This is a genomic window from Pseudomonas sp. EggHat1 (genome assembly GCF_014892995.1).
GTDB classification, from domain to species: domain Bacteria; phylum Pseudomonadota; class Gammaproteobacteria; order Pseudomonadales; family Pseudomonadaceae; genus Aquipseudomonas; species Aquipseudomonas chaetocerotis.
The window spans coordinates 56,370-287,055 of record NZ_JACKQK010000005.1; the positions used below are offsets into that span (position 1 = coordinate 56,370).

Genomic DNA, 230,686 nt, shown 5'->3' on the forward strand with positions numbered 1-230,686 from the left:
CAGCGCCTGACGCTACGCTGGTCGATGGCGTCAATCTGGCGGTGGAACGTTTCGAGGCCAGCCACCCTACCCTCGCAGGCACCCTGCGCAACATCATGCAGAGCCTGGCCAATATGGGCATCTGAATGCCCTGCCCCGCCTAACATCGAGCAACTCAAGAAAATGCCGCCATTTGGCGGCATTTTTCATGCGCTACTGGCGCGCCAGGCGGCCATTTTCCGGCGTGATCGCCTCGGTACTGCGATACGGATTGATATCCAGCCCGCCGCGACGCACATAACGCGCATAGACAGTCAAAAACTGCGGCTGCAGCAGGCGCTGCAGATCGAGAAAGATGCGCTCCACGCACTGTTCGTGGAAATCGGCGTGCTGGCGGAAGCTCACCAGATAAGCCAGCAGGCTGGCGTGATCCAGCGCCGCGCCGCGGTACTGCACGACAAGACTGCCCCAGTCCGGCTGGCCGGTGACCGGGCAGTTGGACTTGAGTAGGTGGCTGTGCAGGCTCTCTTCCACCACACGACCAGCATCGCAACGCAGCAGCTCGGGCTGCGGGTGATCGTACTGGCTGACGCGGATGTCCAACTCATCGATGCACTGACCCGGCAGCGTCGCCACGCCTTCTTCAGAAACCTCGGCCAGCGAGCGCAGGCGCACCGCCACCGGCTTGCCGGCCACTGCCGACAGATCACGTACCAGCGTCGCTTGCAGCTCACCCCAAGTGGCGAAAGCCGATTGGTTCAGGGAGTTGAGGTACAGCTTGAAAGACTTCGACTCGATGATGTTCGGCGAGTCTGCAGGAATGGCGAACTCACCGATGGCCACTACCGGCTTGCCGGACGGCAGCAGCCAGGAAAGTTCGTAGCAGTTCCAGTAGTCCACGCCCTGATACGGCAGGCTGGCGCCATCGAGGCCCAGCTCCGCCCACTTGGTGGTACGCGAGATGGGAAACAGCAGTTCGGGGCTGTACTCGGCGATGTACTGGCTGGACTTACCCAGCGGGGAATGTTCGGCGGGGTGCTGCATGGCGGGTAATCCAGGGTGGCGAAAAACCGCGCGAGTTTAACGGGTTGAGCGCCGCGTCGCACCCGCGAAGCACCACGCCAAACACGTGTAGGAGCGAGCTCTGCTCGCGAATCGCCTTACAGCCAGCAGCTTCGCGAGCGGAGCTCGCTCCTACAACAAAAATCAGTAGCCCAGTGAACTGTGAGAGGCCGCAAAAGCTCGCCGCTAAAGCGCCTCCTACAGGATTCAGACCGCCACCGGCTCGTCCTCGATCTTGCGCAGCGGCGCCCAGCGGCGCAGCAGCAGGTACAGCGTCGGAATAACGTAGAGGGTGAAGAAGGTGCCGACCAGCAATCCGCCGACGATCACCAGGCCGATCTGCTGACGGCTTTCCGCGCCGGCTCCGCTGGCGATGGCCAGCGGCAGCGAGCCGAGTACCATGGCGCCGGTGGTCATCAGGATCGGCCGCAGGCGCTGCACCGAGGCCTCGATCACCGCTTCACGTAGCGCCTTGCCCTCGCGCAGCAAGTGGTTGGCAAACTCGACGATGAGGATGCCGTGCTTGGTGATCAGGCCAATCAGGGTCACCAAACCAATCTGCGAGTAGATATTCCAGGTGCCGCCGAACAGCTTCAGCGCCAGCAAGGCGCCTGCCATCGACAGGGGCACGCTGAACAGGATGATCAACGGGTCACTGAAACTCTCGAACTGCGCCGCCAGCACCAGGAAGATGAACGCCAGTGCCAGGGCGAAGATCAGCAGGATGCCCGAGCTGGACTCCTTGAAGTCGCGCGAAGTGCCGGTGTAGTCGTATTGCGTCTCCGGTGGGAATACCTCACGGGCGGCGACTTCCAGATAATTGAGCGCCTCACCCAGGGTATATCCGGTGCCGACGTTGGCACTGATGGTCACCGCACGCAGCTGGTTGAAGTGATTGAGCTCGCGCGGCGCCACGGTCTCGCGCACCTCGATCAGGTTGGACAGTTGCACCATGCCGCCGTCGCGATCACGCACATAGACCCGATCCAGGTCCTGCGGGTTGCTGCGGTCGATATCCTGCAGTTGCACCATGACGTCGTACTGCTCGCCGTTCTGCTTGAAGCGGGTCACCTGGCGACTGCCGAACAGGCTTTCCAGGCTGCGCCCGATCACCGATACATCGGTGCCAACCGCCGTTGCCTGCTCACGGTTGACCGTGATCTTGAGCTGCGGCGAATTGAGTTTGAGATCGCTATCAAGCCCTTCCAGCCCCGGATAATCACGCATGCGCTCCATCAGCTGGTCGACATAGCCCTGCAGCTCGGCATATTCCATGGACGAGCGCACGACGAAGTTGATCGGCTGGTTACGCGCGCTCTGCCCCAGCGGCGGGCGGTTGACCGGCGTCACGCGCATGCCGGCGATGTCCTGCAACTGCGGCAACAACTCGTTGCGAATCTCGAACTGGGTACGCGAGCGGTCGCTCCAGTCCTCCAGCTTCATGAAGGAGATGCCCTGGGCCACGGTGGGGAAACCGGCGATCATCAGATAGCGATTGGTTTCCGGGATGCTCGCGTAAGCCGCCTCGACCTCGCGGCCGTAGCGCGCCGTGTAGTCGATGGTGGCGCCGTCCGGGCCATTGAATACCCCAACGATGGTGCCGGTGTCCTCGGTTGGCGCCAGCTCCGAGCGCAACCCGCCGAACAGCCAGGCGCACAGCACGAAGGCACCGAACAGCACACCCAGCACCAGCGGCCAGGCGCGCAGCGCACGATCCAGGCTGTGCTTGTAGTTGTAGGTAAGGCCGTTGAGGAAGCCTTCGATGAGGTTGTACACGCGTCCATGGCGCTGTTCGTGCTGATGCGCTCTGAGCATCACCGCGCACATCATCGGCGTCAGCGTCAACGCGACAAAACCCGAGACCAGCACGGCGCCGGCCAGGGTCCAGGCGAACTCGGTGAACAGCTTGCCGGTGGTGCCCTGCATGAAGCCGATAGGTGCGAATACCGCAGCCAGGGTCAGGGTCATGGCGATCACCGCGAAGGCGATCTCGCGACTGCCCTTGAAGGCAGCCTGCACTGGCTTCATCCCGGCCTCGATATGGCGATGGATGTTCTCCAGCATGACGATGGCGTCGTCCACCACCAGGCCGATGGCCAGAACCATGGCCAGCAGGGTCAGGGTGTTGATGGTGAAGCCCATCAGCGACATCAGGGCGAAGGCGCCGATCAACGAGACCGGGATGGTCACCAGCGGAATCAGCGTGGCACGCAGCGAACGCAGGAAGATGAAGATGATCAGGATGACCAGCGCCACCGCCTCCCAGATCGTTGTGAAAACGTTGTCGATGGAGGCGCGAATGAATTGCGAGTTGTCATTGGCCACGGTCATGTTCATGCCATCGGGCAGCAACGCCTGGACGTCGTCCCAGGCAGCCTCGAGGCCGTCGGAGATATCCAGCGGGTTGGCCGTGGCCTGCTTGACCAGGCCCAGGGTCACTGCAGGCAAACCGTTGAAGCGCACCACGGTGCGTTCGTCGCGCGGCCCCACTTCGGCGCGGCCAACATCGGACAGGCGCAGCAGGTAACCTTGCGAGTCGTCGAGGATCAGGTCGTTGAACTGCTCGGGAGTGCGCAGATCGGTTTCCGACAACACGCTGAACTCACGCTCGCGTGACTCGATGCGACCAGCCGGAATTTCCACGTTCTGCCGGCGCAACGCGGCCTCCACATCCTGCACGGTGAGGTTGTGTGCGGCGAGCTTTTCCGGGTCGAGCCAGATGCGCATGGAGAAGGTACGTGCGCCGCGCACCTGCACTTCCGATACGCCAGGAATGGTCTGCAGGCGGTCCTTGATCACCCTCTCGAGCAGGTCGGTGATCTCCATGGCGCTGTGCTGCTGACTGTGGAAAGCGATCCAGATCACCGGCTGAGCGTCGGCCTCGACCTTCTGCACGATGGGCTCGTCGACCTCGTCCGGCAGCAGGCTGCGTACCCGACCCAGGCGATCACGTACGTCGTTGGCGGCCTCATCAGCGCTGCGGCCGAGGCGGAACTGCGCAGTGATCTGGGTGTTTTCCGCGCGGCTGATGGAGGTAACGAAATCCAGGCCTTCGATACCCGAGAGCACGTCCTCCACCGGCTGCGCCACCTGCGACTCCATGATTTCCGGACTCGCGCCGGGATAGGTGACCTGCACGGTGACGATGGGCACGTCGATATTGGGGTATTCGCGCACGTTGAGGCGGTCGTAAGCCATCAGCCCCAGCAGCACCACGATCAGCGACAGAACGGTGGCGAATACCGGCCGGCGAATGCAGACGTCGGAGAGTGTCACGGCTGGCGCTCCCCGCTCTTGGTACGCACGGCCAGCCCCTCGCGCACACGCTGCCAACCGGCGCTGATGATGGTTTCGTCGCCCTGCAGGCCTTCACGCACTTCGACCAGCCCGTCGAAACGCTTACCCAGCGTCACCTCACGACGCTCGACCTTGCCATCGACCACCAGGTTGACCAGCAACTTGTCACCCTGCGGCATCACCGCTTCCTCGGGAATCACCCGCGCATTGGGCCGCTCTTCGAGAATCACCGAAACGCGAACGAACTGGCCCGGACGCAGGCGGCGGTCATCGTTGCCAATATGCGCGCGGATCGCCTGGCTGCGCCCGGCTTCGTCCAGACGTGGGTTGATGGCGAAGATTTCGCCGCGAAAGCGCTCGCCCGGATAGGTGTCGAGGGTGATTTCCACGGTCTGACCGAGGCGCACCTGGGCCACGGCCTTCTGCGGAATACGGAAGTCGACCTTGAGCGGGTCGAGCACTTCCAGATTGACGATGTTCTGCCCGGCACTGAGGTAATCACCAACACTGGCCTGGCGCAGGCCAAGCGTACCGTCATGCGGCGCCTTGATCTGGGTCTTGTCGAGCCGCGCCTGGGCCAGGGCCTGGCTGGCACGCGCGGCCTGCAGTTGGCTCTGTGCTTCGTCCAGCGCCTGGGCATTACTGGCACCGCGCTGGAACAGCATCTGCGCACGCTGGTGGTTTTTCTCGGCCAGATCAAGATTGGCACGCGCCTGGGCGAATTCGGCGCGGGCAATCGCATCATCGAGGCTGATCAGCAGGTCGCCAGCGGTCACCGCCTGGCCCTCGCGGAAATGCAGGGTGGCGAGGCGGCCTTCGACTTCCGGCCGAATCATCACCGACTCGTCGGAGCGCAGCGAACCGAAGGTGATCAGCTCGTCACGTACCTCCACCTGCCGCACTGAGACGACCTCGACCATTGGGCCGTCGGCTGCACTCACAGGCGCAACCAAGGTACCCAGCAACAACCATGGAAGAGCACGCAACAGCATGGTCATGATCAACCCCTTTTTTTCGGTAGAGGCGGAGTCTAACCGGCTGCTGCGTCACTGACAGATGCGCAAGTTATTTCGCTATGTTTTTTCGGTCGCCGCCACATTCTGTAGGAGCGGCTTTAGCCGTGAGCATTCAACCGTAGCCCGGATGAAATCCAGGGGGCACAGCAGCCATCCCCGGATTTCATCCGGGCTACACATTACCCTTCAGGCGCGGTTGCGCCGCGAGAACCACGGGTAAATCCGCTCCTACATGAGCGGCAAACGTCACTGACGCATGCCGCGGCCACTGACCAGCAAGCGGATGCACAGCGTGTAAAGCGCGGCCGTGGCCAGCAGCATGAAGCCGATGGCCACGCCGATACGGATATCGGACACCCCGAGAATGCCGTAGCGGAAGGCGTTGACCATGTGCAGGATGGGGTTGCCCAGCGATACCGTCTGCCAGAACGGCGGCAACAGGGTGATCGAGTAAAACACCCCGCCCAGGTAGGTCAGCGGTGTCAGCACAAAGGTCGGGATGATCGAAATGTCGTCGAAGTTGCGCGCATACACTGCGTTGACGAAGCCACCGAGGGAGAAGATGGTGGCCGTCAGCAGCACCACCAGCACGGTCACGCCCAGGTGATGCACCTGCAGGTGGGTGAAGAACAACGACAGCAGCGTGACGATGAAGCCCACCGCCAGCCCGCGCAGCACGCCACCGACAACGAAGCCGATGAGGATGGTGTGCGGTGACACCGGTGACACCAGCAACTCCTCGACGTTGCGCTGGAACTTGCTGCCGAAGAAGCTCGACACCACGTTGCCGTAGCTGTTGGTGATCACCGACATCATGATCAGCCCCGGCACGATGTACTCCATGTAGCTGAAGCCCCCCATGTCGCCGATCTGCCGGCCGATCAGGTTACCGAAGATCACGAAGTACAGGACCATGGTGATCGCCGGCGGTAGCAGGGTCTGCGGCCAGATACGCACGAACCGGCGGATTTCACGGTGAACGATGGTACGCAGGGCCACCAGGTTGGCGGCGAATTCGCTGTTGAGGTACTGAGAAGTCATTGCGCCACCTTGGCCAGGTTCTTTTCCACCAGGGAGACGAACAGCTCCTCGAGGCGATTGCTCTTGTTACGCAGGCTGAGCACCTCGACCTGCTGCTGCGCCAGTTGCTGGAACAGCGCGTTGAGGCCCTGGCTCTTCTCCACCTGCACTTCCAGGGTGTGGTGATCGACCAGGCGTGCCGGATAGCCTTGCAGCGTCGGCACTGAGCTGTAGGAATCCTTGAGGTCGAAGAGAAAGGTCTCCACGTGCAGCTTTTTCAGCAGATCCTTCATGCTGCTCAGCTCGACGATACGGCCGTGGTCGATGATGCCGATGTTGCGGCACAACTGCTCGGCCTCTTCCAGGTAGTGGGTGGTCAGGATGATGGTGGTGCCCTGCTTGTTCAGCTCGGTGAGGAAGCTCCACATCGAACGGCGTAGCTCGATATCCACCCCGGCGGTGGGCTCGTCGAGGATCAGCAGGCGTGGTTGGTGCACCAGTGCACGGGCGATCATCAGGCGACGCTTCATGCCGCCGGACAGCTCGCGTGAGGCCACGTCGCGCTTGTCCCACAGGCCGAGCTGAGTCAGGTACTGCTCGGCGCGTTCCTTGGCGATCGAACGCGGAATACCGTAGTAGCCGGCCTGGGTGACGACGATGTCGAACACCTTCTCGAACTGGTTGAAGTTGAACTCCTGCGGCACCACGCCCAGGCAGCGCTTGAGCGCGTAAGGTTCGCGGTCGAGGTCATGGCCGAACACGCTGACCGTGCCGCTGCTCTTGTTCACCAGCGTGGAGAGCACGCCGATGGTGGTGGATTTACCGGCGCCGTTGGGGCCGAGCAAGGCGAAGAAGTCCCCTTCGGCAACGTCCAGATCGATGCCGTGCAGGGCCTGGAAGCCGTTTCCGTAGGTCTTGGTCAACTGGCGAATGGTCAGGGCGGAGCTCATGAAGATGGGGTTTCCCGCGCGAGAGTGAGGTCGTTATAGATGAGGGCGAAGGCGCTCGATTGCAACTGCGTGTTTCGTCCGCTCATTGCTGGCATGCACCCTACCTACCCTGACGCGCGGAGAAAAGGCCGTCCTGCCGATCTTGATTATCGACTCAGTCGATAACACTGACCTCACGCTGCATGTCGCCACTCAGCTGCAACGCACCGGCCTCGAACAGGTGCGGATAACAGACGCGCAGATGCTCGAAGAACAGCTGCTCGGGCAGATCCTCGAACTGGCCGTGGTCATGCAGGTACTCCATGTACCGCTCGCCCTTGTCGTTGTAGGGGTGGAAGACGCTGTCATGCACGCCGTCGAATTCCAGCGGCGCTACCTTGAATACCCGGCACAGCGCCTCGTTGAACGCCGGCGTGGCCTTGACCCAGCGCCCGTTCAGATGGAGTTCGGTATAGCCGTGCATGGCGAACACCTCGCTGCGCAGCAGCTCCAGCAGACGCGGCGTGGACAGGTGATTGCGCACATCGGCCAGGCCGATACGCGCGGGAATGCCGCAATGCCGGGCGCAAGCAGCGAGCAGATTGGCCTTGGGTACGCAGTAGGACTCACCGCTCGCCAGCGCATGGCTGGCCTTCAATGTCTGCGCATCGAGACTGAAGGCATAGGGGTTGTAACGAATCTCGTCACGTACCGCGAGATATAGCGCCACAGCCTGACTGATCGGTTCTCGTGAGGCGCCACGCCAACGCTCGGCGAACTCGACTACCGCTGGGTGGTCACTGTCAATGAAGCGGCCGGGACGTAGACAGGTCTGCATAACGGGTACTCCTGAAGTTCGCTTCAGTCTAATCCCGTCGATTGCGCCACGCTGACGACGATCCGGCCAAGCTCACCGCCCCTGCCGCCAATTAGCGCTATGCTCGGGGCGTCGCCCGCTCGAATCATGGAGGAATGCACATGCTCGTCATCTGGTTGCTGGTTCTGCTGCTCGGGGTCACCTACCTGGCCCATAGCCGTACCGCCGCCCTACCTGCCCTCGGCATCACCGCAGCCTACCTGGTGGCCATGGCGTTGCTCAGCCCGGTACCGGGTTGGTTGCAATTGCTGCTGTGGATCGTCACCGGTGCCGTCGCCGCGTTCATCCTGCTCGGCGATCTACGCCGGCAACTGTTCACCCGCCCATTGTTCGCCTGGTTCCAGCGCGTGCTGCCGCCAATGTCGGAAACCGAACGCGACGCCATCGAAGCCGGCACCGTCTGGTGGGATGGCGAACTGTTCAGCGGCAAGCCGGACTGGGACAGGCTGCTGGCCTATCCCAAGGCCACGCTGAGCGAAGAAGAACAGGCATTCATCGACGGCCCCACCGAAGAGCTCTGCGCGATGATCAGCGACTGGCAGGTCGGCCAGCAGATGGATCTGCCGGAGAAAGCCTGGGAGCACATCAAGCAACACGGCTTCTTCGCCCTGATCATTCCCAAGGAATACGGCGGCAAGGGCTTTTCCGCCTATGCCCACTCGCAGGTGGCGATGAAACTGGCGACCCGCAGCGGCGACCTGGCCTCCACCGTGATGGTGCCCAACTCCCTCGGCCCGGCCGAACTGCTGCTGCATTACGGCACCGACGCCCAGCGCCAGCACTACCTGCCGCGCCTGGCGCGTGGCGAGGACATCCCCTGCTTCGCCCTCACCGGCCCGCTGGCCGGCTCCGACGCCGGCGCCATGCCGGACACCGGGATCATCTGCAAGGGCCAGTACAACGGCGAGGAAGTGATCGGTCTGCGCCTGAACTGGGAGAAGCGCTACATCACCCTCGGCCCGGTGGCCACCCTGCTCGGCCTGGCCTTCAAGGCCTACGACCCGGATCACCTGCTGGGCGACAAGGAAGACCTCGGTATCAGCCTGGCGCTGATTCCCACCGATACCCCCGGCGTGGAAATCGGCCGTCGCCACCTGCCACTGGGCGCAGCCTTCATGAACGGGCCGAACTCGGGCAAGGACGTGTTCATTCCGCTGGAGTACCTGATCGGTGGCCAGGAGTACCTCGGCAAGGGCTGGATGATGCTGATGAACTGCCTGTCGGTCGGTCGCTCCATCTCGCTGCCGGCGGTCGGCACCGGCGCGGCCAAGTTCACCAGCCTCGCCACCGGCCAGTACGCGCAACTGCGTGAGCAGTTCAACGTGCCGCTGGCTGCCTTCGAGGGCATCCAGGAAGCCCTGGCGCGCATCGGCGGTAACGCCTGGCTGATGGACAGCGCGCGCATCCTCACCGCCAACGCCGTCGACCTGGGCGAGAAACCCTCGGTGCTCTCGGCGATCCTCAAGTATCACCTGACCGAACGCGGCCGCGAGTGCATTGGCCACGCCATGGACGTGCATGGCGGCAAGGGCATCATCATGGGCCCGAACAACTACCTGGCCCGCTCCTGGCAGGGTGCGCCGATCTTCATCACCGTCGAGGGCGCCAACATCCTCTCGCGTAACCTGATGATCTTCGGCCAGGGCGCCATTCGCTGCCATCCCTACGTGCTCAAGGAAATGGCCCTGGCCGACCGCGAGGACAAGGACCAGGCACTGGCCGAGTTCGACTCACTGCTGATGAGCCATATCGGCTTCGCCGTCGGTAACGCCGCCAGCAGTTTCCTCTTGGGACTGACCCTGAACCGTCTGGGCCAGGTGCCCGGCGACGACCTCAGCCAGCCCTACTACCGCGCGCTCAACCGCCTGGCGGCGGCCTTCGCCCTGTGCGCCGACAGCAGCATGATGCTGCTCGGCGGCGACCTGAAGCGTCGCGAGCGCCTGTCCGCGCGCCTGGGCGACGTGCTCAGCCACCTCTACCTGGGTTCGGCCGCGCTCAAGCGCTACCACGACCTGGACTACCCGCAAGCGATTCGTCCGCTGTTGCGCTGGGCCATGGAGGAAAACCTCCATCATGCCGAGCAAGCGCTGGATGACCTGCTGAGCAACTTCCCCAACCGCCTGTTCGGTTGCCTGCTGAAAGTGCTGGTGTTCCCGCTGGGCCGCCGCCATCAAGGCCCCAGCGACGAACTGGACGCCGAAGTGGCCGCGATCATCGGTCGCCAGGCCGGCGACCCGGCCCTGGAGTCGGTACTGGAAGGCTGCTATCGCCCGCAGGCCGATCAGGATTCGGTTGGCGCCCTGCAGCATGCGCTGAACCTGGTGCAGGCCAGTCAGGATGCGCGCAAGCGCCTGCACCAGGCGCTCAAGGATGGCAGCCTGCAACCGGCGCCGGGTCAGGATGCCATCGAAGCGGCGATCGCTGCCGGCATCCTCGACGGCGAGCAGGGCCAACGCCTGCAAGCGGCCGAAGCGGCGCGTCGCCGGGTGATCGATGTCGACGACTTCGCCAAGGAAGAACTCAAGCTGAGCCGCGGCAAGGTGCGCTGAGTCGAACCGCTTGTGGGAGGGGCTTTAGCCGCGAGTTTCTTGCATCGCGGCTACGACTGCAGGGATGCAGGAGGTAGAGCGAAGCAGGATGCCCGAGCCGAAAGCCCCTCCCGCGAAAGCCAGCTATGCAGGACAGCGGGCGCCAGGAACTCTATACTCCTGCGCCCGTTTTACCCTTCAGGAACCTGCACCATGGCCAGCCATCTCGAACACCACCTCGCCCTGCTCAACCACCTGCGCGGCATTCTCGTCGCCCTGGGCGAAGCCGAGCAGGTGCTCGACGACAGCCATGCCCTGTTCCTCGAGCGCTACGACGAACTGCTCGCCGAACTGCCGAGCGACCCGGTATCCAGCCAGTACCTCGGTCAGGACCTGATCAGCCAGGTCTTCCACCGCTACCCGCAAATCGCCCACCTGGTGCCGCGCGACCTGCTGTGGTTCTTCGGCGGCGACTGCCTGCACTTCATGCCCGACGAGGAAATCGCCCTGTACCAGGCCCTCGACGAGCGCCGCTTCGAAGCCGAAGAGAACGACGAACCCTTCGACTGGAACCAGGAAAAGCAACTGCTGGCCATGCCCACCGATAGCTCCAAGCACTGATCTGCCGATAAACAAAAGGCCCGCACGGTAAACCGGCGGGCCTTTTGTTTTGTGCCTGTACAAACGACAGAAACGAAAACGCCGCTCGATTGAGCGGCGTTTTCGTTTATTTGGAGCGGGAAACGAGACTCGAACTCGCGACCCCGACCTTGGCAAGGTCGTGCTCTACCAACTGAGCTATTCCCGCGGTACAACTTGAAGTGGCGTCCCCTAGGGGACTCGAACCCCTGTTACCGCCGTGAAAGGGCGGTGTCCTAGGCCACTAGACGAAGGGGACCTGGAACTTCGTTTGAAATCCTGCCGAAGCAGCATTTCCAAATTTTGGAGCGGGAAACGAGACTCGAACTCGCGACCCCGACCTTGGCAAGGTCGTGCTCTACCAACTGAGCTATTCCCGCATTACAGCTTGAAAGTGGCGTCCCCTAGGGGACTCGAACCCCTGTTACCGCCGTGAAAGGGCGGTGTCCTAGGCCACTAGACGAAGGGGACACACCCCGGAACATCAAGCAACTTTCCGGCTTCCTTCGCTCTGTTTCTAGCATTGCGCTGGAAGTGGCGCGCATTCTATGGAGCCTTTCGAGGGTCGTCAACCTCTCTCTAAAAAATTTTTAAAATCAAAGACTTCAGCCCATAAATCGATATGCCACTAGGAGCCATGCAGCCAAGCCACTACACTCGGTCGAAAAGTCGATTCTCGAGAGGTCCCAAGCAGTGTCCGCACTCGTGATAACCATGCTGATCGTCGGCGGCATCGCCCTGCTGATGGTGATTGCCTACGTCAACCACGCCGTCGAGAACAGCAAGCTGGAGAAAGCGCGCCAGCGCGCTGATCTGCTCGACCGCATTCGTCGCTGCCAGGATATCTCCGAACGCATGCCTGGACAGCTGATGACACCGCAACTGAAGCTGCTGCTGAGCCAGTTGCAGCTGCAAGTCAGCGAACGCCTGCTACCGCTGGACAAGCACAACACCAAACTGCAGAACGATATCGACACCCTCAAGGCCCAGATCGCTCAGGGCGAATCCATCCCTGTGAAGAACCCACCACAACCCATCGCCAACGAAGCCAAGGCCAAGGATGTACGTTTCCTGCTGGAAAACCTGCACGCCCTGATCACCAGCTCGGCACAGGGTGGCCTGTTGCCCGCCAACGATGGCAAGCATTGGCTCAAGCAGATTCGTCAGATGCTGGTGCTTGTGCACATCGAGTTCTTCAGCACCCTGGGCCAGACGGCCATGCAGCAGAACCAACCTGGCCAGGCCCGCCTGGCCTTCGAACGCGGCGTGCAGTACCTGCGCAAGCAACCTGACCCGGCCCCTTATCAGACGCAGCTCAAGCGTTTCGAAGAGCAATTGGCGCGCGCCAATGCCATGGTGCTCAACAACAGCGCACCCACAGCGGATGAACCCAGCCAGTTGACCGAAGGTCTGAAGGACCTGGAAGACGACTGGAAGAAGAAGAACATCTACGACTGAGCAAACGACCGCCTTCGCTCAGTCAACCACGTTGACCGCCGATAGGAGCTGCAATGAGCCTGACCGTTTATGGGGCACCCCTGTCCCCCTTCGTCCGCAAACTCTGCCTGTGCCTGATCGAAAAGGGCCTGGATTACGAGCTCGAAGTGGTCATGCCCTTCGGCCAGCCGGACTGGTTTCGCGAGCTCAATCCGCTAGGCCGGATTCCCGCCTTTCGCGATGGTGACCTGAAGCTGGCGGACTCCAGCGTCATCTGCCAGTACCTGGAAGAGCGCTACCCTGAGCACATGCAGCTATATGGCGACGGTGCGGAGCAACGTGCCAAGGTACGCTGGCTGGAAAAATACGCGGACTACGAGTTGGCGCCGCTGTGTACCTTCACCGTGTTTCGCAACCGCGTGCTGAAAGCCACCATGGGCCAGCCATGCGATGAGGAAAAGGTGCAGCAGACGCTCAAGGACAAGCTGCCCAATCACTTCGACTATTTCGAGGCCACGCTGGGTGACGCGCCCTACTTCCTTGGCGAAAGACTGTCCATGGCCGACCTGGCGCTGGCCAGCCAACTGATCAACATGGAGCACGGCGGGGAAACCCTGGATGCCGGCCGCTGGCCGAACCTGCTGGCGCACTACGAGCGCATCAAGGCCCGCGCATCCACACAGCAACTGCTGCCGCGTGAACTGCGCACACTGGAGAAGATCGGCGCCAAGCGCTGAACACGCCTGCTTCGCAGGGTGCGCCGTGCGCACCTATTGCGAAATCAGCTTCGGCGACGTCTCAAGCCAGCGGTGCGCGCGGCGCACTCTACCGGATCGAGGCTCCGCGCATCGCCAAAGGCGTATTCAGCAGTCGCTGGCGGCCAGGAATATCGCTGCCAGCGCTTCGATACCGGCCTGATCCACCTCGGTGAACCGCCCCACCGACGGGCTGTCCAGATCCAGCACGCCGATCAGGCGCCCTTCCTTGACCAGAGGCACCACCAGCTCACTGTTCGATGCACTGTCGCAGGCAATGTGTCCCGGGAAGGCATGCACATCCTCGACTCGCTGCGTTTGCAGGCTGGCCGCTGCGGCGCCGCAGACACCACGACCGAAGGCGATGCGCACGCAGGCCACCTTGCCCTGGAACGGGCCGAGCACCAGTTCGCCATCCTTCACCAGATAAAGGCCGGCCCAGTTCAGGTCGGCCAACTCGTGAAACAGGAAGGCGGAAAACTGCGCAGCATTGGCGATGAAGTCGCGCTCGCCGCTAAGCAATGCCTGCAATTGTGCACTCAGCAGCGGGTAACCGTTGAGATCACCACCCGTCTGAGAAAGATCGATCATGCCTGTTGCTCCAGCAGTTGCAGCCCGACCCAGTGGCGGGCGAATTGATAGGCGCAGCGGCCATTGCGGTTACCGCGGCCCAGCGCCCAACGAATGGCGGCTTTCTCCAGCGCCTCGTCCCAGCTCCAGTCGAGCCCGACCTGACGCGCCTGCACGTCAACCCAGTGACGCACGACGAGCAGAAAGTGATCCTGGCTGAAGGGATAGAACGACAGCCACAAGCCAAAACGGTCGGACAGCGCGATCTTGTCCTCCACCGCCTCGTTGGGATGTAGCTCGCCGTCGACCCGCTTCCAGTTCTCGTTATCGCTCTGATGCTCGGGCACCAGATGCCGACGGTTGGAGGTGGCGTAAAGCAGCACGTTATCCGGCGCCTGCTCCAGCGAGCCGTCGAGCACGCTCTTGAGCACCCGGTAGTCGCCCTCGCCCGCTTCGAACGACAGATCGTCGCAGAACAGCACGAAACGCTGCGGCAACCCGGCCAGCAACTCCACCACACGCGGCAGGTCGGCCAGGTGATCGCGTTCGATTTCGATCAGACGCAGGCCGGCCTTGGCGTGTTCGGCGAGCAAGGCGCGCACCAGCGACGACTTTCCGGTACCGCGCGCCCCCCAGAGCAAGGCGTGGTTGGCCGGCATGCCGCTGACGAACTGACGGGTGTTACGCGCCAGTTGCTCGCGCTGGGCGTCCACACCCAGCAAGTCGCTCAGCGACAGGTCGAGGCTGACATCCAGCGGCATCAGGTAGCCACTGCGACCATCGCGCACCCAGCGCGCCGCCACACACTTGCTCCAGTCCACGTGCGGGCGCAGTGCGGGCAACAAGGGCTCGATGCGCTCCAGCACCTGCTCGGCGCGGGCAAGAAAATCCAGTAACCGGGAATCCACGATCTACTACTCCTTTTGCGCAGAACCGCACGTTGCAGGCTCTGCCAGTACAGGGTCGCTATCAGCTATGCTTTGCAGGCGCCCAGGGATCAGAGACCACGCACGCATTTATGGACATTTCGCTCACCAATCGCCTGTCGTTCAAACAGGCCGGCCTGACCGTCCTGGTGGCGTTTATCCTTGGTACGCTGCTGAGCGTCACCCAGGTGGCGGTCGATTATGCCAGCGAAGAGGCGTCCATCAACCGCGAGATTCGCGCGCTGCTGGAAATCAGCCACAACCCCGCCGCCCGCATCGCCTACAACATCGACGCAGAACTGGCGCAGGAGCTGGTCCTCGGCCTGTTGCGCTCACCCGCGGTGACCCGCGCCGAACTGATCGACAACAGCGGCCTGGCCCTGGCCAGCGTCAGCCGCCCACGTAGCGAAAGCCGTTATCGGGTATTCAGCGACAGCCTGTTCGGCGCTCAGCGGCAGTTCCAGGACCCGCTCCACGTCAGCCATGCGCCCAACGAAGCCCTGGGTTTTCTGCGCCTGGAAGTCGACACCTACGCCTTCGGCAGTCACTTTCTCAGACGTTCACTGCTGACTCTGCTCACCGGTTTCGCGCGCAGCCTGCTGCTGTCGCTGATTCTGCTGGTGCTGTTCTATTTCATGCTGACCAAGCCCCTGACCGGGGTGATTCGTGCACTCAGCGAACGTAACCCGCAAGACCCACAGCACCGCCCCGTGCCCTGCCCCAAGGGCCACGAGCGCGACGAGATCGGCACCCTGGTGGAGGTCACCAACCGCCAGCTGTCGAGCATCGCCCTGGAGATCGAGCAAAGGCGCAACGCCGAAGACCGCCTGACCCAGTACCTGAACGAACTGGAAAACATCGTCTCGGCGCGCACTGCCGAGCTCAAGGCCACCAACGCCCGCCTCAGCCAGTCCAACCGCGAACTGGAGGTGGCGCGCACCACCGCCCTGAACATGGCGCAGGCCCGCTCGGCCTTTCTGGCCAACATGAGCCATGAGATCCGCACGCCGCTCAACGGCCTGCTGGGCATGCTCGCATTGGCCCTGGACGGCCCGCTCAGCGCCGAACAGCGCCAGCAACTGGGCATCGCCCATGACTCTGGCAAGGTGCTGGTGGAACTGCTCAACGACATTCTCGACCTGTCCAAATTCGAAGCAGGCCAGCTCGAACTGGAGGAAATTCCCTTCGACCTCGGCGCCTTGGCCGAGGAAACCGCCAGCCTGCTGTCACAGAATGCCGCTAGCGCGGTAGAGCTGACCTGCCTGATCGATCCGGCACTGCCAACCCAGGTGCTGGGCGACCCGACACGGGTGCGCCAGATCGTCAGCAACCTGCTGTCCAATGCGCTCAAATTCACCCGTTTCGGCCGCGTCGACCTGATCGTCGCCTGCAGTCAGGAAGGCATCAGCATTCGCGTGCGCGACACCGGCATCGGCATCGCAGAAGATGCTCAAGCACGCATTTTCCAGCCCTTCGCCCAGGCCGAAGTGGGTATCACCCGTGAATACGGCGGCACCGGACTCGGCCTGGCGCTGACGCGACGCCTGTGCGAAGCGATGCAAGGCCAGCTGACGCTGCAGTCGAAAGAGGGCTTCGGCAGCGAGTTCTGCGCCCAACTGCCGCTGCCCGCCCATGCTCAAGCCAGCTCACAACCGTCACTACAAGGCCGCATCGTGGCCATGACACCGGCCAGTAGCGGCCTGCAGCAGATGCTCAGCAAGTGGCTGCCAACCTGGGGCCTGAGTTATCAGCGCCTGGATACCGATGCCAGCCTGCACGGTGTGGATGCCGACCTGTTGATCAGCGATTGCCCGGAATGCCTGCTAGGTATGCGCCCGGCGATCAGCACGCCGGTTCTGCTGGTCACCGCCTATGGCAACTTCTTGCCACACGAGCAGGCGCAGCGCCTCATGCCGCTACTGCAGATCGCCCGCCCGCTGGCGCGAAACGGCCTGCTGCAGGTGCTGCGGCATATCCTGCACAGCGAAGACGGCGACCTGCACAGCAGCGCCCAGGCGCAACCCGCGCGGGAAAGTACGGCGCGCGTGCTGCTGGTCGAAGACAACCCGGTCAACCAGATGGTCGCCAAAGGCATGCTGGCCAAGCTCGGCTATCAGGTGCTGGTCGCCGCACACGGCGCGGAAGCATTGGAGGTGCTGGAGCAGGAGCCAATCGACCTGATCCTGATGGACTGCAACATGCCGGTGATGGATGGCTACGAAGCCAGCCGACGCATCCGCAGCAATGGCCGCTGGCCGGAGTTGCCCATCGTCGCCCTGACCGCCAATGCGCTATCCGACGAGCGCGAGCGCTGCCGCGCTGCCGGCATGAACGATTACCTGGCCAAACCCTTCCGCCGTGAAGAGCTGGCAGTCATGCTCGACACCTGGCTGCCCGATGAGGTCAGTCGCTGAGCCGAGCCAGCAGTCGATCCAGGCTGCGCCGCAGCCCTTCCATTTCCAGCAGATCCTGATCGCCGAACTGGCAGAGCAACTGCGCCTTCAGTGGCAGGACCTGAGCCTGCACCGCCCTGCCAGCGTCGCTCAGGGCCAGATGCACCTCGCGTTCATCCGTCTGCGCGCGACTACGCTGCACCAGGCCCATCTGCTCCAGGCGCTTGAGCAGCGGCGTCAGGGTACCGGAGTCGAGCTGCAGGCGTTGCCCAAGCGCCTTGAGCGTCGGTTGCTCGGGCGCCCGCTCCTGCCACTCCCACAGCACCAGCATCGCCAGGTATTGCGGGTAGGTCAGGCCGAGTGCGTCGAGCATCGGCTTGTAGGCACGGATCACCGCACGCGAGGCGGCGTAGAGCTTGAAGCACAGCTGATTGTCCAGCTGCAGCCCGGCGGTATCGAAAGCGCTCATTTCAGCAGGGCTTCGATCTCACTGCTCAATTCTTCAGGCTTGGTGGTCGGGGCGAAGCGCTTGACCACCTTACCGTCCTCGCCAATCAGGAACTTGGTGAAGTTCCACTTGATCCCCTGACTGCCCAGCAGACCCGGTGCGCGCTTCTTCAACTGCACGAACAGCGGGTGAGCATCGCTGCCATTGACGTCGACCTTCTTGAACAGCGGGAAGCTGACGCCGAAGTTCAGCTCGCAGAACTCGGAGATCGCACCCTCGTCACCCGGCTCCTGCTTGCCAAACTGGTTGCAGGGGAAACCGAGCACCACCAGGCCCTTGTCCTTGTATTGCTGCCAGACGTTCTCCAGGCCCTTGTACTGCGGGGTGAAGCCACATTTGCTGGCGGTATTGACCACCAGCACAGCCTTGCCGCCGAAGTCGGCCAGAGTCTTCTGCTCGCCCTTGATGGTGGTGACCGGAATATCGAAAAGTGCGTTGCTCATGGGAAATCGTCCTGAATGGGCTTGAGGTGACGAACAAAGTAGCGAGCAATTAAATTGCATGCAATTTAATTAAGGCAAAATAACATATGCAGATATCGCACTATCCGTAGGTTAGTTAGCGGCGCCGAATGCCGGGCTTCCAAACGCAGATGAACCCAGCGCGCTCGGATGGCCGCCCCACGTAACTCACCGGGCGGTGTGTCGCGTTGCACCGATGGTGGGTTAGCGGCGCCGAGTGCCGAGCTTCCAGACGCAGATGAGCTCCGCGCGCTCGGATGGCCGCCCCACGTAACCCACCGGGCGATGGATCGCGTTGCGCCGATGGTGGGTTATGCCGCACCGGGCTTAGCAAACTGTTCTGCAAGCGTGACAGGCGGCTAACCCACCCTACGAAACGGTGGCGCCCAGGGCTCGTACCAGAGCAGCCAGCGGCGCTGAATCACCCTGAATACGCACGCGCAAGCCATCGATCTCGCGGCGCATGGGGTAATGCTTGCGCAGGCGGTCGAAGCCGGCGCGACGGGCATCGGCATCGCCGGCCAGGCTGCGGCGAAAGTCAGCATCGTCGCGGCGCGGGTCGTACACCGCGCGGCAGATGCTGGCCAGGGCCCAGGCCGGGTCTGCGCTGCCGTCGATGCTCAGCTCACTCAACCAGGGCGCCGGCAACAGATCGGCCAGACTCACCTGCTCGGCCACGCCCAGCGCCCGGCAGCAGGCCTGGTAGATCTGCGCCGTGCCACGCAGCTTGCCGTCCAGGCTATAGCCAGCGATATGCGGCGTTGCCAGTTGGCACAGGGCGGCCAACTCGACATCGGCCAGCGGCTCGCCTTCCCAGACATCCAGCACCACCTTCAGATCAGGCCGCTGCGGCAGCAGGCTGCGCAGCGCGGCGTTGTCCACCACAGCACCACGGCTGGCGTTGATCAACCAGGTTCCTGGCTTCAATGCCGCCAGGCGAGTCGCACCGAACAGATGCCGCGTCGAAGCGTCCAGCGGCGTGTGCAGGCTGATCACATCGCACTCGTCGATGATCTGCTCCAGGCTGACGAAGTCGCCGCCCTCGGCGGCCTGACGCGGCGGGTCGCACACGCGCACCTGCCAGCCCAGCCCCTGCAACAGAGTGACCAGACGCCCGCCGACCTGCCCCGCACCAACCACACCGTAAACGCACGCCGCCGGGTCTACGCCCTCGCGCTCGGCCAGGGTCAGCACGCTGCCCAGCACGTAATCCACCACGCCACGAGCATTGCAACCGGGGGCACTGCTCCAGGCGATGCCGGCTTCGGCGAAGTAATCGAGATCCAGGTGGTCGGTGCCGATGGTGCAAGTGCCGACGAAACGCACCCGGCTGCCTTCGAGCAAGGCGCGGTTCACTTGCGTCACCGAGCGCACCAGCAGCAGGTCGGCATCACGCACATCGGCCGCGGTGATGCCGCGACCAGGCAAGCGGCGAATGCTGCCGAACGCAGCGAAGAACTCATCGAGCAGGGGAATGTTCTCGTCGGCGACTATGTGCATGGCAGGCTCCATCGGGAAGGCCGCCATTCTAAGTCAGCCGACACCTCAGCGTCGCCTCGAGAGCCGCCAGACAGAGGCACAGATCGCGCTTTCCTGACCGATACGTCAAGGCGTAGACTACGCGGTTTCCTGCCATCCCGAAGAGTCGAAATGTCTACCGACACCCGCCTTGGCCGCGTGCGCACGGAACTGCGCAGCCTGCTCATCCTGGCCACACCCATCATCATCGCCCAGTTGGCACATACCGCCATGGGCTTCGTCGATACGCTGATGGCCGGGCGCGTGAGCCCGCAGGATCTGGCTGCCGTGGCATTGGGCAATTCGATCTGGGTGCCGGTGTTTCTGCTGATGACCGGCATCCTGCTGGCCACCACACCCAAGGTCGCGCAGCGCTTCGGCGCTGGCGCAGAGGCCGAAATCGGCCCGCTGGTGCGCCAGGCACTCTGGCTGGCGCTGGCCGTCGGCGGCAGCGCCGCGACCCTGCTGTGGAACGCCGAATTCATCCTGCGCGCCATGAACATCGACCCGGAGCTGATCACCCCCGCCATGGGTTACCTGCGCGCCGTCGCCTGCGGTTTCCCGGCAGTGGCGCTTTATCACGTACTGCGCTGTTTCAGTGACGGCCTCGGCCACACCCGCCCGGCCATGGTGCTGGGCATTCTTGGTCTGCTGCTGAACATCCCTGCCAACTACATCTTCATCTACGGCAAGTTCGGCCTGCCGGCCATGGGCGGTGTCGGCTGCGGCTGGGCAACCGCGCTGGTGATGGGCTTCATGCTGATCGGCATGCTGGTCTGGGTGAAATGGGCGCCCTACTACCGCGCCAGCTCGCTGTTCACCCGCTTCGAATGGCCGCAGTGGACGGTGATCAAACGCCTGCTGAGCATTGGCGTGCCAATCGGCATCGCGGTATTTGCCGAATCGAGCATCTTCGCGGTGATCGCCCTGCTGATCGGCGGCCTCGGTGCCACCGTGGTCGCCGGACATCAGATCGCCCTGAACTTCAGCTCCATGGTGTTCATGATTCCCTACTCGCTGGCCATGGCCGCCACCGTGCGCGTCGGCCAGGCGCTGGGCCGTGGTCAGCCGCGCGAGGCGCGCTTCGCTGCCGGGGTAAGCATGGCGGCGGCGCTGGGCTACGCCTGCGTATCGGCCAGCCTGATGTTCCTGCTGCGCGAACAGATCGCGCAGATCTACACCCCGGACAAGACGGTGATCGCCGTGGCGGCAACGCTGATCGTCTACTCGGCGCTGTTCCAGTTCTCCGATGCCATCCAGGTGACGGCCGCCGGCGCACTGCGCGGCTATCAGGACACGCGCATCACCATGCTGCTGACGCTGTTCGCCTACTGGGGCATCGGTTTGCCGGTGGGTTATGCGCTGGGGCTGTCCGACCTGTTCGGCGAACCGAGTGGCCCCAGCGGCCTGTGGCAGGGCCTGGTGGTCGGATTGACCTGCGCTGCCGCGATGCTCACCGTTCGCCTGGCACGCAGTGCTCGCAAGCGCATTCGCCGGGCTGCCTGAGTGATTGGATAGGCAGGAAATCAGCTCTAGACTGAGCGCATGATTCGACCTGCCCTGCTCCTCTGCTTCCTTCTGCTCGCTGGCTGTGGCCCGGCTAACGATGGCCTGGCCCTGCAGAGCGATTACCTCGAACGCCTGCAGCGCTCGCTCGATGCGCCGGACGTCAGTTCGTTGGACAGTCGCAGTATCAGTCAGTACCGCCTGCCCGCCAGGCGCGAGCGAACCTCGGACATCCCCGAACTGCGTATCGGCCTGCTCGATCTGGTGATCGACGCGCGGCGCTGTCCGCACCTGCAGCAGCTGATCAGCCAGCGCAATAGCAGCCTGGGCAAGCAGCTGATGCCCAGCCAACGGCTGGGCTATGAAGGCGATCTGCTGCGCGCCATCGAAGACTGCCTGCCCCATCTGCAGGACGACTCCAGCCTGAAGGCCACGCTGCAGCGTCTGGCCAGCGACAAGCGTCAGCAACTGCCGGCAGTGTTCTGGAATGCGCTCAACGGCAGCCCTGAGTTCGAAGACTACCTGCGCTTCGCCGACCAGGCCTTGCCGGTGGACACGCAGGAAGACAGCGCCGCACTGGACGCACTGCAGCGGCTGGCCAGCATCGGCGCCGCGCTGCCTGCGCAGCTACCGCCGAGCGCCGATCAGCTGGAGCCGCTGTTCTTCGCCCTCTACGCCAGCGAGCAAGGCGGCCAGTTGATCACCAGCCTGGCCAGCCTGCGCCACAACCTCGACGCCGGCAGCGAACTGCTGGAGCAACGCCAGCAGAACCGCCCACTTTGCCCGCTGGGCCAGGCGACGCCGCGCGGGCGCATCCTGCAGAACATCTTCATCAAGTTCTACGCTGGCGGCCTGCAGCCTTATCTGGCGCAGGTCGATCAGCGTGGCCAGCAGTGGCAGGCGGCGCTGCTGCAATTGCAGCGCATCGACGGCATTCCCTCGGCTACCCGCGAGCACCTGCAGCGCCTGGCCGGCGAGCAGCATTCGTTGTGGCAGGATTTCCGCACAGCCACGGCGCGTCACGTCAAGGCCTGGCAGGCGCTACTGAACAGCTGCGGCCTGGCGCCGGGACAGGCGGGATGGAACGACGCGGAAGACGCCGGAACCCCGTAGGGTGCGCCACGCGCACCTATCACCACGGGCAAAAACAGATCAAGGCACAGCACTGGTGCGCACGGCGCACCCTACACGCTGGCACTGCGGACCAGAGCCGTAGGGCAGACTCAGGAGCCTAAGCGAACAGTCCGCCAGAATATCTGGCACACCGCATACAACCGGCAGCTAATCGGTCTTCTTGCGAATCCAGTACAGGTAGGTGCCGTCCTCCTCGGCCTGACCGAGCAGTTCGTGGCCGAGAAACACGCAGAACTTGGGAATGTCACGGCGGGTCGACGGATCGGTAGCGATCACCTTGAGCAGGCCGCCCGGCGACAGGTCGCGCACCTTGTTGTGCAACATCATCACCGGTTCCGGGCAATTCAGGCCGCTGGCATCGAGCAGGTCATCGTGATTGAGGGTCAGGGCTTCGGACATAAGGGGCTCCACAAACAGGCGCGTATTGTCGCGCAAAGCTGACCTTCAGGTCACCTGCGCGCACAGTCCTGAGACCTGGCAGGCTGTTGAAAAACCACCTCGGCTTTGGCCTCCTGCGTCGCTCTACCTCCTGCATCCATGCAGTCGTCGCCTACGTTTTTCAACGGCCTGCTACGCGCAGATCATCATTTGCCATGCCGACGCAGGTGGCAGGTCACTTCCTCGCGGTCGTGATAAAGCTGCTTGCAACCGATGCTGACCTTCAAGCCGCGCTCCACCAACCCCGACTCGATGCGATCTAGCAGGCGCCGCACTTCGGCGTAACGCTGCTTCATCGGCAATTTGAGGTTGACCACCGCCTCGCGGCACAACCCCTCGCCCAGCCAGGTTTCGATCATCGCCGCCGTGCGCGCCGGCTTCTCGACGATATCGCAGACCATCCAGTGCACCGGATGACGCGGTCGGAAGGTGAAACCATCGGCGCGCTGGTGTACGACGAAACCCGAGTACATCAGGCTTTCGGCCATCGGCCCGTTGTCCACGGCGGTAACACGGATCTCCCGATTGACCAGCTGCCAGGTCCAGCCGCCCGGTGCAGCGCCCAGGTCCACGGCGGTCATGCCCGGCGCCAGGCGCTGATCCCACTGCTCGCGCGGAATGAAATGGTGCCAGGCCTCCTCCAGCTTGAGCGTGGAGCGGCTGGGCGCCTCACGGGGAAACTTCAAGCGCGGAATACCCATAGGCCACATCGCCTGGTTGTCCGCCTCGGCGATGCCGGCGAACACCTCGCGCCCGCTCTTGAAGGTCAGCAGCAGGCGCGGCTTCTTGGCATCGTCCACCAGTCTGCCGGCCTTGAGCAGCGCCTTGCGCAGCGGCGCCTCGAACTTCTTGCAGAAGGTCGAGAGCTCCTTGCCGTCGTTGGTATCCACCACTTCCAGCCACAGGCTGCCGCATACCGGATAATCAGCAAGCGCCTCCAGCAACACGCTGATACGGTCACTCTCTGGCAGGCTGACGTAGGCCCCGCGCGCCCATTGCCGCGGGAAGATCAGTTGGTTGAAACGCACGCTGCGCATCAGCCGCTCGCAATCGGCCGCCTCGCTGCAGACGAACTCGGCGCACGCACTGCCGGGCTTGGTCTTGGAGTAGCCTGGTACGTCCAGGCGTGCGGCGAGGTCAGTGATCTCGGCGCAAACCTCCCCTTCGAAACCGGGGCGGCAATGCAGAAACAGGGTATTCATCAAAGGGTCTCCTTGGGGTGCGCATGATACCCGAGAGCGGAACCCCGAGCCGCTAAACCTGTCCAGCTACATATGCGCTGCCTACAGATACGGAGCCACCAGCCATCGCGTTTCGATCAGGCCCGGCCACCCAGAACAGGCAGCGTATAGCGACCGATAAAGGAAATGCGCTAGCCAGACAGCCCAAGCCGAACTAGCTTGAAGGTCTGCCGCCATCAGACACAGCCCGAACCGTGCGGGCCCAAGGAGATGTGCAATGCCCTCCCTCGATAGCCTGAACTGCCGCCGCGAACTGAAAGTCGGCGACGCCACCTACCACTACTTCAGCCTGCCCGAAGCCGCCCAGCGCCTCGGTAACATCGACCGCCTGCCCAAGTCGCTCAAGGTCCTGCTGGAAAACCTGCTGCGCAACGAAGACGGCCAGACCGTGCAGCCGCAGGATCTGCAAGCCATGGTCGACTGGCTCGACCAGCGCGCCTCCGACCGCGAGATCCAGTACCGCCCGGCGCGCGTATTGATGCAGGACTTCACCGGCGTACCGGCGGTGGTCGACCTGGCCGCCATGCGCGACGCCATGGCCAAGGCCGGCGGCGACCCACAGCGGATCAACCCGCTGTCGCCGGTGGATCTGGTCATCGACCATTCGGTGATGGTCGACCGCTACGCCTCCTCCAGCGCCTTCCATGACAACGTCGAACTGGAAATGCAGCGCAACGGCGAGCGCTACGCCTTCCTGCGCTGGGGCCAGCACGCTTTCGACAACTTCAGCGTGGTGCCGCCGGGCACCGGCATCTGCCACCAGGTCAACCTCGAATACCTGGCGCGCACCGTGTGGAGCAAGGAAGAAGACGGCACCACCCTCGCCTACCCCGACACCCTGGTCGGTACCGACTCGCACACCACCATGATCAACGGCCTCGGCGTACTCGGCTGGGGCGTAGGCGGCATCGAGGCGGAAGCGGCCATGCTCGGCCAGCCGGTGTCGATGCTGATTCCCGAAGTCATCGGCTTCAAGCTCAGCGGCAAGCTGAAAGAAGGCATAACCGCCACCGACCTGGTGCTCACCGTCACCCAGATGCTGCGCAAGAAGGGCGTGGTGGGCAAATTCGTCGAGTTCTACGGCGACGGCCTGGCCGACCTGCCGCTGGCCGACCGCGCCACCATCGCCAACATGGCCCCGGAATACGGCGCCACCTGCGGCTTCTTCCCGGTGGACGACATCACCCTCGGTTACCTGCGCCTGTCCGGCCGCCCGGACGCCACCGTGCAACTGGTCGAGGCCTACAGCAAGGCCCAGGGCCTGTGGCGCGAGCCAGGCGCCGAGCCGCTGTTCACCGACAGCCTGAGCCTGGACATGGGCAGCGTCGAAGCCAGCCTGGCCGGGCCCAAGCGCCCGCAGGATCGTGTCTCGCTGGGCCAGGTCAGCCAGGCCTTCGACGACTTCGTCGGCCTGCAGCTCAAGCCCACCGCCAAGGAAGAGGGTCGCCTGCTCAGCGAAGGCGGCGGCGGTACCGCCGTCGGTGGCGACAAGCAGAGCGGCGAAATCGACTACGAGGACGACGGCCATACCCATCGCCTGAAAGACGGCGCCGTGGTGATCGCCGCCATCACCTCCTGCACCAACACCTCCAACCCCAGCGTGATGATGGCCGCCGGCCTGCTGGCCAAGAAGGCGGTGGAGAAAGGCCTGCAGCGCCAACCCTGGGTCAAAAGCTCGCTGGCGCCTGGCTCCAAGGTGGTCACCGAGTACTTCAATGCCGCTGGCCTGACGCCCTACCTGGAGAAACTCGGCTTCGACCTGGTGGGCTACGGCTGCACCACCTGCATCGGCAACTCCGGCCCGCTGCGTGAGCCCATCGAGAAGGCCATCACCCAGGCCGACCTGACCGTCGCCTCGGTGCTCTCCGGCAACCGCAACTTCGAGGGCCGCGTGCACCCGCTGGTGAAAACCAACTGGCTGGCCTCACCACCCCTGGTGGTCGCCTATGCCCTGGCCGGGAGCGTGCGCCTCGACCTGACCCGCGACGCCCTCGGCACCGGCAAGGACGGTCAGCCGGTGTACCTCAAGGACATCTGGCCGACCCAGGCCGAGATCACCCAGGCCATCACCCAGGTCGACACCGCCATGTTTCGCAAGGAATACGCCGAAGTCTTCGCCGGCGACGAGAAATGGCAGGCCATCGACGTGCCCAAGGCCGACACCTACGCCTGGCAGGGCGACTCCACCTATATCCAGCATCCGCCGTTCTTCGAGGACATCGCCGGCGATCCGCCACGTATCACCGATATCCGCCAGGCGCGCATCCTCGCCCTGCTCGGCGACTCGGTGACCACCGACCACATCTCGCCAGCCGGCAACATCAAGGCCGACAGCCCGGCCGGGCGCTATCTGCGCGATAACGGCGTGGCCCAGGCCGACTTCAACTCCTACGGCTCGCGCCGCGGCAACCACGAAGTGATGATGCGCGGCACCTTCGCCAACATCCGTATCCGCAACGAAATGCTCGGTGGTGAGGAAGGCGGCAATACCCTGCACGTGCCCAGCGGCGAGAAGCTGGCGATCTACGATGCAGCCATGCGCTACCAGGCCGAAGGTACGCCGCTGCTGATCATCGCCGGCAAGGAATACGGCACCGGCTCCAGCCGCGACTGGGCGGCCAAGGGCACCAACCTGCTGGGGGTCAAGGCAGTAATCGCCGAAAGCTTCGAGCGCATCCACCGCTCCAACCTGGTGGGCATGGGCGTGCTGCCGCTGCAGTTCAAACCCGGTATCGACCGCACCAGCCTGAAACTGACCGGCAAGGAAGTGCTGGCCATCGAAGGTCTGGAAGGCGTGGAACTGCGCCCACAGATGCCACTGACGCTGATAATCACCCGTGAAGACGGCACGCATGAGGAAGTCGAAGTCCTGTGCCGCATCGACACCCTCAACGAGGTCGAGTACTTCAAGGTCGGCGGCATCCTGCACTACGTGCTGCGCCAGATGATCGCCAACTGATGCACCTGCCCTGCCGCCACTGGCGGCAGGGCCTCCTTATCCGTCGAGCCAGAGATGGCCAACGCCGCGACAGAAACGTGACGCCGTTCAAAAAGCGATTAAACTCGCCAAAACGGATTCAGCCCTCAACTTCGCCGCTCGCCGGCCGATGACAGGGCATTACAACGACGGATACCTGCCATGCGTAACAACCAGCCGGTCACTCAGCGTGAGCGCACCTTTCCTGCACAACAACGCCTGATATCCACCACCGACCTCAAAGGACAAATCAGCTACTGCAACGACGCCTTCGTCGAAGTCAGCGGCTTCACGCGCGAAGAACTGCTGCGCGCGCCACACAACATCGTGCGTCACCCTGACGTGCCGTCCGCCGTGTTCGAGCACATGTGGACGACCCTGAAGAAGGGCCGCCCGTGGATGGGCATCGTCAAGAACCGCTGCAAGAACGGCGACCACTACTGGGTCAACGCCTACGTCACGCCCGTGACCGAAAACAACCAGGTTGTCGGCTACGAATCCGTCCGTATCAAACCGACAGCCGAGCAGGTGCGCCGCGCCGAAACGCTGTACGCCCGCCTCAACGCCGGCAAATCGGCCGTACCGGCCAGCAATCACTGGCTGCCCATCGTCCAGGCGTGGATGCCCTTCATCCTGGTCAGCCAGATCGGCTTCATGATCGGCCACTGGATGGGCAGCAACTGGGGCTTCATCCTTGCTGCCGTGCTCTCCGTGCCGCTGGGGCTGGCTGGCATCGCCTGGCAGACGCGCGGCGTCAAACGCCTGCTGCGCCTCGCCGAGCAAACCACTTCCGACCCGCTGATCGCGCAGATGTACACCGACAGCCGTGGCGCCGAAGCACGCCTGGAAATGGCCATGCTCAGCCAGGAAGCGCGCCTGAAAACCTGCCTCACCCGCCTGCAGGACACCGCCGAGCAACTGACCCTGCAAGCGCGTGAAGCCGACAAGCTCGCGCACAACAGCTCGGCCGGCCTCGAGCGCCAGCGCAGCGAGACCGAGCAGGTTGCCACCGCCGTCAACGAAATGGCCGCCACCACTCTGGAAGTGGCCAGCAACGTCGCCCGCACCGCCATCGCCACCCAGGAAGCCAACCGCCTTACCAGCGAAGGCCGCACCATCGCCGCAGAAACCCGCGAAGCCATCCAGCGCCTGTCGCAATCGGTGGGCGATACCGGTGAAACCGTGACCCGCCTGGCCCAGGACAGCAGCGAAATCGGCGGCGTGGTGGACGTGATCAAGGGCATCGCCGACCAGACCAACCTGCTCGCCCTCAACGCCGCCATCGAAGCCGCCCGCGCCGGCGAAATGGGCCGTGGCTTCGCCGTGGTGGCCGACGAGGTGCGCTCGCTGGCCCAGCGCACCGCTGAGTCCACCGAACAGATCCACGCGCTGATCGCCAAACTGCAGCGCACTGCCGAAGAAGCCGTACTAACCATGGAAATCGGCCGCAAGCAGGCCGATGAAGGCGTCGAACGAGTGCTGCAGGCCGATCAGGCTCTGTCCGGCATCAGCGACTCGGTGGCCAATATCGCCGACATGGCCAACCAGATCGCCGCAGCGGCGGAAGAGCAAAGCGCCGTCGCCGACGAGATCAACCAGAACATCACCACCATCGCCCAACTGGCAGACCAGACCGCCGGCGAAGCCAACGATACCGCCAAACTCAGCGAAGCCCTGACCAACACCGCACAGGGCCAATACGCCCTGGTCGAACGCTTCAACCGCTGAAACGAAAGGCGCAGCGGCTCACCGCTGCGCCTCTCTCCTCCCCGCCCCGTTTTTTGTAGGAGCGAGCTTGCTCGCGATCTTCCCTACGCCCTTCCCAACCATCCCCGCTTTCGCGTAATTGCCACTTGCCAGCAGTTATCCGGCATGGTGTATAACCTCCCCAAAACCTACCGCCTCGCGGACTCCCAGAAGCAAGGGCGAAGGCCATCTGCTTTATCGGGAGGCTCGGGCAGCGGGATCGGCGTATTTCACCAGAAACGGGAAGTCTTCTTCAGCGTTTCCCTAGCTGCTCGAGATACGCCCTTGACGTGAATATCAACTCAGTCTCAGCACTGGGGCTGGCGTTGTCTGCTGCAACGTTGCTCTGATTTCAGTATCTGTAGAATGTTGAGCTTAGGCTTCTCCATGGCATATACTCAAAGGGCTCTTTAGCTTAAGACGATTCCGTCTAGTCGGGTGTTTAGCCAGACTCTAAGTTATTGAACGATTTTGTGGTTGCGATAGTCTCGCAACCTGATCTCGTTCCTCAATCAGGTTGCGAGACTATCGCATCCTCTAGTAAAGAGCTAAGCCCAAGAGCTGTTGCTCTTGGGCTTTTTTATGGGGGCCAAGATGAGTGTAATTGAAAAGCTAGCATTGGCGCTCGAAAAAAGTGAGGCCAAGGTAATTGCCTTCCTCCGAAACGCGCCCAATAAATACAAGATCTACACAATCCCGAAGCGCACTTCTGGCCATAGAATTATTGCCCAACCCTCTAAAGAACTGAAGCTATATCAACGCAAGTTCTTAATGCTTCAGAAACTACCAGTTCACAAATCAGCAATGGCCTATCGAAACGGCTTGAGCATTAAGGACAACGCAGAACTTCATAAGCGAAATCGATACTTACTGAAAATGGATTTTGAAAACTTCTTCAATTCAATTTCTAGTGAGCTTTTTTGGAGCGTCTGGAAAAACACCATCGGAACGCCTACTGATTTAGACAAGTACACCCTAGAGCGCTTATTGTTTTGGCGCCCTAGCAAAAACACTGCGGGGCGTCTAATTCTAAGTGTCGGGGCGCCAAGCTCGCCTATGGTTTCCAATTTTCTCATGTATAAATTTGATTGCTTAGTGCATGAAATTTGCGCAAGCAAGGAAATTACCTATACAAGGTATGCTGACGATTTAACCTTCTCGACATGCCACAAGGATGTGCTTTTTGAAGTCCCAGCGCTGATCGAAGCTAATCTCGAGCACCTTTATGATGGTGCATTGAGGATAAATAAGAGAAAGACTAAATTTTCTTCCATGGCTCATAATCGACATGTCACCGGAGTAACAATAAACAATAAAGCCTCGCTTTCTCTAGGTCGCTCGCGAAAAAGATATATTAAGCACCTAACCCATCAGTTCGTACTAGACAAGCTTAGCAGCGATGATAGGTTGCACCTGAGAGGTTTGATAGCTTTCGCCAAACACATAGAGCCTACTTTCTTTCAGTCCTTAGTGAAAAAATACACAGCCGAATCTATCTCCAAGATTATTGAGGACTGAGACCATGAGAAACAACAGCGAACGCAACAAAGGCATTAAGTCAATCATTCAGAATGCTCGACGAGGAGTTCTGGAAGCGCAACTCCAACTACATGAGTTCTATGCTGAAGGCAAATATGTTGAACAGAACAATGAGGAAGCTGAAAAATATTTGAAGCTTCTGGAGTTATCTCTTGCAGGAGAGGCTTTGCATTTAAAGTCATTATCATTGTCAAATTTTAGAAGATTTACTAATTTAGAGATAACCTTCGACAAAAAAATTACGGTTATCATCGGCAACAATGGCGCAGGAAAAACGAGTATCTCGGAAGCTATTTCGAAAATATTTTCATGGTTCAATAATAACCTTGAAAAAGAGGGAGTGAATGGCAAGCCCGTCACTCATTCAGATATCAATGTTGCCACTGAAGACTATGCGGAAATTATTGGCAAGTTTCAGCTGGGCGATAGAAATATTTTTGAAAGTGCTTTAGTCCGCACAGTCAGTGGCTTCTCTGGAAGTCAGTCTAGCGATGTGAGTGTAATCAAGAAATTCGGGGCAATGTATCGAAAGACGTCTGCAAGCAATACTGTCATGATTCCGCTCCTGGCATTCTACTCTGTAGAGCGCTCTTTTTTTACACTAAAACAAGAACTAGCGGAAAAAGCATCTGGCGAGGTATTAATCAATCGCTTCTCTGCACTGAAAGATGCACTTGAGGGGGGCACTAAGCTAGATAATTTCTCAGAGCTATATATCGAACTGACTAACCTTGCCGAAGGTGAAGACTCATCAGAAGCCAAAGAACTTCGAAACCAAATATCGACCCTTGAAAGCTTTCTGGCTGACGAACCTGAAGACAGCCGTCTCTCAGGCGAAAATCTCTTTCTGCGCAGGCTACAGGAAAGAAAAATTAAGTTAGCCAACGTGATTGGTGACTCATCTACTGAAAAGTATAAACGCCACTTAAGCGCAGTAAATCAAGCCATTGAAAATCTAGTACCTGACGTACGCAATCTTAGAGTAGATCGCAGCACTGGGAAGACGCGTTTATTAGTTGAGGTTTTTGGCGTTGAATTAAACATCACTCAGCTATCTCAAGGGCAGAGGATGTTGCTTGTTTTAGCTGGCGATATAGCAAGAAGGCTGGTAACACTTAATCCCGAGGCGGCCACACCACTAAGCTGCCATGGCGTGGTTGTTATTGATGAAGTAGAGCTACATTTGCACCCGAGGTGGCAGCAGGAGATTTTAGCTGGACTTCAGCGCACATTCCCAAACCTCCAATTTATTGTTACCACACATAGCCCACAAGTTTTGAGCACTGTCCATAGGGACAACATTCGTGTGCTTGACTTAAATAAAGAGGGGAGAATCATTGTCAGCAAGCCTCTTGGTCGTACTTACGGAGAGCCCAGCGGGGACGTACTTCAGGGGGTAATGCTAGTTGACCCATTGCCGCCAATCCCGGAGAAAGTAGAACTACAAAGGCTGACAGAGTTAGTTGATCAGGGTTTATACGACTCGGCGGAAGCGAAATATTTAATGGAGAAAATGCTGGGCATTTTAGGCAGAGAGCATGCCCAAATCTTAAGGCTTCAACGTAATATCGTTAGACATAAGGCGCTCAAGCAGTGAGGCAAGTGATTAAGATTGGAAATGGCGGATATTACCTAAGCAAGTCTAATGAACTGCCGCCTATCACGAGTGAGAGCGCCAGAACTCGCTGGAGCACATTTGGTCACAAAGACACTGTTCTGGAATTTCTATTGTCAGAGCAATATCACTTATGCTGTTACAGTGAAGTTCGCCCCGACCAACAGGGATTCGATTATCACATTGAACACATTGAGAATAAGTCACAGTCGCCTCATCGAACTTTTGACTATAAGAATCTAGCTGCTAGTGCGTTTAGTAGTGCTAATTTGTCCAGCTTTATATCGAGTCAACAACCTTCTCAGCAGGCGCGATCTGTGTTCGGGGGCCATGCCCCTGGAAAGCAAAACTCAGTGGACATGCAGCGTTTTATTGCACCGCATGATATCGATTGCTCAAGATTTTTTTCATACTTATCCGACGGCCGAGTAGTACCGTCCAATAAACTAAATGTTTTTGACACTGATCGCGCTCAGTACACCTTGGACTTGCTAAATCTAAATAGCCCCTATCTTTTGATGCTGAGGAGAAATTGGTGGGACGAATTAGATGACCTATATTTTAAGCACTTAGAAGATGAGATGGATGTTTATTGTTTAGCGGGAATAGATTTAATACCCGTAAATCAGCACCTTAGCCCATTTTTTAGCTTGACTCGCCAATTTTACATGGCAATTGCTGAAGATGTACTGCGCCAGCACGCACCACTGTTATTATGAGTTGAGATACGTTTTTGGCTTTAATCTGGACGATTCATAAACTTTAGGTTCGACCTCCAATTCCTGCGTTTGTTATAGCACTGACTCTAAATAGCGATTAAGCTACTGATGATTTCTTATTATATTTCAGGGAGTTCCCAAGCGCTCGCTCACTGGGACGGGCTAAAGCCCGTTCCTTATCTTTACGACTGGTAACAATCCCAATGCCCTTCCCAACCGATGAACACCAAGCCCTTCTGAACGTTAAAGGCGTAGGCCCTACCGTCGTGCAACGACTCGAACAGATCGGAATAAACTCCTTGCAGGAGTTGGCTGAGTCCAGTGTCAGCGATATCGTCACGGCGGTAGCCGGTCAGCTGGGCTCTACCTGCTGGAAAAACAGCCCGCAAGCACGCGCGGCTATTCAGGCGGCCATCGATCTGGCCAAATCACGTCAGTAACCTCCCTCTCTTTCACTGCCAAGGAACCCGGCATGCCTGCTCACGAGAAGATCAATTACGTCGAATACCCCAGCCGCGATCTGCCGGCCACCAAGGCCTTCTTCCAGGCCGCTTTCGGCTGGCGATTCACGGACTACGGCCCCGATTACGCAGCCTTCGCCGACGAAGGCCTGGATGGTGGTTTCTTCAGCGCCGAGATGTCTGCACGCAGCGACAACGGCAGCGCGCTGATCGTGTTCTACAGCGCACAGCTGGAAGACACTCTGGCCAAGGTCGAGGCCGCCGGTGGGGAAATCGTCAAACCGATATTCTCTTTCCCCGGCGGCAGACGCTTTCACTTCGTCGAGCCGGGTGGCAACGAGTTTGCCGTGTGGTCGGAGCCGAGCGGTCAGTAGTCGGCCCTCGGAACCCTCACCCCCCGCTGCAACCATCGTTCCCGCACAAGCGGGAACCTAGAACGGCTCTACGGGCTCACGCCTGTACGGGAGTGACGGTGAGGGTAACCCCTCACTCAATGAGTGCTGGCCGGCATATCCCGTTTGCCCCCCGCCATTAACGTCCCAGTCTTTCCTCTCTCGGGCGAGCATCACTCTCGCCTGAGTCATGGAAGATCCCTGCAAGAGTCAAGGAGGTACAGGATGCGCATCATGGTGATCGGAGCCAGCCGAGGTCTCGGCCGAGCGCTGGTAGAGGGTTTGGCGCAAGGCCACGAGTTGATCGGGATTTCACGCAGCCGCCCTGCCGATCTCGCTACGGATATCCAGTGGATCGAGGCGGATATGAGTGATCCGCTGCGGGCCGTGGACGCCATCGAAGCACAGTCGCCTCAGCGTCTGGACGCGATCATCTACAACCTGGGAATCTGGGAAACCCGCGCGTTCGAGGATGACTACAGCTTTCTGCAGGACGACGACGCGCAGATTCTCGAGATGGTCAGCGTCAATATCGGCGCGACCTTGCTGCTGCTCAAACGCCTGCTACCGCGCCTGCTCGGCGGCACCAAGCCGCAATTGATCCTCACCGGTTCCACCTCGGCCCTGCCACAGAGTGGCCGCCCGGAAGTCACCTTCGGCGCCAGCAAGTTCGCCCTCAAAGGCATAGCCGAGACCCTGCGCGAAGGTTTTCGCGATCAGCGTCTGGCCGTCACCTGCCTGCAACTGGGCTACCTCAATACGCAGGATGGCCTGCAAACTCCGATTGAACAGGCGGCGCAAAATGGCGAAGGTCAGCTGATTCCACTGCACGATGTCGTCGCTCTGGTGCGAACGCTACTGAGCCTGTCCGATGCCAGTTACGTGCGTGAGCTGGTGCTACCGGCCATTGCCGATGAGCGTTTCTGAAAGAACAAGAACAGGTAATGGCCATGCAGAGAGTCGACCATATCCGCCTGATGGCGCGCTACAACAGCTGGATGAACGAACGGCTCTACGCGGCGGCTTCCACCCTGCCTGACGAAGCGCTGAGTGCCGAGCGTGGTGCGTTCTTCGGCTCGATCCTCGGCACGCTCAACCATCTGCTGGTGGCCGACCGTATCTGGCTGGGGCGCTACACCGCGCACCCGGCCAACTTCCGGGCATTGCAGGCGCTTGCAGGGCTGGAAAAGCCGACGCGCCTGGATCAACCGATGGGTGCGGATATACGCGAGCTGGCCGCACTGCGTAAACAGCTGGACAGTTGCATCGAAGCCCTGGCCGCCGAGATGGGCGAAGAGCAGCTGGATCAGCCGCTGAGCTACCGCAACATGAAGGGTGTGGCCGCGCAAAAGCACTTCTTCGCCCTGCTGATGCACCTGTTCAACCACCAGACGCATCACCGCGGCCAGGCTACGACGCTACTAACCCAGGCGGGTGCGGATGTGGGGGTGACCGATCTGCTGATGCTGATCCCTGACGAGCCATGAAATTGAACAAGTACCCCAGCAAATGATGCGAGCACTCAAGTATTTGCTGATCACCCTCGGCGCAGTTCTATGCTCCGCTCTTGTGATTGCAGTGGCGTTTTTGCTGGTGAGCATTGCCTCCACGGATACGGATGCCACTTATGAACTCAGAGGCCGCTACAAACCATCCACGGACGGCAAAACCTACCTGGTGATTGAACACGATAACGGTGGTGGCTGTGGAGCGCTCTCGGTAGACGACGAACGCTGGCCTCACCAGCTTCACGAGGCCGGGGAGATAATGCCCGGGACACGCACGATCAAGTGCGGTGGGGAAATCGATATCGAGATCAAGCCCGGCAACATCTACTACTTCAATTATTGGGGCCCGTAGGCGCCGGAAAAACCGGTGCTCACGCGCTTTAGAGCCTGGCGCTGCAAAGGCTTCGCCCCGGGGTGGGGCTCCTACCGCATGGCGTCCAATAACCCTTGTAGGAGCAGCACCGCGCAGGGAATAGGCTCTCGCGTGGCGGCGATGTATCGGTTAACCGCACGACGGTGCCATATTTCCAGACGATGAGCGATCTCCTGCCACAGAGTTATTGTTACCCGCTCTTTTGGGACGTCAAAGCCCAGCCAGTTTCAGCCAGTGCGCGTAGAAACCCTCAGCCACCTGATTCAGTAACCTGACCTTCTCGCTCAGGCCTTCGCGCATCTCGTCGATGCTCTGCTGGCTCGGCTGGCTGGCATCGAGCAGGTGCGCCCAGTCATCGAGCCAGAGTTCGATCAGCTCTTTTGTCATCTCCGGATGGCCCTGCAACGCCAGCACTTTGTCGCCCCAGGCGAAGGCCTGGTTGTCACACCAGCGGCTACTCAACAGAGGCTGGGCGCCGTCAGGCAGCGAGAAGGTGTCGCCATGCCACTGAAAAATACTGAACGCTGCGGGCACATGCGCCAGCCAGGGGCTATCGGCTGCCTCCGGGCGGCGCTGCATACGCTGCCAACCCGCCTCGGTGTAGGCCATACGGCGGATGCTGGCGCCCAGTGCCTTGGCCAGCAGCTGGCCGCCCAGGCAGTGACCGATGATGGGAATGTCACGTGCGATGAAGCGCTGCAGCGCAGCCACTTCGTCGGCAATCCAGGGTAGCGGGTCATTGACGCTCATCGGCCCGCCCATCACGGCGACCGCCTTGGGCCGCTCCAGGTCGTAGCCGCGCAACTCACCCAGGTCGACGCGCAACACGTCGAAACTGCAGCCACGCGCCTGCAGCACCTGCACCAGGTGGGCTGGCGGGCAATAATCGATATGAGTCAGGATCAGAACATCGGCCATAGCTACCTCCGCCGCGCAGTCTGCGCGAGAAGGATTGGCAAGTCGAGGTGGGCTGGGAATTGAAGCCATCGGCCGGACAGCCGGCCGATGGTCTGTGGTGGGGAATACCGCTGCATTCACCTTTAACGCATGGCTGACGCTTTCACCTCCTGGGTAACGCCCCAGCCATCCATCTTGCCGCCCAGCGGGACGACGATGGACTCCAGGTCATGTTCGAACTCGCCGATACCGGCATGGGTGGCATACATCACTTTGCTGATTTGCAGGTGCCAGATGCCGTCCTCACGGGCGGATATCTGAGCGTTGAGCGACTCGCCGCGAAAGTTTCTGGCCGCCGTTCTGGCCCGTTCTTCGTCGGGAAAGATGGCGTAGAACTCGATCGGGTGAAACTGGGCGAAGTCGAATCCCCCTTCTTTCATCCGACGCAGCACCGACGTGCTGGAGTCTTCGTGGAAGGCTGTGCTCATAAACGACCCCCTCTCAGGCTATGGATGGATTAACCGCTTTCCCAATGCGACCGTCCTGCGGACGGTGTCGCGGCTCTTACCGGAAACCTCTGAAAACGCCCTGCGTTTACAGATGCACCCAAGTGGCGCCGCCCCGAGAATCGAGCAGATGCTCGATGTGTCTACTGCAAGCGTATCGACGACTGCCCGGCAGAACACCGAACTGAAACCGTCTCCCGTAGAGTAGCTGCTACGAGAGAGATTCGCGCTATACAGAAAGCCTTTGTGACAAAACCGGCGACCAGCGGCAATTGGCCAGCCTGAACGCCTCGCCCGAACTCACGGGCGACTCAGCCAGGCCATCAGCAACCTGTTGATCCAGCCCGGCGTGATCTGCCCAAGGCTGAACAGCAGCCCGAACTGCAGCCCCACCGGGCGATGCACGGTGCTGGCGTGGGCCTGCTTCCAGGCTGCTTCGGCAATCTGCTCGGCCTCCAGACGCACGCCCAGGCGGCGCATCACCGGCGGACGCTGCGCCTGACTGCGCACCATCGGCGTATTGACGAACGGCGGCATCAGGTCACCCACGCGGATGCCGTGTTCACGCCACTCCAGCTCCAGCGCCTCGGTAAGCCCACGCACGGCGAACTTGCTGGCCGAGTAGCTGGCCAGTTGCGGCACGCCATAGAGCGCCGAGGCCGAGCCCATGTTGATCACCTGCGCCTCTGGCGTGACCTTGAGATAGGGATAGGCCGCATGGCAAAGATTGAGCACGCCAAGCACATTGATCTGTACCAGACGCGTGTGCTGCTCCAGCTCGATATCGGTGAAGGCACCGGTGCGCAGAATGCCTGCGCCATTGAACAGCAGGCGCAACTGACCGCCGCCCTGCGCGCAGAAATCGGCCAACGCGGCTTTCACCGCCGCGGCATCGACCACATCCAGCGGCGCATGCCAGGCGCCGCCCAGCTCGGCGGCCAAGGCCGCCAGCGCCTTTTCATCGACATCGAGCAACCCGACGCGCCAGCCCCGCGCGTGAAACAGCCGCGCGGTGGCGGCGCCAATGCCCGATGCGGCGCCGCTGATGAGAATGTTGTTCATCACACACCCCGCTCAAGGAGAAAGGCTGCCACGCGGGCGATGGCGTAATCCGCCGCACGCAACATGCCGACATGCGCCTGGAACACGTGCCACAACCCCGGATAACGCTCCAGGCGCACGTTCACCCCGGCCGCCTTGGCGCGCTCGGCCAGGCGCAGACTGTCGTTCAGCAGCAACTCGTCTTCGCCCACCTGGATCAGCGTCGGCGGCAGGCAGCCAAGATCGGCGAACAGCGGCGACATGCCCGGATCGACGCGCGGCAGGTCGGCCGGGCAATACAGCTGCGCGGCCTGCTCGATCCAGCTGGGGTGGAGCAGCGGGTCGCCTGCTGGCGGCTCGTGCATCTGCTCGCCGGTGAAATCAGTGACCGGCGAGAAGCACACCAGTGCGGCAGGCACCGGTAGGCCGAGTTCGAGGATGCGCAGGCAACCGACCAGGCTCAGGTTGCCGCCAGCCGAGTCGCCACCAATGGCGATCTGTTCGGCTCTATAGCCGGCCGCCAACAATGCCTGGTAAGCCGCCACCACATCATCGCGCGCTGCTGGATAGGGATGCTCAGGCGCCAGACGGTAATCCAGAGCGCAGACCTCCAGGGCAGCGCGTTTGGCCAGGCTGGCGCAGATGCCTCGGTGCGTGTCTGGTCCACCGATCATGAAGGCGCCACCGTGCAAGTAAAGCAACACGCTACCGCCGCTGACAGGCGGCCGGTGCCATTCGCACGGGCGCCCGGCCAGGGTATCGGCGCTGCGGCTGACCCCACGCGGCGTCAGCGTGATGGCAGTGAGCGCGCGCAGCACAAAGCGCTGGCCGGCCACCGGCATCGGCGGCCGAACCAGGCCACGGAAGAACAGACGCAGAAAACCGCGCAACACACCGCGTAGCAGCATCTGCTCGGCAGCGGGGGCTTTGAAGTCAGCGGACGCAGTCATAGTCGGCAAGCTCCGGAGTACGGGTCATGAGGCGATAGGTAAAGGTGAACCCCGGCCAGTTGTTGGTGTGCTTGCCGGTAGCGGTCTTGTACCAGCTGTCGCACCCCTGTTCCCATATCGTTCGATGAGTCGCCTGTTGCAATTCGGCGTTGTAGTGACGCTGCACCGTCGGCCGCAGGTCGAGATAGCGCAGCCGCTGTTCGCGAAGCGCCTGCAGGCAGCCCAGCACGTAGGCGTACTGGCTCTCGAGCATATAGAGGATGGAGTTGTGACCAAGGTTGGTGTTCGGCCCATAGAGCAGAAACAGATTGGGAAAGCCGCTGACGCTGATGCCCTTGTAGGCCTCGGCACCCTCCTTCCAGGCCTGATTGAGCTCCAGCCCATCGAGGCCACGAATGCGCATCGGCGCGAGGAAATCGGTGGCGGTAAAACCGGTGCCGTAGATCAGCACATCGCAGGGATGCTCACGGCCATCGGCCGTCACCAGCGAGTGCTCGCGCACTTCGCGAATCGCCGCGTCGACGATCTCGACATTGGCCTGCGCCAACGCCGGGAAGTAGTCGTTGCTGATCAGGATACGTTTACAGCCCATGGGGTAGTTCGGCTGCAACCGCTCACGCTTGCCAGCATCGGGCATCTGCCGTTGCAGATGGCGGGTGAAGCTATGACGAAACAGGCGCATCAGCCAGGGGAAGCGGATGAAGGCCAGCGCCCGGCCCTCGTGATGCAGGTATTGCAGCAGGCGATCAGCGCGTTGCAGCAGGGGCAAACGCTGTTTGAGAGCAATCTCCCAAGGACTATAGGCACGATCCGGCTTGGCCAGCACATAGGCAGCCGAGCGCTGGAACAGGCTCAGGCTGGCGACCTTCGGCTGGATCTGTGGCACGAACTGGATCGCCGAAGCGCCGGTGCCGATTACCGCCACGCGCTTGCCGGTCAGATCCAGATCATGGCGCCAGCGCGCCGAATGAAAAGCCTCGCCGCGAAAATGCTCCAGGCCGGGCAGTTTCGGGTAGGCCGGCCGATTGAGCTGGCCGCAGGCACTGACCAGCGCCTGCGTCTCGATCACTTCGCCCCCCGCCAGTTCGACGCGCCAGATACCGCGCGCGGCATCGAACTCGGCACCGAGCACTTCGCTGTTAAGGCGGATGTGCGGGCGCAACCGGTGTTTCTCCACGCACTGCAGGATATAGGCGTGAATTTCCGCCTGCGGCGCGAACTTGCGCGACCAGTCGTGCTTGGGCTCGAAGGAAAAGGAATACAGGTGCGAAGGCACATCGCAGGCAGCGCCCGGGTAGCTGTTGTCGCGCCAGGTGCCGCCGACCTCGCCGGCCTTTTCCAGCAACAGGAAGTCGTCCTCGCCGGCATTGCGCAGCTGCATGGCCAAGCCCAGACCGGCAAAACCGCTGCCGATGATCAACACGCGCCAGGGCGCGTTGGTACGGGGGTTGTTATGCATTGTAGTGACCCGTGTATGGCGATGAGCCGATGCTACTTGCCTCGCAGCGCCCAGGTTATGGCATAGTCGGCCAGGATATTGTGATTTTCGGACAATCCATGTCAGCCCCCTGGCCCACACGACGCAGCATCATCAGCCTCCAGTTGCTCACTCAACTGGGGCTCGACCTTGGTCTGAGCCTGGACAAATGCCTGCACGAGACGGGGCTCAGTCCGGTGCAACTGGCCAGCTTGAACGGGGAGATCGACGCGCAGCGCGAACTGCAGTTGATCGCCAACCTGATCGAGGCGCTGCCCGACGTTGGCGACCTTGGTTTACAGGCCGGGCGGCGCTACCACCTGACCACTTACGGTGCCTGGGGTTACGCCATTCTCAGCAGCGCCACGGTACGCCAGGCCGCCGAGCTGGGGCTGCGCTATCACGGCCTGACCTATGCCTTCACCCGCATCAGCCTGAGCGTGGATGACGCCGTCGCCAGCCTGTATTTCGATGACAGTGCCCTGCCCCCGACGCTGCATGACTTCATCGTGCAGCGCGACATGCTCGGTGCCTTGGTGGTCGTGCGCGAGCTGCTCGGCAGCACACTGCGATTGCTGAATGTGGAACTGCGCCAGGCGGCGCCGGCTGACGTTTCGCCATTCATCACTGCCTTTGGCCAGATGCCGCACTTTGGCGCCGCGCACAATCGCCTGGGCTTTGACGCCGCCCTGCTGGACAACCCACTGCCACGGGCCAATCCGCAACTGGTCAGTGCTTGCGAGCAGCAATGCCAGACGTTGCTGGCGCGCCACCAATGGCATCAGGGCCTGGCCGGGCGGGTGCGTCAGTTACTGTTGCAGTCGCCGGGGCAGATCGCCGACATGGAACAGGTCGCAGAGCGCCTGCACCTGAGCAGCCGCACCCTGCGCCGGCGCCTGATCGAAGAAGATACGAGCTTCCGTGCCCTGCAGGACGAAGTGCGCCAGGCGCTGGCCGAAGAGCTGCTGGATGCGGGCGGCCTGAGCCTGGAGGAAATCGCCGAGCGCCTGGGTTACGGCGAGCTGTCGAACTTCATCCACGCGTTCAAGCGCTGGAAAGGCGTAACGCCCGGGCGTTATCAACGGGAAGCGTTGGTGTAGGGCGTACCGGGACACCGGCCGCTCGGAAGCAGTACGCCATCACGGTAGGCACTATGTGTGGACTGTTCGCTGGCGCTACGAGTGGTCGGCATTCCGATCCACCCTACGAGCTGGCGCTACGAGCGGTCGGCGTTACGATCCATCGGAGTCGCGTCCAGGCAGCCTTCGCGGGCGTGCCTAGGTTTGAAAGTCATCTTCACGGCGACAAGGCGTAAACGCCGCGCTAGGGTGCCAGCCATGAACATCATCACACTGCTTCTGCCCTACCAACCGCCCTGGGACTGGCAACAGTTCCATAGCCATTTCGCCCTGCGCGCGATTCCCGGGCTGGAGTCACTGAGCGCGGACAGCTACAGCCGCGGCTTCAGTATCGACGGCACACCCGGCTGGTTCAGGGTTGCACCGCTGCCAGGGCAGAACGCGCTGGAACTGCGCTGCCGCCTGGCCTCGCCCGCGCATCTGGATCAACTCGAACAGCGCGTGCGGCGCATGTTCGATCTCGACAGCGAGCCCGAGGCGATTGCGCTGCATCTGAGCGCTGACGAACTGCTCGCGCCGCTGCTGCGACGCAATCCCGGCCTGCGCCTGCCGGTGGCGTTCGATCCGTTCGAGCAGGCGGTGCGCGCCATCGTCGGCCAGCAGGTCACGGTCAAGGCGGCGGTCACCATAGTCGGACGCCTGGTGCAACGTGTCGGTACGTCGATCGAGACGCCGGAAACCCAGGGCATCAGCCATCTGTTCCCCTCACCACAGGCGCTTGCCGAGGCGGACCTGACTGGCATCGGCATGCCCGGCAAGCGCGTGCAGTGCCTGCAGCAGTTCGCCGCGCGCATTGCCGATAGCAGCCTGAAACTGCACCTGGCCGACGGCAGTACAGCACTGATCGAGCAGCTATGCGCCCTGCCAGGCATCGGCCCGTGGACAGCGGAGTACATCGCCCTGCGTGCGTTCGGTGAGGCCGACGCCTTTCCCGCCAGCGACCTGGGTTTGCTCAAGGCGCCGGTATGGGGAACGGAGGGTATCGATGCGCGCCGCCTGAAAGCACGCGCGGAAGCCTGGCGCCCGTGGCGCGCTTATGCAGCCGCGTACCTCTGGCATAACTATTCGGGAGGCTGAAATCATGCATTACCGCTACCACGACAGCCCCGTCGGTCCGCTACTGATCGCAGCCGACGACAGCGGCCTGCAACTATTGCTGATGGAGCTGGACAGCCGGCCCTGGCGCATCGAAGACCATTGGCAGCCCGCTGGCCGAGAGCTGGACGCCGTGTGCAGCCAGCTCGATGAATACTTCGCCGGCAAGCGCCGTCAGTTCGAATTGCGCCTTGCGCCCAGGGGCACGGCATTCCAGCAGTCGGTCTGGCAGGCGCTGTTGGACATTCCCTACGGCCGCACCTGCAGCTATTCGGAGCTGGCCCATGTGATCGGCAGGCCGCAGGCAGTACGCGCGGTGGGGACGGCCAATGGCGCCAACCCCATCTCCATCATCGTGCCCTGCCACCGGGTGATCGGCCGGGACGGCAGCCTGACCGGTTATGCCGGTGGCCTGCCGCGCAAGCAGCAGTTACTGGAACTCGAGGGTGTCTTGCAGCCGGCTCAGGCGCAACTGGCTTTGTAACCAGACTCTTTACAAAAAGTGCCTAAGGCGCGGGTATGCGCGCCAGAGGCTCTGCACGCGGGCGCAGTGGCAACGCCAGGATCAGCCCTTCGCCCGAAGCCGGAAAGATACCGGTCAGCGCAGTGATATTGACCTGATGGGAAACCAGCACCAACGGCGCGCCAGCTGGCAACTGGTTGATCGAGCGAATCAGCTCGGCGGTCTGCTCGGCGCCATCCCCGGGCTTGCCGAAGAACGAATCCAGCGCAGCGAAGGGTTGTACCGGACCGCGCTGCATGTTGCTGGCCGTGTCCAGAGCGCGGCACCAGCGACTGCTGAGAAGCCGAGGCTGTTCGATCCCCTGGCGCCCGAGCAGTTCGCCCCAACGCCGGGCCTCGGCACGCCCCTGAGCGTTGAGGTTGCGCTGGGTTTCGCACTGCCCCAGGCGAAAGTTCGCCGGGTCGCCCGTACCCGGCGCGGTGGCGTGACGCATGAGTATCAGCGCACGGCCTTCGCGCAGTGCCTGCCAGGCGTTGGCATCATCTGCTGCCACACTGAAAAGTGGCAGCAGCGCCAAGGCCAGCAACCACAGGCGAGTCATATTCTGACGTTGCCGCGCGGCCCCATCAGCGCCCAGATGATCAGACCGATCACCGGCAACAGCACGATCAGCAGAATCCATAGAATCTTGATTCCAGTTTCCGCGTTGCTCTTGACCACGTTGATGATGGCCCAGATATCCAGGGCCAGGATGACCAGGCCGATCAGCCCATTGAAGGTGGAACCCATGACGACACTCCTGTCTGAAAGGTTGCCTGCATAGGATAGTCGTTGATTGGCTGGGGTTCCCTCAGTCCCCCAGGCGCGGAAAGCGGCTGGCGATATCGTCACCGGTGCGTTCTGGTGTGTCTTCACTCGGGCTCAGGCGCAGCGCCAGCACGTGCGGTTCTTCACCCAGATCGAACCAGTGACGAGTGCCGGCCGGCAGCGTCAGCAGGTCGCCACGCTCCCCCTGCAGCACATACACATAGCCATCCAGATGCACGCTGAGCTGGGCGAAACCACCCAGGAACAACCAGGTACTGGCGCTAGACTGCACTTGCTCGTCCAGATACCGAGCGCGCAGCTCCAGTTTCTGCGGATGATTGCGTTGCAGGTTGAACAGCTCCTGCTGCACATGCCCTTCCTTGCCCATGAATGCCTGCAGCCACAGGCCATAGGCAGCGTCGAACTCGGCCTGCTCGCAACCAGGGCGCAACGCAGCCGGCAATTCCAGCTGGCGATAGTCGATGCCCACCGCAGACAGGGTGCTGGCGATATCGTCGGCGTGGTTGAGAACCTTGTTCGGCAGTTCCGGGGAGGTGTGCAGGTGGACGGCGAGGCTGCTCATGAAGGGTTCACTCGATTCAGGGCCGCTCGGGCGGCAGACGGGTGGCAATGATGAAGGCTGCCAGCAAGGCTACCAGACTGGCGATGGCGAAGGTCCAGGCCGGGCCCAGGCCCTTCCAGCTATAGCCGGCATACAGCGCGCCCAACGCACCGCCGATGCCAGCCAGGCTGACATAGAGCGCCTGGGCCTGGCCCTGCTGGCGGTCGGCGAAACTGCGCTGCACGAAGTGGATACAGGCGGCATGGAAGGCGCCGAATGTGGCGGCGTGCATACACTGCGCCAGCAGCAGTACCGGCAGGTACTGGGGCAGACTACCCAGCAGCAGCCAGCGCACGGCAGTGATCAGGAAGCTGGCCAGTAACACGGCGCGCAGCGAGTAGCGCTGCAGCAGCCGCGCCATGACCAGAAACAGCAGGATCTCCGCCACCACCCCCAGCGCCCAGAACAGACCGATGGCGCCACGGCTGTAGCCAACACCCTCCAGGTGCAGAGTGAGGAAGGTGTAGTACGGGCCGTTGCTCAGTTGCATCAACCCGACGCAAACGTAGAACGCAAGGATACCGGGGCGGCGCAATTGACGCACAAAACCCTCCGATTCCAGCGTGCTCGGGCGCAGCACAGGCTGTGCATTGGGCACCCAGAAACTGCTGACAACGATACCGGCCATGATCACCAGCAGCGCCGCCGGATACGCGTCCAGGCTCAGCCACTCGAACAGCAGGCCGAGGCCGACCACAGCGACGATGAAGCCGATGCTGCCCCACAGGCGAATCTGGCTGTAACGCGCCGCCTGCTCGCGCAGATGGGCCAGAGTGATCACCTCGAACTGCGGCAGCACCGCATGCCAGAAGAAGGCGTGAGTGGCCATGATCAGCGCCAGCCAGGCGTAGCTTTGACTGAAGAAGATGCCGGCGAAGCAGACCAGGGTGCACAGCGCGCCGAAACGCACGATCAACAGGCGCTGACCGGTGTGGTCACCCAGCCAACCCCACAGGTTCGGTGCCAGGCAGCGCATCAGCATGGGAATGGCGATCAACTCGCCGATCCGCGCCGGGGAAAAGCCCAGGTGGTCGAAGTACAGCGCCAGGAACGGCGCCGTCCCCCCGAGCAGGGCGAAGTAGAAGAAGTAGAAACCGGACAGCCGCCAGTACGGCAGGGCCGCGCTCATGCCGCCCCCAGGATCACAGTTGTGGCAGCACCGGTGTGGTGACGCGCACGTCGGCGTTCTGCGCGCGGTGACGCAGCAGGTGATCCATCAGCACGATGGCCATCATCGCCTCGGCGATCGGCGTGGCACGGATGCCCACGCAGGGGTCGTGACGGCCCTTGGTGATCACATCCACCGGGTTGCCATCAACGTCGATGGAGCGACCCGGTGTGGTGATGCTGGAGGTCGGTTTGAGCGCCAGGTGGGCGATGATCGGCTGACCACTGGAGATACCGCCGAGGATGCCGCCGGCGTTGTTGGAGAGGAAACCTTCCGGGGTCAGCTCATCGCGGTGCTCGGTGCCACGTTGGGCAACGCAGGCGAAGCCGGCGCCGATCTCCACGCCCTTGACCGCGTTGATGCTCATCAGCGCATGGGCCAGCTCGGCATCGAGGCGGTCGAAAATCGGTTCGCCGAGGCCCGGCATGACGCCTTCGGCGACCACGGTGATCTTCGCGCCGACCGAATCCTGGTCGCGGCGCAGCTGATCCATGTAGGCCTCGAGCTCCGGCACCTTGTCCGGGTCGGGACTGAAGAAGGCGTTCTGTTCGACGCTGCCCCAGGTCTTGAACGGGATTTCGATAGGGCCGAGCTGGCTCATGTAGCCGCGGATGACGATGCCCTGGCTGGCCAGGAACTTCTTGGCGATGGCGCCGGCCGCCACACGCATGGCAGTCTCGCGCGCCGAGCTGCGGCCGCCGCCGCGGTAGTCGCGGATGCCGTACTTGTGGTGGTAGGTGTAGTCGGCGTGGGCCGGGCGGAACAGATCCTTGATCGCCGAATAGTCCTTGGACTTCTGGTCGGTGTTGCGGATCAGCAGGCCGATGGAGCAGCCGGTGGTCTTGCCCTCGAACACGCCCGACAGGATTTCCACCTCGTCGTCTTCCTGGCGCTGTGTGGTGTGGCGGCTGGTGCCCGGCTTGCGGCGATCGAGGTCGCGCTGCAGGTCTTCCAGGGAGATCTCGACACCGGGCGGGCAACCGTCGACGATGGCGACCAGCGCCGGGCCATGGCTTTCGCCAGCGGTGGTGACGGTGAACAGCTTGCCGTAGGTATTGCCGGACATGGGAAGACGCTCCGCGAAATTCAGCTCAGGCCCGGCGCTGCGCAGGCCCGATTCACAAGGTGGGCGAGTATACCTGCCGATAACTTGCAGTTCACCCCGAACGGGCATTTCTAAAAACGTAAGCGAGGCAGTCAGCACAAGGCTGAAAACAGGCGAAAAGCGGAGTTTACGGGCTGTAAATGAGCATTTGAGCCTGTTTTCTAACGCAGTGATGACAACGCAGCTAGTTTTTAGAAGTGCCCGAACCTTGCCCCGCGGCCAGCGTCCAACACCAACCTGCCACTACCCTGCCCTCATCATGCTACGAGCCCTGCTCTTGTCCCTCACCCTGATCACCAGCCTGGCCCAGGCCAACACCACCCAGCAATCACCCATCAGCCTCGACACCGACCAGGGCACCCTGTACGGCAGTCTGCTGGTGCCGCAAAGCGAAAAGCCGGTGCCGGTGGCGCTGCTGATCGCCGGCTCCGGCCCCACCGACCGCGACGGCAACAACCCTCAGGGCGGGCATAACGATGCGCTGAAGAAGCTAGCCCAGGTGCTGGCACGCTACGGCATCGCCAGCCTGCGCTACGACAAGCGCGGCGTGGCCGCCAGCCGCACCGCCACGCCGGACGAAAGGGACCTCAGCGTCGAGCGCTATGTGGCCGATGCCGAAGGTTGGGCCGGGTTGCTCAGGGATGACCCGCGCTTCGACCGACTGATTCTCATCGGTCACAGCGAAGGCGCGCTGATCGCCAGCCTGGCCGCGCCCGGTAGCCAGGCCGATGCCCTGGTGTCCATTGCCGGCCCCGCCTACCCCATCGGCCAGGTGCTGGACATGCAACTGGCCATGCGCCTGCCGCCGCCGCTCCTGGCCGAGAGCAGGCACATCCTCGCCAACCTGATCCGCGGCAAGCTGCAGCCCGAGGTGCCCGAGGAGTTGCAAGCGATCTATCGCCCCAGCGTGCAGCCCTACCTGATCAGCCTGCTGCGCCAGGACCCGGCGGAAAACTTCGCCGCACTGCAAATTCCCGCACTGATCGTGCAAGGCACTCACGACGCCCAGGTCAGCCCGGACAACGCCGAAGTGCTCAAGCAGGCCAAACCCGATGCCGAACTGGCGATGATAGCCGGCATGAATCATGTCCTGCGCATCACCCCGGCGCCCTGGAACGAACAGCTGGCGTCCTACGACGATCCACAGCTACCCTTGGCCCGTGCGCTGGGTGAGAAGATCCTGTCCTTTATTCACTCCAGTGCTGAGGAAAATGGCCGATAACGCATCGAAGGCCACCGAACAGTACACAGGACGCCCATGAGCGAAAACCCAGCCCCGCAGGCACAAGCGCCAGATGCCGAAGCGGCGACAAGCGAAACGCCTGCCGCGCCGCATCCCTGGGCGGACCTTCCAGCCGAGCAATTCAGCCTGCTGCGTCTGGCGCCGCTACCCGTCGACCGGGAAACAGGTCCGCGACCACTGCGCTTCGTTCAGCTTGGCCGGGTGGAGCGTCACGCCAAAGACACGAGCCTGCTGCGCCTGACCATCCAGGTGCCCGGCCAGCGCCTGCATCGCCACAACAACCTGCTGGAAGTCTGGGCCGACCATCAGCGCAAGGAGGTTCGCTTCGGCCCCGACAAGGGCCTGAGCGTAGAGCCGGCCAATCGTGGCCTGGGGCGCTTTCTCATGGCCCAGGGCATTGCCTGGGCACGCAAGCAGTACGCGCACTATCAGGTCGAGGGCGCCGCCCTGCCGACCAAGGACAACTTCAATGACGCCGCCCGCGCCCGCCGTGACCACGCGCTGAAGGCGCAGGGTTTCACCATCGAGTACAGCGACCCGTTGCAACTCAAGCCTTTCTACAGCGCACCGCGAGTCAGCTCGCTGCACGGTGACTGGCATGCCGAGAAGGTGCAGATCATCGAGTTGCTGGACGCCGCGGCGATGTTGCAGCAGGCCGACCAGACGCTGCAGGAGCAGGACGTCAAACTGCGCAAGCTGGAAGATCGGCTCGAGCGACTCAAGCGCGAAGACAGCGGCCTGCGCTTCACCATCACCTGCCTGGTGGCGTTCAGCCTGTTTCAGGCCGGCCTACTGATCTGGATCGCCACGCGCTGAGAGCCTATTTACGATCATCTGCGCGTCGGCGCTACTGCGTTGAAAACAAGCTCGAAATGCTCATGTACAAAAGTACAGTCGAACGCGACTCCGACCGTTTCTCGCTTGTTTTTGCGGGGCCGCCATCGGTGTTGTATCGCTCTAGCTCGAAAGATCGTAAACAGCCTCTCCTGGCGGCTCACACGACCTAACGTAGCGCACCGCGTATCAGCCTTCGATGCGCGAACGAAACAGTGCCTGATGCTCGCGGCACTGCTTGGCCGCCAGCAGGAACACGCCGTGTCCGCCGCGCTGGAAGTCCAGCCAGGTGAAGTCCACTTCCGGGTATAACGCCTCGACATGCACCTGGCTGTTGCCCACCTCGACGATCAGCACGCCACGCTCGGTGAGGTGATCGGCCGCTTCGGCCAGCATGCGTCGCACCAGATCCAGGCCATCATTGCCGCAGGCCAGGCCCATCGCCGGCTCGTGCTGGTACTCCGCGGGCATGTCGGCAAAATCCTCGGCGTCGACATAGGGCGGGTTGGAGACGATCAGGTCGAAACGCTGCCCCGGCAACCCAGCGAAACCATCGCCCTGCACACAGTAGACACGCTCTTCCAGGCCGTGGCGCTCGATGTTGAGGTTGGCTACCTCCAGCGCGTCGAACGACAGATCGCCCAGCACCACTTCCGCTTCAGGGAATTCGTAGGCGCAGGCGATGCCGATGCAGCCGGAGCCGGTGCACAGATCGAGAATGCGCGCCGGCTCGGTCGGCAGCCAGGGGGCGAAATGACGGTCGATCAGCTCGGCGATCGGCGAGCGCGGCACCAGCACGCGCTCATCGACGACGAAGGGCAAACCGCAGAACCAGGCTTCGCCGAGCAGGTACGCGGTGGGTACACGCTCTTCGATACGGCGCTTGAGCAGCGTCTGCAGGTGGGCGTGCTCGTCGTCTTCCAGGCGGCAATCGAGGTAGGTGTCGGAAATTTCCCAAGGCAGGTGCAGTGCACCGAGCACCAGTTGGCGCGCTTCATCCCAGGCGTTGTCGGTGCCATGGCCGAAGAACAGTTGCTCGGCCTGAAAACGACTGACGGCCCAGCGGATGTAATCACGCAGGGTGCGTAAACGGGTAGTGAGAGCGGTCACGGGCGGCCTCCGGGTGAAAAGTGCGGAAGTTTAGCCCAGTGCGGGTGGCGAGCGCATGAATTGCGGGTTATCGAGTGTTCATAGCCGCTCGTGCTTCTTGCGCAAGGCATCGTCATCAGGACGGCGCAGCTCGCGCAGAACCGCGATGGCCACGGCGATGGAGAATAAAAGCCAGAAATGCGGGGAAAACTGCGACAAAAGTGACATGGCAACTCCTTTTGCGTACGACCCTGAGTCCTTCAGGGCAGTTCCAATTCTGCTCCGGCAAAATGCACCGGGCAAGCCTTGGCGCAGATAGAGGTTCACAGAGCGCTCTGGCAAGCGGACAATGGCACATTATCACCATCAGCCAGGAGCCCGAGATGTCCCATCCGCAAACCATGTTCCAGCTCACCGGTCGTGGCCACGCGCCGGCCAGCCTGAACAATGCGACCCTGCTGATCATCGATGCCCAGGAAGAATACCGCAGCGGCGTACTGGCGCTGCCGGGCCTGGACCCCGCGCTGGCAGAGATCGCCAGTCTGCTGGCAGCAGCGCGCAGTGCCGGTGCTGACATCGTTCACGTCAAACACCTTGGCATTCCCGGCGGCCTGCTCGACCCCAGCGGCCCGCGCGGTCGTCACCTTCCGGAAGCGGCCCCACTGGCGGGCGAGATCGTCGTGGAGAAACGCCTGCCCAACGCTTTTGCCGGCACCGAGTTGCATGATCGTCTGCAGGCGCTGGGCCATCTCGACCTGATCGTCTGCGGTTTCATGACCCATTCCAGCGTCAGCACCACCGTGCGCGCAGCCAAGGACTACGGGTATCGCTGTACCCTGGTCGATGCTGCCTGCGCTACCCGCGACCTGCCCGCACCGGATGGCAGCGTGATAGCCGCCGCCGAGGTACATCGCATCGAGATGATCGCGCTGGGCGACAACTTCGCCACCCTGGTGCCGCACGCCAAATCGCTGGTGTGAAGCCTGTTGCAGTTATCGCCAACGCTGCGGAACCCGGACGCGACCAGCCGGTCATACCGGCGATAAGCCAAAGGAAATCGGAATGAAGCTGTCCGACGATTTCGATGCACGCCGCTTGCGCCCACGCCAGCAGAGAAACTGGCGCCTGCGTATCGGAGCCGGCCTGGGCGCCCTGCTCGCCACTTTCGGCATTCTCTTGTCGATGGCGGGCGTCGCTTCACTGGCAGGTCGCGCGCCAGTGCTGGGTACGCTGAACGACTCCACCGGCGAGGCCATCGTTCTGCTGCTGCTCGGCCTGTTCCTGTTGTGGGCCGGCGTCGCCTTCTGGCGTCGCTGCCGCAGACGCCTGCGCCGCCCCAGCGACCTGAGCCTGTCGCCATCACTGATGAAAAAGCGCGACTGAATCGCCCAAAAACACAGCGCCCACAACTGTAGGAGCTGGCGTGCCAGCGATGCTCTTCGCCAATCGAATTATTGATGATCACCCGCAAGCGGGCTCCTACAAATTCGTCTTTCTACGCTTACAGCGCCTGGCATTTGGGTAAAATGCCCGCCTGTTTCGCGGAGCCACCGATGCAAGACGACGACTTTTCCCTGTTCCAGGCCGAGCTGCGCGGCGTCAAGCCGATCAAGCACGACCGCGCCGACACCGGCAAACCCAAAGCTGACAGTAAACGGTTCAGCTCCCTGCGCCAGGCTGCAACCATCAGCCAGGGCGAGACCAAGGTGGACGGGTTGTCTGACCAGTTCGTCATCGACGTCGGCGCCGAAGACCCGCTGTACTGGGCCGGCAACGGCGTGCAGGACGGTCAGATGCGCAAGCTCAAGCTGGGCCAGATCCCCTTCGACGGCAGCCTCGACCTGCACGGCATGAGTGTCGAGAAGGCCCGCGACACACTGTGGGAGTTTCTCGCCGAAGCCACCAAGCTGGAGATTCGCTGCGTGCGCGTCACCCACGGCAAGGCAGTGCGCATGGACGGGCGCAAGCCGATGATCAAGAGCCATGTAAACACCTGGCTGCGCCAGCACCCGCAGGTGCTGGGTTTCAGCTCCTGCCTGGCCAAACACGGCGGCACCGGCGCGGTGTACATCATCCTCAAGCGCACCATGATGGATGGTCGCGACGAGTAATGAGATAACCGCATTAGCGCCTGGCACTCTTGTCAGGCCCTTGTCGGCGCCCTACCCTGCGCCCATTCGATACCCAACAGGATTTTCCATGTCCCTGGAACAACAGTACACCGCGATCCTCGGCCAGCTTGGCGAGGACGTTACCCGCGAAGGCCTGCTGGACACGCCCAAGCGCGCCGCCAAAGCCATGCAGTACCTCTGTCGTGGCTACCAGCAGACGCTGGAAGAAGTCACCAACGGCGCACTGTTCAGCTCCGACAACAGCGAAATGGTGCTGGTCAAGAACATCGAGCTTTACTCACTGTGCGAGCATCACCTGCTGCCGTTCATCGGCAAGGCTCACGTCGCCTACATTCCCAACGGCAAGGTGCTCGGCCTATCCAAGGTGGCGCGCATCGTCGACATGTACGCGCGGCGTCTGCAGATCCAGGAAAACCTCAGTCGGCAGATCGCCGAAGCGGTCGAGCAGGTCACTGGTGCACTGGGCGTGGCAGTGGTCATCGAAGCGCAGCACATGTGCATGATGATGCGCGGCGTGGAGAAGCAGAATTCCTCCATGGTCACCTCGGTGATGCTCGGCGAGTTCCGCAGCAACCCGGCGACCCGCGGCGAATTTCTCAATCTGGTTCGCTGAGCCAAGCCCCAGACGGCGGTCGCTCACTTCGGTGAACGGCCGTCGGCATTTCAGGAGTTAGAAACATGTTGCTCAAAGCCCTTCGTATCGGCCTGGGCCAGCTCGTCATATTCGTCGACTGGATCAGCCGCCCGCGCAAGCTCAAGCGCAGCCCCGAGGCACAAGCCGAAGTCGAGCGCGCCACCGCCGACCTGGCGCTGTACCAGTTCCACGCCTGCCCATTCTGCGTCAAGGTGCGGCGCAGCCTGCATCGCCTCAACCTGCCGGTGCAGTTGCGCGACGCCAAGAACGATGCCGAACACCGGCAGGCGCTGGAACAGCACGGCGGCCGCATCAAGGTGCCTTGCCTGCGCATCGAGGAAAACGGTCAGAGCACCTGGCTGTACGAATCCAAGGCGATCATCGCCTATCTGGATCAGCGTTTCGCCGGTTGAGCCACGCTTTCGTAGGAGCCGGCTTGCCGGCGATGCTTCTGCGTAAAGGATCGCCGGCAAGCCGGCTCCTACAGGTTCAGAGCTCGACACCTAAACTTCGCCCAGTCCTGTAGCCCGGATGCAATCCGGGAGCCTTGGAGCTACCCTGCACCGGTCATTTCGCGGCTGAAGCCGCTCCTACAGGATCGGCGCATCTTCGCCTCCCTTGCAGGAGCGAGCGCTGCTCGCGAACAGCGCCCTAGGGTTCGATGCCGTAGGCCTTGAGCTGCTCGAGGAACTGCGCTTCGTCCAATACCTTAACCCCGAGCTCACTGGCCTTGGCCAGCTTCGAGCCAGCGCCCGGCCCTGCGACAACGCAATGGGTCTTGGCTGATACCGAGCCGGCCACCTTGGCACCGAGGCTTTCCAGCTTCTCCTTGGCCACGTCGCGACTCATCACCTCCAGGGTACCGGTCAGCACCCAGGTCTGGCCGGCCAGCGGCAGGCCTTCGGCGACCTTTTTCTCGCTGTCCCAGTGCATGCCGAACTCACGCAACTGCTGCTCGATGGCGCGAGCCAGCTGGGCATTTTCAGCGTTGTCGAAGAACTCCCGCACAGCCTTGGCCTGCTTCTCCGGCAGGGTCTGGCGCATGTCCAGCCAATCGCCGCCGAGTACGCCTTCGAGACTGCCGAAACGCTCAGCCAATTTCTGTGCAGCACCGGGGCCGACACTCGGAATATTCAGCTTGTCGAGCATACCGCCGAGGGTGGCAACGGCCGAGAACTCGGCGCTCAGTTCGCCCTCTTCCTGCAACTCGAGGCCGCACTCGCCGAGCAAGGCGCTGATCACCTGCTGGTTGTGCGCGTCCTCGAAGAAGCTGTGGATCTCATGCGCCACTTCCAGGCCGATATCCGGCAGATAGGTCAGCACCTGCGGCAGCGCCTTTCGCACGCGCGCCAGCGAGGCCAGGGAGCGCGCCAGCACCTTGGCGGTTTCCTCGCCCACATCGGGGATACCGAGCGCATAGATAAAGCGCGCCAGCGTAGGCTTGCGGCTATCGGCGATGGCCGCCAGCAGCTTGTTGCTGGAGACCTCGGCGAAGCCTTCCAGGCCGATGATTTGCTCGTACTGCAGCTTGTACAGGTCGGCCGGTGAGGCGATCAGCTTCTCGTCCACCAACTGCTCGATGGTCTTGTCGCCGAGACCTTCGATGTCCATGGCGCGGCGCGAAACGAAGTGAATGATCGCCTGCTTGAGCTGCGCCTGGCAGCTCAGACGACCGACGCAGCGATACACCGAACCTTCGCTGAGCGACTCCTTGCCCTTGCTGCGCTTGACCAGTTGCGTGCGCTCCACCGCCGAGCCGCACACCGGGCATTGCTCGGGAATGTGCACCGGGCGCGCGTTCTCCGGGCGACGCTCGGGCACCACGGCCATCACCTGCGGGATCACGTCACCGGCGCGGCGGATGATCACCGTATCGCCGATCATCACGCCGAGGCGCGCCACTTCATCCATGTTGTGCAGGGTGGCGTTGGCCACCATGACGCCGGCTACCTTGACCGGATTCAGACGCGCCACGGGCGTGACCGCGCCGGTACGGCCGACCTGAAATTCCACGTCGAGCAGCTCGGTGAGTTCTTCCTGCGCCGGAAACTTGTGGGCGATGGCCCAGTGCGGGGTGCGCGCACGAAAACCCAGCTGCTGCTGATCCTCGATATTGTTGACCTTGAACACCACGCCATCGATGTCATAGGCCAGCTTCATGCGCCGCTCGCCGATATCACGGTAGTAGTCCAGGCAAGCTTCCACGCCCTTGGCCAGTTTCAGCTCACGACTGATGGGCACGCCCCAGGCCTTGAGCTGCTGCAGCATGGCCACCTGAGTGCCTGGCAGCTCGCCGCTGACCTGGCCAACGCCATAGCAGCAGAACTCCAGCGGGCGGCTGGCGGTGATCTTCGGGTCGAGCTGACGCAGGCTGCCGGCAGCGGCGTTACGCGGGTTGGCGAAGGTCTTGCCACCGCTCTCGGCCTGGCGCGCATTGAGCTCCTCGAAGCCGGCCTTGGGCATGAACACTTCGCCACGTACTTCCAGCACCTGCGGCCAGCCCTCGCCCTGCAGCTTGAGCGGCACATTGCGGATGGTGCGTACGTTGCTGGTGATGTCCTCGCCGGTACTGCCATCTCCGCGCGTGGCGCCGCGCACCAGTTGGCCGTTTTCGTAACGCAGGCTGACGGCAAGACCATCGAGCTTGGGTTCGCAGCTGTACTCAATCTCGGCACCGCCGCCGAACAGATCGCCGCCCTGCACACCGAGGCCGTTCTGCACGCTGCGGTCGAAGGCGCGCAAGTCGTCTTCTTCAAAGGCATTGCCGAGGCTGAGCATCGGCACTTCATGGCGCACCTCGCCAAAGGCGCTGAGCGCCTCACCGCCGACGCGCTGGGTCGGCGACTCCGGTGTCACCAGCTCTGGATGCTCCGCCTCCAGCGCTTGCAGTTCGCGGAACAGGCGGTCGTACTCGGCGTCCGGCACGCTCGGTTCGTCCAGCACGTAATAACGGTAGTTGTGCGCGTCCAGTTCATTGCGCAGTTCGGAAATACGTTGGGCGGCGTCGGTCATGCTCGGTCTCTCAAACGAAAAGAGCAGCCTCGGCTGCTCTTTTGCAATGCACTGGTGTTTCAGCGTTTCTGGGTCAGTTGCCGGCGCTCGAATTCGACGATGCGCTGGCGGTAGTGTTCGATGGTTTGCGCAGTCATCACGCTGCGCTGGTCGTCCTTCAGCTCACCGCCCAGTTCATGGGCCAGCTTGCGCGCCGCAGCGACCATCACGTCGAAGGCCTGCTTCGGATGACGCGGGCCGGGCAGACTGAGGAAGAAGCTCACCGCACGGGTGCTGAAGCCTTCGATGTCGTCCAGATCGAAAGTGCCTGGCTTGAGCGCATTGGCCATGGAAAACAGCACCTCGCCGTTGCCTGCCATGCTCTCGTGACGGTGGAAGATGTCCATCTCGCCGAAACGCAGACCGCTTTCGAGAATGTTCTGCAGCAGCGCCGGGCCCTTGAAACCAAAGTCGTCACGGGCGACCACGTTGATCACCAGCACCTCTTCCACCGGTGCGGCATCGACAGCCAGCCTGGTGGCTTTCTTGGGTTCGACGGGCTGGTCATCGACCGGGTTGAGCAAGGTCGGTACCGGCTCATCGACGGCCAGATTGAGGTCGCCCTGCTGAGGCTCGTTGCGAGGACGACGCGGCAGGTCCTTGGCAGTCATCGAGGGCAGGTCGTCTTCATCCAGTTGCGGCTCGTGGTCGCGTTGCACCACACGCGGTGTACTGAGCAGATCCGGATCACTGTCGTCGTCCGACATATTGGCGAAGCTGCGGTCAAGTCTGAACTTGAGCTTGCCCTTGCCTCCGCGCATACGGCGCCAGCCGTCGAACAGGATGCCAGCGATAACGATGATGCCAATAACGATCAGCCACTCGCGCAGACCGAATTCCATGAAATACCTGACCCTTAAAAATTCTGGTGAAAAAAAGATCCAATCAAACGGATCACAACTCGACTATAAAACGCGGCGCCAACTTCATGTTCTACCTGACGTTTTCCGCGTGTAACAAAAGTGGGCAATAAGCTAGCACGACGAAAGGCAACTTTACACAGGCAGCCACATAAGCTTTTGCCCGTACTCAGTTAATCTCGCGGCGCACTGCCATCACGCCTCCACCATCGCCAGCGCCTCCTCGACATCCACCGCCACCAGACGCGAGCACCCCGGCTCGTGCATGGTGACCCCCATCAACTGATCGGCCATTTCCATGGCGATCTTGTTGTGGGTGATGTAGATGAACTGCACCGTTGCCGACATCTCCTTGACCAGCCGCGCATAGCGCCCGACGTTGGCATCGTCCAGCGGTGCATCCACTTCGTCCAACATGCAGAACGGCGCCGGATTGAGCTGGAAGATGGAAAACACCAATGCCAGGGCGGTCAGCGCTTTCTCTCCACCGGAGAGCAAATGAATGGTGCTGTTCTTCTTGCCCGGGGGCCGCGCCATGATGGTTACACCGGTATCGAGTAAATCTTCGCCGGTGAGTTCCAAATAAGCGTTGCCGCCACCGAAAACTTTTGGAAAGAGTGCCTGCAAACCGCCATTGATCTGATCGAAGGTATCCTTGAAACGATTGCGCGTTTCCTTGTCGATCTTGCGAATGACGTTTTCCAGGGTTTCCAGCGCCTCGACCAGATCCGCATCCTGCGCATCCAGATAGCGCTTGCGCTCGGACTGCTGCTGATACTCGTCGATGGCCGCCAGGTTGATCGGCCCGAGCCGCGCGATACGTGCGGCCATGCGCTCCAGCTCCTCTTCCCAGGCGCTTTCCGTGGCCTCGGCCGGCAGCGTGGCGATCACCCCGTGCAGGTCGTAATTGTCCTCGGCGAGCTGATCGGCCAACGCCTTGCGCCGCACGTTGAGCGACTGCCAGTCCATGCGCTGTTGCTCCAGCTGGCTGCGCAGCAGTTGCGCCTGCTGCTCGGCCTGGGTGCGGCGCTTCTCGGCATCGCGCAGTTCGCGATCTGCGTCTTCCAGCGCCAGACGCGCCTGACGCAGTTCGTCGTCCACCGCCATGCGCCGCTCGAGCAGCTCTTCGAGCTTGATGCGCAGTTCTTCCAGCGGCGCCTCGCCTTCCTCCAGGTTCAGCGACAGCTGCTCGCGCCGCTCATGCAGGCGCTCGGCTTGCATTTCCAGGCGTTCCAGCGCCTGGCGGGTGGAGTCGTGCTGCGCCTTGAGCGAGCCGACGCGCACCGCCAGTTGATGCGCGTGATCCTTGTGCTGACGCGCATCCTGGCGCACACGATCGAGACGCTCGCGCAGACTGTCGCGGCTGGCCAGCAGGCTTTCGCGCTGCTCGTTATCCAGCGCCATGGCGTCCAGTGCGTCCTGCAATTGCAGGCGCGACTCGCCCAGTTGTTCCTGCTCGATCTCGCGCTGCTCGGCCGCTTCCTGCAGCTCGTCGTGCAGACGGCGACGGCGCAGGCCCAGTTGCTCGGCCTTGGCCTGGCTGGCGGACAGCCGCGCCTTCAGCTCACTCAGCTGGCGCGCCAGCTCCTGACCCTGGCGGCGCTGCTGTTCACGCTGTTCTTCCTGACGGCGCTGCTCTTCGCGCAGCCCCAGCAAGCGTTCATCCAGTTGCGCCAGGGCCGCCTCGCGCTCCTCGCGCTCCAGCTGCAGGCGTTCCAGCTCCTGACCGCGCGCCAGCACGCCGCTATCGGATTCCGCGGCGCGACGCACGCGCAGGAAATGCCGGCCGACCCAGTAGCCGTCGCGGCTGATCAGGCTTTCGCCCTCGGCCAATTGCGAGCGAGCCGCCAGCGCCTGCTCCAGGGATTCCACCGGGCGCACGCCGGCCAACCAGGGTGACAGGTCGTGGCTCGACTCGACCTTGTCCAGCAGGCTACCAGCGCGGCGCGCGCCGCCCCTGGCGGGACTGGCCAGGCGCAGCTCGCCCTGCTCCAGCGCCGAGAAATCCAGCCCGGCGAAATCATCCAACAGGACCGCCTGCAGGTCGGCGCCGAGCACGGTTTCCACCGCCAGTTCCCAGCCGGCTTCCACGCGCAGCCCTTCGGCCAGGCGCGGGCACTGCAGCAGGTTCTGTTCACGTAGCCAATCACCCGCGCCCTGCCCCGGATCGAGCGCTGCCTGTTGCAGCGCTTCCAGCGAAGCCAGACGACCGTTCAGTCGTTGCAGCTCGCCCTGCGCCTGCTGCTGGGCCTGTCCGGCCTGCTGCAGTTCCTCGCGCAGTTGTTGCAGACGCTCGGCCTGCTGCTCTTCAGCCAGGTGCAGGGCTTCCTGCTCCAGCTCACCCGCAGCGAGCTGTTCGTTCAGTTCGAGAATGGCCGCATCTTCGGGGTCAGCGGCCAGTTGCTGCAGTTCTTCGCCCAGTCGGCGCTGACGCTCGGCCAGGCGCTCCAGGCTCTGCTCCAGTTGGGCGATGCGCGACTGCTGCACCTCGGCCTGGCGACGCGGCTGGGCGCTGCGCTGGTTGAAGCCGTCCCACTGCTCCTGCCAGCCGTGCATGGCGGCCTCGGCCTCTTCCAGGCTGGCGGCGGACTCCTCGGCAGCGGCGGCGGTCATCTCCTGCTCGGGCAGGAGCATCTCCAGCTCTTCGCCGAGAGTGGCCAGCAGGGTACGGTCGTGACCAAGGTGGGATTCGGTTTCCAGGCGCGCCTTTTCCGCCTCGCGCAGGTCATCCTGCAACTGGCGCAGGCGCTGCTGGCCGTGCTGGATGCTCTGCTCGACGCGGGCGATATCGCCGCCCACGGAATAGAAGCGGCCCTGCACCAGATTGAACCGCTCGCTCAATTCATGATGGCCGTCGCGCAGGCGCTCGATGCTGGCATCGGCGCTGCGCTGCTCGGCCACCAGGGCCTCGAAGGCCACTTCCTGGTCGCCGATCACCTGCTCGCGGCTGCCGACCTGCTGGTTCAGACTCTGCCAGCGCAGAGCCAGCAATTGCGCCTTGAGCTGGCGCTCCTCGGCCTTGTATTCCTGATATTTCTCCGCCGCCTGGGCCTGGCGATGCAGACGCTCGAGCTGGCGTTCCAGTTCTTCACGCAAGTCGCTCAGGCGCTCCAGGTTTTCCTGGGTACGACGGATGCGGTTTTCGGTCTCGCGGCGGCGCTCCTTGTATTTGGAGATGCCGGCGGCTTCCTCGATGAAGTTGCGCAGTTCCTCGGGCTTGGCCTCGATCAGCTTGCTGATCATGCCCTGCTCGATGATCGAGTAGCTGCGCGGGCCAAGACCGGTGCCGAGGAAGATGTCGGTGATGTCGCGGCGCCGGCATTTGGTGCCGTTGAGGAAATAGGTGTTCTGGCCGTCGCGGGTCACCCGACGGCGAATGGAAATCTCGGCGAAGGCGGCGTATTCGCCTACCAGCGAATTGTCGCTGTTGTCGAAGATCAGCTCGATGGAAGCCTGGGTCACCGGCTTGCGCGTGTTGGAGCCGTTGAAGATGACGTCGGTCATCGACTCGCCACGCAGGTTCTTCGCCGAGCTTTCGCCCATCACCCAGCGCACGGCGTCGATGATGTTGGACTTGCCACAACCATTGGGCCCGACCACCGCCGCCATGTTGCTGGGGAAGCTAACCGTCGTCGGATCGACGAAGGATTTGAAGCCGGCCAGCTTGATGTTCTTCAGGCGCATCGTGGCTTAACGCTCGGCCAGGGTCGCCAGCACCAGCTGGCAGTTGTGCTGACCGTAAGCCTGCAGCACCTCGCGGGCGCGCGCGTTGTCACGAACGATGATCGCCTGCAGCAGACTGGCGAAGGTGCCCATGAACTGGCCCATCTCGCCTTTGCGCCGCTCCAGCGCCAGGTGATAGGTGCGACTGATGGCCGGCAGCAGATTCTCCAGGGTTTCCTGCAGATAGGGATTGTCGGCGAAGGGAAAGGCCGCACGCATCACGTCGAAGCTGCTCTCGACGAAGGCGCCGATATCGCCGCGTTCCAGACTGGCCAGCAGGCGCTGCTGGATATCGACGAAGGGCGCCAGGTCGGTTTCCACCTTCCAGCGCTCGATCACCGCACGCGCCAGCATGATGTAAAGCTCGATGGTCAGCGCGTAAAGGCTGGTGACGTGATGCGGGGTCAGTTCGCTGACCTGGGCACCACGGCGCGGCAGGATCACGATCAGGTGGCGACGCTCGAGAATCAGCAGCGCTTCGCGCACCGAACCGCGACTGACGTTGAGGGCCTGGGTGACTTTCTGCTCCTGGATGCGCTCACGCTCCTTGAGCTCACCGCGAATGATGCGTTCGGCCAGGTAATGGGCAATTTGCTCGGCGAGGCTGTCCGGGGCCTTGAATGTCATGACATTCCTTATTTGCGTCGATCCAGGGGCAGGCGGTCGAGTCTGGGAGCCCCGTCACGGCTGGGCGGGAGCAAAARAATCTGGCGGCGAGTGTAACACAGGGTGTTACCCCGCCAAGCGTCCCCGCAGGGCACTTTCCGTTCTAAAGGTTGGTCGTGGGCGTCTGTCCATGAAAATGGATTGTCCTACAATCCGAGATAAGCCTCTCGACAGTAATGACCTGGAGAATTCGATGTTCGAACGCCTGCCTTCACACTGGATGCTCGCCCTGAAAAAGGTCGGCTACTGGATCTGGCTGATCCCGGTACTGGGCATCCCGCTGAGCTATCACTGGTCACAGGGCAGCGTCCATGCAGACGCCTGGCCCTGGCTGGTGATCAGCGTGGTGTTCGGCGTGATTCCCCTGCTGGACTTCGTCGTCGGCCGCGACCCGGCCAACCCGGATGAGCGCGACGAAGTGCCGACACTGGAAGCTCAGGGCTACTACCGCCTGCTGAGCCTGGCCACGGTGCCGCTGCTGCTGGCGATGCTGGTGTGGAGCGGCTGGATATTCGCCACTTACGAAGGCTGGAGCTGGGTCGGCAAGCTCGGCTGGGTGCTGTCGGTCGGCACGGTGATGGGCGCCATCGGCATCACCGTGTCGCACGAACTGATCCACAAGGACGCACTCCTGGAGCAGAATGGCGGCGGTCTGCTACTGGCAGCGGTGTGCTATGCCGGCTTCAAGGTGGAACATGTGCGCGGCCACCACGTTCACGTCTCCACGCCCGAGGATGCCTCCTCCTCACGCTTCGGCCAGAGCCTGTATGCCTTTTTGCCCCACGCCTACAAGCACAACTTTCTCAACGCCTGGAAGCTGGAGGCCGAGCGTCTCAAGCGGCGCGGCCTGCAGGCACTGCATTGGCGCAACGAGCTGATCGGGTGGTACACCATCAGCGCGCTCATGCTGCTCGGCTTCACCCTCGCCTTCGGCTGGCTGGGTGCCCTGTTCTTCCTCGGCCAGGCGTTCATCGCCTTCACCCTGCTGGAGATCGTCAACTATGTCGAACACTACGGCCTGCACCGGCGCAAGCTGGACAATGGCCGCTATGAGCGCACCAATGCGCATCATTCCTGGAACAGCAATTTCCTGCTGACCAACCTCTTTCTCTTCCACTTGCAGCGCCACTCCGACCACCACGCCAACGCCAAGCGCCGCTACCAGGTGCTGCGCCATTTCGATGACAGCCCGCAGTTGCCCAATGGCTATGCGGGGATGATCGTGCTCGCGGTGCTCCCACCGCTGTGGCGCGCCGTGATGGACCCCAGGGTGCGTGCCTATTACGCCGGCGAAGAGCACCAACTGAGTGAGTCGCAACTGACGTAAACCTCCCGCTCCAGCAACCCCGGCAGTGCAAGCTCCCGGGGTTTTGCTTTTGTAGGGTATCGCGGGCCCACCCAGGCCCTGCGCACCAGTGCTGTGCCATGTTTGCCTGTGGTCATTGGTGCGCGCGGCGCACCCCACGCTCCCCTGGCAGAGCCTTCGCCGGCATGAAAGTTACGTAGGGTGCGCCATGCGCACCAACCAATCGCCGCCGAACATTTGTGCGCACGGCCTCGACGCCCCCGAGACATCCTACGGAAACCCCGCAGCAGAGCCCTCGCTGGCACGAAAACCGCTACGCTCAGTGCATGAATCCCGCCCGCCGCGCTCATAACTGAAACGCATGACAAGCAGCTGACCACGAGGTCAAATATTTGTTGACCCAAAAGTCAGAAAACTCTAGATTGCCCCCATGGCCAATCACGCCCGGGCCTTGCAATGCGTGCACACTACCCGGCGAGCCACCGATTCATAACAATAAAGTGCCTGGAGGTCGTCCTTGATCCAGTTTTTACTCAACCGGGAGCTGCGCACTGAGCATGCCCTGGACCCCAACGTCACCGTGCTCAACTACCTGCGTGAACACGTCGGCAAAACCGGAACCAAGGAAGGCTGCGCCTCCGGCGACTGTGGGGCCTGCACCGTGGTGGTCGGTGAGCTGGACGGCGAGCGCGTGCGCTATCGCACCCTCAACTCCTGCCTGACCTTCGTCTCCAGCCTGCACGGCAAGCAGCTGATCACCGTCGAGGACCTCAAGCACCAGGGCCAACTGCACAGCGTGCAACAGGCAATGGTCGACTGCCACGGTTCGCAGTGCGGCTTCTGCACCCCAGGCTTCATCATGTCGCTGTTCGCCCTGCAGAAGAATTCAAAGGGTTATGACAAGGGCGCAACGATGGAAGCCCTGGCCGGCAACCTGTGCCGCTGCACCGGTTACCGCCCGATCATCGATGCCGCCGAGCAGGCCTGCTGCCAGAAGCAGCCGGATCAGTTCGATGCCTTCGAAAGCAACACCGTGGCCCAGCTCAAGGCCATCGCCCCGCGTGAAACCGCCGAGCTCAACAGTGGCGACAAGCGCTGCCTGGTGCCGCTGACGGTGGCCGACCTGGCCGACCTCTATGCTGCCAACCCCGAGGCACGCCTGCTCGCCGGTGGTACCGACCTGGCCCTGGAGATCACCCAGTTCCACCGTGAACTGCCTGTGATGATCTACGTCGGCCACATCGAAGACATGAAGCGCATCGAAGTGACCGACAGCGCCATCGAAATCGGCGCTGCTGCGGCGCTGTCCGACTGCTACGAAGCGCTGTCGCGCGAATACCCGGACTTCGGCGAGCTGCTGCATCGCTTCGCCTCGCTGCAGATCCGCAATCAGGGCACTCTGGGCGGCAACATCGGCAACGCCTCGCCCATCGGCGACGCTCCGCCGCTGCTGATTGCCCTTGGCGCGCAGATCGCCCTGCGCCAGGGCAACACCCGGCGCATCCTGCCGCTGCAGGACTACTTCCTCGATTACAAGGTGACCGCGCGCCAGGAAGCCGAATTCATCGAGAAGATCATCGTGCCGCGTGCCCAGGCGAATCAGGCGTTCCGCGCCTACAAGGTCTCCAAGCGCCTGGACGACGACATCTCCGCCGTCTGTGCGGCCTTCAACCTGACCATCGAAGATGGCGTGGTCACCGCAGCACGCATCGCCTTCGGCGGCATGGCCGCCATCCCCAAACGCGCCAGCGCCTGCGAAGCGGCCCTGGTCGGCTCGGCCTGGTATCCGGGCGTGATCGAACGCGCCTGCAACGCACTGGCTGAGGACTTCACCCCGCTGTCGGATTTCCGCGCCAGCAAGGAATACCGCCTGCTCACTGCCCAGAACCTGCTGCGCAAGTTCTTCCTGGAGCAGCAGTCGCCCGAGATCGAAACCCGGGTTACCGCCTACGCGTAAGCGTGCAGTGAATTGATACGCCGCCGGCGCACCCGGCGGCATGCGAAGTTTTGGAGGCGAAGATGTCCAGTCATATCGAACACAAATCCCAGGAAGAGCTGGCCGCCCTGTTCCGCGCCGGCATGACCAGCGGCGTCGGCAAGAGCGTCAAGCACGAGAGCGCGGACAAGCACGTGTCCGGCGAAGCGGTCTATGTCGACGACCGCCTGGAGTTCCCCAACCAGTTGCACGTCTACGCGCGCCAGTCGGATCGCGCCCATGCGCGCATCGTGCGTATCGACACCCGCCCCTGCTACGAATTTCCAGGCGTGGCCATCGCCATCACCAAGGATGACGTACCCGGTCAGTTGGACATCGGCCCAGTGGTCGCCGGTGACCCGCTGCTGGCCGACGGCAAGGTCGAGTACGTGGGCCAGGTGGTGCTGGCGGTAGCCGCTGACAGTCTGGAAACCGCGCGCAAGGCGGCCATGGCCGCGATCGTCGAATACGAGGACCTGGAGCCGGTGCTCGACGTCGTCGAGGCCTACCGCAAGAAGCATTTCGTGCTCGCCAGCCACACCCACCGCATCGGCGATTCGGCCAGCAAGTTGGCGAGCGCCCCGCGTCGCCTGCAGGGCACCCTGCATATCGGCGGCCAGGAGCACTTCTACCTGGAAACCCAGATTTCCTCGGTGATGCCCAGCGAAGATGGCGGCATGCTGGTCTACACCTCGACGCAAAACCCCACCGAAGTACAGAAACTGGTCGCCGAAGTGCTCGGCGTACCGATGAACAAGATCGTCATCGACATGCGCCGCATGGGTGGCGGTTTCGGCGGCAAGGAAACCCAGGCTGCTGGCCCGGCTTGCCTATGCGCAGTGATTGCGCACCTCACCGGCCGGCCGACCAAGATGCGCCTGCCGCGCGTCGAAGACATGAGCATGACCGGCAAGCGTCACCCCTTCTACGTCGAGTACGACGTCGGCTTCGATGACGACGGCCTGCTGCACGGCATCGAGATGGACCTGGCCGGCAACTGCGGCTACTCGCCGGACCTCTCCGGCTCCATCGTCGACCGCGCCATGTTCCACTCGGACAACGCCTACTTCCTCGGCAACGCCACCATCAATGGCCATCGCTGCAAGACCAACACTGCCTCGAACACCGCCTACCGCGGTTTCGGCGGTCCGCAGGGCATGGTCGCCATCGAGGAAGTGATGGACGCCGTCGCCCGCAGCCTGGGCAAGGACCCGCTGGAAGTGCGCAAGCTCAACTACTACGGCAAGACAGAGCGCAACGTCACCCACTACCACCAGACCGTCGAGCACAACGTCATTCACGAAATGACCGCCGAGCTGGAGCAGAGCTGCGAGTACGCCAAGCGTCGTGAAGAAATTCGCGCCTTCAACGCCAAGAACCCGGTGCTGAAGAAAGGCCTGGCCATGACCCCGGTGAAATTCGGCATCAGCTTCACTGCCACCTTCCTAAACCAGGCCGGCGCGCTGATCCACATCTACACCGACGGCTCGATCCACCTCAACCACGGCGGCACCGAGATGGGCCAGGGCCTCAACACCAAGGTCGCACAGGTCGTGGCCGAGGTGTTCCAGGTCGATATCGAACGCATCCAGATCACTGCCACCAACACCGACAAGGTGCCCAACACCTCACCCACCGCGGCCTCCAGCGGCGCCGACCTCAACGGCATGGCGGCGAAGAACGCAGCCGAAACCATCAAGCAACGCCTGGTGGACTTCCTGGTGCGCGAGTACAAGGTCACGCCGGAAGACGTCGAGTTCCGCAACGGCCAGGTGCGCGTGCGCGAGCACTTCCTGTCCTTCGAGGAGATGATCCAGAAGGCCTACTTCGGCCAGGTCTCGCTGTCTTCGACCGGCTTCTACCGCACACCGAAGATTTACTACGACCGCGACAAGGCCGCCGGCCGTCCCTTCTACTACTACGCCTACGGCGTGGCCTGCGTAGAAGTGCTGGTCGACACCCTGACCGGTGAATACCGCATGCTGCGCGGCGACATTCTGCATGACGTCGGCGACTCGCTGAACCCGGCCATCGACATCGGCCAGGTCGAGGGCGCCTTCGTCCAGGGCATGGGCTGGCTCACCATGGAAGAACTGGTATGGAACGCCAAGGGCAAGCTGATGACCAACGGTCCGGCCAGCTACAAGATCCCGGCCATCGCCGACATGCCCATCGACCTGCGCGTGAAACTGGTGGAGAACCGCAAGAACCCGGAAGACACCGTGTTCCACTCCAAGGCCGTCGGCGAGCCGCCGTTCATGCTCGGCATCGCCGCCTGGTGCGCCCTGAAGGACGCCGTGGCCAGCCTGGCGGACTACAAGGTACAGCCGCAAATCGACGCCCCGGCCACCCCCGAGCGCGTGCTCTGGGGCGTGGAACAGATGCGCAAGCTGAAGGCTACGGCCAAGGCTGCCAGCGCTGCCCTGGTTGAAACGGCCTGACCTGACGCGGCCATCAGGCTGCCGTGGGAGGGGCTTTAGCCGCGACTGTCGCCGCTGAAGCGCCTCCCACAGACTGCGAACGAATGATAAATGGGTGTACAACAATGACAAAACACACCGAACCGAATAACCGCCCTGCTCGCCCGGCACCGGTGCCGATTCTCGACCCTTCGCCGAGCAACTGGCGCCTGCCGCGCCCGGGCCAGACCACGCCTTCCTGGAGGCTGAGCAAATGAGTTGGATCAGCGCCCTCGCCGAGCTGCAACAACAAGGTGAAGCCTGCGTGCTGGTGACCATCATCGAGGAACGCGGCTCGACGCCGCGTAATGCCGGCTCGAAGATGGTGGTCACCTTTGATCGCATCTTCGAAACCATCGGCGGCGGTCATCTGGAATACAAGGCCATGGAGATGGCGCGCGAGATGCTCGCCACGCGCAGCCAGGACACTCGCCTGGAGCGCTTCTCCCTTGGTGCCAGCCTCGGCCAGTGCTGCGGTGGCGCCACCGTGCTGCTGTTCGAGCCCATGGGCCAGCCACAGGCGCAGATCGCCGTATTCGGCGCCGGCCACGTCGGCCGCGCTCTGGTACCGCTGCTCGCCAGCCTGCCGTGCAAGGTGCGCTGGATCGACTCGCGGGAGAACGAATTCCCCGAGCACATCCCCGCCGGCGTGGAGAAGATCCTGAGTGACGAGGTGGTCGACGAGGTGGAGAACATGCCGCCCGGCAGTTACTACATCGTCATGACCCACAACCATCAGCTCGACCTGGAGCTGACCGCGGCGATCCTCAAGCGCGGCGACTTCGCCTATTACGGCCTGATCGGCTCGAAGACCAAACGCGTCAAGTTCGAGCATCGCCTGCGCGAACGTGGCTTCGAGGAAACGCTGATGGCACGTATGCGCTGCCCCATGGGCCTGGCCGAAGTAAAAGGCAAGCTGCCAGTGGAAATTGCCGTATCCATCGCTGGCGAGGTGATCGCCACCTATAACGCAAGCTTCGGCCAGGACGTGAAGAAGGGCGAATCCAGCGTCGCCAAGCTGCTACCGGCCTCGCGCAGGACCTGACTACTCTGCCTAATTCGCAGCGCGCCCAGTAGGGTGAGCCGCGCGCACCAATAACACCGCATTGCCCGTGGTATGCACAGCACACCCTACGCACTGCCCGCTCAATCGAGACCTAACAGATGACCACCCATATCAAAGCCTACCGCGCCGCCATCCTGCATAGCCTCGCCGACCCGGCCATCGTCGGCGTCGAGCAGTCCTACCAGTATTTCGAGGACGGCATCCTGCTGATCGAAAACGGCAAAGTCGCCCAGGTCGGCGCGGCTGCCGAATTGCTGCCGAAGCTGACCGGCATCGACGTCCAGCATTACCGTGACGCGCTGATCACCCCCGGATTCATCGACACCCACATCCACTACCCGCAGACCGGGATGATCGCCTCCTACGGCGAGCAGCTGCTGGACTGGCTCAACACCTACACCTTCCCCACCGAGAAACAGTTCGAAGACAAGGCGCACGCCAGCGACGTGGCGGCGATCTTCCTCAAGGAACTGCTGCGCAACGGCACCACTACCGCCCTGGTGTTCGGCAGCGTACACCCGCAGTCGGTGGATGCCTTTTTCGAGCAGGCCGACAAGCTCAACCTGCGCATGATCGCCGGCAAGGTACTGATGGATCGCAACGCCCCGGACTACCTGACCGACACCGCCGAATCCGGCTACGCCGAGAGCAAGGCATTGATCGAGCGCTGGCACGGCAAGGGCCGCCTGCACTACGCGGTCACCCCGCGCTTCGCCCCCACCAGCACGCCGGAGCAGCTGGAACTGGCCGGTAAGCTGCTGGGCGAGTATCCGGACCTTTACATGCACACCCACCTGTCCGAGAACCGCAAGGAGATCGAGTGGGTCAAGGCGCTGTTCCCAGAGCGCAAGGGCTACCTGGACGTCTATGACCACCACAAGCTGATCGGCCCGCGCGCGGTGTTCGCCCATGGCGTGCACCTCTGCGACGACGAGTGCAGGCGCCTGGCCGAGACCGGCTCTGCGATCGCCTTCTGTCCCACTTCCAACCTGTTCCTGGGCAGCGGCCTGTTCGACCTGAACAAGCTGGAAACCCATGGTGTGCGCGTCGGCCTGGGTACCGATGTCGGCGCCGGCACCAGCTTCAGCCAGCTGCAATCGCTGAACGAGGCGTACAAGGTGATGCAGCTGCAGGGCAAGAAGCTCGACCCGTTCAAGTCGCTGTACCTGGCTACGCTGGGCGGCGCCAACGCGCTGTACCTGGACGACAAGCTGGGCAACTTCCTGCCCGGCAAGGACGCCGACTTCGTGGTGCTGGACTACAACGCCACGCCGCTGATCAGCTACCGCATGCAACAAGCCAAGAGCATGGAAGAACGCCTGTTCGCCCTGACCATGCTCGGTGATGACCGTGCAGTGAAAGAGACCTTCGCCGCCGGTGTATCGGTGCACCAGCGCGATTGAAACGAACAGCCTGATCGCCTTGTAGGAGCCGGCTTGCCGGCGATCAATTCACTAGCGCATCGCTGGCAAGCCAGCTCCTACAAAAATACGCCTCAACGTAGACACGCCAACGAAAAAGCCCCGATGCGCGAGCATCGGGGCTTTCTTGTTACACGCAACGAATCAGCGGTTGGCAGCGCTGCGGCCGGGCTTCTTCTTGGTCTGGAGCAGGTGCGAGAACACCGCGTGCAGATCATCCGAGGCGCTTTCCTCGTCCAGATTCAGCTTGCTGTCGATGTGATCCATGTGATGCATCATCAGGTGCACGGCACGCTCGGCATCGCGCGCCTCGATGGCGTCGATCAGTTGGTTGTGCTCGTCATAGGAGCAATGCGAACGGCTGCCGCTTTCGTACTGGGCGATGATCAGCGAGGTCTGCGACACCAGGCTGCGCTGGAAACTCACCAGCGGCGCATTACGCGCGGCCTCAGCCAGCTTCAGGTGAAACTCGCCGGACAGGCGAATACCTGCACCTCGATCGCCGCGTGAGAAACTGTCCTGCTCGTCCTTGACCATCTGGCGCAGCTCGGCCAATTGCTCGGCGGTCGCGTGCTCGACGGCCAGCTCGGTGATGGCGCGCTCGACCAGGCGGCGCGCGTAGAAGATCTGCCGCGCTTCTTCGACGCTCGGGCTGGCCACTACCGCGCCACGGTTCGGGCGCAGCAGCACCACGCCCTCATGAGCCAGGCGCGAAAGGGCGCGACGGATGATGGTGCGACTGACGCCGAAGATCTCACCCAGCGCCTCTTCGCTCAGCTTGGTGCCGGGCGCCAGACGCTGCTCGAGAATGGCATCGAAGATATGGGCATATACGACATCGTCCTGAGTCCCGCTGCGGCTGCTTTTGCCCACGCGCGGCTGCTTCTTGAGAGGCTGCAATTGATCGTTCATTCTGGCTCGCGTCAATGAGAGTCGGCGACACTGCGACTCTACTGTGTTCTACCCGGTAGCTGACAAGCTCCGAGCGAAAAAACATCAGAAAAAAATTCCGGCAATTGTACACAAGTCAACCAGCCACTACACCCTTCGTTGTATGACGTCATAGCTGAGCATCGGTACCTCATCGCCTGAGACTGAGCACAGAACGACAAATTCTTTCCTTATATATAGCCGACTCCTCAGTCCATTAACGGCTAAGGACCTTCAACGGCTGACGAATCGATGCTCAGACGATAGAAAGCCTTCAGCCGGCCATAAAGATATCTCTTTGTTTTAAAAGAACTTCACTCTAAAGATCGAGAAGATTGTCGCCAAATCTCTACGCACCCACCTCGGCACGGCCAATTGGTGCGATCAATGCAACATTAAAAACATTAATTGCATTTTTTGTATACAACAGCATAATCGCGCCTGAGTGACTTCTTGACCGCTCGGTCAACAACTTAGCCAGGAAGCACCGCCGAAACACCGCCTGCCTCAGAGAGCATTGTTCTTGCGCAACGCTCTGGGCGGTACACAACAAGAGAGATGAGGAGTACCCGCTGTGGAAAGCGTCAAACAAGAACAACACGCGAATCAACTGGCAAGAGGTGGCCTGCTCGACCGCTTCTTCAAACTGACCGAGCATCGCACCACCATCAAGACCGAACTGCTGGCCGGCCTGACGACCTTCGTCACCATGGCCTACATCATCTTCGTCAACCCCAACATCATGGCAACCGCCGGCATCGATCACGGCGCAGCATTCGTCGCCACCTGCATCGGCGCGGCCCTGGGCTGTTTCCTGATGGGGCTGTATGCCAACTGGCCGGTCGGCCTGGCACCCGGCATGGGCCTGAACGCCTTCTTTACCTACACCGTCGTGGGTGAAATGGGCTACAGCTGGGAGATCGCACTGGGCGCAGTATTCATCTCCGGCGTGCTGTTCATGATCATGAGCCTGTCGAAGATTCGCGAATGGCTGCTCAACAGCATTCCGATGAGCCTGCGCTTCGCCATGGGCGCCGGGGTCGGCCTGTTCCTCGGTCTGATCGGCCTGAAGACTGCTGGCATCGTCGTCGACAGCCCGGCCACCCTGCTGACCATGGGCTCGTTCAGTAACCCTTCGGCGCTACTCGCCGCCGTGTGTTTCCTGATGATCGCCGTGCTCAGCCACCGCAACGTGTTTGGCGCCATTCTCTTCAGCATGCTCGGCGTGACCGCAATCGGCTGGGCCCTGGGCCTGGTGGAATACGGCGGCCTGGTGTCGATGCCGCCGAGCCTGGCCCCGACCTTCCTGGCCATGGACATCGCCGGCGCGTTCAACGTGGCGATGATCAGCGTGATTCTGGCCTTCCTCTTCGTGAACATGTTCGACACCGCCGGCACCCTGATGGGTGTGGCCCATCGCGCCAACCTGGTGGATGAAGATGGCAAGATCCAGAACCTGTCCAAGGCCCTGAAAGCCGACTCCACCTCGAGCGTTGTAGGCGCCATGGTCGGCTGCCCGCCGGTGACCAGCTACGTGGAAAGCGCTGCCGGCGTAGCCGCTGGTGGCCGTACCGGCCTGACCGCCATCACCGTCGGCCTCCTGTTCCTCGCGGCGATGTTCTTCGCCCCGCTGGCAGGCATGATTCCGGCCTACGCAACCGCGGGCGCGCTGATCTATGTGGCGATGCTGATGATGAGCGGCATGGCGCACATCGATTGGAAGGACCACACCGACACCATCCCAGCCATCGTGACCGTGGTGATGATGCCGCTGACCTTCTCCATCGCCAACGGCATCGCCCTGGGTTTTCTCACCTACGCCACACTGAAACTGCTGACAGGTCAGAGTGACAAGGTGTCGCTGAGCCTGTATGCGCTGTGCGTGATCTTCATCGCCAAGTTCGCCTTCCTCTGACGGCAAACACCCCGCGCTGAGCGAAGCCCCGGCTATGTGCCGGGGCTTTGCGTTTTGGTCCGAAAAAACCAGGCGGCGCACCCTGCGCGCGAACAAAAAAGGTTCTTCGCATAGTTTGGGGAACGTCCGGGTTGACACCGGACTGGCAAGTTTGTGTGCGTCTTGCTCACGGGCTTAGCATTATCCGTTACTGCGTGTGCTGAGCGTTTGGGTTGCGCCCCTTACGGGCGCCACACCTTGATTCGCTGCGCTCACCCTTCGGGCCAGCCTGCGGCTGTTACTTCGCTTCGCTGCGTTTCCTCGCTCCGGCGCCGCTCCGGAGGCCGGCTTACAAGGGCCATCCCTGGCCCTTTAAGCGGGGCCACCATCGGTATCTCGCCGCATCCATGCGGCTCGCTCCCCTACGCAACACCTCCACTCGGCCTCCTGAAGGGGACCGGACCGCGAGCTTGCGCAATCTCTGGAAGATAAAAGCCGGTAGCGTTTGGATTTTGCTCTTGAAGTGCGATTTCACAGACGACGCCCAAGTCCCCTTCAGAAGGCCGAGTGGAATCTCCGCGTAAGGGGTTGAGCGACATGGATGTCGCGAGAGCCACGATGGGCCAGGGATGGCCCTTCGTGGCGTGCCCCTGGAGTGGTGATGGAGCGAGGGAACCCCGGCGTAGCCGGGGCCGTATGTAGGGGTGTGTTTCTTTGCTTACTTTCTTTGCACAAGCAAAGAAAGTGAGTCGCCCGTAAGGGGCGAAACCCATCAGGCCAGGCGGCGTGCTAATGGAGAGTGTCAAGTCATCGACAGCTAACACGTAATTGCCAGTCCGGTGTCAAGCGTACCCGCCCCGCGAAAATGCGAAGAACAAAAAAAGCCCGCAGTGTGAGCGGGCGTAAGGACTCAAACGAGTCTGAGGGTGACAAGCATTCGTCTGGCAGGCGTCTGGCCCGCCAGTCAATCAGCTACCGCGATAGGTGGAGTAGCTGTAGGGGGAAATAAGCAGCGGCACGTGGTAGTGCTCCTGGCCGGCATCGATGCCGAAACGCAGGACCACGACATCGAGAAATGCCGTGTCCGGCAGCTTCACGCCACGGGCGCGGTAGTAGTCGCCGGCGTGGAAATGCAGCTGGTAAACGCCCGTGCGGTAGTCGTCACCCTGCAGCACCGGCGCATCGCAACGGCCGTCGTGGTTGGTGGTAACGCTGTTGATCAGTTCCAGCTGCGCGCCTTCGACGCGGTACAGCTCGACCTTGATGTCACTCCCTGGGCAGCCGTGCGCGGCGTCCAGTACATGTGTAGTCAAACGTCCCATGGGTCTCGGATGCCCGCAGCGACTCGCGCCCTACGAACACCACACCTCCTCTACTCTGTTGAAATCGGCTCGTCGCAGTGCTTCGACGCAATGGCAGGATAGCACGCAGATCGAATATAAAACACTTTACGCATAAATTGTACACAATAAATCCCATACAGATGCCATGCGTGCACCAAACCGGCTCACTACCCACGACATTGCCAGCCAGCAACCACGGCACAACCAGCGCGCATTGCTGACCGCTTAGGCAATTTTTTTGCCTTGGCGCGCAGAGAAGAAAATGATGAAAAGTCGATTTACAAACGGCAACTAACTTTGTATACAATTAGCCATCCCGGTCGCGTAGCCGTCGATTACCCGGCACGCAGTGACCGCAACGTTCCAGATAGGAAGATTGCAGTGAACGCTGATTACCCACGCGATTTGATCGGCTACGGCGCAACCCCACCCCACCCGCACTGGCCGGGCGACGCCCGCATCGCCCTGTCTTTCGTGCTCAATTATGAAGAAGGCGGCGAGCGCAATATCCTGCATGGCGACAAGGAGTCCGAGGCCTTCCTCTCCGAGATGGTCTCCGCCCAGCCGTTGCAGGGCCAGCGCAACCTGTGCATGGAGTCGCTCTACGAGTACGGCAGCCGCACCGGTGTCTGGCGCCTGCTCAACCTGTTCAAGAAGCACGACATTCCACTGACCGTCTTCGCCGTGGCCATGGCCGCCCAGCGTCACCCCGACGTGATCCGCGAAATGGTCGCCGCCGGCCACGAGATCTGCAGCCACGGCTATCGCTGGATCGACTATCAGAATATGGACGAAGCCACCGAGCGCGAGCACATGTTCGAGGCCATCCGTATCCTCACCGAACTGACCGGTGAACGCCCGCTGGGCTGGTACACCGGCCGCCTGGGCCCGAACACCCGGCGCATCGTGCGCGAGGAAGGCGGCTTCCTCTACGACTCCGATACCTACGACGACGACCTGCCCTACTGGGACCCGGCCAGCACCACAGAAAAGCCGCACCTGGTGATCCCCTATACCCTGGACACCAACGACATGCGCTTCACCCAGGTACAGGGCTTCAACAAGGGCGACGACTTCTTCGAATACCTCAAGGATGCCTTCGACGTGCTCTACGCCGAGGGCGAAGCCGGCGCACCGAAGATGCTGTCGATCGGCATGCACTGCCGTCTGCTCGGCCGCCCGGCGCGCATGGCCTCGCTGGCGCGCTTCATCGACTACGTGAAGAGCCATGACAAGGTCTGGTGCGCCCGCCGCGTCGACATCGCCAAGCACTGGCACGCCACCCATCCCTTCCGTGCGACCGAATGAGAGAGCTGCCCATGAGCCGTTTCCAGACCCTGACCCCTTCCCAACTGAGCCGCGACGCATTCGTTGCCGCCTTCGCCGACATCTACGAGCACTCGCCCTGGGTCGCCGAGAAAGCTTACGACCTGGGTCTCGACGAGAGCGTCGACGATATCGATAGCCTGCAGCAGCGCATGGCCGACATTCTCCTGTCTGCCAGCCATGAGGCGCAGCTGGCACTGATCAACGCGCACCCGGACCTGGCCGGTAAAGCCGCCGTTCGCGGCGAACTGACCGCCTCCAGCACAGCCGAACAGTCCGGTGCCGGCATCCACGAATGCACCGCCGAAGAGTTCGCGCGCTTCACCGAACTCAACGACGCCTACAAGGCCAAGTTCGGCTTCCCCTTCATCAAGGCCGTCAAGGGCAGCAACCGCCACCAGATCCTGGCCGCCTTCGAGGAGCGCATTCACAACACGCCGGAGCAGGAATTCCAGACCGCCCTGGCCGAGATCAACAAGATCGCCCTCTTCCGCCTGCAGCAGCTGTAAGCGCTGCAGCCTCTCCACACGAACAGAACAAGTAGAACAGCCATGCGTAGCCTGACCATCGAGCCCCTGAGCAAAGAAGCCTTCGCCCCCTTCGGTGACGTGATCGAAACCGACGGCAGCGACTTCTTCATGATCAACAACGGTTCCACCCGCCGCTATCACAAGCTGGCCAGCGTGGAGACCGCACAGCCGGAGGATCAGGCCATCATCAGCATCTTCAGCGCCGAGGCGCTCGAAATGCCGTTGATCATCCGCATGCTGGAACGCCATCCGCTGGGCAGCCAGGCTTTCATTCCGCTGCTCGGCAACCCCTTTCTGATCGTGGTCGCGCCAGTTGGCGATGTACCTGTATCAGGGTCCGTCCGTGCCTTCCTCAGCAATGGCAGGCAGGGCATCAATTACCATCGCGGCGTCTGGCACCACCCGGTGCTGACGATCGAAAAGCGGGATGACTTCCTGGTGGTTGATCGCAGTGGTTCCGGCAACAACTGCGATGAGCATTTTTTCAATGAGGACGAGCTCCTTCTCCTCAAACCCCACCAATAAGAGAAGCCCGGGGCTGGCGTGCCTATCCCGGGAAAGAGGTACAGATCGTGGAAGCACATTTCACCGAATGGCTAAACCTGGGCATCCGCTGGATCCATATGATCACCGGTATCGCCTGGATCGGCGCATCGTTCTATTTCGTCTGGCTGGAGAACAACCTCAACCGTAGCAATCCCCGCGAGGGCCTGTCGGGCGACCTCTGGGCGATTCACGGCGGCGGCATCTACCACCTGGAAAAGTACAAGCTGGCTCCGCCGAAAATGCCGGAGAACCTGCACTGGTTCAAATGGGAGGCCTACGCCACCTGGCTGTCGGGCATCGCCCTGATGCTGGTGGTGTACTACCTCAACCCGAGCCTGTACCTGATCAAGCCGGGCGTCGAACTGGCACCAGCCATGGGCATCGTCATCGGCTTCGGCTCGATGATCGCCGGCTACGTGGCGTATCACTTTCTCTGTGACTCGCCGCTGGGCAAACGCCCGGCCCTGCTCGGCGCCGTGCTGTTCGTGCTGATCATCGCTGCGGCCTATGGCTTCAGCCAGATCTTCAGCGGCCGCGCCGCGTACATCCATGTCGGCGCCATCATCGGCACCATCATGGTCGGCAACGTGTTCTTCACCATCATGCCGGCTCAGCGCGCGCTGGTTAAGGCCATCGAAGACAACACCACGCCGGACCCGACCCTGCCGGCAAAAGGCCTGCTGCGCTCGCGCCACAACAACTACTTCACCCTGCCGGTGCTGTTCATCATGATCAGCAACCACTTCCCGAGCACCTACGGCAGTCAGTACAACTGGCTGATCCTGGCCGGTATCGCGATTCTGGCCGTGCTGGTGCGCCACTACTTCAACACCCGCCATGACAGCAGCAAGTACGTCTGGACCCTGCCGGCCGCAGCGCTGGGCATGATCTGCCTGGCTTACGTCACCGGCCCGCAAACGCAATCGGTCAGCGCACCGGCAACGGCCCAAGCCCCGGCGATCAAGTACGCTCCCGTTCCTGCTACCGGCCGCCCCGGCAACCCCTCCACAACCAGCAAGCCTGCTGTAGAGGAAACCCAGGCCAAAGCCGATACAAGCGAGGCCTCACCTACTGCCGCTGACAGCGCGACACCTGCCGCCAGCACCGATTTCGCCCAAGTCGAAAGCGTGATCCATGAGCGTTGCACCGTGTGCCATTCATCCAGCCCCACCAGCCCGATGTTCAGCACCGCACCGGCCGGCTTCATGCTCGACACCCCCGAGCAGATCAAGGCGCAGGCAGCGAAGATCCACGCGCAGACCGTGGCCACGCAGATCATGCCGCTGGGCAACATCACCCAGATGACTCAGGACGAACGCGACCTGATTGGCAGCTGGATCGCCAAAGGCGCTCAGATCAACTGATTGCCACACATGTCGCGCCCGTGACTGGGCGCGGCATCTTTTTTACACCGATGAACCGCCGGCAGCGTGAGCTGACCGGCGGTTCATTTTTTGTGCACAATCTTAAAATAAATTGTTTTTAACCATGTCCACAAGTTGCTATAGTCGGCCCATTCTGACCGAATGGACAGCTTTCCTTCGAGCAGAGCAGAGGTGCCGTGAAGCCTCGTGTAAGCCCATGACCATATAAAAACAACTGGCAGGCTATGACATGACCACAGACCGCAACACCCAAGCCCCAGCTGCGCCCGTCGGCAACAGCGACCTGATCTATCAGCTGGACGACACGCCAGCTTTCGCCCCTGCCATCTTCGCGGCGCTGCAGCATGTGCTGGCCAGCTTCGTCGGCATCATCACCCCTACCCTGATCGTCGGCAGTGCTCTGGGCCTCGGCGCACACGTGCCTTACCTGGTGAGCATGGCGCTGTTCGTCTCCGGCCTCGGCACCTTCGTCCAGGCCAAGCGCATCGGCCCGATCGGTTCCGGCCTGCTGTGCCTGCAGGGCACCAGCTTCGGTTTTCTCAGCGTGATTCTCAGCGCCGGCTTCATCGTCAAGGGACGCGGCGCCAGCGAGGAGGAGATACTCGCCACGCTGTTCGGCATCTGCTTCTGCGCCGCCTTCGTCGAGATTGCCTTCAGCCAGTTCATCAACAAGCTGCGCAAGGTGATCACCCCGGTGGTGACCGGTACCATCATCTGCCTGATGGGGCTGTCGCTGATCAAGGTGGGCATGACCGATCTGGCCGGCGGCTATGGCGCGCCAGATCTCGGTGCCCTGCACCACCTGGCCCTCGGTGGCCTGGTGCTGGGCACCATCGTCGTGCTCAATCGCGCGTCCTCGCAGGTGCTGCGTCTTTCCGCGGTGATCATCGGCCTGACCCTGGGCTTTGCGGTCGCCTGGTTCACCGGCCGGGTGGATTTCGCCAACATGGCCGAGGTCCCGCTGATCAGCGTGCCACAACCGTTCAAGTACGGCTTCGGCTTCGACTGGATCGCCTTCGTACCGATCGCTGTGATCTTCCTGATCACCCCACTGGAAACCGCCGGCGACCTGACGGCCAACTCGATCATCTCCAAACAGCCGGTCAAAGGGCCGCTGTACATGCGCCGGATCAAATCCGGGGTGCTGGCCGACGGCTGCAACTCGGCGGTGGCCGCCATGTTCAACAGCTTGCCGATGACCACCTTCAGCCAGAACAACGGGGTGATCCAGCTCACCGGCGTGGCCAGCCGCCATGTGGGCTTCTACATCGCCAGCATCCTGGTGCTGCTGGGCCTGTTCCCGGTGGTGGGCGCGGTGTTGCAACTGATGCCCAAGCCGGTGCTCGGTGGCGCCACGCTGATCATGTTCGGCACCGTCGCGGTGGCCGGCATCAAGATTCTCAGCGAAGCCGGTCTGCACCGCCGCAACGTACTGATCGTGGCCATTTCCCTGGGCCTTGGCCTGGGTGTAGCCGGCGTACCGGACGTGCTCTCGCACATGCCGGACGTCCTGAAGAACATCTTCGGCTCGCCCATCACCATCGGCGCCTTCAGCGCCATCGTGCTGAACATCTTCCTGCCCGACGAGAGCCACGAAGTCGCGGAAGACGACTACGATCCCGAGGCGCACCTGCACACCGTGCTGCAGAACCGCCCCGACGATGCCGCCATCGACGACAACAACCTCAAGCCCCTCAGCCGCGATCTCGACCCGGCTGCCCGACCGAGCTAACCCCTGGCTTAGACCCAACTCCCGGCGGCACGCCGCCGGGAGATACACGCTTGCACGCCAAAAATAAGGAAAATCCATGAAACTCAAGCATCTGCCCCACTGTTTCGCCCTGTCAGCCGGACTGTTCTCCGGCCAGCAGGTGATCGCCAGCGACCTGCTTTACTGGCAGGACAACAGCCTGTCGTACCTGTATGGCGAAAACTTCCAGCGCATGAACTTCAATGGCGAAGAACAGCGCACCCAGACCACCTTCACCTTCGAGCACGCCAGTGGCTGGGCCTGGGGCGACATTTTCTACTTCCTCGACTACATCCGCGCCGACAACGTGCAGTCGCGCGGCAGCTTCGACAATGGCAGCTTCCGCCAGCATGACAAGGATTCCTTCTACTACATGGAGTTCTCCCCGCGCGTCAGCCTGAGCTGGCTGACCGGGCAGAAGCTGGCCGCCGGCCCGATCAAGGACGTGTTCGCCGCCTTCACCTACGAGAAAGGCGAAGGCGGACCAGGCCCGGAGAACTACCTGTACGGTATCGGCCTGGACTGGGAAGTGCCCGGCTTCACCTACTTCAAGACCAACCTGTATCAGGTGAAGATCAACAACCACACCTTCTTCGCCGACAGTGACAGCAACGGCTACGCCACCCAGCTGACCGTCAGCGCGGCTTACCCGTTCAGCCTGGGCGATCAGGACTTCGTAGTCGACGGTTTCCTCGACTGGCGCTCGCCCTCGCGCGATGCCGGCACCCAGACCTCGGTCGGCTCCTCGATCCAGGTCAAGTGGGATGCGGGCAAGGCCCTGTTCGGCAAGGAGCGCCAGCTCTACGTGGGCACCGAGATCAACATGTGGCGCGCCAAGTACGGCGTGAAACCGGTGGATGGTTCAGACGATCGTTTCGACCAGACCGCCGTGCAGGCACTGGTCAAGTATCACTTCTGATCACTGCCGCAACGCACTTGGCCGACGTCGGTAGGGACGGTGGCCGGGTAAAAAGGGGGATGGGCGTTCGCGCCCTTCCTCCTTTTTCTTTGATCTTCATTTTTCTATGAACAGGATGCGCTTGAGACYGGACTGGTAAATAAGTGTGTGCTTTCGGTGCTGCCCTATCCATTAACGCGTCGCCTGACCTGACGGGTTTCGCCCCTTACGGGCGACTTACTTTCTTTGCTTGTGCAAAGAAAGTAAGCAAAGAAACACACCCCTGCATACGGCCCCGGCTGCGCCGGGGTTCCCTCGTTCCATCACCACTCCAGGGGCACGCTGCGAAGGGCCATCCCTGGCCCATCGCAGCTCTCGCGACATCCATGTCGCTCAACCCCTTACGTGGTGATTCCACTCAGCCTCCTGAAGGGGACTTGGGCGTCGTCTGTGAGATCGCGCTTAAAGAGCAAAATCCAAACGCTGCCGACTTTGATCTTCCGGAGATTTCGCAAGCTCACGGCCCGGTCCCCTTCAGGAGGCCGAGCGGAGGTGTTGCGTAGGGGGATGAGCCGCATGGATGCGGCGAAATACCGATGACGGCCCCGCTTAATGGGCCAAGGATGGCCCATGTAAGCCTGCCCCCGCAGCGGCGCCGGAGCGAGGAAACGCAGCGAAGCGGAGTAACAGCCGCAGGCTGGCCCGAAGGGTGAGCGCAGCGAATCAAGGTGTGGCGCCCGTAAGGGGCGCAACCCAAACGCTCAGTGGGCTCGGTAATGGATAGTGCTAAGCCCGTCAGCAATACGCACACAAACTTGCCAGTCCGGTATCAGCCGACAGTTTCTCTAAACCAGGCGAGAAATCGTCCTCTTTGGGCCGAGCAAAAGAGCTGGTGCGCAAGGCGCACCCTACGGGTATTTACCATGCCCCCCGGCTGAACACCGTGCGCACCAACCCAGCGCTCCGCAATCAGGCCTGGCACCGCATCGGTGCAGAATCGGGCCGCCTATCCGGCTTTTTCATCAACGCCTTGCAATCACACAACTGACCGCAAGGTCAAGTTTTTGATCACAATATTTCTATTTTTTGTGTGCAATTTATCCAAAAGCCATATTCAACAATGTATTTTCTGTGTACAAGACAATCAGGTTCCTACCGAAACACTGTCGAAATGGCTGTATACATCGATTCAGTCATGACGCGAATACAAAATCGGAACGAAACCTGCAGACAAACCTCCTCACAGATCGCCGCAGCGCAAGAACAATACTGGGAGCTGTCCATGTCCAACACCGAAGACTTTCGCATCAAGAACATCGATCCGTCGTTATACAACGAGGACCTCGCTCCACTGGCTCCCGAGAAACGTACCTGGGGCTGGTTCGAGATATTCAACGTCTGGTCGAACGACATTCAAAGCCTGTTCGGCTATACCCTGGCAGCCACGCTGTTCATCTCCTACGGGCTCAATGGCTGGGCGGTGCTGGCCGGTATCGTCCTCGCCGGCTGCATCGTCATGGGCCTGGTGCAGCTGACCGGCAAACCCAGCGTCAAGTACGGCATCCCCTTCCCGGTATTCGCCCGCGCCAGCATGGGCGTGCGCGGCGCCAACTTCCCTGCGCTGGTGCGTGGCATCGTCGCCATCTTCTGGTACGGCGTGCAGACCTACTTCGCCTCCACCGCCGTGGCACTGCTGCTCAACTCGCTGCTGCAGCCGCAAGACCCTGCCGTATACATGGGCCTGACCGCCATCGGCTGGTTGTCCTACGTGATCGTTTGCCTGTTCCAGGTCGGCCTGTTCGTCTGCGGCATGAGCTGGATCACCCGCTTCCTGAACTGGGCCGGGCCACTGGTCTATGTGGTGATGATCGCGCTGATGGGCCTGATCTGGTATCAGGCCGGCCCAAGCCTGCTCAGTGAACTGGGCAACATCTTCAGCGGCACCGGAGAGTACAAGGCCGGCCCGGTGGCTGCGTTCTTCGCCGTGGTCGGCACCATGGTCGCCTACTTCGCGGCCGTGGTGATCAACTACGGCGACTTCGCCCGCTTCGTCAAAAGCGAAAAGCAGATGACCATCGGCAACTTCCTCGGCCTGCCGGTGAGCCTGGCGATCTTCTCGCTGATCGCTCTGGTGATCACTGCAGGCACCGTGGTGGTGTTCGGCGAAACGCTGACCAACCCGACCGATATCGTCGCCCGGGTAGACAACCTGACCCTGACCATCATCGCCGCGCTGACCTTCTTCGCCGCGACCGTGGGTATCAACCTGGTGGCCAACTTCATTCCACCGGCGTATGACCTGGCCAACCTGGCACCGGCGCACATCAGCGCTCGCACCGGTGGTTTCATCACTGCGGGCATCGCCTTCTTCATCGGCGCGCTGTGGGTGGCCTTCATCAGCAGCGTCGGCATCGCTGCCTTCGTCGATACCCTGGGCGCCGTGCTGGCGCCGCTGTACGGCATCATCGTCGTCGACTACTACCTGGTGCGCCGACGCAAGCTCGATATGCAGCAGCTGTTCAGCGCCGAGGTCGGCTCGGCCTACTACTTCGACGGCGGCTGGAACCGCAAGGCGCTGGTCGCCTTTGCCATCGCCTCGGTGTTCTCCGTCGCCTCGGTGTGGGCGCCCGTTCTGAGCCAGCTGTCGGGCTATTCCTGGCTGCTCGGCGCCCTGCTCGGCGCGGTGCTGCACTACGGCCTGATGCGCGGTCAGGCGCAGGCGCTGAAACGCGCCGACGCCAGCATCTGAGCGATCACGGACGGGACGAAGCCGGCGCCTGTGCGCCGGCTTTTTCTTTCTGCCGCTCGAGAAAGTCCACCTTCCACTGCTCCAGGCCGATGTAGTCACTATTCAGGTTGGCCTCGACGCGATAACTCGCCTTGAGCGCGGCAACCTGAGCCGAGTGCTCGGCAAGAAAGCGATCGAAACGGGCGATCAGCTGCGGGTGATGCAGGCTCGACAGGTGAAAGCTGCCACGGGTATGCGGCAACTTGGGATCAAACACCAAAGCACCCGGGCGCGCGCGAATGTTGTCCAGATAATGGGTGGCCACCACCACGTTGAAGTAGGCACCATCGGTGTCCTGCTTCAGCGCCTGGCGAATCATCTGGCGCAGATCATCGCTGTAGCTCAGCTGAATCTGCCCACTGTCGATAGGCTGTTCGTATCCGCGCGGTGTCCAGCCCTGCACCATGGCCAGACGACGGATGCTCTCCAGCGCCTGCCCCTGGCGCTGCGGCGCCACCAGCACGCCATCGACGTAGTCGACCACCGCCTGGCTGTAATGCAGTGTCATGCCTGCTTTCTGCGCGCCGGCCCAGTGCGGGCTGTCGGGATACTTGAGATCGATCTCGCCGCGCTGCAGGGCCGGCAGCAACTGATCCACCGGCAGTGCCTTGTAGCTCAGGCTGATACCGCTGTCGACGGCGAAGGCGTCCAGCACCTCGCGGGCGAAGCCACGGTAATGACCTTCGGCATCGAGGCTGTAGTGCGGAGCGAATGGCAGGTCCTCGACGCCGACCACGTAGGTCTGCGCCAGGACTGCGGGTGTCAGCACAATGGTGGAAAACAGGCACAGTCGTACGGGCTGCATTGAGAGCCTCCTTATTGTTGTTATGGGAATCCGATCAGACGGGCTCAGCCGCCGGTCATACTCATGAAGCGCACCACCTGCACCTGCTCGTCGTTGGCGAAGTGATGGCGCTCGGGTTTGAGCCGCAGCGCCTCGATCAGCGCCTGACGCAGGCGCTCGCCGTCGCCCGGATACGCGCGCAGCAGGCGCTTGAGGTCCAGCGCGTTGTCGTGGCCGAGACAGAGCACCAGCTTGCCTTCGGCGGTGACCCGGACACGGTTGCAGTCACCGCAGAAATTGTGGCTGTGCGGCGAGATGAACCCCACCTGGGTCTGCGTACCAACCACTTGCCAGTAACGCGACGGTCCGCCAGTGACCTTGCTGCTGCGCACCAGCGCATGGCGCTGTTCGATGCGCTGGCGCACCTCATCGCTGGAGCAGAAGGTCTGCTCACGACTGTGGCTGACCACGCTGCCCAGCGGCATTTCCTCGATGAAACTGATATCCAGGCCGCGCTCGATGGCGAACCCGACCAGATCCAGCACCTCGTCATCATTGCGCCCGCTCTGCACCACGCTGTTGAGCTTGATCCGCTCGAAGCCGGCCGCACGCGCCGCCTCGATGCCTGCCAGCACCTGGTCGAGCTTGTCGCGTCGGGTGAAGGCGGCGAAGCGCTCGCGCTGCAGGGAATCCAGGCTGATGTTCAGGCGCCGCACGCCCGCCGCGCGCAAAGGCGCTGCCATCTCCGCCAACTGCGAGCCATTGGTGGTGATCGCCAGGTCATCCAGCTCATCACGCTCACCCAGGCGCTGCAGCAGGCTCAGCAGGTTCTTGCGCACCAGCGGCTCGCCGCCGGTGATGCGAATACGCCGCACGCCCAGCCCGATGAAGGCATCGGCCACGGCGTAAAGCTCCTCCAGGCTGAGAATCTGCGCACGCGGCGCGAACTGCATGTCTTCGCTCATGCAGTAGGTGCAGCGAAAATCGCAGCGATCGGTCACCGACAAACGCAGGTAGGTGATGCGCCGACCGAATGGGTCGACAAGCTGATGGGTATTCACGGTGGGTCTCCTGCAGCGTCACGCGCCGAGACTTTTTGTCATGGATAACGCTGTGCGCGATAGAAACAGAAAAGCGATTTCCTGTATACAGAAATTTGACTGCAGAGTCAGTTAAGCGCTGGGCAGCCCGTGGGCGCTGGCTTGAGCCTCGTGCAAAGCCGGTGCTACCATGCCCGACCGCCGCCCGGCGGCAGAGCAAACCACAGGGCCTTATGACCAGCATCCGCGAGCGTAACAAAGAGCTCATCCTGCGCGCAGCCAGCGAGGAGTTCGCCGACAAGGGCTTCGCCGCCACCAAGACCAGTGACATTGCGGCCAAGGCAGGCCTGCCCAAACCCAACGTCTACTACTACTTCAAGTCCAAGGAAAACCTCTACCGCGAGGTCCTGGAAAGCATCATCGAGCCACTGCTGGCCGCCTCTGCCCCCTTCAACCAGCCGGGCCATCCGAGCGAAGTGCTGACCGCCTACATCCGCTCGAAGATCCGCATCTCCCGCGAACTGCCGCATGCCTCCAAAGTATTCGCCAGCGAGATCATGCACGGTGCGCCGCACCTGTCGCCTGAACAGACCGAACAGCTCAATGCCCAGGCCAAGCACAACATCGCCTGCATCCAGCGCTGGATCGATCAGGGCCTGATGGCGAAAGTCGACCCGCATCACCTGCTGTTCAGCATCTGGGCAGCGACCCAGACCTATGCCGACTTCGACTGGCAGATCTCCACCGTCACCGGCAAGGCCAGCCTGGACGATGCCGACTACGAAGCCGCCGCACAGACCATCATTCGCCTGGTGCTCAAAGGCTGCGACGTCAGCCCGATGCCGTCGATGGCCTCCGAGCTGGTGACCAGCGCCTAACTCGAATCTGCGGCATATGCCGAACCCGTAGAGTGCGCCATGCGCACCGAGTTTACGGCGCAGACGTTCGGGAAGCCTTGGTGCGCACGGCGCACCCTACGGACTGGTGGATGTAAAAAGCGACATCCCCTACGCAAAGCCGAAACCGTGGGAGGCGCTTTAGCGGCGACGTCTCGGTGCAGCAGTCGCGGCTGAAGCCCCTCCCACAGCCGTAGCCCGGATGCAATCCGGGGCATCGCGCCGCCGCGATCAAACCGGTGCGCGCAGCCTGGACGGCCCCGCGACACCCTAAGCCCCGGCATCCGCCTTCAGCCCCAGCGACTCCAGCGCACTCACCGCACACTGCTCGTCGATATCCGAGGTGTCGCCGGTGATGCCGACGGCGCCGATCACTTCGCCGCGTTCATCGCGAATCAACACCCCGCCCGGTGCCGGAATCAGGCTGCCCTGCGCCAGATTGTTCACCGCACCGATGAACGCCGGACGCTGCTGCGCGTCGGCGGCGATCAGGCGCGAGCCCTTGCCCAGGGCCAGCGCGCCCCAGGCCTTGCCGATGGCGATCTGCGGGCGCAGCAGGCTGGCGCCGTCCTCGCGCTGCAGGCAAATCAGATGCCCGCCAGCATCCAGTACGGCGACGGTCAGCGGCGCCGCCTTTATCTCGCGGCCTACAGCCAGCGCGCGGTTACCGATGGCATTGGCGGTTTGCAGGTTCAAGTTGCTCATGCTGGTGACTCCTGAAGTGACGAAGGGAACGAAACACCCGAAGCGAAGCCGGCACTGCGCACGCCGACAGCCCCAGGCAATCCAAAGCTCGCCCCACTATCCCACCAGAAACAAAAAACTCAACCACTACATACAATATTATTTTTTATTGTATACAGTTATCGCGCCACACCTCTTCGCCAGCACTGCCAACCCCGTCAAACGGGCGTTTCAAAAGAATTTGGCCTAGGCGACAGACTGCACCGGAAAAATTGTTGACCGCGAAGTCATGGCCTGCATAGAATCCGATCCAGATGTTTTGTATACAATCTGATAACAAAAGAGGCACAAGATTATGGCCAGAATGAGAGCAATCGAGGCAGCCGTACTGGTGATGCGCCGCGAAGGCGTCGATACCGCGTTCGGCGTCCCCGGCGCTGCCATCAACCCCCTGTATGCCGCACTGAAGAAACTCGGTGGCATCGATCACGTCCTGGCCCGTCACGTCGAAGGCGCTTCGCACATGGCCGAGGGTTACACCCGCACCAATGCCGGCAACATCGGCGTATGCATCGGCACCTCCGGCCCGGCCGGCACCGACATGGTCACCGGCCTGTACTCGGCCTCGGCCGACTCCATCCCGATTCTGTGCATCACCGGCCAGGCGCCGCGTGCGCGTATGCACAAGGAAGACTTCCAGGCGGTCGACATCACCAGCATCGTCGGCCCGGTGACCAAATGGGCCACCACCGTCATGGAACCCGGCCAGGTGCCGCGCGCCTTCCAGCGTGCCTTCCATGAAATGCGCAGCGGCCGCCCCGGCCCGGTGCTGATCGACCTGCCGTTCGACGTGCAGATGGCCGAGATCGAGTTCGATATCGACGCCTACGAGCCGCTGCCGGTGGCCAAGCCGAGCACCAGCCGCGTCCAGGCCGAGAAAGCCATCGCCATGCTCAACGAGGCCGAACGCCCGCTGCTGGTCGCCGGTGGCGGCATCTTCAATGCCGATGCGCAAGACAAGCTGGTGGAGTTCGCCGAGCTGACTGGCGTGCCGGTGGTGCCGACGCTGATGGGCTGGGGCGCGATCCCCGACGATCACAAGCTGATGGTCGGCATGGTCGGCCTGCAGACCTCGCATCGCTACGGCAACGCCACCCTGCTCGCTTCCGACCTGGTGTTCGGTATCGGCAACCGCTGGGCCAACCGCCACACCGGCTCGGTGGACGTCTACACCGAAGGCCGCAAGTTCATCCACGTCGACATCGAACCAACGCAGATTGGCCGCGTGTTCAACCCGGACCTGGGCATCGCCTCCGATGCCGGCAACGCGCTGGACGCCTTCCTAGAAGTGGCTCGTGAGTGGAAAGCCGCCGGCAAGCTGAAGGACCGCAGCGCGTGGGTCGAATCCTGCCGCGAGCGCAAGCGCACCCTGCAGCGCAAGACTCACTTCGACAACGTGCCGGCCAAGCCACAACGCGTGTACGAAGAGATGAACGAAGCCTTTGGCAAGGACACCTGCTACGTCAGCACCATCGGCCTGTCGCAGATCGCCGGCGCGCAGTTCCTGCACGTGTACAAGCCGCGTCACTGGATCAACTGCGGCCAGGCCGGCCCGCTCGGCTGGACCATTCCGGCAGCGCTGGGCGTGGTCAAGGCCGACCCGCAACGTCAGGTCGTGGCGCTGTCCGGTGACTATGACTTCCAGTTCATGATCGAGGAGTTGGCCGTCGGTGCGCAGTTCAACCTGCCGTACATCCACGTGCTGGTGAATAACTCCTACCTGGGCCTGATCCGTCAGGCGCAGCGCGGCTTCGACATCGATTACTGCGTGCAGCTGGCGTTCGAGAACATCAACGCGCCGGAGCTCAACGGTTACGGCGTCGATCACGTCGCCGTGGTCGAGGGCCTGGGCTGCAAGGCGATCCGCGTGTTCGACCCGAACGAGCTGCAGAACGCCTTCGCCGAAGCCAAGCGCCTGATGGCCGAGCACCGCGTACCGGTGGTGGTGGAGATCATCCTGGAGCGTGTTACCAACATCTCCATGGGCACCGAGATCAACGCCATCAACGAGTTCGAGGAACTGGCCGAGCGCGGCGTCGACGCGCCGACCGCCATCTCGCTGCTGGATTGATCTACCTACTCCCCTCTCCCTTTGGGAGAGGGGCCGGGGGTGAGGGCTGTGCAAGGCACGCGGTCCTCGCTCATTCCGACACTGTTTCCCTCACCCCAACCCTCTCCCGAGGGGAGAGGGAGCCAAATTGAAGGAGCACACCATGCCCCGTTTTGCAGCCAACCTGTCCATGCTGTTCACCGAAGTGGACTTCCTGGACCGTTTCGCCGCTGCTGCCGAAGCCGGCTTCAGCGGCGTGGAATACCTCTTCCCCTACGACTTCGCGGTAGAAGAGATCAAGGCCCGCCTGGACGCCAATCAGCTGGAACAGGTGCTGTTCAACCTGCCCGCCGGTGACTGGGGCAAAGGCGAGCGCGGCATCGCCTGCCACCCGGACCGCGTCGAGGAATTTCGCGCCGGCGTCGACAAGGCAATCGCCTACGCCAAGGTGTTGGGCAACAAGCAGATCAACTGCCTGGCCGGTATCCGCCCGCAGGGCCTGGATTGCGCCACCGTCGAGAAAACCTTCGTCGACAACCTGCGCTACGCCGCTGACAAGCTGGCCGGTGCTGGCATTCGCCTAGTCATGGAAGCCATCAACACCCGCGACATCCCCGGCTTCTACCTGAACAACACCAAGCAGGCCCTGGACATCCGCGACAAGGTCGGCAGCACCAACCTGTACCTGCAGTACGACATCTACCACATGCAGATCATGGAGGGTGACCTGGCCCGTACGGTTGAAAGCAACCTGGCCGCCATCAACCACGTGCAACTGGCCGACAACCCGGGCCGCAACGAACCGGGCACTGGCGAGATCAACTATCGCTTCCTCTTCGAGCACCTGGATCGCATCGGCTACCAGGGCTGGATCGGCTGTGAATACAAGCCGGCAACCACCACCGATGCCGGCCTCGGCTGGATGAAAGCGCACAACGCAATCTGAGCCCCACTCTTCAGGAGCAATCTCTCATGGCTAAAATCGGATTCATCGGCACCGGCATCATGGGCAAACCCATGGCGCAGAACCTGCAGAAAGCCGGCCACACCCTGTTCTTCTCCGAGCACTTCGACAAGGCCCCGGCCGACCTGGTTGGCGATAACGGCATCGCCCTGGCCAACCCGAAGGAAGTGGCTCAGGAAGCCGAATTCATCATCGTCATGGTGCCGGACACCCCGCAGGTCGAAGACGTGCTGTTCCGCGACAACGGCATCGCCCAGGGCGTCGGCGCCGGCAAGGTGGTGATCGACATGAGCTCGATCTCCCCCACCGCGACCAAGACCTTCGCCGAGAAGATCAAGGCCACCGGCGCCTCTTACCTGGACGCCCCGGTGTCCGGCGGTGAAGTCGGCGCCAAGGCCGCCACCCTGTCGATCATGGTCGGCGGCTGCCCGAACGCCTTCGAACGCGCCCTGCCGCTGTTCCAGGCCATGGGCAAGAACATCACCCGCGTCGGTGGCAACGGCGACGGCCAGACCGCCAAGGTGGCCAACCAGATCATCGTCGCGCTGAACATCCAGGCAGTGGCCGAGGCTCTGCTGTTCGCCGCCAGGAACGGCGCCGACCCGGCCAAAGTGCGTGAAGCGCTGATGGGCGGCTTCGCCGGCTCGAAAATCCTCGAAGTACACGGCGAGCGCATGATCAAGGGCACCTTCGATCCGGGCTTCCGCATCAGCCTGCACCAGAAGGACCTCAACCTGGCGCTGTCCGGCGCCCGCGAGCTGGGCCTGAACCTGCCCAACACCGCCAATGCCCAGCAAGTGTTCAGCACCTGCGCGGCCCTCGGCGGCAGCGGTTGGGATCACTCCGCCCTGATCAAGGGTCTGGAGCACATGGCCAACTTCAATATCCGCGGCGAGTAAGCGCAGCCCTCTCAGGAAATCCGTGGGAGGGGCTTTAGCCGCGACTGTCGCCGCTGAAGCGCCTCCCACAGATCCCGAAGGCCGCGTTTCGCCCACCCTTTCGACCTTCCTGGCAGGAGGTGTCACGGCCCGATTGCCAGGTTGGTCGATTCCATTCCCCAGTCGCTGCCAACGCGGCGCCTGCGGACTGGAATCGACCCACCGAGAGAACATTGATCGTTCCCACGCTCTGCGTGGCATGCATCCCGTGACGCTCCGCGTCACACAACAGCAGACGCCTTAGCGTCTCGCAGGGCGTTACCACGCGGAGCGTGGGAACGATCATCCAGTGTCACCCCAGAACAAGAGAACACCGCCATGACCTTTGACCCGCAACGCCTGCTGCGCGACCTGTTCGCCACCGCCATCGCTGCCGCGCATCCGCGCCAGGTGCTGGCCGACCACCTGCCCGCGGACCGCAGCGGCCGCGTCATCGTCATCGGCGCCGGCAAGGCTGCTGCGGCAATGGCCGAGGTGATCGAGCAGGAATGGCAAGGCGAGGTCAGCGGCCTGGTGGTGACCCGCTACGAGCACGGCGCCGACTGCCAGAAGATCGAAGTGGTGGAGGCCGCACACCCGGTACCGGACGATGCCGGCGAGCGCGTCGCGCGCCGCGTGCTGGAATTGGTGTCGAACCTCAGCGAGGACGACCGGGTGATCTTCCTGCTCTCCGGCGGCGGCTCCTCGCTGCTGGCGTTGCCGGCAGAAGGCATCAGCCTCAAGGACAAGCAGGCGATCAACAAGGCGCTGCTCAAATCCGGCGCCACCATCGGTCAGATGAACTGCGTGCGCAAGCACCTCTCGGCGATCAAGGGCGGTCGCCTGGCCAAGGCCTGCTGGCCGGCCACCGTCTACACCTACGCCATCTCCGACGTACCCGGCGACGAAGCCACGGTGATCGCCTCCGGCCCCACCGTGGGCGACCCGACCACCTCGGCCGAAGCCCTGGCGATTCTTGCCCGCTATGCCATCGACATTCCGGCCAACGTGCGCGCCTGGCTGGAAGACCCACGCTCGGAAACGGTCAAGCCGGGCGATCCGGTACTCGCCCGCAGCCACTTCCAGCTGATCGCCACGCCGCAGCAGTCGCTCGACGCCGCCGCAGCCAAAGCCGAAGCGGCCGGTTTCCCGGTGCTGATTCTCGGCGATCTGGAGGGCGAGTCGCGCGACGTGGCCAAGGTGCATGCCGGCATCGCACGCCAGGTGCAACTGCATGGCCAGCCGATCAAGCCGCCGTGCGTGATTCTCTCTGGCGGCGAAACCACCGTCACCGTGCGCGGCAATGGCCGTGGCGGGCGCAACGCCGAATTCCTCCTCAGCCTCACCGAGAGCCTCAAGGGCCTGCCCGGCGTCTATGCGCTGGCCGGCGACACCGACGGCATCGACGGCTCCGAAGACAACGCCGGCGCCATCATGACGCCCTACAGCTTCGCCCGCGCCGGCATCAAGGGCCTGTCCGCCCGCGACGAACTGGACAACAACAACGGCTATGGCTACTTCGCCGCCCTCGACGAGCTGATCGTCACCGGCCCGACCCGTACCAACGTCAACGATTTCCGCGCCATTCTGATTCTCGAGAAAACCCAATGAACGCCGACAAGAAAGTGAAGATCCTCGCCACCCTCGGGCCGGCGATCCGAGATGCCGCGCATATCCGCCAACTGGTGGAAGCCGGGGTCAACCTGTTCCGCCTCAACTTCAGCCATGGCGAGCACGCCGACCACGCCCAGCGCTACCAGTGGGTGCGCGAGGTGGAGCGCGAGCTGAACCAGCCCATCGGCATCCTCATGGACCTGCAGGGGCCGAAGCTGCGCGTCGGCCGTTTCGCCGAAGGCAAGGTGCAGCTGGTCAACGGCCAGAGCCTGCGCCTGGACCTGGACGCCACGCCCGGCGACGCCAGCCGGGTCAACCTGCCCCACCCGGAAATCATCGAGGCCCTGCAGCCGGGCATGAGCCTGCTGCTGGACGACGGCCGCCTGCGCCTGAAAGTGACCGCCAAGCAGAATGATGCCGTAGACACCTGCGTCATCGCCGGTGGCGAGCTGTCCGACCGCAAGGGCGTCAACGTGCCCGAGGCGGTGCTGCAACTGTCGCCTCTGACTGACAAGGATCGCCGCGACCTGGCCTTCGGTCTGGAGCTGGGCGTGGACTGGGTGGCGCTGTCCTTCGTGCAGCGCCCGGAAGATATCGTCGAAGCCCGCGAGCTGATCGGCGGCAAGGCCTTCCTCATGGCCAAGATCGAGAAACCCTCGGCGGTGATCCACCTGGAAGAAATCGCCAAGCTGTGCGACGCCATCATGGTCGCGCGCGGTGACCTGGGCGTGGAAGTGCCGGCCGAGAACGTACCGCGCATCCAGAAGGATATCGTGCGCACCTGCCGCCAACTGGGCCGCCCGGTGGTGGTCGCCACGCAGATGCTCGAATCCATGCGCTTCTCCCCGGCGCCGACCCGCGCCGAGGTCACCGACGTGGCCAACGCCGTAGCCGAAGGCGCCGATGCGGTGATGCTCTCGGCTGAAACCGCCTCCGGCGACTACCCGCTGGAAACCGTGCAGATGATGAGCAAGATCATCCGCCAGGTGGAAACCGGCCCGGACTACCAGAGCCAGCTCGACGTCGGTCGCCCGCAGGCCGAGGCCACCGCCAGCGACGCCATCAGCTGCGCTATCCGCCGTATCAGCTCGATTCTGCCGGTCGCGGCATTGGTCAACTACACGGAATCCGGCAGCTCCAGCCTGCGCGCCTCGCGCGAGCGGCCCAAGGCGCCGATCCTCAGCCTGACGCCGAGCCTGACCACGGCACGGCGCCTGACCGTGGCCTGGGGCATCTACTCGGTGGTCAACGAGCGCCTGCGCAAGGTCGAGGAGGTCACCAGCACCGCGCTGGAGATCGCCCAGGCCCAGGGCATGGCCCAGCGCGGCGAAACCGTGGTGATCACCGCCGGCGAACCCTTCGGCCAACCCGGCAGCACCAATAGCCTGAGGATCGAAACGCTGCATTGACTCGCCTCGTAGCCCGGATGAAATCCGGGGGAATGCTCGACTCCTGCTTCCCGGATTTCATCCGGGCTACGCGCGGTATTGATTCGCAGGGTGTCGCGGGGTCGCCCAGGCCGTGCGCACCCTACACGACTCCTCCAAGCGACACGGACGGCTCCCCTCTCCCGCTTGCGGGATAGGGGCTGGGGGAGAGGGCTCTCTTGGCACATACATCATGCCTCCACTACCAACCTCACACCCTGCCCTGCAAGGCCTGCGCGCCCTGCTCAGCGGCTTCGCCCAGATCTTCCTGCAACAGCATCCCGGCTGCGGCCTGCTGGTGCTGCTGGCCATCCTCATCGGCGCACCTGAACTGCTGGGCGGCGCCCTGCTCGGCGGCCTGACCTCGATGCTGATCGCGCAATACCGCGGCTACCCGCCTACCGACATCGCCATCGGCCTGTACGGCTACAACGGCATCCTGCTCGGCCTGCTGCTCAGCCTGAAACTGCCATGGACACCGCTGCTGCCCGTGCTGATCATCGCCAGCGCAGCTCTGTCCAGCCTGCTGCTGGCCCCCTGGATGCGGCGCATGCGCAAACATGGCTGGCTGCCTGCCTTCACCTTTCCCTTCGTGCTGCTGGGTTGGCTGTTGCTGGCTCTGCTCGCTCAGTTGGAGCTGCCAGCTGCACCAGCAGCCAGCGCGCCCGAAGTGCCGGAGCTGAACCTCCTGCAACTGATACTCGCCGTGCTGCGCGGCCTGGGCCAGGTGATCTTCCTCGACTCACCATTGGCCGGTCTGTGCCTGCTGCTCGGCTTGCGCCTGGCCGATGGCCGCATGGCGCTGTGGGCGCTGCTGGGTTCCAGCGGCGGCTTCGCCCTGGCGATTTTCCATGGTTGGCCCAGCGATGGTGCCCTCACCGGCCTCTACGGCTACAACGCCACCCTCGCCGCCATCGCCCTGGCCCAGGTGCACCGCAGCCCACTGGTACCGGCCCTCGGCATTCTGCTCGCCCTGTTGCTGCAGCCCGGCTTCAGCGCGCTGGACCTACCCGCCCTGACCATGCCCTTCATCCTCGCCTGCTGGCTGATCAGGGCCGGTGCACAAAGTTGGCAAAAGGCAGTCAAGGACAGCACGCCGACGATCTAGAATCGCGCAACGGACTACAAAGCGAGCGCGCAGAACATGGACAGACGAATTCTCGGCCTCAGCTTGCTACTGGCAACCGCTACGACCGGCGCAGAGTCAATCCCCAGCCTGATCGGCCCGGTCAGCCATATCGTGGTGATCGAAGATGGACTCGGCCCGGAGCAAGAAAACTGCCAGAGCTTCAAGGTCAACGAAGCAATGGTCGCCGATTTCCTGCGTCACGCCCTCCTCATCACCCATCGCCAGGAACACGACTGGTATCTCTACGGCCCCTGCCAGGCCCATGGCACCTTGAGCACCCGTTACGGTGAATGGCACTGGCAACTACTCAATCTGGGCACCGCGCGGATCACAGCGGTCACCGGTGAAACCTTCGTGCTCGGTGATCCGCGGGAGGAGTCGTCGCTGGAAGGGGATTGAGAACAGAGCAGCAAGCACAACCACGGCCTTGCCCTCACTCCGCCTTACTGCCTACGCTGTGCCCTTTCGCCTGATTTGGACCTTGCCATGGAAAACCGGCAGAGCTGGCGCCAGCGCCTTTACATCATCATTTTCGAAACCAGCACGCCGGCAGCGCAGCGTTTCGATAACTGGCTGCTGGTGGCGATTCTCGCCAGCCTGGTGGTGGTGATGCTCGACAGCATCGAGCGCTTCCACAACCAGTACGCCGATGTGTTCGGCGCGCTGGAGTGGTTCTTCACCGCGCTGTTCGCCATCGAGTACGGCCTGCGCCTCTATAGCTCGCCCAAACCGCTGCGCTATGCCTTCAGTTTCTTCGGCCTGGTGGATCTGCTGGCGGTGCTGCCGGCCGTTCTGGCGTTGGTGTTCGCCGATGCGCAGTACCTGATGATCGTTCGCGTCATCCGCATGATCCGCATCTTTCGCGTGCTCAAGCTGCGCCAGTACCTGACGCAGGCCAACTTCCTGCTGGTGGCACTGCGCGGCAGCAAGCAGAAGATCGTGGTGTTTCTGGTCAGCGTCTCGACCCTGGTCACGGTGTTCGGTGCCTTGATGTACGTCATCGAAGGCCCGGCCAACGGCTTCACCAGCATTCCTACCGGCATCTACTGGGCGGTGGTGACGCTGACCACCGTTGGCTTTGGCGATATCACGCCGAAGACGCCCATCGGCCAGATGCTGGCCACGATGGTGATGATCACCGGCTACTCGATCATCGCCGTACCGACAGGCATCTTCACCGCCGAGCTGGCCAACGCCATGCGCCAGGACGGGCTGATGGAGCATGACTGCCCGCATTGCCGAAAGAACCGCCACGAGCACAGCGCGGCGTTCTGCAGTCGCTGCGGTGGACCTCTGTTCAGCAGACAGGCCGAGCCGTCATCATCGGCGCAAAGCCCGCCTGAAACAGACTGAAGCAAAACCGATCGACCACCGCGTGGTCATAAAGTCGCCCTGTGGGCTATAAAGCCCGACTTTTTAGCTGAAGGAAGCGCGCCATGGCCGTTACCACCAATGAATCCACGGCACCTGCCAAGGCTGCCTGGATTGGCCTGATTCTGGGCCCCTTGCTACTGCTCGTCTGCCTGGTCACCGAACCACCAGCCGGTCTCTCCAGCACCGCCTGGGCCACCATCGGCCTGACCCTGCTGATGGCCACCTGGTGGTCGACCGAAGCCATTCCGATCCCGGCCACTTCGCTGCTGCCGATCCTGCTGATCCCGGCACTGGGCATCGACAGCCTCAACGCCGCGACCGCGCCCTACGCCAACCCGACCATCTACCTGTTCCTCGGTGGTTTCGTCCTGGGCCTGGCTATGGAGCGCTGGAACCTGCACAAGCGCATCGCGCTGATGACGCTGCTGGCCATGGGCAGCAAGCCGAGCAGACAGATCGCCGGGTTCATGATGGCCACGGCATTTCTCAGCATGTGGGTGAGCAACACCGCCACCACCATCATGATGCTGCCCATCGGCCTTTCGGTGATCGGCATGCTCACCAGCGAGCAGAGCACCGGCGAAGCCGACCGTGAGCGCTTCGCCACCGCACTGCTGCTGGCAATTGCCTATGCCGCCAGTGTCGGCGGTATCGCAACACTGATCGGCACACCGCCGAATGCCTTGCTGGCCGCCTTCCTCGCCGACAACTACGACGTGCAGATCGGCTTCGGCCAGTGGATGCTGTTGGGCGTGCCGGTGGCGGTGATCATGCTGGCGTTCATCTGGTGGTGGCTGACCCGTGGCGGCTTCAACCTGGCCGGGCATGACAGCACGCAGCTGATTCGCAGCGAGCTGGCCGAACTCGGCCCACTGAGCCGTGGCGAGAAGCTGGTGGCGCTGGTATTCGTGGTCACCGCACTGGCCTGGGTATTCCAGCCGTTGATCTCCGGCTGGGTGCCCGGCGTCAATGACACCAGCATCGCCATCGCAGCGGCGATGGCACTGTTCATGATCCCGGTGGACGTCAAGCAGCGCGTGTTTCTGATGAACTGGGAAAGCGCCAGCAAACTGCCCTGGGGCGTGCTGTTGCTGTTCGGCGGCGGCCTGTCGCTGGCCGGCGTGATTCGCAGCACCGGCCTGGCCGAATGGATCGCACAGAGCCTTGGCGCACTGAGTGCGCTGCCGGTGATCGCGATGATCGGCGTGGTGGTGCTGGTGATCATCTTCCTCACCGAAGTCACCTCCAACACGGCCACCGCTGCCGCCTTCCTGCCGCTGCTGGGGGCACTGGCCGTGGCCCAGGGCATGCCGGCCGAGCTGCTGGCGATTCCAGCTGCCATCGCTGCCAGCTGCGCCTTCATGATGCCGGTGGCGACGCCGCCCAATGCCATCGTGTTCGGCACCGGGCACATGAAGATACAGTCGATGATCAAGGCGGGCTTCGTCCTCAACCTGTTCGGTGTGGTGCTGGTGACGCTGATCTGCTACCTGCTGGTGGGCATGATCTGGGCGCACTGAGCCTGGCTCGCACCAACAAGAACGGCGCCTTCGGGCGCCGTTTTCATATGCGGTTGTAGGGCGGGTGCAACCCGCCAGGCCGATTGGCGGGTTTCACCCGCCCTACGAGATCAGCGGTTCTGGTACTGGCGAAACAATCCCGGCGGGATGCCCGAGCTGTCGGTTTCCTTCCACGGCCCGCCGGCTTGCGACGACCAGCTCCAGCCGCCGTCCCAGCGGTAGAAGATGCGCTCGCGGTAGTACAGATCACGTGCGCCTTCGACCACATAGACGCCCAGGCCCGGGTTCCAGTGGCTCTTCACCCCAGGCGGTGGCGCGTAGCGCGGGTGCGAGGGCTGCTGCACCGGCGGCAGTTCGCCGACCGGTGCACTCGATTGCTGCAATACGCAGCCACTCAGGCCAAGCCCGAGTGCGCAGGCCAGCACCAAACGCTTCACTGGGCCTGCCCGTCGCGGCTGTCGATCAGCAGCGCCTGAACGTCACGGGAGGTGTTGGCAACCGGGCCGATCTGGCCGGTCCATTCGCCCTGGGTGGCGTTACCTGCGCGGGATACACGCGCCACCAGTTGCACCTGGTCGAATCGGGAAATCTTCAGTTCGGGCATCATCGCATCCACATCGGAAAGGCTGATCTGCACCGGCAGGTCGGAGACCTTCAGGCGCTTGACCGCCAGCGGCATCGGCGGGCCACTGAGTGCGCGGGCGAATACGAATACGGCATCGTCCGGCCGAACATTCTGCTGCACATCAGGTGACAGCGATACGCGGACCTCCAGCGCGTGCACCTTGACGCTCGGCTCGGCAGCCGCGCTGGGCTGCTCGCCCTCGCCCATCTGCTGACGGGCGCGTTCGATACCGCCGGCGATGGCCGCACGCGACGGGTCCTGCTCCGGCAGCACGGCGACCAGGCGTTCCCAGTAATTCACGGCATCGGCATAGCGCTGGCTTTCATAGGCGGCGATGCCGAGCAGGCCGAGGCTGGTGACCTCTTGCGGATCGGCCTTCAACGCTTCGTCGGTGAGCGCCTGCATCTGCTCGCTCCACTGCTTGCCTTCGGCGAAGTAAAGCGCCTGCGCCCATTGGCCGAGTAGCTCCGGGGCGCGCCCGGCGATCTCCACGGCGCGCTCGAACGCCTTGGCGGCATCGCCGGCACGCTCCTGCGCCATATAGGTACGACCGAGGAAGTACCAGGCCTCGGCAGACTCCGGCTGTTGCTGCACGGTCTGCTCCAGGCGCGCGGTCATCTCCTCGATGCTTTGCGGCTGCGCAGCGGCCATTTGGCGAGTCTGTACGACCTCATCGACAGCGCCCCAGTGCAGATAAAGGGCCACACCCAGCACCGGCACCAGCAGCGCCGAGATCAGCGGAATCTTGCCGCCAAGCACGCTGCTGCGGCGCTGCACGCCTTCGGTGTCATCCAGCAGTTCGCGCGCCGCCTCGGCGCGACCGGCCTCCATCTGCGCATCATCGAGCACACCAGCCTGGCGCTGGGTTTCCAGCTCCTGCAGGCGCTCCTGATAGAGGGTGACGTTGAGTGCGGTGCGGTCTTCTTCGGCCTGCAGCTTGCGAATACGCAGTACCGGAATCAGCAGAAACGCCAGGGCAGTCAGCAACAGCAGCCCGGCGGGCAACCAGAAATCGATCATCGGTCTTTCTTGTCCTGAGAGGCTTGTTCGAGCAGTGCGGCGAGGCGCGCCTGCTCATCGACGGAGAGGCCGGCAGCCGAGCGGTCCTTGTTCTGACCACGGCGGCGCAGGACGATCACCCCGAGCACGGCGAAACCTATGACCAGCAGGCCGGCCGGGCCGTACCAGAGCAGCAGCGTGCGGCTGGTCAGCGGCGGTTTGTAGAGCACGAAATCGCCGTAACGCGAGACCAGGAAATCGATGATTTCCTCGTTGCTCTTGCCCTCTTCGAGCATGCGGTATATCTCGCCTCGCAGATCCATGGCGATCGGCGCATCGGAGTCGGCGATGTTCTGGTTCTGGCACTTCGGGCAACGCAGCTCTTCGATCAGATTGCGATAGCGCTGACGCTCGGCCTCGTTGGCGAACTCGAAGGTATCGATGGCGGCATGCGCGCTGGCCAGCAGGCCCAGCGCCAGACCGGCAGAAATCAGCAGACGCTTCATGGCTGGGCCTCGTCGACCAGTTGCTGGTAAATCGGCGCCAGCTTCTCGCGCCAGACGCGCTCGTCGATGGTGCCGACGAACTTGTGACGGATGATGCCCTTGGCATCGACGAAGAAGGTCTCCGGCGCGCCGTACACACCCAGGTCCAGGCCCAGGCTGCCCTTGGCGTCCTCGATGTTGAGCTGATAGGGGTTGTGCAGGTCGCGCAGCCATTTCTGCGCCGGCTCGCGCTTGTCCTTGTAGTTGACCCCATGGATCACCACACCGGCCTCGGCCAGCTTGTTCAGCACCGGATGCTCGTGGCGGCAGGCCGGGCACCAGGTGGCCCAGACGTTGACCAGCGCAGGTCGACCCTTGATGTCGGCCTCGCTGAGGGTGCGCTCGGGATCATCCAGCGACGGCAGACTGAAGGCCGGGAACGGCTTGCCGATCAGCGCCGAGGGCAGTTCGGACGGATCGAGGAACAGGCCGCGATAGAGGAAGACGGCAATCGCCAGAAAGGCCAGCAGCGGCAACAGCAGGAGCAAGCGTCTCATGCGCTGGCCTCCTGCATGCCCAGGGCTTCACGCACGCGGGTTCTGACCTTGATGCGGTAGCGCTTGTCGGCCGCAGCGAGCAAGCCGCCGAAGCCCATCAGCAACGCGCCCAGCCAGATCCAGCGGACGAAAGGCTTGATGTGCACACGCACCGCCCAGGCGCCCTGCTCCAGCGGCTCGCCGAGGGCGACGAACAGATCGCGGGTGAAGCCGGCATCGATGCCCGCCTCGGTCATGGTCGCCTGCTGCACGGTGTACAGGCGCTTCTCCGGGTACAACACACTGATCTGCCGCTCGCCGTCGAATACTCGCACCGTGCCCTTGTCGGAGATGAAGTTGGGGCCTTCATGATGCACGGCGCCGTCGAACTGGAAGCGGTAGCCGCCCAGCTCCACCGACTCACCCGGCGCCATGCGCAGATCGCGCTCGTAGCTGCCGAGACTGGTGAGCACCACTCCCAGGGCGCACACGGCGAAACCGAAGTGCGCCATCTGCATGCCCCAGTAGCTGCGGCCCAGGCTCGGCAGGCCCTTGATCAAGCCCTTGTGGCGCGTCTTGTCGAGAATGTCGCGCACGCCTGCCAGGATAACCCAGAAGGCCAGCAGGCAAACGGCCAGGACGGCCCAGCTGAAATCGCCGTGCAGGAAGGTGGCAACTACCGCCAGCACCACGCTGGCCACCAGCACCGGCGTCAGCATGCTACCCAGCCATTTCAGCGGGGTGTCCTTCCAGCGCACCAACACGCCGACACTGATCACGGCCATCAGCAGTGCCATCAGCGGCAGGAACAGCGCGTTGAAATAAGGCGGGCCGACCGACAGCTTGGCGCCGGTCAGCGCGTCGAGCACCAGCGGGTAGAGCGTGCCGAGCAGGATCATCGCGGCCGATACCACCAGCACGATGTTGTTGACCAGCAGCAGCGTCTCACGCGACCACAGGCCAAAGCCGACCTGGCTCTTGACCACCGGCGCGCGCACGGCAAACAGCGCCAGTGAACCGCCTACCACCACCAGCAGGAAGGCGAGGATGAACACGCCGCGCTCCGGATCGGTGGCGAAGGCGTGTACCGAGGTCAGTACGCCGGAACGCACCAGGAAGGTACCCAGCAGGCTCAGGGAGAAGGCCGCGATGGCCAGCAGCACGGTCCAGCTCTTGAACACACCGCGTTTTTCCGTCACAGCCAACGAGTGAATCAAGGCGGTGCCTACCAACCAGGGCATGAAGGACGCGTTCTCTACCGGGTCCCAGAACCACCAGCCACCCCAGCCCAGTTCGTAGTAGGCCCACCAGGAGCCAAGGGCGATACCGATGCCGAGGAATGCCCAGGCGACGATGGTCCAGGGCCGCGACCAGCGCGCCCAGGCAGCGTCCAGCTTGCCGCCGAGCAAGGCGGCAATGGCGAAGGCGAAGGCCACCGAGAAACCGACGTAGCCCATGTACAGCATCGGCGGATGCACAATCAGGCCGAAGTCCTGCAGCAAGGGGTTGAGGTCGCGGCCATCGGCCGGCGCGTTCGGCAGCAGGCGCTCGAAGGGGTTTGAGGTGACGATCAGAAACAGCAAAAACCCGACGCTGATCATGCCCATCACCGCCAGCACACGGGCGAGCATCTCTTCCGGCAGGTGGCGCGAGAAGATCGCCACGGCAAAGGTCCAGCCCGCCAGGATCAGCGCCCACAGCAGCAAGGAGCCTTCGTGCGCGCCCCATACCGCGCTGAACTTGTAGTACCAGGGCAGCGCGCTGTTGGAGTTGTTCGCCACGTAGGCGACGGAGAAGTCGTCGACCATGAAGGCATAGGTCAGGCAGATGAAGGAAAACAGCAGGAAGGCGAACTGACCCCAGGCGGCCGGCTGAGCCAGGCTCATCCACTGGTGGTCACCACGCCAGGCACCGATCAGCGGCAGTGTCGCCTGCACCAGGCATAGGCACAGCGCCAGGATCATCGCCAGATGGCCGAGCTCGGGGATCATTGTGCGCTCTCCTGCTGATAGCCTTTTGCGGCTTTGGCCTCATTGTGCTTCTGCATCATTCCGCTTTTTTCCAGCGCCTGCATGACTTCAGGCGGCATGTAGTTCTCGTCGTGCTTGGCCAGCACCTCGTCGGCCACCAGCACGCCCTCGGCATTGACCCGGCCCAGGGCGACGATGCCCTGACCTTCACGGAACAGGTCCGGGAGGATGCCGTGATAGCGAATGGTCACGCCGTGGGCGCCATCAGTGACGACGAAGTCGACTTCCAGGGTATCAGCGGAACGCTTGACGGAGCCCTCTTCCACCAGGCCGCCGGCACGAATGCGAGTGTCGACCGGCGCCTCGCCGGTGGCGATCTGGCTGGGGGTGTAGAACAGGTTGATGTTCTCCTGCAGCGCGGTCAGCGCCAGCGCCACGGCGATACTGACGCCGCAGAGAATGGCCAGAACGATATACAGGCGTTTCTTGCGAACCGGATTCACTTCGACTTCTCCCGACGCAAACGGCGCGCCTCGTCTTGCAGGTAACGGCGGCGCGCCAGGATCGGCAGCACCACATTCAACGCCAGGATCGCCAGGCTGATACCGTAGGCGCTCCAGACATAAGGGCCATGGGTACCCATGGCGAGAAACTCGGAGAACGACGCGAAACTCATGCCTTGCCCTCCACCAGGGTCTGCACTTCGGCTTTCACCCAGCTACTGCGTGCTTCGCGCTTGAGCACTTCCAGACGCATGCGATAAAGCAACACGGCGCCGAAGAAGCAGTAGAAACCCAACACCGCGAGCAGCAGCGGCAGCCACATTTCCATCGGCATCGCCGGCTTTTCGGTGATCTTGAAGGTGGCGGTCTGGTGCAGCGAATTCCACCACTCCACCGAGTACTTGATGATCGGGATATTGATCACGCCGACGATGGCCAGCACGGCGCAGGCCTTGGCGGCGCTGTCACGGTTGCTGATGGCATTGCCCAGGGCGATGACGCCGAAGTAGAGGAACAGCAGGATCAGCATCGAGGTCAGGCGCGCGTCCCACACCCAGTAGGTGCCCCAGGTCGGTTTGCCCCAGATGGCGCCGGTGAGCAACGCGATGGCGGTCATCCAGGCGCCGATGGGAGCGGCCTGCTGCAAGGCGACGTCGGCCAGCTTCATCTTCCATACCAGCCCGACCAGCCCGGCAATGGCCAGGGTCACGTAAATCGACTGGGCGAGGAAGGCCGCCGGAACGTGGATGTAGATGATGCGGAAGCTGTTGCCTTGCTGGTAATCCGGCGGTGCGAACGCCAGGCCCCAGATCAGGCCTGCGGCGATCAGCACCACGGCAGCGATGCTGAGCCAGGGCAGCCAGCGGCCGCTCATCTCATAGAACCACTTGGGCGAACCCCACTTGTGAAACCACGTCCAGTTCATTCAGTCGACTCATCATCTACACGTAGCCCGGACACAATCCGGGGAGGCTATCGAGAGCTCCCGGATTGCATCCGGGCTACATCACGGTTCGTTCTTATTCGCCGACACTGATGGTCAGACCGGCGGCAATCGCAAAAGGTGTCAGGGTCACCGCCAGGGCAGTGAGGCTCGCCAGCCACAACAGGTGGCCGCTAGCCGGCAGTCCTTGCAAGGCCGCCTGCAGCGCCCCGCTGCCAAGAATCAGCACCGGGATGTACAGCGGCAGGATCAGCAGCGCCAGCAGCAGGCCGCCGCGCTTGAGACCAACGGTGAGCGCCGCGCCCACCGCACCGAGCAGGCTCAGCACCGGGGTGCCGAGCAGCAGGGAAATCAGCAGTACCGGCAGGCAACGCCCAGGCAGACCGAGCATCAGCGCCAGTACAGGCGCCAGCAAAACCAGCGCCAAACCACTGAAAAGCCAGTGTGCCAGCACCTTGGCCAACACCAGAAGAGGCAGGGGGTGCGACGAAAGGACCCACTGCTCAAGCGAACCATCCTCGAAATCACTGCGGAAAAGCCCGTCCAGCGAGAGCAGCACGGCCAAAAGCGCTGCGACCCAGACCAGGCCCGGAGAAAGGGTTTGCAACAATTGCGTCTCTGGCCCCACCGCCAGAGGGAACAGTGCGATGACGATGGCAAAGAACACCAGCGGGTTGGCCAGGTCGGACGGACGACGAGCAAGCAAACGCATTTCGCGCGACAACAGCTGAGTGAAGACGTTGCTCATGCGGCGTGCTGCCCCAGATCCAGATCGCGATAAGTCGCCGGCTTGTGCTGCAGGCTGTGGTGAGTGGTCAGCACCACCACACCGCCACGCTCGCAATGACCGGCCAGGTGCGCTTCGAGTTGCGCCACACCGCTCTTGTCCAGCGCAGTGAACGGTTCATCGAGCACCCACAGAGGCGGCGTATCGGCCAGATACAGGCGTGCCAGGGCGACACGGCGCTGCTGGCCGGCCGACAGGGTATGGCAGGGAACATCCTCGAAACCGCGCAGGCCGACCGCCTCCAACGCCTGCCAGACCGCTTCGCGACTGGCCGGGCGATGCAACGCGCAGAGCCAGGCAAGATTCTCTTCGGCAGTCAGCAGTCCCTTGATACCGGCGGCATGGCCGATCCACAGCAGATTGCGTGCCAGCTCGCTGCGTTGCTCGGCCAGGGGCTGGCCCTGCAGGAAGATATTGCCGGAAGTCGGCTGACGCAGGCCCGCGATAAGCCGCAGCAGGCTGGTCTTGCCGCTGCCGTTGGGGCCGCTGATCTGCAACATGTCGCCTGGTTGCAGGGCGAAATGCAGCTGCTCGAAGAGCATGCGCCAGTCCCGCTCACAGCTGAGCGCCACGGCTTCGAGAAGGGGAACAGGACGGGTCATCGATACCTGGCAGGGTTAAAGTCGACGGTGCTCCGGCCGCTATACTGACGCGTGCCGGAAGTGCGCTGCGCAACGGGCCGGCATTATACATGTCGCATCACTGTCCCCGCAGTCAGCATTTTCGACAGGGTGTTAATCGCGTAGGGTGTGCCATGCGCACCAGCAGTCGAAACCGGTGCGCATGGCGCACCCTACGGCACCGCACAGGACGGAGCTTCACGAAAGCCCATGAGCGAAATCAGCAGCCCACGCCCGCTTCCCCCTTCCGTGCCGGTGATCCGCAACACTGCGACCGCAGCAGACATGGCCGTGCGCCTGTTACAGCCGCTGGAGGGCATGCTGGCGGCCGGCGAAAGCGCCAAGGCCGAAGTCGTGGCGATTCGCGAGCAGGCGCAAAGCTTTCAGTTGCTACTCAAGCTGACCCTCGCAGGTGGCAAACAGGCGACTCTGCAAGCCGAAAGCCCCAGGCCACTGGCCCAGGGTAGTGCGCTGGTGGTCACCGCCCTGTCGGATACTCGCCTGGCGCTGGCCTTGCAAGCGGGCGGCGACAAGCCGCTGACCAGTCTCGACCTGCAGCAACTGCCGCCAGGTACATTGGTCCAGGGCAAAGTGGTCAGCCGCGACGCGTTGCCGCCGCAGGGCGCGCAGACGCTCTACCGCCTGGTGGTGAACCTGCTCAATACCCCGCTCGCCGGCAGCCAATTGGCGCTCGACAGCCCGCTGGCCCTGCCGCTCGGCAGCCTGCTCAGCGCCCAGGTGCAGGGTAGCCAGAGCCTCGCCTTCCTGCCGCTCAGCGGCCGCCTCGATCAATTGGTGCTGGGCCAGCAACTGGCAGCCCAGCAGAATCGCCAGGCGTCGCTGGAGGGCTTGTTCAAGGGCCTGCAGAAGCTGAGCGGCGGCGATGAAGCGCTGCGCGGCAGCATCGACAAACTGCTTGGCGCACTCCCCGACAGCACCCAGTTGAGCACCGCCAAAGGCCTGGCGCAGGCACTCGAAGGCAGCGGTGTGCTGCTCGAAGCCAAACTGCTGCAGGGACAGACCGGCACATTGCCGCAGGATCTGAAGGCCAACCTGCTGCGCCTGATCGCCCAGCTGATGCCGCAATTGCCGGGCGCCTCAGGCCCCCTTGCCGGCCTGCAGAACGCTCTCAATCAGAACCTGCCCAACCTGGCCCGACAACTGCTCGGTGCAGGTGCTACCGGCTCGGCGCGCCAGCAGGCACTGACCTTTCCCCTGCCCTCGCGCTTGCTGCAGAACATGGATGACGAGGCAGACCTTGAAACCCTGCTGAAGCTCGCCGCTGCAGCCGTTTCACGACTGCAGACTCACCAGCTGTCGAGCCTGGCGCAAACCCAGGTCGACGCCAACGGCAACCTGCTGACCACCTGGCAGTTGGAACTGCCCATGCGCCATCAGCAGGAGGTGATTCCCCTGCAGCTCAAACTGCAACGCGAGGACAGCGGCAAGGCGGAAAAAGCGGAACAGAAGGAAACGCTCTGGCGCGTGGAACTGGCCTTCGACCTCGATCATCTTGGCCCGCTACAGGTTCGTGCTCAACTGCTACGCGGCAACCTCTCCAGCCAGTTATGGGCCGAACGCGCCGACACCGCTTCGCTGATCACCGCCGAACTGGGTACCCTGCGTGAGCGCCTGCAAGCCGCAGGTCTGGAGGTGGGCGAGCTGGCCTGCAGCCAGGGCATGCCGCCGCAAGGGCCGAAAACCTCGCTGGAGCAACGCTGGGTGGATGAAACCGCATGAGCCGCAAGCCGCAGTCCGAAGCGCGTCAGGCCATCGCCCTCAACTACGACGGGCAAAACGCGCCGATACTCAGCGCCAAGGGCGATGACGAACTGGCCGAAGCCATTCTCGCCATCGCTCGCGAATACGAAGTACCGATTTATGAAAATGCCGAGTTGGTGCGTCTGCTGGCGCGCCTGGAGCTGGGCGACGCCATTCCGGAAGCACTGTATCGCTGCATTGCAGAGATCATCGCCTTCGCCTGGCACCTGCAAGGCAAGGCCCCGCCGGGTTTCGAGGCCGACAAAGAGCGCGACGTCACCCCGCCGCTTCCCCTGCTCAAGGGGCCGGCAAACTGAGCGCCAGCCGTTCGTTGGCGCTGCCCTTGCTGCTTGGCATATCGAACAACTGCCAGGCAAAGTAACCGCCACGAAAATAGAACACACGGGTAAAACCCCAGCCAACTGCCTGCTCGACCGCGACGGCACTCTGCGCGCACACCTCACTGTCGCAGTAGATGACCAGGGGCACCTCGCGCGGCCACGGCACCTGCGCCAGAGCTGCAAAGTGCCCGCGCAGGTCGAGATGAATGGCACCCTCGACATGCCCCCAACCCCACTCGCGGGCCGGCCGTACATCGATGAACAGTGCGCCATGGTCGTGCAGGTGCTTGGCCTGCATGACGTTGACGGTGGTCGCACCCGCAACCTGCAGCGGCGCCTCCTGGGCAACCAGGGGCTGGCAGAGCAGCCAGCCAACGAGAAACACAACCAGACGATGCATGACCAATCCCCCGTGACGACCACAGCCGGACGAACCACTGCCTTCTATCAGCGTAGATGGGCGCACAGGGACGCTAGGATTGATTGCGCAGGCGGCAGGGCCTGCTAAGAACGCGCTCGACTATGCGTCAAGGCGCAAGGACGGCTATTGCGACTGGCCTGTCTTGGGTGTGTGCAGGCGGCTGATCAGTTCGGCCTCGGCCTTGCTCAGGCCACAGGACTGGGTCAGGTCATCGACGCTGGCGCCCATGCCTACCAGGCGCGCAGCCTGGGTGAACGACAGACTGCTGGGGTCGCGCTGTTCGATCTGGCTGACCTTGTCCGGCAGCGGCGCCACCACACGGCGCAACTCATGCAGCTCTTCGCCCATGCGAATGCTGCCGGTCAGGTAGGCGTCGAGACGTTTGCTCAGCTCCCTGATCCGTGTATCGCGCACGGCGTCACGCTTGGCCTGCTCGGCCAGCAGTCGCTGCTGGTTGCGATACAGGCCTTGGCAGACGATGCCAAGTGCCACGCATAGCAGCGCCACGAAGGTCAGGGCCGCGGCAAGCATGGCGAACTCGGACATGGCTCAGATGCTCTCCAGCTCCGACCACTCTTCCTCGGACATCATCTTGTCCAGCTCGACCAGGATCAGCAGCTCGCCGTTCTTGTTGCACACGCCCTGGATGAACTTGGCCGACTCGTCGTTGCCGACGTTCGGTGCGGTCTCGATCTCTGACTGACGCAGGTAGACCACTTCGGCCACGCTATCGACCAGGATGCCGACCACTTGCTTGTCCGCTTCGATGATGACGATACGGGTGTTGTCGGTGACCGGCGCCGAGCCCAGGCCGAAACGCTGGCGGGTATCGATCACGGTGACCACATTGCCGCGCAGGTTGATGATGCCCAGCACATAGCTCGGAGCTCCCGGTACCGGGGCGATCTCGGTGTAACGCAGGACTTCCTGCACCTGCATCACGTTGATGCCGTAGGTCTCGTTGTCCAGGCGAAAGGTCACCCACTGCAGAATCGGATCTTCGGCACCTTGTGCAGAACTTTTCTTCATGTCCCTAGCCTCATCAAAAACCGCTCAGTGCGGCATGCGCGGGTCGACCCGCTTGTCATCAACTATAGAGCCCGTTGGCACAGGCTCACCAATTCTCAATGCAGCTTTCCGCCATTCAGGCGCTTCGCCCCGCCGCTGGCGATCAGCTCGGCCAGTGCCGCCACGTCGAGCAGCGCGCACATGTGCTCGATCACCGTGCCGGCCAACCAGGGACGCTGGGTACGCTGACTGCGCCACTTGACCTCGCTCGGGTCCAGGCGAATCGAACGGCTGACCCGATGCACCGACAGTCCCCACTCGTAGCCCTGCACCGAAATCACGTACTGCAGGCCCTCGCGGAAGTCCTCGCGGTAACGGTCCGGCATCACCCAACGGGCGGTATCCAGTACCTTCAGGTTACCGGCCTGGCTCGGCAGGATGCCAAGAAACCAATCCGGCTGACCGAACAGCGGCGTCAGCTCCTGGCCTTCGAGCGGGTAGATCGAGCCCAGGCAAATCAGCGGCACGGCCAGGGTCAACCCGGCAACGTCGAACAGCAGGCATTCGAACGGCTCCTCGGCCCAGGCAGGGCGACCATCGGCCAGCAGAGCAGCCGGCGGCGGCACCTGTTCGGCAGCGGGAGCAGGCTCTGGCGGCGCCTTGTCGATGACCGGAGCCTGTATCGGCGCGAGCAATTCAATCGGTGCAACGTCCGCCTGTACCTGCGGTTCGACCACGGTGGCCAGTGCGACGGGCGCTACCGGCTCGACCAGTCGCGCATCACGCACCTGCTCTTCGAGCACGGCGGCCTCGAACTCGTCGAGACTGACGGACATCTCCAGTTCGGCAGCAGCCTCCTGCAGCAGCCCGTCGAGGTAGGACTGCAGGGCCAGCTGGGAACGCGTGGCGGTGGCGAGGTTACGACTCATGACTGGAACCCGGAATAAGATCTTGACAGCCTATCGGCCGCTGCATGCTCCGACTTGAGTGTCGCAGTTCAACACAGACGCTCATTTCAAGCCACCTGCGCCGCCGGCTGATGACTCAGCAGATGCTTGAGCAGCGCACGATAGGCGATCACCCCACGACTGCCCGCATCGAACTGCGAAGGCGTGCGCCCTGCCCGGCTGGCATCACGCAAGCGCGTATCGACCGGAATATAGGCCGGCCACAGGTGCTCGGGATAGGTATTGCGCAACACCCGCAGCGTGCTCATGGACGCCTGGGTACGACGGTCGAACAGCGTCGGCACGATGGTGTAGGGCAACGCCTGCTTGCGCGAACGATTGATCATGGCCAGCGTGGTGATCATCCGCTCCAGGCCCTTGACCGCAAGGAACTCGGTCTGCACCGGAATCACCAGTTGCTGGCTGGCGGCCAGGGCGTTGACCATCAGCACGCCGAGCAATGGCGGGCTGTCGATGACGGCGTGATCGAAATCTTCCCACAGCTGCGCCAGGCTCTTGGCGATCACCAGACCCAGGCCACTCTGCCCCGGCGACTGGCGCTCGAGCGTGGCCAGCGCGGTGCTCGACGGCAACAGGGCGATATTCTCGTGACTGGTGCTGTGCAACAACTGCCGGGGCAGGCCTTGCGGCACGTTGCCCTGGTGCAGGAACAGGTCGAAGCAACTGTGCTCCAGCGCATCGGGGTCATGACCGAAGTAACTGGTCATCGACCCATGCGGATCGAGATCGACCACGACCACACGCTTGCCGGCATCGGCCAACAGGCCTGCCAGGGCGATGGAGGTGGTGGTCTTGCCGACCCCACCCTTCTGATTGGCTACTGCCCAGACTTTCATCTTCTCTCATCCTCCCGGCAAGAGGCGCTCAGGCCGAGAATGGCTGTCGCCTGCACGCAGCAGGCGACTGGGATTTGACGGCTCACGACTGTGGAACCCCCGACGCAGACGCTGGTGCAGGTTGCGTGCCAGCCTCCGACTGCTGGGTCGCGGCACTGCCAGCGCCACGTCGCGTGTCGAGGTTGCGCGAAATCACCAGCACGACCCGGCGATTACGCCCCCTGCCCTCGGCAGTGGCATTGTCCGCCACCGGCTGGAACTCACCGTAGCCGACGGCCGCCAGACGTGAAGGGTCGACGCCATCCATGGCCAACATGCGCACGATGCTCGCCGCCCGCGCCGAAGACAACTCCCAGTTGGTTGGGTATTGAGGGGTCTGGATCGGCAGGTTGTCGGTGAATCCCTCCACCTTGACCGGATTCTGATAAGGCGCCAGGATTTTGGCGACCTTCTCGATGATGTCGAATGCCTGGTTGTTCGGAATGGCATCACCACTGGGAAACAACAGGCTGGAGCTGAGCTCGATCTCGATCCACATCTCGTTGCCGCGCACGGTCAGCTGATCACTCTTGATCAGTTCGCCAAAGACCTCGCGTACGCTGGAGGCAATGCTCTGCAGGGTCGAATCCGAGCTGGGGTCGTCCATCGAGGTGTTATCCGGCTCGCTGGTGCGCGGCCGTTCCTCACCGACCGGAATCGGCTTGATCGAGCGATCGGGCTGATTGAACACACCGGTCAGCGACTCCGAGAGGATCTTGTACTTGCCTTCGTTGATCGAAGAGATCGAATACATCACCACGAAGAAGGCGAAGAGCAAGGTAATGAAGTCCGCATAGGACACCAGCCAGCGCTCGTGATTTTCGTGCTCGTCATGATGCCGCCTGCGCGCCATGCCATACCTCCATCAGTCCATGAAGCCTTGCAGCTTCAGTTCGATAGAGCGCGGGTTTTCACCCTCGGCGATGGACAGGATGCCTTCGAGGAGCATCTCGCGGTAACGCGACTGGCGCAGAGCGATTGATTTGAGCTTGTTGCCTGCCGGCAGCAGCAGCAGGTTGGCGAAACCAACGCCGTAGATGGTAGCGACGAACGCCACGGCAATACCGCTGCCGAGCATGCTCGGGTCAGCCAGATTGCCCATCACGTGGATCAGGCCCATCACCGCACCGATGATGCCAATGGTCGGTGCATAGCCGCCCATGCTCTCGAACACCTTGGCGGCCTGGATATCGCGCGCCTCCTGAGTGTAGAGATCAACTTCCAGAATGCTGCGAATGGATTCCGGCTCGGCGCCGTCGACCAGTAACTGCAGGCCCTTGCGCGCATAGGGGTCAGGCTCGGCATCAGCTACCGCTTCCAGACCGAGCAGGCCTTCCTTGCGCGCCACCATGCTCCACCCGGTCACGCGATTGATGCCGCCGACCAGATCGATACGCGGCGGGAAGAAGATCCAGCGCATGATGCTCATGGCACGCTTGAACACCTGCACCGGTGCCTGCAGAAAGGCCGCGCCCAATGTCCCGCCGATGACGATCAGCGCCGCCGGACCGTTGAGCAAGGCCCCAGCATGGCCGCCTTCGAGATAATTGCCGCCCAGAATGGCAACGAACGCCAGAATGACGCCAATAAGGCTCAGTACATCCATGCGCATGCTTCCGACTTAGCGTCCGTCACTGGCAGGCCTCGGTCAGGTGCCGGCCGATGTCATCCAGGCCGTAGACCGCATCCGCCAGATTGGCTTTGACCACGGCCATGGGCATGCCATAGATCACGCAACTGGCCTCGTCCTGAGCCCACACCTGGCTGCCGCCCTGCTTGAGCAGGCGCGCGCCCTCACGACCGTCGGCGCCCATGCCCGTCAGCACCACGGCCAGTACCTTGTCGCCATAGGACTTGGCGGCGGAGCCAAAGGTGATATCGACACAGGGTTTGTAGTTGAGGCGTTCGTCCCCCGGCAGGATTCTTATCGCACCGCGCGCATCGACCATCATCTGCTTGCCACCAGGAGCCAGCAACGCAAGGCCTGGGCGCAGGATATCGCCGTCCTCGGCTTCCTTGACCTGAATGCGGCACAGCTTGTCCAGGCGCTCGGCGAACGCCTTGGTGAAGGCTGCCGGCATGTGCTGGATCAGAACCAGCGGCGCCGGAAAATTGGCCGGAAGCTGGGTCAACACGCGCTGCAGCGCCACCGGGCCACCGGTCGAGGTGCCGATGGCCACCAGCTTGTAGGCCTTGCGCTTGGGCGCAGGCGATGCGGAGGCAGCGCCACCGGCCGCTGACGCAGGTCGCGCAGGAACAGCAGGGGCCGTGGCAGGTCGCGCCGAAACGGCTGGACGAGTCGTCGGCGCCGCACTCGGACTAGCCGCAGTCGGCGCCGGAGCCACTGCGGCCGAACTGAAACGGCGATTGCTGCGAGCGATGCTGTGCACCTTCTCGCACAGCATCTGCTTGACCTTTTCGGGGTTGCGCGAGATGTCTTCGAAGTTCTTCGGCAGGAAATCCACCGCACCCGCATCCAGCGCATCGAGCGTGACGCGGGCGCCTTCATGCGTCAGAGAGGAGAACATCAGCACCGGTGTCGGACAGCGCTGCATGATGTTCCGCACCGCGGTGATGCCATCCATCATCGGCATCTCGTAATCCATGGTGATCACGTCGGGCTTGAGCGCCAACGCCTGATCGATGGCTTCCCGCCCATTGGTGGCCGTGCCCACGACCTGAATACTGGGGTCAGCAGACAGAATTTCCGACACGCGGCGACGGAAGAAACCGGAGTCGTCCACCACCAAGACCTTGACTGCCATACACACTCCTAGACGGCGTGGACCTCGGGTCCACGCCGCGAAACATCAGAAACGTCGAGCGTAGCGCTTGAGCATGCTCGGTACGTCGAGAATCAACGCGATGCGTCCGTCGCCCGTGATCGTGGCACCGGACATTCCGGGCGTGCCTTGCAGCATCTTGCCCAGTGGCTTGATTACCACTTCTTCCTGGCCGACCAGTTGATCGACGACAAAGCCGATGCGCTGACTGCCAACGGTGAGAATCACCACATGGCCTTCGCGCTGACCTTCATGGAAGGCCTGTGGGACCAGCCAGCGCTTGAGATAGAACAGTGGCAGCGCCTTGTCGCGCACGATCACCACTTCCTGACCATCGACCACGTTGGTGCGCGACAGGTCGAGATGGAAGATCTCGTTGACGTTGACCAGCGGGAAAGCGAAGGCCTGGTTCTCCAGCATCACCATCAGCGTCGGCATGATCGCCAGGGTCAGCGGCACCTTGATGATGATCTTCGAGCCCTGGCCTTTCTGCGAGAACACGTTGACCGTGCCATTGAGCTGGGAAATCTTGGTCTTCACCACATCCATGCCGACACCACGGCCAGACACGTCGGAAATCTCGGTCTTGGTCGAGAAGCCCGGGGCGAAGATCAGGTTGTAGCATTCGAACTCGTTGAGACGATCAGCTGCGTCCTTGTCCAGCAGGCCCTTCTCCACGGCCTTGGCACGCAGCACGTCGGCATCCATGCCTTTGCCGTCATCGGTGATCGACAGCAGGATATGGTCGCCTTCCTGCTCGGCGGACAGCACCACGCGCCCTGCACGGGCCTTGCCGCTCTTCTCGCGTTCTTCCGGCGTTTCCACACCATGATCGACGGCGTTGCGCACCAAGTGCACCAACGGGTCAGCCAGGGCCTCGACCAGGTTCTTGTCGAGATCGGTTTCTTCGCCAACCAGCTCGAGGTTGATTTCTTTCTTGAGGTTACGCGCCAGATCGCGGACCAGACGCGGGAAACGGCCGAACACCTTCTTGATCGGCTGCATCCGGGTCTTCATCACCGAGGTCTGCAGATCGGCCGTGACCACATCGAGGTTCGATACCGCCTTCGACATGGCCTCGTCGCCGCTGTTCAGGCCCAGACGCACCAGACGGTTACGCACCAGCACCAGCTCGCCGACCATGTTCATGATCTCGTCGAGGCGCGCAGTGTCGACCCGTACGGTGGTTTCCGCTTCGCTCGCGGCCGATGCCTTTTCGGCAGCGGGCGCCGGCGCGGCAGCAGCACGAGCAGCAGCAGGCTCAGCCTTGGCTGCTGCGGGTTTGACAGGTGCAGCGGCCTTGGGCGCTGCTGCAGGTTTAGCCGCAGCGGCAGGCGCGGGCGCCGGCTCAGCGGGCGGCACGAACTTGCCCTTGCCGTGCAATTGATCGAGCAACGATTCGAACTCGTCGTCGGTGATCTCATCACCCGCCGGAGCGAGCGCTGCAGCAACGGCTGCAACCGGAGCTGCGGCTTCGGCCGTGGCCGAGAACTGGCCCTTACCATGCAGTTGATCGAGCAGCGCTTCGAATTCATCGTCAGTGATGTCATCGCCTGCCGGTGCGCCAGCAGGCACAGAAGCAACTACCGCAGCGGCGGGCGTTTCGACCGTACCGGCGAACTGGCCTTTGCCGTGCAACTGATCGAGCAGCGACTCGAACTCGTCATCGGTGATCTCGTCGCTGGCACTGGTCTGCGCACTCGGGGCGGCAGCCGGCGCTTCACCCAACGCGTCGAGCAGTTGCTCGAACTCGCTGTCGGTGATGTCGCCTGCGGGAGCGGAAGGCGCAGCCGGCTGAGGCACCGGCGCGGGTTTCGCTTCGGCTTGCTGCACGGGCTCAGGAGCCGCTTCGGCGCCGCCCGGTTCAGCCAGGCGAGCCAGTGCCGCCAGAAGTTCAGGCGATGCGGGCGTCGGCTCGCGACGCTCACGCACTTCGCCAAACATGCCATTGACTGCATCAAGAGCCTCGAGCACCACATCCATCAGCTCCGAATCGACGCGACGCTCACCCTTGCGCAGGATGTCGAAGACGTTTTCGGCGATATGGCAGCACTCCACCAGCTCGTTGAGCTGGAGGAAACCCGCTCCGCCCTTGACGGTATGGAAACCGCGAAAGATGGCGTTGAGCAGGTTCATGTCGTCCGGTCGGCTTTCCAGCTCGACTAACTGTTCGGACAACTGTTCGAGAATCTCGCCGGCCTCTACCAGGAAATCCTGGAGGATCTCTTCATCGGCGCCGAAGCTCATATTTGTGTGCTCCTTAGAACCCTAGACTGGACAGCAGGTCGTCGACATCGTCTTGGCTGGAGGCGACGTCATCACGCTTATCGGCATGAATCTGCGGACCTTCACCCCGCGATGGCTCTTTTGATTTTTCCTGTTCGGTACGCAGCGCTTCGTGATCGTGCTGAATACCGGCAAAACGGTCGACCTGGCTGGCCATGAGCATCAGCTTGAGCAGGTTGCTTTCCACTTCGGTCACCAGTTGGGTGACACGCTTGATCACCTGGCCGGTAAGATCCTGATAGTCCTGCGCGAGCAGAATGTCGTTGAGGTGGCCGGAGAGCTTTACGCCATCTCGCTCACTGCGGGCGAGGAACAGCTCGACACGCTTGGCCAGCTCACGAAAACCGTCAGCCCCGATTTCGCGGCGCATGAAACGGCCCCACTCGGCGCTGAGGCTCTGCGCTTCGTCACTGAGGTCGTTGACCAGCGGCGCACTCTGCTCGACCAGATCCATGGTCCGGTTGGCGGCCTTCTCGGTCATGGTCACGACGTAGTTCAGGCGCTCGGTCGCGTCGGCGATCTGCGACAGCTCCTGAGCATGTGGCATGCGCGGATCGAGTTGAAAATTGACAATGGCGTTGTGCAGTTCACGGGTCAGTTTGCCGACCTCATGATACAGCCCGCGATCACGGACCTTGTTCAGCTCGTTGATCAGTTGCACCGCAGCGCCGAAGTTACCCTGTTCAAGGCTATCGACCAGATCGCGGGCATTGTTTTTCAGGGTCGACTCGAGGTCACCCAGCGTGGAGTCATCGTGTTCCATAGCACCCTCGCGGCTGACATCAGCCGTTGACCCGCTCGAAGATCTTCTCGATCTTTTCCTTCAACACCTGAGCGGTGAAGGGTTTGACCACGTAGCCATTCACACCGGCCTGGGCCGCCTCGATGATCTGATCGCGCTTGGCTTCAGCGGTCACCATCAGCACCGGCAGGTGCTTGAGGCGCTCGTCGGCACGTACGGCACGCAGCAGGTCGATGCCGGTCATGCCGGGCATGTTCCAGTCGGTCACCAGAAAGTCGAAGCTGCCGCTTTGCAGCATCGGTAGCGCCGAGGTGCCGTCATCGGCTTCCGCGGTGTTGGTGAAACCCAAGTCCCGCAAGAGGTTCTTGATGATCCGTCGCATCGTCGAGAAATCGTCAACGATGAGGATTTTCATGTTCTTGTCCAAGTCGACCTCCGTACAGTCCCAAACGTATTGCGCTTGCAACTACGTCCTTTAATCATGAAACCGTTTGCGCCTGCGAGTACACCGCGTTCAGGCAGCGCGCCATTCACTCAGCCGCGAGCGCAAACGCGCTGCGCACTGGCTGTGCAACTGACTCACGCGTGACTCGCTAACCCCCAGCACTTCACCGATTTCCTTCAAGTTCAGTTCTTCATCGTAATACAGCGCCAGCACCAGACGTTCGCGCTCCGGCAAGCCAGCGATGGCATCGGCCAACGCCGCCTGGAAGCGTTCGTCTTCGAGGTCCCGCGAAGGTTCGAGGTGAGAGTGTCCGGCGTCTTCGTGCAACCCGCCATGCTCGCCGTCCTGCAGCAGGTCGTCGAAGCTGAACAGGCGGCTGCCCAAAGTGTCGCCAAGAATGCCGTAGTAATCCTCCAGACTCAATTGGAGTTCGGCCGCAACCTCATGATCTTTAGCGTCACGCCCGGTTCTTGCTTCAACGACACGAATGGCATCACTGACCATACGGCTGTTGCGGTGTACCGAACGCGGCGCCCAATCACCCTTGCGCACCTCGTCGAGCATGGAGCCGCGAATACGGATACCGGCGAAGGTCTCGAAACTGGCGCCCTTGCCGGAGTCGTATTTGCGCGAGGCTTCGAGCAGACCGATCATGCCGGCCTGAATAAGATCGTCGACCTGCACGCTGGCCGGCAGACGGGCCAATAAGTGGTAGGCGATACGCTTGACCAGAGGCGCATAGCGCTCGATCAACTGGTGCTGGGAGTCCTGCGCCTGAGCCTTGTTATACATACGAAGTCCAGAGGCTGCTGTCATACGGCCGAGTCTGCGGTCGGTTGTTGCACCAGACGCTCGACGAAAAACTCCAGATGACCACGGGGATTGGCCGGTAACGGCCAGGTATCTACCTTCTGAGCTATCGCCTTGAACGCCAGGGCGCACTTGGATCGAGGGAAGGCTTCATAGACGGCGCGCTGCTTCTGCACGGCCTTGCGCACGCACTCATCGTAAGGCACGGCACCGACATACTGCAGGGCGACATCGAGGAAACGATCCGTCACCTTGGTCAGCTTAGCAAAGAGATTGCGTCCTTCCTGCGGGCTGTGAGCCATATTGGCCAGTACACGGAAGCGGCTGATGCCGTGATCGCGATTGAGCAGTTTGATCAGCGCGTAGGCGTCGGTAATCGAGGTGGGCTCATCGCAGACCACCACAAGGATCTCCTGCGCAGCACGCACGAAGCTGACCACCGCATCGCCGATACCGGCGGCGGTGTCGATCACCAGCACGTCAAGATTTTCGCTGATGTCACTGAACGCCTGGATCAACCCCGCGTGCTGCATCGGCGTGAGGCTGACCATGCTCTGCGTACCGGAGGCTGCCGGCACGATGCGCACGCCACCCGGCCCCTGCAGCAGAACATCGCGCAGATCGCATTCGCCTGCGATGACATCGGCCAGGGTGCGCTTGGGCGTCAGGCCCAACAGAACATCGACGTTGGCCAAGCCAAGGTCAGCGTCCATCAACATCACCCGACGGCCGAGATCGGCCAGGGCCATGGACAGATTGACCGACACATTGGTCTTGCCGACGCCACCCTTGCCGCCAGTCACCGCAATCACCTGTACGGGATGCATACCCATGTTCTTTCTACACCTTGTCTAACTTCGACTTGGCCCTACAGGCCGTTGAAAAACACCTGCCGGGCCGTTCACTCCCGCACCATGTGCGAGAGGGTGCAACAATTTCGCTGCTTCAGCCGGCCCGCTTGGCCGGATTGTGATAAAGGCCGGCGAACAACTGCGCCATGGCGTCTTCACTCGGCTCCTCGGCAGCCTGCAGCCCCACGGCACGGCTGACCAACTGGTGACTACGCGGCACGTGCAGATCATCCGGAATCCGCGGCCCGTCCGTCACATAGGCTACCGGCAGTTGCTGGCCTATAGCCAGACCTAAAACCTCACCCAGACTTGCGGCTTCGTCCAACTTCGTCAGTATGCAGCCTGAAAGGCCACAACGCTTGTAACTATGGTAGGCGGCCTTGAGCACTTGGCTCTGACTTGTTGCGGCCAGTACCAGATAATTCTTCGCCTTGATGCGTGCCGAGGCCAGGCTTTCCAACTGCAGACGCAGCGCCGGATCGTTGCCTGGCAGGCCAGCGGTATCGACCAGCACCACGCGCTTCTTGGCCAGCGGCGCCAAAGCCTGCAGCAGAGACTGACCAGGGTCGATCTGAGTCACCGACACACCGAGGATGCGCCCCAGGGTCTTGAGCTGCTCCTGCGCGCCAATACGGAAGCTGTCCATGCTCACCAGAGCGACCTGTTGTGCGCCGTACTTAAGCACATAACGCGCAGCCAGCTTGGCCAGGGTAGTGGTCTTGCCCATGCCGGCCGGACCGACCAGGGCGATCACACCACCCTCTTCCAACGGCTCGACCTTGGGTGTAGTGATAGCGTGAGCCAGATGCGCCAGCAGCATGCGCCAGGCCTGACGCGGCTCGGCAACGCCGGCCACTTTGCTCAGCAACGCCTGCGACAGTTCGGCAGACAGCCCCATGCGCTGCAGGCGACGCCATAGATTGGCCTGCTGCGGGCGGCGATTCTGCAGTTGCCCCCAGGCGATGGAACCCAGCTGTACTTCGATCAACTCACGCAAGCCGTGCAGCTCGAAGCGCATGGCTTCCAGTGCACGCGGGTCGACCGCAGGCGCAGCCGATACAGGGGCCTCGACCGGGCGCTGCGGCTTGACCAGGGTCGCCGGCAGCTCGGGCGCCAGCAACGACTCATTGGCGAATAGTTGGCGGTCCTTGCCGGCATCCTGCTCGGCACGCGTGGTCAGCTCAGCCTGAGCGCTGGCGATGCGCGCCTGGGTCTTGCGCAGCTCGGCTTCCAGCGCCGGGTTCGGGCGCACCGACATCGGCGCCTGATAATCCAGCGCTGCAGTCAGCTCGACACCACCGGCGACACGGCGATTGCCGATGATCGAGGCGTCGGCGCCCAATTCGTCACGCACCAGTTTCATGGCGGTTCGCATATCGGCGGCGAAGAAGCGTTTAACCTGCATGACCCTTTACCTCAGTTCTGGCCAACCGTAGCGACTATGGTGACCTGCTTGTTGTCCGGAATTTCCTGGTAGGCCAGCACATGCATGCTGGGTACCGCCAGCCGCGCGAAGCGCGACAACATTGCCCGGACCGGTCCGGCCACCAGCAGAATCACCGGCTTGCCGAGCATTTCCTGGCGCTGCGCCGCTTCCACCAGGGAACGCTGCAGCTTCTCGGCCATGCCCGGTTCGAGGAGGATGCCATCCTCACCGCCCTGACCGGCCTTCTGCAGACTGTTGAGCAAGATCTGTTCCAACCTTGGCTCAAGGGTTATCACAGGCAGCTCCGGCTCTAGTCCCACGATGCCTTGGACGATGGCACGGGCCAGCGAGACGCGTACCGCAGCGACCATCGCGGCGGGATCTTGACTCTTCGGCGCGACGTTGGCGATGGCCTCGGCGATGGTACGGATGTCGCGCACCGGCACCTGCTCCTGCAGCAGCGCCTGCAGCACCTTGAGCAGGGTCGACAGCGACACCAGCCCCGGCACCAGCTCCTCGGCCAGCTTCGGCGAGCTCTTGGCCAGCAACTGCATCAACTGTTGCACTTCCTCGTGCCCCAGTAGCTCATGGGCATGCTTGTGCAGGACCTGGTTGAGGTGAGTGGCCACCACGGTACTGGCGTCGACCACGGTATAGCCCAACGATTGCGCCTGATCGCGCTGGGTAGGGTCGATCCACACGGCCTCCAGACCGAACGCCGGATCCTTGGCGGCGATGCCATTGAGCGGACCGAACACCTGGCCAGGGTTGATCGCCAATTCGCGATCCGGATAAACCTCGGCCTCAGCCACGCTGACCCCCATCAGCGTCAAACGGTAGGCATTGGGCACCAGGTCGAGGTTGTCGCGGATATGCACCGACGGCATGAGAAAGCCCATTTCCTGCGACAGCTTCTTGCGCACCCCCTTGATCCGCGCCAGCAGTTGACCACCCTGGTTGCGATCGACCAGCGGAATCAGGCGATAACCCACCTCCAGACCGACCATGTCCACCGGGGTGACATCATCCCAACCCAGCTCCTTGACCTCCTGCGCCTTCTGCGCAGGGATCAGTTCCTGTTGGCGTTGGACCTCCTTGACCGCTTCTTCCTTGGTCTTGCGCTGGCGATTGGCGATCCAGTAGGCGCCGGCAGCAGCGATCAGGCCGAGGCTGATAAAGGAGAAGTGCGGCATGCCCGGCACCAGGCCCATGGCAATCATGATTGCCGCCGCCACGGCCAGCGCGCGCGGCGAAGCGAACATCTGCCGATTGACCTGCGCGCCCATATCTTCAGAGGAAGAAACGCGAGTCACCATGACCGCTGCGGCAGTGGACAGCAGCAGGGAGGGAATCTGCGCAACCAGGCCATCACCGATGGTCAGCAGGGTGTAGACCTTGCCCGCCTCGGCGAACGGCAGGCTGTGCTGCAGCACGCCGATGGCGATACCGCCAATGAGGTTGATGAACAGGATCAGCAGACCCGCGATGGCATCGCCACGGACGAACTTGCTGGCACCGTCCATCGAGCCGTAGAAGTCTGCCTCCTGAGACACTTCACTGCGGCGCTTCTTGGCTTCGCTCTGATCGATCAGGCCGGCGTTGAGGTCGGCGTCGATCGCCATCTGCTTGCCGGGCATGGCATCGAGGGTGAAGCGCGCACTGACTTCGGAGATACGCCCGGCACCCTTGGTGACCACCACGAAGTTGATGATCATGAGGATGGCGAACACCACGATACCCACCACGTAGTTGCCGCCGATCACCACTTCACCGAAGGCCTGGATCACCTGGCCAGCCGCTCCATGCCCCTCGTGACCGTTGAGCAGCACCACGCGCGTCGAAGCCACGTTCAGCGCCAGACGCAACAGCGTAGCTGCCAGCAGGATGGTGGGGAATACAGCGAAGTCCAGCGGCCGCAGCGCATAGATACTGACCAGCAGCACCACGATCGACAGCGCGATGCTGAAGGTGAACAGCACGTCGAGCAGGAAGGCCGGGATCGGCAACATGACCATGCCGAGCATGACCAGCAACAGCAGGGGGATACCCAGATTGCCGTGACGCAGGCCCGCCAGATTGCTGCGGACATCACCGATTAACTGTGCGCGATCTACTGCCACGTCCCTACCCCAAGCCATTCAATCTTTTGACGCGAAAGTGCGTCCTGAAAGGGTAATGGCAAGAAGCGTTCCAGAAATGACAGGGCAGCGTACAAGACGCCCTTTACGAGTCGCGACGTAAATCCGGCGGAATCGGCAGATCCGGCAACGGACCAGGCCGCTTGCCCTTGCCCGCCCGGTACTGTCGCAACTGATAGACGTACGCGAGCACCTGCGCCACGGCCAGATACAGGCCAGCAGGAATTTCCTGGTCCAACTCGGTCGAGTGATAAACCGCCCGGGCCAGCGCCGGCGACTCCAGCACCATCACCTGGTGCTCCTGGGCAATCTCGCGGATCTTCAATGCCAGGAAGTCGCCCCCCTTGGCCAACAACAGCGGCGCGCTGCCCTTCTCGGGGTCATATTTGAGCGCCACCGCAAAGTGCGTCGGGTTGGTGATCACCACGTCGGCCTGGGGAATGGACTGCATCATGCGCCGCTCGGCCATCTCGCGTTGCAGCTGACGAATACGACCCTTGACCTCAGGCTTGCCCTCGGTGTCCTTGTACTCGTCGCGCACTTCCTGCTTGGTCATCATCAGCTTCTGCTTGTGACTCCAAAGCTGGAACGGCACATCCACTGCGGCGATCAGGATCAGCCCGCAGGACAACCAGAACGCGCTCCAACCGACCACATTGAGGCTGTGCAGGATAGCGGGTTCGACCGGCTCATTGGCAATGGCCAGCAGATCGTCCTGATCTGCCGAAAGCACCACCAGCGCCACCGCAAGGATGACCAGAAACTTGGCCAGTGCCTTGAACAACTCGGCCAGCGCCTGAACCGAGAACATACGCTTGAGGCCTGCCAGCGGGTTCATCCGGCTGGCCTTGGGTTGCAACGCCTCGGCTGAAAACAGCCACCCACCCAGGGCAATCGGGCCGGCGATGGAGGCGATCAGCAAGGCAAGCAAAAACGGCTGCGTCGCCAGCAGCGCCTGCTTGCCCGAAGCCAGCAGGTACTGGGCCATACTGCCCTCGTTCATCAACACGTCACGCGGTAGGCTGAAGTTGCCGCGCATGATGTCCATCAGCACATTGCCCATATAGGCGCCGAAGATGATCAGCGCCACGGTGCCGGTGAGGGTCACCGCCAGTGTATTGAGCTCCTTGGAGCGAGCGATCTGGCCTTTCTTGCGCGACTCTTCAAGTCGCTTGCCTGTGGGTTCCTCGCTCTTGTCGGCGCCACTCTCGCTCTCAGCCATGCTTGCCCCTCATCGCGTCAGAGCGAATTCGCCCAGCTGCTGCAGGGCGTCGCTGGCCAGCGCCTGGAACAGGCTGCCGAAATCGGAGAGGCTCACCCAGAAGATCACCAGGCCCATGGCCAGGGTCAGCGGGAAGCCGATGGAGAAGATGTTCAGTTGCGGTGCCGCGCGCGTCATCACGCCGAACGCCAGGTTGATCACCAACAACGCGGTGACGGCCGGCAACGTCAACAACAGGCCGGCACCGATCACCCAGCCCAGCTTGCCAGCCAGCGCCCAGTAGTGATTGACCATCAGGCCCTGGCCATATGGCAGCGTGACGAAACTCTCTGCCAGAATCTCCAGCGCCACCAGATGGCCGTTGATGGCAAGAAACAGCAACGTCACCAACATCAGCATGAACTGCCCGAGCACGGGCACCGATACACCATTGGTGGGATCCACCATGGACGCGAAGCCCAGGCCCATCTGCATGGCAATGATCTGCCCGGCCACCGCGAACAGATGAAAGAACAACTGCAGGATGAAACCGAGCATGGCGCCGATCAGCACCTGCTCGAGAATCAACAGCAAGCTGCGCAGGCTGAGCGCATCGATCTGTGGCATCGGCGGCAAGGACGGTACCAGCACCACGCTGATCGCCAACGCCAGATAGAGACGCACACGAGTCGGCACCAGCTGGGTACCGATGATGGGCATCACCATCAGCATCGCGGCGATACGAAACAACGGCAACATGAACTGGCCGACCCAGGCGCTGATCTGCTCGTTGCTCAATTCCAGCATCGCGCCCAGCCCCTCAGCCTATGAGGTACGGAATGTTCTGGATCAACGTCTGGGTGTACTCCATAAGCTGACTCACCAGCCAGGGTCCGGCCCAGATCAGGGTGATCAGCATCACCATCAGACGCGGCAGAAAACTCAGTGTCTGCTCGTTGATCTGCGTGGCAGCCTGGAACATCGCCACGATGAGCCCCACCACCAGACTGGGCACCACCGCCAGACCAACGATCAGGACGATCAGCCATAGCGCTTCGCGAAACAGGTCAACCGCAACCTCGGGAGTCATCAAAGGCCTCGCTATAACGTGCCGAAACTGGCGGCCAGGGTGCCCATGATCAGCGCCCAGCCGTCGACCAGGACGAACAGCATGATCTTGAACGGCAATGAGATGATCAGCGGCGAAAGCATCATCATACCCATCGCCATGAGGATACTGGCGACCACCATGTCGATGATCAGAAACGGAATGAAGATCATGAAGCCGATCTGGAACGCGGTCTTCAACTCGGAGGTGACGAACGCCGGCACCAGAATGGTCAACGGCACGTCCTCGACGCCGGCCAGGTCGGTGCGCTTGGACAGTCGCACGAACAGTTCCAGGTCGCTTTCGCGAGTCTGCGCCAGCATGAAATCGCGGATCGGCCCCTCTGCCCGAGTCAGCGCCTCCTGAGCGACGATCTCCTCGTTCAGATAAGGCTGCAACGCATCGGTGTTAATCCGGTCGAAAATCGGCGCCATGATGAACATCGTCAGGAACAACGCCAGGCCGACCAGTATCTGGTTCGAGGGTGTCTGCTGCAGGCCCAGCGCCTGGCGAAGAATGGAAAAGACGATGATGATGCGGGTGAAACTGGTCATCAGCATGACGAACGCCGGGATGAAACTCAGCGCCGTCATGATCAGCAGAATCTGCAGGCTGACCGAGTACTCCTGCTGGCCCTCCGCGTCCGTCGACAGGGTAATGGCCGGGATCGATAGCGGACTGCTGCCCTGCTGAATCAGCGTGCTGGCGCCAGGCGGGTCTTCGGCGAACGCCAGTGATGCGGCGAGACTCAGCACCAGCACCAGCAACAAACGCAGCATCAGGATTTGTCCTTCTGATCCTTGCCCAGCAGCTCCATCAGGCGCTGAGCGAATTCCGGTGTGGCCTGCTCGGCGTCAGCCAGGTGCACGGGTTCCTTGAGCACGTGCAGCGGAGTGATCCGCCCGGCAGACAGGCCCAGCAATATCTGTTCATTGCCCACCTGCACCAGCACCAGGCGATCACGCGGGCCCAGCGCCTGAGTCGCCAGCAGCTTGATCACCTGACCACCGCGCGGAGCCAGTTGCTGTACACGACGCAGCAGCCAGGCGAGCAGGAAGATCAGACCGATCACCAGCAGCAGGCCGAGCAGCAACTGACCGAGCTGGCCGGCTACGTCGCTGCCAGCCATGGGCGTCGCCGCCTTGCCGGTAGGTTCGGCAGCCATGGCCACCAGGGGCATGCTCAGAAACAGAGCGAGAAGACGAGCCATGGTCAGCGCAGCTTCTTGATACGTTCGCTGGGACTGATCACGTCGGTCAGGCGAATGCCAAACTTCTCGTTGACCACCACCACTTCGCCATGGGCGATCAACGTGCCGTTGACCAGCACGTCGAGCGGCTCACCGGCCAGACGATCCAGCTCGATCACCGAGCCCTGATTGAGCTGCAACAGGTTACGGATCGTGATATCGGTGTTGCCCACTTCCATGGAGATGGACACTGGAATATCCAGGATCACGTCCAGATTGGGCCCTTCGAGATTGACCGGCAGGTTGCTGGTGGGGGGCGCGCTACCGAACTCTTCCATCGGCGCACGCGGCGCTGCAGGTTGCGCCGCCTGAGCGGCACCCTGCCCGGCCAGCATGGCATCGATATCGTCCTGATCGGCATCACCTGCCTCGGCCAGCGCTGCGGCCCATTCATCGGCCAGTGCCTGCTCCTCGGGGGAGGTGTTCTCTTCGTCTGCCATCGTGGTTCCTCGCCTGGCTTCTGCTATTCGTTCGCTTCGGGCCTGGTGGCCCTACGGAGGTGCCAGCGCCTCAGCGTTGGCGTTCGATTGGTTCCAGTACCTGCAGGGCCAGATTGCCCTTGTGCGCACCGAGCTTGACCTTGAAGGTCGGCACGCCATTGGCGCGCATGACCACGTTGTCCGGCAATTCCACGGGGATCACATCACCCGGCTGCATATGCAGGATGTCGCGCAGTTTCAGTTGGCGACGGGCCACGGTGGCGGCCAGCGGCACGCTGACATCGAGAATGTCCTCGCGCAGGGCCTTGATCCAGCGTTCGTCCTGATCGTCAACATCGGACTGAAAGCCGGCATCGAGCATCTCGCGGATCGGCTCGATCATCGAGTACGGCATGGTGATATGCAGGTCGCCACCGCCGCCGTCCAGTTCGATATGGAAGGTGGACACGACCACCACCTCGCTCGGACTGACGATATTGGCCAGCGCCGGGTTGACCTCGGAATTGACGTACTCGAAGTTGATGTCCATGACCGCGTGCCAGGCTTCGCGCAGGTCGACGAAGGCCTGGTCGAGCACCATGCGCACGACACGCAGCTCGGTGGGGGTGAATTCACGGCCCTCGATCTTGGCATGGCGCCCATCGCCGCCGAAGAAGTTGTCCACCAGCTTGAACACCAGCTTGGCGTCAAGGATGAACAGACCGGTGCCGCGCAGCGGCTTCATCTTCACCAGATTGAGACTGGTCGGCACGTACAGCGAATGCACGTATTCGCCGAACTTCATCACCTGCACGCCACCAACGGCAACGTCAGCCGAGCGGCGCAACAGGTTGAACATGCTGATGCGGGTATAGCGGGCGAAGCGCTCGTTGATCATCTCCAGCGTCGGCATACGCCCACGGACGATACGATCCTGACTGGTCAGGTCATATTGTTTGACGCTCCCGGGCTCCGCGGCGTCCTCGGTCTCGACCAGGCCGTCATCGACGCCATGCAACAGCGCATCGATCTCGTCCTGGGAAAGCAGGTCTTGCACGGCCATCTTCGGCTCCCGCTACTGCAACACGAAATTGGTGAACAGCACCTGCTCGACCACAGTGCTGCCGGTTTCCTTCTGCGCCAGTTCCTGCACGCTGGCCAGCGCCTGCTGCAGAAGCATCTCCTTACCCAGCGGCGTTTGCAGCGCGACAAAATCCTGACCGGAGAGCAGCATCACCAGACGGTTACGCAATACCGGCATATGCACCTTGAGCTTTTCCATGCCGACAGTATCGCGACTCATCAAGGCCATGCTGACCTGCAGGTAGCGGGTGCGATTCTGGTGATTGAAATTGACCACGAAGGCCGGCATCAGATCCTGGTAGATGGCTGGCTGACGCACTGGAGCCGCCGGTGCCGCGGCCTCTGCCGGCTCAGCCGCCTCGCTCTTGTCGCCCTTGCTGAGAATGAACCAGGTACCGCCCACGGAAAGGCCAACGGCCAGAAGCAGGCCCACCACGATCAGAATGATGAGTTTGAGCTTGCTCTTGCCGGCGGGTTGTCCGTCGGCAGCCGGTGCCGCTTCTTTCTTAGCCATGCCAATAATCCGTCAGTACCTACGTTCTTTCCGCATTCAAAGGGTTAAGAGCAAGTGTTATGCCAGCATATGAGCAGGCTTGTCTAACTCTGGGCTGCGGATTTAACAGGTCCAGCTCCCTGCTGTCACCCAAAATGCATTCGCCCGAGCACCTTTCGGCAACCCGGGCGAATGCAAGTCTAGCGGAGGAACACCGATCTTCGGGCATTGCCCAGTGTCGATACAGTACCTGGCCGCTACCTATGCGTAGTAGTCGACCAGCCCACGGCCAGTGGTCACGTGCTCACTGCGCACTTCCTGATGGACACCAGGCTGCAACTCGTCACCGGCAAGCAGACCATCACGCGAGCCGGAACCACCACGACCACCCTCGCCCTGCCCTTGCCAACCACGGTTAAGCGACTGATCGGAAACATTGGCATCGGCCAGGTTCATGCCTTGCTGCGCGAACAGCTCACGCAAACGATGCATCTGCCCTTCCAGCGCTTCACGCACCCCGGCATTGGGGCTGGCAAACGTCACCTGGGCCTGGTCCTGAGACAGGTTCACGCGCACTTCGAGACGCCCAAGATCTGCCGGGTCCAGTTGAATTTCGGCCGATTTGAGGTTCTGGCTGGAAAGCCACATGACGCGATCCACCACCGCCTCACTCCAGCCGCCCTGCTGCATGGCGACCGGCTGACCAGGCACCAATGGCAGACGCTGCGTAGCACCAGCCTGATGATTGAATGCCTGCGTCAGCGCATTGAGCTTGCTGACGAACTGATCGGGTCGAGTGGGCTGAGCACTATCCTTGAGACTCTCCAGCGCCTCCTTGGCCAGGCTTTCCAGCGGCAAATCCAGGGTCGCTTCTTCAGTGCTCTCCACTGACGCCTCGCCTTTGCCCATGGCCGCCATGGCTGCGGCGAAGTCCGTGCTGGTCGCCACACGCGCGCTCTTGATCGCGGCGTCCTGCGGCAACTGGGCCTTGCTCGCCTCTTGCGCCGGTTGCTTGAGCAGCGCCAGCGGGTCGAGCGCTTCTTCCTCCAGCGCTGGCTCGGCAGTCTCGGCGCCATCGCTGCCTGCGCCGGTAATCACCAGCGCCGGCAGCGCCGACGACGCCTCGGTTAGCGGAGCATCGTCTACCTGAGCCTGGATACCGCCCAGCGCCATTGCCAGCAACGGATCGAGTTCTTCTTCAGCACCCTCCTGCGTCGGCAAGGAATTGCCGGGGGCGGCAACCGCAGGCTGCTCGGCGGCAGTTGAAGCGGCATCGGGCTCCCCTGCTGATGGCGCAGACTTCTGTTCCTGGCTGGTTTTGTCGGTACTGCCAGCGCGCTCGCCAGGCTTGGCCTGACGCTCCTTGGCATATACCTCGGCAAAGCTGGAAGCACCGTTCTTGCTGGGTTCCGGCGCTTTGGCCGGCTGCTTCGCTTTGCTCTTCACCTCAGGCGTAGCCTGCAGGCGTAAGTCGGGCAACGCGGACATGGACGCTCTCCGTCTGATGGGTCGTGACAGGATCAGAGCAAAGGGCGGGCCAACTCGTGAAACGGCGTCAGACGCGATAGCGCTGACGCTCGGATTTGAACAGGATGCGGACGATGGCGAACTCGCGCTCGATCTGCTCGATCAGGGCTGGAGCCGGCTCCAGGGCCTCGCGCCGCCCCGCGTCCTCGAGCTCCTTGCACAAGCTGGCCAGAAGCACCGCCCCCATGTTGCTGCAGCTGCCCTTGAAGCTGTGCGCAGCCAGGCGCAGGCCCTGCGCGTCACCCTCGGCCGTAGCTTCATGCAACAGACGCAGACGCTCCTCGGAATCGGCCACGAAGGTATCGAGCAGAATCGGGTATTCGTCCTCCATGACGTCCTGCAGGGCCGCCAGGACGGCATCGTCGAGATGGATATCGGACACCGTGTCACCCCCTGAACAACAGCCTCGCATTATGCCTCAGAGGACCAGCAAAACTCCACGCTGACCCCCTGGCCAACCGGGGCGATCTGGAAACCATCACTGAGCTGACGTACCAGGGCAAGACCGCGACCACACAGGGCTTCGTCACCGCGCGCCATGACGGTGACCGGATCGAATCCGGGGCCACTGTCCTCGACCCGGACGATCAGTCGCCCTCCCCCTTCTTCCGGCAGCATCTGCACATGAAATCGGACATAGCCATCCTGCAGGGAGGCCAGACGCAGCCGTCGCTCCCGGTAGTACTCAGCAAAACCACTGGCATCCTGCTTGAGTGAGGAATCCAGGCCCATAACCCCATGTTCCAGGGCATTGGAATAGAGCTCGGCAAGCACGGTATACAGCTCTCCACCACGCGGCCGCAACGCCCGCACGTCCAGCAGCAGCTGCAGCAAAAATGGCAGAGGGTTGAAATGACGCAGGCTCAGTGCACGAAACTCGAAACTGGCTGACCAGTCCATCACGCTGCTCTGACCACTGTCGGCAAAGGCCAGTGGGCGAGGACGCTCATCGTCTTCGGCCAAGCCGACCTGAACCATGCTGACGTCATCCTGTTGCTCGCCACGGAACGCCGTCAGTGCCTGCTGGATTTCTTCGAACAATGCCTGCGGCTGACGATTGGACTCCAGAAGCTCGAGCAGACGCGCCTCGCCGAATAGCTGCCCTTGCTGGTCACTGGCCTCGAGCACGCCATCGCTGAGCAGAAAAATACGATCTCCCGGCGCCAGCGGATAGACCTCGCAGCGATCACTGAACGCCGCTGGTTCGAGGATTCCCAGGGGCAGATGGCGTGACACCAGTGACTGACGCGGGCGACCATCGCCATGTAGCAGGTAGCCATCCGGCAACCCGCCACTCCACACCTCGAGCAAGCCTCGCTTGCTGCTGATGTTGAGCACGGTGGCGCAACAGAAAACGCCTACAGGAAGGATGCGCTTGAGCTTGGCGTTGATCTCGCGAAGGACCTCGGCAAGGGCATGGCCTTTGGCAGTCATGCCGTAGAACACCTCGGCCAGCGGCATCGCGCCAATAGCCGCCGGCAAACCATGGCCGGTGAAATCGCCCAGCATCACGTGCATGCCGCCAGACGGCTTGTACGCCGCCAGCAGTAAATCACCGTTGAACAGCGCGTAGGGTGACTGCATGTAACGGATATTAGGCGCATCCAGACAGCCGGAATGCGCCACCTTGTCGAATACCGCCTTGGCCACGCGTTGCTCACGCAACAGGTGCTCATTGTGCCGAGCGATCAGGTCGCGTTGTTTCAATACCGTGTCATGCAATCGGCGCAGACGATCCATCGCACCGATCTTGGCCTCGAGGATCACCCTGTTGTAGGGCTTGGCGAGAAAGTCGTCGCCACCGGCCTCCAGACAACGCACCAGCGCTTCGCCCTCGGTCAGAGAAGTGAGGAAGATGATCGGCACCAGCGCCTCGCCGGCCTGATCCTTGATCCGTCGCGCCGCCTCGAAGCCATCCATCACCGGCATAAGCGCATCCATCAGGACCAGATGTGGGCGCTCCTGCTCGAACAGGGCCACCGCCTCCAGGCCATTGCTGGCGGTCAGGACACGGTGGCCCTGACGGCTGACGATGGTGGACAACAGCATGCGGTCGGCCGCGTTGTCCTCAGCGATCAGAATGGCAAGTCGCTCAGGCATGCTCAGCTGATCTTGAACAACTGCTCGAAGTTGGAGATGGCGAGGATCTTGCGCACGTCACTGCTGCAGTTGAGCAGGCTGATCTGCGCCGAATCGCCGCCAGCATGGTCACGCAACAGCAGCAGCATGCCCAGTGCCGAACTGTCCAGATAGCTGGTGTCGCGCAGGTCGACCTGATAGCGCCTGGGCGTCTGATCGACGCGCTCATAGGCGTCACGAAATTCCTGGTGGGAGGCGAAGTCGAAGCGTCCTCGAATCACGATGGTCAGCTCTTGCCCGTCTGCCGAGGGCTGCGAGGTAATGGCCATGTCTACTCCTTTGTCGAGACTTTGCCAGATAGGGCAGTTCACGTTTGAAGGTGTAGCATCTGGTCGGCGCCGAAACAACCTCTATTCAGGGTTCGCCACGGTCGATCAGGCGTTGCGCCAGTTCGTCGAGCAGTTTCTGTTCGCGCTTGTCTTCGGCCAATCGGGCTTCATCGATGTAGCGCTGTACCAGTTTGCGAAGGCCCTCAAGACGCGCATAGCGCTGCTGCCAAACGGCACGCACCTTTTCAAGATTGGCGCGATGCCACTCCAGACTTTGCTGCTGTTGGCCGACCGCCGTCTCCAACTGCGACAGAAAGCGCTGATAGTTCATCAGCCACTGACCGGAAACGCCCTTGCTACCCTCGCTGATCCACTGCTGCTGGTAGTCGCCACGGAAACGCTCCAGCTCACCCAGCTTGGCTTCGGCCTGGCCGACCAGCCCCTGGCAATGCCCGACTTGGCGCGCGGCCTCGCGCTCGGCCTTTTCTGCCATCTCGACGACCGGCTGCAGGCGCTTGGCGCGACTGAGACTCATCGATGCACGACCTCAGCGATGACGAAAAACACCTTGATCAACGCCATCATTGCCCCAGCAAGGCCGCCAACTGCTCACGACTCTGTGGCATGCCCACACTTTCGTCCAGCCCCTGACGCAGGTATTGAGCCATGACCGGCTGGCGGGCGATGGCCAGGTCGGTGTCCGCATCGCCACCGGGAACATAGGCCCCCACACTGATCAGATCGCGGCTCTGTTGATAGCGTGACCACAACTGTTTGAATCGCTGCGCCTGCTTGAGCTGCTCGGGCGGTACCACTTGCGGCATGACCCGGCTGATCGAGGATTCGATATCGATCGCGGGATAGTGCCCTTCCTCGGCCAGACGGCGTGACAGGACAAAGTGCCCGTCGAGCACACCACGTGCCGCATCGGCGATAGGGTCTTGCTGGTCATCGCCTTCACTCAGCACGGTGTAGAACGCGGTGATCGAACCGCCGCCGGCTTCGGCATTGCCGGCGCGTTCGACCAACTTGGGCAACTTGGCGAACACCGATGGCGGGTAGCCCTTGGTCGCTGGCGGCTCACCGATAGCCAGAGCGATTTCACGCTGGGCCTGGGCATAGCGCGTCAGTGAATCCATCAGCAGCAGAACGTTCTTGCCCTTGTCACGAAAGTACTCGGCGATGCGCGTGCAGTACTGCGCCGCACGTAAACGCATCAGCGGCGCTTCATCGGCCGGAGAAGCCACAACCACGGAGCGCTTGAGACCTTCTTCGCCAAGAATCTCGTCGATGAACTCCTTGACCTCGCGCCCGCGCTCACCGATCAACCCGACCACGATGATCTCGGCCTCGGTAAAACGCGTCATCATGCCCAGCAGCACCGACTTGCCCACGCCGGTACCGGCGAACAAGCCCAGACGCTGACCGCGTCCGACAGTGAGCAAGCCGTTGATCGAACGAATGCCGACATCCAATGGTTGGCTGATGGGGTCGCGATTGAGCGGGTTGATGGCAGGGCCATCCATCGGCACCCAGTCCTCGGCCTTCATCCCGCCTTTGCCATCCAGGGCGCGGCCAGTGCCATCGAGCACTCGGCCAAGCATGGACATGCCCATGGGCAAGCGCCCGGCATCGGGCAATGGCACAACGCGCGCACCCGGCGCAATACCCGCCAGACTGCCCGCCGGCATCAGATAGATCTTGCCCCCGGAGAACCCCATCACTTCGGCCTCGACCTGAACCGGATGGTAGCTGTCTTCGTTGATGACCAGGCAGCGGCTGCCTATGGCTGCGCGCAGCCCTTCGGCCTCCAGGGTAAGACCGACCATGCGCAGTAGGCGGCCTTCGAGTATGGGTTGGCTGGGCAGGCTGATCGCATCACTGTAGCCCTCCAGACGCCGGGCGAAACTCACGCGGTCAACGCGCATCGTCGCGATCCAGGTCCAGGTCCAGATTGATGTCCGCTTCCGGCGGCTGGGTGCTCTGCGCGCGCTGCTGCTCGAACAGTTGCTTGAGTGCCTGCGCCATGCGCGTCTCGACGCTGGCGTCGATCTGGCTATGCTCCGACTCGATACGGCAACCGCCAGGCAGCAGACTGTCATCCTCGAGGATGCGCCAGCTTTCCTCATGACGCTCGCGCAGCGCCTTGATCACCTCGAAGTCCTGGGGGTTGACCTGAATGCGTACGTTGCCCGCCCCCATCGGCAGCAGCTTGAGCGCTTCGCGCAGCACCTGGCGAATCTGACTGGAGTCGGTGCTCAGTTCACGCTGAATCACCTCGCGCACCATATGGCTGACCAGACGCACCATGGCCACTTCCATCTGCTGGTCCTGCTCGGCAATCGGATCGAGCAACTGCATCATGAGCGTTTCCAGGCTGCCGACCTTCAGCGCCAAGGCCGCGTCAGCCTCCTGCTTGGCCTTGATCTGGCCGGCATGGAAGCCGTCCTTCTCGCCCGTGGCGAAGCCTTCGTTGTAGGCATCCTGGCGGATGGCTTCGAGCTCATCGAGCGTCAGCGGTTTGACATCTTCGAGCGCGACCTCTTCGATCTGCGCTGCATCCTGCTCCTCGACCTCGGCCGGAGGCTGCGCCTGTTCATCAGCAACAGCTTCGGCTGCTGCCGGTTCTTCACCCGGCGCATCGAAGCTGGGCAACGCCCAGCGGTCGAACGCGCCGAGATCCTTGGCGCGAATCAGCTCGCTCTCGGGCTCCTTGGCAGCCATGGCTTAAACCATCTCCTCGCCACCCTTGCCGCCGAGCACGATCTCTCCGGCTTCGGCCATGCGCCGGGCGATGGTGAGAATTTCTTTCTGCGCCCCTTCGACGTCGCTGACACGCACCGGCCCCTTGGCCTCCAGGTCGTCGCGCAGCAACTCGGCTGCGCGTTTGGACATGTTCTTGAAGACCTTGTCCTTGATTGCCTCGTCGGCGCCCTTGAGTGCCAGTACCAGCACCTCGGACGAGACTTCGCGCATCAGTGCCTGGATGCCACGGTCGTCGACATCGGCCAGGTTGTCGAAGACGAACATGAGGTCTTCGATCTGCGTCGACAGGTCTTCGTCCACTTCGCGGATGGAGTCCATCAGCTGACCTTCCACCGAGCTGTCGAGGAAGTTCATGATGTCCGCCGCACGCTTGACGCCACCCATGGTGGCGCGCGTGGTGTTGGCGCTGCCGGAGAACTGCTTCTCGAGGATCTGGTTGAGCTCCTTGAGCGCCGACGGCTGCACGGTATTGAGCGAGGACACGCGCAGGATGATGTCCAGGCGCACCTTGTGGTCGAAATGGCTGAGCACTTCGCCAGCCTGATCCGGATCGAGATAGGCGACGACGATGGCCTGGATCTGCGGGTGCTCGTAGCGGATCACGTCGGCGACGGCGCGCGGCTCCATCCACTTCAGGCTGTCCAGGCCGCTGGTACTGCCGCCGAGCAGGATGCGGTCAATCAGATTACCGGCCTTGTCCTCACCCAACGCAGAAGTGAGCATCTTGCGGATATAGGCATCGGAACCCACACCGAGGCTGGTCTGGTCGCCAACGATATCGACGAACTCGGCCATTACCTGCTCGACCTGCTCGCGATGGATATTGCGCATGCCGGCCATGGCCACACCGACGCGCTGCACTTCCTTCGGCCCGAGGTGACGCAACACCTGTGCGGCATCGGTCTCACCCAGCGAAAGCAGCAGAATCGCAGCCTTGTCGACCTTGTTCAGCTTGGTAGCGGTACGATTCTCACTCATCGGCGTTGATCCACTCTTTCACGACCTGGGCGACGCGGCCAGGATCTTCCGCTACCAGACTCTTGATAGCGTTCAGTTGTGCATCATACCCCTCGCTGGGGCTCGGCAACATGATGCTCTGCGGCCCACCGAGGCTGACGCGGTCGTCGGACAGCTCGCCGTCCAGACCTCCCATTGCGCCAAGTTCCACATCGCCGGAACCTGCCAGCTCCTTGCCCCTGCCGCCGCCGGTGATGTTGTTGAGCACCGGGCGCAGCACACCGAATACCAACACCAGGATGAACAGCACGCCGAGCACCTGCTTGACGATGTCCCAGAACCAGGGCTGGGTGTAGAACGGAATATCGGGGATTTCCTCGCCCAGCGAGGCCGTGAAGGCAGTGTTGATCACACTGACGCTGTCGCCGCGGCTGGCATCGAAGCCCACCGAATCCTGGACCAGACGGGTAAAGCGCGCGAGGTCATCGGTCGTCCACGGCACTCGGCTGCTCTCGCCAGTGGCCGGATCGACACGTACCTGGTCATCCACCACCACCGCCACCGAGAGCCGACGCAGACGCCCCTGCTGCTGACGGGTGTAGCTGATCGACCGGTCCAATTCGAAGTTGCGGGTGGACTGCTCGCGCTTGTCTGCCGGGTAAGGTGCCAGCATCGGCTGGCCGGTTACCGGGTCCATGATCTGCTGGCCATTGGCGTCGACCAGCGGCTGACCCGCGGCGACCGGGCCTGCTGGTGCAGCCGCACCAGCAGCCTGCTCCGGAGCGGCAGCCGGACCCGGTGGCTGATTGGACAAAGCACCCGGCACGCCCTGCGGCGGCAGGCTGCTCTGGCGCTGTTCATTGACCTGCTGCTCACTACGCAGCGCGGGTTGATCCGGATTGAACATTTCGGAGGTGGATTCAACCGAGCTGAAATCCACGTCAGCCGATACTTCCGCCTTGTAGCGACCGGTGCCCAGCACTGGCTGCAGAATGTTGTGCACGCGTTGGGTGAACAACGTTTCCATGCGGCGGGTGTAGTCGAACTGCTTGCCAGCCATGCTCAGCTCGGACAATTCCTGCTGATCGGAGAGCAGATTGCCCTTCTGGTCGACCACCGTGACCTGGCCCTTGTCCAGCTCAGGCACGCTGGTCGCCACCAGGTTGACGATCGCCATGACCTGGCTGGGCTCCAGCCCACGTCCCGGGTACAGCTCGACCAACACAGAGGCAGACGGTTTGCGCTCATCACGGACGAAAACGGACGCCTTGGGCATGGCCAGATGCACACGCGCCGCCTTGACGTTGTTGAGGCTGGAAACCGTACGCGCCAGCTCGCCTTCGAGGCCACGGCGATACCGGGTCGCTTCCATGAACTGGCTGGTCCCCAGGCCCTGCTCACGGTCAAGGATTTCGAAACCGACGCTGTTGTCGGTCGGCGCCACGCCAGCGGCAGCGAGGCGCATGCGCGCACGCGCCAGATCGTCAGCCTTGACCAGCAGCGCGCCGGAGTTGGGTTCGATGGTGTAATCGATGCCGGAAGTGGTCAGGGTATCGACCACCTGGGAAGCATCCATACCATTGAGGCTGCCGTACAGCGGACGATAGTCCGGTTGCTGCGACCAGAGCACCACGGCAAAACCGATCGCCACGCTGGCAGCCAGACCGACCAACAGGCCGAGCTGACGCAGCACCGACATCTCCGCGAGGTTTTCCAGGAAGCTGAGGCCCAGCAGGGGCTTCTTGGGCTCACCCGGCTCGGCCTTGGCCGGTACGTTTGCTACTGCTGCTTCAGCCATGAATCAATCCTCAGACCGGCATCTGCATGATGTCTTGATACGCCTGGACCAGCTTGTTACGCACCTGGGTCATGGCCTGGAAGGATACGCTGGCTTTCTGCGAGGCGATCATCACGTCGGTCAGGTCGACCCCGCTCTGCCCCATCTCGAAAGCGGTCGCCAGTTTATTGGAAGCCTGCTGGGTCTCGTTGACCTTGTTCACCGCCTGGCCGAGCATTTCCGAGAAACTCGGCGCCCCTTGCACTGGCTCGCTCGCAGCAGGTTTCTGACGCGCCATGGCCTCAGCCTGCATGGAACGCATTTCCAGCATCAAGCGATTGAATTCGACACCTTGGCTCATGACTTCCTCCACTGCCCGCTTTTTGACACTAGCGGCGCTATGCAGGGGTATTTGCAACAAGGGTGCCAACAAAGCAGCTACAGGCGGCTTATGGGAATCAGACCGAGGACACGCAGATAAATTAGGCTAACTACCGTCATCCCCGCGAAGGCGGGGACCCAGCGGCAGGAGCCGAATCACCAACAATCTCCGACCAGAGATCCTGCCACTGCGGATTTTGCTCTTCGATCAGACGCAACTTCCAGACACGATTCCATTTCTTGATCGCCTTTTCCCTGGCTATCGCGCCACTCATGCTTTCATGCTGCTCGTACCACACCAGCAACTTCACGCCATAGCGGCGTGTAAAGCCCTCAAGCACTCCCTCTCTATGCTGCCAGACACGCTGCAGCAGATCCGCCGTAACCCCGGTATAGAGCGTGCCATTGCGCCGGCTGGCCATGATGTAAACGGCTGGCTGTTTCATGCTGCAGTCCTTTGCAGATTGCGCCCTCCATAAGTATGGAGGCCTATTCAGCGATCAATTCAAACCCGAACAAAAAATAATCACTCATACAAGCCAGGACAACCTGAGCACCGCAGCTGGATCCCCGCCTGCGCGGGGATGACCTCGGTTTTTCTATCACCGTCATCCCCGCGAAGGCGGGGACCCAGGCCACCATATCAGCCGTACCCACTCCCCCCCGCTCAGCACAGCACAGCACAGCACAACTAGCTGGCGTACAGATACGCCTCGACATCCATGCCGGCATCACGCATCTGCGCCAGCTTGTAGCGCAGCGTACGCGGGCTGATACCCAGGCGCTCGGCAGCTTCCTTGCGACGACCACGCTCGGCACGCAGGGTATCAATGATGACCTGGAACTCACGACGGCGAAGATCCTCGCCCAACGCGCCGGCATCGACCGCACTCGGCGACTCAACCGGTTGCGCCATTGGCGGCGCAACGGCCGGCACCACTGCCAGGCGCGGAGCCGTCCCCTGCACCGATTGGCCGACGGGTGCATGCAGGCACAGATCCTGCGCCTGAATTACACCACCCTGCTGCAGGATCAATGCGCGCTGAATGGCGTTGTCCAACTCGCGCACATTGCCCGGCCACTGATGCTGCACCAGGCTTCGCGCAGCCGACTCGGACAGCCTCACGTGAGGCTGATTCATTTTTTTGACGTGCTTGGTCAGCAGTCGTTCGGCCAGCGGCAGAATATCGGCAGGCCGCTCACGCAGCGGTCGCCAGGCCAGGGGAAAGACCGACAGACGATAATAGAGATCCTCACGGAAGCGCCCCGCTGCCACCTCACTGGCCAAGTCACGGTTGCTGGTGGCCAGCACACGAATATCCAGGTCGATCGGCTTGCGCGCCCCGACCCGCTCTACCTCACGCTCCTGAAGCACACGCAGCAACTTGGCCTGTAGCCCCAGCGGCATTTCGGAAATTTCGTCGAGCAAAATGGTGCCGCCGTCAGCCAGCTCGAACTTGCCCGGCTGAGCAGTGACCGCACCGGTGAATGCGCCCTTCTCATGCCCGAACAAGGTGGCCTCAAGCATATTGTCGGGAATCGCCGCACAGTTGATGGCGATGAAAGGCCCGGATGCACGCGGCGACTGCTGATGGATATAGCGCGCCAGCACTTCCTTGCCGGTGCCCGACTCACCGGTGATCATCACCGTCGAATCACTCTGCGCCACACGGGACGCTAGCTCCAGCAGCTGCACGCTGGCCGGCTCGAGCGCTACCGGACCATCACGATCTCCCGCCGTCAATTTTCCGAGTGCATGCCTGGCCACCAGCTCCAGCAACGTACGCGGCTCGAACGGTTTGACGAGATAGTCAGCGGCGCCCTGGCGAATGGCATCCACCGCCCGCTCCACCGCGCCGAAGGCCGTCATCAGCAATACCGGCAGTTGCGGATAACGACTACGAATCTGCGCCAGCAACTGATGACCATCCATACCCGGCATGTTGACGTCACTGACCACCAGCCCGAACGGCTCTTCGGTCAACGCGACCAACGCCGCCTCGGCACAATCGACCGCCCGATAATCATGCCCGCCCAGGCACAGGGTATCGGCCAGGGCTTCGCGCAGCGCGCGATCGTCTTCAACCAGCAGGACTTTGGTAGCCATGGATTACTCCTGATTCGAGTGAGGCGCTGCACCTTGCAGCGGCAAGGAAACGATGGCGCAGGTACCACGACCCGCACGCGATTGCAGCAGCAGCTGGCCCTGATGAGCACGTGCCACCGCCTTGACCACCGCCAGCCCGAGGCCGGTGCCAGTGGTCTTGGTGGTGAAGAAGGGTTCGCCCAGGCGCGCCAGGGTTTCCCGGCTCATGCCTGGCCCGTTATCGCTGACGCACAGGCGCAGTTGGCTGTCGCGGCGATATAGATGAATCTTCAGACGCGCATCACGCCCGGCAGCCTGAATGGCGTTGTCGATCAGATTGAGTACGGTGCCGACCAGCGTGTCGCGATTGCACATCAGCTCGCCGTCGCGCACATCGCACTGCCAGCGCACGGCCATATCGCCCACATGTGCATCGGCAGCCGCACGCAGCGCATCGAACAAGACAGGCGGCGACAGGCGATCCGGCAACGGCAGCTCGCCCCGGGCGAAGATCAGCATGTCGCGCACCTGATTTTCCAACTCGTGCAGCCGCTCCTTCAAGCGCCCGGCGAAGCGCTGCTGCTGTTCGGCCGGCAGCACCTGCTCGTTCAGGTGGCTTGCGTATAGCAGCGCAGCGGAGAGTGGCGTACGGATCTGATGCGCGAGAGAGGCGACCATGCGCCCCAGCGCCGATAGACGCTCATGGCGAGAAAGCTGATCCTGCAGGCGACGGGTTTCTGTCAGGTCGGTCAGCAGCACCAGCTGCCCCGGCTCCCCGTGCAGAGAACGTGTGGCGATGGAAAGACGGCGGCCGTCACGCATGGAGATTTCATGACCATCGTCTTCGCGCGGCGCAAAGTTGCGAGCGATCACCTGGCGCCAGAGCATACCCACCAGTGGCTGTCCGAGCAGTGCACGCGCGACGGGGTTGGCCTCACGCACGACGCCCTGACCGTCGATGACAATCACACCGCCGGGCAGCAGATCCAGCAGGCTTTGCAGGCGATGGGCCAGGCGCTCCTTCTCCGCCAGTTCCTGCATACGCTGAGCACTGACCAGTGCCAGTTGCCCCTTCAACTCATTGACCCGCGCCTCGAGCAGGCTGTAGGACTCGCTGAGCTGATTGGACATCTGATTGAACAGGGCAAAGGCCTGCTCCAGTCCTGCGCGGCTGGCGTGTTCGAGCGGCGCAGATGCGCCTGGCTCGGCTGACTCGGTAGGACGACGGTTGGCTTCCATCTGCTTCTCTCGTACGACGCACCGTCAGAAGACGGTCGGATACAAGAGCCATAGCAATCCCCGTGCCTACTTTTTTATTCTTATTTATCAATCACTTGAAAAAACAAAGCCGGAGCTCGCGTCAAAGCTCCGGCTTTCGGGTGACCAATTTCCAGTAGGGTGCGCCATGCGCACCAGCTCTACGGGATCATGACTTGTAGAGCTGCGCGGCCGCTCCCAGCCACGTCAATCCTCGTCCTGACCATCTTCTTCGCGACGGCTCATGCCGTACTTGCGCATCTTCTCGACCAGGGTGGTACGACGAATACGCAGGCGCTCGGCCGCACGCGCCACCACGCCACCGGCATCATCCAGCGCTTGCTGAATCAACCCTTGCTCCAGATTGCCGAGATAGTCTTTCAGGTCCAGCCCCTCCGGCGGCAGCATGGCTGGCGTATCGAGGCCCGGCAGACCGGCCATGATTGCAGCGCGCTCTTCCATTTCATCGCGCAAGCTGGCTGCAAGCTGCTCATCCTCGTCATCGACATGACGGAACTTCTTCGGCAACTCGCCCACCCCGATCACCCCATAGGGATGCATGATCGCCATGCGCTCTACCAGGTTGGCCAGCTCGCGCACGTTGCCTGCCCAGTCATGGCGACACAGCGACATGATGGCGGCCGAATTGAAGCGAATGGAGCCACGCTTCTCGTGCTCCATGCGCGAAATCAGCTCGTTCATCAGCAGCGGGATATCTTCGATACGCTCGCGCAGTGGCGCCATCTCGATGGGGAAGACATTGAGGCGGTAATACAGGTCCTCACGGAAACTGCCGTCCTCGATCATCCTCTCCAGGTTCTTGTGCGTGGCGGCGATGATGCGCACATCGGCGGTCTGCGTCTTGTTGCTGCCGACACGCTCGAAGGTTCGCTCCTGCAGCACGCGCAGCAACTTGACCTGCATCGGCAGCGGCATATCACCGATCTCGTCGAGAAACAGCGTGCCGCCGTTGGCCAGTTCGAAGCGCCCTGCTCGACTGGTGATAGCCCCGGTGAAGGCGCCCTTCTCATGACCGAACAGCTCACTTTCCAACAACTCGGCCGGAATCGCGCCGCAGTTGACCGGCACGAACGGTGCTTCGCGACGCTTGGAGTGGTAGTGCAGATTGCGCGCTACCACTTCCTTGCCGGTCCCGGACTCACCAAGGATCAGCACGCTAGCCTCAGTGTCGGCGACCTGCTGCATCATCTGCCGCACCTGCTGAATGGCGCGGCTGGTACCGACCAGGCTGCGGAACAGATTGGGCTCGCGCTGCCGACCACGATCGCGGGCCTGATCGTACATCTCGCGATAGACCTGGGCACGGTGCAGCGAATCGAGCAGCTTGTTATAGCTGAGCGGAGTCTCCAGGGTGGCCAGCACACGTCTGCGCAAATCTTCCGGCCACTCGACGATGTTGGAGTCGCCAACCGTCAATAGCGGCAGAAACTCATCCCAGCCAGCAATCTGCTTGGTCAGCTCGAGTGCGCCCCCCTTGGTCTCGACATCGCCCAGCAAGACGCTGAGCACTTCGCGACTGGAAGCGAGCTCGGCCACAGCAGTACGCCAATCCTGGCTGGTACAGGCCAGATGCTCTTCCCCAAGAAAACTCAGAATGATCGCCAACTCGTGGCGGCGCGCAGCATTGTCATCGATCAACAGGATTTTGGTTTCACGCCACATCTTGTGCTTGTCTGACCCGAGAAGTGAGGGAAATTGCGCGCCAGATCTTCGACGCACACCGGCAATTAGCCACTAGTAAAGTCAAAAAATTGAAGCCAGTCAATTTTATGGCGTAACTTTTTTGCCCACCGGCGTAATTAGCTAAGCATCTGTTTGCAGAGCCGGGTAGTGGCAGCCGATAAAAAAGCAGGAGAAACGAAAATGGAGAGAGAGGACAACCGAGCCGAACCTGCTGGTTAAACTCGGTAAACACGCTGTTATCAGCCGAAAAGCTGATAAACCTTGGCCCCTTGGCGGGAGTGATTGAGCTGCACCAATTCGCCAGCCAGACGCTGCTGCTCGGTCTGACAAACGGTCACCAACTCACGATACAGTGACAGCAGATTTTCCAGCCCACTGCGCAGCTCTTCTTCGTCATCACTATCGACCATAGCCGCATCGACTACCATGCGGCACTGTAGATCGAGCTCGCCAATCGCGGCCCAGTCCTGTTTGGCCAGAGCATCGCGCAGGGCCGAACCGGTCGCTTGCAAACGTTGGACGGATGAACTCATTTGCTTCTCCTCCGATGCCCACTCACTACTGAGCGATGGCATCCCAACCCTGTTTGACTTTACGCAGCAGCCCTGAAACTTCCTCGAGAAGCTCCGGCTCGTTGCTCACATTGGCCTCGGTCAAACGGGCGATCATGTATTCGTACAGGCTATCGAGGTTAGCGGCCAGCTCGCCACCTTGCTGATGGTCGAGACTCTCGCGCAGTCCCGCGACGATGGCAATACTCTTGCCGATCAATTCACCTTTCAGCGCTGTCTGGCCTCGCTCCATGGCACCACGTGCCTGAGCGATACGAGACAGACCACCCTCCATCAACATCTGGATCAGTCGATGAGGGCTGGCTTCAAAGACCTGTGCATGATTGTTTACGGTTTGATACTGCTTGAGAGCCGCCATCGCATTCATGACATCTGCGCCTATATGGTTGATACCTTAGATATCGACGCGCACTCAAGAAACTTTAGAAAAATCAGGTGGGAGCAGTTGTCTCATCAGGCTCGATAGCGTCCCAGGCATCCTTCAGCACAGCCAGCAAAGACTCGACTTCATCCAGGTTACGGGGCGTATCGTCCACAGCGACACTGGCTAGACGTCGCGTCATGTAGTCGTAGAGCGAATCAAGGTTCTGAGCTATTTCGCCTCCCAGCTCTTTGTCCAAGCTGGCCTGCAGAACGCCAATGATACTGAGCGTACTGCCCACTGCCATCCCGCGCTGCTCATGATTGCCCTCAAGTTTGGCGCGCCTCGCCAAAGATACACGCGCCAGTGCCCCCTCCAGCAACAACTGAACCGCACGATAAGGCGTCACATCCTGATGTGTCTTTATTTGCCGGTACGTGTCGATTGGGTTACTCACGAGTCTTTCCTCACGACACCAGGCAGGTTGTTCAGGGCAGAACTCAACTGGCCACTGGTACTGTTCAATTGACCGATCAGCGACTCCATCGCAGTAAACTGTGCGACCAAGCGCTTTTGCATTTTATCAACACGCAGGGTCAGATCATCACGCTGCTGCTTGATGTCACTTTGCGTACTCCGCAAAGCACCCATCCGCTGTTCGAGAATCCCGCCAGCCTGGTTGTAGGACCCGACGCGATTGTCGAGACGCTTCATCAGCCCTTGGTCACCCGTAAAGAATGAGGCCATGTCATCAAAGTTGTTTTTCAGAGAATCATTGAGCTTGTCATCGTCGATCTTCAGGGTACCATTCTGCTGAGTGGTGATACCCAAATCCGCCAATGCCCGAATGTTGCCCTGACCGCCAGATAGCGCCACAAGCTCGTTGCGCACCCCACTTACCAGCGTACGTACGGTTGCATCACCCACCAAACCGCCAGTAAGCGGTGTGCCGTCCTCCCCCACCTTGACGACGCTGGTCAGCGAATTGCTGGTGCTTATAAGCTTGTTATACGCGTCAACAAACTTCTTTACATTCGAAGTAACAGCCGTCGTGTCCTGCCCCACTGTAAGCGTCAGAGGCTTGTCAGCCTCAGTTTTCGCTAACAATTGGAAAGTCACACCTGAAATGGCATCGGCGGGGCTGTTGGTCGCACTGCTTAGCGCGAGGCCATCGACAGTGAACTCCGCATTGGCAGCCTTGACGATGTAACCAGCACTCTCATTGTCAGTCGCCCCATTTCCATCCGCCAAGCTAACGCGGCCGTCAACATCAAGCGCCTCATAGCCACCCTTTCCCGCGACAATAATATCTTTGCCTACGCCGGTCGTATTACTGCCGAAGACCAGGCGCGAGGTACCTGTCGCAGGATCAGTCACGGCGCTTACCGTGATGCCCTTATCCTTGAGCGCGGCGTTCAACTGATCGCGCGTGCTATTTAGGTCAGATCCAGCGGCAATCTTTACGTCGAGGCCGGCATCATCAGCGCCCAGCTTGATATTCAAGACCTGATCAGACTCTACTTTGAATGTCGAGGTCTGAGCCGCGGTAGCGACTTTACTGGCGGTGGCCAGACCTTTGACTTCAATCTGATAACTACCGGCACTCGCCGTCTTGCTCGCCGTGGCGGTCAAGGCAGAGGTATTGGAGGAGGTAGCCGAGCGCTTTTCGAAAAGGCTGGCGTTGTTGAGGTCCTTAAGCGCAGTACGAAATTCACTAAGCGCCGAATTCAGCTGCCCTAAGGCGGAAAGCCTGGTCGTCGTGGTTTTATCCAGGCGATCGAGCTGGGCTTCCTTGGGTGCCTTCTCCGCATTAACCATCGCAGTGACTAGATCACCAATGGGCAGTCCCGAATTCAGGCCTGTGGTGAGCCCACCGATAGTCGCCATAGTGATTACCTCGTCATGAAATTGGCAGTAGCACGCTTATCACGCGCCGATGCACTCAAGTATTCAAGAACCATACCAGCGCATCATGCCTCTGCATTGAACAGCAAGCTGCGTACTTCCGTTAGGTTTTCTGCAAGGCGAAGCGCCTCTTCGGACGGAATCTGTCGGATAACATCTCCCGAGCCGGCGTCCGTAACCTTGACCACGACTCGCCCATTACCGTCATCCAGCGAGAAGTTGATGTCACGACGAACAGACTGAACGAACTCCTGAATGTTACTGACAGCCTCTTCTACCTCTGCACGGGTAATTGCAGCAGCATCACGCTCCGGTTCTACAACAGAATCTTTGCCTGGCGAAAGCGATTCCTTGGCCACAGAGTCGGAAGGCTCACTTGGACGAGTCTTGACAGACTGCCCTTGTGCCGCTGCCGGCTTCAGCCAATCATGCACTGAGTCAATGTTCATTTCTTTTTCCTCACAACGAGGTAATGGGGGAAAAGGTCATGCCTTTCCCCCCATTGGCGCCGCCTGTCGACTTAGCCCAGCAGGCTGAGTACGGCCTGTGGCAACTGGTTGGCCTGGGCCAGGATAGCCGTACCGGCCTGTTGCAGCACCTGATTCTTGCTCAGGTTAGCAGTTTCGGCAGCGAAGTCAGTATCCTGGATACGGCCGCGAGCTGCCGACACGTTCTCCGCGATATTCTGCAAGTTGCCGATGGTGTTCTCGAAACGGTTCTGCACCGCACCGAGGTCTGCTCGCTGGGAATCGATTGACTGGATCGCCTGATCGATCACCAATACCGCTTCCTGAGAGTTCTGCACGCTACTGACATCAATGTCGGAAATCTTGTCAGTCGTTACCGCCGTGGCAGCCGTGTAGGCACCAGTGGTAAGGCCAGCAGGAGCACCAGTGATGGTCAGAGCGGTCAATTCGTTGCTGCCATCCTTGTCTTGCGAGATGATTTTCATCGCGCCAGTGTCGTCGACGAAAGCACCTACACCCAGGTTGGCATCGTTGATTGCCGCGCCCAACTGGCGAGCAGCCTGAACAGCAGTAGTGCCGCTGGCAATGGTGGTTTCAACGGTTACGGTCTTGCCATCTACGGTCATCGATACCGACGCGGTACCAGAAGCCGTGGCAGTACCCGTGACAGCCGCGACATCGCCCTCATAGTACTTGCCGGTCAACGAGTCGGTGCTCATCTCGTCAATCTTGACGCTGATGGTTTCGTTTGCTGCGCTACCCACTTGGAAGGTAGTGGTTTCGAAAGAACCGTCCAGCAACTTCTTGCCACCGAAAGTGGTGGTATTGGAGATACGGTTCAGTTCCTTCTTCAGCTCGGTAACTTCCGAGTTGAGCGCCTTACGCTCTTCGTCACTGTTGGAACCGTTGGCCGATTGCAAGGCCAGGTCACGCATGCGCTGCAGAATGCTGGTGGACTGCTGCAAAGCACCTTCAGCAGTCTGCGCCATGGAGATGCCGTCGTTGGAGTTCTTCACTGCAACGTTGAGGCCGTTGATCTGGCTGCTCAGACGGTTGGAAATCTGCAGGCCGGCAGCGTCGTCTTTGGCGCTGTTGATACGCGAACCCGTGGACAGGCGCTGCAAGGAGGTGTCCAACGCCTTGGACGAGCTGTTCAAGTTACGCTGAGTGTTGAGGGAAGCAATGTTCGTGTTGACTGTAAGAGCCATGATGTATGTCCTCCATCGGACCTAGCTTGTTTGTCTGAGGCTGCGAAACCCGATTCTGCAGTTCTCAGACAGCCATTGAGTTCGCATTCGTATTGCTTATCGGCTTGTGCGGCAGGAGCTTTAGGGCCAAGTGAAAAAAAATTTCTTCCTGCCTTGACAGCGCCAACGCACTCCTAATTCACGTCAGGTCTATCGGCACGATCAGCCCCAGCTTTAGCCACATCTGAAAACGCATCAGGCCGCTCGAAAGCGGCCTGATGCGGGAACCTGTTCAGTCAGGAAGCCAGGCTGTCCGCCAGGCTTGTAGGCCCGGCCCTTCAAGCATCCAGTCACAGTGCACAGCACTGCGCAATGCATCACCCGCCTGGGCACAGGCGTCAAGGTCGGTTATGTGCATGCGTATGGCGTCAACCCAATCACGGAAGCGGTTCTTAACCCGCATGACGGGCAGCCCATCCTGATAGCAGCGTACATCACTGCATATCACCGGGATGCCACAGGCGCCATACTCCAGCAAGCGTAGATTGCTCTTACACTCATTAAATAGATTCTGCTCAACAGGCGCGAGGGCAAGGTCCAAATTCAGCGCGGCAAGAGCCTGGGGATAACGGGTGATATCAACGCCTGAGTGAAACTCTTTTACGAAGGGTCGAATTACCTCTGGGCACATTCCAAAAAACACCCAGTCCACCTCACTGGCCAGTTCCTTGACGACATCGACGATCATCTCTAGATCGCCGCTGTGACCCGCTCCCCCGGCCCAGCCGACTCGAGGCCGGGCAGAGGTTCGACGGCAGCTTTGCAAATTACCCCACCAGTGGCTGGGCAACCTGTTGTGGACGATCCTGATCCGCTCATGCATGCCGACAAACGCTTCGGCTAACGCCTCGGTGGAGACCACCAAGCGATCAACACACGCAAAGCCCTGACGCAACGAACGCAGGATATCCTTGGGCATATGCTGACGATGGGCATTTTTCAGCGGCAGGTTGGGTAGATAATCATCCAGCTCGTAGACTTTGAACGCCGATGAAAACGCCTTCATTCGCTGCATAGCTGCCAGTCGCTCAGCACCGACCTGACGCTGTAACAGAATGACGTCGGGCTGGAAGCGCTCCAGCTCGGTCAGAGGCAGAAGACTGGTGGACATGGCACCCTCAACCAGACCGGCATCCTCTAGCGCCTTAAATGGCTGGACAATCCGGTAATGACCACAGCCGAAGAGATCAGCCGGATGCGCAAGGACCCGGGGCAACGGGCGCCAAGACTCCAACGGGCGCCAAGCCAGGCCGGGATCGGCAAGTTTGAATCCACCGGACTGCACCAGGGAAAAATTCGGGTTGTACGCAGGGTCCCTGGCCAGCACGGGCAACCAGCGTGCATACACGGCATCCTGCTCCTCTGCACTGGCAGTTGGCATCGAGCTGGCGTCCAGCATTAGCTTCGCATTGGCCGCCCACACAGTGAGATAGCCGGCCTGGAGCGCTCGTAGGCAAAGATCAGTATCGAGGTAACGATCGGGCAGATCATCCGCACAACCAGCCAACTCAGCGTAGAGCTCACGGCCGATCATCAGACATTCGCGACTGACAGCACTGTAATCCTGATCCACCCGCAGGCGCTGCATGTAACCGGGCGCGTCCAGCCCCTCGCCCACAAACGGAAAGCCCACCGGCCCATCCAGTCCGAGAACCAGGCCGGCATGACGAATCGAGCCATCCGATGCAATTAGCTTGGCGCCGACCACCCCCACTTCCGGCCGAAGAGCGTGGTTGACCAACTCGTCCAGCCACTGATCGTCAATCACCGCCGTTTCCGGCGACAACATCAGCAGAAAATCGCCTTTGGCCTGGACCGCCGCAAAATTCAGAGCTGCGGCTGCACGCAACTGCGACTCATCCGGCCAAACCGCCCTCAAGCGGGCCTCACCCAACCCAGCCAGCGCGGTCAGCCAGTCACGAACCTCACTCGCCGATGGGTCGCTCTCTATCAACAGCAGTTCGTAATGTGGATAGCGAGTACTTTCCAACAAGCCTTCCACGCAGCGCTGCAGCTGCGATAACTGACTGCCCGCCAGGAGCAACACCGACACCAGGGGCTGCCGGGAATGCTCATAACGAATGCGATACTGCCCCGGTTGAATCGAGTCTATCTGCGGCGACTCATAGCCCCGCAACTGCAGGTGCCGCAGGATCGCCAGACGCTCATCCTCAACGTCCGAGAGCACCGGCGCATCGGTAATCAGCAGCGGCTCAGCGATATGACCTAGCCCGGCAAGGCCGCCAACATTGATGAGCCGAAGTATCATGTCCAGCTCGATGGCACGGGGCAGCGTGTCATCGAACCCACCAGCCTGAAGCAGAATATCTCGACGGAACAGCCAGTGATGGGCCATACCAGCGGGAAAGCTCAACAGGTAGTCCAGATTGAATGCTGGACGGAAACCGACACCCAGTCCTGCGTTGTCCTGGCGGTATACCTGATCGCAGTACACCGCTCGACAATCGGGAGCCGTCAGTAACTCCAGGCTCGCCATCAGCAGACCATTGACTGTGAATGTCTCGCCGGGATTGACCAGCACCAGCCAATCGCACTCTGCTTCCTGTAACACCTGATTAAGGGTGATCACCCAGGTGTCGGAGGTCACGCTGACCCTATGGCCTTGCCAGTCCTTCGCCGATTGGCCGACGGATAGAAGCAACGGATAAAGATTGGCGTAGCCATTGCGAGACGGATGCAGGGATTCCAACGTCCGTACGACACCCTCATCGTCGCCCTTCAGGTCCAGCACAACTACACCGATGCAAGGACCACCCGCATGCTCCTGCAGGCGCTCGTCCACCAACCGCTGCTGAGTCGAGTTTAGCTCTCGCGCTTGCAACCAGTCCTGCAAACCAGCCTTGCGCGGCTGCCGAGTACCATCGCCTAAACCGAAACGTCCCAGCATTTCCTCCCGGCCAGCACGTACCCTATCGCTGCCAAGATCAGAATGGCGGCGGTACATTTCCTGATACAGAGCGCCAAAGTTCTTCTGCTCACGTCCAAGCATGTGGTCCGACCCGGTATTCGGTGCGTCCCGCAAATGCACCTCGGCGGTTACGCCAGGCAGATGCACGAAGGGATAGCGGGCCGCCAAGCGCAGCAGCATGTCCCAGTCCTCGAACGCCGTCAGGCTGGTATCGAACTCACCGACCTCTGCCAGCATGCTGCGCGGATGAGCCCAGGTGTTGACCGGAATGTAGTTCTGGACGAACAACCGCTCTCTGTCGAAGATCTCGTGGGAGAAAGGTGCCTGGCGACCAAGCTCAATGCGCGTATCCCCCTCAAGTCGCTCGCTGATGTACTCGACCCCGGCGTAGACCACGCTCTGTGGCTGGCGCTCGAACGCGTCAGCCAGACACGCGAGGTGCTCGGGCAGATAGAGATCGTCATCGTCCAGGTAACAGATGTAGCGCCCCCGCGCCAGCCTGAGCCCCGCGTTACGCGCCGCCGACAGCCCTTGGTTGCGCCCTTGGTAGAGGTAAGTGATAGGAAAATCGAACTCCGCCAGCAGCGACTCGACCGGATCACCATGGTCGTTGACCAAAATCACCTCGAAGTCGCGCAGGCTCTGTTCGCCCAGGCTGGCCAGGGCATGGCGGAGCAATCCGGGGCGGTTGTAAGTGGTCAGGATGATGGAGAAAAGTGCCTCCTCCCCTAGACGAGCCAAATCCTCCAGGCGCTCACAGAGCTGGCGGGCTTGCTGACCCAACGCCGAATGCTGTTCCTCTGGATATAGGGCAAGCCGGCGACTGATGTGCGCCGCCACCTCACGCTCGCGCCCCCTCAGGCAACGTTCCGCATTGCGATTGAACACGCCCTGAACAATTGCAAGGTGCGCAGCCAAAGGTTCGGATGAGGCGTAGAAACGAGTCGACTCCTGCCCGCCATGCCAGCGATAGCTGACCCCGGGGGCATCCACGTAAACAAAGTCGGGGTAACGCTCGGCCATCTGCACGACCATTTCCCAGTCGCCGGCACTGTAGGTCTTCTCCGGTCGCCAGGTGCTGCAGAAGGCTTTTCGGCGATAGATGACGGCGGAAGGCGCCATGTAACAATCATGGATCAGCAGGTCAGCGACTTCGTTACGCCCACCCACATAGTCGCCATTGCGGTACCCCGGATGACGGGGCTGATTCAGGGGCTGCCCACTCCCGTCGACCCAGCGGATACTGGTATAACCCACTGCGACATGGGGCTGCCGCTCCAGGGTTGGCAGGAGGCTCGAAAGATGACCAGGGTTGAAGTAGTCGTCCGCCGATAAGAAAGTAATGTAGCGCCCCTTGGCTATCCACATACCATTGCGCCAGTTGAAACCTGGCCCATAGTTATAACGATTGCGCATGTAGCGAACACGCGAATCACCGGCAAATGTACTCATGACCTGCGAGGTATCGTCGGTGGACGCGTTGTCCAACACCAGAATCTCGATGTCATCCACCCCCTGGTCCAGCACCGATTGAATGCACTGCCCGAGAAAGCGCCCGTAGTTATAGGTCGGGATGATGACGCTGAGGAGTGGTTCGTCACCGCGTACTGTCGCGGCATCGGCGGCGACGGCTGATGTCACGCGATGAATCCAGAAATCCGCCGAGCGACTGTATAGCCGAGAGTAGTCACGCTCGTCGGCATCCCGGGCGATCGCCCACTGTGCAGAATCCGCGCAAGCAGGATCGGTGAGGGTATGAGGGTTGAGGGAGATCAGTCGCTCATCATAATGATGGACCGACATTGGCAGAAACAGCTTGGCGAAGGTTGCCTCGTTTTCTAAGCCGTCCCGCTCGGAGCACTCCTGCAAGACCAGATAACGACGCTGTCCGGGAGCCGGACTGAGCACTACCTGATCGCGATACTCGCTAGCGATCAGCAACAGCCCATCGTACCCGGCAAGCGCTGCATGGGTGAGGCGCTCGAAGGACAGACCATTGCCTCGTGCGTAGCTCGCCAAGGGCTCAAGCGGCATCTGCTGCTTGAGGCTGCCCCAATCATCTTCGGACAACAGGAACACCTGTTGGGCATTCGTATCGAAGCCGGCAATTCCCACCTGCCAGGGTTGCTTGCAACGGCCCCCCGCGATCAAAGCCCAGTCCGTCATGCTGTTCCCACCTAGGTTGGAGCTATCAAATTTTGTTTGGTTGTCGATTGGCGACTGAACGGGCGCGGATATCAATCCGTCTTGTATCCCGGCCAGGCTCAGATCCGTTCCAGTATCGGCCGCGAACCGCGTGTTGAAAGACCAGCAGAGTCCATCGGCTCCGCAACAGCAGACACCACAGCGTGCACAGGCACGTCCACTAGGTCTTTCCAGGAAACGATCAGCACCTCGCTGGCAAGGTTCTGCCTGATGAGGGCCTCGATGTAATGCTCGTGGTCCCGTTCGGAGCTCATCACGATGACATCCCCTGGCAGGACATTATCACGCATCCAACTCAACGGCTGGATAGGCACACCCAAGAGCCTCCTGCCCTGTCGGTTGACATTGGAGTCCAGGCACGCGACCACCTCGCCAGCATTCTTGCGCGCCTCGAGCACCAGCAGTGCCGCGATAAAAGCGCTGCCGAACACGATGATCCGCCGCCTTGCAACGGCCGCCAGAATACTCGAAGCGGGATCGGCTGCATGCCGCTGCGCCCAGCGCAGCAGTTGTCGGGTGGCACTGCCGTGCCCCTCCGCCGACAACGTTTGCAACCTGTCAAAGCGCTCCGCCGGCGAGAGCAGGCTGTGCAGCATTACAACCGGCAGGCCGGCAAGAAATGCGTCGAGGGAAACATCGGCGGTAGCCTTCAGCTTGCGGGCCGCCCGAGCGACTTTATCCGCAGTGCGTTTACTGACAAGAGACCGCTCCTGCGTGGTGATCGCTTCCTGAATCTCGAACCGCTCCACGAACGCATCGAAATGCAAGGCGTCCGGTCGCCCTCCAGGCACCTCGCTGGCAACCTTCTTCAGGCGCCGATACAGATATACCCCCGGACGCGACAGGCTCGCCACATGAGAGAACTGGTTCGTGTGGACACGGCGTCGGAGCAGAGGCGAACCGATGAATCCGATAAAATGGCGCCTGTTGACACGAGCGGGCAGCAACACATCGGCGATTCCCGCTACATCCATCGGATTTTCCTGTTGCCGCAAGACGCGAAACGGCAACGCCATCGAATAAACCTTGGGCAGGTACGCTCGCTCCAGCATGACGCCACTGGGCATTGGCCAGAGCCGCTCCTTGAGAAAGCTGGCGATATACTGCCCGGGAGCGAACACGCGATCTTCCGTCCGCTCGGCAACACTACCCGCTATCGGCAGGCCATCCTGATCAATATCGCTGACGGCGCTCCAGACCAGGCGCACTTCGGGATTGGCATCCAGAAACGCCATCTGCTGCGCCAGCATATCGGGCTCCATGATGTCGTCGTCATGGGTCACGATCACACGCTTGCCGATGGCAATGTGGAAGGCAGAGCAGCAGTTGAACTCCACAGAGCTGTAGTGGGCGGAGTTACGCACATAGCGAATCCGCGGATCTTGCAAGCCCTGAATATATGCGCCGGTAGCGTCGGTGCTGCAGTTGTCCAGCACCAGCAGCTCAAACTCGCGGTAGCTCTGTGTGAGGATCGCCTCGATGGACTCTTTGAGGTAGTGCAGCCGGTTGTAAGTCAGCAAGGCAACTGTGAGCGGTGGTACGGACAAGCTCATGGCGCTGTCTCTGGGCTGCAATCGCCGGCTATATGGCGATGCTGCTCCACATGGAGAAAGATGAAGTTCGTCTCTGGCGTGTCTTCATTGATCACAGGACAAGGTTTCAGTCCGGCAGCCCCCAGGGTGTAGGCGCGGTAGCCATACCTGCCGAGCAACTGCACGACATCATTCGGGTGGTAGTCGAACTGCCGCGCCCACTTGCGCAGCAACTCGATGAGAATCACCGGCTTGTGGTTGGCGATGGTCGCTTCGCCGCCCTGCATCACCATGAGCTCAGCCCCCTCGACATCACATTTGATGATTTGCGGGGCCAGGCCATGGCGCGTGCAGAACAGGTCAAGTGTCGTGCCCAGGCAGGGAATCCTCTCTAAAGTCTCCTGGTCACCAGGCTGCCCCGCCACGGCCAGCGAGGTTGCGCCTGAGCATAGAGGTGTATGGAGAAACTCCAGAGGGCCTTCCTGATTAGAGAAGGCAAGGCGGTGCGTCTCAATATTGCTCAAGCCGTTGTGCAGGATGTTCCGCGAGAGGATCTCGTGGGTATGGGGTATCGGCTCGAACGCATGCACCTGTACCGAGGAGCAATGGCGAGCCAAGGCGAGCGAATACCAACCGCAATTGGCACCTATGTCCAGAAAGGTGCCATTGGGCTGGATAACCGACTTGAGAAACTCGGTCTCGGTAGTTTCGTATGACCGGAAGTTCATGAGGGTGTAGGGCACTAGATGCTGGTCCTGGGGGTCGAGCACCAATTCGATTTGCTGAGACCGGGAACGAACGTAGATACCGTCATGCTGGATGCGTACAGCTTCCACATCGGTCTCGGCAATAAACGCCGAATACTCGAATAGGCTGCTATGCCGGGCATGGATGGCCTCGATATAGTCTTGCTTACGAGTCTTCCCCGCTTCATGGGCATCTCGTAGCTGAGTTAGCGTGTTCATCGGCTTACGATGCCCTCCGGGGCGAGGCTGATAATGCGTCCGGTCCAGGCATACTGATCAAGGAGCATGCGTCTTATCTCATCAGCGTAGGTCGTGCTCGCGATGAAGACCGTGGCACCCGCATGCTGCAGTACGGATTCCGGTGCTGAAATAGCAACACCCAGCAAGGATTTACCCTGCAGGCTTTTATTCCGGTCGATGACCGCACGCAGGTTCACATGGGCTAGACGAGTGTCACACAGCAAGCGACTTGTCAGAGAACCAGCGCCCCAGATAACCACTGGCTCCCCGCTATCCTCCAACTGCCTGGCAAGCGCTTCCACGCAGGCCAGTTTCTCCTGCGAGAACGCCACGTATCGATGCAGGCTGCTCGCCGATACCCGGTCGATACTGGGTGTTTCCATCCGGCTGCCGGTCTTACGATAGAGGGCCAGCAGGTAATGGTTGTCGTAGAAATCATTGTGTTGAGAGATGACGTCTACCTTTTCGAAACCCGCGCCACGGAGCAGATTGTCGAGGCTGGTCTCGCTGAAGAAGTTGATGTGTTCCAACGCAAATTCGAGAAACGCCTCAGCAGGCGGGACAGCACCGAAAGAAACCCCATCGGGAACGGCAATGAATAGATGCCCGCCCTCTTCAACCAACTCAGATAGCTGCCCTGCACTGCGTTTCAGATCAGCAATATGCTCTAGCACACCACAGAGACTGACCAAGTCAAAGGGATGAGTGGCAGAAAGGGTATCCATGGTTTCCGTGCGAATCTCGAGGCCGTGAACCTCCATGCCCAAGCGTGCAGCCGTCGGACTCGGCTCGATGCCCAGTAGGTCGACGAGGCCCGCCGCCTTGAACCGGGACAGGAAGTGGCCCATGCCCGAACCGATGTCCAACACCCGCACCGACTCCGACAATGGGACATGCCGCTGAACGAACGCGAAAAAGTCGTCATGGATGCGTGATAGCCCTGCAGGCACCTCCTGATGCAGATGGTGCTCGGACTCCTGATAGAAACTGTTCAGCACGGACTGATCGGGAATATCGCTGGCAAAGGCGAAGCCACACGCCCGGCAAGACACGACGTCGTAGTGCACGGGTTGCACCTGCCCGGGAAACAGGAAGTGCTGACGGTGGATAAGGTCCAAATCTTCGCCAGCACAAAGTTCACAAGGTCTCATAGAGTCGCATCAATGGCTTGTTGTTGAATGGGATCCCATTGCCGCTGTAGTGGCATCACATTGCGCCTTTACTTGAACGGAAAAGGTACCAATCGCGGGCGATGGTCTTGATCTGGGCGAGCCGGTTGAATACATCATCTGGAATGGCGGCACATATCTCGATCTGCTGCTCCAGAAACATGAGTTCATCCGAACTGCATCGCACTTGGCTCTCCTCTTCGACTACCTGTGCATCAGGCTCAGGCGCCCAATTATCGATAATTTGGCCTGAGACATCGATGTTGTCACCCAGCCCGTGGCAGCGCAGCGTTTGCACGAAATTCCGGTAAGCGACCTGATAGCGCTTGCTGGTTTCCGAATAATTGCAACGGGAGAGAAAGAAGTCGATATTCAACGTTTCAGGCAACTCGTGCTCGGCAACGAAAGGCAGCGAGAAAAACTCGCACATTTCTCTAACCCGTGCATCGTGGGCGATGAAAACGGCGGGCTTACCCGCATGAATGGCTGGGGTAAGGCCATGCATCCTGGCTCCAAAAGCAAAATCCATCGAGGCCAGGAACTCCTTCCACAGGCTGTAGTTAGTGAAGTAGCGCATGCGCCCTTTACGCAACAGGGAAAGCAGTGGTGCCAAATCTTGGTAGTTCGTCCGCGCGGCATGGATATCCGCTCCCGTTACCTTCCCCGGGTAATACAACGCCTGAGCCATCAGACCGAACGCCTGCTCGACGTAGTGGTAGCCAGCGCGATCGGCCATCCGGACGAAGTCTGCGATCCTGCTGTGCGGATTCCCCTGATAGTTGGAGTAGCACACCGCCACCCGCTCGGGAGCCTGAGGCACATGCAGAAGGGACTCGCGAAGGGACGGCCCGTTCAGATACAGCGAAGGACACCCCAAAGGAACGGCATTCCTGATACCCAGCTTGTGCAGTACGTCTGCGGAGTAGTCACCACGCGTACCAACAATTGGGGACTTTTCAGCAATGACTTTCAGATAGCGAACAACCTTGGGCGAGAGAGACTTATGAAAAACCGGGTCATAGTCATAGCTTCGAGTCTGGATCGACTCGCCAAGACTGAAGAACGGGATACGAAGGCGCTCAATGAACTGAGTCGCAAGCTCGTAGGGATACCCATCCTCATCAAACGGAGCGTTTGCAATGCGACAAGGCACAAAGAACACGACTTTCGAGAATTTCTCGTTGACCTCCTCCGCTGACATACGGAAGTTCCAAGCACTGAAATTGCGCCCTGAGGTCAACAAGGCCCCGGCATGGGCGTAAGCAATATCGCCGATATTGATGAACTGAGAGTGCCCCAGGTAGTTCGCCCCCGTCTTGCGGATCCCCTCTAGCGGGGGTAGATAGCCAATAAGCGTCGGCCGTGTGTCCTGATTATCAGACATACTCAGTTCACCCGTAGCAGTCTAGACAAGCCAGCTTCCAGATTGACGCGCGGAACCCAACCTAGTGCCCGGATCTTATCGATATCGAAATGCCCCGAGCTGCGTGCCGCAGGCGCCAAAGGACTGCGGGCCTTGGCGGTAACATGAAGACGGTCGGTCTTGCCGGCGGCGGCGATCATCATGTGCGCCAGTTCCAGGATGCTGGTCTCGTGGGTTTCCCCGATGTTGTAGGCCTCCCCGGCCTCACCGTTCAGCAGCACATGGAACAGCCCCAGGACGGTATCGGAGACATAGCAGAACGGGCGAGAGGCGCTGCCGTCCGAGTCAAGCTGGATATCCCTATCGTTCAGCACATCGACAAGCAGATCGGCAATGACCCGGCCGTCGTCCAGACGAATGCCCGGGCCATAGCAATGGGAGATACGTGCGATGCGGGCGTCGACGCCGTACTGGGTGTGGTAGGCCCGGCAAAGGGTCTCGGCCAGACGCTTGCTCTCGCTGTAACAGGCGCGCGGCCCCAAGGGGTCCTCGCTACCGAAATCGGTCTCACGCATAGCGTCGACCTGCAATATGTTGTCGCCGTAGACAGCACCACTGCTGAGGAACAGCACGCGGGCTGCCCCACTCCGGGCCAAGTCGAGCATATGCCGGGTGCCATCGGTATTGGCGCCAATGGTATCCACCGGCCGCTGCAGGTAATGCCTGGGACTTGCCGGGCTAGCCGCGTGAATGATGATGTCCGGCGGTGTATCAAGGTGGCAAGGCTGACGGATATCCTGGATCACAGGGCTCAACTCGCCAGGAATGTCGAGCCAGGGTAAGCGCTGATGCAACCTGCCCAGATCGCGTGCCAGCGCATAAATGCGCAGCCCGGCATGGGGCTGGCAGCGATTGAGCCAGGCCAGCGTCTCAACGATATGACCGCCAATAAAACCCGAGGCACCCGTGACCAGGATCGTGCGGCCATATAGCGACTCCCAAGGCAGGGGCGCTGCAAGAATGCTGCTCAGGTCTTCGCGGAGGATGGGCTCAGGGACTTTCATAAATGCTCTCAAGACCGATGATCCGCGCCGGAGCAATGCCTATGGAAAGCAGGTGTTGCCTAATATCAGCCGCGAATCTGATGGAGCAGACAAGTATCGGTAACTCTGCGTGTTCATTGGGATCGTAGGCGCCAACAACATGGAGACCGACCTGTTGCCCCCACTTGGCCGGCGACGAATCCAGCAAAGCCTGAATTTCAAGTAACTCAGCCAGTGGCGCCACGTAATTGAGAAAATCACCGCCGATGCCGTAGACGAAAAACGGACCGCCAAGCCTCTCGTGAAAGCGCTTTAACAGCAGACGTTGCTGGCTGTCGGCAGTGGGCTGAGGCCGGGCAACAACCCGAATCGAGTCCGAGTAGACCGGCGACTCGTAATGCCCTGTAGATAGCTCATGGCAGACAAAGCCACAGCGAGCCAGCAAGAGGGTTAAAGACGCTGGCGTGAACTGGTGCAGGTGCTCGGGGTTACCGTCATTGGCCAATAGCGGATGGCCTGCCTGGTTGGGCACTTCAATCAACAGTTGTCCATTGGCCGATAACAGCCCCGACCAGGCTGCAAGTTCCTGCTCGGGCTGGGCGATATGTTCCAGTACGTGGAAGGAAACAATCAGATCATAGGAGCACGAGTGCAGTTGACTGGCAGGGGTCTGAAAAACCTGATCCAGCTTCTGCTTGGCGAGCTCCCGGTCACGGGAAAGCTCCACACCGTCATAGGCAACAGCAAAACGTGCCTTGATCGCCGCACCCAAATCACCTTCGGCGCAACCAACTTCAAGAACCCGCTGAACTCCAGCCTCCAGTAACGAAGACAGCACGGCCACGCGGTCGGCGAGTTTGCGCTTGAACCAGGGCGCCTGCGGGTCGTTGCGCGCCACTAGCGCCTCGTAATAGCCTGCCCCGGTCTTATCTAACGGCAGACGCCAGCGGTGCCCACAGCCCATGCAGCGCATGTAGGCTGGGCTGGGCAACAATGCCACGGCGGCACAGCAACAGGGGCATGCGCTGGCTGGAGGTGACGTCGCAGTTATCGAACTCATGCGCTCACCAGTCGCTCCAGCAACTGCTGCGGCGACTGCAACGGCTGCTCCTGGCTGGCAAAATGGCCATAGCCCCAGGCCACCGGCCAGAAATCTACTGCATTGGCCGCAGCCGCCAGACCATCGTGCTCGGTATCCCCGACATAGATAGCCGCCTGCGGCGCTATCGCGGCATCGTGCAGCAATGCGCCGATCATGCCCATCTTGTCGGCATAGCGCCCGGGGTAGGAGTCGCTGGCGAAAACCTCGGCAAACAGACCGTCCCAGCCGAGCGTGGTAATAATTTTTTGCGTAGGTAACAGGCGTTTATTCGTCGCTATAGCCAGGGTAAACCCCTGTTCGTGCAAGCGTTCCAAGGTTGCCTGGCAGCCGGCGTATGCAGGTGTTTCCAGGCAAGCCTCGGTATCGTAGATGTCCTTGAAGCTAGCGCTGAGAGCATCGAGCAATTCAGGATCACTCCGGCCACTCAGCGTTTCCAGGGTCTGCCGCAAGGGGGGCCCGATCAGGCCAGCATCGATGGCACGGCAAGCAGACAAACCATGAGCCTGCAACACTCGGCTGAAACAGGCGAGAATAGCCGGAGCAGAATCGACCAACGTACCGTCGAAATCGAACAGGATATGAGTTTTCATCGAACGACCTGGCGCGATACCTGGGTGAGCCTGCCGTCCATTTCCGCCTCCAGAACCTCCAGCGGCAACAATGGACTCATGTCCTCCAGTGGCATCGAGGTCATCGAGCCATCCGACTTGGGTATGGCGGCGACCTTCGGGCTCAGTGCCTCATCATTCATCAGCATCACTTCCACGATCATCGGGCGTGGCTGAAGCATGGCTTCGCGCAAGCCCTTGGCCAGCTCAGCGGCATCATCGATGCGCATGAACGGCAACTGATAGGCACGCGCCACCTCTTGCAGATCCGGCATCCACAACCCGGCCTCAGGGCCGGTACCGACATAACGGCTTTCGAAGTAGTTACGCTGGGTGTTACGGATCGAGGCGTAGCCGCCGTTGTTCATCACCACTAGGCAGATCGGCAGGTTGAAACCACGCAAGGTGGCCAGCTCCTGGATGTTCAACTGCAGACTTCCATCGCTTTCCACCGCCACCATCGGTTTGCGGCCATTGGCGAAGCAGGCGCCAATGGCGGCTGGCAGACCATAGCCCATGGCACCGAGACCAGAGGTGAGAAACACGCGCTGACCAGGACGATTGCGGAACACCGTATAGAAGACCTCCACCGCCAACCCGGAACTGCCGGTGCTGACCAGGGTATCGGCTGGTACGGCGTCGGAAAGCGCATCGGCAAACTGGAAGTGGCTGATAGGCCCCTCGCCCGGAAACGGCTTGCCGTCATTGACACTGTAGCGGGCCTTCCAGTCAGCGCAGCGCTCGAGCCATTGCGGGCGGCGGTACTCGACGTTCCCCAGGTAAGGCCCCAGGGCGGAAATGAAGTTGTTGGCATCACTGGCAATAGCCACCTCGATGTCCATATCGAGTTTCTCGATCTCGTTGACGTCCACATCCACGATGACCTTACGTGCGGAACGAGCGAAATCGCGCGGCGCGTACGCCGTGATGATGTTGTCGAGGCGGCAACCAATGGCAATCAGCAGATCGGCATTTTGCACCGCGAAATTCGGCGCGCGCAGGGCTACCACACCAGGACGCCCCACATACAACGGATGCTCGTAAGGCAGCAGATCCATGGCGTTCCAGGTTGTAACCACCGGTACGCCCAGCGTCTCGACCAGTTGGCGAAAAGCCTTGGCACCACCACTCAAGCGAACGCCATGCCCGGCTAGGATCAACGGACGCTCGGCAGCATCGAGCAGACTGCGTAAACGTGCCAACAACGCCACGTCCAGAGACTCGACAGGCACGTCATCAGGCTGCCAACCTTCCAGGCTAGAGGGGTCGATGGGGGCGCCCTGGACATCCAGCGGCACGTCGATCCAGACCGGACCGGCACGGCCATCGCGCGCCAAAAAGACCGCGCGTTCCAACTCTCGTCGGATGTCCTCAGGACGCTCCACGGTGACCGCGTATTTGGTGATCGGCCCCACCACGCTGACGATATCCACTTCCTGCACGCCCTTCTGCCGCAACGGCGCACCACGCAACATATCCTGACGCTTGACCTGACCGGAAACCACCAGCAGTGGTACCGACTCGATCCAGGCACCGGCCACCGCGGTCACTGCATTGGTTGCGCCAGGTCCTGTGGTGACCATGCATACGCCCAGATTTTCGTTGATCCGGCAGTAGGCCTCAGCAGAAATCGCCGCCGCTTGCTCATGGAGACAGGCCACGACTTCCAGGCGCGGGTGTTTGCCGACGGCATCATTGAGAAACATGGCGCCGCCGCCAGGTAACAGAAATACGTGTTCGACCCCTTGGTCAGCGATGAAATCGGCAATGTAATCGGCAACGCGATAAGGAGTTGGCACGTCAGTCCATCCAATAGCTGAGAAGGGTCTTGCGGTCGAGATTGGCGTTGATCGTTTCGTCTGTATAGAAAGAATCATTACGCAGATGGGTCGAGGAAATCTCTTCGATGATCGCGCCGCCCGCCGAGCTGAATGCATGACGCACACCGGGCTCCACTGTGACCACGTCACCGGGCACACAGATACGCTCGACACCATCGAGAACCAGGCTTACCTCACCTTGCAGGACATGAAAGGTCTCTTCCTTCTCAAGGTGGTACTGCTCTGGATGGCGCTGCCCAGGGAACAGCAACAGCAATTTCTTGCAATAGCCTCGGTTGACGATGGTCAGCATGCTCAAGCCAAACTCATCGAAGCGATCCAATCCATAGTGGTGGGAAATTTCCAGAGTGATCCGCCCCGGCACCACCACATGCCCATCACGCAGTTGCGCCTTGACGCGCTGCACGATGTCCCAGACCTTGTCGCGAATGCCACGCACCTGTGTGTTACCAGCATGCAGTGGTGCATCCGCAGCAATCGCCTGGGAGGCAGTGAAAATGCTGTACTTGGAGAAATCGTTAGCAGTCAACTGGCCTTCCTGGGGAGGGAAAGCAAAGTAGACGTCGCTGGCCTGCACCACCTCACCAGCAGCAACCGCACGGCGCGCGAATACACCACGGCGCAGCGATTGCAGGCTAGCCTGCTCGGTCGGATTAATTGGCAAGCGCTGCTCGCCTTCACCGCACAACTGCAAGGTGGTTTGCACCGCCTCCAGCCACTTTTGCACTTGCTCAGGACTGGCCGAGTAGGCATTCAGCGGGTACTGCGCAGTGGCCAGGCCGACGTGTTTCTCGAATATCTGTGCGCCTTTGGCCAAGGCGATTTTGACAATGTCAGTATTATCGGGATTCTCATGAGTGGAGAAGCCGATACGGACGTCCGGGTAGCGTCGACGCAAGTAGTCGATCTGCGATAAATGCATGTTGGCGTCTGGCGTCGGATATTCACCGACGCAGTGCAACACGGCGAAGGTTTTTTCACGGTGAGCCAGGAAACTGATAACCCGATCAATCTCGTCAATGCCAGAACCGGCAGTAGAAACGATGATTGGCCGATCGCTTTGGACCACCCGCTCCAGCAACGGCCAGTCTGTCATCGAACAGCTAGCGATCTTGATGCAGTCCAGCCCTTGGGCCTCGATCAGATCCACCGAAGCCTCGTCGAAGGGTGTGGCCATGGCCAGGAAACCATTGGCACGGATCTCCCTCACCAGGGCATCGAACTGCTCGCGAGACAGGCGCGTTTCACTGAAACGCTTGATGTACTTGACGTCATCACGCCCCTGCATCGCAGGATGGATGAAGGTGTCGAGATCGCGATACTGCAACTTGAACGCGAAGGTATAGGGGAAGCGCCGACAAACCTCACCAAAGGCGCGAACGACCTTGATGCCATGGTCGACATCACCCATATGGTTGTTGGCCATTTCCAACACGAACATCGGCAGGGCAAAGGAGGAAGACATGGATTTCTCGCTCGTCAGATGGGCATTCATCGTGCGTCTCCAAGGCCAAACCAGGCCTCTAACTGCGTCGCTACATGGTCCAGATGATCATCAGTCAACCCAGGCCAGACGCCTAACCAAAAAGTATCCTTCATGACCCGGTCGGTGACCAGCAACTCGCCACACGTCCGATAGTTCTGGTTTTTCATGTATGGCTGACGAGTCAGGTTGCCGGCAAACAGCAGCCGCGTGCCAATCCCCTGAGCATCGAGGTGACGCAATAGCTCAACCCGTGAATGGCGATTGCCATCACGTAGCGTCAGGGGAAAACCGAACCAGGACGGATCGCTACCTGGGGTTGCCTGCGGCAGGATCAGATGCTCGCTGCAACTGAGCAGACGCTTGCTGAGCCAGGCAAAGTTGCGCTGGCGGGCCGCAATGAAATCATCCAGCCGATCCATCTGCGCCAATGCACAAGCCGCCTGCATATCGGTAATCTTGAGGTTATAGCCCAGGTGCGAGTAGGTGTACTTGTGGTCATAGCCTTCAGGCAGATCGCCCAATTGCCAGCAGAAACGCTTGTTGCAGGTATTGTCCTGACCTGGTGCGCAATAACAATCGCGCCCCCAGTCACGGAACGACTCCATGATGCGTTTCAACAGCGGATTGTTGGTGAAGACCGCACCGCCTTCGCCCATGGTGATGTGGTGAGCAGGATAGAAACTCAGCGTACCGATATCGCCGAAGGTGCCAACGCCTTTACCCTCGAAGGTCGCACCCAAGGCATCGCAGCAATCTTCAATCAACCACAAGCCATAGCGATCGCACAGCTCGCGAACCACTTTCAGGTTGAATGGATTACCCAGCGTATGGGCCAACATGATGGCCTTGGTCCGGGGGCCAATAGCCGCCTCGATCAATTGCGGATTGATGTTGTAGGTGGGTAGTTCGATATCGACGAATACCGGCACGGCCCCGAACTGCAGGATGGGATTGACCGTTGTCGGAAATCCCGCCGCCACTCCGATGACCTCATCGCCCTTACCAATGGCACGATCACCCAGCCGTGGCGAGGTCAGAGCGGAAAATGCCACCAGGTTCGCCGATGAGCCGGAGTTGGTCGTCAATACACTGCGGCACCCCAGATAACGGGCTAAACGCCGCTCGAAGGCCTCATTGAAACGGCCAGTGGTCAGCCAGCCATCCAGAACGGCTTCCGTCATGGCCTGCAACTCGGGTGCGCCAATCACCTTGCCGGATGGCGGTACACTGTCTTGCCCCGCGACGAACGGTTTCGGCGCCATCTGCAACTGCGCATAACGCCCGACCAGCTCGGCAATCTGCACGCGCAACTGTTGCGCTGCACTGTCACTCATAAGGTTTCGCCTTCATAGGCCGCGATCTGCGCACGGCTGAATTGCTGCATGTCATCTGCGGCTTGCCAGGCCTGATGCCAGGCAAGGGTCTGGGTCAGGGTCGTGCTAAGTGACCAGGATGGCCGCCAGCCAAGTTGCTGACGGGCTTTGGATGAATCAAGAGAAAGCAACTCTGCTTCATGGGGCTGTGGTGAAGGGCACAGCTCCCAGCGCGCATCACCGGCCCATTGCTGCGCAAGCTGCCCGACAATATCGGCAACAGTGCTAATACCATCGGCATCAGGGCCAAAGTTCCAGGCGGAAGCACAGGCATCGCCCCTTTCGATCAGCGCCTGCGCCAACAACAAGTAGCCCTTCAAAGGGTCGAGCACATGCTGCCAGGGACGCGTGGCGTGGGGATGACGCAAGGTGACGGTTTCCCGCTGCTGCCAGGCGCGCAGAATATCGGGAAGTAACCGCTCTGGCGACCAATCGCCACCACCGAGGACATTGCCTGCGCGCGCCGTAGCAAGGGCAACACCTGCCTTGCGCAGGAAGGACTCGCGGTAGGACGCACAGAGCAATTCGACACATGCCTTGCTGCTGCTGTATGGGTCATGCCCGCCGAGCGCATCCTGCTCACGATATGGCCAGACCCACTCGCGATTGTCGTAACACTTGTCGGTCGTTACCACGACAACCGCACGAACGGCATCGCACTGACGCACCGCGTCCAATAGGTTGAGCGTGCCCATGACGTTGGTGGCATAGGTGTCGGCAGGCGTGCGGTAGGACTCCCGCACCAGCGGCTGCGCGGCCAGATGAAGGACCAGTTCCGGCCCAAAATCCTTAAGCGCCCGACACAGTTGGTCGGCGTCACGAATATCGGCGAAGCGCCCGGCAATGCTCGCCTCTAGGTTCGCGGCCTGCCACAGTGACGGAGCGCTTGCCGGTGGCAGCGCGTAGCCGTAAACCTCTGCACCCAGCTCACGCAACCAGAGCCCTAGCCATCCCCCTTTGAACCCGGTATGCCCGGTCAGAAAGACTTTACGTCCGGCCCAGAATGCACGGTTCAGCGCCACACTTGCCACTCCGCCTGGCCACTCTTCCAGCGGTCTTCGAGGAGGACACGATCACGCAGCGTATCCATAGGTTGCCAGAATCCGCGGTGCAGGTGACTCATCAACTGACCGTCACGTGCCAGTCCACGCATGGGTTCGTGCTCCCAAGCAGTAGCGTCACCGCTGATGTAATCCAGAACCTGGGGCTCCAGCACAAAGAACCCGCCATTGATCCAGCCACCATCTCCCAGGGGTTTCTCCTGAAAGCCGATGACCGATTGCCCCTGAACATCCAGCGCACCATAGCGACCGGGCGGCTGAACAGCAGTAACCGTAGCTAGCTTGCCGTGCTGACGGTGAAACGCGATAAGTGCCGGAATATCGACATTGGAAACGCCATCGCCATAGGTGAAGCAAAAAGCCTCATCACCCACATAATCGCGCACCCGACGCAGTCGACCGCCGGTACCGGTGTGCTCTCCTGTATCGACCAGCGTGACACGCCATGGCTCGGCGTGTCGCTGATGGATATGCATGCTGTTCTCAACCATATCGAAGGTCACGTCGGACATATGCAGGAAGTAATTGGCAAAGTACTCCTTGATTACATACCCCTTGTAGCCGAGGCAGATCACGAAGTCATTGATACCGTAATGTGCATAGATCTTCATGATGTGCCAGATGATCGGCTTACCGCCTACCTCAATCATCGGCTTCGGCTTGAGGTGGGACTCTTCACTGATCCGAGTACCCAACCCACCAGCCAAAATCACAGCTTTCATCCAATTCTCCAGGGCCGCCAAACGCTGAACCCGTCATTTTTTTGGCAAGCAAGGGTCGTTCGACCATATCTAGCAAGTTATTTGCCAACCTGGCTCAAGACAACCGCCACCTCACAGGCCCTACGCTCAAGCAATTGACCAGGACAGACAAAATCTTATCCTCGTGTAATCACTTAAAACACGCAGTAATGATAATAGAGAGGATGTGCTGAGGAGGAGAGTACAAGCACAGCGTACGAGGATCGCCAACAGAAGGGGTCGGTAGTGTACTGCGGCGATTGCCGCTACAGACATCTCGACCGATCAAAGCTTATTGAACAGATTCAAGCTGCTGATCTTCACATAGCTCTGCTGTGCCGCTTCGAGAATAATCGATTGAAATGACAACCGCGACAATGCCTCGGCATAGTCGAGCTCGCGCAGATCCGCCTGGACGCTTTTATTAACTAACGTCACGTCTTCATTGTCGGTGAGGGTGGTGTCGATCACATTCAGTCGCGCACCAATCTCGCCACGCACGCTATCTATATTGACCGCAGCGTGATCCAGGTTGGTCATACCGGCAGCCACTGCGTCACGAATTTCGCTACTGGTGCTGGCTGGATTCTCCAAGACCCGCCGCAAGTTGACGATGGTATCCAGCACCCCCTGTTTCTGGCGAGTCGGGTCCAGCGTGACGGTTACCCGCTCCCCGCCTACCGCTGCACCATCAACCTGAAGAGTCACTCCACGGAACGTCACCTGATCGGCTTCGTCCGGGTCATCGTCGAGCTGGCCGCTGCCCAGCACTGGCGTTGTGGTGCCGGCCTCGAAAATCTCATAACTCTGCGCATCGGGGTTACCAAAGACTATCTCGATGCCCGCATCCGGGAACGGCGGATTACCGGTAAATGCCACCTCGCTCTGCACCAGCGGCGCGGAAACGCTCAGGGTCGAACCAGGCGCCGCCGAAACGTCCAGCGTTCGATCAAGGCGGTCAGCATTAATGATGTTCTCGAAAATGCGTTTGCCATTGTCGCTGATCGGTATGTCCAGCGAGCTACCAATCTGCAACCGGCGCTGACCTTCGTCACCCTGATAGCTGTAGTTGCCGCTGTCATCACGCCCAAAAGCCTGCGTCTTGCCCTGAAAGCCAGAAAAGATGTACTCACCCCGAGCGTTACGCGTGTTCATCAGAGCGAACAGTTCTTCCTCGCGCTCCTTCAGCTCGGCGGCAATGGATTGGCGCTCCAGCTCACCAAGACTGCCGTTGCCAGCACGGACAGTCAGCTCCTGCAAACGCTGCAGAATGGTATGGGCTGAAGCGAGGGTCACTTCTTCCTGGGTCAGGCTGTTGTCGGCGGCGACCAGGTTGGACTTGTACTGACTCAGTACATTCTGTTGCTGCTCTAGTTGCAGCAGGCGCACTGACGCCACAGGATCATCTGCCGGCGTGAGAATCCGGTTGCCAGTGCTGATCTGCTGCTGGGTGCGCGTCACATCGGCGTAATTACGCTGCAGTCCCTGAACACCGTTGTTGAAGGCCTGTATGCTGGAGATTCGCATGTAAAAACACCCTCGTGTACTTCTTCGACGTGGCGGCTCGCGGCAGCCTACGCCCTAAATTCGGCAGTGGCTTCTGGTTTACCTGAAAGCACCAATCAGGGTATCGAACAGCGAGCGAGCAACTTGAATCACTTGTGCCGATGCATTGTAGTACTGCTCGAACTTGATCAGGTTAGCCGCCTCTTCATCGAGGCTCACCGCCGATAACGAGTTCCGGTTATCCGTCGCCTGCTTGAGGATAGCGGAGGTGGCCGTGCTGTCCTGGCGCGCCTGAGCAGTCAAGGTGCCGACGCGCTCAACCAGGTCGCCATAGCCATCGGTGAAGCTGGCTCCGGTAGCAATAGACGTGACATTGGGGTCGACGCCGATGGTTTGCTTATTCTGCAGGTCGACCAGCTTCAACGCGTTGCGGTTATCGGACACACCACTCTGATTGAAGGCAACATTAAAGGTGTCACCATTTTCCGGGCGGCCACTCAGCGTCATGCGCACCGTACTGCCATCCGAAAGCTGCAACTCGAACAGGTTCTGCTGGCCGCTCTGGAATGCCGCTGGCGTTGCCGCCGTGCCATCGGCATTGATGCGGGTTAGCGTAGCGCCAGCCGGCACATTGAACGTGCTCGTCGCCGCATCATAGGTCAGCCCTACAGGCAGGGCCGCCGACAAGGTGGCTGGATTAATCGCCGAGCCATTGAATTGCAGATCAGGCTGACTGACCACCCCAGTCCCCCGGTTCTGCAAACCGGCCTCGGCACGCACGGGGGCTGCGAAAGCCAGTTGATCAGACTGGTCCAGCGTCACGCTGATAGTGCTCGCACCATGCCTGGTAGGCTGCAGAATGAACCGATCATTAGCATTCGGAGCCTGCTCGAGTGCCACACTGAACCCCTGGCTGCGCCCAGCAGAGTCAGTAAACGTCAAACTCGCGGGGTAACTCCCGGGCGGGTTCGGGTTCAGCGTCATCAACTGGCCATCGCTCATGCGTATCGCCGAATAGGAGGTACCGTCAAAATCCAAACGATAGTCGCTGGTCGTCAATACGCTGGTATCAGTAATGTTCAGCGCGGGTTGTGTATTACCGGTATTCGTCGCATAGCCACGCACCCGCAGGCTGGCCAGAGTCGCGTCATTGTAGTCACCGAACAGCGCAGTCCCCACCTGCCCTTTCAGATCCAACCCTTGGCCAAGCTGGGTATTAACCTGATCAGTCACCGCCAGGGCCAGTCGACCGAGGGAGTTCAGGGTTGGGTCCAGCGATTCGGAACGGTAACGGAGTAGCCCGCCCATTTCGCCACCAGTTACCAGATCGGTGATGGCCTGCTTGGAGTTGCCACTGACAAACGACACTTCGTAGCGCATCGGGTCGCTCTGCCCGGGACCAACTTCCAAGCGGCTGGCGGTACTGCCCACTACCAGTGGCTGCCCCGAACCAACGAACAGGTTGAACGTGTTGTCGTCCTGCGGCACGACCGTGACGCCAACAAAGGTCGACAGTTGACGAATGGCTTCGTCGCGCGCATCGAGCAAATCGTTGGGTTGCTGGCCATTAGCCGATGCAATGGCGATAGCATCGTTATAACCGGCAATCGAAGAAGCCAGACGGTTAACCTGGTCAGTGACCGCCGAGAGCTGTTTATTGATGAAATCGTTTTGCTCACTGACGCGTTCGTACACCATGTTGAAACGCTTGGCCAAGCCCTCGGCTTCGGACAGCACCAACTGGCGAGCGGGAATATTCGCTGGGTCTTCGGCTGCTGTTTGCAATGCAGAAAAGAAGCTTTTGAGCGACGGAGTGATGCCGGTGGTGGTACCCGCCAACAGGGAATCGAGTTGCTCAATCTGACTTTTGTACGCTTCGACATCGGAACTCAATGCCGTGCTGCTACGCACCTGTGCCGTGAGGAACTCGCTATAGGTGCGGCGAATATCAGTCAGCGTCGTCCCCGAGCCAATATAACCTGCGCCACTGAACTGCGGCGTACGCGTGACCTGTACTGTGTCCTGCCGGCTAAACCCGGGAGTGTTGACATTGGTGATGTTATGGCCAGTAACAGCCAGCGAAGTCTTGTTCGCCGCCAGGCCCGAAAGGCCTATGTTCAATAGGTCAGCCATGATTCAACCTCAAGTCCTTGTGGTGGCGCTATCGGCAGCGGCGATTGCTTGATAGGTCTGCATCTTGCGAGCGATCTGCGAGATCTTGCGCGCATAGTTCGGATCGGTGGCGTAGCCAGCCTGCTGCAGCTCCTTGACGAAACGCTCCGGGGTCTCGGTAGCATTCAGCGCTTTTTCGTAGCGACCGTTGCTCTGCAGGAAACTGACGTAATCGTCGAAGCTCTGCGCGTAGGAGTCATAGGCGCGGAAGCTGGCTGCCTCCTTGACCGCCTTGCCACCCTTGTATTCCGTGGTCAGCACGCGGGCCGAGTCGCCCTCCCAGCTGCCATGGGACTTGATACCGAACAGGTTGTGGCTGCTTTCGCCATCACGGGTGCGGATGATCGACTTGCCCCAACCGGTTTCCAGCGCGGCCTGGGCCACCAGGTAACGCGGGTCGACACCGATCTTCTCGGCAGCGGCCTCCGCCATCGGCAGCATGGTGGCGACGAACTCCTGTGGTGAACTGAATGCGGCTTTGCCCGGCGCCAACGGCGGTTGAGCAATACGACGGCCAGTCAATGCATCGCTATTGCCAAGGCTCAGGCCTCGATCCTTGGGTGCGGCGCTGGCCTGCGCAGGAATCCAGTCACTACCAGCCAGGGCCTTGCCCTCGCCTTCTGCAGCCGATGGCACGATACCAGCCAACAGGCGATCCGCCAGTTTGCCCGGCACAGAGAGGCGACGGCGATTGAGCATCGCCACGTCATCACGAAAGCCTTCGCTATTGGCGACCTGGTCAGCCTTCGACTCGCTCACGGCCGCGACCGGCTGCTCGATCTGCGCGAAGGGATTTGGGCGGCTCGACGGCTGCTTGATCTTCGACATCTGCCGCACCAGCACGTCAGCCAGGCCGATGCCACGCCCTTCCTTGGAGAGCGTCACCGCCAGTTGCTGGTCGTGCATATCCTGATAGGTCTTGCTCTCGTTGCTGTTCATGAAGTTGCCCTCGCCGAACACGGCGTTGGCCGAACGCATGGCTTTGAGCATTTCGTTAAGGAACAGCGATTCGAACTCCTGCGCAACCTTGCGGATGTTCTGCTCGGTGTCACCGCCCACCTTGAACTGGTTGAGGCGGTTCAGGTCGGTGTAGGCACCGCTGTCGATCGGGCTTTTACCGTTGCCGAGCAGACCGGCTGAAAGTCGAGAGTCCATACGTTGTGCCTCTTTAAATCACGATCAGGTCAGCCTGAAGGGCGCCGGCTTGCTTGAGCGCCTCCAGGATGGCCATGAGGTCGGACGGCGCTGCGCCTACCTGGTTAACTGCACGGACAATCTCGTCCAGGCTGGTACCAGGGCCGAACTTGAACATCGGTTTGGCCTCTTCCTCGGCACCCACGCGCGAATTCGGCACTACCGCGGTCTGGCCACCGGAGAATGCCTCGGGCTGGCTGACGATGGGGTCTTCGGTGATGGTCACGGTCAGGCTGCCATGTGTGACTGCCGCCGGCTGTACCTTGACGTCCTGGCCAATGACGATGGTGCCGGTACGCGAGTTGATGATGACCTTGGCCACCGCTTTACCCGCCTCGACCTGCAGGTTTTCGAGGATCGACAGATAGTCGACGCGCTGATTCGGGTCGAGCGGTGCGCTGACGCGAATCGAGCCGCCATCGATGGCCTGGGCGACACCAGGGCCAAGCAGGTCGTTGATCTGATCGACGATATTCTTCGCCGTGGTGAAATCGGGGCGGTTGAGGTTCAACGTCAGGTAATTGCCCTGATCGAAACCACTCGGCACCGGACGCTCGACGGTCGCCCCACCGGGAATACGACCGGCAGATGGTACGTTGACGGTGATGCGCGAACCATCGGCGCCGCTGGCGTCGAAACCACCGACCACCAGGTTGCCCTGGGCGATGGCGTAGACGTTGCCATCGATGCCCTTGAGCGGCGTCATCAGCAGACTGCCACCGCGCAGACTCTTGGCGTTACCGATCGAGGAAATGGTGATATCGATGGTCTGCCCAGGCTTGGCGAACGCCGGCAGGTCGGCATGCACCGACACGGCTGCGACGTTCTTCAGCTGCACGTTGCCGCCTGGCGGCACCTTGATGCCGAACTGCGCCAGCATGTTGTTGAAGGTCTGCACGGTAAAGGGGGTCTGTGTGGTCTGGTCGCCGCTGCCATTGAGGCCGACCACCAGGCCGTAGCCGATCAACTGGTTGCTGCGCACGCCCTGGATCGATGCCAGATCCTTCAAACGCTCGGCCTGGGTCGGCAAGCTCAACAACAGGCACGACAGCATGGTTGCCAGCAGCAGCCAGTCGTTGGCGCCACGGCGGCGATAGCCGCGATGAGCGACCGCGAACTGTCGACGGCACGCCCCGGCTTGTGTCGACTCACTGCCATGAGCTCGCCCCCCTCGCCTGGTAACCGAAGTCACTGCGAAGGCCTTGCGCGCCGAGCCGCCGGTCGTCACTCGCGCGTACCAATTGGACAGGTGCTCGAGTAACAGGGACGGAGAATGAGTCAGCCAGGTTTTCATCTACAGCACCCCGAAATCAGAACGGCCACAGCGGGCTCATGAAGAAACGACTCATCCAGCCTGGCTGACTGGCATCGGCGAAGGCGCCAGTCCCGGAATAGGTGATGCGCGCATCGGCAACCCGCGTGGAAGACACGGTGTTGTCAGTGGAGATGTCGTCGGCACGAACCAGGCCGGAGATACGCATGAGTTCATCGCCGGTATTGAGCGTCATCCACTTCTCGCCACGTACGGCCAGAATGCCGTTGGGCAGCACTTCAGCGACGGTCACGGTGACCGAACCGGACAAGCTGTTGCTCTGCCCTGCCTGACCAGAGCCTGTGGCGTCACGCTGGGAATTCCAGCTCGAATCCAGGCTCAGATTGTTGTTGGTCATACCCAGGGCGCTGAGGCTGCGCAGCGGGTTGTCCGGGGCGACGGTCATGCCGAACAGATTCGGTACGCCGAGGGTTCCGCTGCTGTCTTTCTGCAGATTGCTGTTGGCGTTCTTGCTGGCTTGGGTGCGCTCGTTCAGCGTGATGGTAATGATGTCACCCACGCGAAATGCCTTACGGTCGTCATACAGACCATYTTCGAAGCCGGCCTGATAGATCGAGCCATTGTTCTGCGCAGCCGGCAACGGCGTGCGCGGCAACACCGGCGCGTAATAGGGATCATCCGGCTTGGCTGTCGGCGCCACGCAGCCGCTGGCCAGCAGCAGGCCAGCCAACAGGGGTAAACAGAGAATTTGCCGGTTCATAACCACTACCTCGCGGCGTTCACAACAGTGTCAAGAAATCAGAGGTTCTGCGTCACGAAGGACAGCATCTGATCGGCGGTGGAAATCACCTTGGAGTTCATTTCGTAGGCGCGCTGGGTGGTGATCATGTTCACCATCTCCTCCACCACGCTGACGTTGGAGTTTTCCAGGGTGTTCTGCAGCGTGGTGCCCAGACCGTTGAGGCCGGGGTTGCCCACCTGCGGCGCGCCACTGGAACCGGTCTCCAGGAACAGGTTGTTACCGATGGCCTCCAGGCCAGCCGGGTTGACGAAGTCGGCCAGCTGGATATTGCCGATGATCTGCGGCTGCGGATTGCCGGTGGTGGTCACCGAGACAGTGCCGTCCTCGCCGACGGTGAAGGTGCGCACTTCGTTCGGCAGCACGATCGCCGGCTCCAGGGCAAACCCCTGGGAAGTAACGATCTGTCCATCGGAGTTCAGGTGAAAGCTGCCATCACGGGTATAGGAAACGGTGCCGTCGGGCTGCAGGATCTGGAAGAAACCACGACCATTCACCGCCATGTCCATCGGCTGCTCGGTGGTTTGCAGACTGCCGGCGGTGAAGATCTTCTGCGTGCCCACCACCCGCACACCGGTGCCGAGCTGCAAACCTGAGGGCAACTCGCTGTCCTGGCTGGACTGGCCACCCGGCTGACGACGGATCTGATAGAGCAGATCCTCGAACTCGGCGCGATCACGCTTGAAGCCAGTGGTCGCCACGTTGGCCAGGTTGTTGGAAATGGTGGTCAGGTTCATGTCCTGAGCGGACAAACCGGTCTTGCTGACCCACAGTGCCGGAAGCATATCGATTCTCCTCGGACGCCGGTTTTACGGCGCCGCGTGCTGGTAATTAGCTAATTTGCAAAACCCGCGCCATGGCCGACGAATTGTCCTCGGCGGTGCGCATCATCTTTACCGACAGCTCGAACTGACGGGACAGGGAGAGGATCGCGGTCATTTCTTCAACGGCATTGACGTTGCTCGCCTCGAGGAAACCCGACGTCACCTGAACGGTCGCATCGGCCTCTACCTCGGGCCGGCCCTTGACGCGAATCAGACCGTCGGTGCCCTTCTCCATGCTTTTCGGATCAGGGTTGACCAGCTTGATGCGGTCGACCTCAGCCAATACGTTGGGATCTTCACCAAGCGCACGAATACTGATGGTGCCGTCCTGGCCAATCTCCACCTTCTGCTCTGGCGGCACGGCAATCGGCCCGGCATTGCCCATGACCGGCAAACCATTGCCGGTACGCAGCACGCCCAGGGCATCGATATTCAGGCTGGCAGTACGTACGTAGGCCTCGCTGCCATCGGGTGTCTGCACGGCGATCCAGCCTTTGCCACCAATGGCGACATCCAGGTCACGACCGGTTTCCTGCAGCGAGCCCGGGCGAAAATCCGTAGCCGGACGTTCGCTCATGGCAAATACACGCGCCGGGTGGGTTTCACCGAACAGCGGCATGGAGCGCGCCTGCTCGAAATCGCGACGAAACCCCGAGGTGGAAACGTTCGCGAGGTTGTTGGCGTGGGCGCGCAGGGCCAGTGTGTTGTTCTGCGCTCCAGTCATGGAGACGTACAGCATCTTGTCCATGGAAATTCTCCGAGTGGGCGACACGCCCTTGGCTCTTTGCATTGACTACAGCAAGCGCCGTGCCAGTCTCGAAAAACAAATACAAGATACTGATTTTAAAGGATTTTACAGATATGAAAAAATCATAAAGAAAAGCCAGCGGCGGGGTTTTGCCGGCCCTGCAACGGCAAAGCGGCAAGCCAGGCTTGCCGCTTTGCTTCAGCCCCGACTCATCAACGCAGGTTGATGATGGTCTGGGTGATGGCGCTTTCGGTTTCGATGGTCTTGGCGTTGGCCTGGTAGTTGCGCTGAGCCACGATCAGGTTCACCAATTGATCCGACAGCTCGACGTTGGAGTCTTCCAGCGCACCCGCCTGCAGAGCACCCAGAGTACTGCTGCGCGGCGTGCCGATGACCGGCTCACCGGACTCGAACGACTGCGCCCAGGCCGTCTTGCCGACAGGAGTGAGCCCCTGGACGTTGGCGAAGTTCGCCAGCAGCACCTGCCCTTGCACCTTGGACTGACCGTTGGTGTAACGGGCGAAGATCACCCCGGTGTCATCGATCTCGACACCCGCCAATTGGCCCGTGGTGTAGCCATCCTGACTGACGGCGTTTACCCCGAAGGAGGCGGCGTACTGGGTCGAGCCACGCATGTCGAAGGTGAAAGCCTCACTCTCAGCACCGTTGGGCACCAGAGTTCCCGGATTACCCGGATCTTCCTCGGCAGGCACCCAATCGGTATCCGCCAGAGCGAAGATGCCATTGGGCGTCCCCCCCGGAATGGCCGGCGCATCAAGGGCCGGGTTGGCCGGCGTGCTGACCAGCGGGGTGAACGCAGGTGTCGACAGCTGCCCGACGGCATCGAAGTTCACCGCATAGCTGAATGGCTGATCACTGGATGGGTCGCGCGGGTTGACCCCATCGACCAGCACATGCATCACCCAGCCGTTGTTGGCCGGCGCTTCGTTCTTGACGAAGTATTGGCTCATCACGTGAGCATTGCCCTGTGAATCGTAGATATTGGTCGAAGTGGACCAGTTGAAGGACTTCGAATCGCTCGGGTCGAACGTCGGTGCCGCCATGGTTCCTGCGTTAGCAGGCCGTACGGCATTGGAGTTCAGGTTGAGGCGCTGGGTAACGCTGGTGGTCGCCTTGGGCTCCTGCTGACCTGCACTGATGCGCAGGTCAGACTGCACCGGCAGGATATTGCCGCTGTCATCAGCCGCATAACCTTGCAGGCGGTAACCGAAGTTGTTGACCATATAACCATCGCGATCCGTACCGAAGTAACCGGCGCGGGTATAGCCAATCTCACCGTTGTTGCTGGTCATGAAGAAGCCATTGCCATTGATGGCCAGATCCAAAGCATTGTTCGTGTAGTTGACATTGCCCTGGTTGAACAGCTGCGATACGTCTGCCAGCAGTACACCACTGCCCTGCGCGTTCTTGCCGGTACCCAGAACGGAAGCGGCATAGACGTCGGCGAACTCGGCACGCGACTGCTTGAAACCTGCAGTACCTGCGTTGGCGATGTTGTTGCCGGTGACGTTGAGGTCGCTGGTCGCGGCACGCAGGCCGCTGAGACCAATATTGAACGACATGGAAGACTCCTTTGCCGGAACTGCCGGCGGCAATAGTTATTGGCCGATGACCTGCACTTGAGAAAGCGGAACGCTGCCCAGGCCGGCGAGATTGAGCATCAGCTCGCCGCCGCCCAGGGTGACGCTGTCGACGTTGGCCGGCAGCATGGTGTACAGCCCCTTGGTCTCACTACCATAGGTGGCCTGCGCCTCGAACTTGTACGTGCCCGGCGGCGCCACGTTGCCATCGGAATCCTTGCCATCCCAGATGAAGCTGACGTTGCCGGCTTCCTGCTCGCCGAGATTGACGCGGGTAACCAACGCCCCGGAATTGTCATAGACGTTGACGTAAACGTTGCTGCTGCTGACCGGCAGAACAGTGCTGGCCTTGAAGCTTTCACTGGTATCGACCACGGCCTTCTCGCTCGGCACGATCACTTTGCGGCCGACCAGAGAAGACGCCTGCAACGCCTGCGAAGACTGAAAGCTGGAGAGCATCGAGCCCATGCTGGTGTTGAGCTTCTCGATGCCTTCGACCTGGCTGAATTGCGCCAACTGGGCGATGAACTCACCGTTACCCTGAGGCTCCAGCGGGTTCTGGTTGTTGAGTTGCGCCACCAGCAAGTTGAGGAACTCGTTCTTGCCGAGGTCATTGCTTTTCGGTGCATCCTGTTTGAGCTGGTACTGATCCAGTACCGAGCTCGTGCCGTTTACGGTGCTCATACCCTGATTTCCTCGTCTCGTCTTACTGACCCAGGGTCAGCACGCGCTGCAGCATCTGTTTGGCGGTATTCATCATTTCAACGTTGGTCTGGAAGGCACGACTGGCGGAAATCATGTCGGCCATTTCCTCGACCACGTTGACGTTCGGGTAGAAGACATAACCATCGGCGTTGGCCATCGGATGATCAGGCTCATAGCGCGGCATCAGGCTGCCCTGATCCTCGATCACGCCCAGCACCTGCACACCGCGACCGGCTTCATCCTGCTCGGCGAACAGCGAGCCACGGTCTCCGTCTTGTGCCTGCTGAAAGACGGTGGCGAACACCGGGTGGCGAGCGCGGTAGGTCTGATCCAGGCTCGAGGAAACGGTCTCTGCGTTGGCGATGTTGCTGGAAATGGTGTTCAGGCGAGTGCTCTGGGCGCTCATGCCGGTTCCGGCGATGTTGAAGACACTGGCAAGGGACATGGTCGCGCTCCTTATTCGCCGCGCAGGGCAGTGGTCAGCCCTTTGAATTTGCTATTGAGAAAGGTGAAGCTGGCCTGGAACTGCACCGCGTTTTCGGCGTAGTTCGATTGCTCGATCTGCAGGTCGACGGTGTTCTGATCCAGCGAAGCGTGGAACGGCGTGCGATAAGGCAGCTCAGCATCGCCACTTTTCACACCATCGGCCGGGATGTGGCGAGTGTCGGTGCGATTCAGGGCAACGCCGCCACGCTGCATGCGGCTGTTCTGCTCGGCCAGCACACTGGCGAAGTCCAGATCACGAGCCTTGTAGTTCGGCGTATCGGCGTTGGCGATGTTGTTCGCCAGCACCTCGGCACGCTGGGCGCGAAAGCCGAGTGCCTGCTCATGGATGCCGAGTGCTCTGCCGAAGTTGATGCTCATGCTCTGAACCTTTGCCACAAGGGCCGTCTGATCACTGTTGCCAGAGATACAGCAAAGGCTGTGCCATATATTTAAATCCTTATAAATCAATGGCTTGAGATTAAATCGAAGGATCGAATGCGGCAAAGCGGCAAAGTATTACCGCCCCCAGGCAAGGAAGCGGCAAAGCTGATCGGGCAGATTGCCGCCGGCCCGACCCTAGGGTGCACTGTGCGCACCGCCCCTCTTCACCATCACACCAAAAACCACTGGTGCGCACGGCGCACCCTACCGGGCCCATGGTTTTAAGAGCCCAGAAACGCAAACGGGAGGCCAAAGGCCTCCCGCTGCTGATACCAAACATGCCTTGCGCCTATTTGGCCTTGTAGATGATCCCCGGACTGCACTGCACCATCTGGTACTTGTCCGGTAGGCCATTGAGTGCCTCGGAGGCGCCGAGGAACAGATAACCGCCCGGTTTCAAGGTGGCGTGGATGCGCGTGAGGATGTCCTTCTTCACGTCTGCCGAGAAGTAGATCAGCACGTTGCGGCAGAAGACGATGTCGAACTTGCCCAATGCCGCGTAACTGTCCAGCAAATTCAGTGGGCGGAACTCGACACGGCTCTTGATGGGAGCCTTGACCTGCCAACGCCCCGGGCCCTTGGGATCGAAATAGCGCTGCAAACGCTCCTGTGCAAGGCCTCGCCCCATGGCAAGGCTGTCGTACTCGCCGGATTTGCAATTGGCCAGCATCGACGGCGAAAGGTCGGTGGCAACGATCTGCACACCCGCCTTGAGCTGACCGAGGTTGGTGCGTTCGAACTCATCGATGGACATCGACAGCGAGTAAGGCTCCTGACCGGACGAGCAGGCTGCCGACCAGATACGCAGGCGCTGGGCCGGATAAGCCTTGATCAACTCCGGCAACACGCGGTTCTTGAGCACCTCGAAGGGATACGTGTCACGAAACCACAGGGTCTCGTTGGTGGTCATGGCATCTACGACCTGCTCGCGCAGCCCTCCGCGCGGCTGGCTTTGCATGCGCTGCACCAGCTCGCCCAGGGTCTTGATACCGTTCTGTTCCATCAGCTTGTTCAGACGGCTGGAGACCAGGTACTGCTTGTTGCTGCCAAGCAGAATACCGCAGGCCTTTTCCAGGAAAGTCCGGAACTGCTCGAAATCCAAATTACCTGAAGACACTAGTGCCGCCTCTGCAACCATAACATTCGCCGAAGGTCACCCTTCAGCCCCCATCCGATACACGAATGCGATCGACCACCCGCGCCGCCAGATCATCTGGCTTGAACTTGGCGAGGAAGTCGTCAGCGCCGACCTTCTTCACCATCGCCTGGTTGAACACACCGGAAAGCGAAGTATGCAGGAGGATATGCAGCTTCTGCATGCGCGGATCGCTGCGAATCTCCGTAGTCAACGTATATCCGTCCATCTCGGGCATCTCGATGTCGGAAATCAGCATCAGCAGTTCCTTGTCGGGATTATGCCCCTCGTCGGCCATTTTCTTGAGGTAATTGAGCGCCTCACGACCATCGTTCAGAGCCGTAACCTCGACGCCAACGGTCTGCAGACAGCGCGAAACCTGTTTGCGTGCCACCGAGGAGTCATCGACGATCAGCACATGCTTGGTCACTGCCTGACTCTGCACCTGCTCATCGATCACGCCAGCGGAGATCACTTCCGAGGTCGGCGCGACTTCGGCAAGAATCTTCTCGACATCGATGATCTCGACCAACTGCTTGTCGAGCCGCGTGACCGCTGTCAGGTAGTGATCGCGCCCGGTGCCCTTGGGTGGCGGATGGATTTCCTCCCAGTTCATGTTGACGATACGCTCGACCGAGCGCACCAGAAAACCCTGCACCTTGGTGTTGTACTCGGTGATGATCACGAAGCTGGTCTTCAGATTTTCCAGAGCGGCACTGCCGGTAGCGATGGAAAGGTCGAGAATCGGAATGGTGCCCCCACGAATATTGGCCACACCCCGCACCACCGGACTGGACTTGGGCATGATGGTGAGATTCGGGCACTGCAGTACCTCTTTCACCTTGAATACGTTGATACCGTAAAGCTGTGGGCCCTCCAGGCGAAACAGCAACAACTCCAAGCGGTTCTGCCCCACCAGCTGAGTGCGCTGGTTAACCGAATCCATCAACCCGGCCATGCCCGGACTCCTTCTTGTCTAGTAACGCCTACCCCATTGAGCCTAGCAGGCGGCACGGGGCTTGCTTTGCATTGCTTATGAAGCAGAGAACGTCATCATTCCGTCAGCTACTGGCAAAGTGCCTTGCGCCTTTGCCCGTTTTACTCGCTTTGCCGACACTCGGCTACAGCGCTACGGCGGCTGCCACCTTTACCAGCACTGAGCAACTTATCGGCGCCACCGAGGCCTTTCTTGAGCAGGCAACCACTGAATATCTACAGCGTAGCGAAATTCAGGGCCGCCATGAGATTCGCGTCAACCGTCTCGACCCGCGGTTGCGTCTGCCGCTGTGCGATCAGCCGCTGACGACCACGCTGGAGAGCCCGGCGCAGCCGTTGGGCCGTGTCACCACGCGGGTGCGCTGCGACGGCAGCGCCCCGTGGACCGTATTCGTGCCGGCTGAAGTGCGTTTGTATCGCCCAATCGTCGTACTGACTCGCCCCCTCAAGCGCATGAGCGTAGTCAAGGCTGCGGATCTGAGTCTGGTTGAACGCGATGTCGGACAATTGGGGCAGAACTTTCTCACCGACCTGAACCAGGCGATCGGCAAGAAATTGACACGACAGCTCGGTAGTGACCAGATTCTTCTTTCTACCCACCTGCAAGTAGCCGAGGTCATTCGTCGGGGCGATCAGGTGGTGATCAGCGCTCGCGGTATCACGGTCAACGTGCGCATGCCCGGCGAAGCCCTGACAGACGGTGCTCCAGGTGAGCAGATCAATGTACGCAACCTGCGCTCGCAGCGAGTCGTTCGAGCCCGAGTGGTTGGCCCTGGTCAGGTGGAAGTAGCCATGTAGGCATGTTTCTTGTAGCGCAAAAGCGTGGCGATTCCCTACACTATTCAACGACGCGATGAAATTAATCCTAAAGTTTTCCCGGCTGCAGCCGAGAAGCATGGCAAGCGTCCACCATATCGTCCGAGGTTCTGCATCATGGTCATCGACTTCAACCGGCTGAACAATGCCAATACGCCCGCCAATGCGGGGCGTACCGGCGCGACTCAGGCTGGCAATCGCAATGAGTCGGCACAGCCGAACCAGGCCTCTGCCATCGGTAACGATGAACAAACCAACGCCAAGAGCGGCGAATCGGTGCAACTGAGCCGCGAGGCACAGCAGTTGCAAGCAATCGGCGAGAAGCTGCGTGATCAGCCCATCGTCAACAAGGAGCGTGTGGCCCAGCTGAAACAGGCCATCGCTGATGGCAGCTATCAGGTCGACAGCAAACGTGTCGCCCAGAAACTGCTCGACTTCGAATCCCAGCGCTAGTCTCAGGGCTGCGCTGGGGGTGTTGGACGCCCGACCCCCAAGAGCCCGCCATGAACGACACAGCCTTGCTTGACCTCTTCACCAACGATATCGGCACTGCAAAGCAATTGCTTGAGCTGATCGATAGCGAATTCCAGGCCCTTACCGAACGCGACCTACCGCTCCTGAATAGCCTGCTCAGCGAAAAACAACCGCTGCTTGCCCTGCTTCAGCAGCATGGCAGCGAGCGCAGTCGTCTGCTGCAAAACGCCGGTCTGAGTGCTGATCGCGAAGGGCTCTCAGCGCTGGCGAGCAAGTCCTCCGTAGGCGATCAACTTCTGGCGCGCAGTGAAGAGTTGTCCGCTCTCCTGCAGCTCTGTCAGGAGGCCAATCTGCGCAATGGCCGTTTGATTCGCGCCAACCAGGCCTCGGTCGGCAGCGTCCTCGGCATTTTGCGTGGCGCAGAGACTCCCGGCCTCTATGACAGCCGCGGCAGTGCCGCTAGAATCGCGCAGCAAAGGCCGCTCAGCCAGGCCTGAGCCATCCCCCCAACAAAAAGCACAGGGACATGCAGGCACTCTGCCAGTATTCTAGTGCCGATGTAGTCCATGACTCGGAGAGTTCCGAACTGTGTCCAGTGCGTTCAACGACGAGAGCGGTCCTCAACCGCCCAAGGTGCTCAAGACATCCGTCGAGATCATTGCCACCCTGCGTCAATTGCAACAGAACCATGATCCCCTGGTTATCCAGTTCAAGGATCGTGGCCAGCGTTTTCAAAGCTACCTCGTCGAAATCGATAAAGACCGTGCGCGTTTAGCGCTGGACGAGATCATCCCTACCGATGGCGAACGTTTTCTCAAGCAAGGCGAAACCTTCAACGTCGAGGCATTCCGCGACGGGGTACGAGTAGCCTGGACCTGTGATCACGACGTGCAGCTTGGCGAACTCGAGGGAGCCCCCTGCTACTGGGCACCGCTGCCCACCGAAGTGATCTATCACCAGCGCCGCAGCGCCTTCCGTGCGCAGTTGAAGCAAAGCGATCTGGTCAAGGTCGTACTCAGCGGCGACAAGCTGCGCGAACCGCTGTCAGGTCATCTGCTGGACATCTCGGCCACCGGCTGCAAACTGCGTTTCGCCGGCAACCTCAGTCAGCAACTGAGCAATGGCCAGGTACACGAGCGACTCACTGCCTATCTGCCCTTCGGCAACATGACCTGCGCCGTGGAGTTACGTCACGTGCAATACGAGGACAAGGTCGACATGACGTTCGTCGGCACGCGTTTTCATCGTTTGAACGGCCTGGAGCAACGTCAGGTCGAACGCTTCGTCTATCAGTTGCAGCGCGAGGCGCGTCGCACCGAGAGCGACGGCCCCTTCTGACGCCCACAGCCCTTACTGGCCCGCCTGCGTTTTCTGCTGATCCTCTTCAGCCGCTGCCGCAGCAGCGGCTGGTTCCTGCATCTGCTCCTGCACCGCCTGCTCATCGACCCTCGGGTCGAGCGCAGCGACCAGCGGTGAGCTGGTGACGTTACCCGGCATGGCCATATGGTGCAGCGGCGCATCATCGACCTGATGCAAATGGGTCACCACTTCAGGACGAATGCGCCAGACCAGAATCAACGCGCAGACACTGACGAATACATAGAGCATGTTGGCGCCGTAGAAACGCATCAGCACACCGGCCAGCAGTGGACCAATGCAGGCACCCACGCCGAAGGTAACCAGCAGCATGGCCGTCAGTGACACACGGCGCTCAGGCTCGACGTGGTCATTGGCCAAGGCCACCGCCAGTGGGTAGAGGCTGAACTGCATCAGGCTGACCAGAAAGCCGACGCAGAACAGCAAGCCGAGAAAGACCTCAGGCAGTGCCGCCAGCGGCAAGGCAGTCAGCAGCAGCAAGACCGCGCAGCCGCGAATCAGGCGCACACGGTCATGCCGATCGGATAGCCAGCCCAGCGGCCATTGCACCAGCAGGCCGGCGAGAATGCAGCTGCCCATGAACAGACCCACCTGCTCGGTCGACAGGCCCATCCGTGTGGCATACAGCGGTGCCAGACCGTAGAACGAGCCGATCAGCAGACCGGCCACCGCGATGGTCGTCAGCGACAGCGGCACGCGACTGAGGAAGAAACGCAGCTCCAGCGGCGCCGGATGCAAAGGCGCCGGGTGCAGGCGCCGGGTCAGTGCCACCGGTACCAGACACAGCGCAAAGCACAGGGCGACCAGCATCAGCAGCTCCAGCCCCAGCGTCGGATGTATGACCAGAGCCAGCTGGCCAAGGATAAGCCCCAGATAGGAGGCCGCCATGTAGCCACTGAACACCAGGCCGCGCTGCTTGGCTTCAGCCTGCTCGTTGAGCCAGCTCTCGATCACCATGTACTGGCACATCATGCCCAGGCCTACCAGCATGCGCAGGAACAGCCAAAGCGGCAGCCACTCCACCAGGCCATGGCCGAGCACCGCTGCGGTGACTACCCCGGCGCAGGCCACATAGGCACGGATGTGACCCACCCGACCGATCAGCCGATGCCCCAGCTTGCCACCCAGTACCAGGCCGAAATAGTTGGCCGCCATCAGTGCACCGACCCACAGACCATCCACGGTGTCGGCCAGACGCAACGCCAGATAGGTACTGAGCAGGCCGGAGCCGAGCAACATCAGCAAAGTGGCAAAGTACAGCGAGCGGAATGACTTCCAGATCAGTCGCATTGACGGGTAAAGCTCCTTGTACGGTAACCGGGAATGGCGTCACGCCTGTGCGGCGAGAACACGACGCTCCCAGGGCGTAATTTCATCGTAGAAGCTGGTCAGCTCCAGGGCCTTGCTGGCGATGTAACCTTCGATGAATTCCGCACCGAACAGTTCGATTGCCAGCTCGCTGCGTTTCAGACGCTCGATCGCGGCGTGCATGGTACAGGGTAGCGCCAATTCTTCCGGCACCTCGAACTCACCCTGGATCGGCGCACTGGGTTGCAGCTCGCGCTCCAGGCCATGCAGCCCGGCTGCCAGGCTGGCAGCCAGGGCCAGATAAGGATTGGCATCGGCACCCGGCAGGCGATTCTCCACCCGCCGCGCCACCGGCGCACTGGCCGGAATCCGCAGCCCCGCAGCACGGTTGTCAGCCGACCAGCAGGCGTTGTTCGGCGACGCATAGGGATGGCACAGACGCTGATAGGAATTCACGTGCGGTGCGAACAGCAGGGTGAAATCGGCCATCGCCGCCTGCTGACCGCCGATGAAGTGATGGAAAGCCGCTGTCGCCTCGCCTTTCTCCGCGCTGAAGATGTTGCGACCGCTACCCTGCTCCACCACGCTCTGATGGATATGCATGGAGCTGCCCGGCGTATGCGCCAGCGGTTTGGCCATGCAGACCACGGAAAGGCCATGCTTGAAGCCGACCTCCTTGAGCAAGTGCTTGAACAGGAAGGTCTGATCGGCCAATTGCAGCGCGTCACCATGCAGCAGGTTGATCTCGAACTGGCTGACGCCCATCTCGTGCATGAAGGTATCGCGCGGCAGCCCCAATGCCTCCATGCAGCGATAGACCTCAGCGAAGAACGGCCGCAGGCCATTGCCGGAGCTGACGCTGAACGCCGAACCGCCATCCTCGCGACGTCCATCCAGCCCCAATGGCGGCTGGAACGGCTGCTGCGGATCGGGATTGGCGGCGAACACGAAGAACTCCAGCTCGGTCGCCACCACCGGCTGCCAGCCATGCTCGGCGTAGCGTGCAAGTACACGCTTGAGCAGACCGCGCGTGGAAAGCCCGGAGCTACGCCCGTCCAGTTCGTCCGCGTCGCAGATGGCCAGTGCGCGCGGCGACTCGCTCCAGGGCAGACGGTGTATCTGGCCAGGTTCGGCGTTAAGAACCAGATCGCCGTCGTCACCGCCGTAGAAACGTGCCGGCGGATAGCCGCCCATGATGCATTGCAGCAGCACGCCGCGAGCGAGCTGCAGGCGTCGTCCCTCAAGAAAACCCTCGGCCGTCATAAGCTTGCCGCGCGGAACGCCATTGAGGTCCGGGGTTACGCAATCGATCTCATCGATACCCTGCAGCAGGGTTTCCAGTGCCTGGCGGCTGGCAGTGCTCATCTTTTGTTGTCCTTGAATGACGCGAATACCGCCTGACGGCGACGATGCGTACAAAATACGCACCAGTCGTTCGATATTTCAAGCAGGCAAAGCTTGCCGAGATGCGACACCGGCTTGCACCCTGTCGTCCAGATGCCTGCCGCTGCCTCGAAGCAGCGTGAGGCTGTGCTAGAGTCGCGCGCTATTTTTCGGACGCCCTTCCACAGGCTGCGCTGAAAGCCCTCTCGACCCAGGCGCGACGGCCTTTGCCACACGCCCAGCAACCAGAGAACCACGCGATGTCCCAAGCCATCCACCCTGCCCTGCAGCTACTCAACCGCACCAGCCTGGTGACACAGATCATCATCGGCCTGCTGGCAGGTATCGCCCTTGCCGTGATCGCCCCACAGGCAGCGCTGTCCGTCGGCTTCATCGGCAACGTGTTCGTCTCGGCGTTGAAGGCGGTGGCGCCGGTATTGGTGTTCATCCTGGTGATGTCGTCCATCGCCAACCATCAGCAAGGCCAGCAGACCCACATTCGCCCGATCCTGCTGATGTACCTGATCGGTACCTTCAGCGCTGCCCTGGTGGCGGTGATTGCCAGCTTCGCCTTCCCGTCGTCGCTGGTGTTGAGCAGCCAGGCCGCTGAGCTGACGCCCCCCGGCGGCATCGGCGAGGTACTCAAGACCCTGCTGATGAACGTGGTCGACAACCCGGTCAACGCCCTGTTGAAGGGTAACTTCATCGGCATTCTGGCCTGGGCAATCGGCCTCGGCTTCGCCTTCCGTCATGCCAGCGCCAGCAGCAAGCAGCTGCTGGGCGACCTGTCCAATGGCGTTACGGCCATCGTCAAACTGGTGATCCGCCTGGCACCACTGGGTATCTTCGGCCTGGTCGCCGCGACCCTGGCCGAGTCCGGTTTCGACGCCCTGCTCGGCTACCTGCACCTGCTGATTGTGCTGGTCGGCTGCATGTTGCTGGTGGCCCTGGTGGTCAACCCGGCGCTGGTGTACTGGAAGATTCGTCGCAACCCTTATCCGCTGGTGTTCACCTGCCTGCGCGAAAGCGGCATCACCGCCTTCTTCACCCGCAGCTCGGCCGCCAACATCCCGGTCAACCTGCAATTGAGCCAGCGTCTGGGCCTGCACGAGGAAACCTATTCGGTCTCCATTCCGCTGGGTGCCACCATCAATATGGCCGGTGCGGCAATCACCATCACCGTACTGACCCTGGCAGCGGTGCATACCCTGGGTATCCCCGTCGACCTGCCGACCGCCCTGCTGCTGAGCGTGCTGGCCTCGATCAGTGCCTGCGGTGCATCCGGTGTCGCCGGCGGCTCGCTACTGCTGATCCCGCTGGCCTGCAGCCTGTTCGGCATCCCCAACGAAGTGGCCATGCAGATCGTCGCCATCGGCTTCATCATCGGTATCGTTCAGGATTCGGCGGAAACCGCGCTGAACTCTTCTACCGACGTGCTGTTCACCGCCGCCGCGTGCAAGGCGGAAGAACAGCGTCAGGCCTGAATCTCAGGGGGCTCGTCCATCAGGCGAGCCCCTGTCCACCTCGCGGTGCAGGCACCACAAAATTGATAACGATTAGCATTTGAATTAGATTGACGCCCTTCGCAACCCCACAGCGGACGGCTTCATGTTCGAATTGCAAAGCGTCAGTTTCAGCATTCCTGAACGCACCCTGCTGCATCCCCTGAGCCTGCACATCGATGCCGGACGCATGGTCGGCCTGATCGGCCACAACGGTTCAGGCAAGTCCACCCTGATCAAATTGCTCGCCCGCCAGCAGTCTCCCAGCGGCGGCCATATCCTGCTCGACGGCAAACCGTTGCAGGCCTGGGGCCAGCGCGACTTCGCCCGTCAGGTGGCCTACCTGCCCCAGCAGTTACCGCAGACCGAAGGCCTGACCGTACGCGAGCTGGTGGGCTTCGGCCGTTACCCCTGGCATGGCGCCCTTGGGCGTCTGGGCAGCGAAGACCGCGCACACATCGAGCGCGCCCTGGACCTCACCGATACCGGCGTGTTTGCTGATCGCCTGGTCGATCATCTGTCCGGCGGTGAGCGCCAGCGCGTCTGGCTGGCCATGCTGCTAGCGCAGAACACGCGCTACCTGCTGCTCGACGAACCCACCTCGGCGCTGGACATCGCCCATCAGGTGGAGGTCCTCTCACGCGTTCATGACCTCAGCCGCGAGTTGGGCCTGGGCGTGCTGGTGGTGCTGCACGACATCAACATGGCCGCGCGCTATTGCGACCACCTGCTGGCTCTGCACAGCGGTCGTCTACTGGCACAAGGCAGCCCGGCCGAGCTGATGCACAGCGAAACCCTGGAGCGCATCTACGGCGTACCCATGGGCGTGATGGCCAATCCGGCGGACGGCTCGCCAATCAGCTACCTGTACTGACCGGGTCGCATCAAGACGCCGAACCGGCCGCCTGCGCTGGGGGCTCATCGAGCAGCGGGCAGTTCTCGCACAGTTCGAGCTCGGGCAGCAGATAGCGAATGCAGCACACCCGCCGTTGCCGCCACGGCAGGGCAGCGCCCTGCAGCTCGACATAACGCACCGGCTGATACAGCAGGTTGCGCCGTCCATCAGACTGCAGGGTCGCCTGCAGGAGGCTGAAACCATCGGCCAGCACGGGCGCAGGCAGCACCTTGCCCAGCGCCGTCAGAATCCATTCGAAGTAATTGCCGGCGTTGCTCCAGAGCACCTTGGGCGCGATCTTCACCTGCGCGGTGAATGCCTGAATCAATGGCGCCAGATGGTCGTGCTGGAGATGGGCAAAACGCTCGAAGGGATCACCAGGGGCGAACGGTTCACCCGCATCGCGCAGCTTGAACGCCTGTGGCAGGTACTGCGCATCGAACACCACCTCGATGTCGTCGAGATGCAGCGGCAGGCGCCGGTTCAGCACCAGCGCAGCGGCCACCACCGGCGGGATCAGGCGCACGAAATAATGCTTCGACCACTGCGACAGCAGCGCGCGGCGGTCACCGCCGGTGTACGACTCGCCGAAACGCGCCAGCAGCACCGGTAGCCCCTCGTCGCTGAGCAGTTCGCGCAGCGGCACCGAGGGTCGTGGGTCGTCGTGCAGCACCAGGGTGTCCCGATAAGAGGAGAAATCGCCGATGAACAGCGGCGCCAGTGCCTCAATCACCCTGAGCGATTCCCGATACGTTCAACAAAGTACCCCGCTATCAAAAAAACGCTCGCGACCGATCGCCATCAGCGCCGCGCGCTTGTGAGGAAAATCGAACTCCTTTTCCCGGTAGTAACCCAGCGCCTGCATATAGCCGATCATCTTCGCGTTGTCCGCACGTGGCTCGGCCACCACCAGGCCTGTGCGCGGATCGTCGAGAAAGGCGTAATGGGTCAGCGCCGCCAGCCAGCTGGCCACCTTGTGCGGCCCGCGATGCGCCTGCTCACCCACCAGCATGTGAATGCCGCGATCATAGTCGTCCACGCGATAGAAAGGCGCAATGCGGTCTTCCCTGGCCCAGTAGAGCTCGAAGTAGGCGAAGGGCTGGTCATCGAAACAACCGATCAGGCTGTAGACATGCGGATCGGCAGCGATGGTTTCGAGATAGCTGCGGTGCTGCGCCAGATCGCCGCCCTCCTGCCAGAAATGCAGGACGCGCGGCGTGTTCTGCCAGCGACTGAAGCGTTCCAGGTCCTGGTCGATGTCCAGCGTACGCAGGGATATCCAGGCGCCCAACTGCGCATCGAAGCGCCGGTAGACCTCGCCCTGGGGCTTGGCCCGGCGCCGGGGATGGCGCTTGCCGTCGCTCATCACCATCTGCTGCGGATAAGGCGGCAGCGCCTGGCGCAACCAGGGCTGCGGCAACTGCCAGAACACGCCGCGCTCGACGTGCGCAAGCTGCGAGCCGGCATCATTACGCAGCCAGTCACCACAGCCCTGCAGTGCCTGCTGATCCAGCCCCTGCCAGAGCAGACGCGCCACCTGCGGATGAGTGGCGAACCACCAATAGCTGGCGCACCACAGCGCATCGGCCAGATCGGCCGTGGCCACTTCCAGCACCTGCAGGGTGTTTGCTTCGCCCATGCGCAGCTGCATCAGCGGCCGGCCGTCGCAGGTCAGCCAGATCGCCGACTCGCGCGACTCACCTTGCAGCACACGCCCGTCAGGCAGCGGTAATACATTCATTGGAAACCCTCCTGGCCATAGGCCTCGGCCATCGCCACCACCACCTTGCGCGGTCCCTTGAAGGGATCGCGGGCATGGGCCGTGAGCATGTTGTCGAGCATCAGGATGTCGCCGTCACGCCAGGGGAAACGAATGGTGCAGGCGTCGAGTACGCCGCGCACCTCGTCCAGCAGGCTGGCCTCGATGGGTGTGCCATCGCCGAAGTAGACATTGCGCGGCAGGCCCTCGAGACCGACCGCGTCGATCAGCACTTCCTGGGTATCGGCGTCCAGGGCCGACAGGTGGAACAGGTGCGCCTGGTTGAACCAGACCCAGTCACCGGTACGCGGATGCTGGGCAACGCCCTGGCAAAGCTGACGCGTACGCAGTTCGTCGTCGCCGAGCCATTCGAAGTCGATACGGCGAGCGCTGCAGTAACGCTCGACCTCCTGGCGATCTTCGGTATTGAAGACCTGCTGCCAGGGCAGATCCAGACCATTGCCGTAATTGCGCACGTAGAGCAGGCCGCGCTCGGCGAAGCGCTGGCGGATGGCCGGATCGATGCGCCGAAAGACTTCACGGCTATCGGCAATCGGTGTCTCGCCACCCTGCTCGGCCGCCTGGGCGCAATAGAACCAGATGCGCAGCGGCCATTCGGTGGTGTAGGCCTGCTCGTTGTGCAGCGGAATCGGCCGATGAGCAGGAAATTCGGTGGAGGTATACACGCCACCGGCGCTCACCCGGCTACGCGGCGTGGAGCCGAACTCGTAGCTCAGCAATGGATGGCCAAAGGCGCCGGCAAACTGCTGGAAGCTGGCCACATCGACATCGGCGAAGCCACTGAACAGCAGCCCACCGCTCACTTCAAGATGCTCGGTCACCAACTGCTGCAGAGCTGGCAGATATTCGTGCAGGCCCTGCCCGGCCTGCAGCGGGCTGACGCGCATGGGCAGGCCGGCCTCGATGCTCAGGGCGGCCTGCGCCAGATCGGTCACTTGATTCATCGTCGAGCTCCCCGCAGGTCGCTGTTCACGCCATGGCCTGACGCAGGCTCAGCGGGCGCATGTCGGTCCACACCTCTTCGATATGGGCCAGGCAGGTCGCCTTGTCGCCGGACACGCCCACGGCGGACCAGCCTTCGGGAATGGCCTTGTACTCGGGCCAGATGGAATACTGCTGCTCATGATTGATCACGACCAGAAAGCGCGCGTTCTCGTTGTCGAAGCTCATGCGATGACCTCTGTGGAAATGGCTTGCCCCTGAGCGATATCGATGGTCGCCAGGCTCCTCTTAAAGGACGAATGGCCGGGGACAAAATTCAACGATTCATCGCCTCGATCGCCTCGCGCACCTGGGTCGCGATGGCGGCCGTCGAGCGCGGGCCACCAAAGGTCCAGTACGGCGTGGGGAGAAAGGCATAACGCTGCTGCTGGGCAACCGGCAGGGCTTTCCACAGGGGGCTGGCGAAGAACGGCGCCTGCTCCTGCCCACCGATGAACAGTACGCGCAGCCCCGGCTCACCGGCGAAGCGGCGCATGTCGATGCGCCGGTGCAGGCTGTGTGCGGAACGCAAGGTCCAGGGCGAGCGCACCTGCAGGCGGTTCATCAGGCTGCCGATCAGTGTCTGCTGGTTGAGGGCGATGAAACTGCCCTGCTGCACCAGCGGATAGAGCACGGCCACCGGCTCGCCCTGCAGGTCGCGCTCGCGAACGGACTGACGCGCGGCAGCCAACGCCTGCCGGCCTTCGCGAATCACGGCAGCGGCCTGCGCCTGCCGCCCGGTCAAGCGGCCAAGATGCTCCAGCATGGCCTCGCCGATGGCCACGCCATCGTAGCCAGCGGATGCCAGTGACACCTGATAGATGAGTGTCGGCGCCAGGCCGTCGAGACGCTCGAACAACGGCAGGTGCAGGTAGGCCACGCCAACGATCAGATCCGGCTTGAGCCGGGCGATGGCCTCCAGATTGGGTTGCTGCGCACTGCCCAGCGCCACGCTGCTTTCGAGCAGGTCATTGCCGATGCCGATGTAACGGCGATAGCTGGCCAGGTTGGCCACCCCGACCGGCTCGATCCCCAGCGATACCAGCAACTCGGTACTCAGCTCATCGAGGCTGACGATCCGCTGCGGCGCGTCTCCAACACCGGCCGACTGCCGGGCTACCAGTTGTGCATCGGCCGCCCAGGCGCCGTGCGCCAGACAGACCAGCAGCAGGCAACAGACAAGACGCATCGCCACGGCACTAGCTCCTTTTGTCACTGAAATAGACGCGGCTGAGCAGCAAAAGGAAGCACGGCGCACCGATGGCGGCCGTAGCAATCCCCAGCGGAATGTCCAACGGCGCGAGCAGCACGCGCCCGAGCAGATCGGCCGAGGCCAGCAGCGTCGCACCCAGCAGCGGCGCCGCCAGCAGGCGTTGGCGGGCACGATGAAAGCCCAGCAAACGCACACCATGCGGTACCAGCAAACCGATGAACGCCACCGGCCCGACCACCGCCACGGCCGCGGCGATCAGCGCACTGGCCAGCACGATCAGCAGCACCCGCCGGCTCGGCACCGACAGCCCGAGGCTGCCGGCCACGCCATCGCCCAACTGCAGCAGATCCATCCAGCGCGTGGTCGCCGCGCACAGCGCCAACCCAATCACCAGCCAGGGCAGCATGGCCTGCAGATCACCCCAGGTGCGCCCGTAGCTGCTGCCCACCATCCAGATCAGCGCCTGCGCGATATTGCTGGTGAACTGCGCCATCAGCAGGCTCACCAGGGCCAGCACCACACCGCTGATGGCAAAGCCGGTGAGCGTCACGCGCAGCGGCTCCAGGCCATGACGCAGGTTGAGGCCGATGACGATCACCAGCGCCAGGCCGGCCCCCAACCAGGCCAGCGGGAAGCGCCAGGCTACTGCCAGTTCGGGCATGAAGATCAACGCCAGCAAGACCACCAGCGCTGCCATCTGGCTCACCCCGAGAATTTCCGGGCCGGCCAGCGGGTTGCGCGTGACCGCCTGCAACAGCATGCCGGCGGTCGCCAGCAGTGCCCCGGCAGCCATGTCCACCAGCAGGCGCGGCAGGCGCAGATCGAGCAGGGTCATGGCCAAGGGCTCGCCGGCCCACACCCGCTGCCAGAAGGCCCAGATACCCGACTCACCCTGCGCGGTACCGCCCACCAGCAGCGCCAGGCAGATCAGCACGGTAAGCACGACGAACGCCCACAGTGGCAGGCGCATGGCCCGGTTCTCACCCGGCATGTTCGCCGTGACCGCCGCCACCGGCGCGCTGCGCCCGTAACGCAGCAGCAAGAGGATCGCCAGCGAACCGAGAATGGCCGACAGCACCCCCAGCGGCAGCTGGAACCAGGGCTCCACCGCCGCCACCAGCGCATCGGCGAGTACTGTCAGCAGCGCGCCCCAGATCGCGCACAAAGGGATCAACCGGGAAGGTCGCACCACGGCGAAGGCAAAGCGCAGCAGGTTCGGCGTGATCAGCCCGATGAAGCCCAAGGGGCCAGCCAGATGGATCGCCAGTGCCGCCAGCAGGCTGCCGAGGACGATGCTCAGCCCTTTCAGCCAGGCTGGCGAAAGCCCCAACGAGCGCATCTGTCCGTCGCCCAGCACCGCCAGGTTCATCGGTCGCATCAGCATCAGCAGAGTCAGGGCAATCAGCGGCAACAGATACAGCGCCGGCTTCATCGCGCCCCAACCCAACTGCTGCAACGAACCGGTATTCCACAGCGATACCACCATCGCGGCCTGGTCGTTGAGGCTGAGAAACAGCGCGATCAGCGCGGCGAAGGTCTGCGCTACTGCCACCCCGGCCAGGGTCAGGCGCAGCGGCGAGGTGTTCCAGCCGCCAGCCATGAGGAAAGTAAACAGCGCCGCCAACAGACCACCGACGAAGACCAGCGGCAGGCCCAGGGCGCCGGGCAGAAGCATGCCAAGGATCACGCCCAGTTGCGCTCCGGCGGTGATGCCGAGCAGATCCGGCGACACCAGCGGGTTGCGCGTAATCAGTTGCATGATCGCCCCGGAAACGCCCAGGCAGGCGCCCACCAGCACTCCGGCAAAGGCGCGTGGCAGCTGGGTCCACCACAGCAGCAGCCCCTCCAGCGATGGCGTCGACGACAGCGGCGCCAACCAGGCCTCGGCGGTTGGCCAGGGATGGCGCAACACGCCCTGCCACAGCAGCATGGCCAGCAGCAGCGCGAGCCCCAGCAGCGCCAGGCCAGTGTGACTGAAACCGCGTGCAGCGGCTGGCTGCCCGGGGCGACTCAAACTCGTCATCCGTTGTCCTTACCTATGCAAAAAGGCGAAGGGTTGCCCCCTCGCCTTGGTTTGCCCACTCGGTTGCCGCTTACCAGCGCAGCGATACGCTACCGAGGAAGGTGCGCTCGTCGCCCCAGTAGCAGCGCCCAGCGTTGTTGCAGCCTGCCACGTACTCCTGATCGAAGACGTTCTTGGCATTGAGATCGACCGACCAGTTCTCGTCGATGTCGTAGCCGATGGCGGCATCGACCAGGGTCACGTCACCGGTGTCCAGACGGCCGTAGGAAACGACAGCTGGGTTGGTGCCAGGCGGGTTGGTATAAGCGAAAGTGCTGTCGAAGTGACGCACGCCGCCACCCAGACGCAGACCACGCAACGCACCATCGAGGAAGCGGTAGTTGGCCCAGATCGATGCCTGGTTACGCGGTACGCCGGTCATCTGGTTGCCTTCGATCAGCGACCCCGGCGCATCCTTGGTGACACGTGCATCGGTGTAGGTGTAGGCGGCGGTGATATTCAGGTTGGCGCTGATATCACTGCTGACTTCCAGCTCGACACCTTTGGAACGGCTTTCGCCGACCTGACGGTAATCATTGATGGCCGCTTCGAAGTAGACGTCATTTTCTTTACGCAGATCGAATACGGCAGCAGTGAACATGGTGTTCCAGCCCTTGGGCTCGTACTTCAGACCCACCTCATACTGTTCGGCGGTGATCGGATCCAGAGGACCGTTGGTGGTGGAGGTTTCCTGCACCGGTACGAAAGCGGTGGAGTAACTGACGTAAGGCGACAGGCCATTCTCGAACTGGTACATCACCCCACCCTGCCAAGTTCCCTTGTGATCGCTGTAATCAAGATCAGTGGCCGGTGCCAGCTTGTTGCGGTACTGGTTGTCGACCGAGTCGAAACGACCACCGAGCAGGAAAATCCAATTTTCATATTTGCTCTGCAACTGGCTGTAGACCCCTGTCATCTGCTGCTCAAGCAAAGTGTTGCCCTGAGCAATTGGAGTAGTCGGCTCACCTACTACCCCCCAGGCTGGGTTGTAGTAATTAAACTGCGAGATGATGCCGACGTCCTGATTCTGATTGAAGGAAGTACGGTCGAAGGCCAGGCCGAGCAGCAAGGTGTGCTGCAGAGCACCTGTGGCGAATTTGCCCTCCAGCTGATTATCCAGCGAGTAGGTCATGGACTTGTTGTAGCGATCACGTGCCAGGTTCAAGCCGACGGTGCTGCTGTAGTTGGCGCTGGACAGACTGCTGCTCGGCCAGACCTCGTTACGCTGGATGCGCGACTGCATGTAGCGCGAGTTCTGGCGGAACTGCCAATCATCATTGAAGCGATGGGTGAACTCGTAGCCCAGCGTCCATACTTCACGATCAAAGTCGTCCCAATCTGGATGACCTGTCAGCGTGTCCTTGTCTAGTTTGCCATTGGGATTATTCAGCAGCGTACCGGCCGCCGGCAGGCCCAGCTCCAGCTTGGTGCGGTCCTTCTGGTAGGTAGACAGCAGGGTCAGGCTGTTGAAGTCGTCGAAGTTCAGCGTCAGCGACGGGGCGATATAGATGCGGTTGTCCTGCACGTGATCGACCTGGGTATCAGCCTCACGGCCAACCATCACCACGCGCCCCAGCACATTGCCGCTGTCATTCAGCGGGCCCGAAACATCCACGTTAAGCTGACGACGGTCGTTGGAGCCGTAGTTGAGCTGCACTTCACCCTGCGGGACGGCGGTCGGACGCTTGCTCACCAGGTTGACCAGGCCACCCGGCGCGTTCTCGCCATAAAGAATCGAGGTCGGCCCGCGGAACACTTCCACCCGCTCCAGGCCATAAGGCTCGCTGGTGGTGTCGTAGCGGTTGCCCTGCACGCGCAAACCGTCACGCAGCAGGCCATAGCCGTAGTCGGTGGCGTTGAAGCCACGAATGAAGAACAGATCACCCGCCAGGCCATCACCGGCAGCGAATGGCGGCGCGAAGATACCCGGTACGTAACCCAGTACATCGGTGAGGCTCTGCGACTTCTGGTCTTCGATGCGCTTGCGCGTCACCACCGACACCGAACGCGGCGTCTCCGACAGCGGCGTGCTGGTCTTGCTGGCGGTCAGGCTTTTCTCGGCCTTGTAGCCGTAGTCCGGGCCTTGTGGGCGGTCCAGTTCACCGGTGACCGTTTGCGCAGGCAATGTCACCTGATTGGCCTCATCGCTCTCCTGCGCCTGAACCACGCCATGGCATGTGGCAGCAATCACCACGGCCAGGCACTTCAGTTGAAAACGTCCAGCACCTTGCACTGCTTTCGACATCATCTTCTCCCCGATACCGCCAGCCAATCCGCTGGCCTGTCAAAAAAACGCTGGCTAGCCTAACCAATATCAATGCAAAACTAAATAGTAATTTTTATCATTTAGATGGCAATTTGATACAACCTTGCCATCACCCGTTAAAGGGGCACGTTCTGCTATCGATTGATCAGGTAGCCGATTAAATGGCTGTGATTCCCCGCTCAGGCGGGGAGCCCACATCGAATAGGCTCCCGCCTTCGCGGGAGTGACGGTGAAGCGTTCTTAATGGTTGACCGCAGCGTCGAGGGCGCTGGCGAAGATCTCTGCCACCTGATCCACCTGTGCCGCCGTGATGATCAGTGGCGGCAGCAGGCGCAGGACGCTGGAATGGCGCCCGCCCACCTCCAGAATCAGGCCCCGACGCAGGCACTGTTGCTGCACTGCCGAGGCCAGCGCGCGGTTGTGCGGCGCATGGCCCATGGCATCCGCCCTGCCCTGTGGATCGACCATTTCCACCCCGAGCATCAGCCCCCTGCCGCGCACCTCGCCAATCTGCGGGTAACGCACCTGCAGTGCCTGCAGGTGAGCACACAGGCGTTCGCCCATGGCGGCGGCGTGCTGGTCCAGGCGCTCCTCGCGGATCAGCCGCAAGGTGGCCGCGCCTGCCGCCATGGCCATCTGGTTTCCACGGAAGGTGCCGGCGTGCGCGCCTGGCTGCCAGCGGTCGAGATCCTTGTGGTAGACCACCACCGCCAGCGGCAGGCTACCTCCGATGGCCTTGGACAGCACCAGCACGTCCGGTGTGATGCCGGCATGCTCGAAGGCGAACAGCTTGCCGGTGCGCCCGATACCGCACTGCACCTCATCGAGAATCAGCGGCACGCCGGCCTCACGGGTGATGCGCCGAATGCCGCGCAACCAGTCGGCGGACGGGGCGATCACCCCGCCCTCGCCCTGCACTGTCTCGAGAATCATGCCGGCAGCCGGCAGCACACCGCTTTCCGGATCGCACAGCTGATTCTCGATGTAATGCAGGCCGACGCGCTCGCCCTCGGCACCGCCCAGGCCGAACGGGCAGCGGTAGCCGTAGGGGTACGGCAGCATCTGTACGCCACTGATCATGCCGTCCAGATACTGCTTGGGCCCCAGGCTGCCCATCAGGCTCAGGGCGCCCTGGGTCATGCCATGGTAGGCGCCGTGGAAAGCCAGCATCTGGCTACGCCCGGTAGCCGTGCGCACCAGCTTCAATGCCGCCTCTACCGCATCGGTGCCGGCCGGCCCGCAGAACTGGATGCGCGCGTCGCGGGCGAACTCGGCCGGCAGGCAGGCGAACAGTTCGCTGATGAAGTCGTCCTTGGCTTCGGTCATCAGGTCCAGGGTGTGCAGCGGCCGCTTGCCATCGAGCAGGCCGCGAATGGCCTGCAACACGACGGGATGGTTGTGCCCCAGCGCCAGGGTGCCGGCACCGGCCAGACAATCGATGAACCAGCGGCCCTCGCTGTCCTGCACGTGGATGCCCTCGGCGCGGCGCAGCTCCAGCGGGATGCGCCTGGGATAGCTGCGCGCGTTGGACTCCACCTCGCTCTGGTGCTGCAGCCTGGCCGTGCTGGCGAAGCGATAGTCGGCGCCGCGCAGCGTGGTCTCAGGGGCGAGATCGAGCGCGACAGGCATCGGCAGCGGATCGTAATGCGGTTCAATTTGCATGATCGTGACTCTCCAGGCCCAGTGGCCGTGACGATTGATCGAGCACGGCCAGTTGCCGGCCCAGGTGTTCGATAAAGGACGGATCGCGGACGATGCCCAGGTGGTCGGCATCAACCCAGCTCGACAGCTGCAGCTCTCGGCCCAGGGCGCTCTGCAGCAGCGCTTCGCCATTGCGGTTGTTCTCCGGCGAGTGCGCGGCCCACCAGGCCTGCACCGGGCTGCGCAACGGCTGGATGTGCCGGTGCCGTGCAGCCAGCGCGTGCATGTGCCGCTCCAGGGCAAGCAACTGTTGCCAGTCGTCGTCGCCCGTGACCGACGCCTCTGCCACGTCAGCGCGTGGTGCGCGAGCCAGACCGGAGCCGGGTACATAGCCGTCGACCAGGCCGACGAAGGCCACCGTTTTGCCCAGGCGCTCCAACAGCCGGGCCATGGCCAGCACCAGGGCGCCACCCATCGACCAGCCGAGCAGGTGGTAAGGCCCCTGCGCCTGGGTTTCCAGCATCACCCTGACGTAATCGCGGGCCATCTGTTCGAGGCTCTGATCACGCCAGGACGGCTGTAGCAATTGCCGGTTCTGCAGGCCGAACACCTGCCAGTGCGGCGTCAGGGCGCGGGCCAAGGGGTAGTAACCGACCAGCGTGCCGCTGACCGGGTGGACGCAGAACAGCGTGGGCCGTTCGGCATCCGCCTGGTTCAGGCGCAGCAACGGACTGGGCGCTACAGCAGCCGCGGCTTCCTGTCGTGGTGCAAACACCGCTGGCGTGTCGTCGATCAGGGCTTGCAGCGCATCGCCCACCGCCGCCAGCAACGCCTCGATACGCTGCAGGCGATGGCGCTGTGCGCTGAAGCGGCAACTGAGGCTCAGGCGGCCGGCGAACACCTGGCCGTTGATCTCCAGCTCCTGGGTCAACGCCGTGGCCGGATCGACCAGAGTGCCCGGCGACTCGCTGGCGGGTGCGAAGTGACCATCGCCGAGCTGCGCGTCGAACTGCCCCAGGTAGTTGAAGGCAATCTCGGGCTCGCCCAGCTCGGCCAGGCTGCGGCGTTGTTCCGCGTTACCGAGATGGCGCAGCAGGCCATGACCCAGCCCCTTGTTGGGCACGCCGCGCAGGCGCTGGCGAACGTCGGCCAGGGTCTGTGGCAGTGTTTCCTGCGCTTGCAGACGCAGCGGGTAGAGACTGGTGAACCAGCCCAGCGTACGGCCGATATCCTGCTCAGCCTGTTCGTCGAGCCATTCGCGCCCATGACCTTCCAGGGCGATCAGGCTGTCATCGAGGCTGCCCCAGCGGCGCAACCCTTCGGCAAGCGCGGCGAGCAGCACTTCGTCCATACGCGCATCCTGCTGCTGCAGAGTCTCGCGCAGCAGACGCCGGGTCTGCGCTTCGCTCAGTTGCCAGGTACAGGTCTGCACCTGGGCATGGCTCGCCTCGCCGGCCGGGTCATCCACGGGCAAACGCTGGCCGGCACGCTGCGCCTGCCAGTAGTCCATCTCGCTGGCCAGCGGCACTCCCTGCGCGTGGCGCCACAGGTGTTCGGCCCAGGCCTGATAGCTGCCTGGCCGGTCACCGAGATCGACCGGCTGGCCAGCCACAGCCTGCTGGTAGGCGCGGGCCAGATCATCCAGCAGGATGCGCCAGGAAACGCCATCGATGATCAGGTGATGAGCGGCGAGCAACAGGCGCTGGCCGCCATCGGGCATGTCTACAAGCAGCACCCGCAGCAGTGGGCCGTGCTGCAGGTCCAGGCTGCGCTGGGCGGCCTCGCATTGCGCCTGCAGGGCTGCCTCCGAATCGATGCGGCGCTGCCACAACAGACGATCGGCTTGCTCCTCATCCCGATAGAAGGCCTGCCAGTTGCCCGCTTCATCCTGGCGGAAGGCCAGGCGCAGCGCATCGTGATGCGCGATCAGCCCCTGCAGCGCACGCTGCAGAGGCGCGGCCTGCAAGGGTCGACGCACGTCGAGCAGCAATGCCTGGTTCCAGTGCGCACGGTTGGCCATGGGCAGCGAGAAGAAATGCGCCTGGATCGGCGTCAGCGGCAGCTCGCCACTGGCGCGCGGCACCACCAGGTTTTCAGTGCCGAGCGGTGTCAGCACCGCCGCCAGGTCGGCCAGGCGCGGATGCTGGAATACCGCCTTGGGCGTCAGCTCCCAACCGGCCTTGCGCAGCCGCGTTACCAGGCTCAGGGACTGGATCGAGTCGCCGCCCAGGGCAAAGAACTGGGCATCGCGGCTGATCTGACCAATACCGAGCAACTCGCTCCACAGCCCGGCCAGCAACTGTTCCTGCTCGGTACGCGGCGCCTGGTACGCACCCGCCTCCACCTGCGGTTCGGGCAGGCTCTGCCGGTCCAGCTTGCCGTTGGGCAGCAGCGGCAGGCGCTCCAGCGCCAGGATATGGCTCGGCACCATATGCGCTGGCAGGCGCTGCTTGAGCTGCGCTTTCAGGTCACTCTCGCTCAAGCCCTGGCCGCTGACGTAACCCACCAGACGCTTACCGGCAGCGCTGTCCTTGACCACCACCAGTGCTTCGCCCACCCCAGCGCAGGCTTTCAGCGCCGCCTCGACTTCGCCGATTTCGATGCGGAAGCCACGCAGCTTGATCTGCTGATCGAGTCGGCCCAGGTATTCCAGCTGACCATCGGCACCGAGGCGCACGCGGTCGCCGGTGCGGTACAGGCGCTCACCGGCACGGTACGGATTGGGCACGAAGCGCTCGGCGGTAGCGCCCGGTCGATCCAGATAACCCCGCGCCAGCAGGCCACCCAGGTAGAGCTCGCCGGCCACGCCGACCGGCAACAGGTTGAGGTCGGCATCCAGCACGTAGCCCTGGCGCGCCCCGACCCGGTCGCCAATCGGCGCATAGGCCGTGGTGAAGTCGGCCGTGGCCGCCGGCACTCGCCACAGGGTTGGCGTGACCACGGTTTCGGTCGGCCCGTAGCCGTTGATGATCCATTGCGGTTGCAGGCTGCGGATCACCTGTTGCAACAGCTCGCGGCTGAAGGCTTCGCCAGCGAAGCAGTAGGTTTTCACCCCAGGCGCTTTACCGCATTGCTCGGCCCATTCGGCCAGCTGACGCAGGTAGCTCGGAGGCAGCGCTACCACGCTGATGCCCTCGGCGATCAGGCAGTCATAGGTCTGCTGCACGCTCCACAGTTGCTGGTCACGGATCACCACGCGCGCGCCATGGCTCAGTGGCGTCAACCAGCGCTCGTGGGCACCATCGAAACTGACCGAGAGGAAGTGCAGCTCACGATCCTCCGCCGTCAACTCGTAACGCTCGACAATCGCCTGGCAATGCAGGGCGATGGTGCCATGGGCCACCGCCACGCCTTTGGGCTTGCCGGTGGAGCCGGAGGTGTAGATCAGATAGGCCAGTTGCTCGGGGTGAATATTCACCTCGGGAGCCTGCTCTGGCTGATCGTTCAGCGGCAGATGATCAAGGTCGAGCACCTCGATACCGGCCACCTCGGGCAGACGTGGCAAGGCCGCCTGATGGCTCAGCAGCAGCTTCACCCCGGCGTCTTCGAGCATGTAGCGCAGGCGCTCGCCGGGGTAGTCCGGGTCCAGCGGCACGTAGGCGCCGCCAGCCTTGAGTACCGCCAGCAGGGCGACGAACAGCTCGATGCCGCGCTCCAGGGCCACGCCGACGCGCACCTCGGCGCCGACGCCACGGGCGATCAACTGATGGGCCAGGCGATTGGCGCGAGCTTCCAGCTCGGCGAAGCTCAGACGCTGCTGGCCGTGTACCAGGGCGATGGCCGTCGGCCGCAGGCGCGCCTGTTCGGCGATGCGCACCGGCAATGGCTGAATGCTGTTCGGAAGCGGTTCTGGGTCGTTCCAGGCTTCGACTTCGGCTACCTCGGCCTCGCCCAGCAAGGGCAGATCAGCCAGCGACGCCTGCGGCATGCGGCAGGCGCCATCGAGCAGGCGCAGGAGCTGGCCGGCCAGACGCTCGACGCTGGAGGCATCGAACAGATCGGTGGCGTAATCCAGGTAGGCCTCGAGGCGGCCATCGGCCTGTTCGAGGGTACCCAGCACCAGGTCAAACTGGGCGCTCTGCCCCTGGCAGTCGAGGCTTTCACACTGCAGGCCGGGCAGCGCCTGTAGCGCACGATGGTCCTGGCGTTGATGGTTGTACGCCACCTGGAACAGCGGGTTGTGGCTAAGGCTGCGCTCCGGCTGCAGAGCATCGACCAGTTGCTCGAAGGGCACATCCTGGTGGGCCTGGGCACCGACCACCCGCGACTTGACCTGGTGCAGCAGGTCGACGAACGAATGCTGCGCATCCACTTCACTGCGAATCACCAGGGTGTTGACGAACAGGCCGATCAGCCCCTCGCTCTCGCCCTGGGTGCGCCCGGCCACCGGCACGCCAATACGCAGGTCGTGCTGGCCGGTCAGGCGATACAGCAGGCCCTGGTAGACCGCCAGAATCAGCATGAACGGCGTGACTTGATGCAACTGCGCCTGCTCGCGCAGTCGCTCGGCCAGGCAGGCCGGCACGCTGAAGGCATGCCGCGCCCCCTGCCCCAGACGCACGGCCGGACGCGGCCGATCCCCCGGCAGCTCCAGCAGCGGCTGTTCATTGCCGAGCTGCTCACGCCACCACTGCACCTGCTCGGCCAGACGGCTGCCAGCAAGATGATCGCGCTGCCACAGGGCATAGTCGGCGTACTGGATCGGCAGCGCCGCCAGTCCCACCGGCTGCCCTTCGGCATGGCCCCGATAGAGCGCGGCGAACTCGTCGAGCAGCACCTGGATCGACCAGCCATCGGCGATGATGTGATGCAGGCAGAGCACCAGTACATGCTGCTCCGAGCTCACTTCGATGAGCGCCACACGCCAGGGCGGGCTCTGTTCCAGATCGAAGGGACGTCGACTGACACAATCGACCTGCTGCTGCAGTTGCGCCTCGTCCTGCGCCTGTAGGCGCTCGAGGACTACCGCAGTCGGCTGCTGCACGCACTGCAAAGGCTCACCCGCGTCGCCACTGGTGAAGGTGGTGCGCAGGCTTTCATGGCGCTGCGCCAAGGCATCGAAACTGCGTTGCAGGGCCTGGATATTCAACTCACCCGTCAGGCGCACGGCACAAGGCAGGTGGTAGGCCAGGCTGTCGGGCTCCAGCTGGGCGAGGAACCACAGGCGATGCTGAGCGAAGGACTGCGGGCTGCGCGCTGCACGCTGGCGAGCCTGCAGACCGAAGCCAGGCACAGCGTCGGCGGCCGCCAGTTGCAGAACCTGGGCACTGAGGGTGCTGGCTTCGAAGGCGGCGCGCAGCGGCAGCTCACGCTGCAGTTGGCGACGAATCTGCGACACCAGTTGCGTCGCCAGCAGCGAGTGCCCGCCGAGGGCGAAGAAATCATCCTCACGCCCCACCCGCTCCACCCCCAGCAGTTCCTGCCAGATGGTCGCCAACTGGCTTTCCAGTCCGGGTTGCGGCGCCTGGTAATCGCGCTGGATGCGCTGCGGCTCCGGCAGCGCCTTGCGCTCCAGCTTGCCATTGGGCGACAGCGGCAGGCGCTCCAGCGCTACGAAGTAGCTCGGCACCATGAACTCGGGCAAACGCTGCTTGAGCTGAGCGCGCAGCGCTTCTTCCTCGAACGTATCGCCGACCACGTAGGCCACCAGTTGCGGGCTACCCGCCACGTCGCGCACCAGCACCACCGCTTCGCGCAGCGCCGGATGTTCCAGCAGCGCCGCCTCGATCTCGCCCAGCTCGATGCGCAAGCCACGCAATTTGACCTGATGATCGATACGACCGAGGTATTCCAGCACGCCTTCTTCGGTCCAGCGCGCCAGGTCGCCACTGCGGTACAGGCGCTGACCATCGCCGAAGGGGCTGGCAACGAAGCGTTCGGCGGTCAGCCCCGGACGGCGGTGATAACCGCGCGCCAGGCCGAGGCCACCGATATACAACTCCCCTGCCACACCGATGGGCTGCGGGTTGAGACGCTCGTCGAGGATATGAATCTGCAGGTTGGCGATTGGCCGGCCAATCGGCACGCTACGTCGTTCCTGGCCACTGCAGCGCCAGTGGGTCACGTCGATGGCCGCTTCGGTCGGGCCATACAGGTTGTACAGCTCGGCCTGCGGCAGCAGTTGCCGCGTGCTGCTGGCCAGTTCCGCCGGCAGCGCTTCACCGCTGCAGACGATGCGTCGCAGGCTGTCGCAGCCGTGCAGCTCGCCATGGCTGACAAAGGCCGCCAGCATCGAGGGCACGAAGTGCAGGGTGCTGATTTTTTCACGCGCGATCAGCTCGACCAGCTTGGCCGGGTCGCGGTGATCGCCCGGCTGCGCCATCACCAGACGCGCGCCTGTGATCAGTGGCCAGAAGAATTCCCACACCGACACGTCGAAACTGAACGGGGTTTTCTGCAGCACCCGATCTTCAGCCGTGAGCTGGTAAGCCTCCTGCATCCAGGCCAGGCGGTTGTAGAGCGCCGCATGGCTGTTACCGGCCCCCTTGGGCTTGCCGGTGGAGCCGGAGGTGTAGATCAGGTAGGCCAGTTGCTCGGGATGAATCGCCACCTCGGGCGCGCTCTGCGGCTCGCCGCTCACATCCAGATGATCGAGGTTGAGCACCTGCACACCGCTGACGTCCGGCAGGCTGTCGATCACCGCATCGTGGCTCAGCAGCAGGCTGACGCCAGCGTCGTCGAGCATGTAACGCAGGCGTTCGGCCGGGTACTCCGGGTCCATCGGCACATAGGCGCCGCCGGCCTTGAGGATGGCGTACAGCGCCACCACCATCTCCACCGAACGCAGCGCCGCCACACCCACCAGGCTGTCGCGAGTCACGCCGAGCTTTTGCAGATGATGAGCCAGCTGGTTGGCGCGGCGGTCCAGTTCGGCGTAGCTAAGACGCAGCTCGCCGAACACCAGGGAGATGGCTTCAGGATGGGCCTGTACACACCGTTCGAACTGACGATGCACCGGCTCGACCGCGCCGTAATCGACGCGGGTGGCGTTGAAGCTGGTCAGCGCCAGACGATCCTGATCATCGTCCAGGCGGTGCTCGCCGATGGCCAGCTGCGGCTGCGCCAGCAGTTGCTCCAGCAGGCGGATAAAGCGCTGGTGCAGACGCTCGACCGTGGCGGCTTCGAACAGATCAAGGGCGTAGTTCCAACTGCCGCTGAACTGGCCGTGGCGATCTTCCTGGGTGTTGAGCGCCAGGTCGAACTGGCTGCCGCCATCGGCCATCGTCAGCACGTCGGCGCGCAGATCCTGCAACTGCCCCAACGCCTCGTGGCGCACCTGCTGATGGTCATAGGCCACCTGGAACAACGGGTTGTGGCTGAGGCTGCGCTCGGGCTGCAACGCCTCGACCAGTTGCTCGAAGGGCAGCTCCTGGTGCGCCTGGGCGTCCAGGCTGGTGCGCCTGATCTGCTCGACCAGCGCCGTGAAGCTCTGCTGCGGAGCAACCTCGCTGCGCAGCACCTGGGTGTTGACGAACAAGCCGATCAGCCCTTCGACCTCGGTGCGCGTACGCCCGGCGATGGGTACGCCGACGCGCAAATCGCGCTGCCCGCTCAGGCGATGCAGCAACACCTTGTAGGCGCCCAGCAACACCATGAAGGGCGTCGAGTGCTGCGCCTGGGCCAGCTCGCGCAGGCGCTCGCCCAGCGCCGCGCCGAGACGAAAATGCACCCGCCCGCCGCGAAAACTCTGCCGCGCCGGTCGCGGGTGGTCGCAGGGCAGTTCCAGCAGTGGCTGCTCGTCGCCCAGTCGCTCGCGCCAGTAGGCCAGTTGCCGCGCACCTTCACCGCCCGCCAGCCACTCACGCTGCCAGGCCGCGTAATCGGCGTACTGCACGGTCAGTGCCGGCAGTGCAGCCGCCACGCCAGCGCGGGCGGCGTTGTACAGGGCGGCGAATTCGGCCAGCAGAATCTGCACGGACCAGCCATCGGACAGCAGGTGATGCAGGCATAGCAGCAGGCGCTGCTCGCCCGGCTCCAGCGTCACCAGGGCGACACGCCAGGGCGGCGACTGCTGCAGCTCGAAAGGCTTTTCTATGAATGCCCGCGCCATGGCCTGAAAGGCGTGCTCACCCCTGGCCTGGAGCATCTCCAGGTTCACCGTTGCCTGCGGCTGTATGCATTGCAGCGGCTGGCCCTCGGCGTCCTGGGTGAAGGTGGTACGCAGAATCCAGTGACGCTCGGCCAGGGCTTCGAAGGCCTGCTGCAGTGCCTGCCGGTCCACCTCGCCACGCAGGCGCAGCACGCCCGGCAGGTGGTAGGCACTGCTGCTCGGCTCCAGTTGCTGAAGGAACCACAGGCGCTGCTGAGCGAAGGACTGTGGCGCCTGCGCCCGCTCGCCTCTGGCCTGCAGAGGCAGGTCGACGGCGCTTCCAGCTTGTTCCAGCTGCCTGGCCAGATCGCTGAGTAGCGGCGCCTCGAACACGGCGCGCAGCGGCAGATCCAGACCGTGCGCGTGGCGCAGGCGAGAGATCAGTTGCGTCGCCAGCAATGAGTGGCCGCCCAATTCGAAGAAGTGATCGTCACGACCGATGCGCGGCTGCTCCAGCAGCTCGCTCCACAGTTCGGCCAGCAACTGTTCCTGCTCGGTACGCGGCGCCTGGTAGGCACCCGCCTCCACCCGCGGCTCCGGCAGGCTTTGCCGGTCCAGCTTGCCATTGGGCAGCAGCGGTAGACGCTCCAGCGCCAGGATATGGCTCGGCACCATATGCGCCGGCAGACGCTGCTTGAGCTGCGCTTTCAGGTCACTCTCGCTCAAGCCCTGGCCGCTGACGTAGCCCACCAGGCGCTTGCCTGCCGCGCTGTCCTTGACCACCACCAGTGCTTCGCCCACCCCAGCGCAGGCTTTCAGCGCCGCCTCGACTTCGCCGATTTCGATACGGAAGCCACGCAACTTGATCTGCTGATCCAGCCGGCCCAGGTATTCCAGCTGGCCATCGGCGCCCAGGCGCACACGGTCGCCGGTGCGGTACAGGCGCTCACCGGGGCGGTACGGATTGGGCACGAAACGCTCGGCGGTAGCGCCCGGTCGATCCAGATACCCCCGAGCCAGCAGCCCGCCCAGATACAGCTCGCCAGCCACACCGACCGGCAACAGGTTGAGGTCGGCATCCAGCACGTAACCTTGGCGTGTGCCGACACGGTCACCAATCGGCGCGTAAGCAGTGGCGAAATCGGCCGTGGCCGCCGGCACTCGCCACAGGGTTGGCGTGACCACGGTTTCAGTCGGGCCGTAGCCGTTGATGATCCACTGCGGTTGCAGGCTGCGAATCACCTGTTGCAACAGCTCGCGGCTGAAGGCTTCGCCGGCGAAGCAGTAGGTCCTCACCCCAGGCGCTTTGCCGCATTGCTCGGCCCACTCGGCCAACTGGCGCAGGTAGCTGGGCGGCAAGGCCACCACGCTGATGCCTTCTGCAATCAGGCAGTCGTAGGTCTGCTGCACGCTCCACAGTTGCTGGTCGCGGATCACCACGCGCGCGCCATGGCTCAGCGGTGTGAGCCAGCGCTCGTGGGCGCCGTCGAAGCTGACCGAGAGGAAGTGCAACTCGCGATCCTCGGCCGTCAGTTCGTAACGCTCGCCAATGGCTTGGCAATGCAGGGCAATCGCGCCATGGGCCACCGCCACGCCTTTGGGCTTGCCGGTGGAGCCGGAGGTGTAGATCAGATAGGCCAGTTGCTCGGGATGAATCGCTACCTCGGGCACCTGCTCTGGCTGATCGTTCAGCGGCAGATGATCGAGGTCGAGCACTTCGATACCGGCCACCTCGGGCAAACGTGGCAAAGCCGCCTGGTGGCTCAGCAGCAGCTTCACCCCGGCGTCTTCGAGCATGTAGCGCAGGCGTTCGCCGGGGTAGTCCGGGTCCAGCGGCACATAGGAGCCGCCAGCCTTGAGCACTGCCAGCAAGGCGACGAACAACTCGATGCCGCGCTCCAGGGCCACACCGACGCGCACCTCGGCACCGACGCCACGGGCGATCAGCTGGTGGGCCAGGCGATTGGCGCGAGCTTCCAGCTCGGCGAAGCTCAGGCGCTGCTGGCCATGCACCAGGGCAATGGCCGTCGGGCGCAGGCGTGCCTGTTCGGCAATCCGTTCTGGCAATAGCTGGATGGTGCTCGGAACCGGTTCTGGATCGTTCCAGGCTTCGACTTCGGCTACCTCGGCCTCGCCCAGCAAGGGCAGATCACCGATACAACGCTGCGCATCAACGCACAGGGCGTGCAGAAGCTGTTCGAACTGGCGACTCATGCCGGCGATCTGCCGGTCGCTGAAATGCGCGCACTGATAGTGCCAGTGCACCTGCAGTTCGTTGCCTGCCATTACCGCCAGGCTCAGCGGGTAATGGGTCTGCTCGTGCGCTTGCAGGTTGGCGAAGCGCAGGCCGTCGCCCTGTCCCTGCAACACTTGATCCACCGGGTAGTTCTCGAACACCAGCAGGGTGTCGAACAGCTCGCGCCCGGCGTGGCCGGCCAGTTGCTGCAAACGGAACAGCGGCACCTGCTCGTGCTCACGCAACGCCAGGTTGTGCGCCTGCAGCGCGTCGAGCCAGTCACCGACAGGCTCATGTAGCTGCGGAGCCTGCACCACCGGCAGGGTATTGATGAACAGGCCAAGCATGTGTTCGATGCCCGCCACACTCGCCGGGCGCCCCGCTACGGTGGCGCCGAAGGCCACCTGGCGGCGCCCGCAATAACGCTGCAGGAGCAGCGTCCAGGCCGCCTGGATCAGGGTATTGAGGGTGATGCGTCGAGCCTTGGCGAAGGCTTCGAGTTCAGCACGCGGCAGGTTCAGGACGTGCACACCGCTGCCGCTTGCAGGCAGCTCATTGCGCAGGCTGCCGGCCAGTAGCGTCGGCTCATCGAAGCCCTGCAACTGCTCACGCCAGAACGCCTCGCTGCCGGCGATATCCTGGCGTTGCAGCCAGGCCAGGTAGTCCGGGTAATGCCCGACCTCCTGCGCACCGCCCTCGCCACGCGTGTCCTGCAGCACCTGCGCCAGCAGCGCGGCACTGCTCCAGCCGTCGAACAGGATATGGTGCAGCGTCCAGATCAGTTGATGACGCCCTTCGCCCAGACGTACCAGCACCAGGCGCATCAGCGGCGGCTGCGTCAGGTCGAATGGCGTCTCGCGCTCCTCGCACAGCAGTGCTTGCAGGTCGAGGTCGCTTCCATCCAGTTCGCGAATCGTCAGCTGCGCCTCGCGCTGCACCAGCTGCACCGCCTGTTGATCGGCGCCCAGGCGCAGGAAGGCTCCGCGCAGCAGCGGATGGCGCTGCAGCGCAGCCGCCCAGGCGGCCTTGAAGCGCGCCACCGGCAAGCCTTCGACCTCCAGGCTGAGCTGATTGACATAGGCACCATCGGCCGCCTGCAGTTCGCTGTGGAACAGCAGGCCCTGCTGCATCGGCGTCAGCGGATAGATGTCCTCGATCTGCCGAGCCGGCAGCGGCAGGCTGTCGAGATCGGCCTGGCCGAGCGGCACGAAGGGGAAATCGCTGGGGGTGACAGCCGCCTGTGTACGGCAGTGCTGCACCAGCTCGACGAGCGCGCGGCGGTACGCATCGAGCAGCTCGACGATGCGTTCGCGGGCGAAGCGCTCATGGCTGAAGGTGCAGGTGAAGTGCAGGCAGCCGCCCGTGACGCGACCGTCCAGGGCCAGGGCACAGGCCAGCGGTGCGCTGGCGTCGCGTTGCGCGCCGGAGGATTCCTCAGCCAGGTCGAACAGCTGCCCGCTCGCCTGCATGCGCCCCAGGTAATTGAACAGCAGTGCGTCATCCAGCGCAGGCAGGTCATCGCCCTGCAGGTATTTCAACAGGCCGTAACCCATGCCACCGCGCGGCACCTGACGCAGATTCTCCTTGGTGCCCTTGAGGGTCGCATCCCAGTCATCACGGGCCTGCAGCAACAGCGGGTAGAGGCTGGTGAACCAGCCCAGGGTCTGGCTCAGGTCCAGATCCTCGAACAACGCTTCACGGCCATGGCCTTCGAGGGCGATCAGGGTGTGCGCCTGTCCGTTCCAGTCACGCAGGGCATGGGCCAGGGCACTGAGCAGCAGGTCGTTGATCTGCGTGCGGTACGCCGCCGGTGCCTGTGTCAGCAGCGCCTCGGTGGTGGCGGGGTCGAGCTGCACCTGCAAATGCTCGGCGCAGGCCGTCAGGTTGCGCCCTTGCGGGTAGTCGCAGGGAAGCCCGCGATCAGCCGGCAGCGCCTGCCAGTAAGCACGTTCGGCGGCCACTTCGGGGCTGGATGCATAAGCCGCCAGGCGCTCGCTCCAGCTCTGCCAGGCACTGCTCTTGCGCCCCAGATCGGCAGCGGCGCCCGCCACCAGCTGCGCGTAGGCACGCTGCAGGTCATCGAGCAGGATGCGCCAGGAAACGCCATCGATCGCCAGGTGGTGAACCACCAGCAACAGGCGCTCGCCACCTTCGTGCAACTGCACCAGCACGGCGCGCAACAGCGGGCCACGGCTCAGATCGAGGCTGGCCTGCACCTCATCGCACAGCGCGCTCAGCTCGGCCAGACTGCAGCGCTCGACGCGCAGCTCGAGCGTTTCGGCCTCGGCCGCATAGCGCTGGCGCCAGCTGTCGCCTTGCTGCTCGAAACGCAGGCGCAGGGCATCGTGCTGCGCCAGCACGGCCTGCAGGCCAGCGTTGAGGCGCTGCGGCTGCAGCGGCTCGCGTGCACTGAGCAGCACGGACTGGTTCCAGTGCTGACGATTGTTCATCGACTGGGCGAAGAACCTGTGCTGGATCGGCGTCAGCGGGATATCGCGCTGGCTGTCGATGATGCAGCTCGGTGCCTCGGCGCTGCGGGTTGCGACCTGAGCCAGCTCGGCGATGCTCTGGCGTTCGAACAGTTGCCGCGGCGTCAGCTCGATGCCCTGACGGCGGGCACGGGCAATGATCTGCAGGCTGAGAATGGAGTCGCCACCCAGCTCGAAGAAGTTGTCGTCGCGCCCTACCCGCTCCACACCCAGCAGTTCCTGCCAGATGCTTGCCAACTGGCTTTCAATTCCCGCACGCGGCGCCTGGTAGTCGCGCTGGATGCGCTGCGGTTCCGGCAGCGCCTTGCGTTCCAGCTTGCCATTGGGCGACAGCGGCAGGCGCTCCAGCGCTACGAAGTAGCTCGGCAGCATGAACTCGGGCAAACGCTGCTTGAGCTGGGCGCGCAGCGCTTCTTCCTTGAGCGCATCGCCAACCACGTAGGCCACCAGTTGCGGGCTGCCCGCTACCTCGCGCACCAACACCACCGCTTCGCGCAGCGCCGGATGCTCCAGCAGTGCAGCTTCGATCTCACCCAGCTCGATGCGCAGGCCACGCAATTTGACCTGATGGTCGATACGGCCGAGGTATTCCAGCACACCCTCTTCGGTCCAGCGCGCCAGGTCGCCACTGCGGTACAGGCGCTGGCCGTCACCGAAGGGGCTGGCGACGAAGCGTTCGGCGGTCAGCCCAGGGCGACGGTGATAACCGCGCGCCAGGCCAAGGCCACCGATATACAGCTCGCCGGCCACGCCAATCGGCTGCGGGTTGAGGCGCTCGTCGAGGATATGGATCTGCAGGTTGGCGATTGGCCGGCCAATCGGCACGCTGCGCCGCTCCTGGCCGCTGCAGCGCCAGTGGGTCACGTCGATGGCCGCTTCGGTCGGGCCATACAGGTTGTACAGCTCGGCCTGCGGCAACAGTTGCCGCGTGCTGCTGGCCAGCTCCGCCGGCAGCGCTTCACCGCTGCAGACGATGCGTCGCAGGCTGTCGCAGCCGTGCAGCTCGCCATGACCGACGAAGGCCGCCAGCATCGAGGGCACGAAGTGCAAGGTGCTGATTTTTTCACGCTCGATCAGCTCGACCAGCTTGGCCGGGTCGCGGTGATCGCCCGGCTGCGCCATCGCCAGACGCGCGCCTGTGATCAGTGGCCAGAAGAATTCCCACACCGACACGTCGAAGCTGAACGGAGTTTTCTGCAGCACCCGATCGTCAGCCGTCAGGTGGTAGGCGTCCTGCATCCAGGCCAGGCGGTTGTACAAGGCAGCATGGCTGTTGCCGGCGCCCTTGGGCTTGCCGGTGGAGCCGGAGGTGTAGATCAGGTAGGCCAATTGCTCGGGATGAATCGCCACGTCGGGCGCGTTCGGCGGCTCACCGCTGACATCCAGATGATCGAGATTGAGCACCTGCACACCGCTGACGTCCGGCAGGCTATCGATCACCGCATCGTGGCTCAGCAGCAGGCTGACGCCGGCGTCGTCGAGCATGTAGCGCAAACGTTCGGCCGGATACTCCGGGTCCATCGGCACGTAAGCGCCGCCGGCCTTGAGGATGGCGTACAGCGCTACCACCATCTCCACCGAACGCAGCGCCGCCACACCCACCAGGCTGTCGCGAGTCATGCCGAGCTTTTGCAGATGGTGAGCCAGCTGGTTGGCGCGCAGGTCCAGCTCGGCGTAGCTCAGACGCTGCTCGCCGAACACCAGGGCGATGGCCTGCGGCTGCGCCTGCACGCGCCGTTCGAACTGACGATGCACCGGCTCGACCACACCGTAATCGACGCGGGTGGCATTGAAGCTGGTCAGCGCCAGACGATCCTGATCATCGTCTAGGCGGTGCTCGCCGATGGCCAGCTGCGGCTGGGCCAGCAGTTGTTCCAGCAGGCGAATGAAACGCTGATGCAGACGCTCGACCGTGGCTGCTTCGAACAGATCCAGGGCGTAGTTCCAGTTGCCGGCCAGCTCCTCGCCCGGGCCTTCCCAGGTGTGCAGGGCCAGGTCGAACTGCGCACTGCCGCTGTCCAGGGCGATCAGCTCGGCACGCAGGTCGGCGGTCAGCTGCAGGCTGTCCTGCGGGCGCTGCTGGTGGTTGTACAGCACCTGGAACAGCGGGTTGTGGCTGAGACTGCGCTCGGGCGCCAGCGCCTCGACCAGTTGCTCGAAAGGCAGCGCCTGGTGCGCCTGTGCACCCTGCGCCGTGCGCAGCACCTGTGCCAGCAGTTGCTCGAAACTCTGCTCGCCGCTCAGCTCGCTGCGCAGCACCTGGGTGTTGACGAAGAAGCCGATCAGCCCCTGGGTTTCGCTCTGCGTCCGCCCGGCGATGGGCACGCCGACGCGCAGGTCGCGCTGCCCGCTGGTGCGCTGCAACAGCACCTTGTAGGCCGCCAGCAACACGGTGAACGGCGTGCAGCCCTGTTGCCGGGCCAGCTCGCGCACGCGCGCCGCCAGCGCGGGCTCCACGCGAAAGGCCAGGCGCGCGCCACGAAAGCTCTGCTGCGCCGGGCGCGGATGATCGCAAGGCAGCTCCAGCAACGGCTGCTCATCGCCCAGTTGTTCGCGCCAGTAGGCCAGTTGCCGCTCGCCTTCGCCGGCATCCAGGCAGGCGCGCTGCCACAGGGCATGGTCGGCGTAACTCAACGACAGCTCGGCGAGCGCGGCAGGTTCGCACTGCACGCGCGCACGGTAGAACTGCGCCAGTTCGGTCAACAGCAGTTGGATCGACCAGCCGTCGGCGATGATGTGGTGCAGACAGACCAGCAGCGCATGCCGCTGCTCATCCTCGCGCAGCAAACCGATGCGCCACAGCGGCGCCTGCTCGAGATCGAACGGGCGCTGGGCGAACTCACGCGCCAGGGCGGCAAAGTCATCGCCCTGCAGCGGCTCCAGGATCAGTGCCGGCGCTGCTTCGACGCACTGACGCGGGTTGCCGTCGGCATCGGTGAAGAAGCGCGTGCGCAGGCTCGGGTGACGCTGCGCCAGATCGCCGAAGGCGCCCAGCAGCGCGGCCTCGTCCAATGGCCCCTGCAATTGCAGGGCGCCCGGCAGGTGATAGGCGCTGTTACCCGGCTGCAGCTGTTCGAGGAACCACAGGCGCTGCTGCGCGTAGGACAGCACGCTGCCCTCGGCATCGGCCGCACCCGGCGGGATCGGCAGCGCCGAGGCGTCGAGCCCCTGTTCGCGCAGCTTGTCGAGGAAGGCGCGGCGCTGCTGTGGCCCCAGGCCGAGAAAGCGACGCGACAGCAGCAGGGCTTTGTCATGCAACAGATTCACTGAATTTCCTCCAGAGCGCTCATCAGGTCGTCGAGCGCATCCAGCCGTTCATCGTTGAGGGCCTGGCTTTCCAGGGTGCGGATCAGGCTGGCCATGGCGGCCACGGTGGTGGCCTCGAAGGCCTGCGCCAGCGGCACCGTGACGCCGCGCGTCTCGCGGATCAGCGCCAGCAGGCGGGTGGCCAGCAGCGAGTGGCCGCCGAGCTCGAAGAAGTGGTCGTGCCGGCCGACCTGCTCCACCTTGAGCAGATCGCGCCAGAGCTGTGCCAGGTGCTGTTCCAGCTCACCCTGTGGCGCCTCGAAGCTGTGTGCCTGCACCTGTGGTGCCGGCAGCGCGCGGCGATCCAGCTTGCCGTTGGCGTTGAGCGGCAGACGCGGCAACAGCATGATCTGCGCCGGCACCATGAAGGCTGGCAGCTGCGCAGCCAGGGCCTCACGCAGCGCCTGCACTTCGATCTGCTGGCCGGCTTCGGCCACGCCATAGGCGATCAGCTGCGTACCGGCTGCTCCCTCGTGGGCGACCACCACGGTCTGACGCAGCGGCGCACTGGCTAGCAGGCAGGCTTCGATCTCGCCCAGCTCGATGCGCTGGCCACGGATCTTCACCTGGAAGTCCACCCGGCCGACGTATTCGAGCTGGCCCTCGGCATTCCAGCGCGCCAGGTCGCCACTGCGATACAGGCGCTCGCCCGGTGCACCGAAGGGATCGGGCACGAAGCGTTCGGCCGTCAGCCCCGGGCGCGCGGCATAACCACGGCCCACGCCGGTGCCGCCGATGTACAGCTCGCCGACCACGCCAGCGGGCAGCAGCTCGAGGTCGCCGCCCAGTACGTACAGGCGGTTGTTGTCGGTCGGCTGGCCAATGGCGATGGACTGCCGACGGGCCGGCGCCGCGTTCAGGCGGTACAGCGCCACGTCATCGGCGCACTCGGCCGGGCCGTAGGCGTTGATCATCGGCACCTGCGGGTAGCGGTCGAACCAGCGCGTGGCAAGCTCATGGCTCAGCGCCTCGCCGGTGGGCAACAGCCAGCGCAGTGCCGGCAGCGCCACGGGCGCAGCTTCGAGCATGCCGTCGATCACCGCCGGCACCGCCTCCAGCACGCTCACCCCGGTATCAGCGACGCACGCGAGCAAGGCCTGCGGATCGTGGGTGATGGCATCGGGGATGATCTCCAGCGCGCCACCGAACAGCGGCGCGGTGAGCAGCTGCCAGACCGAGATATCGAAGCCGGTGGCGGCGGTCTGGGCGATCACGTCCGCTTCGCCGAGTTGCAGGTAAGGCACCTTGGCCAGCTGGTTGTTGAGCATGCCGCGCTGGTTGACCATCACTCCCTTGGGCTCGCCGGTGGAGCCGGAGGTGTAGATCAGGTAAGCCAGGTGCTCGGGGCCGGCGTAGCGCCCGGGGTTGTCGCGGCGGCCATGCTCCAGCAAGTCCTCATAGACCAGCACGCGCGGCGGCTGCGGCAGTTCGGCGAGCATCGCCTGAACCTGCGCCAGTTGCTCGCGCAGGGTGATCAGCACCGGCGCGGCGCTGCTGGCCAGCATGCGCGCGCTGCGCGCCGGCGGATGGCGCTCGTCCAGCGCCAGGTAGGCAGCACCGGCCTTGAAGGCGCCGATGATCAGGCTCAGCAGTGGCAGACCACGGGGCGCATACAGCGCCACCACGTCATCGAACTGCACACCGCATTCGATCAGGCCATGGCCGATACGGTTGGCCCGCTCGTTGAGTTCGAGGTAGGACAGCGTTTGCCCCTGGCAGCGGGCGACGCTACGTGCGCCCTGCTGCTGCACCTGCGCCTCGAAACGCGCCAGGTAGCTCTGCGCATACCAGTGCGGCTGCATGGCGCCCTGGCCAAGCTGGCACAGGGCGTCGCGCTCGTTTTCATCGAGCAGGCGCAGCTCGCTCAACGGACGCTGCGGCGCCTCGCTCAGCTGCAACAGCAGACGACGGAAATGCTCCACCAGTACCTGCATGTCGGCCACGGCGAACTGCTGGGTGTCGAAGCTCAGTTGCAGGGTCAGGCTGGAGCCCGGCAGCAGCACCACGGTCAACGGATAGTTGGTGTGGGTGCGGTTGGCCAGCGGCGTGATGCGGTAGGTCTCGACCGCCTCTTGTACTTCGCCACCGAGCGGCACGTTCTCGAACACGAACAGGCTGTCGAACAGCGGCTGGCCGCGCGGCGTGTCGGCAAGGTTCTGCACCTCGGCCAAGGACAGTTGCTCATGCTGGCGCATGCCGGCGTTCTGCGCCTGCAGCGCCTGCAGCAGGTGCAGGCCAGTCACTGCCTCGCCCGGCACTCGAACGCGCAGTGGCAGGGTATTGATGAAGAGCCCCAGCGCCTCTTCGATGCCCTCCAGCTCGGTGGGCCTGCCGGCTACGGTAACGCCGAACAGCACGTCGTCGCGCCCGCTGTAGCGCATCAGCAACAGCGCCCAGGCGGCCTGGACGAAGGTGTTGACGGTCAGTTGATGGCTACGCGCCTGCTCGGCCAGCGCGCGGGTCTGCCCGGCATCGAGCGCGAGACTGACGTCATGCATGCCCGCCTCGCCCTGCTGGCGGCGATAAGGCAGCGGCGTGACCGTGTCGAAGCCGGCCAGCGCATCGCGCCAGTAGCGGCGGCTGGCCGCCTCGTCCTGGCGTGCGAGCCAGGCGATGAAGTCGCGATAAGGCCGCGCCGGCGGCAGTTGCAGGCTGCGCCCGAGCAGGCGAGCGCGGTACTGGGCGAAGAACTCCGCCAGCATCAGGCCCCGGCACCAGGCGTCGATCAGGGCATGGTGATGGCTCTGCACGATGCGCAAATCGGCTTCGGCGAACTTCACCAGGCGCAGGCGCAGCAAAGGCGCCTGGGTGAAGTCGAAGCCACGCTGACGCTCCTCGCGCAGGATCGCCTGCAACCTGGCCTCGGCTTCATCACGCGGCAGTTCGCTGAAGTCGAGGAACTGCACCGGCGACGGCACCTGACGCAGCACCAGCTGATGCGGCGTGCCGTCGAGGTTGCAGAAGGCCGTGCGCAGCGCCGGGTGACGCTGCACCACCTGTTGCCAGGCATGGGTGAAGGCCTCCACGTCCAGCGCGCTGGCCACGGCGTACTGGTCCTGCATCAGGTAGATGCCGCTGCCCTGCTCCAGCTGGCTGTGCAGCAGAATGCCCTGCTGCATCGGTGCCAGCGGGAACAGGTCTTCGATCTGCTGCGGCGCATGAGGCAGCGCGTCGAGCTGCGCCTGGCCGAGCGTTGCCAGGGGGAAATCGCAAGGCGTCAGGCCACCGGCACCAGGCGCGCAGCAATGCTCGATCAGTTGCCGCAGCGCCTGTTCGTAGAGAGCCAGCAGACGCTCGACGCTGCGCGTCTCGAAGCGCGCACGACTGTAGGTCAGCGCCAGTTGCAGGCAACCGCCACGGACCTGGCCGTCGATGGCCAGGGCATTGGCCAGCGGGCCGCTGCCGTCGCGTGGCGAGCCGCTCGCTTCGTCGGCCAGGTGCCAGCGTGCAGCGGCCTGGTCATCGAAACGGCCCAGGTAGTTGAAGGTCAGCCCCTGTCCCGTCAGCTCCTCCAGCGGAGCCTTGGCCAGGTACTTGAGCACGCCGTAGCCGATGCCCTTGTCCGGCACCTGACGCAGCCCTTCCTTGATCTGCTTGAGGGTAGCGCCGAGGTCATCGCAGGCTTGCAGCGCGACCGGATAGAGACTGGTGAACCATCCCAGCGTGCGGCTCAGGTCGAGCTGATCGCCTTCGCGGCCGTGGCCCTCCAGGCTGATCACCGTGCGCCGACGCCCGCTCCACTGCCACAAGGCCTGGGCCAGCGCCGCCAGCAGCACATCGTTGATCTGCGTGCGGTAAGCCGCCGGCACCTCGCCGAGCAGGCGCGCGGTGGTGGCGGCATCGAGCTGCAAGTGCAACTGGCCAGCATCGGCGACCCTGGCACTGCCTTCGGGCCGGTCGCAGGGCAGGCAGGCTTCGGCCGCGCTGAAGCCCTGCCAGTACTCCAGTTGTGCCGCCAGGTCCGAGCTGCCGGACAGGGCCTGCAAATGCGCCGACCACTGCTGGAAGCTCGCGGCCACTGCTGCGAGGCTGACCACCTGTCCGGCCAGTCGCTGCGTGTAGGCCTGCTGCAGATCGTCGAGCAGCACGCGCCAGGACACGCCATCGACCGCCAGATGGTGGACAGCCAGCAACAGGCGGTTGCGCCCGTCCGGCAACTGCGCCAATACAGCGCGCAGCAGCGGGCCGTGCTCGATATCCAGGCTGCGCTGGGCTTCGTCGCACAGCGCCGGCAGGTCGTCGGCGGCGGCCACCTGGCAAACCCACAGCAGCTCCTGCGCCGGCTGTGCGTCGCGATAGCGCTGCTGCCAGTTGCCCTGCGCATCCTGCTGGAAACTCAGGCGCAGACTGGCGTGATGACGCACCACGGCTTGCAGCGCCTCGGCCAACGCACGGGCGTCGAGCGGCTCGTCCGCCGCCAGCAGCAAGGACTGGTTCCAGTGGCCGATACGCGCCGGGGACTGGGCAAAGAAGCGCGCCTGGATCGGCGTCAGGGCGAAGCTGTGCGTCATCTCGGCACTCGCTCCCACGAGCGTCGCCGGTGCCTCGGTGAGGACGGCGACCTGCGCCAGTTCGGCGATGCTCTGTTTCTCGAACAGTTGCTTGGGCGTCAGGCGAATGCCCTGGCGCCGCGCACGGGCGATGATCTGCAGGCTGAGGATGGAGTCGCCACCGAGGGCGAAGAAGTTGTCGCGACGGCCGACACGTTCGACCTTCAGCACCTGCTGCCAGAGCGCCGCCAGTTGCGTCTCGACGCCCTCGTGCGGCGTCTCGAAGCCCTGCTCTGCCGCCTGCGGCTGCGGCAGCGCCTGACGGTCGAGCTTGCCATTGGCGGTCAGCGGGAAGCGTTCGAGCAGCAGCACATGGCTCGGCAGCATGTAATCCGGCAGGCGCTCGGCAAGCTGCGCCTGCACCTGTGCGGGGTCGAGAGAAGACTCTTGCGCAACCACGTAGGCGAGCAACTGGCCGCGTTCGTCCAACTGCACATGGGCATCGGCGATCCCCGCCAGGCCACGCAACTGCGCCACGATCTCGCCGAGGGCAACGCGATAACCGCGCACCTTGACCTGATCATCGCCGCGCCCGAGAAATTCGATACGCCCGTCGGCCAGCAGGCGCGCACGGTCGCCGGTGCGATACAGACGTTCACCGCTGGCGAAGGGATCGGGCAGGAAACTCGCCGCCGTCAGCCCCGGACGCGCTAGATAGCCGCGCGCCAGACCAGGCCCACCCAGATACAGCTCGCCGACCGCCCCCTGCGGCAGCGGCGTCATGCCAGCGTCCAGCACCAGGGCGCGGACGTTGGGCAAAGGCCGGCCAATCGGCACCACGCCGCTCAACGCTGCCAGCTCGGCGTCCGTGATCTCGTGAGTCAGCACGCCGACCGTGGTTTCGCTGGGGCCGTAGTGGTTGATCACCCGGCACTGCGGGCGCAGGCGCTTGACCTCCTTCACCAGCTCGGCCGGCAGCGCTTCGCCGCCGAAGATCAGCGCATGCGCGGGTATCGCCCGCTCACCTGCGCCGGCCTGCAGCAGGCCGGACAGATGAGTCGGTACGATCTTGAGAATGCCGACCTGCTGCGCGCTCAGGTAGTCCGCCAGGCTATCGGCGTCGGCCACGGTTTCCGGGCTCAGCAGGTGCAGGGTGCGCCCGGACAGTAGCGCACCGAACAGCACGGTATGACCCAGGTCGGCCGCCACGGTGGAGACCATCGCCATGCTCGCCTCAGGCGCCAGTGCCAGTTGTTCCAACAAGCCCTGCACGTAGTCGGCCAGGGCCGCATGGCTGATCACCGCGCCCTTGGGCTGGCCGGTGGTGCCGGAGGTGTAGATCAGGTAGGCCGCCTGTAGCGGATGCACCGACACCGTTGGCGCATCGCTGGGCTGCTGGCGCCACGGCGCATCGGCGCTGAAGTCCAGCTGTGGGCCGGCGAAAGATTGCGCCGACACGGCTTCACCGAGCAATACGGCACAGGCGCTGTCGGCCAGGACGAACGCCTGGCGCTGCGCCGGCCAGGCCGGATCGAGCGGCACGAAGGCAGCGCCGACCTTGAGCGCAGCCAGCAGGCCGATGACAAAAGCCGGCGACCGCTGCAAGCACAGGCCGACGCGCTGCTCCGGCGCCACGCCGAGGGCGAGCAGGTGCTGCGCCAGCTGATTGGCCTGGGCTTCCAGTGCGGCGAAGCTGCAGGGCAGGCCGTCGTGCATCAGTGCCACGGCCTCGCCATGCACCTGCGGCTGCCACAGTTCGAGCACCTGCGCAGCGGCAAACCCGCGCTCGACGCCCACAACCTGCGAAGGCTGTGCCGTCAGTTGCAGGCTGGCCAGCAGCGCTTGCGGCTGCGCCAGCAGTTGCTCCAGCAGATGTTCGAAATCGGTGGCGAAGGCGGTGATGCGCGGCGCCTCGAACAGATCCTGCGCATAGGTGAAGGCGGCCTCGATGCCTTCGGGCAAATCGGTGATGTCCAACCCCAGATCGAAGTGCGCGGCCTGCTCGTCCAGTTGGTGCGCGCTGAGGGTCACATCGGGCAGGGCCAGGTCCTGGGCCAGGGCGAACTGCTGGGTAAACTTCACCTGGAACAGCGGGTTGTGGCTCAGGCTGCGCTGCGGCGCCAGCGCATCGACCAGTTGCTCGAAGGGCAGCAACTGATGATCCTGCGCACCGAGGGCCGCTGCCCGAACCTGGGCCACGACATCGGCGAAGCGATGCTCGCCGCCGAACTCGCTGCGCAGCACCTGGGTGTTGACGAAGAAGCCGATCAGCGCCTCGGTTTCCCGGCACACGCGCCCGGCACTGGGCACGCCAACGCGGATATCGCGCTGGCCACTGTAACGCTGCAACTGCACCTTGAAGGCGGCCAACAGCAGCATGAACAGGGTGACGCCCTGGTCCGCGGCGTGCGCGCGCAGACGCTGACTCAGCGCCTCATCGAGACGAATGGCGTGGCGCGCGCCGCGGTGACTCTGCCGCGCCGGGCGCAGGTGGTCGGCAGGCAGTTGCAGCAACGGCTGTTCGTCTCCGAGCTGCTGCTTCCAATAAGTCAGCTGACGCTCGCCCTCGCCCGCCTGCAGCCAGCGCCGCTGCCAGAGCGCGTAGTCGGCGTACTGCACCGGCAGTGCCGGCAGGTTCGCCGCCTGGCCGAGGACATGGGCGGCGTAGAGCTGGGCGAACTCGCGGATCAGCACCTGGATCGACCAGCCGTCGCAGATGATGTGATGCATCACCAGCAGCAGGCGCTGATCGTCCTCATCCATCCGCACCAGGGCGAGGTGCCACAAGGGCCCTTGCTGCAGATCCAGCGGCAGGTTCATTCGCTCATCGCGCAGGCGCGCCAGTGCTGCTTCGCTATCTACCTCGCCACGCAGATCGAAACGCGTCAGGTCGACGGTAAATGGCGGATCGATGCACTGCAGCGGTACGCCATCCTCTTCGCCAGCGACGAAACGCGTGCGCAGGCTCTCGTGGCGACTGACCAGGTCATCGAAGCTGCGCTGTAGCGCCGTCTCGTCGAGCCGGCCCTGAAAGCGCAGTTCACCGCCCAGTCGGTAGGCGCTGGCGTCACCCTGCAAGCGCTCGAGAAACCACAGGCGCTGCTGCGCATAGGATTGCGCGCACTGTGCGTCACGCGCCTCGCCCAGCAGTGGCGGCATCTGCCGCGTCGTACGCGGCTGCGCCGCGACCCAGGCACTGAATGCCCCCAGGCGCGGCCGCTCGAACAGGCTGTCGGCCTGCAACTCCAGCCCCAGCTCGGCGTTGAGACGCGCCAGCACCTGCATCACGCCCACCGAATCCCCGCCGCGCGCGAAGAAGTGATCGCCCGGCTCCAGGTCCGTGCAGCCCAGCACCTCCTGCCAGGCCTGCAGCACCTGCGGCAGCACGGCGCCGGCTTGCGGCGCCGGACTGGCCGCATCGGCCCCTTGCAGGCGCCCCTTGTACCACTGCGCGAAGGTCGCCAGGCTGCCGTTCTGCCAACCGCTGCGGCAGGCCGAGCGCTGCAGCTTGCCGCTGGTGGTGCGTGGCAAGGTGCCCGGCTCGAGCAGCAGGATCAGCTGTGGCGCCAGCTGGAAACGCTCGCCCATGCCATCGGCGATGCGCTGGCAGATCATCTCGGCGCTGATCAGCTTGCGCACGTTGCGGCTGATCTCCAGCGCCAGGCCGACACCCTCCAGCCCCTGCTCGTCGGTGACGGCGAACGCGGCGATACGCCCCTGGCGCAGCAGCTCGATGTCCTGCTCCAGGGCCTGCTCGATGTCCTGCGGGTAATGGTTCTGGCCATTGAGAATGATCAGATCCTTCAGGCGCCCGGCGATGAACAGCTGACGCTCGCGCACCACGCCCAGGTCGCCGGTACGCAGCCAGCGCTGACCATCACGTTCGACGAAGGCCTCGGCGGTCGCTTCAGGGTTGCGCCAGTAGCCCTGAGCGATGCTCGGCCCGGCGACCCAGATTTCGCCGACCTGATCGTCCCCCAGCACCTCCAGCGTCTGCGGCTCGACGATGCGCAGCGGGTGCTCGGCATCGCTCCAGCCACAGGCCGGCAGGCGGCTGTCCGCCTGGCCCGCTGTCGTGCCGGCGAACGCTTCCACCTGCGGTTCACGTTCGGCAGCATCGACGCACACATACAGCGTCGCTTCGGCCAGGCCGTAACTCGGCGCCAGCGCCTGGGCGCGGAACCCCGCTGCCGCGAAGCGCTGACTGAAGGCCTGCAGGGTGTCCAGACGGATCGGCTCGGAGCCGGAAAACGCCAGGCGCCAGCTGCTCAGATCGAGCGTTTCCAGGCTGCTCTGCGGGACGCGTTCGGTGCACAGGCGATAGGCGAAATCCGGCCCGCCGGAGAAGGTGCCGCCGTATTGGCTGATGGCCTGCAACCAGCGCGTCGGCCGGGCGAGGAAGAAGTTCGGCGCCATCAGCGTCAGGGTGCCGCCATGCAGGATCGGCAGCAGCAGCCCGGCCATCAGGCCCATGTCGTGATACAGCGGCAGCCAGCTGACCCAGGATTCCTCCCGAGCGGCGCTGAAGCCCCGGCTCATGCTGCGCTCGTTGGCGAGCAGGTTGGCGTGACTGACCATCACGCCCTTGGGCGCACGGGTGGAGCCCGAGGTGTATTGCAGGAAGGCCAGCGCATCGCTGGCGATCAGGCGTGGCTGGTAGCCGGCGCGGTCGCGGGCATCGACATCCTCGATGGCGATCATCTGCGCCTCGGGCGCGAGCAGCGGCTGCAGTTCCGCCTGGCAACGCAGGATCACCTCGCGCGACGCCAGCACCACAGAGGGCTGGGCATCGAGCAGGATGCCGGTGAGGCGCTCGATATGCATCTGCCGGTTGCTCTCCGGCGGGAAGGCCGGCACCGCGATCACGCCGGCATACAGGCAGCCGAAGAAGGCGGCGGCGTAATCGGCACCGCTGGGCAGCATCAGCACGCAACGCTCGCCACCCTGACAGCCCATGCGCTGCTGCAGCAGGCCGGCGACCGCCAGCGCCTGCTCGCGCAGTTCGGCGTACGTCGTCAGCAGCGGCTCGCCCTGATCCGCCACGATATGCCGGATGGCCACACGGCCCGGCGCGTGCTCGGCGTGATAATCCAGAATATCGGCAAAATGCTGCGCCTGATCCACCATCGATCTCATCTCGTCACCCGTGAAAACTCGTGCCTGCGTACGGCCCGGCAGTAACTGCCGAACCGCTCGCGGAAGAAGGAAAAAACTGCGTCAGCCGACTAGCTGAGCGACCCTGCGGCCAGACGCAGCGAATCGCGCACCTGCGTGCCGGCGGACTCGACGAACATCGTGCTGACCAACTCCTCGGAGCGCATGGCCAGCACCGACAGCAGGGTGTCGCTGAGACCATGACTGCCCTCGCAGCCGCCTTGCAGGAAGATCTGCGCCTGGCAGTCCGCCCGCAGCGGCAGGCGATACTGGCGGTCGACAGCATCGCCTTCGATATAGTCGGCGAACCCCGCCAGCAGGGTGCGGTGATAGTCGCGGCGGTAGCCGGTGGCGAGGATCACCGCATCGAAACGCTCGCTGTGCTGGTCGCCGTCCAGGGTGTTGCGCAGGCTCAGTTCCACAGCGTTGTCGTCGACGGCAACGGCCGTGACTTCACGGTGAGTGAGCAAGCGGTGAGGGTGCTGACCACGGACCTTCTGCTGGTAGAACAGGTGGTAGATCTTCTCGATCAGCTCCAGGTCGACCACCGAATAGTTGGTGTTGCGGTACTCGCTGAGCATCTGCGCGCGTTGCACAGGGCTATGGGCGAAGATGCGGTCGGTGAAGTCGGCATTGAAGATCTCGTTGACGAACGGGCTGTCGTCAGACGGCTTGAGGCTGCCGCCGCGCACCAGCAGGCTGGCCTCGATCTGCGGGAAGCGGCATGCCAGGTCATGGAAGATTTCTGCGGCGCTCTGCCCGCCACCGATGACGGCGATACGCCGCGGGCGACTGCCATCGCCCAGCATGGCATCGAGGGCGCCCAGGTAGCGCGAGGAATGCACGATACGCGGGTCAGTCATGCCGGCGAAGGCCGCCGGAATCTGCGCCACGCCACCGATACCCAGCACCAGGTTGCGCGCGCGGCGCCGCGTGCTCTGCCCGTCGGCGCTGCGCGAAACCACCTCGACGCCGGCACAGACGCCGGCGATGTAGAACGGCTCGATACTGGTCACCTCCTCACCGTAATGCAACTGCCCGGCGAACGCATCGGCGGCCCAGCCGAGGTAGTCGTTGAACTCCTCGCGGCTGGGGTAGAAGGTCTTCAGGTTGATGAAGTCCTCCAGGCGCCCGCATGCCTTGAGGTAGCTGATGAAGGTGAAGCGGCTGGCCGGATTGCGCAGGGTGGCAAGATCCTTGAGGAAGGAGATCTGCATGCTCGAGCCGTCGATCAGCATGCCTTCATGCCAGCTGAATGAAGGTTTGCGCTCGATGAAGCAGACGCTGGGCTCTCGCCCACTGCGCTGGGCGAACTCTTCGGTGGCGATGGCCAATGCCAGGTTCGAGGGCCCGAAGCCAACCCCGATATAGTCATGAACGAGCCCCATAAATCCTCCCGATATCTGCGTGCTGAATGGGTGGTTCGCCAGCCGGAATGACTGGAAAACATTCTCATTAACACTGACGAACGAGAGGAAGGAATGTTTAGGGCAATTGCCTTGGGAACGGGAAATCACTTCGCTAAAACGACTGCGCCCGCATGATGCGGGCGCAGTGAGGGTAGCCAGTGCTCAGGAATGGGCGCGGCCACCGATCTCCAACAGGGCGTTGCGGCTGGCCCGGGCCCGCTGCTCACCCTGCAGTTCGTGGAGCTGCCCGCCATCCATCTTCAGCAGGCGGTCGGCCTGGTCGAAGTAGTGATCGTCGTGACTGATGGCGAATACGGTCTTGCCTGCGGCCTTCAGTTGCGGCAGCAGCTCGCGATAGAACACCTGACGGAACAGCGGATCCTGATCGGCGGCCCATTCGTCGAGCAGCAGGATGTCGCGCGCTTCGAGCAGCGCCAGGAGCAAGGCCAGACGCTTGCGCTGACCGGCGGACAGGCGCGTGTCGCGCAGGCGCCCCGCCGCCACCTGCACCTTGTGGCGAATGTGCAAGCTGCCGAGCCAGTGATCGAGTTCTTCATCCGACGCTGCCACGCCGTGCGGGCCAAGCAGCTGCGAGAACAGGTGGTAGTCGGTGAAGACCGATGCGAACAGCTGACGGTAGGCAGGCCACTCCTGCGCGCCGAGCACCCGGCCATCGATGCGGATCTCGCCGCGCTGCGGGATGTACAGGCCCGTCAGCAGACGCGCCAGGGTCGACTTGCCACTGCCGTTGCCGCCCACCAGAAATACCGTCTCACCACGTTGCAGGCGCAGGCTGACCGGCCCTACGTCGAAACCGGGCTCACCATCCTGCGCCGGATAGCGATATTCCACCTCGTGCAACTCCAGCACCTGCCACTGGCCGCTCAGGGGATCGGCCGGATGCTCGAAGGCCTCCACATGCGGTGCCAGCGCCAGCGATTCGACCTTGTCCAGCGCCACGCGCCCAGCGATCTGCGCCGGGATCGCCGCGACCGCCGACACCAGCGGCGTGCGCATGAACAGAATGGTCAGCGCGTAGGTCGAGGCCACCGCCGTGGACGCCCAGCCCAGGCCGTTGGCCAGGTAGAACACCAGGCCGATGGTGCCCAGCACCATGATGTTGGCCCAGTTGCTGGCCAGGCCGTGGTAACGGTCGGCCAGGGTCACGTGATCACGATAGGCGCGGGCGCTGAGGTCGAACTCGTCCTCGTACAGGCGCTGCGCGCGGTCGCGGTTGAGAGTCAGTTCCTTGCGCCCGTCGATCACCGCCTGGTAATCGCCGTACAGACGATCCTCGGACTCACGCAGCATGCGCAGATGGTGATTGAGACGCCCGACCAGCAACCAGCCGATGCCGAGGGTGAAACTCATCCACAGCAGTGTGGTGACGAATAGACCGGGCGACAGCCAGGCCAGGTAAGCGAATGCCGCCAGCGTCAACACACTGCCGTAGATCAGTTCGGGCAGATGCACGAAGGCCAGAGTGATGTTGCGGATATCGCTGGACAGGCTGGCGATGATGGTCGAACCACCGATGATCTCCAGGCGCTCGACGGCCGTGTCCAGCACCCGCTTCACCAGCGCCCTGCGCATGCGATAGACGAAGCGGTGACCCAGCGCCGTCAGCGACAGCTGCGCTGCCGAGGCCAGCACCAGCAGCATGGCCAGCAAGGCGACGAACTGCCCCAGTGCCGCGCCCGGATTGCTCGCCGGCGTGAGCATGCGCTGATTGATGAAGGCGATCACCGCCACGCTGAGCAATGCGCTGCTCAGGCTGAGCCCCAGCACCAGCGCGATGGACCAGCGATACTCGTGGAAAACCAGACGCAGCAGCTTCATTCAGAACCTCTTGGCCAGGGGACAGTTGCGCGAACACTGCCCGTCGAGTCGAACACGGCAATGCCCTAGGGTATCGCGCAGAATCAGATTGATGAGCGCTGGCGACGCACCCAGTTGAGTCGCCACCTCGCGCTGGGTGAGGCCATCGAGCTGACTGAGCTTGAATACCCGGCGCATGCGCGGGGTCAGTTCCGCCAGCGCATCGAGCAACTGGCGCACGGCCTGCTGCCCGCCCACAGCTTGCTCCGGCGAGATTTCCGAAGGCTGCAGATCCGCCAGTTCGGCGGCAGCACCGTAGCGCTGCTCCAGCTGCAAACGGCGCAGATGGTCGATGGCCAGGTTACGCACCAGGCGACTCAGATAACGCTCGGGCGCCTCCACCCGGGAGAGATTGAGGCTGCCCTCCCACAGCTTGAGAAAGGCATCCTGCAGGACATCTTCGGCTCTGCTGCGACACCCCAGTACCCGCGTCGCCAGATTGAGCAACGCATGACGCTGAGCCTGATAGGCAGCAAGCAAGGCCTTGCGGTCGATGACCGCAACAGCATGGCCATAAGCAGGTGCATTCGCGGCAAAGGATGGTCGAAAACCTCTCCGGCCCGAGGCCGGCAATGACTGTTGAGAACATTCCATGTGAGGTCACGCTCTTGGCAAGGAGCGCCAATCCTGAATGCAAACACTTCTCATTGCAATAATGGCGAGACGCCTTGATATGGCGATCCTCTGCCGACAATTGAAATGGCCGCACGGCATCACGCCGCAGTGGCATCAGCGGATGACCAACATGGCTGCAGGTGATCGAGGAGTACGTATAGAACGGCGCGTTGCGACGAGCGTTCGCTGAACGCGAGGGAGAGAAACGAAGATGGCGTCCCCTGCTGGAATCGAACCAGCATCTAGCCCTTAGGAGGGGCTTATTCTATCCGTTGAACTAAGGGGACAGGGCCGTATTGGCTACGGCCGGGCCGCATCTTAGCGGCGGCGCGCGCATTTGTCATGTCGCGCGCCGCTCGCTGCCTAACGCTGCCAGCCCTGAGCCACAGCCTTGGATGCGGTTGCCGCACGCATTGGCTGCAGGCCACCGCGCAAACGCTCCAATGCCATGCGGTCGGCAATCGCGGTGGTGGTCGCGCCTTCGCGTTCGGAGCGCTGGAAGATTTCCGTCAGCGTCGGGCCGATGCCTTCGATATGCGCCTTGAGCTGCGCAGCGCTGCCACCGGTGCGTTCGTAGCAGACATCGATGATGCCACCGGCATTGATCGCGTAATCCGGCGCGTACAGGCACTCGCGGCGACGCAGCAGCTCGGCCAGGCTGGCGTCGGCCAGCTGGTTGTTGGCCGCACCGGCGATGATCGGCGCGCGCAGGGCTTCCAGCGTCTGCAGGTTGATGATCGCGCCCAGCGCGCACGGTGCGAACACGTCCACATCGAGACGGTAGATCTCATGCTGGCCGACCGCAGTGGCGCCAAGCTGGCTGACGGCGCGCTGCACGTTGCTCTCGACGATGTCCGTCACCCACAGCTGCGCGCCGGCCTCCTTGAGCAGTTTGGCCAGGCCGAAACCGACCTGCCCCACGCCCTGGATCGCCACGCGAACGCCCGTAAGATCCTGGCGGCCAAGGCGATGCGCCACAGCAGCCTGGATGCCGATGAATACACCATAGGCGGTCGAGGGCGACGGATCGCCGTCACGGCTGCCACCGCCGAATGCCTCGCGCTGCCCGGCGCCAGCCACGTGGCGGGTGCGCTCGGCCATGATGCGCATCTCGGCCACGCCGGTGCCCGAGTCTGCCGCGGTGACATAGCGCCCGCCCAGGCTGTCGACGAAATCGCCCATGGCCTGGAACAGCGCCTCGCTCTTGCCGGTGTGCGGGTTGCCGATGATCACCGCCTTGCCGCCACCCAGCGGCAAACGCGCCAGGGCCGATTTGTAGGTCATGCCGCGCGACAGGCGCAGCACGTCGCGCAGCGCCTCCTCGTCACTGCTGTAGTTCCACATGCGGCAACCGCCCAGCGCCGGGCCAAGGGTGCTGTCGTGAATGGCGATGATGGCTTTCAGGCCGCTGGCCTTGTCGTGGCCATAGACCACCTGCTCGTGCTGATCGAAGTCGACGTGAGTGAAGACGGACATCGGGTTACCTCGGTTATCGGGTCGTAAAAAGCCGCCCCTCTCCCGCACGGGAGAGGGTGGCAAAGGGGATCGGTTGAGGTTCAGGCAGCCGGTTCGAACAGCTGCACGGCGGCGATCTCACTGACGGTCAGGCGCGCCTTGAGCTGCGTCGCCTGCTCGCGCGCCTTGGCCAGCGCCGCTTCCTTGACGTGACCGTAGCCGCGGATCTGCTCGGGAATCTCGGCCAGCGCCACCGCCATGCGGTAGTTGCCGGTATTGAGCTCGGCGAGCAGGTAGGCCACGTTGGCTTCGTACTCCTCGATCAACTCGCGCTCCAGGCGACGTTCGGCACTGTGGCCGAACGGATCGAGGGCGCTGCCACGCAGGAACTTGAAGCGCGCCAGCACGCCGAACGCCTTGAGCATCCACGGGCCGAAGCTGCGCTTGCGCGGCTGGCCGGTGACCGCATCGGGCTTGCTCAGCCAGCTCGGCGCCAGATGGAACTGCAACTGGTAGTCGCCTTCGAACTGGGCTTCGAGCTGCTTGCGGAAGGTGGCATCGCTGTACAGACGCGCCACTTCGTACTCGTCCTTGTAGGCCAGCAGTTTGAAGTAGTAACGCGCCACGGCCTTGCTCAGGCGCTGCTGCGCATCGCTGTCGGCCTTGCGTACGCGCTCGACCAGCTCACGGTAGCGCTCGGCATAGGCTGCGCTCTGGTAGGCGGTCAGACGCTGCACGCGGTCGGCGACGATTTCCTCCAGGGTGCTGCAATGCGGTGCTTCGACGACCTTGGGCGCGGCGAGTTTTTCCACCGCAGCCAGGTCATGCGCGGCACGACGGCCCCAGAGGAAGGCCTGCTGATTGAGCTGAACCGCCACACCGTTGAGCTCGATGGCCTTGTTGATCGCTTCGGCCGATACCGGCACCAGGCCCTGCTGGTAGGCGTAGCCGAGCATGAACAGGTTGGTGGCGATGCTGTCACCAAGCAAACGAGTGGCCAGGCGAGTGGCATCGACGAAACGGGTCTTGCCCTCGCCCACCGCCTCACTGATCGCCTCGCGCATGGCCGCGCCGGGCACCTGGGCGTCCGGGTTGCGGGTGAACTCGGCAGTAGCCGCTTCATGGCTGTTGATCACCGCATGGGCGATCTTGTCGTTGAGCTTGGCCAGTGACTCTTCGCTGGACGACACCACCAGGTCGCAGCCCAGCAGCAGGTCGGTCTCCCCGGCGGCAATACGCACGGCGTAGATGTCGCTCTGCTGCGCGGCGATGCGGATATGGGTGATCACCGGGCCGAACTTCTGCGCCAGGCCGGCCTGGTCGAGCACGGTGCAGCCCTTGCCTTCGATATGCGCGGCCATGCCCAGCAGCGCACCGACGGTGGTTACACCGCTACCGCCAACGCCGGGCAGGAGGATGTTCCAGGGGCGATTCAGGGCCGGTTGCTTCGGCTCCGGCAAGGCGATGAACAGCGCGCTCAGGCCAACGGCCTCAGGCTTGCGCAGGCTGCCGCCGTGGACGGTGACGAAGCTCGGGCAGAAGCCCTCCAGGCAGCTGAAGTCCTTGTTGCAGGCACTCTGGTCGATCTCGCGTTTGCGCCCCAGTTCGGTTTCCAGCGGCAGCACCGACAGGCAGTTGGATTTGACGCTGCAATCACCACAACCCTCGCACACCGCCGGGTTGATGAAGGCGCGCTTGGCCGGATCGACCAGCTTGCCGCGCTTGCGCCGACGGCGCTTCTCGGTGGCGCAGGTCTGGTCGTAGAGGATCACCGAGCAGCCTTTGACCTCGCGCAACTCGCGCTGCACGGCGTCCAGCTCGCGACGGTGATGGAAGGTCACACCGGGTGCGAAGGTGGCGCGGGTCGGGTACTTGTCCGGCTCGTCGCTGACCAGGGCGATGCGCTTGACGCCCTCGGCATGCACCTGCTGGCTGAGCTGGTCGATGCGCAGTTCGCCGTCGATGGGCTGGCCGCCAGTCATGGCCACCGCGTCGTTGTAGAGAATCTTGTAGGTGATGTTGACCCCGGCGGCCACGGCTGCACGCAGGGCCAGGTGGCCGGAGTGGAAGTAGGTGCCATCGCCCAGGTTCTGGAACACGTGCGGCGTGTCGGTGAACGGCGCCTGGCCGATCCAGGTCGCGCCCTCGCCGCCCATCTGGGTGAAGGTGTCAGTGC

The 230,686-nt window shown here is 62.4% G+C and carries 190 protein-coding genes and 5 tRNA genes (2 of these 195 only partly in view); 60 read left to right on the plus strand and 135 right to left on the minus strand.

Annotation, left to right across the window (positions count from 1 at the left end; all coding sequences use genetic code 11):
• Positions 1-125, plus strand: the end of a protein-coding gene (locus INS93_RS10300; protein WP_021490580.1) for a DUF4404 family protein. 142 nt of this gene lie to the left of the window's left edge; only the last 125 of its 267 coding nucleotides appear in the window; the start codon falls outside the window, past its left edge; the stop codon is at positions 123-125.
• 67 nt (positions 126-192) lie between these two features.
• On the opposite strand, the gene queF is transcribed toward INS93_RS10300, so the two are convergent.
• The 6 genes from queF to INS93_RS10330 all read right to left on the minus strand — a co-directional run bounded on the left by queF (position 193) and on the right by INS93_RS10330 (position 8,141).
• Entirely contained in the window at positions 193-1,023 is an 831-nt protein-coding gene (gene queF / locus INS93_RS10305; RefSeq protein WP_192981553.1) for an NADPH-dependent 7-cyano-7-deazaguanine reductase QueF, read from the minus strand.
• Positions 1,024-1,248: 225 nt separating this feature from the next.
• The gene (locus INS93_RS10310) at positions 1,249-4,317 is read right to left on the minus strand and encodes an efflux RND transporter permease subunit (RefSeq protein WP_192981555.1); all 3,069 of its coding nucleotides are present in this window, start codon (positions 4,315-4,317) and stop codon (positions 1,249-1,251) included.
• Positions 4,314-5,336: an efflux RND transporter periplasmic adaptor subunit gene (locus INS93_RS10315; protein WP_160017728.1), complete on the minus strand. Its 1,023-nt coding sequence runs from the start codon at positions 5,334-5,336 to the stop codon at positions 4,314-4,316. The genes INS93_RS10310 and INS93_RS10315 overlap by 4 nt, the downstream gene beginning before the upstream one ends.
• 264 nt (positions 5,337-5,600) lie before the next feature.
• Entirely contained in the window at positions 5,601-6,395 is a 795-nt protein-coding gene (locus INS93_RS10320) for an ABC transporter permease (RefSeq protein ID WP_160017727.1), read from the minus strand.
• Positions 6,392-7,324, minus strand: a complete 933-nt coding sequence (locus INS93_RS10325) for an ABC transporter ATP-binding protein (protein ID WP_021490584.1) — start codon at positions 7,322-7,324, stop codon at positions 6,392-6,394. The genes INS93_RS10320 and INS93_RS10325 overlap by 4 nt, the downstream gene beginning before the upstream one ends.
• A gap of 154 nt (positions 7,325-7,478) precedes the next feature.
• Complete coding sequence (locus INS93_RS10330; RefSeq protein ID WP_079783481.1) at positions 7,479-8,141, minus strand: transglutaminase-like domain-containing protein; 663 nt, start codon at positions 8,139-8,141, stop codon at positions 7,479-7,481.
• Positions 8,142-8,281: 140 nt separating this feature from the next.
• Here INS93_RS10330 and INS93_RS10335 point away from each other — a divergent pair, with 140 nt between their 5' ends.
• Together INS93_RS10335 and INS93_RS10340 are read left to right on the plus strand one after the other, a co-directional pair.
• Positions 8,282-10,729 (plus strand): acyl-CoA dehydrogenase, encoded by a 2,448-nt coding sequence (locus INS93_RS10335; protein WP_192981558.1) that lies wholly within the window; start codon positions 8,282-8,284, stop codon positions 10,727-10,729.
• 192 nt (positions 10,730-10,921) lie between these two features.
• Positions 10,922-11,329 carry a PA2817 family protein gene (locus tag INS93_RS10340; protein ID WP_192981560.1) on the plus strand — a complete coding sequence of 136 codons (408 nt, stop codon included), beginning with the start codon at positions 10,922-10,924 and terminating at the stop codon, positions 11,327-11,329.
• 111 nt (positions 11,330-11,440) lie between these two features.
• Here INS93_RS10340 and INS93_RS10345 read toward each other — a convergent pair.
• From INS93_RS10345 to INS93_RS10360, 4 genes are all read right to left on the minus strand, one after another.
• Positions 11,441-11,516 (minus strand) — tRNA-Gly (locus INS93_RS10345).
• Between the two features lie 14 nt (positions 11,517-11,530).
• Positions 11,531-11,606 (minus strand) — tRNA-Glu (locus INS93_RS10350).
• 45 nt (positions 11,607-11,651) lie between these two features.
• A tRNA-Gly gene (locus INS93_RS10355) sits at positions 11,652-11,727 on the minus strand.
• A 15-nt stretch (positions 11,728-11,742) separates the two neighbouring features.
• Positions 11,743-11,818: transfer RNA gene (locus INS93_RS10360), tRNA-Glu, on the minus strand.
• Between the two features lie 243 nt (positions 11,819-12,061).
• Between INS93_RS10360 and INS93_RS10365 the strand changes: the two genes are divergently transcribed.
• Both INS93_RS10365 and INS93_RS10370 read left to right on the plus strand, forming a co-directional pair.
• Positions 12,062-12,805: a hypothetical protein gene (locus tag INS93_RS10365; protein ID WP_192981946.1), complete on the plus strand. Its 744-nt coding sequence runs from the start codon at positions 12,062-12,064 to the stop codon at positions 12,803-12,805.
• Positions 12,806-12,858: 53 nt separating this feature from the next.
• A complete protein-coding gene (locus INS93_RS10370) occupies positions 12,859-13,521 on the plus strand; it encodes a glutathione S-transferase family protein (RefSeq protein WP_192981561.1) in 663 nt (220 codons plus the stop codon).
• A gap of 126 nt (positions 13,522-13,647) precedes the next feature.
• Here INS93_RS10370 and INS93_RS10375 read toward each other — a convergent pair whose 3' ends face one another.
• Both INS93_RS10375 and INS93_RS10380 read right to left on the minus strand, forming a co-directional pair.
• On the minus strand, positions 13,648-14,130 hold the full coding sequence (locus INS93_RS10375) for a GAF domain-containing protein (RefSeq protein ID WP_160017714.1): 483 nt from the start codon (positions 14,128-14,130) through the stop codon (positions 13,648-13,650).
• Positions 14,127-15,017, minus strand: a complete 891-nt coding sequence (locus INS93_RS10380; RefSeq protein WP_192981563.1) for an ATP-binding protein — start codon at positions 15,015-15,017, stop codon at positions 14,127-14,129. The genes INS93_RS10375 and INS93_RS10380 overlap by 4 nt, the downstream gene beginning before the upstream one ends.
• Positions 15,018-15,127: 110 nt before the next feature.
• On the opposite strand from INS93_RS10380, the gene INS93_RS10385 reads away from it, so the two are divergent.
• Positions 15,128-17,449, plus strand: a complete 2,322-nt coding sequence (locus INS93_RS10385) for a response regulator (RefSeq protein ID WP_192981565.1) — start codon at positions 15,128-15,130, stop codon at positions 17,447-17,449.
• On the opposite strand, the gene INS93_RS10390 is transcribed toward INS93_RS10385, so the two are convergent.
• The 3 genes from INS93_RS10390 to pdxB form a co-directional block, all read right to left on the minus strand.
• Positions 17,439-17,897, minus strand: a complete 459-nt coding sequence (locus tag INS93_RS10390; protein WP_192981568.1) for a MarR family winged helix-turn-helix transcriptional regulator — start codon at positions 17,895-17,897, stop codon at positions 17,439-17,441. The two genes, INS93_RS10385 and INS93_RS10390, sit on opposite strands and share 11 nt — an antisense overlap.
• Positions 17,894-18,379, minus strand: coding sequence for a glutathione peroxidase (locus INS93_RS10395; protein ID WP_021490593.1), 486 nt, complete (start codon positions 18,377-18,379; stop codon positions 17,894-17,896). Before INS93_RS10395 ends, INS93_RS10390 begins: the two co-directional genes overlap by 4 nt.
• 387 nt (positions 18,380-18,766) lie before the next feature.
• Positions 18,767-19,897, minus strand: coding sequence for a 4-phosphoerythronate dehydrogenase PdxB (pdxB, locus tag INS93_RS10400; RefSeq protein ID WP_192981571.1), 1,131 nt, complete (start codon positions 19,895-19,897; stop codon positions 18,767-18,769).
• Positions 19,898-20,047: 150 nt separating this feature from the next.
• Here pdxB and INS93_RS10405 point away from each other — a divergent pair, with 150 nt between their 5' ends.
• Both INS93_RS10405 and INS93_RS10410 read left to right on the plus strand, forming a co-directional pair.
• Positions 20,048-21,421 carry an MATE family efflux transporter gene (locus INS93_RS10405; protein WP_192981574.1) on the plus strand — a complete coding sequence of 458 codons (1,374 nt, stop codon included), beginning with the start codon at positions 20,048-20,050 and terminating at the stop codon, positions 21,419-21,421.
• Positions 21,422-21,460: 39 nt separating this feature from the next.
• Positions 21,461-22,534: a DUF3080 domain-containing protein gene (locus tag INS93_RS10410; RefSeq protein ID WP_192981577.1), complete on the plus strand. Its 1,074-nt coding sequence runs from the start codon at positions 21,461-21,463 to the stop codon at positions 22,532-22,534.
• Positions 22,535-22,702: 168 nt separating this feature from the next.
• On the opposite strand, the gene tusA is transcribed toward INS93_RS10410, so the two are convergent.
• Both tusA and rlmM read right to left on the minus strand, forming a co-directional pair.
• Positions 22,703-22,954, minus strand: coding sequence for a sulfurtransferase TusA (tusA, locus tag INS93_RS10415; protein ID WP_037050659.1), 252 nt, complete (start codon positions 22,952-22,954; stop codon positions 22,703-22,705).
• A 185-nt stretch (positions 22,955-23,139) separates the two neighbouring features.
• A complete protein-coding gene (gene rlmM, locus INS93_RS10420; protein WP_192981580.1) occupies positions 23,140-24,195 on the minus strand; it encodes a 23S rRNA (cytidine(2498)-2'-O)-methyltransferase RlmM in 1,056 nt (351 codons plus the stop codon).
• Positions 24,196-24,451: 256 nt separating this feature from the next.
• On the opposite strand from rlmM, the gene acnA reads away from it, so the two are divergent.
• The 10 genes from acnA to INS93_RS10470 all read left to right on the plus strand — a co-directional run bounded on the left by acnA (position 24,452) and on the right by INS93_RS10470 (position 35,543).
• Positions 24,452-27,193: an aconitate hydratase AcnA gene (gene acnA / locus INS93_RS10425; RefSeq protein ID WP_192981583.1), complete on the plus strand. Its 2,742-nt coding sequence runs from the start codon at positions 24,452-24,454 to the stop codon at positions 27,191-27,193.
• Positions 27,194-27,373: 180 nt separating this feature from the next.
• Positions 27,374-28,939: a PAS domain-containing methyl-accepting chemotaxis protein gene (locus tag INS93_RS10430; protein ID WP_192981586.1), complete on the plus strand. Its 1,566-nt coding sequence runs from the start codon at positions 27,374-27,376 to the stop codon at positions 28,937-28,939.
• Positions 28,940-29,551: 612 nt separating this feature from the next.
• Positions 29,552-30,475 (plus strand): retron St85 family RNA-directed DNA polymerase, encoded by a 924-nt coding sequence (locus INS93_RS10435; protein ID WP_192981589.1) that lies wholly within the window; start codon positions 29,552-29,554, stop codon positions 30,473-30,475.
• Positions 30,476-30,479: 4 nt separating this feature from the next.
• Positions 30,480-32,093, plus strand: a complete 1,614-nt coding sequence (ptuA, locus tag INS93_RS10440) for a retron Ec78 anti-phage system effector ATPase PtuA (protein WP_192981592.1) — start codon at positions 30,480-30,482, stop codon at positions 32,091-32,093.
• A 5-nt stretch (positions 32,094-32,098) separates the two neighbouring features.
• Positions 32,099-32,830: a retron system putative HNH endonuclease gene (locus tag INS93_RS10445; protein WP_319017543.1), complete on the plus strand. Its 732-nt coding sequence runs from the start codon at positions 32,099-32,101 to the stop codon at positions 32,828-32,830.
• A gap of 203 nt (positions 32,831-33,033) precedes the next feature.
• Positions 33,034-33,270, plus strand: coding sequence for a helix-hairpin-helix domain-containing protein (locus INS93_RS10450; RefSeq protein WP_192981600.1), 237 nt, complete (start codon positions 33,034-33,036; stop codon positions 33,268-33,270).
• A gap of 32 nt (positions 33,271-33,302) precedes the next feature.
• The gene (locus INS93_RS10455; protein WP_192981603.1) at positions 33,303-33,665 is read left to right on the plus strand and encodes a VOC family protein; all 363 of its coding nucleotides are present in this window, start codon (positions 33,303-33,305) and stop codon (positions 33,663-33,665) included.
• A 243-nt stretch (positions 33,666-33,908) separates the two neighbouring features.
• A complete protein-coding gene (locus INS93_RS10460) occupies positions 33,909-34,610 on the plus strand; it encodes an SDR family oxidoreductase (RefSeq protein ID WP_192981606.1) in 702 nt (233 codons plus the stop codon).
• Between the two features lie 23 nt (positions 34,611-34,633).
• Positions 34,634-35,170, plus strand: a complete 537-nt coding sequence (locus INS93_RS10465; RefSeq protein WP_192981609.1) for a DinB family protein — start codon at positions 34,634-34,636, stop codon at positions 35,168-35,170.
• Positions 35,171-35,192: 22 nt separating this feature from the next.
• Positions 35,193-35,543: a hypothetical protein gene (locus INS93_RS10470; protein ID WP_226945458.1), complete on the plus strand. Its 351-nt coding sequence runs from the start codon at positions 35,193-35,195 to the stop codon at positions 35,541-35,543.
• A 231-nt stretch (positions 35,544-35,774) separates the two neighbouring features.
• Here the strand turns inward: INS93_RS10470 and INS93_RS10475 are convergent, their stop codons facing one another.
• From INS93_RS10475 to INS93_RS10495, 5 genes are all read right to left on the minus strand, one after another.
• On the minus strand, positions 35,775-36,482 hold the full coding sequence (locus INS93_RS10475; protein ID WP_192981611.1) for a type 1 glutamine amidotransferase: 708 nt from the start codon (positions 36,480-36,482) through the stop codon (positions 35,775-35,777).
• A 122-nt stretch (positions 36,483-36,604) separates the two neighbouring features.
• On the minus strand, positions 36,605-36,949 hold the full coding sequence (locus tag INS93_RS10480) for a ribonuclease E inhibitor RraB (protein ID WP_017679242.1): 345 nt from the start codon (positions 36,947-36,949) through the stop codon (positions 36,605-36,607).
• Positions 36,950-37,267: 318 nt separating this feature from the next.
• A complete protein-coding gene (locus INS93_RS10485; protein WP_192981613.1) occupies positions 37,268-38,029 on the minus strand; it encodes an SDR family oxidoreductase in 762 nt (253 codons plus the stop codon).
• Positions 38,029-38,958, minus strand: coding sequence for an alpha/beta hydrolase (locus tag INS93_RS10490; RefSeq protein WP_192981615.1), 930 nt, complete (start codon positions 38,956-38,958; stop codon positions 38,029-38,031). Before INS93_RS10490 ends, INS93_RS10485 begins: the two co-directional genes overlap by 1 nt.
• The gene (locus INS93_RS10495) at positions 38,942-40,417 is read right to left on the minus strand and encodes a flavin-containing monooxygenase (protein WP_192981617.1); all 1,476 of its coding nucleotides are present in this window, start codon (positions 40,415-40,417) and stop codon (positions 38,942-38,944) included. Before INS93_RS10495 ends, INS93_RS10490 begins: the two co-directional genes overlap by 17 nt.
• Positions 40,418-40,515: 98 nt before the next feature.
• Here INS93_RS10495 and INS93_RS10500 point away from each other — a divergent pair, with 98 nt between their 5' ends.
• From INS93_RS10500 to INS93_RS10510, 3 genes are all read left to right on the plus strand, one after another.
• Positions 40,516-41,535, plus strand: a complete 1,020-nt coding sequence (locus tag INS93_RS10500; protein ID WP_226945459.1) for an AraC family transcriptional regulator — start codon at positions 40,516-40,518, stop codon at positions 41,533-41,535.
• Positions 41,536-41,772: 237 nt separating this feature from the next.
• On the plus strand, positions 41,773-42,651 hold the full coding sequence (locus tag INS93_RS10505) for a DNA-3-methyladenine glycosylase family protein (protein ID WP_192981621.1): 879 nt from the start codon (positions 41,773-41,775) through the stop codon (positions 42,649-42,651).
• A 4-nt stretch (positions 42,652-42,655) separates the two neighbouring features.
• Positions 42,656-43,153, plus strand: coding sequence for a methylated-DNA--[protein]-cysteine S-methyltransferase (locus INS93_RS10510; RefSeq protein ID WP_192981623.1), 498 nt, complete (start codon positions 42,656-42,658; stop codon positions 43,151-43,153).
• A gap of 22 nt (positions 43,154-43,175) precedes the next feature.
• Here INS93_RS10510 and INS93_RS10515 read toward each other — a convergent pair whose 3' ends face one another.
• The 5 genes from INS93_RS10515 to aroC all read right to left on the minus strand — a co-directional run bounded on the left by INS93_RS10515 (position 43,176) and on the right by aroC (position 46,795).
• Complete coding sequence (locus tag INS93_RS10515; protein WP_192981625.1) at positions 43,176-43,733, minus strand: histidine phosphatase family protein; 558 nt, start codon at positions 43,731-43,733, stop codon at positions 43,176-43,178.
• On the minus strand, positions 43,730-43,921 hold the full coding sequence (locus INS93_RS10520; protein WP_037002762.1) for a PLDc N-terminal domain-containing protein: 192 nt from the start codon (positions 43,919-43,921) through the stop codon (positions 43,730-43,732). Before INS93_RS10520 ends, INS93_RS10515 begins: the two co-directional genes overlap by 4 nt.
• A 61-nt stretch (positions 43,922-43,982) precedes the next feature.
• Positions 43,983-44,522 carry an acireductone dioxygenase gene (locus INS93_RS10525; RefSeq protein WP_192981628.1) on the minus strand — a complete coding sequence of 180 codons (540 nt, stop codon included), beginning with the start codon at positions 44,520-44,522 and terminating at the stop codon, positions 43,983-43,985.
• Positions 44,523-44,538: 16 nt separating this feature from the next.
• A complete protein-coding gene (locus INS93_RS10530; RefSeq protein ID WP_192981631.1) occupies positions 44,539-45,690 on the minus strand; it encodes an MFS transporter in 1,152 nt (383 codons plus the stop codon).
• Positions 45,691-45,703: 13 nt separating this feature from the next.
• Complete coding sequence (aroC, locus tag INS93_RS10535) at positions 45,704-46,795, minus strand: chorismate synthase (protein WP_192981648.1); 1,092 nt, start codon at positions 46,793-46,795, stop codon at positions 45,704-45,706.
• A gap of 298 nt (positions 46,796-47,093) precedes the next feature.
• Here aroC and INS93_RS10540 point away from each other — a divergent pair, with 298 nt between their 5' ends.
• A complete protein-coding gene (locus INS93_RS10540) occupies positions 47,094-48,056 on the plus strand; it encodes an alpha/beta hydrolase (RefSeq protein ID WP_192981650.1) in 963 nt (320 codons plus the stop codon).
• A gap of 36 nt (positions 48,057-48,092) precedes the next feature.
• Positions 48,093-48,893, plus strand: coding sequence for a hypothetical protein (locus INS93_RS10545; RefSeq protein WP_192981653.1), 801 nt, complete (start codon positions 48,093-48,095; stop codon positions 48,891-48,893).
• A gap of 207 nt (positions 48,894-49,100) precedes the next feature.
• On the opposite strand, the gene prmB is transcribed toward INS93_RS10545, so the two are convergent.
• Both prmB and INS93_RS24805 read right to left on the minus strand, forming a co-directional pair.
• Positions 49,101-50,021 (minus strand): 50S ribosomal protein L3 N(5)-glutamine methyltransferase, encoded by a 921-nt coding sequence (gene prmB / locus INS93_RS10550; RefSeq protein WP_192981656.1) that lies wholly within the window; start codon positions 50,019-50,021, stop codon positions 49,101-49,103.
• 78 nt (positions 50,022-50,099) lie between these two features.
• On the minus strand, positions 50,100-50,228 hold the full coding sequence (locus INS93_RS24805) for a hypothetical protein (RefSeq protein WP_256667044.1): 129 nt from the start codon (positions 50,226-50,228) through the stop codon (positions 50,100-50,102).
• A 155-nt stretch (positions 50,229-50,383) separates the two neighbouring features.
• Here INS93_RS24805 and INS93_RS10555 point away from each other — a divergent pair, with 155 nt between their 5' ends.
• The 5 genes from INS93_RS10555 to INS93_RS10575 all read left to right on the plus strand — a co-directional run bounded on the left by INS93_RS10555 (position 50,384) and on the right by INS93_RS10575 (position 53,179).
• Positions 50,384-50,980, plus strand: a complete 597-nt coding sequence (locus INS93_RS10555) for a cysteine hydrolase family protein (RefSeq protein ID WP_017679227.1) — start codon at positions 50,384-50,386, stop codon at positions 50,978-50,980.
• An 82-nt stretch (positions 50,981-51,062) separates the two neighbouring features.
• The gene (locus INS93_RS10560; RefSeq protein ID WP_192981659.1) at positions 51,063-51,383 is read left to right on the plus strand and encodes a hypothetical protein; all 321 of its coding nucleotides are present in this window, start codon (positions 51,063-51,065) and stop codon (positions 51,381-51,383) included.
• Between the two features lie 170 nt (positions 51,384-51,553).
• Entirely contained in the window at positions 51,554-52,111 is a 558-nt protein-coding gene (locus INS93_RS10565) for a Smr/MutS family protein (protein WP_160017681.1), read from the plus strand.
• Positions 52,112-52,199: 88 nt separating this feature from the next.
• Positions 52,200-52,745 carry a GTP cyclohydrolase I FolE gene (gene folE / locus INS93_RS10570; RefSeq protein WP_075748315.1) on the plus strand — a complete coding sequence of 182 codons (546 nt, stop codon included), beginning with the start codon at positions 52,200-52,202 and terminating at the stop codon, positions 52,743-52,745.
• 65 nt (positions 52,746-52,810) lie between these two features.
• Entirely contained in the window at positions 52,811-53,179 is a 369-nt protein-coding gene (locus INS93_RS10575) for a glutaredoxin family protein (RefSeq protein WP_192981662.1), read from the plus strand.
• Between the two features lie 238 nt (positions 53,180-53,417).
• Here the strand turns inward: INS93_RS10575 and ligA are convergent, their stop codons facing one another.
• The 4 genes from ligA to INS93_RS10595 all read right to left on the minus strand — a co-directional run bounded on the left by ligA (position 53,418) and on the right by INS93_RS10595 (position 61,027).
• On the minus strand, positions 53,418-55,778 hold the full coding sequence (ligA, locus tag INS93_RS10580; protein ID WP_192981665.1) for an NAD-dependent DNA ligase LigA: 2,361 nt from the start codon (positions 55,776-55,778) through the stop codon (positions 53,418-53,420).
• A gap of 59 nt (positions 55,779-55,837) precedes the next feature.
• A complete protein-coding gene (zipA, locus tag INS93_RS10585; RefSeq protein ID WP_192981668.1) occupies positions 55,838-56,659 on the minus strand; it encodes a cell division protein ZipA in 822 nt (273 codons plus the stop codon).
• Between the two features lie 213 nt (positions 56,660-56,872).
• Positions 56,873-60,361 carry a chromosome segregation protein SMC gene (smc, locus tag INS93_RS10590; protein WP_192981670.1) on the minus strand — a complete coding sequence of 1,163 codons (3,489 nt, stop codon included), beginning with the start codon at positions 60,359-60,361 and terminating at the stop codon, positions 56,873-56,875.
• Positions 60,362-60,367: 6 nt separating this feature from the next.
• Entirely contained in the window at positions 60,368-61,027 is a 660-nt protein-coding gene (locus INS93_RS10595; protein ID WP_192981673.1) for a GntR family transcriptional regulator, read from the minus strand.
• A 232-nt stretch (positions 61,028-61,259) separates the two neighbouring features.
• Here INS93_RS10595 and INS93_RS10600 point away from each other — a divergent pair, with 232 nt between their 5' ends.
• The 5 genes from INS93_RS10600 to guaD all read left to right on the plus strand — a co-directional run bounded on the left by INS93_RS10600 (position 61,260) and on the right by guaD (position 69,275).
• Positions 61,260-62,393, plus strand: a complete 1,134-nt coding sequence (locus INS93_RS10600; RefSeq protein ID WP_192981676.1) for an alkane 1-monooxygenase — start codon at positions 61,260-61,262, stop codon at positions 62,391-62,393.
• 496 nt (positions 62,394-62,889) lie between these two features.
• Positions 62,890-64,329, plus strand: a complete 1,440-nt coding sequence (xdhA, locus tag INS93_RS10605) for a xanthine dehydrogenase small subunit (protein WP_192981679.1) — start codon at positions 62,890-62,892, stop codon at positions 64,327-64,329.
• 62 nt (positions 64,330-64,391) lie between these two features.
• Positions 64,392-66,788 carry a xanthine dehydrogenase molybdopterin binding subunit gene (gene xdhB, locus INS93_RS10610; RefSeq protein WP_192981681.1) on the plus strand — a complete coding sequence of 799 codons (2,397 nt, stop codon included), beginning with the start codon at positions 64,392-64,394 and terminating at the stop codon, positions 66,786-66,788.
• A gap of 232 nt (positions 66,789-67,020) precedes the next feature.
• Positions 67,021-67,851 (plus strand): xanthine dehydrogenase accessory protein XdhC, encoded by an 831-nt coding sequence (xdhC, locus tag INS93_RS10615; protein WP_192981684.1) that lies wholly within the window; start codon positions 67,021-67,023, stop codon positions 67,849-67,851.
• A gap of 119 nt (positions 67,852-67,970) precedes the next feature.
• On the plus strand, positions 67,971-69,275 hold the full coding sequence (gene guaD, locus INS93_RS10620; RefSeq protein WP_192981687.1) for a guanine deaminase: 1,305 nt from the start codon (positions 67,971-67,973) through the stop codon (positions 69,273-69,275).
• A gap of 162 nt (positions 69,276-69,437) precedes the next feature.
• Here guaD and INS93_RS10625 read toward each other — a convergent pair whose 3' ends face one another.
• Positions 69,438-70,205 carry a GntR family transcriptional regulator gene (locus INS93_RS10625; protein WP_024307768.1) on the minus strand — a complete coding sequence of 256 codons (768 nt, stop codon included), beginning with the start codon at positions 70,203-70,205 and terminating at the stop codon, positions 69,438-69,440.
• 592 nt (positions 70,206-70,797) lie between these two features.
• Between INS93_RS10625 and INS93_RS10630 the strand changes: the two genes are divergently transcribed.
• Positions 70,798-72,138 (plus strand): NCS2 family permease, encoded by a 1,341-nt coding sequence (locus tag INS93_RS10630; RefSeq protein ID WP_160017670.1) that lies wholly within the window; start codon positions 70,798-70,800, stop codon positions 72,136-72,138.
• Between the two features lie 947 nt (positions 72,139-73,085).
• Here INS93_RS10630 and uraH read toward each other — a convergent pair.
• On the minus strand, positions 73,086-73,439 hold the full coding sequence (gene uraH, locus INS93_RS10635; protein WP_003460854.1) for a hydroxyisourate hydrolase: 354 nt from the start codon (positions 73,437-73,439) through the stop codon (positions 73,086-73,088).
• A gap of 402 nt (positions 73,440-73,841) precedes the next feature.
• On the opposite strand from uraH, the gene puuE reads away from it, so the two are divergent.
• The 7 genes from puuE (at position 73,842) to INS93_RS10670 (ending at position 82,644) form a co-directional block, all read left to right on the plus strand.
• Complete coding sequence (gene puuE, locus INS93_RS10640; RefSeq protein ID WP_192981690.1) at positions 73,842-74,768, plus strand: allantoinase PuuE; 927 nt, start codon at positions 73,842-73,844, stop codon at positions 74,766-74,768.
• An 11-nt stretch (positions 74,769-74,779) separates the two neighbouring features.
• A complete protein-coding gene (uraD, locus tag INS93_RS10645) occupies positions 74,780-75,295 on the plus strand; it encodes a 2-oxo-4-hydroxy-4-carboxy-5-ureidoimidazoline decarboxylase (protein ID WP_192981693.1) in 516 nt (171 codons plus the stop codon).
• A 42-nt stretch (positions 75,296-75,337) separates the two neighbouring features.
• Entirely contained in the window at positions 75,338-75,841 is a 504-nt protein-coding gene (locus tag INS93_RS10650) for an ureidoglycolate lyase (RefSeq protein WP_192981695.1), read from the plus strand.
• Positions 75,842-75,888: 47 nt separating this feature from the next.
• A complete protein-coding gene (locus INS93_RS10655; protein WP_192981697.1) occupies positions 75,889-77,226 on the plus strand; it encodes a urate hydroxylase PuuD in 1,338 nt (445 codons plus the stop codon).
• 250 nt (positions 77,227-77,476) lie between these two features.
• On the plus strand, positions 77,477-78,979 hold the full coding sequence (locus INS93_RS10660) for a nucleobase:cation symporter-2 family protein (RefSeq protein ID WP_192981699.1): 1,503 nt from the start codon (positions 77,477-77,479) through the stop codon (positions 78,977-78,979).
• A gap of 76 nt (positions 78,980-79,055) precedes the next feature.
• Positions 79,056-79,916 carry an outer membrane protein OmpK gene (locus tag INS93_RS10665; RefSeq protein WP_192981701.1) on the plus strand — a complete coding sequence of 287 codons (861 nt, stop codon included), beginning with the start codon at positions 79,056-79,058 and terminating at the stop codon, positions 79,914-79,916.
• 1,261 nt (positions 79,917-81,177) lie between these two features.
• On the plus strand, positions 81,178-82,644 hold the full coding sequence (locus INS93_RS10670) for an NCS1 family nucleobase:cation symporter-1 (RefSeq protein WP_160017664.1): 1,467 nt from the start codon (positions 81,178-81,180) through the stop codon (positions 82,642-82,644).
• Between the two features lie 4 nt (positions 82,645-82,648).
• On the opposite strand, the gene INS93_RS10675 is transcribed toward INS93_RS10670, so the two are convergent.
• The gene (locus tag INS93_RS10675; protein ID WP_160017663.1) at positions 82,649-83,488 is read right to left on the minus strand and encodes a substrate-binding periplasmic protein; all 840 of its coding nucleotides are present in this window, start codon (positions 83,486-83,488) and stop codon (positions 82,649-82,651) included.
• 44 nt (positions 83,489-83,532) lie between these two features.
• Complete coding sequence (moaA, locus tag INS93_RS10680; RefSeq protein WP_192981703.1) at positions 83,533-84,528, minus strand: GTP 3',8-cyclase MoaA; 996 nt, start codon at positions 84,526-84,528, stop codon at positions 83,533-83,535.
• A gap of 212 nt (positions 84,529-84,740) precedes the next feature.
• On the opposite strand from moaA, the gene INS93_RS10685 reads away from it, so the two are divergent.
• The gene (locus INS93_RS10685; RefSeq protein ID WP_055986324.1) at positions 84,741-85,385 is read left to right on the plus strand and encodes a TetR/AcrR family transcriptional regulator; all 645 of its coding nucleotides are present in this window, start codon (positions 84,741-84,743) and stop codon (positions 85,383-85,385) included.
• A 288-nt stretch (positions 85,386-85,673) separates the two neighbouring features.
• On the opposite strand, the gene INS93_RS10690 is transcribed toward INS93_RS10685, so the two are convergent.
• The gene (locus tag INS93_RS10690; protein ID WP_160017661.1) at positions 85,674-86,108 is read right to left on the minus strand and encodes a GlcG/HbpS family heme-binding protein; all 435 of its coding nucleotides are present in this window, start codon (positions 86,106-86,108) and stop codon (positions 85,674-85,676) included.
• A gap of 334 nt (positions 86,109-86,442) precedes the next feature.
• On the opposite strand from INS93_RS10690, the gene gcl reads away from it, so the two are divergent.
• The 9 genes from gcl to INS93_RS10735 all read left to right on the plus strand — a co-directional run bounded on the left by gcl (position 86,443) and on the right by INS93_RS10735 (position 97,142).
• Entirely contained in the window at positions 86,443-88,218 is a 1,776-nt protein-coding gene (gcl, locus tag INS93_RS10695; protein WP_160017660.1) for a glyoxylate carboligase, read from the plus strand.
• Positions 88,219-88,360: 142 nt separating this feature from the next.
• Positions 88,361-89,143 carry a hydroxypyruvate isomerase gene (gene hyi / locus INS93_RS10700; RefSeq protein WP_192981705.1) on the plus strand — a complete coding sequence of 261 codons (783 nt, stop codon included), beginning with the start codon at positions 88,361-88,363 and terminating at the stop codon, positions 89,141-89,143.
• 26 nt (positions 89,144-89,169) lie between these two features.
• A complete protein-coding gene (locus INS93_RS10705) occupies positions 89,170-90,060 on the plus strand; it encodes a 2-hydroxy-3-oxopropionate reductase (RefSeq protein WP_192981708.1) in 891 nt (296 codons plus the stop codon).
• 357 nt (positions 90,061-90,417) lie between these two features.
• Positions 90,418-91,689, plus strand: a complete 1,272-nt coding sequence (locus INS93_RS10710; RefSeq protein WP_192981711.1) for a glycerate kinase type-2 family protein — start codon at positions 90,418-90,420, stop codon at positions 91,687-91,689.
• Complete coding sequence (pyk, locus tag INS93_RS10715; protein ID WP_192981714.1) at positions 91,686-93,101, plus strand: pyruvate kinase; 1,416 nt, start codon at positions 91,686-91,688, stop codon at positions 93,099-93,101. The genes INS93_RS10710 and pyk overlap by 4 nt, the downstream gene beginning before the upstream one ends.
• A 211-nt stretch (positions 93,102-93,312) precedes the next feature.
• A complete protein-coding gene (locus tag INS93_RS10720) occupies positions 93,313-94,227 on the plus strand; it encodes an urea transporter (protein WP_192981716.1) in 915 nt (304 codons plus the stop codon).
• A gap of 36 nt (positions 94,228-94,263) precedes the next feature.
• Entirely contained in the window at positions 94,264-94,647 is a 384-nt protein-coding gene (locus INS93_RS10725; RefSeq protein WP_192981718.1) for a hypothetical protein, read from the plus strand.
• A gap of 87 nt (positions 94,648-94,734) precedes the next feature.
• Entirely contained in the window at positions 94,735-95,601 is an 867-nt protein-coding gene (locus INS93_RS10730) for an ion transporter (RefSeq protein WP_192981720.1), read from the plus strand.
• A gap of 83 nt (positions 95,602-95,684) precedes the next feature.
• The gene (locus tag INS93_RS10735) at positions 95,685-97,142 is read left to right on the plus strand and encodes an SLC13 family permease (RefSeq protein ID WP_192981731.1); all 1,458 of its coding nucleotides are present in this window, start codon (positions 95,685-95,687) and stop codon (positions 97,140-97,142) included.
• A gap of 110 nt (positions 97,143-97,252) precedes the next feature.
• Here the strand turns inward: INS93_RS10735 and INS93_RS10740 are convergent, their stop codons facing one another.
• The 10 genes from INS93_RS10740 to ccmA all read right to left on the minus strand — a co-directional run bounded on the left by INS93_RS10740 (position 97,253) and on the right by ccmA (position 104,592).
• Positions 97,253-97,579: a hypothetical protein gene (locus INS93_RS10740; RefSeq protein ID WP_192981734.1), complete on the minus strand. Its 327-nt coding sequence runs from the start codon at positions 97,577-97,579 to the stop codon at positions 97,253-97,255.
• Positions 97,576-98,787 carry a c-type cytochrome biogenesis protein CcmI gene (gene ccmI, locus INS93_RS10745; RefSeq protein ID WP_192981737.1) on the minus strand — a complete coding sequence of 404 codons (1,212 nt, stop codon included), beginning with the start codon at positions 98,785-98,787 and terminating at the stop codon, positions 97,576-97,578. Before ccmI ends, INS93_RS10740 begins: the two co-directional genes overlap by 4 nt.
• Positions 98,784-99,272 carry a cytochrome c-type biogenesis protein gene (locus tag INS93_RS10750; protein WP_192981740.1) on the minus strand — a complete coding sequence of 163 codons (489 nt, stop codon included), beginning with the start codon at positions 99,270-99,272 and terminating at the stop codon, positions 98,784-98,786. The genes ccmI and INS93_RS10750 overlap by 4 nt, the downstream gene beginning before the upstream one ends.
• Positions 99,269-99,808 carry a DsbE family thiol:disulfide interchange protein gene (locus INS93_RS10755; protein WP_093050903.1) on the minus strand — a complete coding sequence of 180 codons (540 nt, stop codon included), beginning with the start codon at positions 99,806-99,808 and terminating at the stop codon, positions 99,269-99,271. Before INS93_RS10755 ends, INS93_RS10750 begins: the two co-directional genes overlap by 4 nt.
• Positions 99,805-101,778: a heme lyase CcmF/NrfE family subunit gene (locus INS93_RS10760; RefSeq protein ID WP_192981743.1), complete on the minus strand. Its 1,974-nt coding sequence runs from the start codon at positions 101,776-101,778 to the stop codon at positions 99,805-99,807. Before INS93_RS10760 ends, INS93_RS10755 begins: the two co-directional genes overlap by 4 nt.
• Positions 101,775-102,260: a cytochrome c maturation protein CcmE gene (ccmE, locus tag INS93_RS10765; protein WP_192981745.1), complete on the minus strand. Its 486-nt coding sequence runs from the start codon at positions 102,258-102,260 to the stop codon at positions 101,775-101,777. Before ccmE ends, INS93_RS10760 begins: the two co-directional genes overlap by 4 nt.
• Positions 102,257-102,433 (minus strand): heme exporter protein CcmD, encoded by a 177-nt coding sequence (ccmD, locus tag INS93_RS10770; RefSeq protein ID WP_021489619.1) that lies wholly within the window; start codon positions 102,431-102,433, stop codon positions 102,257-102,259. The genes ccmE and ccmD overlap by 4 nt, the downstream gene beginning before the upstream one ends.
• On the minus strand, positions 102,430-103,185 hold the full coding sequence (locus INS93_RS10775) for a heme ABC transporter permease (protein WP_192981747.1): 756 nt from the start codon (positions 103,183-103,185) through the stop codon (positions 102,430-102,432). The genes ccmD and INS93_RS10775 overlap by 4 nt, the downstream gene beginning before the upstream one ends.
• 94 nt (positions 103,186-103,279) lie before the next feature.
• On the minus strand, positions 103,280-103,951 hold the full coding sequence (gene ccmB / locus INS93_RS10780) for a heme exporter protein CcmB (RefSeq protein WP_003460796.1): 672 nt from the start codon (positions 103,949-103,951) through the stop codon (positions 103,280-103,282).
• On the minus strand, positions 103,948-104,592 hold the full coding sequence (gene ccmA / locus INS93_RS10785; RefSeq protein ID WP_192981750.1) for a cytochrome c biogenesis heme-transporting ATPase CcmA: 645 nt from the start codon (positions 104,590-104,592) through the stop codon (positions 103,948-103,950). The genes ccmB and ccmA overlap by 4 nt, the downstream gene beginning before the upstream one ends.
• Positions 104,593-104,820: 228 nt before the next feature.
• Here ccmA and INS93_RS10790 point away from each other — a divergent pair, with 228 nt between their 5' ends.
• The gene (locus INS93_RS10790) at positions 104,821-106,350 is read left to right on the plus strand and encodes a flagellar hook-length control protein FliK (RefSeq protein ID WP_192981752.1); all 1,530 of its coding nucleotides are present in this window, start codon (positions 104,821-104,823) and stop codon (positions 106,348-106,350) included.
• Positions 106,347-106,688, plus strand: coding sequence for an EscU/YscU/HrcU family type III secretion system export apparatus switch protein (locus INS93_RS10795; protein WP_160017643.1), 342 nt, complete (start codon positions 106,347-106,349; stop codon positions 106,686-106,688). Before INS93_RS10790 ends, INS93_RS10795 begins: the two co-directional genes overlap by 4 nt.
• On the opposite strand, the gene INS93_RS10800 is transcribed toward INS93_RS10795, so the two are convergent.
• From INS93_RS10800 to INS93_RS11110, 63 genes are all read right to left on the minus strand, one after another.
• The gene (locus tag INS93_RS10800; RefSeq protein WP_192981755.1) at positions 106,669-107,112 is read right to left on the minus strand and encodes a rhodanese-like domain-containing protein; all 444 of its coding nucleotides are present in this window, start codon (positions 107,110-107,112) and stop codon (positions 106,669-106,671) included. The two genes, INS93_RS10795 and INS93_RS10800, sit on opposite strands and share 20 nt — an antisense overlap.
• 144 nt (positions 107,113-107,256) lie before the next feature.
• A complete protein-coding gene (locus tag INS93_RS10805; RefSeq protein WP_192981758.1) occupies positions 107,257-107,679 on the minus strand; it encodes a DUF2802 domain-containing protein in 423 nt (140 codons plus the stop codon).
• 3 nt (positions 107,680-107,682) lie between these two features.
• On the minus strand, positions 107,683-108,162 hold the full coding sequence (locus INS93_RS10810; protein WP_003243242.1) for a chemotaxis protein CheW: 480 nt from the start codon (positions 108,160-108,162) through the stop codon (positions 107,683-107,685).
• A gap of 95 nt (positions 108,163-108,257) precedes the next feature.
• The gene (locus INS93_RS10815; protein ID WP_192981761.1) at positions 108,258-109,070 is read right to left on the minus strand and encodes a CheW domain-containing protein; all 813 of its coding nucleotides are present in this window, start codon (positions 109,068-109,070) and stop codon (positions 108,258-108,260) included.
• 86 nt (positions 109,071-109,156) lie between these two features.
• Positions 109,157-109,945 (minus strand): ParA family protein, encoded by a 789-nt coding sequence (locus INS93_RS10820; RefSeq protein ID WP_192981763.1) that lies wholly within the window; start codon positions 109,943-109,945, stop codon positions 109,157-109,159.
• Positions 109,946-110,027: 82 nt separating this feature from the next.
• A complete protein-coding gene (gene motD, locus INS93_RS10825; RefSeq protein ID WP_192981766.1) occupies positions 110,028-110,837 on the minus strand; it encodes a flagellar motor protein MotD in 810 nt (269 codons plus the stop codon).
• Positions 110,838-110,849: 12 nt separating this feature from the next.
• Entirely contained in the window at positions 110,850-111,590 is a 741-nt protein-coding gene (locus INS93_RS10830; RefSeq protein WP_017679181.1) for a flagellar motor protein, read from the minus strand.
• Between the two features lie 25 nt (positions 111,591-111,615).
• Positions 111,616-112,749, minus strand: coding sequence for a protein-glutamate methylesterase/protein-glutamine glutaminase (locus tag INS93_RS10835; protein WP_192981768.1), 1,134 nt, complete (start codon positions 112,747-112,749; stop codon positions 111,616-111,618).
• A gap of 45 nt (positions 112,750-112,794) precedes the next feature.
• The gene (locus tag INS93_RS10840) at positions 112,795-115,014 is read right to left on the minus strand and encodes a chemotaxis protein CheA (RefSeq protein ID WP_192981770.1); all 2,220 of its coding nucleotides are present in this window, start codon (positions 115,012-115,014) and stop codon (positions 112,795-112,797) included.
• Positions 115,015-115,027: 13 nt separating this feature from the next.
• Positions 115,028-115,816, minus strand: coding sequence for a protein phosphatase CheZ (locus tag INS93_RS10845; protein ID WP_160017635.1), 789 nt, complete (start codon positions 115,814-115,816; stop codon positions 115,028-115,030).
• Positions 115,817-115,835: 19 nt separating this feature from the next.
• Positions 115,836-116,210: a chemotaxis response regulator CheY gene (locus tag INS93_RS10850; RefSeq protein WP_169968482.1), complete on the minus strand. Its 375-nt coding sequence runs from the start codon at positions 116,208-116,210 to the stop codon at positions 115,836-115,838.
• A 99-nt stretch (positions 116,211-116,309) separates the two neighbouring features.
• Positions 116,310-117,056 (minus strand): RNA polymerase sigma factor FliA, encoded by a 747-nt coding sequence (gene fliA / locus INS93_RS10855; RefSeq protein ID WP_178094620.1) that lies wholly within the window; start codon positions 117,054-117,056, stop codon positions 116,310-116,312.
• Positions 117,053-117,883 carry a flagellar synthesis regulator FleN gene (gene fleN, locus INS93_RS10860; protein WP_162843938.1) on the minus strand — a complete coding sequence of 277 codons (831 nt, stop codon included), beginning with the start codon at positions 117,881-117,883 and terminating at the stop codon, positions 117,053-117,055. The genes fliA and fleN overlap by 4 nt, the downstream gene beginning before the upstream one ends.
• Positions 117,884-117,995: 112 nt before the next feature.
• The gene (flhF, locus tag INS93_RS10865; RefSeq protein WP_192981772.1) at positions 117,996-119,306 is read right to left on the minus strand and encodes a flagellar biosynthesis protein FlhF; all 1,311 of its coding nucleotides are present in this window, start codon (positions 119,304-119,306) and stop codon (positions 117,996-117,998) included.
• An 11-nt stretch (positions 119,307-119,317) separates the two neighbouring features.
• Entirely contained in the window at positions 119,318-121,465 is a 2,148-nt protein-coding gene (flhA, locus tag INS93_RS10870; protein WP_192981774.1) for a flagellar biosynthesis protein FlhA, read from the minus strand.
• A gap of 85 nt (positions 121,466-121,550) precedes the next feature.
• On the minus strand, positions 121,551-122,687 hold the full coding sequence (gene flhB / locus INS93_RS10875) for a flagellar biosynthesis protein FlhB (protein ID WP_192981776.1): 1,137 nt from the start codon (positions 122,685-122,687) through the stop codon (positions 121,551-121,553).
• A 9-nt stretch (positions 122,688-122,696) separates the two neighbouring features.
• Positions 122,697-123,473, minus strand: coding sequence for a flagellar biosynthetic protein FliR (gene fliR / locus INS93_RS10880; RefSeq protein ID WP_160017630.1), 777 nt, complete (start codon positions 123,471-123,473; stop codon positions 122,697-122,699).
• A 13-nt stretch (positions 123,474-123,486) separates the two neighbouring features.
• Entirely contained in the window at positions 123,487-123,756 is a 270-nt protein-coding gene (gene fliQ, locus INS93_RS10885; protein WP_013714993.1) for a flagellar biosynthesis protein FliQ, read from the minus strand.
• Between the two features lie 11 nt (positions 123,757-123,767).
• Positions 123,768-124,553 (minus strand): flagellar type III secretion system pore protein FliP, encoded by a 786-nt coding sequence (fliP, locus tag INS93_RS10890; protein WP_160017629.1) that lies wholly within the window; start codon positions 124,551-124,553, stop codon positions 123,768-123,770.
• On the minus strand, positions 124,553-124,984 hold the full coding sequence (fliO, locus tag INS93_RS10895; RefSeq protein WP_192981778.1) for a flagellar biosynthetic protein FliO: 432 nt from the start codon (positions 124,982-124,984) through the stop codon (positions 124,553-124,555). The genes fliP and fliO overlap by 1 nt, the downstream gene beginning before the upstream one ends.
• Before the next feature lie 2 nt (positions 124,985-124,986).
• Positions 124,987-125,463 carry a flagellar motor switch protein FliN gene (gene fliN, locus INS93_RS10900; protein ID WP_192981781.1) on the minus strand — a complete coding sequence of 159 codons (477 nt, stop codon included), beginning with the start codon at positions 125,461-125,463 and terminating at the stop codon, positions 124,987-124,989.
• A gap of 70 nt (positions 125,464-125,533) precedes the next feature.
• On the minus strand, positions 125,534-126,505 hold the full coding sequence (gene fliM / locus INS93_RS10905; RefSeq protein WP_017679168.1) for a flagellar motor switch protein FliM: 972 nt from the start codon (positions 126,503-126,505) through the stop codon (positions 125,534-125,536).
• 12 nt (positions 126,506-126,517) lie between these two features.
• Entirely contained in the window at positions 126,518-127,039 is a 522-nt protein-coding gene (fliL, locus tag INS93_RS10910; protein WP_192981783.1) for a flagellar basal body-associated protein FliL, read from the minus strand.
• A 240-nt stretch (positions 127,040-127,279) separates the two neighbouring features.
• Positions 127,280-128,506, minus strand: a complete 1,227-nt coding sequence (locus INS93_RS10915; RefSeq protein WP_192981784.1) for a flagellar hook-length control protein FliK — start codon at positions 128,504-128,506, stop codon at positions 127,280-127,282.
• 67 nt (positions 128,507-128,573) lie between these two features.
• The gene (locus INS93_RS10920; protein WP_160017624.1) at positions 128,574-128,927 is read right to left on the minus strand and encodes an Hpt domain-containing protein; all 354 of its coding nucleotides are present in this window, start codon (positions 128,925-128,927) and stop codon (positions 128,574-128,576) included.
• 29 nt (positions 128,928-128,956) lie between these two features.
• Positions 128,957-130,645: a fused response regulator/phosphatase gene (locus tag INS93_RS10925; protein WP_192981786.1), complete on the minus strand. Its 1,689-nt coding sequence runs from the start codon at positions 130,643-130,645 to the stop codon at positions 128,957-128,959.
• 2 nt (positions 130,646-130,647) lie between these two features.
• Complete coding sequence (locus INS93_RS10930; protein ID WP_160017622.1) at positions 130,648-130,953, minus strand: STAS domain-containing protein; 306 nt, start codon at positions 130,951-130,953, stop codon at positions 130,648-130,650.
• A gap of 85 nt (positions 130,954-131,038) precedes the next feature.
• On the minus strand, positions 131,039-131,488 hold the full coding sequence (fliJ, locus tag INS93_RS10935; protein ID WP_192981787.1) for a flagellar export protein FliJ: 450 nt from the start codon (positions 131,486-131,488) through the stop codon (positions 131,039-131,041).
• Between the two features lie 46 nt (positions 131,489-131,534).
• Positions 131,535-132,881, minus strand: coding sequence for a flagellar protein export ATPase FliI (gene fliI, locus INS93_RS10940; RefSeq protein ID WP_160017621.1), 1,347 nt, complete (start codon positions 132,879-132,881; stop codon positions 131,535-131,537).
• Positions 132,871-133,677, minus strand: a complete 807-nt coding sequence (gene fliH / locus INS93_RS10945; protein ID WP_160017620.1) for a flagellar assembly protein FliH — start codon at positions 133,675-133,677, stop codon at positions 132,871-132,873. The genes fliI and fliH overlap by 11 nt, the downstream gene beginning before the upstream one ends.
• 3 nt (positions 133,678-133,680) lie before the next feature.
• Positions 133,681-134,697: a flagellar motor switch protein FliG gene (fliG, locus tag INS93_RS10950; RefSeq protein ID WP_160017619.1), complete on the minus strand. Its 1,017-nt coding sequence runs from the start codon at positions 134,695-134,697 to the stop codon at positions 133,681-133,683.
• On the minus strand, positions 134,690-136,474 hold the full coding sequence (gene fliF, locus INS93_RS10955; RefSeq protein ID WP_160017618.1) for a flagellar basal-body MS-ring/collar protein FliF: 1,785 nt from the start codon (positions 136,472-136,474) through the stop codon (positions 134,690-134,692). Before fliF ends, fliG begins: the two co-directional genes overlap by 8 nt.
• Before the next feature lie 10 nt (positions 136,475-136,484).
• Positions 136,485-136,814: a flagellar hook-basal body complex protein FliE gene (gene fliE / locus INS93_RS10960; RefSeq protein WP_013714978.1), complete on the minus strand. Its 330-nt coding sequence runs from the start codon at positions 136,812-136,814 to the stop codon at positions 136,485-136,487.
• A gap of 136 nt (positions 136,815-136,950) precedes the next feature.
• Positions 136,951-137,280, minus strand: a complete 330-nt coding sequence (locus INS93_RS10965) for a GIY-YIG nuclease family protein (RefSeq protein WP_160017616.1) — start codon at positions 137,278-137,280, stop codon at positions 136,951-136,953.
• A gap of 245 nt (positions 137,281-137,525) precedes the next feature.
• Positions 137,526-138,941, minus strand: coding sequence for a sigma-54-dependent response regulator transcription factor FleR (gene fleR, locus INS93_RS10970; RefSeq protein WP_192981788.1), 1,416 nt, complete (start codon positions 138,939-138,941; stop codon positions 137,526-137,528).
• 3 nt (positions 138,942-138,944) lie between these two features.
• Positions 138,945-140,159, minus strand: coding sequence for a sensor histidine kinase (locus tag INS93_RS10975; protein ID WP_160017614.1), 1,215 nt, complete (start codon positions 140,157-140,159; stop codon positions 138,945-138,947).
• 225 nt (positions 140,160-140,384) lie between these two features.
• Positions 140,385-141,860: a sigma-54 dependent transcriptional regulator gene (locus INS93_RS10980; RefSeq protein WP_160017613.1), complete on the minus strand. Its 1,476-nt coding sequence runs from the start codon at positions 141,858-141,860 to the stop codon at positions 140,385-140,387.
• 260 nt (positions 141,861-142,120) lie between these two features.
• A complete protein-coding gene (fliT, locus tag INS93_RS10985) occupies positions 142,121-142,414 on the minus strand; it encodes a flagellar protein FliT (RefSeq protein WP_160017612.1) in 294 nt (97 codons plus the stop codon).
• Positions 142,415-142,439: 25 nt separating this feature from the next.
• A complete protein-coding gene (fliS, locus tag INS93_RS10990) occupies positions 142,440-142,820 on the minus strand; it encodes a flagellar export chaperone FliS (protein WP_160017611.1) in 381 nt (126 codons plus the stop codon).
• A gap of 64 nt (positions 142,821-142,884) precedes the next feature.
• Positions 142,885-143,271 (minus strand): flagellar export chaperone FliS, encoded by a 387-nt coding sequence (fliS, locus tag INS93_RS10995; protein ID WP_160017610.1) that lies wholly within the window; start codon positions 143,269-143,271, stop codon positions 142,885-142,887.
• The gene (gene fliD, locus INS93_RS11000; protein ID WP_160017609.1) at positions 143,268-144,701 is read right to left on the minus strand and encodes a flagellar filament capping protein FliD; all 1,434 of its coding nucleotides are present in this window, start codon (positions 144,699-144,701) and stop codon (positions 143,268-143,270) included. Before fliD ends, fliS (INS93_RS10995) begins: the two co-directional genes overlap by 4 nt.
• An 83-nt stretch (positions 144,702-144,784) precedes the next feature.
• Entirely contained in the window at positions 144,785-145,168 is a 384-nt protein-coding gene (locus INS93_RS11005; protein ID WP_192981789.1) for a flagellar protein FlaG, read from the minus strand.
• 71 nt (positions 145,169-145,239) lie between these two features.
• A complete protein-coding gene (locus INS93_RS11010) occupies positions 145,240-146,394 on the minus strand; it encodes a flagellin (protein ID WP_160017607.1) in 1,155 nt (384 codons plus the stop codon).
• A 271-nt stretch (positions 146,395-146,665) separates the two neighbouring features.
• A complete protein-coding gene (locus tag INS93_RS11015; RefSeq protein WP_226945461.1) occupies positions 146,666-151,528 on the minus strand; it encodes a glycosyltransferase in 4,863 nt (1,620 codons plus the stop codon).
• 98 nt (positions 151,529-151,626) lie between these two features.
• Positions 151,627-153,120 carry a glycosyltransferase family 2 protein gene (locus tag INS93_RS11020; RefSeq protein WP_192981791.1) on the minus strand — a complete coding sequence of 498 codons (1,494 nt, stop codon included), beginning with the start codon at positions 153,118-153,120 and terminating at the stop codon, positions 151,627-151,629.
• The gene (locus INS93_RS11025) at positions 153,117-154,064 is read right to left on the minus strand and encodes an FkbM family methyltransferase (RefSeq protein ID WP_192981793.1); all 948 of its coding nucleotides are present in this window, start codon (positions 154,062-154,064) and stop codon (positions 153,117-153,119) included. Before INS93_RS11025 ends, INS93_RS11020 begins: the two co-directional genes overlap by 4 nt.
• On the minus strand, positions 154,061-155,152 hold the full coding sequence (locus INS93_RS11030; protein ID WP_256667040.1) for a class I SAM-dependent methyltransferase: 1,092 nt from the start codon (positions 155,150-155,152) through the stop codon (positions 154,061-154,063). Before INS93_RS11030 ends, INS93_RS11025 begins: the two co-directional genes overlap by 4 nt.
• A 139-nt stretch (positions 155,153-155,291) precedes the next feature.
• Positions 155,292-156,638 carry a polysaccharide pyruvyl transferase family protein gene (locus INS93_RS11035; protein WP_192981795.1) on the minus strand — a complete coding sequence of 449 codons (1,347 nt, stop codon included), beginning with the start codon at positions 156,636-156,638 and terminating at the stop codon, positions 155,292-155,294.
• A gap of 2 nt (positions 156,639-156,640) precedes the next feature.
• Positions 156,641-157,681: an NAD-dependent epimerase/dehydratase family protein gene (locus tag INS93_RS11040; protein ID WP_192981797.1), complete on the minus strand. Its 1,041-nt coding sequence runs from the start codon at positions 157,679-157,681 to the stop codon at positions 156,641-156,643.
• Positions 157,668-158,558, minus strand: a complete 891-nt coding sequence (locus tag INS93_RS11045; protein WP_319017544.1) for a class I SAM-dependent methyltransferase — start codon at positions 158,556-158,558, stop codon at positions 157,668-157,670. The genes INS93_RS11040 and INS93_RS11045 overlap by 14 nt, the downstream gene beginning before the upstream one ends.
• Positions 158,559-158,716: 158 nt before the next feature.
• Positions 158,717-159,352 carry an HAD family hydrolase gene (locus INS93_RS11050; protein WP_192981800.1) on the minus strand — a complete coding sequence of 212 codons (636 nt, stop codon included), beginning with the start codon at positions 159,350-159,352 and terminating at the stop codon, positions 158,717-158,719.
• Entirely contained in the window at positions 159,349-161,169 is a 1,821-nt protein-coding gene (locus tag INS93_RS11055; RefSeq protein ID WP_192981802.1) for a thiamine pyrophosphate-binding protein, read from the minus strand. The genes INS93_RS11050 and INS93_RS11055 overlap by 4 nt, the downstream gene beginning before the upstream one ends.
• A gap of 1 nt (position 161,170) precedes the next feature.
• Positions 161,171-162,706, minus strand: a complete 1,536-nt coding sequence (locus tag INS93_RS11060; protein ID WP_226945464.1) for an N-acetylneuraminate synthase family protein — start codon at positions 162,704-162,706, stop codon at positions 161,171-161,173.
• Positions 162,703-164,031, minus strand: coding sequence for a lipopolysaccharide biosynthesis protein RfbH (rfbH, locus tag INS93_RS11065; protein ID WP_160017599.1), 1,329 nt, complete (start codon positions 164,029-164,031; stop codon positions 162,703-162,705). Before rfbH ends, INS93_RS11060 begins: the two co-directional genes overlap by 4 nt.
• The gene (rfbG, locus tag INS93_RS11070; RefSeq protein ID WP_192981804.1) at positions 164,028-165,092 is read right to left on the minus strand and encodes a CDP-glucose 4,6-dehydratase; all 1,065 of its coding nucleotides are present in this window, start codon (positions 165,090-165,092) and stop codon (positions 164,028-164,030) included. Before rfbG ends, rfbH begins: the two co-directional genes overlap by 4 nt.
• On the minus strand, positions 165,083-165,853 hold the full coding sequence (gene rfbF / locus INS93_RS11075; protein WP_160017597.1) for a glucose-1-phosphate cytidylyltransferase: 771 nt from the start codon (positions 165,851-165,853) through the stop codon (positions 165,083-165,085). The genes rfbG and rfbF overlap by 10 nt, the downstream gene beginning before the upstream one ends.
• A 303-nt stretch (positions 165,854-166,156) precedes the next feature.
• Positions 166,157-167,398, minus strand: a complete 1,242-nt coding sequence (gene flgL / locus INS93_RS11080; protein WP_160017596.1) for a flagellar hook-associated protein FlgL — start codon at positions 167,396-167,398, stop codon at positions 166,157-166,159.
• Positions 167,399-167,476: 78 nt separating this feature from the next.
• Entirely contained in the window at positions 167,477-169,510 is a 2,034-nt protein-coding gene (gene flgK / locus INS93_RS11085; RefSeq protein ID WP_192981806.1) for a flagellar hook-associated protein FlgK, read from the minus strand.
• Positions 169,511-169,519: 9 nt separating this feature from the next.
• On the minus strand, positions 169,520-170,704 hold the full coding sequence (gene flgJ, locus INS93_RS11090; protein ID WP_192981808.1) for a flagellar assembly peptidoglycan hydrolase FlgJ: 1,185 nt from the start codon (positions 170,702-170,704) through the stop codon (positions 169,520-169,522).
• A 13-nt stretch (positions 170,705-170,717) separates the two neighbouring features.
• A complete protein-coding gene (locus INS93_RS11095; protein WP_160018892.1) occupies positions 170,718-171,797 on the minus strand; it encodes a flagellar basal body P-ring protein FlgI in 1,080 nt (359 codons plus the stop codon).
• A gap of 256 nt (positions 171,798-172,053) precedes the next feature.
• Positions 172,054-172,776, minus strand: coding sequence for a flagellar basal body L-ring protein FlgH (gene flgH / locus INS93_RS11100; RefSeq protein ID WP_192981810.1), 723 nt, complete (start codon positions 172,774-172,776; stop codon positions 172,054-172,056).
• 38 nt (positions 172,777-172,814) lie between these two features.
• Positions 172,815-173,600 carry a flagellar basal-body rod protein FlgG gene (flgG, locus tag INS93_RS11105; protein ID WP_160017592.1) on the minus strand — a complete coding sequence of 262 codons (786 nt, stop codon included), beginning with the start codon at positions 173,598-173,600 and terminating at the stop codon, positions 172,815-172,817.
• 46 nt (positions 173,601-173,646) lie between these two features.
• A complete protein-coding gene (locus tag INS93_RS11110; RefSeq protein WP_160017591.1) occupies positions 173,647-174,387 on the minus strand; it encodes a flagellar basal body rod protein FlgF in 741 nt (246 codons plus the stop codon).
• On the opposite strand from INS93_RS11110, the gene INS93_RS11115 reads away from it, so the two are divergent.
• Positions 174,386-174,613 carry a hypothetical protein gene (locus tag INS93_RS11115; protein ID WP_192981812.1) on the plus strand — a complete coding sequence of 76 codons (228 nt, stop codon included), beginning with the start codon at positions 174,386-174,388 and terminating at the stop codon, positions 174,611-174,613. The genes INS93_RS11110 and INS93_RS11115 overlap by 2 nt on opposite strands.
• Here INS93_RS11115 and flgE read toward each other — a convergent pair.
• The 6 genes from flgE to INS93_RS11145 all read right to left on the minus strand — a co-directional run bounded on the left by flgE (position 174,600) and on the right by INS93_RS11145 (position 179,713).
• Positions 174,600-175,970: a flagellar hook protein FlgE gene (gene flgE, locus INS93_RS11120; RefSeq protein WP_192981814.1), complete on the minus strand. Its 1,371-nt coding sequence runs from the start codon at positions 175,968-175,970 to the stop codon at positions 174,600-174,602. The two genes, INS93_RS11115 and flgE, sit on opposite strands and share 14 nt — an antisense overlap.
• Positions 175,971-176,006: 36 nt before the next feature.
• Complete coding sequence (gene flgD / locus INS93_RS11125; protein ID WP_192981830.1) at positions 176,007-176,672, minus strand: flagellar hook assembly protein FlgD; 666 nt, start codon at positions 176,670-176,672, stop codon at positions 176,007-176,009.
• A 22-nt stretch (positions 176,673-176,694) separates the two neighbouring features.
• On the minus strand, positions 176,695-177,138 hold the full coding sequence (gene flgC / locus INS93_RS11130) for a flagellar basal body rod protein FlgC (protein ID WP_192981832.1): 444 nt from the start codon (positions 177,136-177,138) through the stop codon (positions 176,695-176,697).
• Between the two features lie 11 nt (positions 177,139-177,149).
• On the minus strand, positions 177,150-177,557 hold the full coding sequence (gene flgB / locus INS93_RS11135; RefSeq protein WP_160017587.1) for a flagellar basal body rod protein FlgB: 408 nt from the start codon (positions 177,555-177,557) through the stop codon (positions 177,150-177,152).
• Positions 177,558-177,909: 352 nt separating this feature from the next.
• Positions 177,910-178,737, minus strand: coding sequence for a protein-glutamate O-methyltransferase CheR (gene cheR, locus INS93_RS11140; RefSeq protein ID WP_160017586.1), 828 nt, complete (start codon positions 178,735-178,737; stop codon positions 177,910-177,912).
• A gap of 43 nt (positions 178,738-178,780) precedes the next feature.
• Complete coding sequence (locus INS93_RS11145; protein ID WP_160017585.1) at positions 178,781-179,713, minus strand: chemotaxis protein CheV; 933 nt, start codon at positions 179,711-179,713, stop codon at positions 178,781-178,783.
• A gap of 77 nt (positions 179,714-179,790) precedes the next feature.
• Here INS93_RS11145 and flgA point away from each other — a divergent pair, with 77 nt between their 5' ends.
• The 4 genes from flgA to INS93_RS11165 all read left to right on the plus strand — a co-directional run bounded on the left by flgA (position 179,791) and on the right by INS93_RS11165 (position 182,379).
• Positions 179,791-180,549, plus strand: a complete 759-nt coding sequence (flgA, locus tag INS93_RS11150; protein ID WP_160017584.1) for a flagellar basal body P-ring formation chaperone FlgA — start codon at positions 179,791-179,793, stop codon at positions 180,547-180,549.
• Positions 180,550-180,684: 135 nt separating this feature from the next.
• Entirely contained in the window at positions 180,685-181,020 is a 336-nt protein-coding gene (gene flgM / locus INS93_RS11155; RefSeq protein ID WP_192981834.1) for a flagellar biosynthesis anti-sigma factor FlgM, read from the plus strand.
• A gap of 50 nt (positions 181,021-181,070) precedes the next feature.
• Entirely contained in the window at positions 181,071-181,538 is a 468-nt protein-coding gene (locus INS93_RS11160) for a flagella synthesis protein FlgN (protein ID WP_192981836.1), read from the plus strand.
• Between the two features lie 91 nt (positions 181,539-181,629).
• The gene (locus tag INS93_RS11165; RefSeq protein ID WP_072425720.1) at positions 181,630-182,379 is read left to right on the plus strand and encodes a flagellar brake protein; all 750 of its coding nucleotides are present in this window, start codon (positions 181,630-181,632) and stop codon (positions 182,377-182,379) included.
• Positions 182,380-182,391: 12 nt separating this feature from the next.
• Here INS93_RS11165 and INS93_RS11170 read toward each other — a convergent pair whose 3' ends face one another.
• Positions 182,392-183,708, minus strand: coding sequence for an MFS transporter (locus INS93_RS11170; RefSeq protein ID WP_192981839.1), 1,317 nt, complete (start codon positions 183,706-183,708; stop codon positions 182,392-182,394).
• A gap of 39 nt (positions 183,709-183,747) precedes the next feature.
• Positions 183,748-184,989: a glutamine synthetase family protein gene (locus tag INS93_RS11175; protein ID WP_192981959.1), complete on the minus strand. Its 1,242-nt coding sequence runs from the start codon at positions 184,987-184,989 to the stop codon at positions 183,748-183,750.
• 380 nt (positions 184,990-185,369) lie between these two features.
• Here INS93_RS11175 and sstT point away from each other — a divergent pair, with 380 nt between their 5' ends.
• Positions 185,370-186,593, plus strand: coding sequence for a serine/threonine transporter SstT (sstT, locus tag INS93_RS11180; RefSeq protein ID WP_192981841.1), 1,224 nt, complete (start codon positions 185,370-185,372; stop codon positions 186,591-186,593).
• Between the two features lie 124 nt (positions 186,594-186,717).
• Positions 186,718-187,485 (plus strand): ATP-binding cassette domain-containing protein, encoded by a 768-nt coding sequence (locus INS93_RS11185; protein WP_192981843.1) that lies wholly within the window; start codon positions 186,718-186,720, stop codon positions 187,483-187,485.
• Positions 187,486-187,495: 10 nt separating this feature from the next.
• Here the strand turns inward: INS93_RS11185 and fhuF are convergent, their stop codons facing one another.
• The 16 genes from fhuF to INS93_RS11265 all read right to left on the minus strand — a co-directional run.
• Positions 187,496-188,239, minus strand: a complete 744-nt coding sequence (fhuF, locus tag INS93_RS11190) for a siderophore-iron reductase FhuF (protein WP_192981846.1) — start codon at positions 188,237-188,239, stop codon at positions 187,496-187,498.
• 21 nt (positions 188,240-188,260) lie between these two features.
• Positions 188,261-189,247: a GNAT family N-acetyltransferase gene (locus INS93_RS11195; protein ID WP_192981848.1), complete on the minus strand. Its 987-nt coding sequence runs from the start codon at positions 189,245-189,247 to the stop codon at positions 188,261-188,263.
• On the minus strand, positions 189,244-190,230 hold the full coding sequence (locus tag INS93_RS11200; RefSeq protein WP_192981851.1) for a TauD/TfdA family dioxygenase: 987 nt from the start codon (positions 190,228-190,230) through the stop codon (positions 189,244-189,246). The genes INS93_RS11195 and INS93_RS11200 overlap by 4 nt, the downstream gene beginning before the upstream one ends.
• 25 nt (positions 190,231-190,255) lie before the next feature.
• Positions 190,256-190,456, minus strand: a complete 201-nt coding sequence (locus INS93_RS11205; protein WP_003247048.1) for an MbtH family protein — start codon at positions 190,454-190,456, stop codon at positions 190,256-190,258.
• An 88-nt stretch (positions 190,457-190,544) separates the two neighbouring features.
• Positions 190,545-191,456 carry an iron-siderophore ABC transporter substrate-binding protein gene (locus INS93_RS11210; RefSeq protein WP_192981961.1) on the minus strand — a complete coding sequence of 304 codons (912 nt, stop codon included), beginning with the start codon at positions 191,454-191,456 and terminating at the stop codon, positions 190,545-190,547.
• 10 nt (positions 191,457-191,466) lie between these two features.
• Positions 191,467-193,503: a Fe(3+)-hydroxamate ABC transporter permease FhuB gene (fhuB, locus tag INS93_RS11215; RefSeq protein ID WP_192981854.1), complete on the minus strand. Its 2,037-nt coding sequence runs from the start codon at positions 193,501-193,503 to the stop codon at positions 191,467-191,469.
• A 70-nt stretch (positions 193,504-193,573) separates the two neighbouring features.
• Entirely contained in the window at positions 193,574-195,787 is a 2,214-nt protein-coding gene (locus INS93_RS11220) for a TonB-dependent siderophore receptor (protein WP_226945466.1), read from the minus strand.
• A gap of 261 nt (positions 195,788-196,048) precedes the next feature.
• A complete protein-coding gene (locus INS93_RS11225; protein ID WP_319017545.1) occupies positions 196,049-197,470 on the minus strand; it encodes an aspartate aminotransferase family protein in 1,422 nt (473 codons plus the stop codon).
• Positions 197,460-213,470 carry a non-ribosomal peptide synthase/polyketide synthase gene (locus INS93_RS11230; RefSeq protein WP_192981857.1) on the minus strand — a complete coding sequence of 5,337 codons (16,011 nt, stop codon included), beginning with the start codon at positions 213,468-213,470 and terminating at the stop codon, positions 197,460-197,462. The genes INS93_RS11225 and INS93_RS11230 overlap by 11 nt, the downstream gene beginning before the upstream one ends.
• Positions 213,467-223,126 (minus strand): non-ribosomal peptide synthetase, encoded by a 9,660-nt coding sequence (locus INS93_RS11235; RefSeq protein ID WP_192981972.1) that lies wholly within the window; start codon positions 223,124-223,126, stop codon positions 213,467-213,469. Before INS93_RS11235 ends, INS93_RS11230 begins: the two co-directional genes overlap by 4 nt.
• Positions 223,127-223,224: 98 nt before the next feature.
• Positions 223,225-224,541 (minus strand): lysine N(6)-hydroxylase/L-ornithine N(5)-oxygenase family protein, encoded by a 1,317-nt coding sequence (locus INS93_RS11240; protein WP_192981860.1) that lies wholly within the window; start codon positions 224,539-224,541, stop codon positions 223,225-223,227.
• A gap of 183 nt (positions 224,542-224,724) precedes the next feature.
• Positions 224,725-226,401: a multidrug ABC transporter permease/ATP-binding protein gene (locus INS93_RS11245; protein WP_192981863.1), complete on the minus strand. Its 1,677-nt coding sequence runs from the start codon at positions 226,399-226,401 to the stop codon at positions 224,725-224,727.
• Positions 226,402-227,034 carry a sigma-70 family RNA polymerase sigma factor gene (locus INS93_RS11250; protein ID WP_160017569.1) on the minus strand — a complete coding sequence of 211 codons (633 nt, stop codon included), beginning with the start codon at positions 227,032-227,034 and terminating at the stop codon, positions 226,402-226,404.
• A gap of 233 nt (positions 227,035-227,267) precedes the next feature.
• Positions 227,268-227,342, minus strand: a tRNA-Arg gene (locus tag INS93_RS11255).
• A gap of 76 nt (positions 227,343-227,418) precedes the next feature.
• The gene (locus INS93_RS11260; protein ID WP_192981866.1) at positions 227,419-228,531 is read right to left on the minus strand and encodes a Glu/Leu/Phe/Val dehydrogenase; all 1,113 of its coding nucleotides are present in this window, start codon (positions 228,529-228,531) and stop codon (positions 227,419-227,421) included.
• An 80-nt stretch (positions 228,532-228,611) separates the two neighbouring features.
• Positions 228,612-230,686: the 3' portion of an indolepyruvate ferredoxin oxidoreductase family protein gene (locus tag INS93_RS11265; RefSeq protein ID WP_192981869.1), read on the minus strand. 1,393 nt of this gene lie beyond the right edge of the window; only the last 2,075 of its 3,468 coding nucleotides appear in the window; its start codon lies off the right edge, out of view; the stop codon is at positions 228,612-228,614.

Coding starts and splice junctions, on each gene's coding strand:
- fleR (WP_192981788.1), bottom strand. CDS start 138,941: ATGGCTACCAAAGTCCTGCTGGTTGAAGACGATCGCGCGCTGCGCGAA.
- INS93_RS10455 (WP_192981603.1), top strand. CDS start 33,303: ATGCCTGCTCACGAGAAGATCAATTACGTCGAATACCCCAGCCGCGAT.
- INS93_RS10775 (WP_192981747.1), bottom strand. CDS start 103,185: ATGAACTGGACGTGGTTTCACAAGTGGGGTTCGCCCAAGTGGTTCTAT.
- INS93_RS11245 (WP_192981863.1), bottom strand. CDS start 226,401: ATGAAGCTGCTGCGTCTGGTTTTCCACGAGTATCGCTGGTCCATCGCG.
- ccmA (WP_192981750.1), bottom strand. CDS start 104,592: ATGACCCGTCCTGTTCCCCTTCTCGAAGCCGTGGCGCTCAGCTGTGAG.
- INS93_RS10325 (WP_021490584.1), bottom strand. CDS start 7,324: ATGAGCTCCGCCCTGACCATTCGCCAGTTGACCAAGACCTACGGAAAC.
- INS93_RS11240 (WP_192981860.1), bottom strand. CDS start 224,541: ATGGGGCTCGTTCATGACTATATCGGGGTTGGCTTCGGGCCCTCGAAC.
- INS93_RS10595 (WP_192981673.1), bottom strand. CDS start 61,027: ATGACATTCAAGGCCCCGGACAGCCTCGCCGAGCAAATTGCCCATTAC.
- INS93_RS10335 (WP_192981558.1), top strand. CDS start 8,282: ATGCTCGTCATCTGGTTGCTGGTTCTGCTGCTCGGGGTCACCTACCTG.
- INS93_RS10540 (WP_192981650.1), top strand. CDS start 47,094: ATGCTACGAGCCCTGCTCTTGTCCCTCACCCTGATCACCAGCCTGGCC.
- fliA (WP_178094620.1), bottom strand. CDS start 117,056: ATGACAGCAGCCTCTGGACTTCGTATGTATAACAAGGCTCAGGCGCAG.
- flgJ (WP_192981808.1), bottom strand. CDS start 170,704: ATGGACTCTCGACTTTCAGCCGGTCTGCTCGGCAACGGTAAAAGCCCG.
- INS93_RS11145 (WP_160017585.1), bottom strand. CDS start 179,713: ATGGCCGGGTTGATGGATTCGGTTAACCAGCGCACTCAGCTGGTGGGG.
- INS93_RS10525 (WP_192981628.1), bottom strand. CDS start 44,522: ATGAGCAGCCTCGCCGTCCACCTGCACACCTCCCCGGAACTGCCGAAC.
- INS93_RS10520 (WP_037002762.1), bottom strand. CDS start 43,921: ATGGGTTCCACCTTCAATGGGCTGATCGGCCTGGTCATCCTGGCCCTG.
- INS93_RS10545 (WP_192981653.1), top strand. CDS start 48,093: ATGAGCGAAAACCCAGCCCCGCAGGCACAAGCGCCAGATGCCGAAGCG.
- INS93_RS11035 (WP_192981795.1), bottom strand. CDS start 156,638: ATGTCTGATAATCAGGACACACGGCCGACGCTTATTGGCTATCTACCC.
- ccmI (WP_192981737.1), bottom strand. CDS start 98,787: ATGATCGATTTCTGGTTGCCCGCCGGGCTGCTGTTGCTGACTGCCCTG.
- INS93_RS10340 (WP_192981560.1), top strand. CDS start 10,922: ATGGCCAGCCATCTCGAACACCACCTCGCCCTGCTCAACCACCTGCGC.
- INS93_RS10975 (WP_160017614.1), bottom strand. CDS start 140,159: ATGGAAGCCAACCGTCGTCCTACCGAGTCAGCCGAGCCAGGCGCATCT.
- INS93_RS10565 (WP_160017681.1), top strand. CDS start 51,554: ATGCAAGACGACGACTTTTCCCTGTTCCAGGCCGAGCTGCGCGGCGTC.
- INS93_RS10495 (WP_192981617.1), bottom strand. CDS start 40,417: ATGCATAACAACCCCCGTACCAACGCGCCCTGGCGCGTGTTGATCATC.
- INS93_RS10965 (WP_160017616.1), bottom strand. CDS start 137,280: ATGAAACAGCCAGCCGTTTACATCATGGCCAGCCGGCGCAATGGCACG.
- fliO (WP_192981778.1), bottom strand. CDS start 124,984: ATGGCTCGTCTTCTCGCTCTGTTTCTGAGCATGCCCCTGGTGGCCATG.
- INS93_RS10390 (WP_192981568.1), bottom strand. CDS start 17,897: ATGAGCGCTTTCGATACCGCCGGGCTGCAGCTGGACAATCAGCTGTGC.
- INS93_RS10925 (WP_192981786.1), bottom strand. CDS start 130,645: ATGCCTGAGCGACTTGCCATTCTGATCGCTGAGGACAACGCGGCCGAC.
- INS93_RS10430 (WP_192981586.1), top strand. CDS start 27,374: ATGCGTAACAACCAGCCGGTCACTCAGCGTGAGCGCACCTTTCCTGCA.
- fliN (WP_192981781.1), bottom strand. CDS start 125,463: ATGGCAGACGAAGAGAACACCTCCCCCGAGGAGCAGGCACTGGCCGAT.
- INS93_RS10650 (WP_192981695.1), top strand. CDS start 75,338: ATGCGTAGCCTGACCATCGAGCCCCTGAGCAAAGAAGCCTTCGCCCCC.
- flgD (WP_192981830.1), bottom strand. CDS start 176,672: ATGAGCACCGTAAACGGCACGAGCTCGGTACTGGATCAGTACCAGCTC.
- INS93_RS11040 (WP_192981797.1), bottom strand. CDS start 157,681: ATGAAAGTCCCTGAGCCCATCCTCCGCGAAGACCTGAGCAGCATTCTT.
- INS93_RS11015 (WP_226945461.1), bottom strand. CDS start 151,528: ATGACGGACTGGGCTTTGATCGCGGGGGGCCGTTGCAAGCAACCCTGG.
- INS93_RS11220 (WP_226945466.1), bottom strand. CDS start 195,787: ATGTCGAAAGCAGTGCAAGGTGCTGGACGTTTTCAACTGAAGTGCCTG.
- ligA (WP_192981665.1), bottom strand. CDS start 55,778: ATGACCGACGCCGCCCAACGTATTTCCGAACTGCGCAATGAACTGGAC.
- rlmM (WP_192981580.1), bottom strand. CDS start 24,195: ATGAATACCCTGTTTCTGCATTGCCGCCCCGGTTTCGAAGGGGAGGTT.
- uraH (WP_003460854.1), bottom strand. CDS start 73,439: ATGGGACGTTTGACTACACATGTACTGGACGCCGCGCACGGCTGCCCA.
- fliD (WP_160017609.1), bottom strand. CDS start 144,701: ATGGCGACTATCGGTGGGCTCACCACAGGCCTGAATTCGGGACTGCCC.
- INS93_RS10385 (WP_192981565.1), top strand. CDS start 15,128: ATGGACATTTCGCTCACCAATCGCCTGTCGTTCAAACAGGCCGGCCTG.
- fliH (WP_160017620.1), bottom strand. CDS start 133,677: ATGGCTGCCAAGGAGCCCGAGAGCGAGCTGATTCGCGCCAAGGATCTC.
- INS93_RS10845 (WP_160017635.1), bottom strand. CDS start 115,816: ATGGAACACGATGACTCCACGCTGGGTGACCTCGAGTCGACCCTGAAA.
- flgE (WP_192981814.1), bottom strand. CDS start 175,970: ATGTCGTTCAATATTGGTCTCAGCGGCCTGCGTGCCGCGACCAGCGAC.
- INS93_RS10670 (WP_160017664.1), top strand. CDS start 81,178: ATGTCCAACACCGAAGACTTTCGCATCAAGAACATCGATCCGTCGTTA.
- INS93_RS11235 (WP_192981972.1), bottom strand. CDS start 223,126: ATGGTGGATCAGGCGCAGCATTTTGCCGATATTCTGGATTATCACGCC.
- INS93_RS10820 (WP_192981763.1), bottom strand. CDS start 109,945: ATGAAAGTCTGGGCAGTAGCCAATCAGAAGGGTGGGGTCGGCAAGACC.
- fhuB (WP_192981854.1), bottom strand. CDS start 193,503: ATGACGAGTTTGAGTCGCCCCGGGCAGCCAGCCGCTGCACGCGGTTTC.
- INS93_RS10560 (WP_192981659.1), top strand. CDS start 51,063: ATGAAGCTGTCCGACGATTTCGATGCACGCCGCTTGCGCCCACGCCAG.
- INS93_RS10665 (WP_192981701.1), top strand. CDS start 79,056: ATGAAACTCAAGCATCTGCCCCACTGTTTCGCCCTGTCAGCCGGACTG.
- xdhC (WP_192981684.1), top strand. CDS start 67,021: ATGAGTTGGATCAGCGCCCTCGCCGAGCTGCAACAACAAGGTGAAGCC.
- zipA (WP_192981668.1), bottom strand. CDS start 56,659: ATGGAATTCGGTCTGCGCGAGTGGCTGATCGTTATTGGCATCATCGTT.
- INS93_RS10365 (WP_192981946.1), top strand. CDS start 12,062: ATGCTGATCGTCGGCGGCATCGCCCTGCTGATGGTGATTGCCTACGTC.
- INS93_RS11025 (WP_192981793.1), bottom strand. CDS start 154,064: ATGAACACGCTAACTCAGCTACGAGATGCCCATGAAGCGGGGAAGACT.
- INS93_RS10815 (WP_192981761.1), bottom strand. CDS start 109,070: ATGAGTCGTAACCTCGCCACCGCCACGCGTTCCCAGCTGGCCCTGCAG.
- INS93_RS11170 (WP_192981839.1), bottom strand. CDS start 183,708: ATGCGACTGATCTGGAAGTCATTCCGCTCGCTGTACTTTGCCACTTTG.
- flgG (WP_160017592.1), bottom strand. CDS start 173,600: ATGCTTCCGGCACTGTGGGTCAGCAAGACCGGTTTGTCCGCTCAGGAC.
- guaD (WP_192981687.1), top strand. CDS start 67,971: ATGACCACCCATATCAAAGCCTACCGCGCCGCCATCCTGCATAGCCTC.
- INS93_RS10835 (WP_192981768.1), bottom strand. CDS start 112,749: ATGGCAGTCAAGGTCTTGGTGGTGGACGACTCCGGTTTCTTCCGTCGC.
- INS93_RS10850 (WP_169968482.1), bottom strand. CDS start 116,210: ATGAAAATCCTCATCGTTGACGATTTCTCGACGATGCGACGGATCATC.
- INS93_RS10625 (WP_024307768.1), bottom strand. CDS start 70,205: ATGAACGATCAATTGCAGCCTCTCAAGAAGCAGCCGCGCGTGGGCAAA.
- flgA (WP_160017584.1), top strand. CDS start 179,791: ATGAAGCAGAGAACGTCATCATTCCGTCAGCTACTGGCAAAGTGCCTT.
- INS93_RS10685 (WP_055986324.1), top strand. CDS start 84,741: ATGACCAGCATCCGCGAGCGTAACAAAGAGCTCATCCTGCGCGCAGCC.
- INS93_RS10575 (WP_192981662.1), top strand. CDS start 52,811: ATGTTGCTCAAAGCCCTTCGTATCGGCCTGGGCCAGCTCGTCATATTC.
- flhA (WP_192981774.1), bottom strand. CDS start 121,465: ATGGCTTGGGGTAGGGACGTGGCAGTAGATCGCGCACAGTTAATCGGT.
- INS93_RS10750 (WP_192981740.1), bottom strand. CDS start 99,272: ATGAAGCGTCTGCTGATTTCTGCCGGTCTGGCGCTGGGCCTGCTGGCC.
- motD (WP_192981766.1), bottom strand. CDS start 110,837: ATGGCGCGCAGGCGGCATCATGACGAGCACGAAAATCACGAGCGCTGG.
- INS93_RS11160 (WP_192981836.1), top strand. CDS start 181,071: ATGAACGACACAGCCTTGCTTGACCTCTTCACCAACGATATCGGCACT.
- INS93_RS10830 (WP_017679181.1), bottom strand. CDS start 111,590: ATGGATGTACTGAGCCTTATTGGCGTCATTCTGGCGTTCGTTGCCATT.
- INS93_RS10375 (WP_160017714.1), bottom strand. CDS start 14,130: ATGATCGATCTTTCTCAGACGGGTGGTGATCTCAACGGTTACCCGCTG.
- acnA (WP_192981583.1), top strand. CDS start 24,452: ATGCCCTCCCTCGATAGCCTGAACTGCCGCCGCGAACTGAAAGTCGGC.
- INS93_RS11205 (WP_003247048.1), bottom strand. CDS start 190,456: ATGAGCTTCGACAACGAGAACGCGCGCTTTCTGGTCGTGATCAATCAT.
- INS93_RS11195 (WP_192981848.1), bottom strand. CDS start 189,247: ATGAATGTATTACCGCTGCCTGACGGGCGTGTGCTGCAAGGTGAGTCG.
- ccmB (WP_003460796.1), bottom strand. CDS start 103,951: ATGAGCAACGTCTTCACTCAGCTGTTGTCGCGCGAAATGCGTTTGCTT.
- INS93_RS10395 (WP_021490593.1), bottom strand. CDS start 18,379: ATGAGCAACGCACTTTTCGATATTCCGGTCACCACCATCAAGGGCGAG.
- fliS (WP_160017611.1), bottom strand. CDS start 142,820: ATGAATGCGATGGCGGCTCTCAAGCAGTATCAAACCGTAAACAATCAT.
- INS93_RS11095 (WP_160018892.1), bottom strand. CDS start 171,797: ATGCTGTCGTGCCTGTTGTTGAGCTTGCCGACCCAGGCCGAGCGTTTG.
- xdhB (WP_192981681.1), top strand. CDS start 64,392: ATGTCCAGTCATATCGAACACAAATCCCAGGAAGAGCTGGCCGCCCTG.
- fliL (WP_192981783.1), bottom strand. CDS start 127,039: ATGGCTAAGAAAGAAGCGGCACCGGCTGCCGACGGACAACCCGCCGGC.
- gcl (WP_160017660.1), top strand. CDS start 86,443: ATGGCCAGAATGAGAGCAATCGAGGCAGCCGTACTGGTGATGCGCCGC.
- INS93_RS10515 (WP_192981625.1), bottom strand. CDS start 43,733: ATGACTCGCCTGTGGTTGCTGGCCTTGGCGCTGCTGCCACTTTTCAGT.
- INS93_RS10320 (WP_160017727.1), bottom strand. CDS start 6,395: ATGACTTCTCAGTACCTCAACAGCGAATTCGCCGCCAACCTGGTGGCC.
- flgC (WP_192981832.1), bottom strand. CDS start 177,138: ATGTCCCTTGCCAGTGTCTTCAACATCGCCGGAACCGGCATGAGCGCC.
- pyk (WP_192981714.1), top strand. CDS start 91,686: ATGAACGCCGACAAGAAAGTGAAGATCCTCGCCACCCTCGGGCCGGCG.
- flgK (WP_192981806.1), bottom strand. CDS start 169,510: ATGGCTGACCTATTGAACATAGGCCTTTCGGGCCTGGCGGCGAACAAG.
- INS93_RS10915 (WP_192981784.1), bottom strand. CDS start 128,506: ATGTCCGCGTTGCCCGACTTACGCCTGCAGGCTACGCCTGAGGTGAAG.
- INS93_RS24805 (WP_256667044.1), bottom strand. CDS start 50,228: ATGTCACTTTTGTCGCAGTTTTCCCCGCATTTCTGGCTTTTATTCTCC.
- INS93_RS11115 (WP_192981812.1), top strand. CDS start 174,386: ATGGAAATTCTCCGAGTGGGCGACACGCCCTTGGCTCTTTGCATTGAC.
- INS93_RS11110 (WP_160017591.1), bottom strand. CDS start 174,387: ATGGACAAGATGCTGTACGTCTCCATGACTGGAGCGCAGAACAACACA.
- INS93_RS10735 (WP_192981731.1), top strand. CDS start 95,685: ATGGCCGTTACCACCAATGAATCCACGGCACCTGCCAAGGCTGCCTGG.
- INS93_RS10840 (WP_192981770.1), bottom strand. CDS start 115,014: ATGAGCTTCGGCGCCGATGAAGAGATCCTCCAGGATTTCCTGGTAGAG.
- ccmD (WP_021489619.1), bottom strand. CDS start 102,433: ATGAGTTTCGCGTCGTTCTCCGAGTTTCTCGCCATGGGTACCCATGGC.
- fliT (WP_160017612.1), bottom strand. CDS start 142,414: ATGAGTTCATCCGTCCAACGTTTGCAAGCGACCGGTTCGGCCCTGCGC.
- INS93_RS10475 (WP_192981611.1), bottom strand. CDS start 36,482: ATGGCCGATGTTCTGATCCTGACTCATATCGATTATTGCCCGCCAGCC.
- fliG (WP_160017619.1), bottom strand. CDS start 134,697: ATGAGTGAGAATCGTACCGCTACCAAGCTGAACAAGGTCGACAAGGCT.
- uraD (WP_192981693.1), top strand. CDS start 74,780: ATGAGCCGTTTCCAGACCCTGACCCCTTCCCAACTGAGCCGCGACGCA.
- INS93_RS10720 (WP_192981716.1), top strand. CDS start 93,313: ATGCCTCCACTACCAACCTCACACCCTGCCCTGCAAGGCCTGCGCGCC.
- INS93_RS10490 (WP_192981615.1), bottom strand. CDS start 38,958: ATGACTGCGTCCGCTGACTTCAAAGCCCCCGCTGCCGAGCAGATGCTG.
- INS93_RS10730 (WP_192981720.1), top strand. CDS start 94,735: ATGGAAAACCGGCAGAGCTGGCGCCAGCGCCTTTACATCATCATTTTC.
- INS93_RS10760 (WP_192981743.1), bottom strand. CDS start 101,778: ATGATCCCCGAGCTCGGCCATCTGGCGATGATCCTGGCGCTGTGCCTA.
- INS93_RS11020 (WP_192981791.1), bottom strand. CDS start 153,120: ATGAGCTTGTCCGTACCACCGCTCACAGTTGCCTTGCTGACTTACAAC.
- INS93_RS10330 (WP_079783481.1), bottom strand. CDS start 8,141: ATGCAGACCTGTCTACGTCCCGGCCGCTTCATTGACAGTGACCACCCA.
- INS93_RS10370 (WP_192981561.1), top strand. CDS start 12,859: ATGAGCCTGACCGTTTATGGGGCACCCCTGTCCCCCTTCGTCCGCAAA.
- INS93_RS10510 (WP_192981623.1), top strand. CDS start 42,656: ATGCATTACCGCTACCACGACAGCCCCGTCGGTCCGCTACTGATCGCA.
- pdxB (WP_192981571.1), bottom strand. CDS start 19,897: ATGCACATAGTCGCCGACGAGAACATTCCCCTGCTCGATGAGTTCTTC.
- INS93_RS10600 (WP_192981676.1), top strand. CDS start 61,260: ATGTTCGAACGCCTGCCTTCACACTGGATGCTCGCCCTGAAAAAGGTC.
- queF (WP_192981553.1), bottom strand. CDS start 1,023: ATGCAGCACCCCGCCGAACATTCCCCGCTGGGTAAGTCCAGCCAGTAC.
- smc (WP_192981670.1), bottom strand. CDS start 60,361: ATGCGCCTGAAGAACATCAAGCTGGCCGGCTTCAAATCCTTCGTCGAT.
- INS93_RS11260 (WP_192981866.1), bottom strand. CDS start 228,531: ATGTCCGTCTTCACTCACGTCGACTTCGATCAGCACGAGCAGGTGGTC.
- INS93_RS10405 (WP_192981574.1), top strand. CDS start 20,048: ATGTCTACCGACACCCGCCTTGGCCGCGTGCGCACGGAACTGCGCAGC.
- ptuA (WP_192981592.1), top strand. CDS start 30,480: ATGAGAAACAACAGCGAACGCAACAAAGGCATTAAGTCAATCATTCAG.
- fliF (WP_160017618.1), bottom strand. CDS start 136,474: ATGGCTGAAGCAGCAGTAGCAAACGTACCGGCCAAGGCCGAGCCGGGT.
- INS93_RS11175 (WP_192981959.1), bottom strand. CDS start 184,989: ATGACGGCCGAGGGTTTTCTTGAGGGACGACGCCTGCAGCTCGCTCGC.
- flhF (WP_192981772.1), bottom strand. CDS start 119,306: ATGCAGGTTAAACGCTTCTTCGCCGCCGATATGCGAACCGCCATGAAA.
- INS93_RS10980 (WP_160017613.1), bottom strand. CDS start 141,860: ATGTGGCGTGAAACCAAAATCCTGTTGATCGATGACAATGCTGCGCGC.
- INS93_RS11060 (WP_226945464.1), bottom strand. CDS start 162,706: ATGAATGCCCATCTGACGAGCGAGAAATCCATGTCTTCCTCCTTTGCC.
- aroC (WP_192981648.1), bottom strand. CDS start 46,795: ATGTCCGGCAATACCTACGGCAAGCTGTTCACCGTCACCACCGCTGGC.
- INS93_RS10485 (WP_192981613.1), bottom strand. CDS start 38,029: ATGAACAACATTCTCATCAGCGGCGCCGCATCGGGCATTGGCGCCGCC.
- INS93_RS10315 (WP_160017728.1), bottom strand. CDS start 5,336: ATGACCATGCTGTTGCGTGCTCTTCCATGGTTGTTGCTGGGTACCTTG.
- fliM (WP_017679168.1), bottom strand. CDS start 126,505: ATGGCCGTGCAAGACCTGCTTTCCCAGGACGAGATCGATGCGCTGTTG.
- folE (WP_075748315.1), top strand. CDS start 52,200: ATGTCCCTGGAACAACAGTACACCGCGATCCTCGGCCAGCTTGGCGAG.
- fliJ (WP_192981787.1), bottom strand. CDS start 131,488: ATGAGTCTCAGTCGCGCCAAGCGCCTGCAGCCGGTCGTCGAGATGGCA.
- flgM (WP_192981834.1), top strand. CDS start 180,685: ATGGTCATCGACTTCAACCGGCTGAACAATGCCAATACGCCCGCCAAT.
- INS93_RS11005 (WP_192981789.1), bottom strand. CDS start 145,168: ATGAACATTGACTCAGTGCATGATTGGCTGAAGCCGGCAGCGGCACAA.
- tusA (WP_037050659.1), bottom strand. CDS start 22,954: ATGTCCGAAGCCCTGACCCTCAATCACGATGACCTGCTCGATGCCAGC.
- flgL (WP_160017596.1), bottom strand. CDS start 167,398: ATGCGAATCTCCAGCATACAGGCCTTCAACAACGGTGTTCAGGGACTG.
- INS93_RS11185 (WP_192981843.1), top strand. CDS start 186,718: ATGTTCGAATTGCAAAGCGTCAGTTTCAGCATTCCTGAACGCACCCTG.
- INS93_RS10460 (WP_192981606.1), top strand. CDS start 33,909: ATGCGCATCATGGTGATCGGAGCCAGCCGAGGTCTCGGCCGAGCGCTG.
- INS93_RS10480 (WP_017679242.1), bottom strand. CDS start 36,949: ATGAGCACAGCCTTCCACGAAGACTCCAGCACGTCGGTGCTGCGTCGG.
- INS93_RS10790 (WP_192981752.1), top strand. CDS start 104,821: ATGAGCGAAATCAGCAGCCCACGCCCGCTTCCCCCTTCCGTGCCGGTG.
- INS93_RS10450 (WP_192981600.1), top strand. CDS start 33,034: ATGCCCTTCCCAACCGATGAACACCAAGCCCTTCTGAACGTTAAAGGC.
- INS93_RS10930 (WP_160017622.1), bottom strand. CDS start 130,953: ATGGCCATTACCTCGCAGCCCTCGGCAGACGGGCAAGAGCTGACCATC.
- INS93_RS10530 (WP_192981631.1), bottom strand. CDS start 45,690: ATGAGCGCGGCCCTGCCGTACTGGCGGCTGTCCGGTTTCTACTTCTTC.
- flhB (WP_192981776.1), bottom strand. CDS start 122,687: ATGGCTGAGAGCGAGAGTGGCGCCGACAAGAGCGAGGAACCCACAGGC.
- fliQ (WP_013714993.1), bottom strand. CDS start 123,756: ATGACTCCCGAGGTTGCGGTTGACCTGTTTCGCGAAGCGCTATGGCTG.
- INS93_RS10435 (WP_192981589.1), top strand. CDS start 29,552: ATGAGTGTAATTGAAAAGCTAGCATTGGCGCTCGAAAAAAGTGAGGCC.
- INS93_RS10755 (WP_093050903.1), bottom strand. CDS start 99,808: ATGAGACGCTTGCTCCTGCTGTTGCCGCTGCTGGCCTTTCTGGCGATT.
- INS93_RS10725 (WP_192981718.1), top strand. CDS start 94,264: ATGGACAGACGAATTCTCGGCCTCAGCTTGCTACTGGCAACCGCTACG.
- INS93_RS11225 (WP_319017545.1), bottom strand. CDS start 197,470: ATGCAAATTGAACCGCATTACGATCCGCTGCCGATGCCTGTCGCGCTC.
- sstT (WP_192981841.1), top strand. CDS start 185,370: ATGTCCCAAGCCATCCACCCTGCCCTGCAGCTACTCAACCGCACCAGC.
- rfbH (WP_160017599.1), bottom strand. CDS start 164,031: ATGAGTGACAGTGCAGCGCAACAGTTGCGCGTGCAGATTGCCGAGCTG.
- INS93_RS10800 (WP_192981755.1), bottom strand. CDS start 107,112: ATGCATCGTCTGGTTGTGTTTCTCGTTGGCTGGCTGCTCTGCCAGCCC.
- rfbF (WP_160017597.1), bottom strand. CDS start 165,853: ATGAAAGCTGTGATTTTGGCTGGTGGGTTGGGTACTCGGATCAGTGAA.
- INS93_RS10705 (WP_192981708.1), top strand. CDS start 89,170: ATGGCTAAAATCGGATTCATCGGCACCGGCATCATGGGCAAACCCATG.
- INS93_RS10555 (WP_017679227.1), top strand. CDS start 50,384: ATGTCCCATCCGCAAACCATGTTCCAGCTCACCGGTCGTGGCCACGCG.
- INS93_RS10805 (WP_192981758.1), bottom strand. CDS start 107,679: ATGTCCGAGTTCGCCATGCTTGCCGCGGCCCTGACCTTCGTGGCGCTG.
- INS93_RS10675 (WP_160017663.1), bottom strand. CDS start 83,488: ATGCAGCCCGTACGACTGTGCCTGTTTTCCACCATTGTGCTGACACCC.
- INS93_RS11010 (WP_160017607.1), bottom strand. CDS start 146,394: ATGGCTCTTACAGTCAACACGAACATTGCTTCCCTCAACACTCAGCGT.
- fliR (WP_160017630.1), bottom strand. CDS start 123,473: ATGCTGGAATTGAGCAACGAGCAGATCAGCGCCTGGGTCGGCCAGTTC.
- INS93_RS11210 (WP_192981961.1), bottom strand. CDS start 191,456: ATGCGTCTTGTCTGTTGCCTGCTGCTGGTCTGTCTGGCGCACGGCGCC.
- fliI (WP_160017621.1), bottom strand. CDS start 132,881: ATGCGCGTTGACCGCGTGAGTTTCGCCCGGCGTCTGGAGGGCTACAGT.
- INS93_RS10505 (WP_192981621.1), top strand. CDS start 41,773: ATGAACATCATCACACTGCTTCTGCCCTACCAACCGCCCTGGGACTGG.
- INS93_RS10795 (WP_160017643.1), top strand. CDS start 106,347: ATGAGCCGCAAGCCGCAGTCCGAAGCGCGTCAGGCCATCGCCCTCAAC.
- INS93_RS10410 (WP_192981577.1), top strand. CDS start 21,461: ATGATTCGACCTGCCCTGCTCCTCTGCTTCCTTCTGCTCGCTGGCTGT.
- INS93_RS10470 (WP_226945458.1), top strand. CDS start 35,193: ATGATGCGAGCACTCAAGTATTTGCTGATCACCCTCGGCGCAGTTCTA.
- fliP (WP_160017629.1), bottom strand. CDS start 124,553: ATGCTGCGTTTGTTGCTGGTGCTGGTGCTGAGTCTCGCCGCATCACTG.
- hyi (WP_192981705.1), top strand. CDS start 88,361: ATGCCCCGTTTTGCAGCCAACCTGTCCATGCTGTTCACCGAAGTGGAC.
- flgB (WP_160017587.1), bottom strand. CDS start 177,557: ATGAGCATCAACTTCGGCAGAGCACTCGGCATCCATGAGCAGGCACTC.
- fliE (WP_013714978.1), bottom strand. CDS start 136,814: ATGAGCCAAGGTGTCGAATTCAATCGCTTGATGCTGGAAATGCGTTCC.
- INS93_RS11050 (WP_192981800.1), bottom strand. CDS start 159,352: ATGAAAACTCATATCCTGTTCGATTTCGACGGTACGTTGGTCGATTCT.
- INS93_RS11200 (WP_192981851.1), bottom strand. CDS start 190,230: ATGAATCAAGTGACCGATCTGGCGCAGGCCGCCCTGAGCATCGAGGCC.
- INS93_RS10500 (WP_226945459.1), top strand. CDS start 40,516: ATGTCAGCCCCCTGGCCCACACGACGCAGCATCATCAGCCTCCAGTTG.
- INS93_RS11250 (WP_160017569.1), bottom strand. CDS start 227,034: ATGGAATGTTCTCAACAGTCATTGCCGGCCTCGGGCCGGAGAGGTTTT.
- fleN (WP_162843938.1), bottom strand. CDS start 117,883: ATGGGTATGCATCCCGTACAGGTGATTGCGGTGACTGGCGGCAAGGGT.
- INS93_RS10660 (WP_192981699.1), top strand. CDS start 77,477: ATGACCACAGACCGCAACACCCAAGCCCCAGCTGCGCCCGTCGGCAAC.
- INS93_RS10710 (WP_192981711.1), top strand. CDS start 90,418: ATGACCTTTGACCCGCAACGCCTGCTGCGCGACCTGTTCGCCACCGCC.
- INS93_RS10465 (WP_192981609.1), top strand. CDS start 34,634: ATGCAGAGAGTCGACCATATCCGCCTGATGGCGCGCTACAACAGCTGG.
- INS93_RS10810 (WP_003243242.1), bottom strand. CDS start 108,162: ATGAAGAAAAGTTCTGCACAAGGTGCCGAAGATCCGATTCTGCAGTGG.
- INS93_RS10690 (WP_160017661.1), bottom strand. CDS start 86,108: ATGAGCAACTTGAACCTGCAAACCGCCAATGCCATCGGTAACCGCGCG.